The organism is Methylobacterium sp. BI1 (genome assembly GCF_056680125.1).
Genome location: NZ_CM155267.1, coordinates 2,360,001 through 2,580,783, shown reverse-complemented (window position 1 = coordinate 2,580,783; position 220,783 = coordinate 2,360,001). Strand labels below are relative to the sequence as shown.

General features: G+C 67.8%; 234 protein-coding genes, 4 tRNA genes and 4 pseudogenes (2 of these 242 only partly in view). 107 read left to right on the top strand and 135 right to left on the bottom strand.

The annotated features are described in order from the left end of the window. Positions 1–449, bottom strand: partial view of an ureidoglycolate lyase gene (locus tag AC1MGR_RS12110; RefSeq protein WP_480234714.1) — the 5' portion only. The gene continues 49 nt to the left of window position 1, outside the view; 449 of the gene's 498 nt are visible here — the first part of the coding sequence; the start codon lies at positions 447–449; its stop codon lies beyond the left edge, outside the window. Continuing rightward, complete coding sequence (locus tag AC1MGR_RS12105) at positions 446–1,285, bottom strand: bifunctional allantoicase/(S)-ureidoglycine aminohydrolase (RefSeq protein ID WP_480234713.1); 840 nt, start codon at positions 1,283–1,285, stop codon at positions 446–448. Before AC1MGR_RS12105 ends, AC1MGR_RS12110 begins: the two co-directional genes overlap by 4 nt. Before the next feature lie 358 nt (positions 1,286–1,643). Between AC1MGR_RS12105 and AC1MGR_RS12100 the strand changes: the two genes are divergently transcribed. From AC1MGR_RS12100 to AC1MGR_RS12090, 3 genes are read left to right on the top strand one after another with little or no spacing between them, the layout of a single operon-like run. After that, positions 1,644–2,831 carry an efflux RND transporter periplasmic adaptor subunit gene (locus AC1MGR_RS12100; RefSeq protein WP_480234712.1) on the top strand — a complete coding sequence of 396 codons (1,188 nt, stop codon included), beginning with the start codon at positions 1,644–1,646 and terminating at the stop codon, positions 2,829–2,831. 50 nt (positions 2,832–2,881) lie between these two features. After that, positions 2,882–4,831 (top strand): ABC transporter permease, encoded by a 1,950-nt coding sequence (locus tag AC1MGR_RS12095; RefSeq protein WP_480234711.1) that lies wholly within the window; start codon positions 2,882–2,884, stop codon positions 4,829–4,831. Continuing rightward, complete coding sequence (locus AC1MGR_RS12090; protein WP_480234710.1) at positions 4,828–6,285, top strand: efflux transporter outer membrane subunit; 1,458 nt, start codon at positions 4,828–4,830, stop codon at positions 6,283–6,285. The genes AC1MGR_RS12095 and AC1MGR_RS12090 overlap by 4 nt, the downstream gene beginning before the upstream one ends. 374 nt (positions 6,286–6,659) lie before the next feature. On the opposite strand, the gene AC1MGR_RS12085 is transcribed toward AC1MGR_RS12090, so the two are convergent. Then, the gene (locus AC1MGR_RS12085) at positions 6,660–7,031 is read right to left on the bottom strand and encodes a transposase (protein WP_108037163.1); all 372 of its coding nucleotides are present in this window, start codon (positions 7,029–7,031) and stop codon (positions 6,660–6,662) included. 250 nt (positions 7,032–7,281) lie between these two features. Between AC1MGR_RS12085 and AC1MGR_RS12080 the strand changes: the two genes are divergently transcribed. The 9 genes from AC1MGR_RS12080 (at position 7,282) to AC1MGR_RS12040 (ending at position 18,576) form a co-directional block, all read left to right on the top strand. Beyond that, a complete protein-coding gene (locus AC1MGR_RS12080) occupies positions 7,282–8,508 on the top strand; it encodes a transporter substrate-binding protein (RefSeq protein WP_108037165.1) in 1,227 nt (408 codons plus the stop codon). Continuing rightward, positions 8,501–10,138, top strand: a complete 1,638-nt coding sequence (gene urtB, locus AC1MGR_RS12075) for an urea ABC transporter permease subunit UrtB (protein ID WP_480234709.1) — start codon at positions 8,501–8,503, stop codon at positions 10,136–10,138. Before AC1MGR_RS12080 ends, urtB begins: the two co-directional genes overlap by 8 nt. Beyond that, positions 10,135–11,250: an urea ABC transporter permease subunit UrtC gene (urtC, locus tag AC1MGR_RS12070; protein ID WP_480234708.1), complete on the top strand. Its 1,116-nt coding sequence runs from the start codon at positions 10,135–10,137 to the stop codon at positions 11,248–11,250. Before urtB ends, urtC begins: the two co-directional genes overlap by 4 nt. Beyond that, positions 11,247–11,957, top strand: a complete 711-nt coding sequence (locus AC1MGR_RS12065; RefSeq protein WP_480234707.1) for an ATP-binding cassette domain-containing protein — start codon at positions 11,247–11,249, stop codon at positions 11,955–11,957. Before urtC ends, AC1MGR_RS12065 begins: the two co-directional genes overlap by 4 nt. Further along, positions 11,954–12,688, top strand: a complete 735-nt coding sequence (gene urtE / locus AC1MGR_RS12060; RefSeq protein WP_480234706.1) for an urea ABC transporter ATP-binding subunit UrtE — start codon at positions 11,954–11,956, stop codon at positions 12,686–12,688. The genes AC1MGR_RS12065 and urtE overlap by 4 nt, the downstream gene beginning before the upstream one ends. Before the next feature lie 22 nt (positions 12,689–12,710). After that, a complete protein-coding gene (locus AC1MGR_RS12055; protein WP_480234705.1) occupies positions 12,711–13,667 on the top strand; it encodes an acetamidase/formamidase family protein in 957 nt (318 codons plus the stop codon). A gap of 187 nt (positions 13,668–13,854) precedes the next feature. Beyond that, positions 13,855–14,835, top strand: a complete 981-nt coding sequence (locus AC1MGR_RS12050; RefSeq protein WP_480234704.1) for a quinone oxidoreductase family protein — start codon at positions 13,855–13,857, stop codon at positions 14,833–14,835. Positions 14,836–15,365: 530 nt separating this feature from the next. Continuing rightward, positions 15,366–17,558, top strand: a complete 2,193-nt coding sequence (locus AC1MGR_RS12045; protein ID WP_480234703.1) for a TonB-dependent siderophore receptor — start codon at positions 15,366–15,368, stop codon at positions 17,556–17,558. Positions 17,559–17,682: 124 nt separating this feature from the next. Beyond that, a complete protein-coding gene (locus AC1MGR_RS12040) occupies positions 17,683–18,576 on the top strand; it encodes an alpha/beta hydrolase (RefSeq protein ID WP_480234778.1) in 894 nt (297 codons plus the stop codon). 158 nt (positions 18,577–18,734) lie between these two features. Here AC1MGR_RS12040 and AC1MGR_RS12035 read toward each other — a convergent pair whose 3' ends face one another. Further along, positions 18,735–19,118, bottom strand: coding sequence for a VOC family protein (locus tag AC1MGR_RS12035; protein WP_480234702.1), 384 nt, complete (start codon positions 19,116–19,118; stop codon positions 18,735–18,737). Between the two features lie 250 nt (positions 19,119–19,368). Continuing rightward, positions 19,369–19,437 (bottom strand) — tRNA-Leu (locus AC1MGR_RS12030). Between the two features lie 119 nt (positions 19,438–19,556). Between AC1MGR_RS12030 and AC1MGR_RS12025 the strand changes: the two genes are divergently transcribed. Continuing rightward, the gene (locus AC1MGR_RS12025) at positions 19,557–21,107 is read left to right on the top strand and encodes an integrase arm-type DNA-binding domain-containing protein (RefSeq protein ID WP_480234701.1); all 1,551 of its coding nucleotides are present in this window, start codon (positions 19,557–19,559) and stop codon (positions 21,105–21,107) included. A gap of 238 nt (positions 21,108–21,345) precedes the next feature. On the opposite strand, the gene AC1MGR_RS12020 is transcribed toward AC1MGR_RS12025, so the two are convergent. The 6 genes from AC1MGR_RS12020 to AC1MGR_RS11995 form a co-directional block, all read right to left on the bottom strand. Then, positions 21,346–21,672: a VanZ family protein gene (locus tag AC1MGR_RS12020; RefSeq protein WP_480234700.1), complete on the bottom strand. Its 327-nt coding sequence runs from the start codon at positions 21,670–21,672 to the stop codon at positions 21,346–21,348. 136 nt (positions 21,673–21,808) lie between these two features. Then, positions 21,809–22,780 carry an alpha/beta fold hydrolase gene (locus AC1MGR_RS12015; protein WP_480234699.1) on the bottom strand — a complete coding sequence of 324 codons (972 nt, stop codon included), beginning with the start codon at positions 22,778–22,780 and terminating at the stop codon, positions 21,809–21,811. Between the two features lie 72 nt (positions 22,781–22,852). Then, the gene (locus tag AC1MGR_RS12010; protein ID WP_480234698.1) at positions 22,853–23,455 is read right to left on the bottom strand and encodes a hypothetical protein; all 603 of its coding nucleotides are present in this window, start codon (positions 23,453–23,455) and stop codon (positions 22,853–22,855) included. Positions 23,456–23,765: 310 nt separating this feature from the next. Then, positions 23,766–24,119, bottom strand: coding sequence for a hypothetical protein (locus tag AC1MGR_RS12005; RefSeq protein WP_480234697.1), 354 nt, complete (start codon positions 24,117–24,119; stop codon positions 23,766–23,768). A gap of 266 nt (positions 24,120–24,385) precedes the next feature. Beyond that, complete coding sequence (locus tag AC1MGR_RS12000) at positions 24,386–24,736, bottom strand: 4-fold beta flower protein (protein WP_480234696.1); 351 nt, start codon at positions 24,734–24,736, stop codon at positions 24,386–24,388. 59 nt (positions 24,737–24,795) lie between these two features. Next, positions 24,796–24,990: a hypothetical protein gene (locus tag AC1MGR_RS11995; RefSeq protein WP_480234695.1), complete on the bottom strand. Its 195-nt coding sequence runs from the start codon at positions 24,988–24,990 to the stop codon at positions 24,796–24,798. A gap of 1,506 nt (positions 24,991–26,496) precedes the next feature. On the opposite strand from AC1MGR_RS11995, the gene AC1MGR_RS11990 reads away from it, so the two are divergent. From AC1MGR_RS11990 to AC1MGR_RS11975, 4 genes are all read left to right on the top strand, one after another. After that, complete coding sequence (locus AC1MGR_RS11990; protein ID WP_480234694.1) at positions 26,497–27,255, top strand: alpha/beta hydrolase family protein; 759 nt, start codon at positions 26,497–26,499, stop codon at positions 27,253–27,255. Positions 27,256–27,799: 544 nt separating this feature from the next. Beyond that, positions 27,800–28,303, top strand: a complete 504-nt coding sequence (locus AC1MGR_RS11985) for an RNA polymerase sigma factor (protein WP_480234693.1) — start codon at positions 27,800–27,802, stop codon at positions 28,301–28,303. A gap of 90 nt (positions 28,304–28,393) precedes the next feature. Next, positions 28,394–29,407, top strand: coding sequence for a FecR family protein (locus tag AC1MGR_RS11980; protein ID WP_480234692.1), 1,014 nt, complete (start codon positions 28,394–28,396; stop codon positions 29,405–29,407). Between the two features lie 125 nt (positions 29,408–29,532). Further along, positions 29,533–32,085: a TonB-dependent siderophore receptor gene (locus AC1MGR_RS11975; protein ID WP_480234691.1), complete on the top strand. Its 2,553-nt coding sequence runs from the start codon at positions 29,533–29,535 to the stop codon at positions 32,083–32,085. 360 nt (positions 32,086–32,445) lie between these two features. Here AC1MGR_RS11975 and AC1MGR_RS11970 read toward each other — a convergent pair whose 3' ends face one another. Then, positions 32,446–33,078: a tyrosine-type recombinase/integrase gene (locus AC1MGR_RS11970; protein WP_480234690.1), complete on the bottom strand. Its 633-nt coding sequence runs from the start codon at positions 33,076–33,078 to the stop codon at positions 32,446–32,448. A gap of 263 nt (positions 33,079–33,341) precedes the next feature. Further along, positions 33,342–34,082: an SDR family NAD(P)-dependent oxidoreductase gene (locus AC1MGR_RS11965; RefSeq protein ID WP_480234689.1), complete on the bottom strand. Its 741-nt coding sequence runs from the start codon at positions 34,080–34,082 to the stop codon at positions 33,342–33,344. Between the two features lie 81 nt (positions 34,083–34,163). Here AC1MGR_RS11965 and AC1MGR_RS11960 point away from each other — a divergent pair, with 81 nt between their 5' ends. Further along, positions 34,164–34,835: a TetR/AcrR family transcriptional regulator gene (locus tag AC1MGR_RS11960; RefSeq protein WP_480234688.1), complete on the top strand. Its 672-nt coding sequence runs from the start codon at positions 34,164–34,166 to the stop codon at positions 34,833–34,835. A gap of 136 nt (positions 34,836–34,971) precedes the next feature. Here the strand turns inward: AC1MGR_RS11960 and AC1MGR_RS11955 are convergent, their stop codons facing one another. Next, the gene (locus AC1MGR_RS11955) at positions 34,972–36,165 is read right to left on the bottom strand and encodes an FAD-dependent monooxygenase (RefSeq protein WP_480234687.1); all 1,194 of its coding nucleotides are present in this window, start codon (positions 36,163–36,165) and stop codon (positions 34,972–34,974) included. A 49-nt stretch (positions 36,166–36,214) separates the two neighbouring features. After that, the gene (locus AC1MGR_RS11950; RefSeq protein ID WP_480234686.1) at positions 36,215–36,664 is read right to left on the bottom strand and encodes a MarR family winged helix-turn-helix transcriptional regulator; all 450 of its coding nucleotides are present in this window, start codon (positions 36,662–36,664) and stop codon (positions 36,215–36,217) included. A 490-nt stretch (positions 36,665–37,154) separates the two neighbouring features. Between AC1MGR_RS11950 and AC1MGR_RS11945 the strand changes: the two genes are divergently transcribed. The 10 genes from AC1MGR_RS11945 to AC1MGR_RS11900 all read left to right on the top strand — a co-directional run bounded on the left by AC1MGR_RS11945 (position 37,155) and on the right by AC1MGR_RS11900 (position 47,238). Beyond that, complete coding sequence (locus AC1MGR_RS11945) at positions 37,155–37,565, top strand: metallophosphoesterase (RefSeq protein ID WP_480234685.1); 411 nt, start codon at positions 37,155–37,157, stop codon at positions 37,563–37,565. 191 nt (positions 37,566–37,756) lie between these two features. Continuing rightward, complete coding sequence (locus AC1MGR_RS11940; protein ID WP_480234684.1) at positions 37,757–37,897, top strand: hypothetical protein; 141 nt, start codon at positions 37,757–37,759, stop codon at positions 37,895–37,897. Between the two features lie 550 nt (positions 37,898–38,447). Then, positions 38,448–38,537: a K(+)-transporting ATPase subunit F gene (locus AC1MGR_RS11935; protein ID WP_036267122.1), complete on the top strand. Its 90-nt coding sequence runs from the start codon at positions 38,448–38,450 to the stop codon at positions 38,535–38,537. Positions 38,538–38,550: 13 nt separating this feature from the next. Continuing rightward, entirely contained in the window at positions 38,551–40,266 is a 1,716-nt protein-coding gene (gene kdpA / locus AC1MGR_RS11930; protein WP_480234683.1) for a potassium-transporting ATPase subunit KdpA, read from the top strand. A 1-nt stretch (position 40,267) separates the two neighbouring features. Beyond that, the gene (locus tag AC1MGR_RS11925) at positions 40,268–40,489 is read left to right on the top strand and encodes a hypothetical protein (RefSeq protein WP_480234682.1); all 222 of its coding nucleotides are present in this window, start codon (positions 40,268–40,270) and stop codon (positions 40,487–40,489) included. A gap of 68 nt (positions 40,490–40,557) precedes the next feature. Continuing rightward, on the top strand, positions 40,558–42,651 hold the full coding sequence (gene kdpB / locus AC1MGR_RS11920) for a potassium-transporting ATPase subunit KdpB (protein WP_480234681.1): 2,094 nt from the start codon (positions 40,558–40,560) through the stop codon (positions 42,649–42,651). 33 nt (positions 42,652–42,684) lie between these two features. After that, positions 42,685–43,290: a K(+)-transporting ATPase subunit C gene (locus AC1MGR_RS11915; RefSeq protein WP_480234680.1), complete on the top strand. Its 606-nt coding sequence runs from the start codon at positions 42,685–42,687 to the stop codon at positions 43,288–43,290. Positions 43,291–43,299: 9 nt separating this feature from the next. Next, a complete protein-coding gene (locus tag AC1MGR_RS11910; RefSeq protein ID WP_480234679.1) occupies positions 43,300–46,035 on the top strand; it encodes a DUF4118 domain-containing protein in 2,736 nt (911 codons plus the stop codon). Further along, positions 46,032–46,727, top strand: coding sequence for a response regulator (locus AC1MGR_RS11905; RefSeq protein WP_480234678.1), 696 nt, complete (start codon positions 46,032–46,034; stop codon positions 46,725–46,727). Before AC1MGR_RS11910 ends, AC1MGR_RS11905 begins: the two co-directional genes overlap by 4 nt. A gap of 49 nt (positions 46,728–46,776) precedes the next feature. After that, positions 46,777–47,238, top strand: a complete 462-nt coding sequence (locus tag AC1MGR_RS11900) for a PTS sugar transporter subunit IIA (RefSeq protein ID WP_480234677.1) — start codon at positions 46,777–46,779, stop codon at positions 47,236–47,238. Positions 47,239–47,267: 29 nt separating this feature from the next. Here AC1MGR_RS11900 and AC1MGR_RS11895 read toward each other — a convergent pair whose 3' ends face one another. The 3 genes from AC1MGR_RS11895 to AC1MGR_RS11885 form a co-directional block, all read right to left on the bottom strand. Next, positions 47,268–47,585, bottom strand: a complete 318-nt coding sequence (locus tag AC1MGR_RS11895; RefSeq protein ID WP_480234777.1) for a YnfA family protein — start codon at positions 47,583–47,585, stop codon at positions 47,268–47,270. Positions 47,586–47,648: 63 nt separating this feature from the next. Then, positions 47,649–48,404 carry a 2-keto-4-pentenoate hydratase gene (locus AC1MGR_RS11890; protein WP_480234676.1) on the bottom strand — a complete coding sequence of 252 codons (756 nt, stop codon included), beginning with the start codon at positions 48,402–48,404 and terminating at the stop codon, positions 47,649–47,651. Between the two features lie 318 nt (positions 48,405–48,722). Continuing rightward, entirely contained in the window at positions 48,723–48,956 is a 234-nt protein-coding gene (locus tag AC1MGR_RS11885) for a hypothetical protein (protein ID WP_480234675.1), read from the bottom strand. Positions 48,957–49,171: 215 nt separating this feature from the next. Between AC1MGR_RS11885 and AC1MGR_RS11880 the strand changes: the two genes are divergently transcribed. Genes AC1MGR_RS11880 through AC1MGR_RS11870 form a run of 3 tightly spaced genes read left to right on the top strand, consistent with a single transcriptional unit; the run spans position 49,172 to position 51,836 of the window. Then, positions 49,172–50,566: a TAXI family TRAP transporter solute-binding subunit gene (locus AC1MGR_RS11880; RefSeq protein ID WP_480234674.1), complete on the top strand. Its 1,395-nt coding sequence runs from the start codon at positions 49,172–49,174 to the stop codon at positions 50,564–50,566. Next, positions 50,563–50,760: a DUF2934 domain-containing protein gene (locus AC1MGR_RS11875; RefSeq protein WP_480234673.1), complete on the top strand. Its 198-nt coding sequence runs from the start codon at positions 50,563–50,565 to the stop codon at positions 50,758–50,760. The genes AC1MGR_RS11880 and AC1MGR_RS11875 overlap by 4 nt, the downstream gene beginning before the upstream one ends. After that, complete coding sequence (locus AC1MGR_RS11870) at positions 50,757–51,836, top strand: magnesium and cobalt transport protein CorA (protein ID WP_480234672.1); 1,080 nt, start codon at positions 50,757–50,759, stop codon at positions 51,834–51,836. The genes AC1MGR_RS11875 and AC1MGR_RS11870 overlap by 4 nt, the downstream gene beginning before the upstream one ends. A 213-nt stretch (positions 51,837–52,049) precedes the next feature. On the opposite strand, the gene AC1MGR_RS11865 is transcribed toward AC1MGR_RS11870, so the two are convergent. After that, on the bottom strand, positions 52,050–52,523 hold the full coding sequence (locus AC1MGR_RS11865) for a YidB family protein (protein ID WP_480234671.1): 474 nt from the start codon (positions 52,521–52,523) through the stop codon (positions 52,050–52,052). 150 nt (positions 52,524–52,673) lie between these two features. Here AC1MGR_RS11865 and AC1MGR_RS11860 point away from each other — a divergent pair, with 150 nt between their 5' ends. Continuing rightward, positions 52,674–53,126, top strand: a complete 453-nt coding sequence (locus AC1MGR_RS11860; protein WP_480234670.1) for a hypothetical protein — start codon at positions 52,674–52,676, stop codon at positions 53,124–53,126. A gap of 141 nt (positions 53,127–53,267) precedes the next feature. On the opposite strand, the gene AC1MGR_RS11855 is transcribed toward AC1MGR_RS11860, so the two are convergent. From AC1MGR_RS11855 to AC1MGR_RS11840, 4 genes are all read right to left on the bottom strand, one after another. Then, a complete protein-coding gene (locus AC1MGR_RS11855) occupies positions 53,268–53,495 on the bottom strand; it encodes a hypothetical protein (protein ID WP_480234669.1) in 228 nt (75 codons plus the stop codon). A gap of 223 nt (positions 53,496–53,718) precedes the next feature. Beyond that, the gene (locus tag AC1MGR_RS11850) at positions 53,719–55,140 is read right to left on the bottom strand and encodes a TAXI family TRAP transporter solute-binding subunit (RefSeq protein WP_480234668.1); all 1,422 of its coding nucleotides are present in this window, start codon (positions 55,138–55,140) and stop codon (positions 53,719–53,721) included. Positions 55,141–55,353: 213 nt separating this feature from the next. Then, positions 55,354–55,788 carry a hypothetical protein gene (locus tag AC1MGR_RS11845; protein WP_480234667.1) on the bottom strand — a complete coding sequence of 145 codons (435 nt, stop codon included), beginning with the start codon at positions 55,786–55,788 and terminating at the stop codon, positions 55,354–55,356. Positions 55,789–56,193: 405 nt separating this feature from the next. Beyond that, positions 56,194–56,451 carry a hypothetical protein gene (locus AC1MGR_RS11840; RefSeq protein ID WP_108037476.1) on the bottom strand — a complete coding sequence of 86 codons (258 nt, stop codon included), beginning with the start codon at positions 56,449–56,451 and terminating at the stop codon, positions 56,194–56,196. A gap of 291 nt (positions 56,452–56,742) precedes the next feature. On the opposite strand from AC1MGR_RS11840, the pseudogene AC1MGR_RS11835 reads away from it, so the two are divergent. The 3 genes and pseudogenes from AC1MGR_RS11835 to AC1MGR_RS11825 all read left to right on the top strand — a co-directional run. Beyond that, positions 56,743–56,964, top strand: a pseudogene (locus AC1MGR_RS11835) (GTP 3',8-cyclase MoaA); the annotation flags it as partial. Between the two features lie 185 nt (positions 56,965–57,149). Then, on the top strand, positions 57,150–57,749 hold the full coding sequence (locus tag AC1MGR_RS11830) for a cysteine hydrolase family protein (RefSeq protein WP_480234666.1): 600 nt from the start codon (positions 57,150–57,152) through the stop codon (positions 57,747–57,749). A 554-nt stretch (positions 57,750–58,303) separates the two neighbouring features. Further along, positions 58,304–60,385 (top strand): hybrid sensor histidine kinase/response regulator, encoded by a 2,082-nt coding sequence (locus AC1MGR_RS11825; RefSeq protein ID WP_480234665.1) that lies wholly within the window; start codon positions 58,304–58,306, stop codon positions 60,383–60,385. 140 nt (positions 60,386–60,525) lie between these two features. On the opposite strand, the gene AC1MGR_RS11820 is transcribed toward AC1MGR_RS11825, so the two are convergent. Then, positions 60,526–62,754, bottom strand: a complete 2,229-nt coding sequence (locus AC1MGR_RS11820) for a CHASE3 domain-containing protein (protein ID WP_480234664.1) — start codon at positions 62,752–62,754, stop codon at positions 60,526–60,528. A gap of 579 nt (positions 62,755–63,333) precedes the next feature. Here AC1MGR_RS11820 and AC1MGR_RS11815 point away from each other — a divergent pair. Continuing rightward, positions 63,334–64,338, top strand: a complete 1,005-nt coding sequence (locus AC1MGR_RS11815) for an HWE histidine kinase domain-containing protein (RefSeq protein WP_480234663.1) — start codon at positions 63,334–63,336, stop codon at positions 64,336–64,338. Between the two features lie 287 nt (positions 64,339–64,625). Here AC1MGR_RS11815 and AC1MGR_RS11810 read toward each other — a convergent pair whose 3' ends face one another. Next, a complete protein-coding gene (locus AC1MGR_RS11810; protein WP_480234662.1) occupies positions 64,626–65,603 on the bottom strand; it encodes a sensor histidine kinase in 978 nt (325 codons plus the stop codon). A 185-nt stretch (positions 65,604–65,788) separates the two neighbouring features. Between AC1MGR_RS11810 and AC1MGR_RS11805 the strand changes: the two genes are divergently transcribed. Beyond that, on the top strand, positions 65,789–66,163 hold the full coding sequence (locus AC1MGR_RS11805; RefSeq protein ID WP_480234661.1) for a response regulator: 375 nt from the start codon (positions 65,789–65,791) through the stop codon (positions 66,161–66,163). Between the two features lie 18 nt (positions 66,164–66,181). Here the strand turns inward: AC1MGR_RS11805 and AC1MGR_RS11800 are convergent, their stop codons facing one another. Continuing rightward, positions 66,182–67,651, bottom strand: a complete 1,470-nt coding sequence (locus tag AC1MGR_RS11800; protein ID WP_480234660.1) for a PAS domain S-box protein — start codon at positions 67,649–67,651, stop codon at positions 66,182–66,184. A gap of 430 nt (positions 67,652–68,081) precedes the next feature. On the opposite strand from AC1MGR_RS11800, the gene AC1MGR_RS11795 reads away from it, so the two are divergent. Next, on the top strand, positions 68,082–68,354 hold the full coding sequence (locus tag AC1MGR_RS11795) for a flagellar basal body-associated FliL family protein (RefSeq protein WP_480234659.1): 273 nt from the start codon (positions 68,082–68,084) through the stop codon (positions 68,352–68,354). 109 nt (positions 68,355–68,463) lie between these two features. Here AC1MGR_RS11795 and xoxF1 read toward each other — a convergent pair whose 3' ends face one another. Then, a complete protein-coding gene (gene xoxF1 / locus AC1MGR_RS11790; RefSeq protein WP_480234658.1) occupies positions 68,464–70,266 on the bottom strand; it encodes a lanthanide-dependent methanol dehydrogenase XoxF1 in 1,803 nt (600 codons plus the stop codon). Positions 70,267–71,655: 1,389 nt separating this feature from the next. Between xoxF1 and AC1MGR_RS11785 the strand changes: the two genes are divergently transcribed. The 6 genes from AC1MGR_RS11785 (at position 71,656) to AC1MGR_RS11760 (ending at position 76,871) form a co-directional block, all read left to right on the top strand. Next, entirely contained in the window at positions 71,656–71,889 is a 234-nt protein-coding gene (locus tag AC1MGR_RS11785) for a hypothetical protein (RefSeq protein ID WP_243916593.1), read from the top strand. 140 nt (positions 71,890–72,029) lie between these two features. Next, a complete protein-coding gene (locus AC1MGR_RS11780) occupies positions 72,030–72,848 on the top strand; it encodes a cytochrome b/b6 domain-containing protein (protein ID WP_480234776.1) in 819 nt (272 codons plus the stop codon). Next, positions 72,845–73,768 (top strand): molybdopterin-dependent oxidoreductase, encoded by a 924-nt coding sequence (locus tag AC1MGR_RS11775; protein ID WP_480234657.1) that lies wholly within the window; start codon positions 72,845–72,847, stop codon positions 73,766–73,768. Before AC1MGR_RS11780 ends, AC1MGR_RS11775 begins: the two co-directional genes overlap by 4 nt. Before the next feature lie 256 nt (positions 73,769–74,024). Further along, complete coding sequence (locus AC1MGR_RS11770; protein ID WP_480234656.1) at positions 74,025–74,831, top strand: alpha/beta fold hydrolase; 807 nt, start codon at positions 74,025–74,027, stop codon at positions 74,829–74,831. A gap of 333 nt (positions 74,832–75,164) precedes the next feature. Continuing rightward, entirely contained in the window at positions 75,165–76,247 is a 1,083-nt protein-coding gene (locus AC1MGR_RS11765; protein ID WP_480234775.1) for a catalase family protein, read from the top strand. A 54-nt stretch (positions 76,248–76,301) separates the two neighbouring features. Next, on the top strand, positions 76,302–76,871 hold the full coding sequence (locus tag AC1MGR_RS11760) for a type 1 glutamine amidotransferase domain-containing protein (protein ID WP_480234655.1): 570 nt from the start codon (positions 76,302–76,304) through the stop codon (positions 76,869–76,871). Positions 76,872–76,982: 111 nt separating this feature from the next. On the opposite strand, the gene AC1MGR_RS11755 is transcribed toward AC1MGR_RS11760, so the two are convergent. Next, a complete protein-coding gene (locus AC1MGR_RS11755) occupies positions 76,983–77,396 on the bottom strand; it encodes an ester cyclase (protein WP_055950637.1) in 414 nt (137 codons plus the stop codon). A 160-nt stretch (positions 77,397–77,556) separates the two neighbouring features. Beyond that, positions 77,557–77,969, bottom strand: a pseudogene (locus AC1MGR_RS11750) (transposase); the annotation flags it as partial. Positions 77,970–78,474: 505 nt separating this feature from the next. On the opposite strand from AC1MGR_RS11750, the gene AC1MGR_RS11745 reads away from it, so the two are divergent. Further along, entirely contained in the window at positions 78,475–80,202 is a 1,728-nt protein-coding gene (locus tag AC1MGR_RS11745; protein WP_480234654.1) for a diguanylate cyclase, read from the top strand. A gap of 389 nt (positions 80,203–80,591) precedes the next feature. Here the strand turns inward: AC1MGR_RS11745 and AC1MGR_RS11740 are convergent, their stop codons facing one another. After that, complete coding sequence (locus tag AC1MGR_RS11740) at positions 80,592–81,008, bottom strand: response regulator (RefSeq protein WP_108039783.1); 417 nt, start codon at positions 81,006–81,008, stop codon at positions 80,592–80,594. A gap of 216 nt (positions 81,009–81,224) precedes the next feature. Here AC1MGR_RS11740 and AC1MGR_RS11735 point away from each other — a divergent pair, with 216 nt between their 5' ends. Further along, entirely contained in the window at positions 81,225–81,584 is a 360-nt protein-coding gene (locus tag AC1MGR_RS11735; protein WP_480234653.1) for a M10 family metallopeptidase C-terminal domain-containing protein, read from the top strand. A gap of 39 nt (positions 81,585–81,623) precedes the next feature. Here the strand turns inward: AC1MGR_RS11735 and AC1MGR_RS11730 are convergent. The 5 genes and pseudogenes from AC1MGR_RS11730 to AC1MGR_RS11710 form a co-directional block, all read right to left on the bottom strand. After that, positions 81,624–81,749: pseudogene (locus AC1MGR_RS11730) on the bottom strand (transposase); the annotation flags it as partial. 147 nt (positions 81,750–81,896) lie between these two features. Continuing rightward, positions 81,897–82,139: a DUF6894 family protein gene (locus AC1MGR_RS11725; RefSeq protein ID WP_108039779.1), complete on the bottom strand. Its 243-nt coding sequence runs from the start codon at positions 82,137–82,139 to the stop codon at positions 81,897–81,899. A gap of 161 nt (positions 82,140–82,300) precedes the next feature. Continuing rightward, the gene (locus AC1MGR_RS11720; protein ID WP_480234652.1) at positions 82,301–82,540 is read right to left on the bottom strand and encodes a DUF6894 family protein; all 240 of its coding nucleotides are present in this window, start codon (positions 82,538–82,540) and stop codon (positions 82,301–82,303) included. A 147-nt stretch (positions 82,541–82,687) separates the two neighbouring features. After that, on the bottom strand, positions 82,688–83,431 hold the full coding sequence (locus tag AC1MGR_RS11715; protein WP_108039775.1) for a Crp/Fnr family transcriptional regulator: 744 nt from the start codon (positions 83,429–83,431) through the stop codon (positions 82,688–82,690). 147 nt (positions 83,432–83,578) lie between these two features. Further along, complete coding sequence (locus tag AC1MGR_RS11710) at positions 83,579–83,824, bottom strand: DUF6894 family protein (RefSeq protein ID WP_480234651.1); 246 nt, start codon at positions 83,822–83,824, stop codon at positions 83,579–83,581. A 387-nt stretch (positions 83,825–84,211) separates the two neighbouring features. On the opposite strand from AC1MGR_RS11710, the gene AC1MGR_RS11705 reads away from it, so the two are divergent. Beyond that, on the top strand, positions 84,212–84,349 hold the full coding sequence (locus AC1MGR_RS11705; RefSeq protein WP_480234650.1) for a hypothetical protein: 138 nt from the start codon (positions 84,212–84,214) through the stop codon (positions 84,347–84,349). Between the two features lie 390 nt (positions 84,350–84,739). Further along, on the top strand, positions 84,740–85,003 hold the full coding sequence (locus tag AC1MGR_RS11700; RefSeq protein ID WP_480234649.1) for a hypothetical protein: 264 nt from the start codon (positions 84,740–84,742) through the stop codon (positions 85,001–85,003). A gap of 892 nt (positions 85,004–85,895) precedes the next feature. Here AC1MGR_RS11700 and AC1MGR_RS11695 read toward each other — a convergent pair. The 3 genes from AC1MGR_RS11695 to AC1MGR_RS11685 form a co-directional block, all read right to left on the bottom strand. Continuing rightward, a complete protein-coding gene (locus AC1MGR_RS11695) occupies positions 85,896–86,135 on the bottom strand; it encodes a hypothetical protein (protein ID WP_480234648.1) in 240 nt (79 codons plus the stop codon). A 50-nt stretch (positions 86,136–86,185) separates the two neighbouring features. Continuing rightward, positions 86,186–86,755, bottom strand: a complete 570-nt coding sequence (locus AC1MGR_RS11690; RefSeq protein WP_480234647.1) for a hypothetical protein — start codon at positions 86,753–86,755, stop codon at positions 86,186–86,188. Between the two features lie 61 nt (positions 86,756–86,816). Next, entirely contained in the window at positions 86,817–87,686 is an 870-nt protein-coding gene (locus tag AC1MGR_RS11685; protein ID WP_480234646.1) for a PRC-barrel domain-containing protein, read from the bottom strand. Between the two features lie 165 nt (positions 87,687–87,851). Here AC1MGR_RS11685 and AC1MGR_RS11680 point away from each other — a divergent pair, with 165 nt between their 5' ends. Both AC1MGR_RS11680 and AC1MGR_RS11675 read left to right on the top strand, forming a co-directional pair. Further along, a complete protein-coding gene (locus tag AC1MGR_RS11680; protein WP_480234645.1) occupies positions 87,852–88,667 on the top strand; it encodes a universal stress protein in 816 nt (271 codons plus the stop codon). 49 nt (positions 88,668–88,716) lie between these two features. Further along, positions 88,717–89,067, top strand: a complete 351-nt coding sequence (locus AC1MGR_RS11675) for a 4-fold beta flower protein (protein WP_480234644.1) — start codon at positions 88,717–88,719, stop codon at positions 89,065–89,067. 55 nt (positions 89,068–89,122) lie between these two features. Here the strand turns inward: AC1MGR_RS11675 and AC1MGR_RS11670 are convergent, their stop codons facing one another. Then, complete coding sequence (locus tag AC1MGR_RS11670) at positions 89,123–90,052, bottom strand: LysR family transcriptional regulator (protein ID WP_480234643.1); 930 nt, start codon at positions 90,050–90,052, stop codon at positions 89,123–89,125. A gap of 160 nt (positions 90,053–90,212) precedes the next feature. On the opposite strand from AC1MGR_RS11670, the gene AC1MGR_RS11665 reads away from it, so the two are divergent. The 7 genes from AC1MGR_RS11665 (at position 90,213) to AC1MGR_RS11635 (ending at position 95,520) form a co-directional block, all read left to right on the top strand. Beyond that, entirely contained in the window at positions 90,213–90,773 is a 561-nt protein-coding gene (locus tag AC1MGR_RS11665; RefSeq protein WP_480234642.1) for an OsmC family protein, read from the top strand. 12 nt (positions 90,774–90,785) lie between these two features. Then, positions 90,786–91,946 carry a sensor histidine kinase gene (locus AC1MGR_RS11660; protein ID WP_480234641.1) on the top strand — a complete coding sequence of 387 codons (1,161 nt, stop codon included), beginning with the start codon at positions 90,786–90,788 and terminating at the stop codon, positions 91,944–91,946. A gap of 138 nt (positions 91,947–92,084) precedes the next feature. Then, positions 92,085–92,303: a hypothetical protein gene (locus AC1MGR_RS11655; protein WP_480234640.1), complete on the top strand. Its 219-nt coding sequence runs from the start codon at positions 92,085–92,087 to the stop codon at positions 92,301–92,303. Positions 92,304–92,355: 52 nt separating this feature from the next. Then, a complete protein-coding gene (locus AC1MGR_RS11650; RefSeq protein WP_480234639.1) occupies positions 92,356–93,099 on the top strand; it encodes a cyclic nucleotide-binding domain-containing protein in 744 nt (247 codons plus the stop codon). 562 nt (positions 93,100–93,661) lie between these two features. Beyond that, positions 93,662–94,309, top strand: coding sequence for a BON domain-containing protein (locus AC1MGR_RS11645; RefSeq protein WP_480234638.1), 648 nt, complete (start codon positions 93,662–93,664; stop codon positions 94,307–94,309). A 66-nt stretch (positions 94,310–94,375) separates the two neighbouring features. Next, positions 94,376–95,092, top strand: a complete 717-nt coding sequence (locus AC1MGR_RS11640; protein WP_480234637.1) for a hypothetical protein — start codon at positions 94,376–94,378, stop codon at positions 95,090–95,092. Then, positions 95,092–95,520 carry a GlcG/HbpS family heme-binding protein gene (locus tag AC1MGR_RS11635; RefSeq protein WP_480234636.1) on the top strand — a complete coding sequence of 143 codons (429 nt, stop codon included), beginning with the start codon at positions 95,092–95,094 and terminating at the stop codon, positions 95,518–95,520. Before AC1MGR_RS11640 ends, AC1MGR_RS11635 begins: the two co-directional genes overlap by 1 nt. Before the next feature lie 153 nt (positions 95,521–95,673). Here AC1MGR_RS11635 and AC1MGR_RS11630 read toward each other — a convergent pair whose 3' ends face one another. Continuing rightward, a complete protein-coding gene (locus AC1MGR_RS11630; RefSeq protein WP_480234635.1) occupies positions 95,674–96,660 on the bottom strand; it encodes a 2-hydroxyacid dehydrogenase in 987 nt (328 codons plus the stop codon). Between the two features lie 47 nt (positions 96,661–96,707). Beyond that, the gene (locus tag AC1MGR_RS11625) at positions 96,708–98,078 is read right to left on the bottom strand and encodes an MFS transporter (protein WP_480234634.1); all 1,371 of its coding nucleotides are present in this window, start codon (positions 98,076–98,078) and stop codon (positions 96,708–96,710) included. A 392-nt stretch (positions 98,079–98,470) separates the two neighbouring features. Between AC1MGR_RS11625 and AC1MGR_RS11620 the strand changes: the two genes are divergently transcribed. Continuing rightward, the gene (locus tag AC1MGR_RS11620; RefSeq protein ID WP_480234633.1) at positions 98,471–98,899 is read left to right on the top strand and encodes an SPW repeat domain-containing protein; all 429 of its coding nucleotides are present in this window, start codon (positions 98,471–98,473) and stop codon (positions 98,897–98,899) included. Positions 98,900–98,985: 86 nt separating this feature from the next. On the opposite strand, the gene AC1MGR_RS11615 is transcribed toward AC1MGR_RS11620, so the two are convergent. Genes AC1MGR_RS11615 through AC1MGR_RS11595 form a run of 5 tightly spaced genes read right to left on the bottom strand, consistent with a single transcriptional unit; the run spans position 98,986 to position 103,118 of the window. Then, positions 98,986–99,330 (bottom strand): chaperone modulator CbpM, encoded by a 345-nt coding sequence (locus AC1MGR_RS11615; protein WP_480234632.1) that lies wholly within the window; start codon positions 99,328–99,330, stop codon positions 98,986–98,988. After that, positions 99,327–100,235, bottom strand: a complete 909-nt coding sequence (locus AC1MGR_RS11610) for a DnaJ C-terminal domain-containing protein (protein ID WP_480234631.1) — start codon at positions 100,233–100,235, stop codon at positions 99,327–99,329. Before AC1MGR_RS11610 ends, AC1MGR_RS11615 begins: the two co-directional genes overlap by 4 nt. A 47-nt stretch (positions 100,236–100,282) precedes the next feature. Further along, positions 100,283–100,816: a nucleotide exchange factor GrpE gene (locus tag AC1MGR_RS11605; protein ID WP_480234630.1), complete on the bottom strand. Its 534-nt coding sequence runs from the start codon at positions 100,814–100,816 to the stop codon at positions 100,283–100,285. Between the two features lie 29 nt (positions 100,817–100,845). Then, complete coding sequence (dnaK, locus tag AC1MGR_RS11600; protein WP_480234629.1) at positions 100,846–102,732, bottom strand: molecular chaperone DnaK; 1,887 nt, start codon at positions 102,730–102,732, stop codon at positions 100,846–100,848. 56 nt (positions 102,733–102,788) lie between these two features. Further along, a complete protein-coding gene (locus tag AC1MGR_RS11595; RefSeq protein ID WP_480234628.1) occupies positions 102,789–103,118 on the bottom strand; it encodes a hypothetical protein in 330 nt (109 codons plus the stop codon). Between the two features lie 164 nt (positions 103,119–103,282). On the opposite strand from AC1MGR_RS11595, the gene AC1MGR_RS11590 reads away from it, so the two are divergent. Then, positions 103,283–104,887: an oleate hydratase gene (locus AC1MGR_RS11590; protein WP_480234627.1), complete on the top strand. Its 1,605-nt coding sequence runs from the start codon at positions 103,283–103,285 to the stop codon at positions 104,885–104,887. Between the two features lie 48 nt (positions 104,888–104,935). On the opposite strand, the gene AC1MGR_RS11585 is transcribed toward AC1MGR_RS11590, so the two are convergent. Beyond that, complete coding sequence (locus AC1MGR_RS11585) at positions 104,936–105,343, bottom strand: hypothetical protein (protein WP_480234626.1); 408 nt, start codon at positions 105,341–105,343, stop codon at positions 104,936–104,938. Between the two features lie 272 nt (positions 105,344–105,615). On the opposite strand from AC1MGR_RS11585, the gene AC1MGR_RS11580 reads away from it, so the two are divergent. After that, the gene (locus tag AC1MGR_RS11580) at positions 105,616–106,428 is read left to right on the top strand and encodes a universal stress protein (RefSeq protein ID WP_480234625.1); all 813 of its coding nucleotides are present in this window, start codon (positions 105,616–105,618) and stop codon (positions 106,426–106,428) included. Positions 106,429–106,435: 7 nt separating this feature from the next. Further along, on the top strand, positions 106,436–107,080 hold the full coding sequence (locus tag AC1MGR_RS11575; RefSeq protein ID WP_480234624.1) for a DUF1003 domain-containing protein: 645 nt from the start codon (positions 106,436–106,438) through the stop codon (positions 107,078–107,080). Between the two features lie 346 nt (positions 107,081–107,426). On the opposite strand, the gene AC1MGR_RS11570 is transcribed toward AC1MGR_RS11575, so the two are convergent. The 3 genes from AC1MGR_RS11570 to AC1MGR_RS11560 form a co-directional block, all read right to left on the bottom strand. Further along, positions 107,427–107,744, bottom strand: coding sequence for a hypothetical protein (locus AC1MGR_RS11570; protein ID WP_480234623.1), 318 nt, complete (start codon positions 107,742–107,744; stop codon positions 107,427–107,429). 263 nt (positions 107,745–108,007) lie between these two features. Continuing rightward, complete coding sequence (locus AC1MGR_RS11565; RefSeq protein ID WP_480234622.1) at positions 108,008–108,322, bottom strand: c-type cytochrome; 315 nt, start codon at positions 108,320–108,322, stop codon at positions 108,008–108,010. 82 nt (positions 108,323–108,404) lie between these two features. After that, complete coding sequence (locus AC1MGR_RS11560) at positions 108,405–108,560, bottom strand: hypothetical protein (protein ID WP_480234621.1); 156 nt, start codon at positions 108,558–108,560, stop codon at positions 108,405–108,407. A 325-nt stretch (positions 108,561–108,885) separates the two neighbouring features. Between AC1MGR_RS11560 and AC1MGR_RS11555 the strand changes: the two genes are divergently transcribed. The 10 genes and pseudogenes from AC1MGR_RS11555 to AC1MGR_RS11510 all read left to right on the top strand — a co-directional run bounded on the left by AC1MGR_RS11555 (position 108,886) and on the right by AC1MGR_RS11510 (position 120,476). Beyond that, positions 108,886–109,536: a BON domain-containing protein gene (locus tag AC1MGR_RS11555; protein ID WP_480234620.1), complete on the top strand. Its 651-nt coding sequence runs from the start codon at positions 108,886–108,888 to the stop codon at positions 109,534–109,536. A gap of 70 nt (positions 109,537–109,606) precedes the next feature. Further along, positions 109,607–109,978, top strand: a complete 372-nt coding sequence (locus AC1MGR_RS11550) for a hypothetical protein (RefSeq protein WP_480234619.1) — start codon at positions 109,607–109,609, stop codon at positions 109,976–109,978. Positions 109,979–109,992: 14 nt separating this feature from the next. Beyond that, the gene (locus tag AC1MGR_RS11545; protein ID WP_480234618.1) at positions 109,993–110,232 is read left to right on the top strand and encodes a DUF2934 domain-containing protein; all 240 of its coding nucleotides are present in this window, start codon (positions 109,993–109,995) and stop codon (positions 110,230–110,232) included. Between the two features lie 134 nt (positions 110,233–110,366). Further along, a complete protein-coding gene (locus AC1MGR_RS11540) occupies positions 110,367–111,062 on the top strand; it encodes a VIT1/CCC1 transporter family protein (RefSeq protein WP_480234617.1) in 696 nt (231 codons plus the stop codon). 713 nt (positions 111,063–111,775) lie between these two features. Beyond that, positions 111,776–112,051: pseudogene (locus AC1MGR_RS11535) on the top strand (TonB-dependent receptor); the annotation flags it as partial. Between the two features lie 482 nt (positions 112,052–112,533). Next, entirely contained in the window at positions 112,534–113,907 is a 1,374-nt protein-coding gene (locus AC1MGR_RS11530) for a PepSY-associated TM helix domain-containing protein (protein ID WP_480234616.1), read from the top strand. A gap of 24 nt (positions 113,908–113,931) precedes the next feature. Beyond that, complete coding sequence (locus AC1MGR_RS11525) at positions 113,932–114,330, top strand: hypothetical protein (RefSeq protein WP_480234615.1); 399 nt, start codon at positions 113,932–113,934, stop codon at positions 114,328–114,330. A gap of 67 nt (positions 114,331–114,397) precedes the next feature. Then, positions 114,398–116,722 carry a TonB-dependent receptor family protein gene (locus AC1MGR_RS11520; protein WP_480234614.1) on the top strand — a complete coding sequence of 775 codons (2,325 nt, stop codon included), beginning with the start codon at positions 114,398–114,400 and terminating at the stop codon, positions 116,720–116,722. Positions 116,723–117,063: 341 nt separating this feature from the next. After that, positions 117,064–118,086, top strand: a complete 1,023-nt coding sequence (locus tag AC1MGR_RS11515) for a zinc-binding alcohol dehydrogenase family protein (RefSeq protein ID WP_480234613.1) — start codon at positions 117,064–117,066, stop codon at positions 118,084–118,086. 869 nt (positions 118,087–118,955) lie between these two features. Continuing rightward, a complete protein-coding gene (locus AC1MGR_RS11510; protein WP_055958871.1) occupies positions 118,956–120,476 on the top strand; it encodes a tyrosine-type recombinase/integrase in 1,521 nt (506 codons plus the stop codon). A 106-nt stretch (positions 120,477–120,582) separates the two neighbouring features. Here AC1MGR_RS11510 and AC1MGR_RS11505 read toward each other — a convergent pair whose 3' ends face one another. The 10 genes from AC1MGR_RS11505 to AC1MGR_RS11460 all read right to left on the bottom strand — a co-directional run bounded on the left by AC1MGR_RS11505 (position 120,583) and on the right by AC1MGR_RS11460 (position 125,430). After that, positions 120,583–120,807 (bottom strand): hypothetical protein, encoded by a 225-nt coding sequence (locus tag AC1MGR_RS11505; RefSeq protein ID WP_055958874.1) that lies wholly within the window; start codon positions 120,805–120,807, stop codon positions 120,583–120,585. 60 nt (positions 120,808–120,867) lie between these two features. After that, positions 120,868–121,377 (bottom strand): hypothetical protein, encoded by a 510-nt coding sequence (locus tag AC1MGR_RS11500; RefSeq protein WP_480234612.1) that lies wholly within the window; start codon positions 121,375–121,377, stop codon positions 120,868–120,870. Between the two features lie 2 nt (positions 121,378–121,379). After that, on the bottom strand, positions 121,380–121,556 hold the full coding sequence (locus tag AC1MGR_RS11495; protein ID WP_156653150.1) for a hypothetical protein: 177 nt from the start codon (positions 121,554–121,556) through the stop codon (positions 121,380–121,382). A gap of 2 nt (positions 121,557–121,558) precedes the next feature. Continuing rightward, the gene (locus AC1MGR_RS11490; protein ID WP_055958882.1) at positions 121,559–121,819 is read right to left on the bottom strand and encodes a hypothetical protein; all 261 of its coding nucleotides are present in this window, start codon (positions 121,817–121,819) and stop codon (positions 121,559–121,561) included. Next, positions 121,816–122,937 carry a hypothetical protein gene (locus tag AC1MGR_RS11485; RefSeq protein WP_055958885.1) on the bottom strand — a complete coding sequence of 374 codons (1,122 nt, stop codon included), beginning with the start codon at positions 122,935–122,937 and terminating at the stop codon, positions 121,816–121,818. The genes AC1MGR_RS11490 and AC1MGR_RS11485 overlap by 4 nt, the downstream gene beginning before the upstream one ends. 85 nt (positions 122,938–123,022) lie before the next feature. Then, positions 123,023–123,526 carry a hypothetical protein gene (locus AC1MGR_RS11480; RefSeq protein ID WP_056149070.1) on the bottom strand — a complete coding sequence of 168 codons (504 nt, stop codon included), beginning with the start codon at positions 123,524–123,526 and terminating at the stop codon, positions 123,023–123,025. A 25-nt stretch (positions 123,527–123,551) separates the two neighbouring features. Next, positions 123,552–124,040, bottom strand: a complete 489-nt coding sequence (locus AC1MGR_RS11475) for a hypothetical protein (RefSeq protein WP_055958892.1) — start codon at positions 124,038–124,040, stop codon at positions 123,552–123,554. Further along, on the bottom strand, positions 124,040–124,576 hold the full coding sequence (locus AC1MGR_RS11470) for a hypothetical protein (RefSeq protein WP_055958895.1): 537 nt from the start codon (positions 124,574–124,576) through the stop codon (positions 124,040–124,042). The genes AC1MGR_RS11475 and AC1MGR_RS11470 overlap by 1 nt, the downstream gene beginning before the upstream one ends. A gap of 10 nt (positions 124,577–124,586) precedes the next feature. Next, entirely contained in the window at positions 124,587–124,820 is a 234-nt protein-coding gene (locus tag AC1MGR_RS11465) for a hypothetical protein (RefSeq protein WP_243214750.1), read from the bottom strand. Positions 124,821–124,911: 91 nt separating this feature from the next. Further along, positions 124,912–125,430 carry a GcrA family cell cycle regulator gene (locus AC1MGR_RS11460; protein ID WP_055958898.1) on the bottom strand — a complete coding sequence of 173 codons (519 nt, stop codon included), beginning with the start codon at positions 125,428–125,430 and terminating at the stop codon, positions 124,912–124,914. Positions 125,431–125,568: 138 nt separating this feature from the next. Between AC1MGR_RS11460 and AC1MGR_RS11455 the strand changes: the two genes are divergently transcribed. After that, positions 125,569–126,438: a hypothetical protein gene (locus tag AC1MGR_RS11455; protein WP_055958901.1), complete on the top strand. Its 870-nt coding sequence runs from the start codon at positions 125,569–125,571 to the stop codon at positions 126,436–126,438. A 38-nt stretch (positions 126,439–126,476) separates the two neighbouring features. Then, positions 126,477–127,076, top strand: coding sequence for a hypothetical protein (locus AC1MGR_RS11450; protein WP_055958904.1), 600 nt, complete (start codon positions 126,477–126,479; stop codon positions 127,074–127,076). 50 nt (positions 127,077–127,126) lie between these two features. Here the strand turns inward: AC1MGR_RS11450 and AC1MGR_RS11445 are convergent, their stop codons facing one another. Next, complete coding sequence (locus tag AC1MGR_RS11445; RefSeq protein WP_055958907.1) at positions 127,127–127,468, bottom strand: hypothetical protein; 342 nt, start codon at positions 127,466–127,468, stop codon at positions 127,127–127,129. Positions 127,469–127,775: 307 nt separating this feature from the next. Here AC1MGR_RS11445 and AC1MGR_RS11440 point away from each other — a divergent pair, with 307 nt between their 5' ends. After that, positions 127,776–128,111, top strand: coding sequence for a hypothetical protein (locus tag AC1MGR_RS11440; protein ID WP_055958910.1), 336 nt, complete (start codon positions 127,776–127,778; stop codon positions 128,109–128,111). Positions 128,112–128,477: 366 nt separating this feature from the next. Here the strand turns inward: AC1MGR_RS11440 and AC1MGR_RS11435 are convergent, their stop codons facing one another. Continuing rightward, entirely contained in the window at positions 128,478–129,914 is a 1,437-nt protein-coding gene (locus AC1MGR_RS11435; RefSeq protein ID WP_055958914.1) for a YncE family protein, read from the bottom strand. Next, on the bottom strand, positions 129,911–130,366 hold the full coding sequence (copM, locus tag AC1MGR_RS11430; protein ID WP_055958917.1) for a CopM family metallochaperone: 456 nt from the start codon (positions 130,364–130,366) through the stop codon (positions 129,911–129,913). Before copM ends, AC1MGR_RS11435 begins: the two co-directional genes overlap by 4 nt. Before the next feature lie 182 nt (positions 130,367–130,548). Here copM and AC1MGR_RS11425 point away from each other — a divergent pair, with 182 nt between their 5' ends. Genes AC1MGR_RS11425 through AC1MGR_RS11405 form a run of 5 tightly spaced genes read left to right on the top strand, consistent with a single transcriptional unit; the run spans position 130,549 to position 133,516 of the window. Next, positions 130,549–130,932, top strand: a complete 384-nt coding sequence (locus AC1MGR_RS11425; protein ID WP_055958920.1) for a COG4315 family predicted lipoprotein — start codon at positions 130,549–130,551, stop codon at positions 130,930–130,932. 13 nt (positions 130,933–130,945) lie between these two features. Beyond that, positions 130,946–131,455 (top strand): RNA polymerase sigma factor, encoded by a 510-nt coding sequence (locus AC1MGR_RS11420; RefSeq protein WP_055958922.1) that lies wholly within the window; start codon positions 130,946–130,948, stop codon positions 131,453–131,455. Beyond that, complete coding sequence (locus tag AC1MGR_RS11415) at positions 131,452–132,261, top strand: anti-sigma factor family protein (RefSeq protein WP_055958925.1); 810 nt, start codon at positions 131,452–131,454, stop codon at positions 132,259–132,261. The genes AC1MGR_RS11420 and AC1MGR_RS11415 overlap by 4 nt, the downstream gene beginning before the upstream one ends. After that, on the top strand, positions 132,258–133,148 hold the full coding sequence (locus tag AC1MGR_RS11410; RefSeq protein WP_055958927.1) for a LysR family transcriptional regulator: 891 nt from the start codon (positions 132,258–132,260) through the stop codon (positions 133,146–133,148). Before AC1MGR_RS11415 ends, AC1MGR_RS11410 begins: the two co-directional genes overlap by 4 nt. Further along, positions 133,145–133,516 (top strand): YidH family protein, encoded by a 372-nt coding sequence (locus tag AC1MGR_RS11405; protein ID WP_055958930.1) that lies wholly within the window; start codon positions 133,145–133,147, stop codon positions 133,514–133,516. The genes AC1MGR_RS11410 and AC1MGR_RS11405 overlap by 4 nt, the downstream gene beginning before the upstream one ends. A 3-nt stretch (positions 133,517–133,519) precedes the next feature. Here AC1MGR_RS11405 and AC1MGR_RS11400 read toward each other — a convergent pair whose 3' ends face one another. The 7 genes from AC1MGR_RS11400 to AC1MGR_RS11370 form a co-directional block, all read right to left on the bottom strand. After that, on the bottom strand, positions 133,520–134,605 hold the full coding sequence (locus tag AC1MGR_RS11400) for a molybdopterin-dependent oxidoreductase (RefSeq protein WP_055958933.1): 1,086 nt from the start codon (positions 134,603–134,605) through the stop codon (positions 133,520–133,522). Between the two features lie 78 nt (positions 134,606–134,683). After that, the gene (locus AC1MGR_RS11395) at positions 134,684–135,667 is read right to left on the bottom strand and encodes a beta-propeller fold lactonase family protein (RefSeq protein WP_055958936.1); all 984 of its coding nucleotides are present in this window, start codon (positions 135,665–135,667) and stop codon (positions 134,684–134,686) included. Positions 135,668–135,852: 185 nt separating this feature from the next. Further along, the gene (locus AC1MGR_RS11390; RefSeq protein ID WP_055958939.1) at positions 135,853–136,191 is read right to left on the bottom strand and encodes a c-type cytochrome; all 339 of its coding nucleotides are present in this window, start codon (positions 136,189–136,191) and stop codon (positions 135,853–135,855) included. Positions 136,192–136,202: 11 nt separating this feature from the next. Further along, a complete protein-coding gene (locus AC1MGR_RS11385; RefSeq protein ID WP_055958942.1) occupies positions 136,203–137,426 on the bottom strand; it encodes a molybdopterin-dependent oxidoreductase in 1,224 nt (407 codons plus the stop codon). Between the two features lie 244 nt (positions 137,427–137,670). Next, complete coding sequence (locus AC1MGR_RS11380) at positions 137,671–138,732, bottom strand: YeiH family protein (protein ID WP_055958946.1); 1,062 nt, start codon at positions 138,730–138,732, stop codon at positions 137,671–137,673. A gap of 182 nt (positions 138,733–138,914) precedes the next feature. Then, the gene (locus tag AC1MGR_RS11375; RefSeq protein WP_055958948.1) at positions 138,915–139,553 is read right to left on the bottom strand and encodes a 2,3-bisphosphoglycerate-dependent phosphoglycerate mutase; all 639 of its coding nucleotides are present in this window, start codon (positions 139,551–139,553) and stop codon (positions 138,915–138,917) included. Positions 139,554–139,922: 369 nt separating this feature from the next. Beyond that, positions 139,923–140,078 (bottom strand): hypothetical protein, encoded by a 156-nt coding sequence (locus AC1MGR_RS11370; RefSeq protein ID WP_156375892.1) that lies wholly within the window; start codon positions 140,076–140,078, stop codon positions 139,923–139,925. Positions 140,079–140,416: 338 nt separating this feature from the next. Here AC1MGR_RS11370 and AC1MGR_RS11365 point away from each other — a divergent pair, with 338 nt between their 5' ends. Continuing rightward, a complete protein-coding gene (locus tag AC1MGR_RS11365) occupies positions 140,417–143,023 on the top strand; it encodes an AAA family ATPase (RefSeq protein WP_055958950.1) in 2,607 nt (868 codons plus the stop codon). Positions 143,024–143,252: 229 nt separating this feature from the next. Here the strand turns inward: AC1MGR_RS11365 and AC1MGR_RS11360 are convergent, their stop codons facing one another. From AC1MGR_RS11360 to AC1MGR_RS11340, 5 genes are all read right to left on the bottom strand, one after another. After that, complete coding sequence (locus AC1MGR_RS11360; protein ID WP_055958954.1) at positions 143,253–143,498, bottom strand: SDR family oxidoreductase; 246 nt, start codon at positions 143,496–143,498, stop codon at positions 143,253–143,255. A 260-nt stretch (positions 143,499–143,758) separates the two neighbouring features. After that, on the bottom strand, positions 143,759–144,502 hold the full coding sequence (locus AC1MGR_RS11355; RefSeq protein ID WP_146180524.1) for a hypothetical protein: 744 nt from the start codon (positions 144,500–144,502) through the stop codon (positions 143,759–143,761). A 168-nt stretch (positions 144,503–144,670) separates the two neighbouring features. Further along, complete coding sequence (locus AC1MGR_RS11350; protein WP_056149076.1) at positions 144,671–145,336, bottom strand: hypothetical protein; 666 nt, start codon at positions 145,334–145,336, stop codon at positions 144,671–144,673. Further along, the gene (locus tag AC1MGR_RS11345; RefSeq protein ID WP_082473294.1) at positions 145,333–145,935 is read right to left on the bottom strand and encodes a type II TA system antitoxin MqsA family protein; all 603 of its coding nucleotides are present in this window, start codon (positions 145,933–145,935) and stop codon (positions 145,333–145,335) included. Before AC1MGR_RS11345 ends, AC1MGR_RS11350 begins: the two co-directional genes overlap by 4 nt. Continuing rightward, positions 145,932–146,249 (bottom strand): type II toxin-antitoxin system MqsR family toxin, encoded by a 318-nt coding sequence (locus AC1MGR_RS11340; protein WP_055958963.1) that lies wholly within the window; start codon positions 146,247–146,249, stop codon positions 145,932–145,934. Before AC1MGR_RS11340 ends, AC1MGR_RS11345 begins: the two co-directional genes overlap by 4 nt. A 388-nt stretch (positions 146,250–146,637) precedes the next feature. On the opposite strand from AC1MGR_RS11340, the gene AC1MGR_RS11335 reads away from it, so the two are divergent. The 3 genes from AC1MGR_RS11335 (at position 146,638) to AC1MGR_RS11325 (ending at position 151,740) form a co-directional block, all read left to right on the top strand. Next, positions 146,638–147,036: a hypothetical protein gene (locus AC1MGR_RS11335; RefSeq protein ID WP_243214755.1), complete on the top strand. Its 399-nt coding sequence runs from the start codon at positions 146,638–146,640 to the stop codon at positions 147,034–147,036. A gap of 139 nt (positions 147,037–147,175) precedes the next feature. Continuing rightward, the gene (locus AC1MGR_RS11330; RefSeq protein WP_055958966.1) at positions 147,176–148,483 is read left to right on the top strand and encodes an efflux RND transporter periplasmic adaptor subunit; all 1,308 of its coding nucleotides are present in this window, start codon (positions 147,176–147,178) and stop codon (positions 148,481–148,483) included. An 11-nt stretch (positions 148,484–148,494) separates the two neighbouring features. Continuing rightward, positions 148,495–151,740 carry an efflux RND transporter permease subunit gene (locus AC1MGR_RS11325; RefSeq protein ID WP_055958969.1) on the top strand — a complete coding sequence of 1,082 codons (3,246 nt, stop codon included), beginning with the start codon at positions 148,495–148,497 and terminating at the stop codon, positions 151,738–151,740. A 222-nt stretch (positions 151,741–151,962) separates the two neighbouring features. Here AC1MGR_RS11325 and AC1MGR_RS11320 read toward each other — a convergent pair whose 3' ends face one another. After that, on the bottom strand, positions 151,963–152,364 hold the full coding sequence (locus AC1MGR_RS11320) for a MerR family transcriptional regulator (RefSeq protein ID WP_055958972.1): 402 nt from the start codon (positions 152,362–152,364) through the stop codon (positions 151,963–151,965). Between the two features lie 99 nt (positions 152,365–152,463). On the opposite strand from AC1MGR_RS11320, the gene AC1MGR_RS11315 reads away from it, so the two are divergent. Both AC1MGR_RS11315 and AC1MGR_RS11310 read left to right on the top strand, forming a co-directional pair. Then, the gene (locus AC1MGR_RS11315; protein WP_055958976.1) at positions 152,464–154,647 is read left to right on the top strand and encodes a heavy metal translocating P-type ATPase; all 2,184 of its coding nucleotides are present in this window, start codon (positions 152,464–152,466) and stop codon (positions 154,645–154,647) included. Between the two features lie 232 nt (positions 154,648–154,879). Next, entirely contained in the window at positions 154,880–155,146 is a 267-nt protein-coding gene (locus tag AC1MGR_RS11310) for a hypothetical protein (protein WP_055958979.1), read from the top strand. A 92-nt stretch (positions 155,147–155,238) separates the two neighbouring features. Here the strand turns inward: AC1MGR_RS11310 and AC1MGR_RS11305 are convergent, their stop codons facing one another. Together AC1MGR_RS11305 and AC1MGR_RS11300 are read right to left on the bottom strand one after the other, a co-directional pair. After that, positions 155,239–155,982: a DUF4396 domain-containing protein gene (locus AC1MGR_RS11305; RefSeq protein ID WP_055958982.1), complete on the bottom strand. Its 744-nt coding sequence runs from the start codon at positions 155,980–155,982 to the stop codon at positions 155,239–155,241. Positions 155,983–155,987: 5 nt separating this feature from the next. After that, positions 155,988–156,737, bottom strand: coding sequence for a MauE/DoxX family redox-associated membrane protein (locus AC1MGR_RS11300; RefSeq protein ID WP_055958985.1), 750 nt, complete (start codon positions 156,735–156,737; stop codon positions 155,988–155,990). Positions 156,738–156,874: 137 nt separating this feature from the next. Between AC1MGR_RS11300 and cueR the strand changes: the two genes are divergently transcribed. Then, the gene (gene cueR, locus AC1MGR_RS11295) at positions 156,875–157,348 is read left to right on the top strand and encodes a Cu(I)-responsive transcriptional regulator (protein ID WP_055958989.1); all 474 of its coding nucleotides are present in this window, start codon (positions 156,875–156,877) and stop codon (positions 157,346–157,348) included. Positions 157,349–157,376: 28 nt separating this feature from the next. On the opposite strand, the gene AC1MGR_RS11290 is transcribed toward cueR, so the two are convergent. From AC1MGR_RS11290 to AC1MGR_RS11260, 7 genes are all read right to left on the bottom strand, one after another. Next, positions 157,377–157,709: a four-helix bundle copper-binding protein gene (locus AC1MGR_RS11290; RefSeq protein ID WP_055958992.1), complete on the bottom strand. Its 333-nt coding sequence runs from the start codon at positions 157,707–157,709 to the stop codon at positions 157,377–157,379. Positions 157,710–157,869: 160 nt separating this feature from the next. Then, complete coding sequence (locus tag AC1MGR_RS11285) at positions 157,870–161,046, bottom strand: efflux RND transporter permease subunit (protein ID WP_055958995.1); 3,177 nt, start codon at positions 161,044–161,046, stop codon at positions 157,870–157,872. Beyond that, positions 161,043–162,569, bottom strand: coding sequence for an efflux RND transporter periplasmic adaptor subunit (locus AC1MGR_RS11280; protein ID WP_055958997.1), 1,527 nt, complete (start codon positions 162,567–162,569; stop codon positions 161,043–161,045). Before AC1MGR_RS11280 ends, AC1MGR_RS11285 begins: the two co-directional genes overlap by 4 nt. Continuing rightward, the gene (locus AC1MGR_RS11275) at positions 162,566–162,970 is read right to left on the bottom strand and encodes a FixH family protein (RefSeq protein ID WP_055959001.1); all 405 of its coding nucleotides are present in this window, start codon (positions 162,968–162,970) and stop codon (positions 162,566–162,568) included. Before AC1MGR_RS11275 ends, AC1MGR_RS11280 begins: the two co-directional genes overlap by 4 nt. A gap of 81 nt (positions 162,971–163,051) precedes the next feature. Beyond that, positions 163,052–163,447 carry a hypothetical protein gene (locus AC1MGR_RS11270; protein WP_055959004.1) on the bottom strand — a complete coding sequence of 132 codons (396 nt, stop codon included), beginning with the start codon at positions 163,445–163,447 and terminating at the stop codon, positions 163,052–163,054. Positions 163,448–163,733: 286 nt separating this feature from the next. Further along, the gene (locus AC1MGR_RS11265) at positions 163,734–163,964 is read right to left on the bottom strand and encodes a GDCCVxC domain-containing (seleno)protein (RefSeq protein WP_055959007.1); all 231 of its coding nucleotides are present in this window, start codon (positions 163,962–163,964) and stop codon (positions 163,734–163,736) included. A gap of 8 nt (positions 163,965–163,972) precedes the next feature. Then, positions 163,973–164,410 carry a mercury transporter MerT gene (locus tag AC1MGR_RS11260; protein WP_162238978.1) on the bottom strand — a complete coding sequence of 146 codons (438 nt, stop codon included), beginning with the start codon at positions 164,408–164,410 and terminating at the stop codon, positions 163,973–163,975. Between the two features lie 44 nt (positions 164,411–164,454). On the opposite strand from AC1MGR_RS11260, the gene AC1MGR_RS11255 reads away from it, so the two are divergent. Then, a complete protein-coding gene (locus AC1MGR_RS11255) occupies positions 164,455–164,868 on the top strand; it encodes a MerR family transcriptional regulator (RefSeq protein WP_055959010.1) in 414 nt (137 codons plus the stop codon). Between the two features lie 127 nt (positions 164,869–164,995). Here the strand turns inward: AC1MGR_RS11255 and AC1MGR_RS11250 are convergent, their stop codons facing one another. The 6 genes from AC1MGR_RS11250 to AC1MGR_RS11225 all read right to left on the bottom strand — a co-directional run bounded on the left by AC1MGR_RS11250 (position 164,996) and on the right by AC1MGR_RS11225 (position 169,754). Then, entirely contained in the window at positions 164,996–165,973 is a 978-nt protein-coding gene (locus AC1MGR_RS11250; protein WP_055959013.1) for an arsenic resistance protein, read from the bottom strand. Further along, positions 165,970–166,356, bottom strand: coding sequence for an ArsR/SmtB family transcription factor (locus AC1MGR_RS11245; RefSeq protein ID WP_055959016.1), 387 nt, complete (start codon positions 166,354–166,356; stop codon positions 165,970–165,972). The genes AC1MGR_RS11250 and AC1MGR_RS11245 overlap by 4 nt, the downstream gene beginning before the upstream one ends. Before the next feature lie 113 nt (positions 166,357–166,469). Continuing rightward, positions 166,470–167,642, bottom strand: coding sequence for an MFS transporter (locus tag AC1MGR_RS11240; protein ID WP_055959019.1), 1,173 nt, complete (start codon positions 167,640–167,642; stop codon positions 166,470–166,472). A gap of 7 nt (positions 167,643–167,649) precedes the next feature. Next, positions 167,650–168,945 carry an arsenic transporter gene (locus AC1MGR_RS11235; protein WP_055959020.1) on the bottom strand — a complete coding sequence of 432 codons (1,296 nt, stop codon included), beginning with the start codon at positions 168,943–168,945 and terminating at the stop codon, positions 167,650–167,652. Between the two features lie 36 nt (positions 168,946–168,981). Continuing rightward, complete coding sequence (gene arsC, locus AC1MGR_RS11230; RefSeq protein WP_055959023.1) at positions 168,982–169,407, bottom strand: arsenate reductase (glutaredoxin); 426 nt, start codon at positions 169,405–169,407, stop codon at positions 168,982–168,984. Beyond that, positions 169,407–169,754, bottom strand: a complete 348-nt coding sequence (locus AC1MGR_RS11225) for an ArsR/SmtB family transcription factor (RefSeq protein ID WP_055959026.1) — start codon at positions 169,752–169,754, stop codon at positions 169,407–169,409. The genes arsC and AC1MGR_RS11225 overlap by 1 nt, the downstream gene beginning before the upstream one ends. A 47-nt stretch (positions 169,755–169,801) precedes the next feature. Between AC1MGR_RS11225 and arsH the strand changes: the two genes are divergently transcribed. Next, complete coding sequence (gene arsH / locus AC1MGR_RS11220) at positions 169,802–170,554, top strand: arsenical resistance protein ArsH (RefSeq protein ID WP_055959029.1); 753 nt, start codon at positions 169,802–169,804, stop codon at positions 170,552–170,554. Between the two features lie 517 nt (positions 170,555–171,071). Here arsH and AC1MGR_RS11215 read toward each other — a convergent pair. The 3 genes from AC1MGR_RS11215 to AC1MGR_RS11205 form a co-directional block, all read right to left on the bottom strand. Next, the gene (locus tag AC1MGR_RS11215) at positions 171,072–171,425 is read right to left on the bottom strand and encodes a DUF4376 domain-containing protein (RefSeq protein ID WP_056251355.1); all 354 of its coding nucleotides are present in this window, start codon (positions 171,423–171,425) and stop codon (positions 171,072–171,074) included. Between the two features lie 599 nt (positions 171,426–172,024). Further along, the gene (locus AC1MGR_RS11210) at positions 172,025–173,263 is read right to left on the bottom strand and encodes a hypothetical protein (RefSeq protein ID WP_055959032.1); all 1,239 of its coding nucleotides are present in this window, start codon (positions 173,261–173,263) and stop codon (positions 172,025–172,027) included. 802 nt (positions 173,264–174,065) lie between these two features. Next, a complete protein-coding gene (locus AC1MGR_RS11205) occupies positions 174,066–174,329 on the bottom strand; it encodes a helix-turn-helix transcriptional regulator (RefSeq protein ID WP_146180523.1) in 264 nt (87 codons plus the stop codon). 205 nt (positions 174,330–174,534) lie between these two features. Between AC1MGR_RS11205 and AC1MGR_RS11200 the strand changes: the two genes are divergently transcribed. Together AC1MGR_RS11200 and AC1MGR_RS11195 are read left to right on the top strand one after the other, a co-directional pair. Further along, positions 174,535–175,167: a hypothetical protein gene (locus AC1MGR_RS11200; RefSeq protein ID WP_162238979.1), complete on the top strand. Its 633-nt coding sequence runs from the start codon at positions 174,535–174,537 to the stop codon at positions 175,165–175,167. Then, positions 175,164–176,030 carry a phage antirepressor gene (locus AC1MGR_RS11195; RefSeq protein WP_055959042.1) on the top strand — a complete coding sequence of 289 codons (867 nt, stop codon included), beginning with the start codon at positions 175,164–175,166 and terminating at the stop codon, positions 176,028–176,030. The genes AC1MGR_RS11200 and AC1MGR_RS11195 overlap by 4 nt, the downstream gene beginning before the upstream one ends. 263 nt (positions 176,031–176,293) lie before the next feature. On the opposite strand, the gene AC1MGR_RS11190 is transcribed toward AC1MGR_RS11195, so the two are convergent. The 7 genes from AC1MGR_RS11190 to AC1MGR_RS11160 form a co-directional block, all read right to left on the bottom strand. Further along, positions 176,294–176,614 (bottom strand): hypothetical protein, encoded by a 321-nt coding sequence (locus AC1MGR_RS11190; protein ID WP_055959045.1) that lies wholly within the window; start codon positions 176,612–176,614, stop codon positions 176,294–176,296. 2 nt (positions 176,615–176,616) lie between these two features. Continuing rightward, entirely contained in the window at positions 176,617–177,408 is a 792-nt protein-coding gene (locus tag AC1MGR_RS11185) for a metallophosphoesterase (RefSeq protein WP_055959048.1), read from the bottom strand. Continuing rightward, the gene (locus AC1MGR_RS11180) at positions 177,383–177,742 is read right to left on the bottom strand and encodes a hypothetical protein (RefSeq protein ID WP_055959052.1); all 360 of its coding nucleotides are present in this window, start codon (positions 177,740–177,742) and stop codon (positions 177,383–177,385) included. Before AC1MGR_RS11180 ends, AC1MGR_RS11185 begins: the two co-directional genes overlap by 26 nt. After that, complete coding sequence (locus tag AC1MGR_RS11175) at positions 177,729–178,328, bottom strand: hypothetical protein (RefSeq protein WP_055959056.1); 600 nt, start codon at positions 178,326–178,328, stop codon at positions 177,729–177,731. The genes AC1MGR_RS11180 and AC1MGR_RS11175 overlap by 14 nt, the downstream gene beginning before the upstream one ends. A 52-nt stretch (positions 178,329–178,380) precedes the next feature. Beyond that, positions 178,381–178,647 carry a hypothetical protein gene (locus AC1MGR_RS11170; RefSeq protein ID WP_056149081.1) on the bottom strand — a complete coding sequence of 89 codons (267 nt, stop codon included), beginning with the start codon at positions 178,645–178,647 and terminating at the stop codon, positions 178,381–178,383. 27 nt (positions 178,648–178,674) lie between these two features. Further along, positions 178,675–180,363, bottom strand: coding sequence for an AAA family ATPase (locus AC1MGR_RS11165; RefSeq protein WP_055959062.1), 1,689 nt, complete (start codon positions 180,361–180,363; stop codon positions 178,675–178,677). Between the two features lie 185 nt (positions 180,364–180,548). After that, positions 180,549–180,842 carry a helix-turn-helix domain-containing protein gene (locus AC1MGR_RS11160; RefSeq protein WP_055959065.1) on the bottom strand — a complete coding sequence of 98 codons (294 nt, stop codon included), beginning with the start codon at positions 180,840–180,842 and terminating at the stop codon, positions 180,549–180,551. Positions 180,843–181,204: 362 nt separating this feature from the next. On the opposite strand from AC1MGR_RS11160, the gene AC1MGR_RS11155 reads away from it, so the two are divergent. Both AC1MGR_RS11155 and AC1MGR_RS11150 read left to right on the top strand, forming a co-directional pair. Then, a complete protein-coding gene (locus tag AC1MGR_RS11155; RefSeq protein WP_055959066.1) occupies positions 181,205–181,537 on the top strand; it encodes a hypothetical protein in 333 nt (110 codons plus the stop codon). Next, positions 181,537–181,707 carry a hypothetical protein gene (locus tag AC1MGR_RS11150; RefSeq protein WP_156375894.1) on the top strand — a complete coding sequence of 57 codons (171 nt, stop codon included), beginning with the start codon at positions 181,537–181,539 and terminating at the stop codon, positions 181,705–181,707. The genes AC1MGR_RS11155 and AC1MGR_RS11150 overlap by 1 nt, the downstream gene beginning before the upstream one ends. A gap of 11 nt (positions 181,708–181,718) precedes the next feature. On the opposite strand, the gene AC1MGR_RS11145 is transcribed toward AC1MGR_RS11150, so the two are convergent. Next, positions 181,719–182,018 carry a hypothetical protein gene (locus AC1MGR_RS11145; RefSeq protein ID WP_055959069.1) on the bottom strand — a complete coding sequence of 100 codons (300 nt, stop codon included), beginning with the start codon at positions 182,016–182,018 and terminating at the stop codon, positions 181,719–181,721. A gap of 110 nt (positions 182,019–182,128) precedes the next feature. On the opposite strand from AC1MGR_RS11145, the gene AC1MGR_RS11140 reads away from it, so the two are divergent. From AC1MGR_RS11140 to AC1MGR_RS11095, 10 genes are all read left to right on the top strand, one after another. Next, positions 182,129–182,323, top strand: coding sequence for a hypothetical protein (locus AC1MGR_RS11140; protein WP_146180522.1), 195 nt, complete (start codon positions 182,129–182,131; stop codon positions 182,321–182,323). A gap of 9 nt (positions 182,324–182,332) precedes the next feature. Further along, entirely contained in the window at positions 182,333–182,611 is a 279-nt protein-coding gene (locus AC1MGR_RS11135) for a hypothetical protein (protein ID WP_146180521.1), read from the top strand. 2 nt (positions 182,612–182,613) lie between these two features. Further along, positions 182,614–182,994 (top strand): hypothetical protein, encoded by a 381-nt coding sequence (locus AC1MGR_RS11130; RefSeq protein ID WP_055959078.1) that lies wholly within the window; start codon positions 182,614–182,616, stop codon positions 182,992–182,994. After that, positions 182,982–183,356, top strand: a complete 375-nt coding sequence (locus AC1MGR_RS11125; RefSeq protein ID WP_055959081.1) for a fasciclin domain-containing protein — start codon at positions 182,982–182,984, stop codon at positions 183,354–183,356. The genes AC1MGR_RS11130 and AC1MGR_RS11125 overlap by 13 nt, the downstream gene beginning before the upstream one ends. Then, positions 183,353–183,583, top strand: coding sequence for a hypothetical protein (locus AC1MGR_RS11120; RefSeq protein WP_055959084.1), 231 nt, complete (start codon positions 183,353–183,355; stop codon positions 183,581–183,583). The genes AC1MGR_RS11125 and AC1MGR_RS11120 overlap by 4 nt, the downstream gene beginning before the upstream one ends. Beyond that, positions 183,580–184,035 (top strand): hypothetical protein, encoded by a 456-nt coding sequence (locus AC1MGR_RS11115; RefSeq protein ID WP_055959087.1) that lies wholly within the window; start codon positions 183,580–183,582, stop codon positions 184,033–184,035. The genes AC1MGR_RS11120 and AC1MGR_RS11115 overlap by 4 nt, the downstream gene beginning before the upstream one ends. Beyond that, positions 184,032–184,226, top strand: a complete 195-nt coding sequence (locus AC1MGR_RS11110) for a hypothetical protein (protein ID WP_055959090.1) — start codon at positions 184,032–184,034, stop codon at positions 184,224–184,226. Before AC1MGR_RS11115 ends, AC1MGR_RS11110 begins: the two co-directional genes overlap by 4 nt. A gap of 61 nt (positions 184,227–184,287) precedes the next feature. Further along, on the top strand, positions 184,288–185,079 hold the full coding sequence (locus AC1MGR_RS11105; protein ID WP_055959093.1) for a hypothetical protein: 792 nt from the start codon (positions 184,288–184,290) through the stop codon (positions 185,077–185,079). Between the two features lie 75 nt (positions 185,080–185,154). Further along, entirely contained in the window at positions 185,155–185,376 is a 222-nt protein-coding gene (locus AC1MGR_RS11100) for a hypothetical protein (protein ID WP_243214760.1), read from the top strand. A 34-nt stretch (positions 185,377–185,410) separates the two neighbouring features. Further along, a complete protein-coding gene (locus AC1MGR_RS11095) occupies positions 185,411–185,878 on the top strand; it encodes a hypothetical protein (protein WP_055959100.1) in 468 nt (155 codons plus the stop codon). 76 nt (positions 185,879–185,954) lie between these two features. On the opposite strand, the gene AC1MGR_RS11090 is transcribed toward AC1MGR_RS11095, so the two are convergent. The 14 genes from AC1MGR_RS11090 to AC1MGR_RS11025 all read right to left on the bottom strand — a co-directional run bounded on the left by AC1MGR_RS11090 (position 185,955) and on the right by AC1MGR_RS11025 (position 197,538). Beyond that, positions 185,955–186,077, bottom strand: coding sequence for a hypothetical protein (locus tag AC1MGR_RS11090; protein ID WP_272481521.1), 123 nt, complete (start codon positions 186,075–186,077; stop codon positions 185,955–185,957). Then, positions 186,078–186,296: a hypothetical protein gene (locus tag AC1MGR_RS11085; RefSeq protein WP_156375895.1), complete on the bottom strand. Its 219-nt coding sequence runs from the start codon at positions 186,294–186,296 to the stop codon at positions 186,078–186,080. It lies immediately after the preceding gene. Between the two features lie 245 nt (positions 186,297–186,541). Continuing rightward, positions 186,542–186,618: transfer RNA gene (locus tag AC1MGR_RS11080), tRNA-Met, on the bottom strand. 119 nt (positions 186,619–186,737) lie between these two features. Continuing rightward, positions 186,738–187,979, bottom strand: a complete 1,242-nt coding sequence (gene trpB / locus AC1MGR_RS11075) for a tryptophan synthase subunit beta (RefSeq protein WP_108039507.1) — start codon at positions 187,977–187,979, stop codon at positions 186,738–186,740. A 160-nt stretch (positions 187,980–188,139) separates the two neighbouring features. Beyond that, positions 188,140–188,781, bottom strand: a complete 642-nt coding sequence (locus tag AC1MGR_RS11070) for a phosphoribosylanthranilate isomerase (RefSeq protein WP_480234611.1) — start codon at positions 188,779–188,781, stop codon at positions 188,140–188,142. Between the two features lie 31 nt (positions 188,782–188,812). After that, entirely contained in the window at positions 188,813–189,187 is a 375-nt protein-coding gene (locus tag AC1MGR_RS11065) for a LapA family protein (RefSeq protein WP_480234610.1), read from the bottom strand. A gap of 34 nt (positions 189,188–189,221) precedes the next feature. Further along, on the bottom strand, positions 189,222–189,533 hold the full coding sequence (ihfB, locus tag AC1MGR_RS11060) for an integration host factor subunit beta (RefSeq protein WP_055959108.1): 312 nt from the start codon (positions 189,531–189,533) through the stop codon (positions 189,222–189,224). A 46-nt stretch (positions 189,534–189,579) separates the two neighbouring features. Next, positions 189,580–190,566 (bottom strand): signal peptide peptidase SppA, encoded by a 987-nt coding sequence (sppA, locus tag AC1MGR_RS11055; RefSeq protein WP_480234774.1) that lies wholly within the window; start codon positions 190,564–190,566, stop codon positions 189,580–189,582. 471 nt (positions 190,567–191,037) lie between these two features. Beyond that, positions 191,038–192,768: a 30S ribosomal protein S1 gene (gene rpsA, locus AC1MGR_RS11050; protein WP_056184418.1), complete on the bottom strand. Its 1,731-nt coding sequence runs from the start codon at positions 192,766–192,768 to the stop codon at positions 191,038–191,040. 430 nt (positions 192,769–193,198) lie between these two features. Then, positions 193,199–193,909 carry a cell cycle transcriptional regulator TrcR gene (locus tag AC1MGR_RS11045; RefSeq protein WP_108039497.1) on the bottom strand — a complete coding sequence of 237 codons (711 nt, stop codon included), beginning with the start codon at positions 193,907–193,909 and terminating at the stop codon, positions 193,199–193,201. 187 nt (positions 193,910–194,096) lie between these two features. Continuing rightward, entirely contained in the window at positions 194,097–195,041 is a 945-nt protein-coding gene (locus AC1MGR_RS11040) for a ribose-phosphate pyrophosphokinase (RefSeq protein WP_055959118.1), read from the bottom strand. A gap of 135 nt (positions 195,042–195,176) precedes the next feature. Beyond that, entirely contained in the window at positions 195,177–195,404 is a 228-nt protein-coding gene (locus tag AC1MGR_RS11035) for a DUF4170 domain-containing protein (protein ID WP_108039495.1), read from the bottom strand. 170 nt (positions 195,405–195,574) lie between these two features. Continuing rightward, positions 195,575–197,272 (bottom strand): exodeoxyribonuclease VII large subunit, encoded by a 1,698-nt coding sequence (xseA, locus tag AC1MGR_RS11030; RefSeq protein WP_480234609.1) that lies wholly within the window; start codon positions 197,270–197,272, stop codon positions 195,575–195,577. A gap of 86 nt (positions 197,273–197,358) precedes the next feature. Next, positions 197,359–197,538, bottom strand: a complete 180-nt coding sequence (locus AC1MGR_RS11025; protein WP_146180518.1) for a hypothetical protein — start codon at positions 197,536–197,538, stop codon at positions 197,359–197,361. Between the two features lie 190 nt (positions 197,539–197,728). Here AC1MGR_RS11025 and purD point away from each other — a divergent pair, with 190 nt between their 5' ends. After that, positions 197,729–199,012, top strand: coding sequence for a phosphoribosylamine--glycine ligase (gene purD, locus AC1MGR_RS11020; RefSeq protein ID WP_480234608.1), 1,284 nt, complete (start codon positions 197,729–197,731; stop codon positions 199,010–199,012). Between the two features lie 10 nt (positions 199,013–199,022). Here the strand turns inward: purD and rsgA are convergent, their stop codons facing one another. From rsgA to AC1MGR_RS10990, 6 genes are all read right to left on the bottom strand, one after another. Then, positions 199,023–200,021 (bottom strand): ribosome small subunit-dependent GTPase A, encoded by a 999-nt coding sequence (rsgA, locus tag AC1MGR_RS11015; protein WP_480234607.1) that lies wholly within the window; start codon positions 200,019–200,021, stop codon positions 199,023–199,025. Positions 200,022–200,061: 40 nt separating this feature from the next. Continuing rightward, positions 200,062–202,794 (bottom strand): valine--tRNA ligase, encoded by a 2,733-nt coding sequence (locus tag AC1MGR_RS11010; RefSeq protein WP_480234606.1) that lies wholly within the window; start codon positions 202,792–202,794, stop codon positions 200,062–200,064. 116 nt (positions 202,795–202,910) lie between these two features. Continuing rightward, the gene (locus tag AC1MGR_RS11005; RefSeq protein ID WP_480234605.1) at positions 202,911–203,525 is read right to left on the bottom strand and encodes a PopZ family protein; all 615 of its coding nucleotides are present in this window, start codon (positions 203,523–203,525) and stop codon (positions 202,911–202,913) included. 189 nt (positions 203,526–203,714) lie between these two features. Further along, the gene (locus AC1MGR_RS11000; protein ID WP_480234604.1) at positions 203,715–205,082 is read right to left on the bottom strand and encodes a TolC family outer membrane protein; all 1,368 of its coding nucleotides are present in this window, start codon (positions 205,080–205,082) and stop codon (positions 203,715–203,717) included. Positions 205,083–205,380: 298 nt separating this feature from the next. Next, positions 205,381–206,031 (bottom strand): protein-L-isoaspartate O-methyltransferase family protein, encoded by a 651-nt coding sequence (locus tag AC1MGR_RS10995; protein ID WP_108040709.1) that lies wholly within the window; start codon positions 206,029–206,031, stop codon positions 205,381–205,383. A 292-nt stretch (positions 206,032–206,323) separates the two neighbouring features. After that, positions 206,324–206,397 (bottom strand) — tRNA-Cys (locus tag AC1MGR_RS10990). 275 nt (positions 206,398–206,672) lie between these two features. On the opposite strand from AC1MGR_RS10990, the gene AC1MGR_RS10985 reads away from it, so the two are divergent. Beyond that, positions 206,673–206,748: transfer RNA gene (locus AC1MGR_RS10985), tRNA-Asn, on the top strand. Positions 206,749–207,018: 270 nt separating this feature from the next. On the opposite strand, the gene AC1MGR_RS10980 is transcribed toward AC1MGR_RS10985, so the two are convergent. The 13 genes from AC1MGR_RS10980 to AC1MGR_RS10920 form a co-directional block, all read right to left on the bottom strand. Beyond that, the gene (locus AC1MGR_RS10980; protein ID WP_108040735.1) at positions 207,019–207,660 is read right to left on the bottom strand and encodes a DedA family protein; all 642 of its coding nucleotides are present in this window, start codon (positions 207,658–207,660) and stop codon (positions 207,019–207,021) included. A 169-nt stretch (positions 207,661–207,829) separates the two neighbouring features. Then, positions 207,830–208,015, bottom strand: coding sequence for a hypothetical protein (locus tag AC1MGR_RS10975; protein WP_480234603.1), 186 nt, complete (start codon positions 208,013–208,015; stop codon positions 207,830–207,832). 218 nt (positions 208,016–208,233) lie between these two features. Next, complete coding sequence (locus AC1MGR_RS10970) at positions 208,234–208,434, bottom strand: hypothetical protein (protein ID WP_108040713.1); 201 nt, start codon at positions 208,432–208,434, stop codon at positions 208,234–208,236. Positions 208,435–208,638: 204 nt separating this feature from the next. Continuing rightward, positions 208,639–209,760, bottom strand: a complete 1,122-nt coding sequence (locus AC1MGR_RS10965; protein ID WP_108040715.1) for a branched-chain amino acid ABC transporter substrate-binding protein — start codon at positions 209,758–209,760, stop codon at positions 208,639–208,641. A gap of 104 nt (positions 209,761–209,864) precedes the next feature. Then, complete coding sequence (locus AC1MGR_RS10960; protein ID WP_108040717.1) at positions 209,865–210,230, bottom strand: DUF6867 family protein; 366 nt, start codon at positions 210,228–210,230, stop codon at positions 209,865–209,867. Positions 210,231–210,232: 2 nt separating this feature from the next. Next, positions 210,233–211,015, bottom strand: a complete 783-nt coding sequence (locus tag AC1MGR_RS10955) for an ABC transporter ATP-binding protein (RefSeq protein WP_480234602.1) — start codon at positions 211,013–211,015, stop codon at positions 210,233–210,235. After that, entirely contained in the window at positions 211,012–211,884 is an 873-nt protein-coding gene (locus tag AC1MGR_RS10950) for an ABC transporter ATP-binding protein (RefSeq protein ID WP_108040737.1), read from the bottom strand. The genes AC1MGR_RS10955 and AC1MGR_RS10950 overlap by 4 nt, the downstream gene beginning before the upstream one ends. Before the next feature lie 56 nt (positions 211,885–211,940). Beyond that, the gene (livM, locus tag AC1MGR_RS10945; protein WP_480234601.1) at positions 211,941–213,311 is read right to left on the bottom strand and encodes a high-affinity branched-chain amino acid ABC transporter permease LivM; all 1,371 of its coding nucleotides are present in this window, start codon (positions 213,309–213,311) and stop codon (positions 211,941–211,943) included. A 2-nt stretch (positions 213,312–213,313) separates the two neighbouring features. Further along, complete coding sequence (locus AC1MGR_RS10940) at positions 213,314–214,231, bottom strand: ABC transporter permease subunit (RefSeq protein WP_108040723.1); 918 nt, start codon at positions 214,229–214,231, stop codon at positions 213,314–213,316. A 252-nt stretch (positions 214,232–214,483) separates the two neighbouring features. Further along, positions 214,484–214,897: an EF-hand domain-containing protein gene (locus tag AC1MGR_RS10935; protein ID WP_108040725.1), complete on the bottom strand. Its 414-nt coding sequence runs from the start codon at positions 214,895–214,897 to the stop codon at positions 214,484–214,486. A gap of 144 nt (positions 214,898–215,041) precedes the next feature. Further along, positions 215,042–215,509 carry a hypothetical protein gene (locus AC1MGR_RS10930; protein ID WP_480234600.1) on the bottom strand — a complete coding sequence of 156 codons (468 nt, stop codon included), beginning with the start codon at positions 215,507–215,509 and terminating at the stop codon, positions 215,042–215,044. 74 nt (positions 215,510–215,583) lie between these two features. Then, positions 215,584–215,940 (bottom strand): hypothetical protein, encoded by a 357-nt coding sequence (locus AC1MGR_RS10925; RefSeq protein ID WP_480234599.1) that lies wholly within the window; start codon positions 215,938–215,940, stop codon positions 215,584–215,586. Positions 215,941–215,987: 47 nt separating this feature from the next. After that, the gene (locus tag AC1MGR_RS10920; protein ID WP_480234598.1) at positions 215,988–216,656 is read right to left on the bottom strand and encodes a DNA-binding protein; all 669 of its coding nucleotides are present in this window, start codon (positions 216,654–216,656) and stop codon (positions 215,988–215,990) included. Positions 216,657–216,820: 164 nt separating this feature from the next. Here AC1MGR_RS10920 and AC1MGR_RS10915 point away from each other — a divergent pair, with 164 nt between their 5' ends. The 3 genes from AC1MGR_RS10915 to AC1MGR_RS10905 form a co-directional block, all read left to right on the top strand. Beyond that, the gene (locus AC1MGR_RS10915; protein ID WP_108040731.1) at positions 216,821–217,489 is read left to right on the top strand and encodes a response regulator transcription factor; all 669 of its coding nucleotides are present in this window, start codon (positions 216,821–216,823) and stop codon (positions 217,487–217,489) included. Continuing rightward, positions 217,486–218,997, top strand: a complete 1,512-nt coding sequence (locus tag AC1MGR_RS10910) for a sensor histidine kinase (RefSeq protein ID WP_480234597.1) — start codon at positions 217,486–217,488, stop codon at positions 218,995–218,997. The genes AC1MGR_RS10915 and AC1MGR_RS10910 overlap by 4 nt, the downstream gene beginning before the upstream one ends. A 310-nt stretch (positions 218,998–219,307) precedes the next feature. Next, on the top strand, positions 219,308–220,783 hold the 5' portion of the coding sequence (locus AC1MGR_RS10905; protein WP_480234596.1) for an EAL domain-containing protein. The gene runs 2,325 nt beyond the window's last position; 1,476 of the gene's 3,801 nt are visible here — the first part of the coding sequence; it begins with the start codon at positions 219,308–219,310; the stop codon falls past the right edge of the window.

Below are 220,783 nucleotides of genomic sequence, written 5' to 3'. Positions count from 1 at the left end.
TTCGTGCCGAGCCCGCCGCGGTCGACCACGAGAAAGTCCTGGGGCGCGCCGAAGGGGGTCAGCACGCCGTGCCATGTCCCCATCGCGTAGCAGACCCCCTGCCCCGGCGCCGTGACGAAGGCGTGCGGCCGACCGGGGCGGCCGCCCTCGTCGGGGCAGACCACCACGAGGAACGGCGCATCGTTGAGGGGCAGGAAGGCCTGTGCCCCGAGCGGATGGCGCTCCACGAGGCTCACGGCGAGGGGCAGGTCGTAAGGCTCGGCCTCCACGTAGCCGATCACCACGTGCCCGTCGGCGCCCGCCACCCGCACCTGCGCGAGGTCGTGGAAGCGCCGGGCCTTGCCGGCGTTCATGGGGCGCGGCGCGACGGAATCCCTGTCGATCACGGTCCCGAACGGGGCGAAGGCCTCCGCCGTCAGCGGCGCGGCGACGATCGCGCGGGCGCTCATTGGCTGCCCCGGCCGGGTGCGAGCGCGGGGTGTCGGTTGACGTCCTTGTAGAGGAGGTAGCGGAAGGGTCCGGGTCCGCCGGCGTAGCAGGCCTGGGGGCAGTAGGCGCGCAGCCAGAGGAAGTCGCCGGCCTCGACCTCGACCCAGTCGCGGTTGAGGCGGTAGACGGCCTTGCCCTCGAGGACGAAGAGGCCGTGCTCCATGACGTGGGTTTCCTCGAAGGGGATGGAGGCGCCCGGGCGCAGGGCGACGATGTTGACGTGCAGGTCGTGGCGCAGGTCGTCGGGGGGGACGAAGCGGGTGGTGGTCCAGGCGCCGTCGGTGCCGGGCATGGGCACGGGGGTGGCGGCGGTCTCGTGGGTGACGAAGGCGGGGGGCACCTCGAGGCCGGGCACGCGGGTGTAGGCCTTGCGGATCCAGTGGAAGCGGGCTGGACCGGGTCCGTCGTTGCGCAGGCTCCAGGTGGTGCCGGGGGGCAGGTAGGCGTAGGCGCCGGGGGTGAGGGCGTGGGCCTGTCCGTCGCAGACGAGGCGGGCCTGGCCCGCGACGAGGAAGAGCACGGCCTGGGCCTCGGGGTCGGGCTCGGGCCGCTCGCTGCCGCCGCCGGGGGCGAGGGTGACGAGGTACTGGGCGAAGGTCTCGGCGAAGCCCGAGAGGGGTCGGGCGAGCATCCAGACCTGGGCGTGGTCCCAGAAGGGCAGCGCGGAGGTGACGATGTCGCTCATCACGCCCCGGGGGATGACGGCGTAGGCCTCGGTGAACACGGCCCGGCCGGTCATCAGCGCGGTCTGGGGCGGCAGGCCGCCGCAGGGCGGGTGGTAGGGCGAGGGGGTCATCCAGAGCGCTCCGTGTCGGGCTGGTGTGGCGAACTTCGCCGGAGCGCGTCAAGGCGCCGGTGCGGAGGCTGCGGGCGGTAGCGCTTTTTCGCGCTCGTTTCACAGGGGATGTGAGGCCTGGCTTCCGCCGACTGGATCGCCGTGGCGGGGCGTGCGCGCAGCAAGAATTTTCGGCGCAACTTGTCTATTATGAATTGTTTTCGAGCTTAATGTTCGTGTGCATATTTGTATGTTTGTTATATTCAGTTTATATTGGTGATATATTCGATGATTCATCGATGTATCGTCCCGTCGTGTGCCGGAAAAGCTGCGCAACACACGACGCCAACATCCGTGCACCGGGCGACAGGGCAGCAACATGCGGAACAGGCTGACGGCACTCGTTTCCTGTGCTGCCGCGCTTCTGATCCTGGCGGGGATCTATGTGGCCTTCCGGTCCCGTGGCACGGAACAGGAAGGCTTCGTCACCGCGCCGGCCATTCGCGGCAACATCACCACCCTCATCGCGGCCAGCGGCACGATCGAGCCGATCCGGCTGGTCAGCGTCGGTGCCCAGGTGTCCGGACGTGTCGTGGGCCTTCATGTCGAGCTCGGGCAGCAGGTGACGGAGGGGCAGCCCATCGCCGAGATCGATTCCATCCCCCAGTTGAATACCGTGCAGCGCAATCAGGCGGCCCTGAACGCCCTGCAGGCACAGCGCGAGCGCGCCAAGGTCGTACTCCGGCAGACCGAGTCCGCCTTTCGCCGCCAGGGCGACATCGTGGCCGGGAAGGCCGGAACCCGTCAGGAGTACGAGGCAGCCGAAGCGGCCTACGGGATCGCCCAGGCCGACATCGCCGCCCTCGACGCGCAGATCGAGGGGGCGACGGTCAACGTCCGGAACGCACGCACCGAACTGGCCTACACGCAGATCACCGCGCCGATCGAGGGCACCGTCGTGGCGATCGTCACGAAGCTGGGACAGACAGTGATCTCATCCCAGATCGCGCCGACGATCATCCGCCTCGCCGATCTCGGCACCATGTCGGTCAAGGCCAAGGTCTCGGAGGCCGATATCGGACGCCTCAAGCCGGGTATGCCGGTCCTCCTCAGTACCCTGGCGCAGCCCGACCGGCGCTACGAAACGACCCTGAAGACGATCGATCCGGCGCCCGATCAGATCGCGATCGAGGCGAACGCATCCACGCAGGCCGGCGGCAACGCGTCCGGCATCGAGAATCCGGCGGTGTACTTCAACGCAAGGTTCGAGATCGCGAACGGGGATGGGGCGCTCAAGCCGCTGATGACCGCGCTCGTGAGCTTCGTCCTGGCGGAGGCCAAGGATGCGGTCCTCGTTCCGACCGCCGGCTTGCAGCGGACCGGTGCCGACCAGGGGCGCGTGCGCATCCTGGGTCAGGATGGACGGACGGAGGAGCGCAGCGTTCGGACGGGCCTGGCCGACGGGGCCCAGATCCAGGTTCTCGACGGTGTGGTTCCCGGGGAGGCGGTGATCATCGCCGACCCCCGGGACGGCGCCACGTTCGCCAAATCGCAGAAGCACCCGTGATGGGAGGCCTCGAGACTCCGCGAACGCCGCAGACTCCGCACGACGGGGACATGGCCCCCGAAGCCGAGGCGCCGGTCCTGCTTCTCCTGGAGAAGGTGCATCGGACTTACCGGATGGGCGACCAGATCGTGGCGGCGCTCGACGGAATCGACCTGCGGATCCGGGCCGGGGAATTCGTGGCCATCATCGGGCAGTCCGGCTCCGGCAAGTCGACGTTGCTGAACCTCCTCGGCTGCCTCGATCGGCCGAGTCAGGGCCGCTACTGCATCGACGGCCGCGACACCGTGGGCGTGGAGCCCGACGCGTTGGCGGCCCTGCGCCGGCACACCTTCGGCTTCGTCTTCCAGAGCCACAATCTGCTGCCGCGTCTTCCGGCTTGGGCCAACGTCGCCCTTCCGGCCATCTACGCCGGCGAAGCCGCCGCTTCGCGCAAGCAGCGGGCCACCGCCCTGCTCGTCCGGCTCGGCCTCGGAGAGCGTCTCGATCATCGTCCGACCCAGCTCTCCGGCGGACAGCAGCAGCGCGTCGGCATCGCCCGCGCGCTGATGAACGGCGGGCGGATCATCCTGGCGGACGAGCCGACCGGATCGCTCGACAGCCGCACGAGCGCCGAGCTTCTCACCCTGTTTCGCGCCTTGTGCGACGAGGGCCACACGGTGGTGATCGTGACGCATGATCCCCAGGTCGCCGCGACGGCCGATCGGGTCATCGAGATCGCGGACGGGCGCATCCGCACGGATCGCACGCAGCGGATGCGTCGGGGGACCCGCCCGCCCATCCGGCCGATCCCGGACGGATCGCGCCGCTGGGCCAGCCAGATCGCGGAGGCGGTCAAGAGCGCCGTCGGCACCCTCTTCGCGCACCGGCTGCGCAACCTCCTCACCATGCTGGGCATCGTGATCGGGATCGCCGCGGTGATCCTCGCCGTGGCGATCGGCCAGGGCTCGGAGCAGGAGGTACTGGAGCGGATGAAAGGCCTCGGGAACAACAGGACCGAGGTCCTCTCTCGAGCCTACTACCAATCCGGCCAGGGAGGCTCGAGGGGATCCCTGTCTCGGGCGGACCTCGATCGGCTTTCGAACGTCTCGTTCCTGGCGGGGGCGACGCCGAGTGAGGAGAAGCCGGTCGTTCTCCGCTACCAGAACAGGGTCATGTCCGGGGCGGTGTATGGTGTCGAGCCGGCCTTCTTTCCGATTCACGATATTCCGATCCGCCTCGGGCGAAACTTCACCGAGGAGAGCGCGCGAGGTTCGGGCGTCGAGATCATCATCGATGCGCCGACGCGTGCATCGCTGTTCGCCCCGGCACAGGATCCGCTCGGCGCCATCATCCTGGTCGGGACGGTTCCGGCGCGCATCGTCGGCGTCGCGCAGATCGATGGGTCCTCCCGCTTCGGGCAGCGGCCGTTCGTCGCGATTCCCAGCAGGAGCTTCAGCTATCGCATCTCGGGCCAGTCGGACTTCAGGCAACTGACGCTCCGGATCGCCGAGACCGTGGACCGCGACGTGGCACTGGCTGCCATCGCCCGGTCGCTGCAGGCATGGCACGGCGTCCGAGATTTCTTTCTGTTCGACTCGGAGGTCCAGCGGGAGGCCATGATGAGGACCAAGGCCGTTCTTGCGCTGGTGACCGTCTCCATCGCCGGCATCGCCCTGGTCATCGCCACCGTCGGCGTGATGAACATGATGCTCGTGGCCGTGACCGAGCGAACCCGTGAGATCGGCCTGCTGATGGCGCTGGGCGCGCGGCGTTCGGACGTGATGCTGCAGTTCTTCATCGAGGCTTCCACCCTGTGCGTCGTCGGCGGGGCCCTCGGTACCGGCCTCGCCCTCGCGCTCGGAGAGGTGGCGCACGCCTTCCAGCTGCCGTTTCCCCTGGCCTTCGGCTGGCGCTCGGCGGTGGCCGCGTTCCTCAGTGCCAGCCTCGCCGGGCTGGGGGCGGGCGTCGTGCCGGCGCGGCGGGCTGCCGAGGTCGACCCGGTCGAGGCGCTGACGCGATGAGACCACCGGCGGTCGGCCCGAAAATTCCCCCGGTGATGATCGCCCTGGTGACGATCTCCCTGCTGCTGTCGGGCGGCTGCGTGGTGGGGCCCGATTTCGTGCCGCCGGCGCCACCGGACGTTTCCCGGTACGGCGAGCGGACCGATCCGACGCATCTCGTCGCCCCCGGGGCCGGGGGAACACAGGATCTGATCGCGGGCGCCGACCTGCCGGACGCGTGGTGGCTCCTGTTCCGCTCCCGACGCCTCGACGCCCTGGTGCGGGAGGGGCTCTCGGCGAATCCCACCGTCGCGCAGGCCGAGGCCGCCCTCCGCCAGGCCCAGGACCTGGCCCAGTCCGTGCGGGCGGGCATGCTGCCGAACCTCTCCGGCGGTACCACGCGCAGCGGCGGTGGCGGCCTCGGCCAGGGCGGCCCCGTCTCGTATGGGCTCTACGGTGCCAGCGTCGCGGCAAGCTACTCACCCGACCTGTTCGGCGGGATTCGGCGCGCCGTTGAAGCCCAGGCGGCCCTGGAGGCGGTGGCGGCCGAGCAGCTGCGCGCCGCGACGCTCGCGCTCACGGGCAACATCGTCACCGGGGCGATCCAGGAAGCGACCCTGACGGAGGAGATCGCCCTCTCCGAGGTGATCCTGCGCCAGTATCGCGACCAGCTCGCCCTCGTGAAGGTCCGTTACGACGCGGGCGCCGAGCCCATCGCCAGCGTCCTGAGCCAGGAGAGTCTGATCCGCTCCCAGGAGGTGACGATCATCGCCAGCCGGGCCGCGCGGACTCAGACGCGGCACCGGCTCGCCGTGCTCCTGGGGCGACTGCCCAGCGCGTACGAGCACCCGAGCTTCCGCCTTCACGAACTGACGCTGCCCCGGCGCCTCCCGATCAGCCTGCCGTCGCGCCTGCTGGAGCAGCGACCGGACATCCGCGCCGCCGAAGCCCAGTTGAACGCCGCCTCGGCCGGAATCGGCGTGGCCACCGCGAACCGGCTGCCCAACGTCACCCTGAGCGCCAACCTGGGCGCGAGCGCCGCAGCCCTCGCCGGCCTGGCGGCATCGAGCGCCTGGGGCGCCGGGCTCGGGCTGACGCAGCCGCTCTTCGACGGGGAAGCCCTGGCGGCCCGGCAGGCCGCCGCTTCGGAGGGCTACGCGATCGCCCTGGCCACCTATCGCATGACGGTCTTGGACGCGTTCCAGAACACCGCCGATGTGCTGACGGCGCTCGAGGCGGATGCCAGGATCCTGACCGGCGCCCTGCAGGCGGAAACCCTCGCCCAGGAGGCGCTCGCGGCGTCCCAGGTGCAGTACAAGGCCGGGTCCCTCGCCTATTCCGGCCTCCTGGTGAGCCAGGTCCGCTACGCCTCGGCGACGCTGACCCGCCTCGCCGCCCAGAGCCAACGCCTCGTCGACACGGTGGCGCTCCAGCAGGCCCTGGGCCGCAGGCGGGTCCGGCAGGACACCGACTGATCGCGATCCGAGCCGAAGTCCACCGCGTTCGTGACGATCGGCCGGCACCGCGGCCCTCTCGACGACGATCCCGCCTGCCCCGGTCCGGCGCGTCGCGTCCACGCAAGCGTGCCGGCCGTCGAAGCGCTCCGTGAATCCGCGCGGGCCACATCCACTCCGCGGGCCTGGGCATCACCGGCGCCGATCCGCGCAAGGTGCCGGCCCAGGGCATCGCCCATTGCCCCGAAGGACGCCGGTTGTGTCCCCGGCACCTGGCCTGGTTCACCCTGCCGGGCGGGGCCGTCTCACCGGGATGGCACTTTCGGGACCTGCGCACCGATCCGGTCCCCATCGACGGAGGCCGGTCGTGCCGGTCCCGTCCCGGCGTTCGGGGGTCAGGTCGCGGTCCTGAGGCCGGCATAGCGGCCGACCGAGGCATGGCCGCCCCTGAAGCCGGTCGGCGGAACCGACGGTCCGGGCATCGGGGTGCCGCGTGGCGGAGGGGCATGGTCCCGCCCGGCCGATGCCGTTGCGAGGAGCGCCTGCCGCAGCGCCAGGACCTCGCTGCGCAGGCGGGCGTTCTCGCGCTCCACGTCCCCGAGGCGCGTGACGCCGGCCGGCGACAGGCCGCCGAAGCGTCGGCGCCAGCGGTAGAACGTGCCGACGGAGACGTGGGCGGCCGTGCAGATGGCCGCGATGGCGGTCCCGTTCGCGGCCTCCTGCAGCAGGAAGGCGATCTCTTGATCGGTGTGTCGGGATCGACGCATGCGCCTCAGCCAATCGAACCGGTTTAAGAAGACCCGATCCAGCAAGAAACGCACCGTCGGCCAATGGGCGCGGACAGACGTGCCGCCCGGTGCGGCGTGCGAATTTTGACGTTTGACCTGCAGCGGCGCACGCGGCGTGGGCGGAACGCCGTGGTTTTACGCAAGCCGCAACCGCGCTGCAGCCTATTTGGCCTTCCTCCCCAGGCGCTCAACTCGGACAATCCGCCGGTCACGGAACGAGGCGAGAGCGATGGTCGGATTCACGAGACGCAGCTTCCTGGGCACGGCGGCGACCCTGTCCGCGCCCGCCCTCATCCGCCCGGCCTGGGCCGCCGACACGGTCAAGCTCGGCTGCCTGTTCTCGTCCTCGGGCACCATGGCCAACATCGAGGGCCGCCTGAACCACGTGGTGCGGATGGCGGCCGACGGCATCAACGCCAAGGGCGGCGTCAACGGGCGCCGCATCGAGGTGGTGACCTCGGACCCCGCCTCCGACTGGCCGCTCTATGCGCAGATCGGCCGGCAGATGTTACAACAGGAGAAGGTCGCCGCCCTGTTCGGCTGCTGGACCTCCGTCTCGCGCAAGTCCGTGCTGCCGGTGGTCGAGCAGAACGACGGGCTGCTGTTCTATCCGCTCCACTTCGAGGGCGACGAGAATTCGAAGAACATCGTCTACGTGAATTCGCCCCCGGCCAGCTCGGTGCTGCCGGCGGTCGATTACCTCATGGGGGCCGAGGGGGTCGGCGCCAAGCGGTTCTTCATGATCGGCTCGGACTACGTCTGGCCCCGGACCATCAACAAGCAGCTCAAGGCCTACTGGACGTCCAAGGGCGTGCCCGAGACCGCGTGGCGCGAGGAATACGTGCCGCTGGGCTTCTCCAACTTCCAGACCCTGGTGAACCAGGTCCGCAGCTTCGCCGCGCAGCCCGGCGGCCAGCCCATCGTGGTGCTCACCGTCGTCGGCTCCTCGATTCCCGATTTCCTGCGAGAATTCGCCAATCAGGGCATCCGCGCCACCGACGTGCCGATCCTCGGCCTCGACATGGTGGAGGCGGACCTGGAGGGCCTCGACACCGCCCCCCTCGTCGGCCACCTCAACTGCTGGGCCTATCTCCAGGCCGCCAAGGCCGAGGCGAACACGAAGTTCCTGTCCGAGTGGGCGGCCTACGTGAAGGCCAAGGGCGTCCCCTTCAGCGCCGACACGGTCATCGACCCCATGGTCTCGGCCTATGACAGCGTCCAGCTCTGGGCGCTCGCCGCCGCCAAGGCCGGCAGCTTCGACGTGCCGGAGGTGCGCAAGGCCTTTCCCGGCCTCAGCTTCGCCGACCCGTCCGGCTACACCCTGACCATGGGCAGCGAGAACAACTACGTCGCCCGGGGCGTGTTCATCGGCTCGGTCAACGAGAAGCAGGGCTTCGACATCCTGTGGCAATCGCCCGATGCGCCCAAGCCCGTGCCGTTCAGCCCGTATGGTTGAGGGCCCGGGACGGTTCGGACTCGTCGCCCTCCTGCTCTGGGCCGCGAGCCTGGCGCTGTCGCCGGCCCGGGCGGCCGGAGAAGCCCTCGATCGGGGCGCCTTTACCACCGCCCTCTGCGGAGACGGCGCGGCGCAGGCCGGGGCGGTCGAGGGGTTCCTGCGTTCCGCCGCGGAGGCGGAGGCCGGGGACGTCGCCTGGGCCGGCACGGCGCTGCGGGCCCTCCTCGACCGGCGCCTGTCCTGCCTCGGCGCGTCCGCCCTCCTCCTCGACCGTGCCGGTGCCGCCGAGGGGCGCGATGCGGCCACCGGGACGGCGCGTCCTGCCACGGATGGGCGGGCGCCGGTGCTCGGCCTGCGCCAGCGCGCCCTCGTCGAGACCGCCTCCGGAGCGGCGGCCCTGCTGACCGGGCCGAGTATCGCGGCGCGCCGGGCCGGCCTCGCCGCCCTTGAGCGCCGCATCGCCGCCGTGCCGGAAGCGCTCCTCCTGCGCGCGGCCTCCGCCGAGACCGATCCCGGCCTCAGGGCCGGCCTCGCGGCCGTCGCCCAATCCGCCGCCCTGTCGTCCCCGGACCCGGCGCGCCGCCTCGCGGCGATCCGGGCCGTGTCGGAGTCGCCCTCCAGCACCGCCCTCTCGCGCCTGTCCGCCCTCAAGGCCGATCCCGCCTACGGCAGCGATCCCGCCTTTCGCGACACCCTGGACGCCGCACTGGCCCGCGTCGAACGGGCGGTATCGATCGGCAACGGTCTGGCGGTGCTCTACAACGGCCTGAGCTTCGCCAGCATCCTGTTCATGGCGGCGGCCGGCCTCGCGATCATCTTCGGGCTGATGGGCGTCATCAACCTCGCCCAGGGCGAGTTCATCATGATCGGCGCCTACGCGACCTACGGCGTGCAGGAAGCCGTCCGGCGCCTGGCCCCCGCCTGGCTCGACGCCTACCTCCTCGCCGCGATCCCGGTGGCGTTCCTGGCTTCCGCGCTGGTCGGCATCGCGATCGAGGCCCTGATCCTGCGCCATCTCTATCGCCGGCCCCTGATGAGCCTGCTCGCCACCTGGGCGGTGAGCCTGTTCCTCATCAACGGGGTCCGGGTCGCGGTGGGCTCGCAGAACCTGCAATTCGCGATGCCGCCCTACGTCAGCGGCGGCGTGCCCCTCTACGCCGACTTCGTCGTCACTTGGAACCGCCTGTTCGCCATCGCCTTCGCGGCCGTGACCCTGGTGCTGACTCTCCTCATCCTGAAGCGGACGCCGCTCGGGCTGGACATCCGCGCGGTGACGCAGAACCGCGACATGGCCGCCTGCCTCGGCATCCGCACCCGGCGGGTCGACCGGCTCGCCTTCGGCTTCGGCTCGGGGCTCGCCGGCCTCGCCGGCGTGGCCCTCTGCCCGATCTACAGCGTGAATCCCGGCATGGGGGCGACCTTCATCGTCGACAGCTTCATGGTGGTGGTGCTCGGCGGCGTCGGCACCGTGGTCGGCACCCTCGTCGCGGCGCTCGGCATCGGCGGCGCCAACGTCCTCATCGAGCCCCTCTACGGGGCCGTGGCCGCCAAGGTCATCGTGCTCGCCGGCATCATCCTGTTCCTGCAGCGCCGCCCCGAGGGCCTGTTCGCCGTGCGGCGCCGGCGATGAGCGGCGCCGTCGACCTGGCCTCCCGCCGTCCGTCGGCCCGACGCCTCGGCCCGGCGCTGGGGGGCGACCCGCTGCTGGCGGGCCTCGTCGGCCTCGTCCTGGCGGCGGCCCTGGCCCTCGTGCTGCTCCAGCCGGCCCCCTACCTCGTTAACATGGTCGGGCAACTGGCGGCCTTCGCGATCCTCGCCGTCTCCCTCGACCTCGTCTGGGGCTATCTCGGCATCCTCAGCCTCGGGCACGGACTGTTCTTCGCCATCGGCGGCTACGTCTGCGCGATGCACCTGCTGGCCCATGCCTATGCGGTCACCGGCACCCCACCGGACCTGATGCAGTTCATGGGCTGGAAGAGCCTGCCGGTCTACTGGGCGGGGCTGACCAGCGCCCCCTACGCCTTCGTCCTGGCGCTGGGGCTGGCGGCGGCCGTCGCCTTCGTGTTCGGCCTCGCCTCGTTCCGCTCGCGGGTGAACGGCGTCTACTTCTCGATCATCAGCCAGGCGCTCGTCTACGTCGCCATGCTGCTGATGTTCCGCAACGATACCGGGCTGGGCGGCAACAACGGCATGACGGGGTTCGCGCTGCTGTTCGGCCGGCCCATGGGCGCGCCCGGAACCGTCACCGCCCTCGCCGTCGCGACGCTCCTGTGCCTCGCGGTCGTGCTCGTCGGCGCGCGCGCCCTGGTGGCGAGCCCCCTCGGGCGACGCATGCTGGCCTGCCGGGACGACGAGGCGCGGCTCCGCACCCTCGGCTACGGCACCACGCGCCTGAAGCTCGGGATCTGGTGCCTCTCGGCCGTCATCGCGGCCCTGGCCGGCCTCCTCTACGTGCCCCAGGTCGGCATCATCAATCCGCGGGTGCTCAGCCCCGACCTGTCCATCGAGATCGCGGTCTGGGTCGCCATCGGCGGCCTGGGCCGGCTCGGCGGCGCCGTGATCGGCGCGGTCGCGGTCAACGCCCTCAAGTTCTGGCTCAGCGCGGCGATGCCGGAGGCCTGGCCCTTCATCCTCTCCGGCCTCGTCCTGGTGGTGGTCCTCGGATTGCCCAACGGCCTCCTCGACCTCGCCGCGCTCCGGCCGAAGCCGACCTGGCTCCGGCGCGCGGGAGCGCAGCCGTGAGCGCCCTCGTGATCGACGGCCTCGCGGTCGTGTTCGGCGCCTTCCAGGCCCTGGACGGCCTCTCCCTTGCGGTCGATCCGGGAGAGGTCCGCGCGGTGATCGGCCCGAACGGGGCCGGCAAGACCACGCTGCTCGATGCGATCACGGGGATCACCCGCCCGCGATCCGGGCGCATCCTCCTCGGCGACGGGCGCGACCTGACCCGATGCTCGGAGGCCGAGATCGCCCGGGCGGGGGTGCGCCGCAAGTTCCAGAAGCCCAGCGTCTTCCCGGCCCTGACGGTGCGCGAAAACCTCGCCCTCGGCTGCGGCCCCGATTGCCCGGCGCGGGCGCGGCCGGCCCGCCTCGCCCAGGCCCTGGCGGAGACCGGTCTCGAAGGGCGCGCCGGCGTGCCGGCCGGCGCCCTCGCCCACGGCGAGAAGCAATGGCTCGAGATCGGGATGGTGCTGGCTTCCGAACCCCGGGTCCTCCTCCTCGACGAGCCGGTGGCGGGGCTGTCCGACGACGAGACCGCGCGCACCGCCGAACTCATCGGCGCCCTGCGCCGGCCCGACCGGGCCATCCTGGTGATCGAGCACGACATGGCCTTCGTCGAGGCGGTGGCCGACCGGGTCACGGTGCTGCACGAGGGCCGGACCCTGTTCGAGGGCGCCATGGCGGGCGCCCGTGCCGATGCCCGCGTGATCGACGTGTTCCTCGGCCGATGATGTCATCCCCCACCCCCACCCCATCCCCCACCCCTCCGGCCGGCCTGACGGTGTCGGGGCTCGACCAGCATTACGGCAGCGCCCAGGTGCTCCGGAGCGTCGGCTTCCAGGTCGCGCCCGGCACCTGCCTCGCGGTGCTCGGCCGCAACGGGGCCGGCAAGACCACCCTGCTGCGCGGCCTCGCCGGCCTGATCCCGCTGACGCGGGGGACGGTCGCCCTCGACGGCGCAGACCTCACGCGCTGGTCCCCCGACCGGCGGGCGCGCACCGGCCTCGCCCTCGTGCCGCAGGGCCGGGAGATCTTCGGCGACCTCACCGTCGCGGAGAACCTCCGGGTCGCCGCGCGGGCGCACGGGCTGGACCGGAGCGGCGCCGTCGACGAGGCCGTCGCGCTGTTCCCGGCGCTCCGCGACCTCTGGCACCGCCCGGGCGGCAATCTCTCCGGCGGCCAGCAGCAGCAGCTCGCCATGGCCCGGGCCCTGGCGACGCGGCCGCGCATCCTGCTCCTCGACGAACCAACCGAGGGCATCCAGCCCTCGATCGTCGCCGCCATCGAGGCCGTGATCGCCGGGCTCCAGGGCCGCGTCACCGTCGTGCTGGTGGAGCAGTACCTCGCCTTCGCGATCCGCCTCGCCGACGCCTTCGTCGTCCTCTCGCGCGGCGCCGTGGTGGAACAGGGCCTGCGCCAGGACCTGAACCACGACGCCGTTTCCCGGCACATCGCCGTCTGACCCGCCCGACCCAGGAGCCCGCATGTCGACGCATCACGAGATCCCCGCGACCCCCGAGAGCATGGTGCTGGGCTACTTCGACGCCACCCTGCCCCCGGTGCTGGAGGTGGCCTCCGGCGATACCGTGACGCTGCACTCGTTCCCGGCCGGCGGACGGGAATCGCTCCACCCCGATCCCGCCCGCGTGCCCGCGGATTACCGCCTCGCCCTCGACACCCTGGCGCAGGGCCCCGGCCCCCACTTCGTCACCGGACCCGTCCACGTGCGCGGTGCCGAGCCCGGCGACGTGCTCCAGGTCGACATCCTGGATCTCAAGTTCCGCATGGACTGGGGCTTCGTGGCGATCCTGCCTCTCCTCGGCACCCTGCCGGACGAGTTCACGGACTACGAGACCATCCACCCCGACATCGACGTCGCCCGCGGAGTCGCCGTCCTGCCCTGGGGCACGGAACTGCCCCTCGATCCGTTCTTCGGGATCATGGGTACCGCTCCCCCCGCCGCCTGGGGCCGGGTCGGAACCCCGGTCCCGCGCGGGTTCGGCGGGAACATGGACAACAAGGAGCTCAGGGTCGGCACCACCCTGTACCTGCCGGTCTACAATCCCGGTGCCGGCTTCTACGCGGGCGACGGCCACGGCGTGCAGGGCGACGGCGAGGTCTGCATCACCGCCCTGGAGACGGGCCTCACCGGCACGTTCCGCCTCACCGTGCGCAAGGACCTCGGCTACGCGTGGCCCTTCGCCGAGACGCCGACGGACCTGATGTCGATCGGCCTGCACGAGAGCCTGGACGAGGCGATGCGCCAGGCCGTGCGCGAGATGGTGCGCCACGTCTGCGACCGCACGGGCCTGACCCGCAACCAGGCCTACATGCTGTGCTCGCTGGCCGGAAACCTGCGGATCACCCAGACGGTGGACGGCAACAAGGGCGTGCACATGCTGATGCCCAAGAAAGCCCTGACGTCGAAGAGCGGTCTCTGACGTCGAAGGACGCCCTCGAACGTCGAAGGACACCCTCGCGTCGCGCGGCGCCCCGGCGGCCGGGCTCCCGCCGGACGCGACGTCCCGGGAACATCGTCGCGATGGGACCCGGTTTGGTGGGTGCAACGGGCGGCCCCGGGGCTTACTGAGGTCCGACCCGTAGAAGCCGCCAGGGACTCGCAGCCGCATGGTCATGAGACGTGTCGTCAAGCTCACCGCGTTCGGCGCTCCGCAGGTCCTGACCCTCGTCCGCGAGCCGCTTGCGCCGCCCGCGCCGGGGGAGGTGCGGGTTCGCCAGACCGCCATCGGCTTCAACTTCATCGACATCTACCAGCGCACGGGCGTCTATCCCCTCCCCCTGCCGACCGGCCTCGGCTTCGAGGCGGCCGGCCTCGTCGACGCGGTCGGGCCGGAGGTCGCGGGCCTCCGGGTCGGCGAGCGGGTCGCCTACATGAATGCCGGGGTGGGCGCCTATGCGGATTTTCGCAACGTGCCCGCCGACAGGCTCGTCGCCCTGCCCGAGACCGTCACCGATGCGGCGGCGGCCACCCTCCTGTTCAAGGGCATGACCGCCCAGTACCTCCTGCGCAGGACGTACGCGGTCCAGGCCGGGGACCTGCTGCTCGTCCATTCGGCCGCCGGCGGCGTCGGGCAGATCCTCACCCGCTGGGCGACGGCGCTCGGCGCGGAGGTGATCGGAACCACGGGCTCGCCGCACAAGCGCGAGGCCGCGCGCGCCGCCGGCTGCGTCGCGGTCGTGGACCTGAACGATCCGGACTGGCCGGAGGCGTTCCTGGCGGCGAGCGGCGGCCGCAAGGCCCGCGTCGTCTACGACGCGGTGGGCAAGGACACCCTGATCCGATCCCTCGACTGCGCCGCGCCCTTCGGGCTCGTGGTCTGCTACGGCGCGTCGTCCGGCAAGGCTCCGGCGGTGGACCCCGAACTGCTCAACAAGAAGGGCTGCCTCTTCCTCACGCGCCCCTCCGTCTTTCCGCACAACGCCGATCCGGCCACCTTCCGGGCCAATGCGGCCGACCTCTTCGACGCCATCGCCCGGGGGCACGTGACCGTCGACATCGGCGCACGCTACGCCCTCGCGGACATCGTGGAGGCCCACACCGCCGTGGAGGCACGCCGGTTCAGCGGAGCGCTCCTCATCACACCGTAGACGCACCGTCATCCGGACGAAGCGGCATCCCTCGCGCCGTGGGACCGAGGTCTGCCGAAGCCCGTCACCGACACGGGGGACAGGACGGCGTCCCCGATCCAACGCAGCTTCAATGACGTCCTTCCCCGGCGGGGGCGGACCGTTACCCCGTCGAAGCCCGCAGCTTGAGCCTCGGTGCCGCGGCGCCCGAGCCTGCTTCGCTGCGCGTGGCGCTCCGAGGCGACCGTCTGACCGCCGCCCGACCCAGGCGGTCCGGGCGGCGCGAGCCCTGCTGCATTGCGGCGTGGCAGCCAGTCGCTGCACTGCTTGAAAGCATCCCTGCCAAGATCATGGGCACGGTCATCTGGTTTCCGGCTCGTGGCGCTACGCAACACAAAGCATTTCGATCGATTGTTCGAGTAGTTTAGAACGGCTTCAGTTTTTAGGTGCTCTAAGTGTGTCTTTCACATCACGATTTCGACTTGCCTTATAGCTCGTGAGCGGCAATGAAATCGCTGCTGCGCCGCTCAGGGCGCCTATCAGCGTGCCCTATGCCTCATCGCACCTCGTTCCTCGCTCTGCTCCTCGCCACGACAGCCCTCACCGGGCCTGCGGCGGCACAGCAGGCGAGCGTGCAGCTCGACCAGCTCTCCGTCGAGGGCGCGGTTCCTGGCCCCCGGATCGGGAGCGGGGCCAATCTCAGCGGGGGTGATGGCGGGACGGCGGCGACCAGCGGCGGCGGCGGCGGCCCGTCCGGAGTCGCCGGCTACACCGCCCGGATCAGCCCCACCGCGACCAAGACCAACACGCCACTGCTCGAGACCCCGCAATCGGTCACGGTGCTCACCCGCGAGGCGCTCAACGATCGCAACGTGCAGACGCTCAACGAGGCCATCGGTTACGTGGCCGGCGTGTCGTCAAACGTCTTCGGCTTCGACCCGCGCTTCGACTCGTTCTACGTGCGCGGCTTCAGCCTGACCTATGACGGCATCTTCCGGGACGGCCTGCGCCAGGTCGCGGCCGGCCTGACGGTGCCGCGCATCGAGCCCTACGGCATCGAGGCGGCCACGATCCTGCGCGGGCCGGCCTCGGGCCTCTACGGGCTCGGCTCGCCCGGCGGCATCCTCGACGTCACCACGAAGCGGCCGGTCTTCACCCCCTTCGGCGAGGTGCAGCTGCAGGTCGGCAACTTCGACCGCTACCAGGGCAATTTCGACATCGGCGGCCCGGTCGAGGGCACGGGCGGCACCCTCGCGTACCGCCTCACCGGAATCCAGCGCCAATCGGACACCTTCATTCCCGGGGGCTCGGACGACCGGAGCTACATCGCGCCGTCCTTCACCTGGAAGCCGTCCGCCGACACCACCTTCACCTTCCTGAGCGAGTATCAGGAGACCAAGCTTCCGGGCAGCACGACGTTCTTCAACCAGAACCTGCGCCCGACGCGGATCTACTCGGGCGATCCGGCCTTCAACGACTTCCGGCAGCAGCAGGGGCGCGTCGGCTACGCGTTCGAGCACCGCTTCGACGCGGATCTGGTCTTCCGGCAGAACTTCCGCTTCTACGACATCAGCAACGACTATCGCTACGCGTCGATCGGCGCCCTCAGCCCCGACGGCACGAGCGCCAGCCGGTCGACCGGATACTCGCGGCAGTTCCTCAGCCAGATCACCCTCGACAACCAGATCGAGGCGCACGTCACCACCGGGCCGGTCGCGCACACGCTGGTGGCGGGGCTCGACTACGCGCATTCCGACTTCAACTATCGCTTCGGCTTCGGTGCGGCCCCCGATCTCAACCTCGTCACGCGCAATTACGGCCAGCAGCCGATCCTCGCGCCGCTGCTGGGTCCGCGCACCGCGCAGAGCCAGGATCAGGTCGGCCTGTACCTGCAGGAGCAGGCCCGGTTCGACCGCTTCGTGCTGACCCTGACCGGGCGCTACGACTGGGTGTCCCAGACCACGACCGCGGCCCCCGCTGCCGCGACCCAGCAGAACGACCAGGCCTTCACGGGCCGCGTCGGCCTCAACTATCTCCTGGCCCCCGGGCTCGTCCCCTATGCCAGCTACGCCACCACCTTCGCGCCGCAGCCGGGCGTGGATGCCGCCGGACGCGCCTTCCGGCCGGCGACGGGGGACCAGATCGAGGCCGGCGTCAAATACCTGATCCCCGGCACGAACATCCAGGCGGGGTTCGCCGGCTTCGACATCGTCCAGAGCAGCGTCCTGCGCACGGATCCGAACAACGTCGCCTTCCAGGTGGCGACCGGCGCCGTCGAGTCCCGCGGCTTCGAGATGGAGGCCATCGCCAATCTCGCGCCGGGCACCAACCTCACCCTGGCCTACACGCATCTCAACCTGCGCTATCTCAGTCAGACCTCGTTCGCGGGCCAGTCCCTCGACGGCAACGCCCTCTCGGGCATCCCGGGGGACACGTTCACCGGCTTCCTGAGCTACCTGTTCCCGTCGAGCTCGGCCCTGCGCGGACTGACGCTCGGTGGCGGCATCCGCTTCAACGCCAACAGCTTCGCCAACGACGAGAACACGGTCCCGAACCCGACGGTGACGCTGTTCGACGCGTTGATCGCCTACGATTTCGCCGCCATCGACCCGGCCTACAAGGGCTTCCGCGCTCAGGTGAACGCGAACAACATCTTCGACCGCGACTACTTCACCTGTCAGGCCGGCTTCTGCTATCGGGGCGCCCCCGCCACGGTCATCGGCAGCCTGATCTACCGGTGGTGATCGTGACGGGCGTCATGGCCGGGGACGGCCGCCGGCGGATGACGGGCGCGGCCCGGGTGGACCAGGCCCGGTGAGCGCCCCCGTTTCACGGCGCGCCGCCGCGGGCCTCCTGGCGACCGCCTGGATGACGCTGGGTGGATATGCCGTCCGCGCCGCCGGTCCGGACGAGCCGGCACGGCTCGCCGGCGCGGTCAGCTTCGACTTGGGGGGCGACGCGGACCGTGCGCCCTGGCGGATCACCCTCTACATCCCGCCCGGGGCGGCGCCGGTGGACGGGTGGCCCGTCCTCTACCTCCTCGACGGCAACGCGGTGACGGGCACCGCCATCGACATCGAGCGGGTGCAGGCCCCGTACCCGGACGCCACGGGAATCGCGTCCCGCTTCGCCGTCGTGGGCATCGGCTACCCGGGCGACGAGGCCCACGACGGCGCGCGCCGCTCATGGGACTACACGCCGCCTCCAGGCCGGTCCTACCCGGGCCACAGGCCCGGGGGGCCGACGATGCGGACGGGGGGCGCCGACGCCTTCCTTCACTTCGTCACGACGACGCTCCGGTCCGCGGTCGCGCAGCGGTGCCGGGTCGATCCAGCGCGGCAGGCGCTGTTCGGACATTCCTTCGGCGGCCTGTTCGTCCTCTACGCCCTCGCGCATCGGCCGGACGCCTTCTCCCACTGGATCGCCGCGAGTCCGTCCATCCACTGGGAGGATCGGGTCGTACTGAAGAGCCTCGCGCGTCTCGAACAGGGACCGCCCGTCCGCGCGCGCGTGCACCTCTCCGCCGGGGTCTACGAGGAGGCCTTGGCACCTTTCCAGGACCGCGCTCCCGACCGCGCGGCCCGCCTGGAGCGCCTCACCTCCGCACAGATGATCGCGCTGGCACGCGCGATGGCGGAGCGGCTCGGCCGGATCCCCGGCGTGACGAGCGAGTTCCGGCTGATTCCCCGGCGGACGCACATGACCGTTCTGCCGGACGCGGTGAACGACGCCGTCGCATTCTTCCTGCAGCGGGGGACGTAGTCCGACGCCGTGGCGGAACGCCGAAGCGGAGAAGGGCCACCGCTTCGGGTCGGGAGAGACCCGGATCGTCCCGCCGCCGCCGCTCTCCGGCGGCCTGCGGCGTGACGCCGAAGGGCCCGTCCGCCTCCGCCTGCTGTCGGCCGACCCGGGGCCCGGCCTCAGTCCGCGATCTTGTAGCGGGCGCAGAGCTTGTTGCCGTCCGGGTCGCGCAGGTAGGCGAGATAGATCCGGCCCATCGGCGTCTGACGCTCGCCCGGCGGGTTCTCGACGGATGTCCCCCCGTGGGCGACGCCCGCCGCGTGCCAGGCCTCGGCCTCGTCCGGGCCCTCCATCGCGAACCCGATCGTGCCCCCGTTGGCGGCGGTCGCGGGGTCTCCGTCGATCGGCTTGGTGACGACGAAGCGGCTGCCGCGGTGGGCGTAGACCAAGCGTCCCAGGGCGTCCGTCTGGCCGGGTTCACCGCCCATCGCGCCGAACAACGCGTCGTAGAACGTCTTCGACCTGGCGAGGTCGTTGCTGCCGACCACCATATGGCTGAACATGGAATTTCCTTCCTCGATCGCGCGTCCGCTGAGCTACCGCGTCCGGGGCACCGGGGGCAACCGCGGGCCATGCCGCTTCCGCGCAGGGCCGCAGGCGTGCGGCGGAGTCGCCTCCCCGGGGCGAAGGCGTCCGTCCTTCCCTGGCCTGCGGCATGGGCGGGCTCCGGGAAGCCCAGGTTCGAGACATGTCCAAGAACCGAAAAGGCCCCGGCGTTTCCGCCAAGGCCTGATGCTATGTCATCGAATTCGTTGGTAGCGAGGGAGGGATTTGAACCCCCGACACAAGGATTATGATTCCTTCTGCCTTGAATTTTTCGCGGCTTTCAAGGAACAGACCTTTAACGAAATGAGTATATCGCTTAGTCAATTGTACTGAAGCCGAAGCGGCAATCCTGGACGCGCGCGGCGAGTGTGCGCGACCCAAATGCGACCCAGATCATGACCGAGCTCGTTGCGGTTCGCAAGACAGCTAAAATCAGCGTGGATGTGCTCAAGTCGCTCCTTCGCGACTTGGGCGGTCCGGAGGCCGAACGGCGTGATCCGGAATGTCCCGGGCTGGTTTTGCGGATCCGCCCTCGCTCGGGTGCCCGCTGGTCCTTCAAGGGACGCCTTCACGGGCGTGAGAAACGCTGGGATCTTGGGCAGGCGGTCGCCACGCGTGACGGCTTAGCGGACGTACGCAGCCGCGCCGCTCGCATTCGGGAGGCGCTACGGAAGAACATCGATCCTATGGCGACGACGATGGAAGCGCCTCCAATCGTCATGCCGCCAGCATCTTGGGACTGGGAAGCAGGCGTCGAAGGATTCCTCGCCCACATCCTACGAACACGGCGGCCCGACACCCATACAGACTATCGGCGGATCCTCCGAAACACGGAGGAACTGAAGGTTTTTCACGGGCGGCGCCTCGCCGATATCGAACGTGAGGAGGTGGCCGGCGCGATCCGGATCATTCACGAGCGGGGCGTAGAATCCCACGCTGCCCACGTTCTGCGGGTCGTTCGTTCCTTATGGACATGGCTGTCCAATGATGGCCAGCGCAAACGATCCATGGTGGAGCCAAACTTACTTTACCGCCTTCGGCCGCCCGAAAGAACGCGTCGCGAACTCGGCGACCGCCTAGTCGCGCAGGCCGCCGGCGCATCGTCCGGGCGGAAGACCGCCGAACCAAGCCTTCCGACCCAGGAAAGCCTCGGCCGGACGTTGGCAATCGCCGAATCTGGGGCTCTCGATCCTCATGTATCCTGGGCAATTGGGCTGCTGCTCTACACCGCGCAACGCCGACGAGCCATAATGGGAGCTTATACGACGGACTTCAGTTGGACTGACCCAGAGGCGCCGTCTGGAACTGTCGTCTGGAACCTGCCCCCCTTTTACCGCAAGACCGGTCGTTCACGCGGAGCCTCCATCCCGCATCGACTCCCGTTGACCGGCTCAGCAGCCGATCTTGTAGCTCTTATCCAGCAGGAGAATGATCTAGGTAGGCCGCAATCGGAAGCGGAGGCGTGGTTGTTTCCCGCCCGATGCCCAAAGTTCAAGGTCGTAAAGCGTAAACTGCCGACGCTCGACCCCGGCGTGCTAAACCACAATCTGCTCGCCTTTCCCAAGGTCGAGATTAGCCCCCACGGGATACGGCGCGCCTTTCTCACTTACGGCAAGAAGCATCTTGGTTTCACGCGAGATGATGCCAAGCTCGTTCTCGATCACAATGAGGGACGTCCGGCAGACGCAACTGCGGCCTACGATTGGGACGAGGAGATGAATCGCAAGCTCATCATGCTGGCAAGATGGGGGGAATGGCTTGACGGACTTCGCGACGAAGCCCTGACGCTCGACCCAATGCTTAGCAAGGAGAACAAAGATCAACTCGCGAAGCGTATCCGCGGAAACCGTTATCGCGAGAAGGGGGTCGTCAAGGACAGGCTTACGGGCTTTGGTAGCCGCATTACAGCCTACGATCAGGACGAGGATGACGTCGGCCAGTGGTAGGATTGAGCCGGGGCTGACGCCCGAGGCGCCTTACAGATACGAGCTATGTAAGAAGCATGGACGTAGATTGAGGATTTTGCTACAATACACGAAAATCTTTGACGGAGTAGACGATTGCGTTTGACCATAAGTAAGCGCAAAGATAGCGTCTGATACTATCAACTACCGGTTGGAAGCGGATTGGAGTGCTCGATCCCAACTGGACACCCCAGTTGATTACAGCCGATTGGGCGCCGCTCTAGGCGCAGGCTCCAGTCGGGCGCGACGACAGGCGGCTAAAGACCAATGCCCCAACAACCCCGATGATTGCCCCGACCGCCTTCACTGCGAAGTCAGCCACGCGGCCATGCCGAGAGGGATCGAGCATCTGGGATGCCTCTAGGGCGCCGGCCGCGATGACGATCAGCACGCCAACCTGCCAGCGGTACCGAGGGTAGCCGACCGCAAAGAGGAACCCGATGAGCGCGAAGGCTCCCAGCCGCTCAACCGTGACAGGGAAGCCTGGCGGATGCGGCCGGTACTCGAGCGGGCAGACGGTCACGAAAACCAGGGCGGCGAGCAGCATCCAAGCGAGAGCGCGGGCAGATTTTATCATCGTGTTCGGGCTGGTCCGCTTGCGAGACTGTGTGGCGCTTCATGCAAGCGGTAACCCTCTCGATTGCGATGAAGTGTGCCATGCTCGTGCGTCCCGCCTTGCCCAGTTACACGCGGCTCTCGCGCCCCATCTCGAAGGCGCGGTCGATGGCCTGAACAACCCGATTGGGCGCGAGATGGTGGATCATGTGGCCCATGCCTGGCACGACAATGAATTCGCTCTGCGGCAGGGCGTGATGCAATCGCTCCGACTGACGTCCGACATCCGCAATCTGATCGTCGGCTCCTGCGATGATCACGACGGGCAGCTTGAGTTCGCGGTAGTGCTCCTGCAGTTCTATCGTCACAGGCGTCATCAGAGCCGCGTCCTCCGCTGAGGCGCGCAGCTGTAGGGGCCGCAGCATCATCTCCTTGGGGAACTCGCGATCAAACCGCTCCGGCACGGGAGCGGGCGCGAACATCCCCTTGATCATGCCGGGCATCAGTGCACGCCCAACGAGTGGCGATACGGTATAGCGTAGGACGTCGCCGATGCCGGGGATCGCTGGGGGTGAAGCCAGGATCACGTCGGCGCGCAGCGTCGGGTAGTAGTAGCCCGAAGCCAGGACGAGGCTGCGCACGAGACCGGGGGCTTGCAGCGCCAAGGACACGGCGACAAGGCTGCCCCAGGAGTGTCCGAGGACCACAGCTTTCGAGACGCCGAGCCTCTCCAGCGCCTTCTCGTACAAAGTCGCATGCGCCCGCGGGGTCCAGAGCCCTCGGGGCCGGCTGCTGTAGCCATAGCCCGGCCGGTCGAAGACGATCACGCGGTAGCGCTTGGCGAGTTCATCGACGATCCCGCTGACCAGGAAGTCCTGGATCATCGTGCCGTTGCCGTGGATGAGCACCAAGGGCTGTCCGTGACCGCGAACGATGTAGTGCAGGCGGACACCATCCACGGTCATGAAGTCGCCGATAGGCGGCGTGCGCCGCTCGGCTTGGCGGGTTTTTGAGACCGCAAAGAGCGCGGATGCGCCAAGGGCAGCAGCGGACCCAAGCAGAGCAGGAACCAGCCAAGGCGGAGTGGAACGGCGCGTCATGATGTGATCCTACGGGGTGAGAGGGGCTCCCTGATCCAGGAGACAGCGTTTCTGCGACGGGGGTGGGCGTCCTCAGGGACGTGAGGCCGCTTCCAGAAGCTTCGGAGACATCGCAGCGAGAGCCAGGAGCGGCCCCGGCATGACGACACCGGCCCGCCGCATCGTCTGCGCAACCGCTCGGCAGCCCTGGATGTCGTTGGCGCCCGCTGCGCTCTCGATCTGCTGCACGTTTTCGGCAGAAGGCTTGGGCGCCGCTGGAGCAGCTGGTGCTGCAGCAGACGCAACCTTTGCAGGTCCCGATGCCGTCGCCGTAGAGCCTGCTGGAGCAGCCTTGTTTTGCGCGTCCCCCTGTGGACCAGCAGCACCCGGTCCAGAAGCTGTGATCTGTCCACTCTGACCGGAGGTGTTCTGCGGCGTTCCCGGTGCGGAAGGCTTTGCAGAGGTATCGTCGCTCTTCTTGGCCGTTACCGCTGTTGCGAGCTGCGGCGGTGTCTCTGCGGCCTTGGTCGCGGCCTCGGGCTGATGCACGAAGGCGACGAGTTCTTGACAGATATTGGCAGGTCTACCAGTGCCGCCACCGCTATCGCTCGGAGACTGAACCGAAGCACCTTGGGCAAGTGCAAAAGCTGGTGTCAGAACCAGCGCGGCGACTGTCATCGCCTTCAAAGCCTGCATGTCGATGTCCTTGGATCAGCTGGGAACAGCGCAGACGCGTTCGCACGTGCTGATCACAGGAAACTGATCGCAGGGTGATTGGTTGCGACGGAACTTTCGGCGAAAAACAGCCTCGCAAGACTTCCGTCCTATTCACTTTTTTTGTCCGATATCCGGTCGAATATCCGACAAAGGCGAGCTATGCACTTTGCGCAGGCGTAACCTTTGCGAGGTATGCCGGTGGAGAAGCGGCTTGAAACTGCTGTTGTGGCAGGGGCGTTCAGACGCTGGGGCTTTCGCTCCCCAGGCGACCGAACGCCGATAAGTCCGCCTACGGCAGAGCGCCGATCATGCTTTTGGCCTCGCTCATCGTGTTCTCGCAGGCTCGCTTATCCCCCTGCCGGTCCTCGTTGGTAGCGCGGATGATGAGGGTTCTGGCGACGGCGACGTGATCGGCCGTTGGGATAGTGTCGGGATCGGTGGGGGCGTCGAGGCGAGCAGTAGTGATGCCTCGGAGCGAGCCAGTCCGAAGGGTATGCCCCGCCTGCAGTCCGGAAACCTGGACGGCGCCCGCGCTGTCGAGACGGCGCTCGATGGTGCCGATTTGCTCGGCGCAGGAGGAGGCCAACGCGGGCAGCGGCGCGATGGCGAGGATTAGGATCGCAAAAGTGGGGATGATGCGCATCGGTGTAGCCTTTGGCTTGATGGCAGCATCGCGGTTACGCCCGTGGAGCGTTCGACCTGATGCCATCCCCCACCCGTCGATGCGAGGGTAGCGCTTCCGCGACAGTACACCTTCAATTTTGCTGCGTCGCAACATGAGACGCGGGGCAGGTCCGCGTCCAAGTCGCCTCAGGCACACGGCAGACGATGCATTACCTTTGTACCTGGGCTACCGCATGGGGGCAGGCCACCTGCACCGATCGGAGCCCACGACATTGACCCATCCGTTCAGATCAGATTGGAGAACACATATTCCGACCAAGTCGTAAGATTGGCCCGGCCCATCGGCGCAGGAAGCAATTCACTGCGCGGCGGCTTCGCACCTCTCGGTCCCGGCGTCGTCTTTGTCAGACGACTTGGTTTTTGTGGGCCACCAACCGCATCGTGCTCAAACAAAAGACATTCTCCACTCTCATCAGAGATCCAGCCCCGATCCGCCCAACCGATGAAACGGCCGCTGTACGCGTAAACCTTATCATCGTGGATGAAGGCCGCAGCTTTACCGTTCCAGAGATAGAGGGAATGTCCATCATGGCAGAAGGCGGCTTCTCGCCCAGCTTGGTCAAAGAACTCGATCATGGCCGGCGCTACCTTGATTGTCGCGTCAGATGCGGAGCGTGCTGCCTAGATGGACCGCGCTAATCCCAATCCTGGCTATCAAGCGTGCAGGCGCCATTGGTGACGCTTGCGATGGCGGACATGGCCTCATCGAGAGACAGGTGTCGCCGTTTTACACTTCTGAGCACGGCGAACGCATCGGGCTGAATTTCGAAGTCGTTGTCGTTTTGGGGCTTGGTGATGTTGCCAAGGTTCCGCCCGAGGCGGTCTTTCAAGGTCCACGCTCTACCCGTAGATCTCTCAGGAGTGAGAACGACATCCATAGCGGACAGACCTTCAATGTAGAATGAGCAGTCTTATACCACGGATCCTGCTTTCGGCCCGACAAACCTTCGAGGGGCCTAGTGCCCTGACTGATCTATAATCCGTGCGAGATCCGCGCTCGCTTGGCCACCGTCGTAATGTGCTGGGCTAGTAGGGATTGCTCTCTGAAGCCTGTCGCGCTGTGCATCAACAGAATAGCCTTCTAATGTCGGGAAAACGATGATTTACCCGACAATTAGAAGGTCGGGTTCCGACCCGACCCAGCCGGCGGGAGCGCCATTTGCGTTTCTCCAAAGCGGTCATTCGTCGGCCAACGCGCGAGTTCGGCTCAGGGTGGAAAGCCGCTGTTCACCGAGCACCGATAGAGTCGGGTCAGCACTCAGCTGGATGGGGTAGAACGTGCCTCTGCTTGAGCCTGACCAAAGGCCCCAGAGCATCAGAGAACGCTGCCGATGGTTTTACCGAGCAACAGTATTGACTCTCTGCGCGGCTTTTCTGTTTTGGAACGCTAAAAGAATTTCCGATCCGACTTGGCGAGCTACCTCGTTCTCGCCCTTAGTGAAATACACGGATGGATGGGACCCGTTCTGGCGGGGAGCTTCCAGCGCTATATTGGGTTCGTGGTTCGCCGTGTTTGGCTTGATAGCACTTTGGGCGTCGGTTCGACCCTTCACGCCAGCAACTCGACGTAGTCTCAACAAGGATGATCCTGGCTGAAAGGCAGACGTTATGTGGTGGACAGTGACCAAAGCGTTGTACGCCTCGTTCTGTGACGCCTGCCTGCTTTGGGCTACGGGTGGTGATCTGCGTCGAAGGACCAGACAGCACGCTTGGCAAATGGCTGGCACAACGCTCGTCTGTCTTGTCTTCACAGCATACTTCGGTAACCTTGCATTATTGAAGATTGAGGATGCCATCGTGCTTCGCGATGGGCAGGTTGTTGCCGCTCGGCTGAGGGCTGTACGTCACGCTAAGCAAGTGACAATGGCGACTGTCGAGTACCACACTCCATCTGCACAACAGGTGCTTAAATGCGTATCAGACGTATCGCTAGGATATCTTCAGGCTAGTCCAAATATTGGGGATCAGATCAACCTCAGCATCCGACCCGGAGAATGTTCGCGGCCTGTTGCCCGAACCTCCCCACAATCGGCGTGGTTCTTCATTTCTATTACACTTTTATCAATGGTAGGCAGCGTTGCCTGCTTAGTTACGGGAATTCGTTGCGCTGAAATCGTGAGATTGGAACGGGATGTATGATTTTCAGAAGACGAATTTCAGGTCATTCATGTGGGCAATGCTGATTGTCTTCGCGCTATTCACCGGCATTTATGTATATGGCACATGGTATGGATACCTGATCGACGACTAGTAGCCGAAATTTGACGCTTGGTGCCCACTCCTGAGGTACGCTTGGGGTGGTTTGCGGACCTAAGTGGTGTCAGGAACCGTCGGTGATGCTGCACATCGTCAACCGCCCGCTCGCTGGCCTCGGGCATTCCTATGGACCGCCCGGTGATGGTCCCTTCCCCGCCGTCATGGTGCTCCATGGCTCCGAAGGGGCGTGGTCGGGCTACAGCTACCTGACGGCTGCCATCCTGGCGGCTCATGGGTTCCTGGCCGTCCCGTTCGGCTACTCGATCGGCGGCGACGTGTGGAACGCGGGCGATATCCGAGAGGTCGCCCTGGACCAGACGGCTGGGGCTCTGGCGGCCCTCCACGCCCTCCCGCTGTCGGGCAAGGTCGGCCTCTACGGTGTCTCGCGCGGAGCCGAACACGCCCTACTCGTCACATCTCTGATGGCCCGGGACGGGGTTCCCGGTCTCCCCGACGCCGTGGCCGTGCACGCCGCGTCCGACGTGATCTGCGGGGCCTTCGTTGGAGCGACTTGTCGAGACAGCGGCGATCCCGGATGGCGGTCCTGGGACCCGGCGGAGCGAGCCTGGACGTGGCGTGGCTCGTCCGACGCACTGCTCCCGACCACCCCTATTGAGATCGAGCGGTACACCGGGCCCCTGTTCCTCAGCCACGGCACGCGGGACGCGATGTGGTCGGTGGCGATGACGGAGCGGCTCGAAGCCCGGTTGCAGCGGGCTGGGCGTACCCCGGAGGTGCATCTGTTGGCAGACCAGGATCACACCCCGCACGGCGAAGATGAGAACGCCTACCACCGCCTGCTCATCTCGTTCCTACGGCGGACACTGGCGTCCGCTTAGTGTCGGGAGCGGGCTCGGCGGCGATGTCCGCTTTCATGCATCGCCGCCCCGAAGCCGACCGGCAGAAATCCACCCGACCCGGTCGTAGATTGGACGGACGGGTCCCGACCCAAGCCAGTCGCTCAGATCAACATCGGCGTTTCTCGATAGCGGACATTCGTCGGCTGTCTGGCAACTGCGACCAGGGGTGGGATGCGACCTTTATCACCACGGCCGCAACCAGACATCCGCCCCTGTGCCCAGTTCTCCTGCAGTTCTATCTTAGACCTAGCCGTAATAAAGACCATCGGCGCATTTGCGCACAAGATCACATTGCCGCATCGAGCTACATCGCCCGTCGTGTAGAAAATATAAGAAGACAACATTCGTTCTAAATATAACAATTAAAAGCTAGGGATTTGTTTCTTGGGCGTGACTTTTATGTTCTTGCTCCATGGACCACCGTCGCTATACGCCACGGCATAACCAAGCCACCCCAGCCCTCTCGCACAGGCAGAGGTCAATGCCTGCCGTCGATCCCGCCCATGATGGGCCTGCGAGCCGATTGGCGATTCTCTATCGCAGCCATTGCGAGGCTTTGCTGCGGTTTCTGAGCCGAAAGGTCGGCCGACACGAAGCGTCCGATCTGATGCATGAAACGTTCATTCGAGTTGCGCGGGTCGAGCAGGGACGGACCGTGCTGCACAACGAGCGCGCCTTCCTGTTTCAGGTCGCGGCGAACCTAGCCGTGGATCACAACCGCGCGCAGGTGCGCCAGTCTCGGCTTCTCTCGCCCGTCGAGATCGACGATTTGCTGGCGGTCACAGACGAGGCGCCGGGGCCGGATCGGCAGGCGCAGGGTCGCCTGGACCTCCAAAACCTCGCTGCCGCTCTACGCGAACTTCCGCCCCGGCGCGCCGAGGCCTTTCGCCTGAGCCGGATCGAGGGCGTGAGTCACGCATACATCGCAGCGCGCCTCGGCGTATCGCTCCGGACCGTGGAAGCCGAGGTCAGGATGGCGCTCGACCATTGTGCGGACCGTCTCCGATCAAGCCGAATCCCGGATTGATTGCGGGATGCGACGCATCGAAACGTTTTACTACCGGGCGCGCTTTCCGTGCGATGACGCGAAACGCGTCCGCAGACCGGCGGGAGAAGTATGAAGGCGCCGAACCATCAGCACGGGCCGACAAGCGGCGACGATGGCGGCGTCCGGCAGCAGGCGCATGCCTGGGTCGTTCACCTGACCTCCGGAACGGCGACGCAGGATGACGCCCGGGCCCTCGCCCTCTGGCGCTCCGTGCCTGAGCACGACGCCGCCTTCCGGGCTGCCGCCGGACTTTGGCAGCGGACGGGCGACGCCCTCGCGGGCACGTCCAGGCCGACAGTCGCCCGGGAGGCACCGCGCGGGATGACCCGGCGGCGCATGCTCGGCCGAGTGGCCGCCGGCGGGGTCGCATCTGCCTCCATAGCCGCCGCGGGCGCGACGCTTGTGTTGCGGTGGCCGACCCTGCGTGCCGCCTACCGGACGGGAACCGGCCAGATCCGGACGGTGACCCTGCCGGGAGGCATCCGCATCGAGCTGGATGCCGAGACCGCGCTGGACGCCGTTCTCGACGACGTGCGGCAGGACATCGTTCTACATGCGGGCTCGGTGGCCGTCACCGTTCAGGCCAACCGCACTGCCCTCGCCGTGGTCGTGGGTGAGGCGCGCCTCGTCACCGAGCCGAACGAGCCGGCTGAAGTCGTCGTCCGCTGCAGGCCGCGCGGAGGCCTGTCCGGCTGGGTCGGCGGCCAGGATGCCGACGTGGCCTGCCTGTCCGGCCGCGTTACCGTCGTTCCCGCACCCGGCGTTCCTGCGACGCGCCTCGTGGCCGGACAGGAGGTCGGGATCGGACCGGATACGCGCGGCCTCCACGCCATCGACGTCGCCGCCACGGCGGCGTGGAGGCGGGGCCTGCTCGTCTTCCGCGGCACGCCCCTGGCGCAGGTTGTGGACGATCTCAACCGATACCGGCCGGGCCGGATCGTCGTCGCCAGTTCGGCTGCGGCCGCCCGGCGGGTGACGGGCGTGTTCCACCTCGCGCGGCCGGAGGAGGCCCTCGGCAGCATCCGCACCGCCCTCGCCCTATCGGAGGTCAGGTTCGGCGACCGCCTCGTCGTCCTGCGCTGAGCGCCGCGCAATGGCGTTGGACAGCGAAAAGGCAAAAAGTTTTTTTGCGGGCTCGCCACCCGGCGCGCGTCTGAGGAATCAGACGGGCGATCACGACCCGTCGGTCAGCGGTGACAAGCCGCTGTATGGCGTGGGGCACGATGATGGCGCGCGGACACAGGCGGAATCGGGCAGGGGACGGCTATCGGATGGTGACGGGATTGAGTGGGGTCGCGGCACTCGTGCTGGCCCTACCGACGCAGACTTCGGCAGCCATCGCCCCCGCGGACCTTACGGGACCGATGTTCGAGGCGCGGATCATCCGCGTGACGTCACCCAACCCGGATGCGGACGAAACCCTAAACTTCGCGATTGCCGAGCAGCCCCTCGACGAGGCTCTAGCAACCTATGGCGCCATTAGCGGCGTGCAGCTGATCTACGACAGCAAGGCCAGCCGCCGCCTGCGCTCGAAGCCACTCTCCGGACGCTACGACCGGATGGAAGCCTTGCGGCAACTGCTTGCAGGCACCGGCCTGGTGCCGCACTTCACGGCCAAGCGGTCGGCCACCATCGTCGGTGTAGTCGCTCAGGCAGAAATCGCCGGCCAGCATGACGGCGCCGTCACCCTCGACGCCCTGGAGGTGACCGGTGACACGGCCCTCGGACCGGTCAACGGCTACGTCGCCAGACGCAGCGCGACAGCAACGAAGACCGGTACGTCGATTCTCGAAACGCCGCAGGCCATCAATGTGGTCGGCCGGAAGGAGATCGAGGATCGTCAGGCGCAGAACGTTCGCCAGGCCTTACTCTACACCCCGGGCGTGCTCACCCAGTACGGCACTGACCTGCGCTACGACTGGCTCTACGTCCGCGGCTTCGTGCCCGGACGTTACCTGGACGGTCTGCGCCTGCCGTTCGGCGCGCGGGGCTACTCGCAGCCGCTCATCGAGACGTACGGCCTGGAGCGCGTCGAACTGCTCAAAGGCCCTTCCTCGGGACTCTACGGGCAGAACTCGCCAGGCGGCCTGCTCAACCTCGTCAGCAAGCGTCCGACCGCGGTGCCCCTGCAAGAGATCCAGCTTCAAACCGGCAGTTACGGACGTGCCCAGGCCGCCTTCGACCTGTCCGGCCCCGTCGATCCAGACGGCCGGATCCTCTACCGGCTTACCGGGCTCGCGCGCACCACCGGAACCCAGCTGGATTACCTGGAGGAAGACCGGGTCTTCATCGCACCGAGCGTCACGTTCCGGCCGGACGCCGACACGTCCTTCACGATCCTGTCTCAGTACCTGCACATCAACTCGCCCGGCGGCGGCGCGCCGCAAGGCCTGCCGACCCTCGGGACCCTGTACACGAACCCGCGCGGGCGCATCCCCACGCGCCGCTTCATCGGCGAACCGAACTACGACCGGTTCAAGCTCGACCAGAGCTTCATCGGCTACGCGTTCGAGCACCGCTTTAACGACGTCTGGACCGTGCGCCAGAACCTTCGCTTCGCGCATGTCGAAGCCGACACCCAACGCGTCCAGGCGATCGGTCTCGCCGCCGATGGACGGACGTTGTCGCGTTATGCCTGGGCCTTCCCGGAACGGTCGAACCTCTTCAACGTCGACAACCAGGCGGAGGCGCGTTTCCTCACCGGACCTTTCGCCCATACGCTCCTTTTCGGTGCCGATTACCTGCGCGAGGATGCGCGCTACGACGAGTCCAACCTGCGGATCGTCCCCTCGGTCGACATCTTCGCCCCGGTTTATGCCGGCACGGTCACGCGTCCGCCCCTCGGGACGCAGATCACGCAAGGGCGCAATCAGACCGGTGTGTACGCGCAGGACGAGATCCGCTTCGGGGGCTTCAGTCTCACGCTGAGCGGACGCCAGGATTGGGCCAATGCCATCACGCGGACCCGGACCGCCTCGACCGGCGCGCTGGCGCAAGTGAAGCAGGACGATGCCGCCTTCACCGGCCGTGTCGGCCTCAGCTACCTCTTCGAGGGGGGCCTCGCCCCTTACGTGAGCTACGCGACGTCGTTTCAGCCGACCTCCGGCACCAACCGGCTCGGCTCGCCCTTCGCTCCGACCACCGGCGACCAGATCGAGGGCGGCATCAAGGTCCAGCCGGCCGGTTCGAACCTCCTACTCACCGGTGCGGTGTTCGACCTGAAGCAGCAGAACGTGCTGACGCCGGACGCCCTCGACTTCCGGTTCAACACCCAGGCTGGTGAGGCACGAGTTCGTGGGCTTGAACTGGAGGCCAAGGCCAGCCTTACGGACAGCCTCGACTTCATCGCCTCCTACGCGGCCATGAACAGCAGGTTCACGAAGGCCAACCCCAACGCGGCGGGTGTCAGCATCGTCGGTAACGAATTGCCCTTCGTTCCACGCCATCAGGCGTCAGCCTGGCTCGACTACACGATCCGAACAGGGGATTGGGCTGGCCTCGGCCTCGGCGGGGGCGTGCGCTACATCGGCGTCTCGCTCGGCGACAACGCCAACCTCTATCGGACACCCGCGGTCACGCTCGTCGACGCAGCGCTGCGTTATGATTTCGGGTATCGCTATCCGAGCTTGAAGGGCGTCGACCTTGCGCTTAACGCAACGAACCTGTTCGACAGAACCTACGTCACGACATGCATCGCTGCGACCGGCTGCTTCTACGGAAACAGACAGACGATCCTCGCGACGCTACGCTATCGCTGGTAATGATCGAAGAAATTTGTCACGGAATTCGGAAGGGCGAAGCGCTCAGCGCAATTGGCAACCCTGACCACGCAGGATGATGCGGGATTTTAGGTCGCAAATCTTCGCCCGTTTCATTAATTATCGAAGCGAGGTGGGCGGACTGTGTTACGTCACGAACGGTCCCAAAGGCTATATCTTGTTCAAGGCATCCATCCACCGGAAGCGGACGGGCCGAAAACCACCCGGGGCGGAAAGGCTGGGTTGGTTCGAGAACGCCTATATCTGGGACGGCATCATGTCGGGGTAAACCACTGCTTCAGGTGCGCTGCATTCCTGGAGCCTGCATGGCCTCCTCAACATTGCCGCTGAGGAGGCCGGGCTTCAGATCTCGGTCGCTTCTGCCAAAGCGAGCGCGTCTTCAACGTCCACGCCGAGGTAGCGTACCGTGCTCTCGATTTTCGTATGCCCGAGCAGAATCTGCACAGCGCGTAAGTTGCCGGTTCGCTTGTAGATTAATACCGCCTTTGTACGACGCAGAGAATGTGTGCCGTAGTCCTCGCGCCGTAGCCCTATGCCCGTCACCCATTCGTCTACCAGACGGGCGTACTGCCGGGTGCTTATGTGCGCCTCGTGGTCTATCCGGCTGGGAAAGGCGTAATCGTCGAGCCCGCCCCCTCGGCACCCCAACCAGGTCAGAATGCTGGTACGTGCTGGTTCAAGCAGTTCGAACTGCACAGGCGACCCAGTCTTTCGCTGAACGACGATGACGCGCGCCCGTACATGCCCGCCGCTGACAAGCTCGCCGATCTTCAATTTGACGATGTCACAACCGCGCAGCTTGCTATCGATGGCGAGGTCGAACATGGCCCGGTCGCGTACACGCCTCTCTCCGTCGAGCCAAAAACGGATGGCCCAAACCTGTTGTGGTTTGAGCGCGCGTTTGGCGCCGAGCTTCCGTCCTGCGTTCCATGGTTGGCTGTTCTTGAAGGCTGGGTCGTGCTCTGAATGTCCCATTTATCATCTCCCAACCGGCCCATGCCGGCAGAGAAAGAACGGGTGCTGCGAACGTAGTCTGCGCATCACTGATTAGACTTTAGGGATGTGTACCACGCAGCTGCCAAACCTTAAATGCAGCCCTGCTGCGTCCGACCCATACCAGCCACGCAGAGAATTGCCGGGACATTCCGAAGCGGCCGTTGGTAGCGGGGTGGTGGTCGATGAGGTGGAGCGATCGACACCGACGACCCCCCACCTCATCGACTACCGAAATCCCGCTCTTACGTCGTCTGTCCACCGTCCACATTCAGGATGGCCCCAGTGACATGCCGGGCTGAAGGACTCGCCAGGAAGGTGACGGCGGCGGCGACGTCCTCTGGCGTTCCATACCGGCCGAGCGGACTGAGGCTACGCTGAAAGTCGGAGAACTCGCCTTTTGCCGGGTTCATGTCGGTATCGGTGGACCCGGGTTGGACCAGATTGACCGTGATGTCGCGCGATCCAAGCTCGCGCGCGAGGCCGCGCGTGAAGGAGTGCAGGGCGGATTTCGTCATGAAGTAGATCGCACCCGTGTCGCCGACGATGCGTTCGGCACCCGCGGAGCCGATCGTCACGATGCGCCCACCTGCAGGGAGATGAGGAATGGCGGCCTGCGCCGCGAGCAGCGGCCCCCGCACGTTCACGTCGAACAAGGCATCGATCGTCTCGACGCTGACATCCGCGAACGTCGAGTAGAGCGCGATCCCGGCATTGTTGACGAGAATGTCCAAGCCCCCGATTGCCTGGACAGCTTCAGCCACCGCCCGTTTGACCGCCGACGGATCTGCGGAGTCCGCCTGGATGGCAGCCGCCCTGCGGCCCTTGCTTTCGATCGATTTGACGACCTCCGCGGCACGGTCTGCCGAACGATCGTAGGTGATCGCCACGTCGGCGCCCTTCTCGGCGAGCGCGACCGCGATAGCTGCACCTATCCCACGCGAAGCACCCGTGACGAGGGCGCGCTTCCCAACCAGATCCTGCATCGCTGAACCTTTCTGTATCGTTCGACACAGAAATAGCTAGGCATGTTGGCGATCTTGGTCAAGAGAATTATATAACGAGCGATGCAGAAACCGGATCAGAGACCAGAGTCCCCCGGAGCGCTCCAGGTTCGAGGTCGAGGACGCCCTCGTGCGTTCGACCGTGAGGCGGCGCTCGCCCAGGCGACACGTCTGTTCTGGTGTAAAGGCTATGAAGCAACGTCCATCGCCGATCTCACGGAAGCGATGGGGATCGGATCGCCGAGCCTCTATGCCGCCTTCGGTTCGAAGGAGGCGCTCTATGCCGAGGCACTACGCCATTACGTCTACACCTACGAGGCTCTCGTATGGGGTCGGTTTCGGGCGGCGGGGACGGCGCGCGAGGCTGTCGAGGCTTTTCTCAAGGACTCCGCCGCGGCCTTGACAGGCTCGGTCACCGACATTCCGCGCGGCTGCATGGTGACGCTGTCCTCGGTCGGGAATGAGGGCCACGCCGAGCTCGGGGATCTCGTGCGCTCGGCACGCGCCGGTACGCTTGAGAGCCTGCAGGCGTGCCTGGAGAGGGCTATGGGTGAGGGCGAGCTCCCAGCGTCCACCAACGTTCGCGCTCTTTCCCGCTTTGTGCAGACCGTTCAGAACGGCATGTCGATCCTGGCTCGTGATGGCGCGAGCCGAGAAGAGTTGGACGCGGTCGCCGATATCGCGATAGCTGGCTGGGACGCCCGAATTGCCAAATCTATGGTCGACGACGTCTGATCTACTGGCTTCTTCCCAAAAACAGACCAACGACAATTCACCCATTCTGGCTGTAGAGTAGACCAGCTCTTATCGACCCGACGCGGCTATTCACTTGGATGACGAGGCTCACCGAAGGCGGACGCGTCCGGCTCCCTCAGGGATTTTCGGGATATTCGGACAAATCGGGTGCCTTGGTTTTGCCCGCGAATAGTTTCGCTGCCAGATTGCGGACGGCAGGTCGGCTCGCGACACCCAGCGCACCGTGCAGGAGGCGGATACCGAGACGGCTGCGCGGATGCATCAGGCGTGGACCGATCTTCGGCACCCCCTGGCCATCCTCGACCATGGGGCGCATCGCCGCCTCGTAGCGGTTCAAGGCAGCCGTCACGTCGCCGCCGCGGTCGAGTTCTGCCGCCAACACATAGGCTCCGGTGACCGCCAGCGACGTTCCGATGCCGGCCAGCGGCGTCGCGCACCACGCGGCGTCACCCGTCAGAGCAACGCGCCCCTTCGACCATTGCTTCATCCGGACCTGGCGCAGGACGTCGAAGTAGAAATCCTGCGTGCCATCCATCCCTGAGAGGACACGCTCGGCCTGCCAACCGGCATCCGCGAAGTGCTCGCGCAAGAAGGCCTTCTGTCGGTCCACGTCCCATGCATGCTCGCCGTTGGGCGCCTGGTGAACGGTCAGGCTGGCGCGCGTCGTGCCGTGACTGTCTGGTCGCAGCGAGATGCTCCGACCCCCGGTCGCATTGTACCAGCGCCACATCTGGTTGTCGTCCGGCGCACGGGGGATGGTGAAGTAGGCGATCGTCAGGTCCATCCAGCGCGGATCGTTCTCGCCGGGAAAGACGAGTTCGCGCGTGTGCGACCCGACCCCCTCCGCAACGATCACCAGATCGAAACTTTCCGTTCCCCCACCCGCGAAGGTGACGTCGACGCGCTCCGGGCCGTCGTCGATGCGTTCGATCCTGTCGCCGAAGCGGAACGTCGCATGCTCCCGCGCCGGCTCGTAGAGGAGACCTGCCAGGTCGCCGCGCAGGATCTCCATCTCGGCGGTCGGACCGTCACCCGACAACGCGTCGGTCAAGAATGCAGCCACGACCGCACCGTTCTGATCGACCCAGGTCGTACCCTCCTCGCCGGTGCCTCGATCGAGGGCGGTCCGCTCCAATCCCATACGGCGCAGCACCTCCCGTCCGATGCCGCGCACGTCGATGTTCTGCCCGCCGTCGCGGAACCCGGGCGCCCGCTCTATCACCGTGACGTCGTGGCCGAGGCGGCCGAGCCACCAGGCCGCGGTATTGCCGGCGATGCTGGCGCCAGAGACGAGGATGCGGCGAGGCATGACGGGATTCTCCGGAAACGGACAATATCACGCCTGATGTATATTCCGACTAGGATCGGTCAAGGTTGCCGATGAGCCGCTGAAGCAGCGCGACCAGTTGGCCGACTTCCTCTGGCGAGAAGCCCTCGAGGCCACGGATATTGCCGTCGACCAGGGCCTCGCGGCCGTTCCGGGCGGCGTCCCGTCCTGCCGTGGTGAGGTCCACCAGAGACGCCCTCCGATCGTGCAACGACGGCACGCGGGTGATCAGTCCCATGGTCTCCAGCTTGTCGAGCAGGGCAACCATGGCCGGCTGCCTGACGGCGGACGAGCGGACGATGTCGCGTTGCAGCAGCGGTCCTTTCCAGGACAGGAGCAGGAGCGGCCCGATCAATGCCATCGTCAGGCCGTGCGGCTTCAGCGCTGCATCCACACCGCGATTGAAAGCGCGGGCGGCGTGGTTGGCGAGGTATCCTGAGGCGATCGCGGCCTCGGGATGGATATCATCCTGATCCTGCATGGCACCTATCTGCGCCACTGCGATGGGTCTTGTCACCGTCGACATGGGAGGGTTCGCACAGCCAGAGGCGGCACGGGCCATACACGGCCATCGCGGGGTGACTGCCGTGTCTCACTTTAGCCCGGGCGCGTCGGCTTCTTTTCGCTAAATTCAGCCAAGAGCGGTCAGGCTGCTTTCCACCCGGTTCTGCCGTCCAAGCACGTGGCGGTGCGCCTCGAAAGCGGTCGTTTTTCGATGGGTCTCGTTTAAGGCGGTACGCCTCCGGTTCTCTTCATCACCGCTCCTGGCGGCTTCTTGGCCGGTCCGGATGTCTGCTTCATCTTCGCTCCTTAAGAGCTACCATGAACCAGCTATCCTCCGTTCGTGTAGACCCTCAATCTGTCCCATAGGTACAGACGTCGGACACCTATCGCCCAGGTTCGACCGGCAGCGCCCGTTCGCATCCATCGAGGCGCTTGACGGAGCCCTGGTCGCCGCCTGGAACGCCGTCGTGTGGCAGGACGACATCGTCTGGCACCTGGGCGACTTCGCCCACAAGTGTGGCCTCGAATACGCCGCCGGCATCTTTTCACGTCTGAAGGGCCAAAAGCATCTCGTCCGGGGCAACCACGACGTCGGCCTGGGCGACCAAATGCCGTGGGATGGCCCCGTGGTCGACGTGGTGCGCGTCCAGGTCCAGGATCCCGGCATGGTAGCCCCTCAGCAAGTCTGGATTTCCCATTACGCCCACCGTGTCTGGCCGGGGATGCACCGCGGCCACCTCCACCTCTACGGTCATTCCCACGGCAGCCTTCCCGGTAGCGGGAACAGCCTCGACGTTGGCGTCGATTGCTGGGCGCGGGCGCCGGTTAGGCTTGCCGATATCCAGAAGCGGCTGCAGGAGACCCAAGGGCCGGCCTGAAAGGGGATCAACACTCGCCTGGCAAACTGCGCAGGCGGTTCAGGCGGTCCCTGGACCGTGGCTTGCTCCATAAAAACGGTCTTGTTTCCTTATGACTTACCTATGCCGAGGGTATCGCCTTCGTCTTGTTTCCTAATGAAAGAAGCTGGACCCGTCGTGCCACCGGACACCCGTCCGGATGGAGCTCATAGATGACCATCTTCCGGCACATCGCCGCCGAATGCAGGACCGACCGCGTCTTTGCGCTGATGATCCTTGGCCTTGGCACGTGGTCGGCGATCTCCTTGGCACTTCTCGCCCTAAATACCATCGGCCTGCTGCCGCTATCTTGAGTACCGTTCCGCGCTTCGGGCTGGGTCATCGCCCGACGGACTTCGCTCCCGGGCTCATGCGGCCTCCGCCGCTCGCCGATGATAAATCGGCGCGCTGCGGCAACGAAGGGTTGCGTCGCCTTGCAGGCCGTTGCCTGGCCTGCGGCATCAGCTTCGGCGGCTTCGTCAGCGGTGACACCGGGGTGATCCGGGTGGACCGCGCCAAATGGCGCGCCACATGTCCAAGGTCGGCGGCCCAAGACGTTCCCGCCGCATGCCAGGCGCTTCGCGATAGCCTTCGCCGCACAAGCGCATGGCCGCCGAGGGCTTCGCATACCCGCAGATCCTAATGCGATACTTATAAGATCGCATTCCTTTCCATCTCGAACCCTAACGCGGTTCCGATCCACACTCCGCGACGGCCCAGGCCGGTCGCGGACCATTCGCGCGTCCGGTGGGCCCAACGGATACGGACGTCCCATGCTCGACATCGTCTTCATCGCCGGGGGCTTGGCCTTCTTCGGCCTGGCCGCCGGCTACGCAATCCTCTGCGAACGTCTCTGAGGCCGCCATGACCCTCGACCTGACACTCGGCGCCCTCGTGACCCTGGGGCTGCTCGGATACCTCACCTACGCCCTCGTCCGCCCCGAGCGGTTCTGAAGGAACATCTCCCATGACAATCAACGGCTGGATACAGATCGCGCTGTTCTGCGCGGTCGTCGTCGCGCTTGCGCGACCCCTCGGCGGTTACATGACCCGTGTCTTCACGGGTGAGCGAACCTTCCTGTCGCCCGTGCTCGCCCCCATCGAGCGCGGGCTCTATCGCGTCGCTGGCATCAATTCCGCCCAGGAGCAGCACTGGCTGGCCTACGCCCTGGCCATGCTGGCCTTCCACATCCTGGGCTTCCTCGCCCTGTACGCGCTCCTGCGCTTCCAGGCGGTGTTGCCGTTCAACCCGGACGGGCAGTCCACGGTCGCGCCGGACCTCGCCTTCAACACGTCGACCAGCTTCGTCACCAACACGAACTGGCAGTCCTACGGCGGCGAGACGACGATGTCGTACCTCACGCAGATGCTGGGCCTGACCCACCAGAACTTCCTCTCGGCCGCCACCGGCATCGCGTTGGCCGTCGCCCTGGTGCGCGGCTTCTCGCGGGCCTCGGCCAAGACCGTGGGCTCGTTCTGGGTCGACCTCACCCGCACCACCCTCTACGTGCTGCTGCCGCTCTGCATGGCCCTGACCCTGTTCTATGTCTGGCAGGGCATCCCGCAGACCCTCGGCGGCGCCGTCGAGGCGACGACCCTGGAAGGCGCCAAGCAGACCATCGCGGTCGGCCCCGTGGCCAGCCAGGTCGCGATCAAGATGCTCGGAACCAACGGCGGCGGCTTCTTCAACGCCAACGCCGCGCACCCCTTCGAGAACCCGACCGCCCTCGCGAACTTCATCCAGATCCTGTCGATCTTCGTCATCGGCGCGGCCATGACCAACGTCTTCGGCCGCATGGTCGGCGACGAGCGCCAGGGCTGGGCGATCCTGGCCGCCATGGGCGTGCTGTTCCTCGCCGGCACCGCGGTGGTCTACTGGGCCGAGAGCGCCGGCAGCCCGGTCCTCAACTCGTTCGGCCTCACCGGCGGCAACATGGAGGGCAAGGAGGTCCGCTTCGGCATCGTCGCGTCCGCCCTGTTCGCGGCGGTGACCACGGCGGCGTCCTGCGGCGCGGTCAACGCCATGCACGACTCGTTCACGGCGCTCGGCGGCATGATCCCGCTGATCAACATGGAACTCGGCGAGATCATCGTCGGCGGCGTCGGCGCCGGCCTCTACGGCATCCTGATCTTCGTCATCGTGACGATCTTCGTGGCCGGCCTCATGGTCGGGCGCACCCCGGAATATCTCGGCAAGAAGATCGAGGGCCGCGAGGTCAAGATGGCGATGCTCGCCATCCTGTGCCTGCCCCTGATGATGCTGGGCTTCACGGCGCTGGCGACCGTGGTCGCCGCCGGCCTCGCGGGCCCGGCCAATGCCGGCCCGCACGGCTTCTCGGAGATCCTCTACGCCTTCACCTCGGCGGCGGCCAACAACGGCTCGGCCTTCGGGGGGCTCACGGCGAACACCGCCTTCTACAACACGACGCTCGGCCTCGGCATGCTGTTCGGGCGGTTCTTCGTGATCGTCCCGGCGCTGGCCATTGCCGGATCGCTGGCGGCCAAGAAAACGGTTCCGGCCTCCGCCGGGACGTTTCCGACCCATGGCGGCCTGTTCGTCGGGCTGCTGGTCGGCGTGATCCTGATCGTCGGCGGCCTGACCTTCTTCCCGGCCCTGGCGCTCGGACCCATCGTCGAGCACCTCGCCGGCGGCCTCGGCCAGACCTTCGCGGCGGGAGGCTGAGATGCAGCACCTCTCGCTTCCGCACCGTCCCCAGAGGCGGGCACTCGGCCGCCGCGCGCTCACCGCACACCGCCCCCGCCCACCGACCTGGGACAAGGTGCAGCGGAACCGCCGTGATCTCCGCCTCTCGGACGTGATCCTCGGCATGCTCGGCCTCACCCTGCTCGGCGCCCTCGGCATCATGGCCGGGGCGGCCCTCCTGGGCCGCGCACTGGCACCGTGATCCCCGCCCGGCGGCGCGACACCGCGCCGTCGCCCGAGATGCCTCCCCATCCAATTCGGACAACCGCAATGGCCCGCCCAAACTCCACCAGCCTGTTCAGCGCCGCCCTCGTCGGGCCGGCGCTCATCGGCGCCGTGACCAAGCTCGACCCCCGCAAGATGATCAAGAACCCGGTCATGTTCGTGGTCGAGGTCGTTGCCGCGCTGACCACCGTGCTCTTCATCCGCGACGTCGCGACCGGCGGCGCCAACCTCGCCTTCTCCGGCCAGATCATCCTCTGGCTGTGGTTCACGGTGCTGTTCGCCAACTTCGCCGAAGCGATCGCCGAGGGACGCGGCAAGGCCCAGGCCGACAGCCTCCGCCGCACCCGCACCGAGACCATGGCCAAGCGCCTCACCGGCTCTGGCCGGGACTTTGAAACCGTGCCGGGCAACGACCTCAAGGTCGGTGACGTGGTCCTGGTCGAGGCCGGCGACATCATCCCGTCCGACGGGGAGGTCATCCTCGGCGTCGCCTCGGTCAACGAGGCCGCCATCACGGGCGAGTCGGCCCCCGTCATTCGGGAGTCCGGCGGCGACCGATCGGCCGTCACCGGCGGTACCCAGGTGCTCTCCGACGAGATCCGCGTGCGCATCACGGCGGCCGCCGGCTCGACCTTCGTCGACCGGATGATCGCGCTCGTCGAGGGCGCCGCCCGCCAGAAGACCCCGAACGAGATCGCGCTCAACATCCTGCTCGCCGGCCTGACCCTGATCTTCGTCTTCGCCGTCGCCTCGATCCCGAGCTTCGCCTCCTATGCCGGCGGCTCGATCCCGCTGATCGTGCTGGTCGCCCTGTTCGTGACGCTGATCCCGACCACCATCGGCGCGCTCCTTTCGGCCATCGGCATCGCCGGCATGGACCGCCTGGTGCGCTTCAACGTGCTGGCCATGTCGGGCCGCGCCGTGGAGGCCGCCGGCGACGTCGACACCCTGCTGCTGGACAAGACCGGCACGATCACGCTGGGCAACCGCCAGGCCACCGAGTTCCGTCCTGTCCGCGGCGTGTCCGAGCAAGACCTCGCCGACGCGGCCCAGCTCGCCTCGCTCGCCGACGAGACCCCGGAAGGACGCTCCATCGTCGTGCTCGCCAAGGAAAAGTACGGCATCCGGGCCCGGGACATGGGGAGCCTGAACGCCACCTTCGTGCCCTTCACCGCGCAGACCCGAATGAGCGGCGTCGACATCGACGGGTCGTCCATCCGCAAGGGCGCCGTCGATTCCATCATCGCATCCGTGAGCCGGCAGCCGATGGCGACGCGTGGCTCAAGCGCCGCCCTGGCCTACAGCCCCGGTGCCGCCGACGAGACCGTGCGCGAAATCCAGGCCATCGCCGAGGACGTCGCCAAGGCGGGCGGCACGCCGCTCGCCGTGACGCGGGACGGCCGGCTTCTCGGCGTCGTCTACCTAAAGGACATCGTGAAGGGCGGTATCCGCGAGCGCTTCGCCGAACTGCGCCAGATGGGCATCCGCACGGTGATGATCACCGGCGACAACCCGATGACCGCGGCGGCCATCGCGGCGGAAGCCGGCGTCGACGATTTCCTCGCCCAGGCCACCCCCGAGGACAAGCTCGCCTTGATCCGCAAGGAGCAGTCCCAGGGCAAGCTCGTGGCCATGTGCGGCGACGGCACCAACGACGCCCCGGCGCTCGCCCAGGCCGACGTCGGCGTGGCCATGAACACCGGCACGGTGGCGGCCCGTGAGGCCGGCAACATGGTCGACCTCGACAGCGATCCGACCAAGCTCATCGAGATCGTGGGTATTGGAAAGCAGTTGCTGATGACCCGCGGCGCCCTGACCACGTTCTCCATCGCCAACGACGTGGCTAAATACTTCGCCATCATCCCGGCGATGTTTCTGGTGCTCTACCCGCAGCTCCAAGCGCTCAACGTCATGCGGCTGACCTCGCCCGAGAGCGCGATCCTGTCGGCCATCATCTTCAACGCGCTGATCATCGTCGTGCTGATCCCCCTGGCGCTCAAGGGCGTGTCCTACCGCGCGGTCGGGGCCGGGGCGCTGCTGCGGCGCAACCTGCTGATCTACGGCCTGGGCGGCATCCTGGTGCCCTTCGCCGGCATCAAGGCCATCGACCTCGCCATCACCGCCCTGCACCTCGTCTGAGCCGCCACGACCTCCCACATCAGGCCAACGTCCATGCTGAAACAGCTTCGCCCCGCTCTCGTCCTGCTGATCGCCCTGACGGCCATCACCGGGCTCGCTTACCCCCTCGCGATGACCGGCATCGCGGGGGCCATCTTCCCGGCCAAGGCCGCCGGCAGCCTGATCGAGCGCGACGGCAAGGTCGTCGGCTCCAGCCTGATCGGGCAGTCCTTCACCAGCGACCGCTACTTCCAGGGCCGCCCGTCCGCGACTAGCGCCGCCGACCCGGCCGACGCCACCAAGACCGTCCCGGCGCCCTACAATGCGGCGAACTCTTCGGGCTCGAACCTAGGCCCGACCAGCGCCGCGCTCGCCGAACGGGTCAAGGCGGACGTGGCGGCGCGCCAGGCCGAGAACCCCGGCAAGCCCGTCCCGGTCGACCTAGTGACGACGAGCGGCTCGGGGCTCGACCCGGACATCTCGCCGGAGGCCGCCCTGTTTCAGGTGCCCCGGGTCGCCAAGGCGCGCAGCCTGGCCGAGGATCGGGTGCGTGCCCTCGTGGAGGCCCAGGTTCAGGGCCGCCTGCTCGGCGTCCTCGGCGAGCCGCGCGTCAATGTGCTCGCCCTCAACCTCGCCCTGGACGAACAGGGCGGGAAGTAACCTTTCCGGATGAGCCGCTTGCCCAAGTCGATCCCGCACCATGATCCCGACCGGCCCTCGCCCGACGCGCTGCTGGCGGCCGCGCGCAGGGAGGAAGGCCGCCGGGGACACCTCAAGATCTTCCTCGGTGCCGCCCCCGGCGTCGGCAAGACCTACGAGATGCTCACCATCGGCCGGGCCCGCCTCAAGGGCGGCACGGATGTCGTCGTCGGCGTGGTCGAGACCCATGGTCGGGCGGAGACCGAGGCCCTGGTAGAGGGGTTCGAGGTCGTCGGTCGCCGCCCGGTCGCGTACCACGGCACGGTCCTGGAGGAGATGGACCTCGACGGACTCCTGGCCCGCCGGCCGGCCCTGGCCCTCGTGGACGAGCTCGCCCACACCAACGCGCCGGGCTCGCGCCACCCGAAGCGCTACCAGGACGTCGAGGAGCTGCTCGACGCCGGCATCGACGTCTACACAACCCTCAACATCCAGCACGTCGAGAGCCTCAACGACGTCGTCGCGCAGATCACCCGCATCCGGGTGCGCGAGACGGTACCGGACGGCATCCTCGACCGGGCCGACGACATCGAGGTGATTGATCTCAACCCCGACGACCTCATCCAGCGCCTGCGCGACGGCAAGGTCTACGTGAAGGGCAACGCCGAGCGCGCCCTGAAGCACTACTTCTCCCGCGGCAACCTCACCGCGCTCCGAGAGCTTGCCCTTCGACGCACCGCCGACCGGGTCGACGACGAACTCCTCAGCCACATGCGGGCGAACGCTATCGCGGGTCCCTGGGGCGCCGGGGAGCGGGTCCTCGTCTGCGTCAGCGAAGACCCGCGCTCGGCAGGCCTCGTTCGCCATGCCAAGCGCCTCGCCGACCGCCTGCACGCGCCGTGGACGGCCATCACCGTCGAGGGACCGCGCAGCCTCTCCCTTGACGAGGCCGCGCGGGACCGCATCGCCGACACGCTCCGCCTCGCCGACCACCTGGGCGGCGATGCGGTCACCATCCCCGGTGGCCGGCACGTGGCCGACGACATCCTCGCCTTCGCCCGTTCGACCAACGTCAACCACATCATCCTCGGCAAGGCCGACCGCTCGCCGCTGTTCGAGCTCCTTAACGGCTCGGTGGTGCACGACATCGTCCGGCGCTCGGGCAACATCAGTATCCACGTCATCACCGGCGAGGCGACCAAGGCCGACCCGGTCCTGCCAAAGACGGTCGCCGCCGCGGTCGAAAAGCGGCCGGTCGAGATCCTGCCCTATGCCGTCGGGCTTCTCGGCACGGCGGCGGCGCTCGGGGTGGCGCTGCTGGTCGAACCCTATCTCGGCGTCGAGAACGCCGACCTCATCCTGCTGACCGCCATCGTCGCCGTCGCGGTCCGCTTCGGCCTTGGTCCGTCGCTCTTGGCGGTGGTCGCGGCGTCGCTGGCCTACAACTTCTTCTTCCTGCCCCCGGTCTACACCCTGACCATCGCGGATCCGACCAACATTGCCGCGTTCCTCCTATTCACGGTGGTGGCCGTGGCCGTCTCGAACCTGGCCTCCCGCTCCCGGCGCGAGGCCGTGGTCTCGCATGGACGGGCCCGTGCCACCGAGCGGCTCTACGGCTTCAGCCGCAAGCTCGCCGGCTGCGGGACGCTCGACGACGTCCTCTGGGCCACCTCGGCCCAGATGGCCGCGATGCTCCGGGTCCGGGTCGTCCTCCTCCTTCCGGAGCAAGGTACGGTCTCGGTCAGGGCCGGCTTTCCGCCCGAGGACACCCTCGACGCGGCCGACCTCGGCGCGGCCAAGTGGGCCTTCGACAACGAGCGTCCCGCCGGGCGCGGCGCCGATACCCTGCCGGGAGCCAAGCGGCTGTTCCTGCCCATGCGCACCGGCCGCGGCATCGTCGGGGTGATCGGCCTCGATACCGACGGTAGGGGTCCGATCCTGTCGCCGGAGAACCGACGCCTGTTCGATGCGCTCGCCGATATGGCGGCGCTCGCCATCGAGCGGGTCCGCCTCGTCGAGGATCTCGACCGGGCCGAGCGCGCCGCGGAGACCGACCGCCTGCGCCAGGCACTGCTCACGTCGATCTCGCACGACCTTCGCACGCCCCTGTCGTCGGTGCTGGGGGCGGCCACGACCCTGCGCGACCTCGACGACGCACTCCCACGCGATTCCAAGAAAGATCTGCTGGAAACGATCATCTCGGAGTCGGAGCGGCTCAACCGCTTCATCGTCAACCTGCTCGACATGACCCGGCTGGAAGCCGGGGCGGTGGCCGCGAGCCTCACCCCGCAGGACGTCGGGGAGACCGTCGATACCGCCCTGCGCCGCTTGGAGCCGATCCTCGCCGGCCACCAGGTGGACCTCGACCTTCCGGCCACGTTGCCGGCCCTGCGGCTCGATCCGGTCCTGTTCGAGCAGGTGCTGGTCAACCTGCTCGACAATGCCGCCAAGTACGCGCCCGAGGGCTCGACGGTGACGGTCAGGGGCTTGGTCGAGCACGGACGGGTTCGGCTGCAAGTCCTCGACGAGGGCGACGGCCTACCCGAAGCCGATGTCGAGCGGGTGTTCGACAAGTTCTACCGGGTCCGAAAGTCCGACAGCGTCCGGGCCGGGACGGGTCTCGGCCTTGCCATCGCCCGAGGCTTCGTCGAGGCCATGGGCGGCACGCTGACGGCGGGCAACCGCCGCGACCGCCTGGGCGCCGTCTTCACCATCCTCCTGCCCGTGCCTCCGGCGGGACAGGTTCACTCGGATCTGGCGGCATGAGCATGAACATCCTCGTCATCGACGACGAGCCCCCGATCCGGAAGCTGCTGCGCATGGGCCTGGCCACGCAGGGCTACGAGATCTTCGAGGCCCCCGACGGACGGACCGCCCTGGATGTCCTTTCCCGCGAGAAGGTAGACCTGATCATTCTCGACCTTGGCCTACCGGACATGCGCGGGCACGACCTGCTTCGCCTCATCCGCAAGGACCATCGCGACCTGCCGGTGGTGGTCCTGTCGAGCCGCGACGACGAGGCCGGCAAGGTCGAGGCACTCGACCTCGGCGCCGACGATTACGTGACGAAGCCCTTCGGCATGGGCGAGCTCCTGGCCCGCATCCGCGCGGCCCTGCGCCACCAACTCGCCGTCCAGGGCGAGCGCGCCGTGTTCGAGGTCGACGGGCTGACCGTCGACTTGGTCCGCCGCCTCGTGCGGGTGAGTGGGGTGGACGTGAAGCTGACCCCGCGCGAGTACGACTTCCTGCGCGTCCTGATCCAGCATGCAGGCAAGGCCCTGACCCACGCCCAACTCATGAGCGAGGTATCCACCTCGTCCGACCCGCAGTACCTACGGGTCTATATGCGACAGCTCCGCCTCAAGCTGGAGGCCGATCCCGAGCGTCCCCGTATCCTCCTGACCGAGACCGGCGTCGGTTACCGGTTGAAGGCCCCGGACGACGAGGCGCGGACCTAACGGTCCTTCGCCTGAAACCTTCCGTAGTCCCCCGACCGAGCCTGCCACAATGACCATCGACGAGCTGCTTTCGCCCGACCACGTCGCCGTCGGCGTACGCTTTTCCGGCAAGGCCGCTCTCCTGGACGATTTGGCCCGCCGGGCCGCTCATGCGCTCGGCCTCGATGCCGCGTTGGTGCGGACGGCCCTGGAGAAGCGCGAGGGTCTCGGATCTACCGGGGTCGGGGACGGCATCGCCTTGCCTCACGCCCGGCTTGAGGCCGTCGGGCGTCCATTCGGATGCCTGGTCCGCCTGCGGGACGCGGTGGAGTTCGATGCAATCGACGAGCGGCCGGTCGACCTCGTCTTCCTCCTGCTGCTTCCCACCGACGCGCGGGGATCGCAGTTGAACGCTCTGGCCTGCGTCGCCCGCCGGATGCGCGACCCCGAGATCGTGGCTGCGATGCGTGGCGCCCGCGATGCCGGCGCGCTGTTCGCGGTCGTAAAGGGCGTGGTTCCAGCCGCGAGGTGAAGCTCAGGCTGGGTCCGCCGAAGCTCGCGTCAGGTGCCGCGCGGCCGCAGCAGGATCACGGCGGCGCCAACCAAGCAGATTGCCGCCCCACCGACGTCCCATCGATCCGGACGATGCCCCTCGGCGAGCCACAGCCATAGGATCGACGAAACGATGTAGACGCCGCCGTAGGCGGCGTAAGTGCGCCCGGCGCTCTCACTGTCGACGAGGGTCAGAAGGTAGGCGAAGAGCGCGAGCGAGGCCATCCCGGGCAACAGCCACCACGGCGAACGGTCGAGCCGTAGCCAGGCCCAGAACGCGAAGCATCCGGCGATCTTCGCGACAGCGGCGCCGACATAGGCGAGGATTGTCCTGTCCCGCCATTCGACGGCCTCCTGGTCGCGGTCAAGCCAGGATGGAGGATGCTTCCATCAGATGAGGTCGAGGGTCACCGCGCCTAGATCCTTGAACCTCGCTGTCACCCTTTGGCCGGGAACGACGCGAACCAGTCCTGTGCAGCTGCCCATCGCGACCACCTCTCCGGCCTCCAGGCGCCGCCCGCGGGCGGCCAGCCACCGAGAAGTCCAGGCCAAAGCACCGAAGGGCGCGCCGAGCGTGTCCGCCCCGTGGCCCCGGGCGACGGCGTGTCCGTCCAGGTCGAGGCGGATATCGGCCGAGGCGAGGTCGGAGGGGCCCCGGTACCTCACCCGCAGCCCGAGCACATGGACGACGTCGAGACCGAGGTCCGCCGTGGCGGTCAGCGCGTTCAGCGGGGTGCCATGGGGGACCCGGCGTCCGACGATCTGCAGTTCGAGGTGACACGCCAGGCAGGCTTCGGCGGCCTCCATCTCGCCCGCCGGACCTTCCGATGCATTCTCAAGGGGACGTCCGAGGACGAAGCAATATCCGGCCCCGAGCCCGATGATACCTTGCGGGAGCAGGTAGGCCGAGCCGTCTTCCAGAAGCGCCTCGCGGAGCAGCGGCGCGATCACCGGTTCCGTGCATCCCAGCAGACGGGCGGTCGTCGGGCTGGTCGCGCACAGAGCATAGCCGACGTGGGGCTCGGCGAGGATGCGCAGCGCCGCCTCCTGCACGTCCTCGGCCTCGGCCATGGTTGTCAGGCGGCCGAGGCCCGCGTCGAGGCTCGACGTGCCACGGCGCCGGGCCTCGGCGAGGCTTTCGGCCATCCGTTCGATCTCGTCCGGCGACACCGTCATGACGCGCGGTGCCGGATGGGCCTCGCACCGAGCCCGTGACGCGGCAGGATTGGAAACCGGCTTTCCCGGTCATCCGTCCGCCGCCGGCCACGCGTCACCCCCGCGAGATGGAGGAGCAGCGCCGAGGCCGGCATCCAGATGCAGAGAACGGCAACGGTGATGGACACGCTGAGTCCAAGGGCCCAGCAGGCGATGGCCCCGGCGGCGAGGCCGCACCCCGCCGCCACGAACCGTGCGACAAGGCGCTGGGTGCGCCGCGCCCGCAGACGTTGGTGTGCGTCGCCCATCTCAAATCCGGAGCTCGATGCGGTCCGTCGCGATGACGACGGCGTCCGGCCGGTGGTCGGTGAGATCGACCGCATAGTGGATCGCCGCGTCCCGCGTACGGAAGAGACCGCCGCCCAGGCCGTGGGTCTCGACGGCGACCCAGTGTCCCTGGATATCCTGGCCGACAATGAAGCTCGTGGATGGGGACAGGGGCTGAGGGGCGACGATGGCGGGGACCGGGAGGGGGACAGGCATGGATCGTTCTGGGTTCACGCGATCCATCGTCGGGACCGCAACCTCAATCTGTCCCTGGGCGCATAAGGGTTCGAGCGGGAGACTTGGCCTTTCGCATAAGTGTCCTATCAGGATTCCATGCAAATCCACTGGCCGGGGGCGCCCCTCACTCGCAAGGCAGGCCGCCGCAGCCCACCTTTGCAGATGGCAACGAGCCGTCGTGGGGGGATATTCGTTTGGTCAAGTCGGGGTCGCCGTTCTGGCGCGTGGTCTGGTTCTGTGCGCCGCTCCTGGCGCTGGCCGTCGTTGGCCTCGCCTATGCGTACCTCACGCAACCGACCACCCTGATCGTCGCCGTCGCGCCCAACGGCGGATCGGAGCCGGCTCTCCTGCGGGCCTATGCGGAGGCCCTGACACAGGGGAACGCGTCGATCCGGCTGCGTCTCGTTCCCTACGGCGGGGTCAGGGAGAGCGCCGAGGCCCTTCGGGACGGCAAGGCCGACCTCGCGGTGGTCCGGCCGGACGTGTCGATGCCGCGCAACGGGCTCACCATCGCGGTCCTGCGCGAGCAGGCGACCTTCGTGGTCGCGCCCCGCCAGGCCGGCATGAACGGCTTCCCCGCCCTCGCCGGCAGGCGGTTGGGCATCCTGGCCCCTCGGAAGGCGGACCATGCCCTCGTACGGAGCCTCGTGGAACGGCATGGCCTGGAACTGCGGGATGACGTCCCGGAAGGCGAGGTGCCCGGACGGGTCGTGGCCCTGGTTCCGGTCGAGGAAGGGGACATCGGACGCTTCCTCTCCGAGGGGCGCATCGCAGCGGTGATCCTGCTGACCACTCCGACGTCGGCCGCCGCGCAGCGCATCGTCGGGATTGTCCGAGGCGCCGACGCAAACGGCGACGCCACGTTGTTCGGGGCACCCGACAGGGCATCCATCCTTGCGCGCCTTCCACGGCTTCAGGCGGTCACCATCCCAGCCGGCCTTTACGACGGTGAGCCGCGCCTGCCGGGCGAGGACGTATCCACGGTGGGATCGTCCTATCGGCTCATGGCGCGCTCGACCCTGTCCCGCAGCGTTGCGGCGGAGGTGACGCAGCACCTCTTCGAGATGCGCGCGCTCCTGTCGGAAGCGACGCCGGCGGCGGAGGACGTCGCCCATCCGGCCTACGACACCACCGTCGGCGCCACCAGCGCCAGGCTGCCCATTCACCCGGGCGCCATCGACTATTACGAGCGCGAGCAGGAGAGCTTCATCGAGCGCTACGAGAGCTGGATCTACCTCGTGGCAATCTTCGGCGGCGGCCTCGGGTCGGTGGCCGCATGGCTGCGGCAGCGCGTGGGTCGCATCCGGCGCGAGCGGATCGAGGTGGCGACGTTGCGCCTGCTTGAGATCCGCTCGAACGCCCGTGGGGCGACCGACCGGGTCAAGCTGGAGGCGATGGCGGGTGAGACGGACGACCTGGCAGCCAGCATCGCGCGCCATGCGATGAGACGGACGAGCGAGCCGCGCACGCTGGCGGCGGCGACGCTCGCCGTGGATGCGGCGCGATCCACCATCACGCGGCGCCTCGGCCGCAAGGCGGACCCGCTCGCGGGCGGAACGGCGGACCGGTCAGAGGAGAGCTTGGTATGATGGCGCCGACGAATGCCGTGCCTTTCGAGCGCATCCGCGAGCGGGCGTTCGAGCTCTCGGACCGCCACCATCGGCCGGAGGGGCTCGACATCCGGTTCTGGCTCCTGGCCGAGCGGGAACTCAGGGCGGAGGCCGTAGGCACGAAAGGTCTCTCCCACGGGGTAGGCGCCGACCGCGACGGGGGTGCATCATGAGCGTCGGCGCGGCGGGGAACGCCGGTCTGGGCGATACCCGGTCTCAGGCATCGCCCAGGGAGCTCTCTCCGCCAGATCGTCCTATCCCTGCCAATGGTACCGAGACGTCCGGCATCGTCGCATCCGGTGTCTATGCCGGCGGACGTCGGGTCGCGGACATCCGGATCGACGAGGCCGGGGAATGGGCCAGGCGGCCGGACCATGTCGTCTGGATCGGCCTTTACCAGCCGTCGATGGAATTGCTCGTCGAAGTGCAGGAGCAGTTTGGCCTGCATCGCCTCGCCATCGAGGATGCGCGGCATGCCCACCAGCGCCCCAAGGTCGAGCGTTACGGCGAATGCCTCTTCGTCGTCGTGCGCACGGCGCAGTTGGTCGACGGACGCATCGCGCTCGGCGAGACCCAGATCTTCGTCGGGCGGGGCTTCGTCGTCACGGTTCGCCACGGCGCCTCGGCGTCATACGCACCCGTCCGCGAGAAAACCGAATCCTGCCCGAGGCAGCTTGCCCACGGTGAGGACTACATCCTCCATGCCGTCCTTGACTTCATCGTCGATAACTACCGTCCGGTCATGGAGACCGTCATGGCCGAGGTCGAGGCCATCGAGGACCGCATCCTCAAGCGCCAGCTTCTGCCGACGGAGGTGGAGCGCCTGTACCTCCTTCGCCGCGACCTGCTGCGGCTGCGCACGGCGGTGGTCCCGCTCGTCGAGGTCTGCCGCAAGCTGGAGCACGACGACATGGTGGCCATCGACGAGGAGATGCAGCCGCTGTTCCGCGACGTCTCCGACCACCTCCGGGGCGTCCAGGAGGAGATCGACGCCCTGCGCGAGGTTCTCGCCTTCGCGTTCGAGGCGAGCCTGATGCTGGGGCAGGCCCAGCAGACCAACATCACCCGGCGGCTCGCGGCCTGGGCGGCCATCCTCGCGGTGCCGACCGCCATCGCCGGGATCTACGGCATGAACTTCGAGGTGATGCCCGAACTCAAGTGGCGTTATGGGTACCACGCCGTATTGACCGTCATCCTGGGCACCTGCGGTATCCTGTATTGGCGTTTTCGCAGGAACGGTTGGGTCTAGCTGCGCGGTACGCGGCCGCCTCCGGTGCCGACCAGTAGCGGTCGACGAATGCCCGGATCGCCGTGGAAGCTCACTTATACATTCTCGCGCCCGAAGCGGATGCCTCCGTGCTGCGATTGGGCGGCCTCCGGAATATCAGCCTCTTCTTCGCTGCCTTCACGTGGCGCAGGTGGACCGGACGGGCGTGATCGAGAAACGCCTGTCCGTGAGCGGCTAGGCCGGCATCGGGCCGTCCGGCGTGTAGCGGTCGACGGCCTGCGGAAGCTCCTTCGAGAGCCGGGATAGAAGCTCCTCGCGGGACAGCCCGGTGCGCTGCGTCAGGGTTGCAAGCACGTCGGGACCGATGGCTTGCTCTAGGTTCTGCGGCGCGATCTCCTGGTTCGGACCCTGGGCGACCCAGGACTGAGCGGCGGACCCGTGGCCGGCCTGCTGGAAGCGGTTCAGCATCTCACCAAGCCCGCTGTTGAGAAAACCACCGGGGGCCGTGTTTTTCTGATTGCCCAGCAAGCCGCCGAGTAGTCCGCCCAATCCGCCACCCGTGCTACCGACCGCGGCTCCCGGTCCCGACTGCGCCGGTGACGCCTGCCCGGCCCCGCCCAGCATCTCGGCAAGCTTGTCCCGGTTCTGATACCCGGCCAGGGCGAGCAGGCCGAGCAGCGCCGTCATGGAAGGATAGCTATCGCTCATGCTTCATCTTCGGGCTGCGGTGCGGTCGATGCCGTCCGCCGTGGGGTTGGAGGCGGACAACCGCGCTTGGAAGCCGATGTGATGCACACCTCGGGCACGCGGAACCGGCGGGGTCGTCGGGGGTCAATCAGGTGGTATCGGAGAACCGACGTGAAGCTGCTGATATGTGCGGGTCTCGCTTGCCTCACAGCCGACATCGCCACGGCACAGGTGGTCGGTACGACCATCTCCAGTGAGGGCAATTGGGATCTCAAAAAATCGAGCACCGGCTCCGACGACGGCTCGTGCGTCCTGACGCCGAAGACCCCGTCCCGGGTACAGGTCACCCGGGGTCGTATCGATCTGACCGGAATGCCGAAGAACTCGATCTTCAACTATCAATACCGGGTCGATGATGGTCCCGCATCGACACCGGTCTTTCCATCTGACGCCATGCAGAAGGAGGGCAAAATCTCCATCGGCGGTGACGCGATGAAGGACATCGTAAAAGGTCGACGCTTCAGGTTTCGGATGCTCGACCGGTGGCATGAAGCCCTCTCGGAAGATGTCGATCTCACGGGCCTGAGCGCGTTGTACGAACGGCTGGAAGCGACGTGTCGATAGGAGGCCGACCTGAATGCATGTTCGCCCAGACCGGACGAGGGCTGCGTGCACCGGTCAGATGGCGGCGAGGCGCACGGCCCCCTCGTTCCGTCGAAGAAACGGAATTGCGAAGGGCGGATCGTTATCCATGAAGACAGGGTGTTATGCGCTACGCTCGGCGTCGCTCGATCCTGGGGCGTCACCCTCGATGCCGGTGTAGCGACCGTTGTCCAGCCTCGTGAAATAATACCCGCGACCGAGCCTTTCGGACATGTCCTTGGCCAACCGCGCCAGACCGCCCTTCCAATGTTTCGCCGCCGCCTCGTGAACCCTGGTCGGCAGACACTTCCGGATCTGAGCCGGCTTCATCGGGCCGCGCTCCAGCAGCACCCGTCTGACTTCCCACATCATGGAGTCCCAAGCGAGGGGGCGGAGACCTGACCTCGTCCACGGCAGAGGTAAGGGCGGTCGCCGGCGCATCTGCCGGGCTCGTCTCGGCGGGCATGAAGCGACCGTTCTCCTCGGCAATCGGCTTGCCCGCCTCGATCATCGTCCGCAGTCCCGGGCTTCGTCGCCCATCGGATGGGGGCGGCCCGAGCGCGGGCGTTCGGCCTCAGGGGGCAAAGCCGTCGCCCGCGAGATGGAGCCGGGGCCTTAGGATCGGCTTGGGGCCGGGACTTTCTCCGCCGGACGCGGCGTTCCGACAATCTGCCACCGTTGCCTTGGCCGTCTCGATGGCGATGCCGACCGCCGCCATGGTCTTCATCTCCGGTTGGCGCTCGCGGGCATAACGGACAACATCCGTGGCGAGCCGGTCGATCTCTATGTTCAGGGCTTCAATGGCCTCCGGCTCACGCAGGGTCCGTGCCTCGTCGATGATCTGCAACAATCGATCCGTGACCTCGTCGATGCGCTCGCGTCGGGCGCCAGCCAGCCTCTGGCGCAACCAGGCGACGGCGGAGGCCAGGCCGCCAGCCAGGGCCGCGAGCAGGTACAGGGTGTCGCCGTACCGGTCGACGAAACTGTGCTGCTCACGTTCGTAGTAGTCGATGGCGCCGGGGTGGATCGGGATGCGGGCGCTGGTCGCGGCGGCGGTGGTGTCGTAGGCTGGCGCCAGCACGTACTCGGCCGCGTCGCTCGTCTTCGCGGCGGCCGTGCGCATCTCGAACAGGTGCTGCGTGACGTCCGCGGCGACCACCCGACTGAGGGATGCGCGGGCCATTAGCCGGTAGGAGGCACCCACCGTCTTGACGTCGTCGTCCGGCAGTTTGGGATGCCCGCCGAACAACCCTCCGGGAATCGTCACGGCCTGAAGGCGCGGGAAGCGCTCGATCACGGCGCCGTCGTCGGGCACTCCGACGAAGTTGACCTTGCCGCCCTTGCTGACGCCCTTGACCGCCTCGACGAGGGCCAGCGCCTTCGGGGCGGACGGGGCGATGATGCTGACGAAGGCGTCGATCTTCCTGGCCTGGATCGCGGGGCCAACCTGGGCGGCGTCGACCGGCACCAGCAGCACCGCCTTGGCCGGGACTTTAGCGCCGGCTGCGTCCGTCTCCAAGGTCATGCCGTAGTAGCCGAGGATGTTCTTCAGGAGGGAGAAGTCGGCATCCTTATGCGCGGCAATGCCGAGCCGCCGGCCCCCGAGCTTCGGGAAATCGTCGATGCCCGTCGTCTCCGGCGAGACGATGACCATGGCCTGGTCCCGCAGGATCGCGAGGGTGAGACCGTTGGCCGGCAGATCGACGTCCGGCCGAACGACGGCGAGGTCGGCGCGCCCATCCTCAAGAGCGGCGGCACTTTCCCTGACGTCGTCAAACGACAGGATCTTGAGGCGGACGTTCTCGCCACCGGCATCCAGGGCGTCGGCATAGGCCTTAATCAGCGCCGGCTCGGTGCCGTCGCGCGGAGCGACCGCGATGACGAGCGTGGTGGCCTGCGCAAGGTAGATTGCGAGAGCGCCGGCACCGAGGATGACCGCGATGGCGCCGACGGCGAGGGTGGCGCGGCCGAACAGCCATTGGGGAAGCTTCGGCATCGCTGGCGATGATCCTCTGGGTGCATGTTCGGCCAAGCAACGAGCAGCGGTGTCGTCGGCTCCGCCTCAGTGCGACGTTCTCGACAGGATCAAGAGAACGTGAAGCGCCCCGCCATCGCCGACGGATGGGTCACGCCTCCTGTTCCGTGGGATCCCTGTTCGACCTGTCGACACCCGGCGCGACCGGGCGCGGACAGGCCGCAGCGATTTCGCCTAAGCGGCAAGGGGCTTGGCGTGACGGATCTTGCCGTCGAGTTCCACGTGGATCGCATGGCGGACGCCGTCCTTCACGCCGATGATCTCGAAGTGCTTCGGCTTGCGCTTGGGCTCCCCCTCGACCTCATAGCCCTGGGTGTTGACCGCGGCGCGGGCTGCGTCCGAATCCGCCGCGGCATGCTTGTCGTCCTCGTGCTTCGCCGGCCACGCGACCGCGCGCGTCGTGCCGTCCACGAGGGTGATGGAGGACACCTTGATCTCGGAGGGCTTGCGCGCGCCCTGGATCGTGATCCTGTCGCCCTCGGCGATAGCGATGCCCTCGGCACCCTTCGGCCCCAGGTCGGCGAGGACCCGGCCGTCCTTGCCCTCGAGGGCGAAGCGGTGCTCGAAGACGGCCCAAACGGTGCCGGTGACGGTCTGCATGTCATTCATGGGAAATATTCCTCAGGATGTCGTTTGCCGGCCTGGCGCACGGAATTATCGCCGTGCCAGGATGGGCCCTGTCCGTGAAGCGCCGATGGAAGGCAGCGCCCGCCCCTGTCGGGGTTGTGGGCTTTCTAGGTCAGGGCTTCCAACTCATCCTGAACCGGACCATTCAGCTCCCATTAGGGAGCCGCAACCCGTGTCGACATCGCGGAGCGAGCGGAAGAACGCTCTGCGCCCCGCCGTGGCAGGCTTCAGCCACGCCGGCACCGGATGCGCGCATCCGCCACCGCATCGGGCGTGAGCGGCGCCGGAACCCCGGAGGCTGGGAGACACGGCACGCCCGGCGATCGGCGAATGTGCGGGCCAGACCCAGCCCGCCGGCATGAACCGGCGGCCTGAGCCTGCCGGGGATCAGCGTCCGCCGGCGCTGCTGTTCGGGATAGCCTGCTCGGGACGCCCGGCATTGCCGCCGGCGGCCGAGTCCGTCTCGATGGTGTCGGCGCCCGTCGCGCCGCGCGAAATGACGAGGTCGCGATCGTTACCGGTGCTGTTGGGCTCCCGCACGACGGTCGCGCCGTCGGTGCCGGGCTGGCGGAGAACCCGGTCGCTTTGTGCCATTGCCGGGGACAGCATCAGGGTGGCCAAACCTGCCAGGAGAAGCGTTTTCATGAAGGAGGACCTCAATCCGGCGTCCACGCCTTCGCGGACGATCGGGGATAAGCAGATCGCCCTCGTCGCGTTTCCGTCTCCCCGCTTCACAAGCGCGATATCCGTTCAAGACAGGTCCCGCGCCGGCTCCGAAGATCCGTATGGGCCGGCCTGTCGCTGCAGCGTGTGGTCGTCGCCCAACGCAACATCTCGGATCAGCGTTTCGAATGCCAATGTCCGCTGTTCCGGACTTATCTTTCGAAGCGGACCGGCTGTAATCCACTCGACACCGTCGTAGAGCCGACAGGCGGATCCCGCGTGCACCTGACCTGCACGGGCAAGCTCTACCTCTATCTTGGCCAGGACGACGCCGCCGATCTGCGGGCGCCCCTGCTCGCGTCTCCGCACGATGACGAGCCCGTCACCCGGGCGTTGGTCGACGCCATCGCACGCAAGCCGAAGGGCCACGACTTCGTCATCGAGCGGGCGCGACCAGCCACGGTCCGGCGGCACATGAGCGTGACCGGCGGTTAGGTGGCTCCCCCCGTGCCATCGACGATACCAAGCGGGTGGGCACGGCGTCCAGGCGGACCGAACGCGGCTCCGAGGCCATCCGGCGTCCGATTGCACCTATGGACGGGGTACTTCCCGGGTCGCCGGTGGTAGGTTGTCGCCGAACGCCGACGCCGGCGCACCGCGACGACAAGGGAGCAAACAGCATGTCGGAACTCGCCACTCTTCGCAGCCTCTCTGGCCTCGGCACCGACTTTGCAACCTTCAAGGGGTCTGCCCTCGTGATGGTCGACCTGCAGAACACTTACCGCGAGGGGGTGATGCGCCTCGTAGGCGTCGAACCTGCGCTTCGCGAGGCCTCTGCCCTGCTCGCCCGCGCACGCGACGCGGGTATTCCGATATTCCACATCCAGCACGACGCGGGGCCGGGCTCGCCCTACGACGTCAGGGCAGCCATCGGCCGGATCAGCGACGAGGTCGCCCCCCGGGGAGACGAGGCGGTGATCACCAAGAACTACCCGAACTCGTTCGTAGGCACCGACCTACAGGCGCAACTCGATGCCGTTGGCATCAAGGACCTCGTGCTGGCGGGTTTCATGACCCACATGTGTATCAACTCGACCGCGCGCGGCGCATTCAGCCTGGGGTTCCGGCCCACCGTGGTCGCCTCCGCTACGGCCACCCGTGACCTACCCGCGCCGGATGGTTCGGTCGTCCCCGCCTCGCAGCTCCAGGCGGCGAGCCTCGCCGCCCTTACGGACCTCTTCGCCGTGGTCGCACCGAGGCAGGGTGACATTCGGGGCTAAGGTGCCCTGACGGCGAATGGAGCGGGCAGCCTCCAGGACAAGCCGACAGCCTTCTGCGGCTGCCACGGGTCAAGAATAGGCTGTCCTTTTCCGGGATTCCCGCTTTAGAGCGGCACCTCGCCATCGGACGGATACTGCCGAGCGTCGAACGTCCCCCTCGATTACCCGATGCTCGGAAGCCGACAGGTAGGTATCCACCCCAAGCCGCCGTTCCGCACTCGACCCAAGCCGGTCGTTCACATCGTTATCGGCGCTTCCTGTAAGCAGCCGTTCGTTGCCCTGATGGCGACTTTGGTTCGAAGCGAAAAGCAGGCACCCCAGCCCGGCGGAGGAGCAATCCCTCGGCGACCCCCGAAGGCGCATGTGCCATAAGGGGGCATGGCCCCTGACATGTCCTCCGATGTGCCGAAGCGCGCGATCACGTCGTTCGGCGACTGCGAAAACTACGACCGCACGGTCTTCGACACGCGCGATGAGAGGTCTCACCGACGCAGCGAGAAGACGTCCGGACGCAGCCATTGCCACTTCGTACGGCGTCCGCTGGGCATGACACGGTGAGCGACGCGACAGCGTTCCTGGCCGGGGGCGGTGAGGCCGCGCGCCTCATCCGCGCGCGCGACTGGTCTGCCCATCCTCTTGGGCAACCTGAGACGTGGCCGCAAGCTTTCAAGACCGCGCTCTCGCTGGTCCTGAACTCGCCCGAGAGCATGATCCTGGCCTGGGGGCCGGACCTGCACTTCTTCTTCAACGACACCTATTCCCGCCTGCTCGGCCCCCGGGTGGCCTGGGCCATGGGCGAGCGTTTCGACAGAGTCTGGGCGGATGCCTGGGAACAGGCCAAGCCCATCATCGAAGACGCCTTCGCCGGGCGCAGCCACCGCTTCGAGGACCTTCCGTGGACGCTCGATACCGACCGGGGGGCGGCGGAGACCTGGTTCTCCTTCTCGTATTCACGGGTGCTGCACGCCGACGGCAGGATCGCGGGCCTGTTCATCTTCACCAACGAGACCACGCAGCGGGTGCTGGCCGACGCCGCGCTGAAGGACAGCCAGGAGAACCTCGAACGGGCACTCGGCGAGGTGCGCAGCCTGAACGCGACTTTGGAGCGGCGCGTCGAGGAGCGCACGAACGAGCGGGACCTGATGTGGGACACCGCGCCCGACCTGATGCTCATCATCGACTTCGCGGGCGTCTTCCGGCGGGTCAACCCGGCATGGACCCGCCTTCTCGGCTACGAGCCGCACGAACTGGTCGGTCACCACGTCAACGAGTTCGTCCTGGCGGAGGACCACGTCGAGACGGTCGACGCCTATACCGAGGCGTCCGAGGGCGGGATGCCCCATATCGTCAACCGCTACCGGCACAAGGATGGCTCGACGCGCTGGATCTCATGGACCGCCGCCCCGGCCGGAACGCTGACCTACGCGACCGGACGCGACATCACCGAGGCCCGGGAAAGGCAGGCCGAGCTGGAGCAGGCCCAGGAGGCTCTGCGCCAATCCCAGAAGCTGGAAGCCGTCGGTCAGCTCACCGGCGGCGTCGCCCACGATTTCAACAACCTGCTGACGATCATCCGCTCGTCCGTGGATTTCCTTCGCCGACCGGACCTGCCGGAGGCGCGCAAGGATCGGTACCTCAACGCCGTGTCCGATACGGTTGAGCGCGCCGCCAAGCTGACCGGCCAGTTGCTCGCCTTCGCACGCCGCCAGGCCCTCAAGCCGGAGGTGTTCGACGTCGGCGAGAGGATGCGCGGGATCGCGGAGATGCTCGATACTGTGACGGGCGCCCGCGTCCGCGTGGTCGCGGCGGTGCCTGACGTGCCGTGCTTCGTTCGGGCGGACCTGAGCCAGTTCGAGACCGCGCTCATCAACATGGCCGTCAACGCACGCGATGCCATGGATGGGGTCGGAACACTCACCCTGCGCCTCGGATGCCGGACGGCCCTTCCCGCCATCCGCGGCCATGCCGGCTCGCGCAAAGCCTTCGCCGCGGTCTCTCTCGTCGACACGGGTTCAGGCATCCCCCCGGACCTGCTCAGCCGGATCTTCGAGCCGTTCTTCACCACCAAGGAGGTCGGCAAGGGCACGGGGCTCGGCCTGTCGCAGGTCTTCGGCTTCGCAAAGCAATCGGGCGGCGACATCGACGTGGCCAGCATGGTCGGGGAAGGCACAACCTTTACGCTCTACCTGCCGGAAGTCGAGCAAGAGGAGGTCCCAGCCCGTGTCCGCGGGCCCGACGGGGGCCTGACGCCTCTCGGCACGGGGCAGCGCATCCTCGTCGTCGAGGACAACATCGGCGTCGGTCAGTTCGCGACCCAGATCCTTGAGGACCTGGGTTATCGTCCGACCTGGGCGGCCAACGCCGAGGAGGCGTTGGACCGATTGGGCGGCGACGGCGCCGGCTTCGACCTGGTGTTCACCGACGTGGTGATGCCAGGCATGGGTGGCGTAGAGCTCGCCAAGGCACTGCAGCGGCGGATACCGCACCTGCCGGTGGTCCTGGCATCCGGCTACAGCCACGTGCTGGTGCAGGAGGGCACGTACGGGTTCGAGCTACTGCAGAAACCGTATTCGGCGGTGCAACTGGGCGATGTCCTGCACCGGCTCCTCGGCTTCCATGCGAGGGGTTCGGTCTAATCAGGCCCGGCCTCAACTTGGTCGGTGCGTTCGAAACCCCACGATGTCCCCTTCGATGCACTTGCCGTCCGAAAGCAGACCGGCGGAAAGCCACCCATCACGGTCGCTCTACGGTCTGCCCAGAAGATTTTGCGGTCCCGCTAGACATCCCGACGCGGTCGCAACGCCACGATGTTCGGCGCCTCGATGCCGGCGGTCGTAGGCGGGCCGAGAATCTCGGCGACCTTGCGGGCGAGCTGCTCGCGCTTGAACGGCTTGCCGATGAGGTGGACCCCATCGTCGAGGCGGCCGTGGTGGACGATCGAGTTCTCTGTGTAGCCCGACATGAAGATCACCCTCACCTCCGGACGGATGGCGGCAATGCTCTCGGACAGATCGCGTCCGCCTACCTTTCCGGGCAGCACCACGTCGGTCAGCAGCAGGTCGACCTGCGCGGCATGGAGCCCGAATATCCTCAGACCTTCCTCGCCGTCGGCCGCCTCCAACACGCGGTAGCCGAGATCGGAGAGGATCGCGCAGGCGATTTCGCGAACCGCCGCCTCGTCCTCGACCACCAGCACCGTTCCCGATCCGCGCGGCAGGTCGATGGGTGCGGACGTGCGGATCGCGACGGCCTCGACGGCTTTCATGGCGCGCGGCAGGTAGATCTTCACCGTCGTGCCCTGGCCGGGTTCGGAGTAGATCTTCACGTGCCCGCTCGACTGCTTGACGAAGCCGAACACCATGGCAAGGCCGAGCCCGGTGCCCTTGCCGTCGGGCTTGGTCGTGAAGAAAGGCTCGAACACCCGCGCCACGACTTCGCGCGTCATGCCGTGGCCGGTGTCGGAGACCGCCACCATGGCGTAGTCGCCCGGCGTAACCTCGGTGTTGTCGCGTGCGTACGCGTCGTCCAGCACCTTGTTGCCGAGTTCGATGGTGAGGCGGCCACCGCCCGGCATCGCGTCGCGGGCATTCAGAGCGAGGTTGAGGACGGCGCTCTCCAATTGCGCCGGGTCCGCCATAGCTGGCCACAGCCCGGCGGTCTCGACGTAGCGGACGTCGATGTGCTCGCCGAGAGTTCTAAGCAGGAGTGGCACGAGGTCGGGCATCGTCGCGGATAGGTCGATGGCGGCCGGTGCCAGTGGCTGCTTGCGGGCGAAGGCTAGAAGCTGGCCGGTCAGCGTCGCCCCGCGTTGGGCCGCCCACGCCGCGCGCTCGATGCGCTGCTGCAGCTTGAGGTCGTCGCCCACCTTGGCGCGCACGAACTCAAGGTTCCCGACGATGACCTGTAGCAGGTTGTTGAAGTCGTGCGCGATGCCCCCGGTCAACTGCCCGATGGCCTGCATCTTCTGGGCCTCCCGCAGCACCCCCTCGGCCTGGACGCGCTTGGTCATGTCGGAAAGGGTCAGCACGAACCCGCCATCCGGCATCGGGGTGCGCCGAATCTCCAGGTGGTGGCTGTCGGCGCGCTCGCGCTCGTAGGTAACCGCTTCGCCCGGCTTTCGGACGCCATGCCGGATCTGATCCTCGGTTTCCAGCGCGGGTCGACCCGACTCCGCCGTGTACTCGACGAAGGCGGCGTAGGCGGTGCCTGGCCGCACCATGGCCTTCGGCAGGTCGAGCAGGACCTGAAAGCAGTGATTCCAGTTCTTGAGTTTCTGGTCCGGTCCGAAGACACCGACGCCCTGGCTGAGGCTGTCGAGGGTGGTGCGAAGGCGCAGGACAAGATCGCGCTGGCTGGCCTCGGACTTGTAGGAGCGCAACCATGCCTGGTTCATCAGGCGTGCCGCTGCCAACAGGATGAGGATGGCGAGCCCGGAGCCGCCGATGACCATCCAGCGCACCCAACTGGCGCGGGCATCGTTCTGGGCGACGCGTTCGGCGAGCAGCTTCTCCTCGTCGGAAAGCATCGCCGTGAGGGATCCCTCGGCATCCCGCATGTAGGCACGGCCGGTGTCGGCGTTGACGATCCGCAGCGCCGTTTCCAAACCGGAATCCCGCCTTGCCTGCACGGTCTGGGCGAGCTCTTCCAGCTTGTGCTGGATGACTGGTGCGAGGTCGCGCAACCGCCGCTGCTGGACCGGATTGTCGGCGGTGAGCTTCTGCAACTCGCCCTGGAGCACGCCGATGCGGTCGCGGGCGGCGTCGTAGGGTGCGAGGTACTCGTCCTTGCCGGTCAGGACATATCCGCGCTGGCCGGTCTCGGCGTCGCGCAGGGCGATGGCAAGGTCCTTCAGCGTGCCGAGGACGTCGTAGCTGTGCTGCGACCATTGCCGCGCATCGCGGGAGGCGTTGAGTCGCTCCCAGGTCACCGCGCCGACGAGGGCGAGGATGACCAGCAGGACCGCGAGGATCAGGACGTTCGCGCGTGCGACGAGGTTCTTGGTCATGCCATTGTTCCCCGCGTTCGCAAGCCATGACCACCGGCATGGGCCGAGACCGTGATCCCTGGTACCCGAAGGTGGGGGATATGCGGACGCTCGGGAACCTGTGCTTCATTCATAGCACGGGGCACGGCGATTGAACCGGAAATACGCTCTCGAGAAATCGTCGTGAGATGTTGCCTTCGGATACGTGGGGCCGAGTGAAAGCGGCCATACGATGAAGGGCCGCGTCCCGACGATGTCATCGCAACTCTCGGGCATACGACGACTCTGTTCCCGTTTCGCTACACCCGGACAGACGCACGACGGTGTGGGCGCTGCGGTGCCTCGATTGGCCCTTGGACAAGGCGGCGCCAGTCCTCCTCGATGCGGTCCGAGCCGTCGCGCCCTGGGACCGCGTTCGGCCGCGGCTCGTTCTCGCCGACCCGATCGTCGCCCTAGTGGACCAAGGGTTGAGAGACGTGCGCCGCTCATGCAACCGAGGAACCCATTCACCGTTGACCGACGGTTCCATCGTTCTGCCCGCCGCAGTCCCAGCCCCATCGGAAGAGTTTCGTCCGCGTGACCATACTGGAGACAACGCGTGTGACGCGTAGCGTTGTGGCGGGGCTTGAGGGGGTCGAACTGCGTCTCCTGAAGGCAGCGGTCGAGGCAACCGGCGAGGCCATCCTCATCACCGATTCCGACGTCCACGAGGGCGGACCAAGGATCGTCTACGCGAACCCAGCCTTCACCCGTCTTTCGGGTTACGAGACGCACGAAGTCATCGGGCGCAGCCCGCGCTTCCTCCAAGGGTCTGGAACCGACCGCGGTATCATCGACCGGATGCACGACGCGCTGGCGGCGGGGAAGTCGTTCCAGGGCGAGGCGCTCAACTATCGCCGGGACGGATCGACCTACGTGGTCGAGTGGCTGATCACCCCGGTTCACGATTCGGACGATGTCATTACCCACTGGGTCTCGGTGCAGCGAGACGTCAGCGAACGTCGGGCCTTCGAGGACCGACAAGCGATGATGGTGCGCGAACTCCACCACCGCGTGAAGAACACCCTGGCGACGGTGCAAGCCGTCCTCAACGCGACCCTGCGCTCCTCCCTCTCGATGGCGGAGTTCGGTCGGGCCTTCAGCGGCCGGATCATCTCGCTCGCACGAACCCATGCCCTGATCACGGAGGACCACGCGCAGGTCGCGTCGTTCGAGGGACTGTTGAGGGCTGAGCTCGACCCCTACAACGAGAATGGTCGGATCACGCTTCGGGGGCCAGACCTGTTGCTGTTCTCGCAGCTGGCGGTTCCGGTCGGTATGGCCTTGCACGAATTGACTACCAACGCCCTCCGGCACGGCGCCCTGGCGCACCCGGGGGGACGGGTCGCGGTGACCTGGACCGTCGAGGATGAAACGGACGGGCCGTGCCTCGTCTGGGTCTGGAACGAGCATGACGGACCACCGCCGAGCCTGCCGACCCGCGAGGGGTTCGGCACGCGGGTGCTCAAAAGAATCTTGACGGCCCAGGCGGCGGCCAAGGTCGACGTGGCCTTCGAGGCCGACGGCCTTCGCATCGAAGTCCGGGTTCCCCTAGCGAAGCGGTAGTAGAAAAAATCTGATGCTTTGTGCCCCCGCCGAACGTCCGTAACAGGTGAGTTACGGACCTTGTCCCTTCATTCAGAAGCGGACGGTCCGCCTACGACCCAAGCCGGCCGTACAAGCCCCGCGTCGATACTCCCCAAAAGCCGCCATTCATCGGCCGTCCGACAACTTCGGCTCGGAGGGGAAAGCAGAATGCCCAATAGTACGCGGGCACGATTCGCATCAGTCGAGGGGTGCTTCAAGGTCATCCCGGCAGTCAGGCACTGCGAAGGATGAGATCGGGGGAAGGCTCACCCGACGGGTATGACCATCGCGAAGTGCATCCCACCGCCGTCTATGGTGCGCTCGAAACGGCCGCGCAGGCTCCGTTCGATGGTCTGCCTAAGGAGGCGGGAGCCGAACCCCGTACCGTCGGCCTTTTCAGCCTTGGACGGCGCCACGCCCTCTACCCAGGTCAGCTGCATCTCAAGTGCGTTGAAACTTCCTTTGAGCCTGAGGGTCCCGCCACCGGACAGGGCCCCGTACTTGGCGGAGTTGGTCGCGAGCTCGTGGAAGATCATCGCATAGTCGTTGACTTGGCCCGGCGCCGCGGTTGCGCTCGGATCGATGGCAACCTCGATGTTGGCGCCGTCGCGGTAGGGGGACAGGATGCGCTCGGCGAGATCCTGAAGCCTGACGTTGCCGAGGTCGTGCTTGTACGAACGCGTCGCCAGCGACGTCGCCTCGTGTAGGACGCCGAACCGCCGGGACAGGTCCTCGGCGAAGTTGGGCGTCGACTTGGCCTCGCGGGCGACGATGGCGGTGAGCGCGCGCGCGACCGTGAACATGTTCGAGACGCGATGTTCAAGTTCGGCCGTCAGCAGGTGCTCGGCCTCCTCGGCCCGCTTGCGGTCGGTGATGTCGAGGAAGATGGCCTGCACCCACTCGCCAACCTGGCCGGCGTCGCCCCCGACGCCGCGCGCCGAGATCCAACGGGCGTCGGGTCCGTCGCCGATGCGGAAGTCGAAGCTGTAGGGGCCCGGGTCGGTCGCGCTCGCGTCCCAGTCGAGCATCATCCCGCGCCGGTCCTCGGCGTTCACCTGGGCGAACAGGTCGTCGATGGGGACGACGGACTTGTATGTGCCCCAGAACTCCCTGCAGAGGGCATCGAGCTGGGCTAGGCGCCGGCTCGGCGACCACGCCCACAGGGCGACGCCGCCGCGGTGGATCGTGTCGGTAAAGTTTTCGAGCGTCCACTCGTAATTGGTCGGCGTCGTGTCCTCGGCCATGCAATCCCTGGGTCGATCCGGAGCCTAGGCGATGCCTTCCGTATCGCCGCGGAGGTAAACCCTTCGATGGAGAATTGGGTCCACGGCCAAGGTCGGGATGGTGCCAAAGGTTGAGAGCAGCCGCGGCTCCTTCAACACCACGTTCGAAGCAAGCAACTCATCCACGCCTGGCCTGTTGAAATGCCATGACGATGAAGCGCGCCCCCGAAGCATCGGTCATCCTCGTAGTCGAGGACGACGACCTCGTCCGCATGATTGCCGCCGAGATGCTGGAGGATGCCGGCTTCACGGTGGTCGAGGCTCGCCATGCCGACGAGGCCTGGGCGATCCTGCATCAGCGCTCGGACATCGGAGTGGTCTTCACCGACGTCGACATGCCTGGGTCCATGTGCGGCGTGACCCTCGCCGTGCGCGTCACTGAGAACTGGCCCGACATCAGGCTGGTCCTAACGTCTGGTCGCCACCGGTTCTCCGCAGGTGAGGTCCCCGACCACGGCATGTTCGTTCCCAAGCCCTACCGGGCATCCCAGGTCATAGACGCGATCCACGAGGCGGACTGACGCCGGCGTCGGCATCCTTCAGTCCCTCGTAATCTCCGGCAGCGGCGCCTCGGCCGTGAACACGACGCCGCGTGGGCGGTAGTCGATCTCGGCCGTCCCGCCGATTTCCTGGGCGAGCGCCCGCTCGATCATGCGGGAGCCGAAACCGGTTCGGGTCGGTCGGCAAACATGGGGCCCGCCCACCTCCTGCCACTGGAACCAGAGCCGATTGAAACCGGACCTGTCCGCGACGTCCCAACTGACGATCACCCGTCCGTCGTCCAGCGAGAGGGACCCGTACTTCACCGAATTCGTCGCGAGTTCGTGGATGGCAAGGGCGAAGGCCAGGGCGACGCGAGGTGCAAGGCGGAGGATCGGACCGCCGATCTTGAAGCGATGGTCCTGCTCGACGCCGAACGGGTGCAGCGCCGCGATGACCACCTCCGTCAGGGTCGCCCAGTCGCCGCTGCCCCGTGCCAGCATCTCCGTCGCGGCTGACAGGGAGCGCAGACGGGATTCCATCGCGACCTGCGCCTCCTCCAGGGAGGCCGCGCCGCGCAGCGTCTGTCGAGAGATGGATTGGACGGTCGCCAAAGTGTTCTGGATGCGGTGGTTGAGTTCGCCCGCCAGGAGATCCCGGTGCTCCTCCGCCCGCTTGCGGTCGGTGATGTCCAGACTGATCCCGGCGATACTCAGGGGCGTGCCGTCCGCACGGTACGACGCCTGCCCGCGGAACTGCAGCCAGCGGGTCTCGCCTTGCTGAGTGATGACCCGGATCTCGACGTCGTAGTCCGAGTGGCCCGCGATGGCGGCGTCACGGGCCGCGAGCTTCCTGGGAAGGTCGTCCGGGTGGATAGCCGCCAGCATCTCCTCGTAGGTGAGAGGGTCGTTCGGTGCGCGTCCGAGATTCTCCTTGAACCCGTCCGACGAGACGAGGCGCATCACGCCGAGATCGAGCGTCCAGGCTCCGAGGCGCCCGGCCTTCAGGGTGAACCGAAGGCGCTCCTCACTCTTAATGAGTTCGAGGGACCGGCGCGCGGACTCCGCCTCCAGGGCATCTCGGTCCTTCTGAAGGAAGACGAGACGCTCCTTTTCAAGGGTCACGTCGTATTGCGAGGCGAAGTAATAGGTGAGTTCTCCGTCCTGCGCGAAGACCGGCGAGACGAGGAGGCGGTTCCAGAACGCGGTGCCGTCCTTGCGGCGGTTCTTGAGGTCGATCTCGATGGTGACGCGCCGCTCGATGGCATCCCGGATGCGGGCGACGTCCTCCGGGTCCGTCTCGGGACCCTGGAGGAAACGGCAGTTGCGTCCGATGATCTCCTCGCGGGCGTAGCCGGTCAGCTTCACGAACGCTTCGTTCACATACACGATAGGATTGTCGGGCAACCGCGGGTCGGTGATGACCATCGGCATGCGTGTCGCGCGCACGGCGGCTGCAAACGGATCGGAGCCAGCGACGGTGCTGGTGATCTCGGCGTCGATCCGCGCGCCATCGGCATGGTCGTTCAAGATGGAGAATTCCCGTTGATCAGAATCGTTCTACAGAGCCGATCCAGTCCTGCCAGGGGCGTGGATGTCACACTGCTCAGTTGGCGTCGCTGCCCAAAGAAGTTGACCGACCGTCATCATCCCCCGCATGCACGGAGATGATGACGCAACAGTTGGAAGCGGACACGGTCATCGCGATCCATTTCCAGGGCCTGATGACTTGGTCGGCACGTCGCCGTTTAGGTCAGGCGCTACGGGCCCGTTCCGGATGACGCCCCTCGGCGAACTCCTCGACGATCTTCGCGCAGCGGATGTACCCGATGACCGTACGAGGGTCGACATGACATGCCGCGGAGCGTAGCCGTTCGCTCCGGCCTTCAGTATGGACCGATGCACGAGCCGAGCCGTTGATCCCGTAGGGACCGAATTTGCGGTCTAGCGAGGCAGCGGAATGGCAGAGGAACTCAAAGGACAGGAAGGGCGTCAGGGCAAGCGGGGTAAGCCGGCACTCGTGGTCCTGGGCGTCAGCGTCGCCCTCGCCCTGGTAGCGATGGTCGGGCTTCTGACATGGAACGGCTCGAACGCCCCGCAGGAAGCGGCGGTCCAGGGCAAGGCAGGGGTGCAAGCCCCCGGGGTGGGCAGCGCTGCTTCCTCGAACACGTCGAAAGTGCCAGCGGACAATCCCGCCTACCCAGCCCCCGCCACGCGCAACGCCAACCCATAGCCGGCGTCTACTGCGGCCTACGGCACGGCTTGCGACAGGCCCCTCACAAGGAAATGCCGGCGCGGAAACCCGCGCCGGCACCCAAGGCCTTACCGTAACGTGCGACCGATTAGTTCGGCAGCGAGAAGACGGTCAGCTGACCACCGAGGTTGGTGTAGTTCGAGAGGGCAGCGTAGCCACCCACCGCGCCGAGACCGGCGTTCGGGTCGGTCAAGCCGGCCGCGAGGCCGATGCCGGCCCAGCCACCGACACCCGACAGGATGCCGACGAACTGCTTGCCCTTGTGGCTGTAGGTCATCACGTTGCCGATGATGCCCGACGGGGTCTTGAACTTGTAGAGTTCCTTACCCGTCTTGGAGTCGACAGCCTTCAGGTAGCCTTCCAGGGTGCCGTAGAACACCACGTCACCGGCGGTGGCGAGGGCGCCCGACCACACCGAGAACTGCTCGGCGTTCGACCACTTGATCTTACCGTTCACGCCGTCCCAGGCGATGAAGTTACCCATGCCGCCGTGGCTGTTGGGGGCCGGGTACATGGCCAGGGTCGCACCGACGTAGGGCTGGCCGGGAGTGTAGGAGACCCGGAACGGCTCGTAGTCCATGCAGACGTGGTTGGTGGGCACGTAGAACAGGTTGGTCTTCGGGGAGTAAGCAGCAGGCTGCTGATCCTTCGAACCCAGCGCCGCGGGGCAGATGCCCTTGGAGTTGGTGTCCTCACCGTTCTGCTCGGTGGAGTACTTGGCCTGGACGAGCGGGCGGCCGTAGTTCTTGGAGCCCTTGTCCATGTCGACCTTGGAGGCCCAGTTCACGACCGGATCGTACTTCTCGGCGACCAGGAGCTCGCCGGTGGCGCGATCGAGGGTGTAGCCGAAGCCGTTACGGTCGAAGTGGGTCAGGAGCGGACGCTCCTTGCCGTCAACCTTCTGATCCGTGAGGATCATCTCGTTGATGCCGTCGTAGTCCCACTCGTCGTGCGGGGTCATCTGGTAGACCCACTTGGTGGCGCCCGTGTCGGGGTTACGCGCCCAGATGGTCATGGACCACTTGTTGTCGCCCGGACGCTGCTTGGGGTTCCAGGTCGAGGGGTTGCCCGAGCCGTAGTACATCAGGTCGAGCTTGGGATCGTAGGAGAACCAGCCCCAGGTGCAGCCGCCGCCGGTCTTCCACTGATCGCCTTCCCAGGTCTTCAGCGAGGAGTCCTTGCCGACCGGCTTGCCGAGCGAGGTGGTCTTCTCGCCGTCCATGATCATCTGCTCGTCGGTGCCGACGGAGTAGCCGCGCCACACCTTCTTGCCCGACTTGGCGTCGTAGGCGGTGACGTGACACTGCACGCCGAACTCGCCGCCGGAGATGCCGACGATGATCTTGTCCTTCACCGGGAGAACGGTGGCGGTGTTGGTCTCACCCTTCTTGGGGTCGCCGTTGACGACGGACCAGTTCACCTTGCCGGACTTGGCGTCGAGCGAGACGACCGTGGTGTCGGCCTGGTGCAGGATGATGGCGCCATCGGCGTAGGCGAGGCCACGGTTGACCGTGTCACAGCACATCACCGGGATGACCGACGGGTCCTGCTTGGGCTCGTACTTCCAGGCGATCACGCCGTCCTTGTCGAGGTCAAGGGCGTAGACGATGTTCGGGAAGGGGGTGTGGACGTACATCATGTTGCCGACGACGAGCGGGGAGCCCTCGTGGCCGCGCAGCACGCCGGTCGAGAAGGTCCAGGCAACCTGGAGCTGCTTGACGTTGCTGGCGTTGATCTGGTCGAGCTTCGAATAGCGCGTGTTGGCGTAGTCGACGGTCTGAAGGACCTGCTCGGCCGGGTTGGCCGTGCGCTTCAGAACGTCTTCGTTGGCGAACGCCGTGGTCGAAGCGACCATGCCGGCGCCGAGTGCGAGAAGATGTACCGCTCTCATGAATTCCTCCAGGGTGAGATGATCAATCGTGGCCTGAGAAGCAGGCCGCCCATTCATCTCATCATTGTTGATGTCTGGTCGTTACCAGTAGCTACATGCATTGGAAGGCAAGCAGCCATCTCTCCTGTGAAGCAAAATAGCTCCGCAGGAAGAGCGCCCACATGAGTAATATGTTTCCACGTCAACGCAATAAGATTCTCATAAGTGCGACAAAAAAGCGATCACGTAATTGTTAGGGCATCCATGCAAAAACAGCGGACAAACCCGAAGACTCACTGCTATGCGCACGCGAATTTCTTACCGAACATCAATATGTTCGGCGTAAATTGCTCGCGACATTTCAATTTAACGAATTGCAGACCGGCCTGTTTATGCTAAGTCTTTTCTGCGACGGGGTTGAATGTTTCTTGGGTGTACCGCTCGGAAACTCTTGACCCTCACTCCGACGGTGAGGCCGAAAGGCTCTCACCGTTTTTTTGTACCCACGGCCCAAAATAGACGACGGCGCAAGAGCGAATTTCCTTTCAGATGCACTCCGATCGGTATGATCGCGCTAAGTTTTTTCAGGGTCAAATCCGGGTAAAACTGGCAATTACAGCATGGCAATCAGGAAATATACGCTCCCGTATTGCCGAACTCTATAGATTAGATCTGTACTGTCCTTCTATCTCGTTCTCAAAAATTTCGGCCCTAATTTCTCGGTGGCGTGATGCGAAGGTCTATTGTTACAAGCGATCGGTAAGCAGGTGTGACTGGCTCCCGTAAAGGCTCGTGGGTAGTTTCCACCGCTATGTCCTCTTCGCTGAGCCTGCCGGCCAGAAGCGGACTGGCGAGAAACCATCCAATCGGCACATTTGTCCTAAACGTATATCTGTCGGCTATTCGGTGGTATTCCTGACATTAGGCTGGGGCTTCCACCATCCTGATCCCGTCTACGGAGTGGACGGGGCGGCTCACGACCCAACCTCGTCGTACAAACTGCCCTACGCCATCCGCCGAAAGCGGTCGTTCGTCGATCCGTGATGTCGGCAGTAGCACCACATCTGCGGGCCTTCTCCCGCAAGTGGGAGAGGGTCCGCCACCGGTGCAGGAGTGGGCTCGATACCGTTGACCTCGATGGCGTCAGGTCGGGGTCGCCCACTCGTCCAAGGTTGCGATCCGACTCGGCAGATTCTTGCCGGGGGCTGAAACTTGTCGCGGACCAGCTCCGTATCGATGTGCAAGAATAGGATCGCGCCCAGGCCAAAAGCCTTGATGTGAGCACCGAATGCCTATTGCAAAACTATCATAGTACAGAAAAGTAATTTCTTGTTTTTTTAGGAACAACGATACAATGACTCTGTTGCCTTGTGAGTTGGATAAGATGTTCACCTCCAAAGGAGATCCTACATGAAGAAGTTCACCCTTGCGCTGACCGCTTTGACCGCCCTCGGCGGCATTGCCCTCGCCGCCGGTTCGGCCACGGCCGCCCCGATGTCCGTCAACGGCATTCAGTCCGAGAGCGGCGTCACCCAGGTCCGTATGGACCGCAGTGAGCGGATGATGATGAAGAAGCGCATGATGCGGAAGAACATGATGAAGCGCCGCATGATGAAGAAGCGGATGATGAACCGCGGCATGTGAACTCGAACGTTTGATGCTTTTGGAGGTCCCGACGCAGGGGCCTCCACCCCAACGGCCATGACTTCGAGGAAGACCGTTTGGCTCGAACCTACCTCACCCGTTCCGCACCCGAGACCGGCGAGATCGAGCGTCGCCGATGGATGTTCAGGCATCCTGTTGTCATCCGCATCACGCACTGGGCCAATGCAGTCTGCCTCCTGATCTTACTCATGAGCGGCCTGCAGATCTTCAACGCCCACCCGGCTCTGTACTGGGGCAAGGTCTCGACCTTCGACGCGCCGCTCATGGCGATGTCCTCGACCGAGGACGACCCGCCCAAGGGCATGACGACGATGTTCGGCCACGGCTTCGACACCACGGGCTGGCTCGGCTCCTCAATCGGCTCCAACGGCCAGGCCGCCGACCGCGGCTTCCCCAGCTGGGCGACGCTTCCCAGCGACCAGGACCTCACCGGGGGTCGCTCCTGGCACTTCTTCTCCGCCTGGGTCTTCGTCCTGAACGGCCTAGGCTACCTGCTTTACGGGCTGGTCAGCGGTCAGCTTCGATTCCGCGTGATCCCGTCTCGCGACCAGGTCCGTCATTTCAGCGCGTCGATTTGGGAGCACCTGACGCTGCGCTTCCCGCAGGGCGACGAGGCCAAGCGCTACAACGTCATCCAGAAACTGACCTACCTCGTCGTGCTGTTCGTGCTGCTGCCAGTGCAGGTGCTGGCCGGGCTCGCGATGTCGCCGGCGATGGACGCGGCCTTTCCCATCCTGCTGACGCTGTTCGACGGGCGCCAGTCGGCCCGCACGGTCCACTTCGTCGTGGCGGCCATGCTGGTCCTGTTCGTGCTCGTGCACGTCGCCCTCGTCCTCCTCTCGGGCTTCTGGAACAACATGCGTGGCATGCTCACCGGCTGGTTTGTGATCGAGCGCAAGGTCGAGCCGTCACCCGTCGCCGGGGAGACCCGGGCATGAGCCGCCTTCCGAGCCGACGGGCCCTCCTGGCGGGGGCCTCCGCCACGGCTGCGGCGGCCATGCTCGGCGGGTGCGACCGCCTCGGCAACGCGGAGTGGTTCCAGCGCACCCTCAAGACCGGCGAGGACGCCAACCTGTTCGTCCAGCGCTTGCTGCTCACCGACCGGACGCTGGCACCGGAATACGCCGAGACCGACATCTCGCCGTGGTTCAAGCCGAACGGCACCGAGGACCCGCTGGACAAGGCCTACAAGGCTTTCGCGAAGGCTAAGTTCGCCAAATACCACCTGGAGATCGATGGCCTTGTGGAGGCGCCCTTCAAGCTCTCTCTGGCCGAGCTCCGCAAGCTTCCCGCCCGCACCCAGATCACCCGGCACGATTGCGTCGAGGGCTGGAGCGCCATCGGCAAATGGACCGGGGTGCCGCTCTCCGACCTCTTGTCCCGCGCCAAGCTCAAGCCCGGGGCGCGCTACGTGGTGTTCCACTGCGCCGACACCATGGACCAGGGCAGTCTGCTCGAAGGCGGGGGAGACGGTGAGGATGCCGATGAGGTCCCTGCCGGCAACGCCAACCCGAGCATGACCAAACAATCGGGTAGCGGGGAGAGCAGGAAGGACTCCGGCGGCCAGCAGGCGACGGATGATGACGCGGCCAGCGGCGGATCGCCGGTCCGGTATTACGAGAGCATCGACCTCGTCGATGCGTTCCACCCGCAAACGATCCTCGCCTACGACATGAACGGCCAGGCGCTTCCGGTCTCAAACGGGGCCCCGCTGCGCCTGCGCGTGGAACGCAACCTCGGCTACAAGCAGGCGAAATACGTGATGCGCATCGAGGTGGTCGAGAGCTTCGCCCACCTCGGCGATGGCAAGGGCGGCTACTGGGAGGACCAGGGCTACGCTTGGTACGCCGGCATTTGAGTGGGAACGGACGTGTCGTCTTCGTTTCTGCGAGCCTGGAAAGCGCAGCTCTCTCCTGGCGAACTCCGGTAGGGCCTTCGCGGCGACATCCGGCGCTCGCAAAACTGCAAAGTACGGTCGGCCCCGCGCCGCGTAACTGGCTATCAAACCGGCGACTCGGCCTCGAAGCGTCCAATATGGGCGACCCGCGGACCTGACTGGCACGCCCGACCTGTGAAATCTGCGACGGACCAATGTTCGGACTGCAGCGCGAACATTGAAGGACAACGCCGTCATGTCCCTACATTCTGAACGCCTCGGCACGGGCCGGCCGCTACTGATGGTCCATGGGCTGGGGGCCAATCTCCGCACCTGGGATCCGCTCTTAAGCGCATTGCGCGGCTCGCGCGAACTGATCTTAGTCGATCTGCCGGGACATGGCAGATCGGCCCCGCTCCCGGGCCGGCAGACGGTGGAGGCCTATGCGGACGCGCTTGCCGGCTTCGTAAATTCGCAAGGCCTGACGACAGCGGACCTTGTCGGCAGTTCGGTGGGGGGCCGGCTGGTTCTGGAGCTGGCGCGGCGGGGCATTGGTCGGCACTGCGTGGCGCTCGATCCAGGCGGTTTCTGGCGCGGATGGGAAACGCGCTGGTTACACTGGTCGCTCGCGGCATCGATACACCTGGTGCGATTGCTGCGGCCCTTCCATCCCGGCCTGTCACGCCACGCCGTCACCCGTACGCTGCTGCTAGCCCAACTGTCGGCCCGTCCGTGGGTGCTGCCGCCGCAGCTTGTCGTAGCGGAGCTGCAAAGCCTAGCGGCCACACCGGTGTTCGATGCGATGCTGCGTGAGCTGGCACGCGGGCCGTTGCAGCAGGGCTCGGCGAAGACCCCTGGCCTTATCACCATAGGCTGGGGCCGCCAGGACCACCTGCTGCTGCCGCGCCAGGCTGCACGCGCCCGGGTCGCCTTCCCGTCGGCCCACCTGCACTGGTTCGGGCGCTGCGGCCACTTCCCGCATTGGGATCAGCCTGCCGAGACGGCGCGCTTGATCCTTGAAACGGTTGGGACGGATGCGCCTTGAAATGGCTTGTCGCATGCCCGAGCCCGCGGTCATCCACGGGCCGTCAATCACATCGGCCGAGATTGTCGCCCCCGCCCCGCCGCAGTCCATGGTCCAGTCTTCTATTGCCACGAAAACTAAGCAGCGCTTCGAAGCCAACTTATAGCGCAGCCGAACTCAGGCAGACTTTCAACGGACGCGAAGTCGTCCCGGACCGGGAATGGTCCCCGGCCCCCGACCGCCTCGATGTTCGAAACGGAATCCCGTTTCCGACTCGATACGTCGACCCCCGAATCCGCAGCGCTCTTATCCGCCGCGGTTCGCTTCAGTGCCCCGATCACCGTGAGGAAGATCATGACCTACCTTCGATACGCACCCGACGTCGAGAAGCCCGATCCGGACGAGCAGGAGACGATTGACGGCATCATCAAAGGGATGACGCAGCAATCGGAGACCGTCGAGGCACGCGAGCACCATGCCGTGCGCGCCAGTCACGCCAAGAGCTCGGCCTGCGTCATCGGAGAGTTGACGATTTCCGCCGGCCTGCCGCCCGAACTGGCGCAAGGGCTTTTCGCGACGCCCGGCACCCACCCCGTGGCGGTCCGTTTCGCTCAGGGGCCAGGCGAGACCCTGGGTGATCGGGTCTCGACCCACCGCGGCATGTCCATCAAGGTGTTCGATGTGCCCGGCGAGAAGCTGCCCGGCCACGCCGTCGACACCCAGGACTTCGTCCTGGCGTCGGGCACGACCTTCCCCTCGGGGACGGCAGCCGGCTTCCTGCGGGACGGCACCGTCATCGGCAAGTCGACGGGATTGCCGGAAGGGGTGAAGAGCGCCGTCTCTTCGACCATGCGCAACCTCAACCGCGCGCTGCATGCCTTCGGGGCAGAGAGCGCGCTGGCCGACTTCTTCGGTCATCCCTTCAGCCATCCCCTCGCCGACAGCTACTTTAGCCAGGCGCCGGTCCGCTATGGCGATTACGTTGCCAAGCTCGGGGCTGTGCCGGCGACGGAGAGCCAGAGTGCCTTGTCCGAGTGGCGTCTCGATCCGCATCAGGATGAGGACGGCTTCCGGCATGCCACGGTCGCCTTCTTCAGGGAGAACGAGGTGGTGTTCGAGTTGAGGGCGCAGCTTTGGGCGGATGCCGAACGGCAGCCCATCGAGGACGCTTCGGTCGATTGGCCGGTCTCGATCAGCCCCTACCGCACGGTGGCGACGCTGCGCCTGCCGCGCCAGGCAGCCTATGCCCCGGAGCGCGTTCGCTACTTCGACGAGGTGATGACTTTCCGCCCTGCGCATAGTCTCGCGGTGCACCGGCCGCTCGGCTCGGTGATGCGGGCACGGTTGCAGGTCTACACGGCGCTGAGCGACTTCCGCCACCGCAAGAACAGCGTGGCGGCCGAGGACACCGCCGGCATCGACCGCATCCCGGCGTAAGGAACGGCGCGACCTGCGCTTGCGAATGAATCCTACACCCAGAAAGAGGATGACATGAGCTTGCATGGCAAGAAGATCGCGATCGTGATCGCACCGCGCGGCACCAAGGAGCCGGAGTTCGCCAAGCCGCATGAGGCGGTGAAGCAGGCCGGGGCGACCGTGACGGTCATCGGTCTGGATGCCGGCGAGGCCGAGACCGAGAACAACGACCTCGATCCGGCCGGCCGCTACAAGGTGGACAGGACCATCGATGGGGCATGGGCCACGGATTTCGACGCACTCGTCATCCCCGGCGGCTGCATCGGAGCGGACAAGCTAAGGGCGAACAAGGACGTCGTGTCGTTCATCCGGGACTTCTTCGCCGCGGGCAAGCCGGTCGGGGTCATCTGCCACGGTCCCTGGACGCTGATCGAGGCGGACGTCGTAAAAGGGCGGACGCTGACCTCCTATCCAACGGTCCGGCGCGACATCGAGAACGCCGGTGGCACATGGGTCGATGAGGAGATCGTTTGCGACAAGGGGCTCGTCACCAGCCGCACGCCCAAGGACCTGCCGGCCTTCTGCGCCAAGATCATCGAGGAGTTCGCTGAGGGCCGTCATCCCGACCAGGCCCGGAGCGCCTGAGTGGTCGGGTAGCCAGCGATCGGTTCTTGAGAGCCCGGGGCTGTCCATGGGCCGCCCCGGGCCAAGCCTTGACGACGTCCCGTGGTCGGGACGCCCTCGCGGAAGCCTCCATCAGCCCTCGATGGCGCCGATCTGCTTGAGGATGCCGAGCTCGTCGGATGAGCCCCACCGCTCGACCATCTTGCCGTCGACGAAGCGGCCGATCTGCATGCCGCGGACCTTGATGGCCTTCCCGGTCGGCTTGTGGCCGTTGAAGTCGCCTTGATGCGTGCCGGTGAGAGTGTAGGCGAAGGCGACGCTGTCCCCGTCGGCAACGAGCTTCTTCACCTCGACCTGCATGTCGGGGAAGGCGGAACGGAGCTGCGTGAAGAAAGCCTGGTATCCCTCGGGACCCATGTGCTGGCCCGGCGCCGGGTCGTGATCGTGGCAATCCGGGGCGACGACCTCGGGGAAGGCATCGAACCGACCGCCGTTGACGAGTTCGCCGAACTTTTCGGTCGCTTGGATGCTGGTCTCGCGGGACATGGTGTTCCTTGGGGTTTGGGGGCAGCGACACGGCGCTGGGTATCTCGACCCACGGGAAACTCCCGCCACGGTCGGACGTTGCCGATGCCGCTCACGACCGGGTCGGGATGACCGCTAGGCATGACGCCGGATCGTGTCGCGGTAACTAGTCGGCCCCTGGCTCGGACAGCAGGCCCATCTCGCAGCACAACGCGACGAAACGGACACAGACGCGCCCGATGGCCGATCCGTTCTGCCGGCGGAACTCGGCCATGGTCTTGTGATCGGGCGACAGCTGGCCCGTCAGCCACATGACCTCGACGTTGCGGTCCGCTTCACGCTCCAGACGTCGGCTCCACGGGACTCGGTTGAGGTATCCGTAGACGTAGAGCTTCAGAAGTGCGGCCGGATGGTAGCCCGGTCGTCCCGTCGCCGCCGCATCGACGCCCGCAAAGCCGAGAGTGCCAAGATCCAGCGCCTCGACGAAGGCATCGAGTACGCGGACCGGGTTTGTCCTCGGCGATCCAATCTTCAAGATAAGGCGGGAAACAGCGTCATCTGATGGCGCTCGGCACCGACCACAAACCGTCCCATGCCAGTCTCCGATCATCCCGGAGAAAACTACCATCATGAGCGTTTTGACACAGCCAGGGTCGGAAGCGGTCCCCGCGGATATATCCGCTTCGATCTATCGGCCACCCGAAAGCGGCCTAGCGGAAATCGACCCAACCCAGCCGCCTGGATCGCCATTGGCGCTCTTCATAAGCGGCCATCCGTTGCCCGTCGGGCAACTTCGGCTCGGGGTAGATTTCACTGGTCCGCTTTGAGGCAGCGATGCGAGGAAGCAGACATCGTCGCCGAGCCTACTCACGACCCTACACAGACTCACGGAAAGTCCGTTTCGCGGCAACTTGATACCCAATGACCTGCGGTTGGGCTGGGTAATGTGTGACGGTCTGCTTTGGAGCGGCAAACTCAACAAACCGGATATGGCTATTCGCCTCCAATCGAGCCGCGCAATTAGGAAGTCGTTCACGAACAAATTTCACGCGCTGTGATGGATCGTGCCGCATAACCGTCGTCGGTTGGATCCTTCAAGATGTTCAAGCAGCTCGCGAACCGTGTTTCACTGCGTCGTCAGATCAGTCTGCTCGCCAGCACAATCGCTTTCGCAATCGTTGGGGCGACGACGATCGGATCTGCTCACCTCGCACGTGAGCAGGCGATCGATACGGCGCAGAACGCCCTCTTGCAGGTCGCACGGTCGATGGCTGATCGGCTTGATCAGGATATGGCTGAACGCCTGCGGGAAATCCGCAACGTCGGGGCGCTGGAGCCTCTGCAGCCCCATTGGCTGGAAACTACCGGCAGCCTGCGCAACGTGCTTGAGACGATGCAGAGGACATTGCCGGATTACGCCTGGATCGGGTTTGCCGATCGCGACGGCCGCGTGCGTGCCGCCACAGGCGGCATCCTCGAAGGGGCGAGCGTCAGCCAACGACCCTGGTTCAACAATGGCCTTCGACAAACCGCTGTCGAGGACGTGCACGCGGCGGCCTTGCTGGCATCCAAGCTCCCTCCTCACCGCGACGGATCACCGTTCCGGTTCGTGGATCTGGCCGTCCCGGTCGGCGATGCCTCGGGTCAGATCATCGGTGTTCTCGGGGCTCACCTCAGCTGGCGCTGGGCCGACGTCGTTCGGCGCGAAGTCCTGTCGTCACGACGGCCTGAGTTGGAGGAGGATGTCATCGTCCTCGATCAATCCGGCCGGGTCCTCCTCGGACCAAATGCCGACGCGATCCCCTACACGGCTGCGGAAATCGCGTCCGGCCATTTCATCGTTCACACTGCTGAAGGCGATCGGCTTGCTGCGGCCGCCGCGACGCGCGGTCGTGGCGACTATCCAGGGCTGGGCTGGATCGTCATCGCCCTACAGCCAGTCGGTACCGCACTCGCGGGAGCAAACCGTCTGACCAGTCTGATCCTGCTGCTCGGGCTTGCAACGGCCGTACTCGGCGTTGGCGCAATCTGGTGGCTTGCAGCGCGGCTTACCCGGCCATTGGCGCAGCTGACAGAGGCGGTCGACCGCATCGGTCGAGAGCCGAATGCAACGATGACGCGCCATGTGCACGGCTCACCCGAGGTTCTGCGCCTGTCGGCCTCGGTCAGATCACTTCTCAGGCGTGTAGGCACAGCTGAAGCGGATGCGCGCCTGGCGGAGGTAGAGGCTTCGAGTGCGGTGTACGCCGCGGAGGATCGTGTCAGACGCTTGGGAGATGATCTGCATGCCATGCAGCTGTTGGCCGACACGGATGCGCTGACTGGCCTACTTAACCGGCGCGCGTTCATGCCCTTGGCCAAGGACGCCATGATCCACTTCAAGCGCTATCGCCGACCTAACTGCGTTCTGATGATCGACATCGATCATTTTAAGCGCGTCAACGACATTAATGGTCACGGGGCGGGCGACGAAGTCATCCGCCAGATCGGCCGGATCATCAGCGAGGCGATCCGGACCTCCGATAGGGTCGCCCGGTTCGGAGGCGAGGAGTTTGTCGTTTTGCTCCTCGAGACCGACCTACCGGAAGCCGCGGTCTTCGCCGACCGCATCCGCCAGAGGGTTGCGGACACGGTGTTCGAGCCGGAGCGTTCTTGCATCAAAGCGACAATTAGCATCGGCATAGCCGAGGCTGAGTACACAGACGGTGACGTTGACCACACGATCGAACGCGCAGATCGCGCGCTCTATGCGGCCAAGTCGGGCGGACGCAACTGTGTGCGTTCATTCGAGGCAGCAATATCGTTAAGTCTTAAAGCGGTTGCCTAAAAGGCTATGGCTGAAAGGGATGCGTCGTAAGAAGCATGTCCACTTCGGGACGAGAGGCCAAGGTCCGCTTCCCACCCCCGGCCGCAGTTGCCAGACAGGCGACGAATGACCGCTATGGGGAAACGCCAGCTGCCGCATGGGTGACCAGCTTGGGTCGAAAGCGGAAGGTGTCGATCGTCGGAAATACAACCGAATACAGTGATCATCATTCAGGTCGCATTTGATTGAAAGCCGCTGCTGAGTAATTTGATGGAATCCCCCCAGCAGACTAGAGACATTCGCAGAACCTATCTCGGTATCTTAAGAAATTTATGTGATAACGCCCTCGATTATTTCACCGCACAGCTACCAACACACCTTAAATCCGGTTCCTTCGGCGGCCGGCTTTTTCATTCTGCCCTTGGTGCATTCAATGACGAAGGCTTGCTCTTCTCTGACAACACCATATTCACGTGCTTGCGCAAGATGTTGGGGCCGAAGGGCTTCGGGAGGAATACGGCCCCTTCCGGCAAATCTTTCGGACCAGGACGCTGGACGCCCGATGCGACGACGATAGAGATGTGCGGCCAACGCTCGGCCGTTTCCCGCGCCAGCGCCAAGCCATCAGGGCCGCCGGGCATGTCGATATCGGTAAACAGCAGCACAGTCGATGAGGCGTTCTTCTCGATCATTTTGAGGGCCTCAGGTGTATCCCTGGCCGTCATGGATGCGAACCCCGCATCATCGAGGATCGCTTCAACATCCATGCGAACGAGGAAATCATCGTCGGCTACGATGGCGCAGAGGGCTGGCTGAGCATCGGTCATGTCCAACAAATTCGCTGGGACGAAAAGGTTCGTACCCAGGCAGGAGTTTTTTCGATTGCCGGGTATCGATATCCGCTATTGGCACCACTTTCCCTCTTCGGGGGCTGGCTTTTCTGCTGCTACGGCATCTTGGTCCCGTGATATGTCAGCGTCGAGGTGTAGACGATCTTCTGATGTTCGTCCCTGACTGTCACCCTTGGCGACGGATCCGACGTCGTGCGCCTGAACGACAACGGGGACGTCGTCGTCGGCGGTCACGGCAGCCACGTCATCCAGGGCGGGGCAGGTGCCGATACGATCATCGCGGGCTGGGCCGGCGGCTCCACAACCGGTGGCGCGGGTGCAAACACCTTCGCGTTCAGCCACCGTGCCTGGGGCGTCGAACCCATCTCCGACTTCACCCATGGAACAGATCAAATCGACCTGCGTGGCCTCGGAGACACCTTCGCTGGGCTAAAGATCGCCGAGACGACCGTAGCCACCACCATCCTGAACGCGGGCGGCGCCGGGGACGCCATCATCCTAGCGAACATGCATGGCGTCCACCTCACGGCGAGCGATTTCCTGTTCGCGTGAACGGGGATCTCAGGAGGTTCTTCTTCCAAATTTGGCGAATCTGTCGTCGAAGCCGGGAAACCGGCGCTGGTAGCGGGCGATCAACTGCGGGTCGAACGTCATCTGCCGATCGCGCGGGATCGCCAATTCGATCCAGCCGGTCTCGGTCGTGACCGTCTTGCGGCCACCCCTCGGTACAGCGATTGCCGGGTTGGAGCTCGTCTTCCTTCAGGAGGTCGCTAAAGGGCTCGGTTGGCTGTGAAAGCTTTTGGTTAACCCTTCTGTTGTGGCCATATTTGCTCGTGCTAAAGCGCCTGCGCCGCTTCGATGACATCATCGAGATCGCATATCAGTTCCATTGAATATAAGCGTGGCTGTATAAACAGTCTCGTTATTATCGTCACGAACACGACAAGTTATAGTATGATGGTCACCTCCGTCAGGCAATATTTCACGAGCGAAATCGGGAAGGACTCTTTTTGCCTCCTTACGTACGGCATCGAAGTCTAGACACAAAATACCGACGTCATCCAGGAAGAAATTTCCATCATGAACATCGAAGTAATACCGAGACATAAAACGATCCGGGTGCTTATGGCAGAAGCACGCACGTCTCCCAGGCGCGGAATGCCGAGAACGTCGCCGTGACTCCTTATAATAGCTAACTTTTGTTCAAATATCCATCCACGATAATCACAACCAGGAGCATAGATCAAAATAGATGTCGGGCTGTTATCTCAGCGGATGAGCCATGTCCCAGTATACGTAAGCGCCGCGGAATAGATGGGGTGCCCATCCTCGTCCGTCACGAGAACCGAGAATGCTTGGTGTTCGCCATCTTTGGAAATCTCATGGGCCGCAATTTGGGGTAGAACCGTTTTTGCGTGACGCGCCGCATCCTTGGGTCCGAGGAGATCCATTCCCTCGTCGTCACGAAGCGTCGACCCGTCATGAATATCGAAAAAGTAGCGGGGCATAGGAATCTCCACGCGCGGTAGGCGGGAGCACACGAAGTCTCACAGGCGCGGAGGGCCACGGGCAGGGCCGCGATGGATCACAGTCTAGGCGCAGCTTCTAACAAAATATTTAACAAATGGCTGTGCTCATTCATCTCACTGGGTGTGTCAGTTCCTCCGCCCTGCCGGATGGGGCAGAGGCCGAGGGCGAAGATGAAGATAATTTGGATTAAACCCAGCAAAATCCTTGATGGCCTCGACATCGGGTAGCGTGACCCGTCTCTCCCGAAACACGACGAGTTTCTTCTGTCGCAGCCCCTGAACCACCCGGTTGACATGGACATTCGAAAGGCCTGCCGTATCGCCTAAGTCTGCTTGTGTGAGGGGAAACACGTAGCTGTTCTCCGTTGCAAGCCCGACAGCCTGAAGGCGGAGCAGAAGTTCGCAGAACAGATGGGCGATCTGCTGGTCCGCAGAACGACGGCCCATGTTGACCAACCACTCGCGCAGGATCGCTTCGTCGACGAGACCAGCCCAACGCAGAGCGCGTTCGAGTGTCCGATGGTTTCCGAGGAGGTCGTCCATCACCGATCGTGGGATACGTACGACATCGCAGGAAGTGATCGTTCCGATACAATGATCCATCGCGCCGAGGATCGACACGTTCAGGTCGCAAAAGTCCCCAGGAATGAGAAAGGCGACGATTGAACGGCTTCCGCTTGGAAGGACCTTGTAGCGGCAGGCAAACCCTCTCTGAATCAGATGGACGTGATCCGGTGCATCCCCTTCCGAAATAAGGTTCGTCCGAGGTGAGACGACGCGAACATGTTCACTCGCTCTGGAAAGCGCCGCCTCATCGGCCTCCGATAGAACGAAACTGTGCTTAAGCTTCGCAACGAATGGATTGAGCATACGCCCTCCTGGGCCATGCCCATCGGAGGTATACAAATACGAGTTACGACAATCTAGTATTGATAATACGAATTCGTAACAAATCATCGAGGATGACATCGATTTTTTTGCAAGATAGCATAAATTTGTTTCATGTATATTTTGATACTATATTGTATTTCGGAACCAGCTACCTGTTAACGTCATGGTCGCAACATATACGGTTGAGTTTTCTTCATTGCGTACCGCCGCCGTATAGGCCTGCTTATTTTTATCTGCGGGAATGATAGATTTGGCGATCTCGGGCAGTGCCCGCATCACCTCTGTCTCAACCTCCTTATGATTAGCAAGCTCCTGACCAATTGAATCTATTGTCCAAGAGCCGCAAAAGTAATCGAAGTAGTACCGAGCCATTTCCTAATCCTCTGCTTATAAATTATCCCCTAAATTCCCAACGTGTCACGCTTTTGGCCCGTTAACAAACGATTATAGCCAGGCTTTGCTAAATGTTAATCCAAAATTTGAATGATGATTTGCTGTCGAATCCAAAATTTTACCCTAGAACTATTCTAATTAGAATGATTGTGTAGTCACATACGTTCAACCAACCAGCGTTTTCTACGAGCGTAAGTTTCGATTGTCTCCGCGTCTTCCTGCACCGAACAGATCGGCACCATCGAGCGCCGCCTCGACAGCGCCGGTGCGGTCGAGGTTTCCGGCCTTCGGACCGGCCATACGCTCACGACCGGCTCGCCACGCGCCGTCACGAGCGCTCGCCTCGACCCGCCGAGCGACCTCGGCATGGTCTCGACGGCGGTCCACATGGCGGCCGCCCGGACCCTGATCATCCGGGCGGCCGACGAGGACCGGCGCGGCGACAAGCGCGCCTGCGAGAACACGATGAGCGAGGCCAAGGGCATGATCGGTGCATTGCCGTAGTCCCGGCGGGACGGAATCGGTTCGGCCTCGGCTGGTTCGGCGCGACTGTTGTAACCCCGACATGGACGGATGCTCGATCCGCCCATGAGGCCCGTGGGACGATGCCCCATAGGCATCGCCGATCCGCTCCGCTCGGTCGGTTCCAAGGCGAACCGATGCGATCCATGGTCCCGACGCCCGCATTTATGCACGGCCGGTTTCCGGAAACGGTTCGCGCATCCGCTCTGAATGGCTGCTAGCCTGAGCATCCCTACGATCCAACGGTCGTCGGGCCGATGCGCCGGGACCTTGCCCCCTTCACTCCTGCGCATCGGGCTTTTGGCTGGCGAAGGCGACGCCCATTGCCAGGGCACCGCTCGCCCGCCCACGCGGACATGCCGGAGGACGACGATGCCCAGCCACGCTTGCATCGATCCGTACGATCCGTACGCCCAGGCGGAGGTCCTCGTCGATTTCGAGGTGATGGCCAGCGGTGTCAGGTTGATCGCGGTCCGCGATGCCTGGGACCACGACACGCTCCCCGAGCTCGACGAGCCACAGCGCAAGGCGCTCGAAACCGAGATCCTCGACGACTACCGCCAGCACGCTCCGTCGACCGACGGACCGCCGCGCCGGGGGGCGATCATGGGCAGCCCAGGAACAGGAACCGCATGAGCATCGAAGGCTACGTGTCGCAGTCCGACCCTCTGCGTCCACGGAAGCGAGAGGCGCCCGCCCGTGAAGGCGGGATCGGTCGTCGTGCGCGACGAGAGCATCTGGCCGATGCCCAACGCGATGGATGAAGCCGCGCGCCAGGCGCGCGAGGCTATGGCTCGGCTCAGTCGTTCGCTAGGTCACGCCGGGGAGGAAGGCGAGCGGCTCGCATCGGGAGGGAAACCGGGGAGCGTAACAGGTTAAGCGTTGGCATCATGGGTACGAACAGGCCGGCATGTACTAACGTCTGATCGATCAGATCACGACCTGGGCTTAGCCAGCGGAGTCTAAGACCGGGGATGGAGAGATTTAAGCACAGAGGATGCTGCGTCGTTTTTAAGACGGCCGGTCTATACTCTAGGTTTATTGAATCGGAACTTTGGTCTTGAAAGCAGTTTTTTGCGCTGGAGATCACCGAGACCAGCAGCCCAAGTGGATGCGGCATCGTCAACTGCAATCAGAAATTTGATGTCGAGCTTGAGCGCTAACGGTCGCTGTATCTTTTGCATCTCGTCAATCTTCAAGAAAGCGTCGGGTTTACATATTTTCCGGCCAAAAGCAGACAGGCAGGAATCCACCCAACCCGGTCGTAGAGCGGACAAACGGATTCCGATCCAACTCGGCCGCTCATCGCGTTTCACTGCCTGCCTGTAAGCGGACATTGTTCTGAAGCCCGCTGTATGGGTGGGACCTCCGGGCCGTAGTCCGGCACGACGCGCGCCTCCGGCAGCGGGCTCCGATCGGCCTGAGGAGGGATGGGCCAGTGACGGGTTCGTGAAGGTTGGGTCGGGCCACTTGGGGGCATCGGGGCTCCCACGTCGGGGTGCGTGGGATCCTAAGGTGGCCTAGGCGTTTAGCCCATGAAGTGCCAGGCGGCCTCGGACCTAGTGCGCTCGTGGGAGACGATGCCATCGGGTCGGAGCCCGACCTCGTCGATCCGGGCCTTCTCCGAGTGGTCGAGGGCGAGGTCTCGCTCCTTAGCGGCGGCGGCGTGCTCGCCGTTCGCAAGAAGCCTGGCCGAATGCCGGTAGTGGGCGGCGGCCCGGTCATGCTGGTGCGCGGCTTCCTCGCAGATCCGTGCCATCTTGCTCATCGCCATCGTCCTTCCCCCGCATTGGTGCACATCAGTCCGTGCGGCCCTCGTCAGCCGCGGACCTGGCTCTGCGCCACATCGCGGTCCCAGGTGGTCCTGGCGGCCTCGCGGGCGGCGCGGGCGGCGTTCGCTGTGGCCGTTGCAGCCCGGACGATTGACGCCCGCGCCCCGGATGCCGCCCGGCGCATCGCCGCCATGTTGGTGCTGATCGAGGCCGCCACGGCATCCTGCGAATTCCGTACCGCCGCCTGCGTCGCCTCGACCGACTTTCGTGCGGAATCGGCGGCCTTGAGCATCGACGCGTTGGCCGCGATGCCCGCGGCCCGGTTGGCGTCGGCGATCTTGGCCTCGGCGCGGTTGGCGGCCTCCGCCGCGTCCGTGACGAGCTTCCCGATCATGTCGGCGGATTGCTTCGGGGCGCCCTTCACCGCCGCCTTCGATGCCTGCATCGCGAGCCGGGCCGCCTCGCGGGCCGCATCGGCGGCCTCGTTAGCCTCGCGCCCTGCCTCACGCATCGTCGCCGCGGCATCCGTGGAGGGTGCAATCGGCGCTTGCGCCATGGCCGGGGTCATCGTCGTCAGGGCGAGGAACGTCGCAGTCAGTGCCATCATCGTACGCATGGTGGGATCCAGTCGTGTCTTGGGGATGGGAGGCAGGGCGAGCCTGCCGAGGGGGTCGGGCTCAATCGACCTGCGGGGTCTTGGAGGCGGCGCCCCAATAGGCGTCCGCCCTTGCCGTCTGCTGGGCGAACGGCTCCGCCTTCACGAACCGGCCCTCGACGATCCGGGGGGCCTGGTCCATGGCGTCCTTGCTCGTGTCGAGGACGAGGATGTTAAGGTTGGGCGAGACCTTGAACCGGTCCCACGGGACCGCGACGTGGCGCTCCCCAAGGCCGAAGACGCCGCCGCGCGCGACGACGAGGTAGGCGATCCCGCCGCCCTCGGCCCCCATGACGATGTCGTCGACGCTGCCGAGCGCCTCGTTGCCGGGGGTGCGGACCTCGCTCCCGAGCAGGTCGTCCGACCGGAAGGCGGCGGCCCGGCTCGCGACCGGCTGCGCCAGCGAGAGCTCCTGCTTGCGAAAGCCCAGGGCGTTCGCGCCCCGGAGGTCACGACCCTGCATGCCGGTCTTGTACTGGTCGTAGCTGGCCTGGATCTGGACGAGCACGTCGTCGCACGGCTGCTGCATGCCATGGCGCGCCAGGATGTCGGCGGCGGAGAGGAGCACCCGGACCTCGTATCCGGGGCGGGCGTTCGCGTACCCCATCATCGCGGAGGCGGCGCCCATCGCCATGCCGTTGTTCCCGGCCATGCCGCCGAACCAGTAGCCGCCGAGGGGATAGCCGTAGCCGTAGCCCGACCCGCCGAGCCAGTAGCCTTCCTTCTCCATCCGGGCATCGAACGCCTTGAGGTGGTCGAGGCATGCCTGTGCCGGCTTGGCCTCCGTCTCCGCCATGGGTCCGGCCTGCGGCTCCTCGGCGGCCCGGAGCGGGGCCATCAGGGAGAGCGAAAGGACCGCCCCGAGGGCGATGGATCTGGCTGGCCGTTGCATGATCGGTTTCCGGGATGGCGGGCACCCAAAGGCTGTGCGCCCCGTCCACCCCTCCTGTCTGATCGCTCCGCCGCCTCGATACTTCGTACTGGATCAAGGCCGACCCACCATCGTCCGTGCTTCCTTCCGGCCATCGATCCCGAGGCTCAAGGACGGAGCGCCGACATGAACGTGGCCAGCATCATGGTCTCCGTGGACCTCGGCCCCGCCGCGGCGGACCGCATCCAGCTCGCGGCCTCCCTCGCCATGCGGTTCGAGGCCGAACTGATCGGGGTGGCCGCCCGCCAGATCTCGTCACCGGCCTACTCGACCAGCGTCTACGCGTCCCTTCAGGTCACGGACGTCGAGGTGGCCCGGGCGGAGCAGGACCTGGAGCAGGTCCGGCTCGTGTTCGACCGCAACGTCGGGGACGTCGCCCAGACCGATTGGCGCTCCGACCTTGCCGATCCCTCCACCTACCTCGCCAAGCAGGCCAGGGCGGCGGACGTGGTGGTGGTGGGCCGTTCGGGCACGCCCGATCCCGAGCCCGGTCTCCTCACCGTGCTGCCCGGCCCCTTCGTCATGGAGGCCGGACGCCCGGTCCTCGTCGCCCCGCCCGGCATCGAGTCGTTGCGCGTTCGACGTGTCGTCGTCGCCTGGAAGGACACCTTGGAGGCCCGCCGCGCCGTCCTGCACGCTCTGCCGTTCCTCGAACGGTCGGACCAGGTCCTCCTCGTCGGCGTCGGTCCGGCGGGGGATGTCGAAGGGCTGGACGACGTGGCCGCCTACCTTTCCCGGCATGGCCTGGCCGTCACGCCGCACAGGCTGGGGAGCGACGATGCGGGCGCGGGGGAGGCGATCCTCGGTTTCGTCGCCCGCGAGGATGCAGACTTGCTCGTCATGAGAGCCTACGGGCATTCGAGAATGCGCGAGTGGATGTTCGGCGGCGTCACCCGGGACGTCCTGCAGAACACCCCGGTCTGCTGCCTGATGAGCAATTGACCGTCCCCCGACCGGCGAGAGCCGCCATCCAATTCCGACGGAGCCCAACATGATAGAACTGTTCGACCGCGAGGGCCGGGAAGCCGCCTTCTGCCGCGACGGGCACTCCGTCTACCTCTGGGACGGGACGCCTGCGGCCTACATCGACGGTGAGGCGGTCTACGCCTATTCCGGCCGCCTCATCGGTTGGAGCAGGGACGGCTGGATCTCGGACGAGGCGGGCGGGCGCCTCCTGTTCGAGTTCGACGCCATCGGCGGCCCGGAGAAGCCGAGGCGCCAAACCAAGACCACGGCGGGTCCCAGAGGCACCAAGCCGGCCAAGGGAACCCCGGAGCCCGTCTCGCCACGCCCGGCCCCGTCGCAAGCATGGTCCGAGCGGTCCTTCGCCGAACTCGTCTGACCCCGGTGCCGTCCGTACCGTCCCTCGGCATGGACGCACACGCTTCCCCCATGCATCACGCGCCCACGCCGCGAACGTCCTCCTCGTTCGTACCGGAAGGCTGAAGCGCATGGCCAAGCGCCTGGATGCTCTCCGTTATGTGGGTCAGCACCGTCCGTATCCTCGGCGTGTCGCGATTGTCCTTATGGACCAGCAAGAGGATGTCTGCGCTGGGAGGCTCGGTAGGAACCTCGATCCTGGTGAGCCGCGCTTCCTCGTCGCCGCGGAACCGGGCCAGGCAGGCCAGCCCGCCGCCGTTGGCGGCCGCGAGCACGGCGGCCTCGTGGCTGCTCGTCTGCAGGACCACCCGGGACATGGGAGCCATCTCGGTCAGCCAAGCCGATTGCGTCATCTCCTGGCTGTCCTCCATCTGCGTGATGAGGTGGTGGTCGGGGCAGCCGTCATCGAAGTTCAGTTCGCCGCGCTCCCGAATGTAGCCCGCGGTCGCGTAGAGGCCGAAGGCGATGCCCCCGATGCGCCGCACCACGAGGTCGTGCTGCTCGGGTTGCCGCATGCGGACCGAGATGTCGGCCTCCCGCATCGCCAGGCTGAGTTCCCGCGGGTTCGGGATGAGCTCGATCATGATGTCGGGATGCCTGGCGTGCAGGCTGGCGAAGCTCGGGGCCAGCAGGTGCGCGGCGATGGTCTCGGCGCAGGTCACCCGCACGAGCCCGCGCAGTCGGGTGTCGCGACCGGTGACGTCCCGCTCCAGGGCGAGGGCTTCCGCCTCCAGGCTCTCGGCCTTCCTGCGGACCTCCTCGCCGGCCAGCGTCGGCACGTAGCCTTCCGGCGTCCGGTTCAACAGGCGGACCGCGAGGGTCGCCTCCAACGAGTTCAGACGACGTCCGACCGTCGATTGCGAGACATGGAGCACCCGGGCGGCGGCCGACAGACTCCCGTGCCTCGCCAGGGCAAGGAAAAATCTCAGGTCATCCCAGTCTAGCATTCCGCCGACCTCGCCAATTCTGCGGTCCTCGTCGTCATATTTGGTTGCCTAATTCGATCGGCAGAAGCCTAAACTAAGAAACATCAGATGCCTATCGATCAAATATTTTCGCTCGGATAGTTGGGCGGATTGGGCGGCCAATCGAGAGATGGAATTGTGCATGGCTAAGCTACCCCCCACATTCGGCATCCCGACACCGTCCCTGTCGAACAGACGCGAGTTCGATGCCGTCGTCGCCAAGGCCAAGGCCGACCCCACCGCGGTCCGGACCCTGCGGTGCCGCACGGTCGCGCAGGGCCGTCTCAGCCAGTTGAACTACATCCGCAACCTGCCGCCGCAGCCGGTGATGGAGGACGAGCCAGAGGGCCTGCTCGGCGAGAGCAGCGCGCCGAACGCATCCGAGGCCCTGCTCGCCGCCCTTGGCTCCTGCCTGTCCATCGGCATCCACGCCAACGCCCTGGCACAGGGCATCCCGATCCGCTCGCTGGAACTGAGCGTCGAGGCCGACATCAACATGACCTCGGTCTGGGGCAGCGGCGATCTTCACCCGAAGACCATCGGGTTCGAGAGCATCCGCGTCTCCGTGAGCATCGACGCGGACGCCTCGCGAAAGGCGCTGGCGGCGCTGATCAAGCACACGGTCCTGTGGTCGCCGGTGGCGAACACGCTGCACAACCCGGTCCACCTCGATGTCGCGCTCGCACCCGCCACCGTCGCCTGAGCGAGCCCGGACATGACCGCGACCTCGTTCCTCTTCGCGATGGGGCACCGTTTCGTCCGGCGGATAGACAAACGAAGGGGATCGATCCCGTTCCTCGGAGCCTTGCCGAAGGCGGCGGAAACCTCGGAAGCGCCCGACGCGAGCGACCTCGACCGTCTCGTGATGGAGGCGAAGGCACACTCGGTCGCCTTGGCGCTGAGCGAGGAGCGCCTCCGCTTCACCCAGGAAGCCGGACGCATCGGATCCTGGACCCTCGATCTCAGGACGATGTCGCTCGATGCGTCGGAGGGATGCAAGGCGAACTTCGGTCGCGATCCGGACGCCGGTTTTACCTATGAGGCGTGGATCGAAGGGGTCCATCCCGACGACAGGACGCGCATGAAGGCGGCGGTCTCGGAGGCCATCGCGGGGCGGACCCGGTACGACCACGAGTTCCGGATCACCTACCCGGGCGGCGCGGTCCATTGGATCCATGCGCGGGGGCACGCCTCCTACCGGCCGGACGGCACAGCCTTGACCATCGCGGGCATCTCGCTCGACATCACCGACCGCAAGCGGGTCGAGGATCACCGCGACCTGCTGGCGAAGGAGCTGGCCCACCGGGTAAAGAACACCCTCGCGACGGTTCAGTCGATCATCCGCCATACGCTGAGGACGTCCGCCTCGCTCAAGGACGCCGAAACCGTCCTGGAGGCGCGGATCATGGCCCTGGCGGCCGCCCACGACGTGCTTATCCGTGATACCTGGGATCGGGCGACCCTCGGCGAGGTCATCGCCGTGGCGCTGCGCCCGTTCGGGGCCGAGCGGACGGATCGGTTCGGATACGACGGACCCAAGGTGAACCTGACCTCCCGGGTCGCCCTGGCCTTCGCGATGGCGCTGCACGAGCTCGCCACAAACGCCGTCAAGTACGGCGCCCTGGCGACGGATGCCGGGCGCGTTCGCATGACGTGGGACATCCTCGACGGGGTCGGCTCGGACCGGCTGCGTTTCCGTTGGGAGGAGTCCGGGGGGCCCCCCGTGGTTCCGCCGACCCGGACGGGTTTCGGATCACGCATGATCGAACGTGCGCTGGCGGTCGAGATCGGCGGCTCCGCCGACATCGCGTACCACCCGACCGGCATCCTCTTCACTGCCGTGGCGCCCCTCCACGGCGTTTCCGGGAATGGCTGACCGGAATGCGCGCGTCCCGGCCGCCGGGCCGCGCAGATCTGCACCTCCGGTCGCCGCATTTGGTTCCGGTCCTTGTCGCCGCGGGCACGTTGTCCCGGTGCGAGGAACGCAGTCGACGGCCAACGCGGCGAGGTGACGATGTTCGAAACCGACGCCTACTCCGTCCTCGCCCAATCCGTCGTGACCGTTCGTGACCGGGCCGGCGACGGACGCGCCTGGGACGACGTCACGGTCGGGTTGGCCGCCGGGGTTCTGCAGCGCGCCTTCAGGCTCGACGAGCAGGCGCGGAACACCTTCCTCGATCTCGCCCGGCACGCCGAGCGGATGCAGGCCGCCGAACGCTGGCGGGGACGCTGAGGCGCCGCCTCACACGGGTTCATCGTCGCGACCGAACCGGAAGGACAGCCCCATGTCGATCCATTCGCTCCACACCGGCCCGGTGACCGGGCTCCCGGTCCCCGCTGTGCCGCCCTACCTCGAAAAGGGCTTCGGCAGGGTCCGTCTCCTGAGCCTCTCGACGGCCCTGACCCTCGCGGAACGCGACACCCTGGAGCCGTTGAGCCGGCGCGTCTCGCTCGACCAGAAGGAGACGCTGTTCGGCCAGGACGAGCCGGCCTGCTCGGTCTTCAACATCACCTCCGGCGCGCTTCGGATGTACCGCATCCTCCCGGACGGTCGCCGGCAGGTCACCGGCTTCGCCTTCCCGGGCGACTTCGTCGGCCTGTCGATGCTCGACCGCCATGCGGTGTCGGCCGACGCGTTGTCCCCGGTGACGGCATGTCGTTTCGACAGGCTGGCCTTCCGCGACCTGGTCTTCGGACAACCGGCCCTGATGATGCACCTGCACGAGATCACCGGGCAGGAGCTGTCCCGGGCGAAGGACATGATGATGCTGCTCGGACGGCGGAACGCGGACGAGAGGATCGCCGCCTTCCTGACCGGCCTGCAGGCGCGCTACGTCCGGATCGGGCGGTCCGCGGTCACGCTCGAACTGCCCATGGGCCGCCTCGACATCGCGGACCACCTCGGCCTGACCATCGAGACGGTGAGCCGGACCCTGTCCAGGCTGGACCGTGACGGATGCATCCTGATCGTGCCGGGCGGCGTGCGCCTCATCGACCAGCCTCGCCTCGACCGGATGTCGGCCCACTGACCTTCCGGTCCGCGCCGACACCCGGAAACGGGGCGACAGAGTCTACAGGCCCGGCGGGCGTGCCGGCGGTCGCTTGATATCATGCCAATGAAATCTCTCGCCGGAGCCACCCGGCTTTTGCATGGTCCCCGTCGCGGGAGGGTCCTGCGGACGGATGTCGCTCGGAACCACCTCCTTGGATAGGGGCATGTTCGGCCCGTTCGACCCGGCTTGCGTCTCTTCGATGGCAGCCGCGTGGACCGTGGTGGCGCCAATCAGCGCCGTGAGAACGGCGCCTGTGATCCTCAACCGTATCGCCATGGCGTGTCCGTCCTTTCCGGCGCAAGGGCCCCATCCGGCCCGGCATGCCGGACAGCATGGGCGCATGACCGCCGACGGACTTTGCGATGGATCAAGGACCGGGCGGGGTCAGGGACTACGGTCCATCCCGTCGGCATCGACGGCACGAGCCGTTGCCGGGACGACCATCGGGGTCCCGCATGCCGACAGGCTCCGCGTCCAAGGCCACCCGCTCCATCAAGGGGTCGACGCGGCGCATTCCCCACGATCCAGGAAACGCACCATGACCATGGACAAGACCTTGCAAACCAACGTCCTCGCCGAACTGGGCTGGGAGCCGAGCGTGACCGCCGCCCATATCGGCGTGACCGCCAAGGACGGCATCGTGACCCTGACCGGGCACGTGCAGAACTACATGGAGAAGTACGCCGCCGAGAAGGCCGCAGGCCGGGTGAAGGGCGTCCGCGCCGTCGCAGAGGAGATCGAGGTCCGCCTCCCCCTGCATGCCCGCAAGAACGACGACGAGATCGCCGTCGCCGTGGTCCAGCGCCTGGACTGGAACGTCTCCGTCCCGGACGAGACGGTGAAGGTGACGGTCGAGAAGGGTTGGGTCACCCTCACCGGCCAGGTCGAGTGGCAGTACCAGAAGGCGGCCGCGGAGCATGACATCCGCGGGATGCTCGGCGTCGTCGGCATCTCGAACAACGTCACGATCAAGCCGCACCCGAACGCGACCAACATCAGCGCCGACATCACCGAGGCGCTGCATCGCAGCTGGTACGACCCGAAGACCATCAACGTCAGCGCCAACGGCGGCGTCGTCCACCTGACCGGTACCGTGGACAATTGGTACGACCGCCAGACGGCCGGTTGGACGGCCTGGGGCGCTCCGGGCGCCACCGCGGTCGACAACGACATCCGCGTCGTCTGAGCGAGCCTCCCACACCGCCGCACCGGGCGTCTCGCCCGGTGCAGAGTCCGCCAGGAACCCCTTCCGATGATCAATGCCCAGATTCACGGCCACGACCGGGCCCTCCTCGGCCGGATCTTCCACCACCCGACCAGCAAAAACCTGGAATGGCGCGAGGTGGTGGCCTTCGTCGGACGGATCGGCAGCACCGAGGAAAAGCGTGACGACAAGTGGGGCTTCACCCTGGCGGGACGGACTGCGACCTTCCTCCGGCCGCGGGACAAGGACATGGACCCGCGCGAGGTCGAGCGCCTCCGCCACCTGATGCAGGATGCCGGCCTCTCACCCTATTCCACCGAGATCCTTGAGGTCTCCCCGGCCCCGGCCCCGGCGGACGGCGACGCCCTCATCGTCGTCGACCATCACGAGGCGCGGATCTATCGCCTCGACCCGGAGACCGTCGGCGGCGAGACCGAGACCACCCTGCGGCCCTACGACCCCAAGGGCTACATCCACCATCTCTCCCACAAGGAGGACGGCAACTATAGCGGTCAGCGCGCACCCGACGATCTCGGCTACTACGACCGCATCGCCGCCGCCGTTGCGAACGCACCGCGCATCGCCATCGTCGGTCACGGCACCGGCAAGTCCAGCGCGATGGACGTGCTGTCGCGACAGCTCCGGGAGCATCACCACGAGACGCAGGGGCGCGTCGTCGCGATCGCGACCGTCGACCTGTCGGCCGTCACGGACGGACAGCTGCTGGCGCTCGGACGCGAGATGCTGACCCGGGACGCCAAGTGATGAACGCCCACGTTTCCATCGTCGATACCGCCGAACTCACGCTGGACGAGGCGACTGCCATCGTCGGGCGTGCCGTCGCCGAGGCCCACCGGCTCAGGATCGTCGTGAGCGTCGCCGTCTGCGGCGGTCAGGGCCGCCTCGTCGCCTTCTCGAAGATGGACGGCGCGGGCTGCATGAGCGCCCGCCATGCCATCGGCAAGGCCGTGGCCTCGGCGATCTCGGGCGAGCCGAGCGAGTTCATGCCCCCGGCCGGAGATGACCTCTACTGCTCCGTCGTCGAGGGCGAAGGGAGCGCGGCCTTCCACGAGCGGGGCGGTATCCCCTTGAGAAGGGCCGGCGCCCTCAGGGGGGCCATCGGCGTCTACGGCGAGGCGTCCTGCGACCAGGACCTTGCCTGCGCGACCGCGGGAGCCTCGGCCTACCGGTGATGCCCGTCGGCAACCCGACCCCAGCCGGGGTCAGGGACCCGAGGTCGTACGGTCATTGCGGCTGGTCTGGTTCGGCGAGCTCGCACCCCGGTAGCGGCCTTCGTGGCGATGGCGGTGACGGGACGTGGAACAGGCGGGTCACGTCGTCCCGGATCAGGTCACCTCGTGGACCGGTCGTCCCGACCGCTCGAACGCGTCGATGTTGGCGATGGTGGTCTCGGCGATGCCCGACATCGCCTCGACCGTAAAGAAGCCCTGGTGCCCGGTGACGAGGACGTTCGAGAACATCAGCAGGCGCTCGAAGACGTCGTCGCGGATCACCGCGTCGGACTTGTCCTCGAAAAAGAGCTCTTCCTCCTCCTCGTAAACGTCGAGACCGAGATGGCCGATCCGGCCCTCGTTCAGCCCGGCCACGACCGCCTTGGTATCGACGATGCCCCCGCGGCTGGTGTTGATCAGCATCACGCCGCGCTTCATCGCGGCGATGGCGGCTGCATCGATGAGATGGTGCGTCTCCGGCGTCAGGGGACAATGCAGGGAGACGATGTCCGAGGTAGCCAGCAGGTCCTGCAGCGGGCGGTAGACGACGCCCATGGCCTCGCAGGCCGGGCTCGGCGCGACGTCGTATCCGATCACCCTGCAGCCGAAGCCCAGCATGATCCTGGCGACGCCCTGGCCGATCCGGCCGGTCCCGACGATTCCCACCGTGCGTCCGTGCAGGTTGAACCCGAGTAGTCCGTCGAGGGCGAAGTTGCCGTCCCGGACCCGCGCATAGGCGCGGTGGATGTGCCGGTCGAGCGACAGCATCAGCGCCACGGCATGTTCCGAGACGGCCTCGGGCGAGTAGGCCGGGACCCTGCCGACGAGGATGCCGTGCCGCTTGGCGGCGGCGAGGTCAACGTTGTTGAAGCCCGCGGACCGAAGGACGACGAGGCGCACCCCGAGCCCCGCGAACGTGTCGAGGGCGGCAGCGTCGACCGCGTCGTTGACGAACGCGCAGACGACCTTGGCCTTGCCCGCGAGGATCGCCGTCGTCGGGTCGAGCCGCGCGTCGATGTAGGTCAGGGCATGGCGCCCCGCGACCGCCGCGTCGAGGAAGCGCCGGTCGTACGGCTTGGTGCTGAAGACCGCGACATCCATGGGCTCGTCCTTGGGCGTGAGGGGATTGGCTTCGGCGTTGCCGCCGGTCAGGCCGGGGCGAGGGTCCGGGCGGACGGCTTGCCCTTGCCCTGCGTCAGCGGTCCCCGTTCGGCCGTGCCGGTCTCCCGGAGGAACAGGGCGAGGACCAGGGCCAGGACGACGCCGCCCACCAGGGGCAGGAAGGCGGTCTGGAAGTCGGGCAGGGTCAACGGGACGCCCTGCCGGGGCAGCATCAGGTGGGAGATGAACGGCGACATGATCCCCGTCGTCACGAAGACGAGGAAGTTCATCACCCCGGCCGCCGTGCCCTTCACCTGGGCCGGGTTGGTCTCCTTCATCATCGAGAACGGGATCATGGCCGCCCCGGAGGCGATGCCGAGCACTAGGGCCACCGAGTAGCGCGGCAGGGTCCCGACTGGGACGTAGATGGCCGTGAGGCCCGCCGCGAGCATCAGCAGGGCACCGCCCAGCAGCACCGGCTTGCGGCGGCCGAGCCTGTCCGAGACGTATCCGAGGAGCGGGCAGCCGATGACCCAGCCGATGGGCACCATGGCGGCGTCCGACGCGGCCTCCGCCATCGACAGGTTCTCGCCGGCATGGAGGAACGAGGTGGCCCAGACCAGGGCGCCGATGGTGGTGGGCAGGAACAGCAGGCCCCCGACGATGCCGGCGAGCCAGCTCTGCGGATTGCCGAGAATGACCTTGAACGGGTGGAGCAGGCCTGAGACCGAGAACTCGGCGTGATGGCTCGGGCTGTCGCCGGTCTCGCGCGGCATCACGAACCAGGTCGCGAGGGCGAGCGCGAAGCCCATCACGGCGAAGGCGACCCACACGTGCTGCCAGGGGACGTTGAAGCTGCCGGCCGGGTCGATGGCCATGTGGACCGGCTTCGAGCCGAACGCCGCGCCGGCCATGCCGAGGCATTGGGTGAGGCCGATGAACAGCGCCAGCATGCGCGTCGGCAGGTACCGGGCCGCCACATAGGACGAGCCGACGAAGGCGAAGATCGCCCCAGTCGCCTGGAGGATGAATCCGACCATACCGGCCAACTCGCTTCCCTGAGCGAAGACGAGGCAGCCGAGGCCGACGACGCCGATGCCGTACGGGATGGTCCGGTGGGCGCCGTACCGGTCCAGGAGGACGCCCGCGGCCAGGGCCATTACGGCGTAGGCCACGTAATAGGCCGAGATCATCGTCCCGATGTGGTTGGCGCCCCAGGCCGAGGTCAGGTCGGCCTGCATAACCCCGGGCGCCGAACGCACCGCGTACTGGAAGAAATAGAAGACCGCGCAGAGCAGCCACGACAGGAGGAATAGAGGCTTGAGGTCGGTCGGCGGCGTCGGCCCGGGATGTTCGATTGCCGGTTGGACGGTCGAGGCGATGCCTCCGTCGGAGGAGCCGATTGCAGGATACGACATGCTAGGAACTCCCCGTCGTTCGAGGCAAGCCCCGGTTTCGATTGCTCGCCAGGCGGAGCGTGCTCTCGCGTGTCGCCCTGCGGCATCGACGGGCAAGCCTTAGGCGACGCTCGCCACGAACGCCCCAAGCGACTTCGCCGAACCGCTATTCAAAAATGCTTCCGGCGAATGCTCGGCGAGCGATGCACGATTCACGCGCTCGGGGATGAAGGGGGTCGGCCCGAAACCTTGCGCTCGATCAAAGAAGTCCTGCGGCCCAAGCCGTATGTTCGTTGCCTCAAACCTCCGCGCAAAGCCTTCCCGGGCCATGCCTCGGAGCGGAGCTCCAGGACCATGCGACGATGACCAGGGAATACGGACGGCATCCGCAGAGGCAGGACGACCCCGGGGGCATGCTCGACGGCATCTCGGCCGTCCTTGGGGCGCTCGTCGTCGTGACACCGTTCCTGTGCTTCGACACGGGGAACTTCCCCGCCGCACTGAGCGCCTTCGCATGCGGGTTCGCCGTCATGGGCCTGGCCTACCTCGACGGGCCCGAACCGGAGCCGTGGACGCGGTGGGTTTCAGGCGTGCTAGGCGCCTGGGTTGCCGTCTCGCCTTGGGTCCTGCAACGGGCCCTCGTTCCGGTCGACGCGGTCATCGCACCACCGATGAGCGAGCCCGCGGTCTCGATGCCGGTCGTCCTCGGGTTCGGCATCGTGGTGGCTGCCGCGCTCGACGCCCTGCTGACGGCCATGGAAGCTCGTCGTTCCATTCCGCTTGGGCAGGCGACAGCACCCGCCCAAGAAGCAACAAGTTACCCGGCTCCGGCAATCCCCTAGGCGAGGACCAAGCCGCTCAAGCTTTCAAGGCACTGTATCCATCGTCCGCATCGACCCCGGACACGTCATTGGCTGACCGAACCCGTTCAGGTGGTCCCGTCCCAGGCGTGTCGCCCCACCTCACGGACGCCATCGGCGATCCGGTCCCGGATGTGGTCCGGCGCCCGTTGAATCGCCAAGGCGAGATGGCCGAGGGTGCGGCGCATGCCGCTCATCCGGTCGACGAGATCCAAGATGAGGATGATGCCCTCGCCGTTCACGCCGAAATCCCTCTCCAGGTCCTGGATCAGCTGAGCCCGACCGAGATCGATATCGTGAAAGGTCCAGCGCCCCTCCGATTCGTCGGGGACGAGCCAGCCGGTGTCGACCCACCCATGGAGCACATCCGTTTCCACGCGCGCGCGGAACTGGAACTCACGCATCTCCATCATCGCGCATCCTCGTTTTGCTCGGTCTTCCGATGCTCCGTCGCCCCCCAGCGAGAGACGAAGTCCAGCAGTTCCGCATCCGGCTCGGCCGGCAGGGTCAGGCGCAGCGTGACGTACTCGTCGCCAGCGGCGGCGCCCGAACGGACCATGCCCTTCCCCCTCAAGCGGAGCACGGCGCCTGCGTTGCTCCACTTCGGAACCGTCATGGCGACCGGGCCGGACGCCGTAGGAACGCTGACCCGGCCGCCGAGAACCGCATCGCGGAGCGAGAGCGGCAGCTCGACGTGAATATTCTCGCCCTTGAGCTTGAAGACGGGGTGGGAACGGACCTCGATCTCGATCAGGGCGTCGCCGGGAGGCCCCTTGCCGAAGCTAGGCTCGCCCTTGCCGCGCAGGCGCAGGGTCTGCCCCGTCCGCGTGCCGGGCGGGATCGTCACGTCCAGGGCCGGGCCGTCCGGCAGCGTCAGCGTGCGCATCCCGCCGTTAAACGCTTCCAGGAAATCGAGCTCCACCCGGTACCGGACATCCGCCCCGGACCGGTTCGGGTCGGCACGCCCGGCACGCCCGAACATCTGCGCGAAGATGTCCTCGCCGCCGAAATCCCCAAATCCCTGATCGCCGCCGTACGGATGGCCGGCGTCGCGTTCGGCCTGCTCGCGATAGTACGGTTGCCGCGGGCGCTCGCTTCCGGACGCGTCGATCTCGCCACGGTCGAACTGGGCGCGCTTGGCCGGATCGTTCAGCAGGTCGTAGGCGGTCGCCACCGCCTTGAAGCCTTCCTCGGCTTTTTTGTTGCCGGGGTTCAAGTCGGGATGCAGCTTCTTGGCGAGCTTCCGATAGGCCTTGCGCAGGTCCGCCTCGGAGACGTCCCGCGCCACGCCGAGGACCTTGTACGGATCTTCGCTCACTGCGGCTTCCTCCGGGTCGGGATGATCTCTGGACCGATCACGGCACGTCAGCCTGACGCGCCGGCAGCGGAAGGCACCTTGGCGACGCTTACGCGGGCCGGTCGCAGCAGACGGTCATGGAGGGTGAAGCCGTCCTCCATGACATCGATGACGGTTCCCGCCGGGTGGGTCACATCCTCGACCTCGCGCATCGCCTCGTGCGCCTTCGGATCGAAGCGCATCCCGAGGGCCGGGATACGATGGATGCCGAAGCGTTCGAGGGCGTCGGTCAGCGTCCGCTCGGTCGCCCCGACGCCTTCGAGCAGGGACGCATGGGCCGCCGGACCGACCTCTTGGCCACCCATGGCCGCCGCGACCGCCCGGCCGAGGTTGTCCGCAACCGGTAGGAGTGCGCCCGCCAGGCTCTGGACCGCGAACTTCCTCGCGTCCTCGACACTGCGCTCGCCACGCCGCCGAACGTTCTCGGTCTCGGCGAGCGCCCGCATCAGGCGATCCTGCAACGATGCGTTCTCGGCCTGGAGGGCCGCGAGATCCGCAGCCTCCCCAATGGGGGACACGGCGTCGTTCGTGCTCTCGTCCATCTCGCGAACCCCTTCAGGTGATGGGCCGGTCATGCCGCCGGCCGATGGCGTGCGGCATCGCCCGGGGCTTCCTCGAACTCGGCATCGACGATCTCGGGGTCCGATGACGGGGGCTTGAGCGCGGTCGGGCGCTCGCCCAGGCGCAGGGCCGTCTGGTTCAGGCGTTCGGTCGCTGTCCTGATGCGCCCTATGTCACCGCCCGTGATCGAATCCCGCGCCGCCGTCAGCGCCTGCTCGACCTCGGCCTTCACGTCGGCGGCGACCTGACCCTCCGCATCCTTGAGGCTCTTCTCGGTCGTGTAGATCGCGACGTCGGCGTGGTTGCCGGCCTCGACCAGTTCCTTGCGCACCTTGTCGGCGCCGGCATGGGTCTCAGCCTCGCGCACCAGCCGCTGGATCGCCGCCTCGTCGAGGCCGCTCGAGGCCTCGATGCGGATCGTCTGTTCCTTGCCGCTGGCCTTGTCCTTGGCCGAGACGTTGACGATGCCGTTGGCGTCGATGTCGAAGGTTACCTCGATCTGTGGCTGGCCCCGCGGCGCGGGCGGGATGCCGACGAGGTCGAACTGGCCGAGCATCTTGTTGTCGGCCGCCATCTCGCGCTCGCCCTGGAAAACCCGGATCGTCACCGCCGGCTGGGCGTCGGCCGCGGTCGAGAAGGTCTGGCTCCGCTTCGTCGGGATCGTGGTGTTGCGTTCGATCAGCTTGGTCAGCACGCCGCCGAGCGTCTCGATGCCGAGCGAGAGCGGGGTGACGTCGAGGAGCAGGACGTCGCTGACGTCGCCCTGGAGCACGCCCGCCTGGATCGCCGCGCCGATGGCCACGACTTCGTCGGGGTTCACGCCCTTGTGCGGCTCGCGCCCGAACAGCGCCTGTACTGTGTCCTGCACCTTCGGCATCCGGGTTTGGCCGCCGACGAGGACGACCTCGTCGATCTGCGACACGTCGAGGTTCGCGTCCTTGAACGCCGCCTTGCACGGCGCGGTCGTCCGCTCGATCAGGTCGGCGACGAGGGCTTCGAGCTTGGCGCGGCTGAGCTTGATCGCGAGGTGCTTCGGCCCGTTCTGGTCGGCCGTGACGAAGGGCAGGTTCACCTCGGTCTGGGTCGCCGAGGACAGTTCGATCTTGGCCTTCTCGGCTGCGTCCTTGAGGCGCTGCAGGGCGAGCCGGTCCTTGCGCAGGTCGATGCCGCTTTCCTTGCGGAACTCGTCGACGAGGTAGTCGACGATGCGGTTGTCGAAGTCCTCGCCGCCGAGGAAGGTATCGCCGTTGGTGGACTTCACCTCGAACACGCCGTCGCCGATCTCAAGGAACGAGACGTCGAAGGTGCCGCCGCCGAGGTCGTAGACGCCGACCTTGCCGCTGCCCTTCTTGTCGAGCCCGTAGGCCAGGGCCGCCGCCGTGGGCTCGTTAATCATGCGGAGCACCTCCAGCCCGGCGATGCGACCGGCGTCCTTGGTCGCCTGGCGCTGCGCGTCGTTGAAGTAGGCCGGAACGGTGATGACCGCCTTGGTCACCTTCTCGCCTAGGAAGGCCTCCGCGGTCTCCTTCATCTTCGTCAGGATGTAGGCGCTAATCTGGCTCGGGCTGTAGGTCTTGCCCCGCACATCGACCCAGGCGTCGCCGTTGGGGCCCGGCACGATCTTGTAGCCGACCATGGCCTTGTCCTTCTCGGTCAGCGGATCGTCGTAGCGACGGCCGATCAGGCGCTTGATCGCCGAGATGGTGTTTTCCGGATTCGTGATGCCCTGGCGCTTGGCTGGCTGGCCCACCAGGACCTCGCCGCTCTCCGTGAAGGCGACGATGGACGGCGTGGTGCGGCCGCCTTCTGCGTTCTCGATGACCTGCGCCTTGGCGCCGTCGAGGACGGCGACGCAGGAATTGGTGGTGCCGAGGTCGATGCCGATGGCCTTGGACATGATGATCTCCGAGATGTCTGGGGTTGGGCGAGCGGGAACGAAGGTCGCGACGGCGTTCAGCGCGACGGCACGACGGCGTCGCCTGCAGGGCCCGGGACGATGGCCAGGGTCCCGGTCGTGTCCGGAACGGTCTTGTGGCAGCTGCAGTCGATGAGCCGGTCGCCCGGCGCGGCGTCGCTTTCCGGCTTGGTCGGGGCGGCGCCATCCGCCGGCGTGGTGCGGCAGGTGCAGTCCAGGGCCTCGACCCGGTCCGGCGGGACGACCTTCTCGGTGCCGGGATTGTTCGCACTGTTCACGTCGTCGTTCAGCAGCGTGGCCTGCGCGAAGCCGACCCCGGTCATCGCCAACGCAAACACGGCGGACAGCAACAGGGCGGGAAGACGCATCGGAAATTTCCTTCGTCCGATGTCGAGCAACCGGCTCCGATCCATCGCGGACCGTCTATGCGCCCCATCCCAAGAGGCAGCTTTGTCTTGGATCAAAGACGCGGAGGGGCCTTCGAATAGTCTCGTCCGACACTTCGAAGACGTACCTGAAGGCAAGACACCGCATGGCCCATGCCGCATCCATCGCCCGCATAGACCGGAAGGCCTACCTCGTCGGCGGCGGCATCGCCTCGCTTGCCGCGGCGGCGTTCCTCATCCGGGACGGCGACATGCCCGGTTGCGACATCACCGTGATCGAGGAGAGCGGCGTCCTCGGAGGCAGCCTCGACGGATCGGGCAATCCGACGGCCGGCTACGTCCTGCGCGGCGGCCGCATGCTGGAAGCTAAGTACCTCTGCACCTTCGATCTGTTCGCCTCGATCCCGACGCTCGACGGCACCCGGACCGTGACCCAGGAGACCTTCGCCTGGAACGAGACAATGAAAACCTCGTCGAAGGCGCGCCTGGTCAGCGACGGCCAGCGTCTGACCGCCCCGCAGTTCGGCCTCGACGAAGGGCACATCCTGACCATCGAACGGCTTGCCCTCCTGCCGGAATCGATGCTCGGGAAAACCACCATCGCCGACCAGTTCGACCCGTCGTTCTTCGAGACGAATTTCTGGTTCATGTGGTGCACGACCTTCGCCTTCCAGCCCTGGCACGGCGCGGTCGAGTTCAAGCGCTACCTCGTCCGGTTCGCCCACATGGTCTCGGGCTTCAACCGCCTGCACGGCATCATGCGGACGGTCTACAACCAGTACGATTCGATGGTGCTACCGTTGCGCAAGTGGCTCGACGAGCGCGGCGTGGTCTTCGCCTTCGACACCCGGGTGACCGACGTGGGGCTCGTCGGACAGGAGGGTACCCGGAGCGTCTCCCGCATCCTCACCGAGCATCGCGGCGTGGCCGGCGAGATCCGTGTGCGTGCCGAAGACATCGTCCTCGTCACCCTGGGCTCGATGACCGAAGGGTCGTCCCTCGGCGGCATGGACAGCGCCCCCGTCCTCAAGGGCAAGACGGACGGCGGCGCCTGGACGCTGTGGGAGCGCTTGGCGACGGGCCGCCCCGAGTTCGGACACCCCGAGGTCTTCAGCGACCACATCGACCAGTCCAAGTGGCTGTCCTTCACAACCACCCTGCATGACCCGACATTCCTGCGCATAGTCCGCGACTTCACCGGGAACGTGCCCGGCGAGGGCGGCCTCGTCACCTTCCCGCACTCGAACTGGTTCGCCTCCATCGTCATCCCGTTCCAGCCACACTTCATCGGCCAGCCCGAGGGCGTCGGCGTGTTCTGGGGTTACGGGCTCGCGGTCGACGAGCCGGGCAACTTCGTCAAGAAGCCGATGTCGGCCTGCACCGGCCGAGAGATCATGACCGAGATCCTCGGCCACATGCGGATCGAGGCGGAGGCGGCCGGCATCCTTGACAAGGCCATCTGCATCCCGTGCATGATGCCCTTCATCACAAGCCAGTTCCTGCCGCGCGAGCCTGGCGACCGGCCACAGGTGATCCCTAAGGGCACGACGAACCTTGGGCTCATGGGCCAGTTCTGCGAGCTGCCCGACGACGTGGTGTTCACGGTCGAATACTCGATCCGCTCGGCGCAGGCCGCGGTCTACGGCCTGCTCGGGCTCGGTCGCGAGCCGCCCGCCGTCTACCAGGGCAAGTTCGATCCCCGCGTGCTGTTCAAGGCGTACCGTGCCCTGCACGACCTGCAGGACGCGTGACCCGAACGAGGTCGAGCGCCCCCTTCCGGGCGGGGGCGCTCAAGTCCGTCAGGCCGACTTCGCTACACCGCCGGCGAGCTCCTTGGCCCGCCTCTCGTATCCCTCGGATTCGTGTATCTCGTTCGGATGGGGGTCGACCGGGCCGGGAGAGAACGGGCCGAGGTCTTCCGGGATCCCGAGGTCTTCGGAGGCGCGAAGAACCGGAACACCATGCCTGACCCTCGCGGCCAGTTGCGAACCGGTGCCGGTGCCGTCCTCGGCGGCCATCTCGCCGGCGAGGCGCTCGACCACGTCCAGGGCGGCCCCGATCCTGTCGGCCTGCTGGCAGACCTCGTCCTCGTCGACCATGCAGGTGTCGTCCCCGGTCCACCAGCGTCCGTCGTCGATCAGGCGAAGCACCTCGACGAGACGGTCACGCTGCTTGGTCAGGGCCTCGACGGCGCGGGGACAGGTCATCACGAATTCCCTTCCGCCATGGCCCGACGCGAAGCGTCGACCGTGCAGGCGTGGAGGTCAGCGTAGAAGCCCGGGGGTGCCCTCGTCCTTGCGATGGATCAATCACGCCGCGGCAGTCCGGGCCGCCACCGGGGGGAGACCGGCAGGGCGTGCCTGGGGAGATCGGATCGCGTTCGGCCTCGGCCCGGACGACCGATTTGCGTTGGGTCAAAGCCGGCATCGTCGATGGATGGCACTCTCCGCTTATCGGAAGCCAATCGGGACCTGCCCCCATGACCTATGCCAGCATCATGGTGTCCGTCGATCTCGGCGGCGATGCGCGCGGGCGCGTCGGGATCGCCGCCCGCCTCGCGGATGCCTTCGAAGGCCGGACGATAGGCGTCGCCGCGCAATCGCCCGATCAAGGCGCCGCGCAGGTCGGCCCAATGGGCGCCTCCGCCCTGCTTCCGGGCCTCTTGCGGCAATCCGTCCTCGACGGGCTTGCCCAAGCGCACGACCTGTTCCGCGATGCCGTCGGCAGCCGCAGCCGGGTCTCGTGGCGCTCCGCCCCGGAGCCTGGGCTTGCTTACCTGACGAGCCACGCGCGCGCGGCCGACCTGATCGTGGTCGGTCAGAGAAACGGGAACGAGGGTACCGCATGCATGCGCCCGCTCGATCCCGCCTCCGTTGTCCTCGCGGCGGGACGTCCGGTGCTGGTGGTGCCACCCGGCATCGACCACCTCGAAGCCCGACGCGTCATGGTGGCGTGGAAGGATACGCGTGAAGCGCGTCGCGCGGTCTTCGACGCCCTGCCGATCCTGCGAATGGCCAGCCGCGTCGACGTCGTCGCGGTCACGGGCGCGGATGGGATATCCGGCGCCGCGGACGTGGCCGCCTACCTCGCCACGCACGGGATCGACGCGACGTCCGCCGAACATCGGTCGGACGGAGAGAGCGACGGGGAAGCCCTGCTCGACCTGGCATCCGAGGGCGCGACGGACCTGATCGTCATGGGTGCCTACGGGGCCATGGCCGCGTGCGCGAGATGGTCGTCGGCGGCGTCACCCGGGACGTCCTGCGGTACGCCCCGATCTGCAGCCTCCTGAGCCACTGATGGGCGAGCAAGTCCCGCCGGGCCACGAGACCCCCATCGTCGACCGCGCCAAGGCGGCCGATGCCGGTAGGCCGCCCGCCGACGCCGCGGTCACCCAGCTCGCCCGCCAGTTGATGGAGGCGGGACTGGACGGGCTGTCCGAACGCGAGCGGCGGGTCATCCTCCTCATCGCCAAGCGGCGGCATGTGGCCCGGGACGTGAACAGCGTCCTCGTCGAGCACCAGACGTTCGGCGAGCGCCTCGCGGACCGCGTGGCGCAGATGGGCGGCTCCTGGGGCTTCATCCTGGTCTTCACGGGGATGCTGGTCGCCTGGGTCGTGGTGAACACCGTCGTCCTGTCCCGCGCCGGCGCCTTCGATCCCTATCCGTACATCTTCCTGAACCTGATCCTGTCGATGGTCGCCGCCCTCCAGGCGCCGGTGATCCTCATGTCCCAGAACCGCCAGGCGGCCCGGGACCGGGTGGCCGCCGGCCTCGACTACGAGATCAACCTGAAGGCGGAGGTCGAGATCATGGCCCTGCACGACAAGCTCGACCGAATCCGGTTGGAGCGTCTTGAAGGCGTTCTGGCCGCGCAATCGACGCGGATCGAGGCCATCGCCGTGGCGGTCGGCGTCGCCCCGTCGAAGCCCGTCCCGGACTGACGGCTCGCTTCCTTCCGCAGTCTACCGCCGGATCCGGCGTCACGAGCCCCCATCGGCGGCCGGGACCCGCGGGGACGCCGGTAATCGTCGATGATCTCGCTTTCGAGCGCCCGACGCTGGAGGTCCTCAAGTTCGGGGAGGATGTCGTCGTCGAAGGCGTCGTGCGCCGAGACCAGTCGGACCCCGTCGGCCATCGTCTCGAAGGTGACCAGGACCTCGGCCTGGGCGTACTGGTCCTGCGGGTCGATGCAGGCATGGCTCGGCATGGTGTGGGGGCTCCGGTATCGCCGAAGGGTCGAGGCGATGTTGCCTCGACCCGCAGAGGGTGGGCTGAAATCCCGTCTCGTCACTTCGTCGCTTTGGTCGACCCGGTGACGATGTCCTCGTCGGCGAAGCGGATCATTCCGTCCGTGATGACGAGCCTGTCGCCCTCGTTGACCGAGCGGCCGTATCCGGAACCGGCGACGCGAAGCTCGCAGCCTTCCTTGCACTCGACCTCGGCCGAGGCCCCCGCGGCCAGCTTCTGATTGGCCTGGGCCTCACCCTTGTCCACCGTGAGGGCGTGCTCGCCCTTGTCCTGGTTGGTCACCGTGATCGCAAGCGCCGGCGTCGCGGCCAGCATCGTGCAGGCCAGGAAGGCGGCCGTGATCGGGGTATGTCGCATGTCTCGTCTCCGTCCGTTGGCATGATGCCGTCGTGACGGGGATGTAGGGGCCGGCTGCCGCGACCCTTCCCGAAGGCCCCCTCGTCGCCCGGAGTGATTTCGCGGACCGGCTATCCAAATTTGCGCAGCCGCCCCGACCGGCGTCGACGATGCTCGTTCCATGGGGATTGCGAGCCCGGCGTCGCCCCCCTAACGGCCTGGGCGTTCGACATCGAAGTCCCGCCTCCGGCTCTCGACGGGACGGTTTCGACCTCCCGATGCGATCAGCGCTCCAGGGACTTCAGGTAGGCCAACACATCCGTGATCTGGTCGGGTTCGAGCTGAAACTCCGGCATGGTCGGATGCCCTGTGGTGATGCCCTCCGCCAAGGCCTCGCCGAGGTCCTCGACCGGATACTTCGTATGGAGGTCCCGGAACGCGGGCGCCTCGCCGAGCGGGCTCGCGCCGACCCGTCCGACGGCATGGCAGGTGGCGCAGTTCGCCCCGACGAAGGTCTGGCCGCGCTGTACCTGTCCGTCGGTGGCGGTCGCCACGGTCCCCATTAGGATGAGGAGAAGCATCGATAAGGCGAGACGCATGGACACGTGAAGGCTCCGGTTCAGTGGGGCGTGGGTCCGGCTACGGCCATCGGCAAGGCTCCCGCCGGACCGACGACGCCTCTCAGGAGACCAGCCACATCAGGCGAATCACGGTCGCCGAACCGACGACGGCGAGCCCCAGCATCCGGAAGCTCTCGACCAAGGGGTCGAGCGGAGCCGAGATCGGCCTCGCCCGGTCGTCTGCGGCATTGGTCCACGATGCGACCTGCGTGTTCATGACCTGGAAGACCCCTGATCTCCGGTCGAAAACTGGTTCGACCGATCCCATACCGGAGGATCTCTTCACCGCCGGGACCCGTCCTTGATCGAGATCAAACGGGGGGCGAGTGGGAAGCGCCCCAGCCGCGCGGTTCGACCTTCCGATGCCCTCGGATCTGATGGCGCGTAATCCTTGCGCTGGATCAAGGACCGCTCTGACCCAGCCGACTTAGTCTGCTGGATGCCGGGACACGCTTCGACGTGGACGGCGGACAGCCTTTCATCGCGTTGGGCCGCAAGCCCGCGCCGGCATCGTCGAACCCGGCACGCTCCAGGAGACCATCATGTCCCACGACACCAGCCTGCAGCACCGCGTCACGGCCGAACTCATCTGGGATCCGGCGGTGACCTCGTCGGAGATCGGCGTCACGGCGAAGGACGGGGTGGTCACGCTCTCCGGCCAAGTCGGGAACTACGACGAGAAGATCGCCTCCGAGGCGGCCGCCCGCCGCGTCCGCGGCGTCAAGGCCATCGTCCAGGAGATCGAGGTCAACGTGCCGAACGCGCTGAAGCGGCCCGACGAGGACATCGCGGCCACCGCGGTTTCCCGCCTCGCCTGGAACGTGGCGGTGCCGCCGGACAGCATCTCGATCCAGGTCTCGAAGGGCGTCATCACCCTGACGGGCGAGGTCGACCACCACTTCCAGTCGGAGGCCGCCGAGCGCGAGCTTCGCCAGATCTCCGGCGTCGTGGCGGTGGACAACCTCGTCGGGGTCCTGCCCCGGGTCGACGTCTCCGACGTGAGCGACAAGATCAACGCCGCGCTCGACCGGTCGTGGCTGTTCGATCCCTCGAACGTCACCGTCTCGGCGAAGGAAGGGACGGTGTACCTCGGAGGGACCGTCCGCACCATGCAGGAGCGCCGCGAGGCCATGGGAACGGCGTGGGCCTCCCCGGGCACCACGGCCGTCGTGAATGAGATCGGCGTCGCCTGAGCCAAACGCTTTCCCTGCCGGACACCGGATGTCCGGCAGGGACACCCAGACCGCGGAAGGGATAGCGACCATGACCAAACCCCATCACGAGCACCGCCAGTCCACGGACGGCGAGGATCCCGGGACCGAGGACGGTCGCCGCATCGAGGGTGCGGCCGACCGGATCTTCTCGCGGGCGAGCGACGCGGTCGGCGACGTGGCCGAACGGGCGACCCATCTCGCACAGGATACCCTCGACCGCGGGCGGGCGGGCATCCACAGGGCCGAACGGTCGAGCCGTGGCGGACATCCGGGACGGGGCGCGCGCGGCGGGACATCGCCCTTGGCGACCGCCCTGGCCGTCGGCGCCATGGGCTACGCCATCGCGACCCTGATCCAGGGAGCGATGGGTAAGCGTCATGCCGCCTCGCACAGGACCTCGCCGGCGACGCCTTCCGCATAGGAGTGGCTGCGCCCATGACCTTCGATCCCGACCATCGCGAGGACCAGAGCATGCCCACCGAGACGACGCGGACCGAAAGCGACATTCGTCTCCGAGCCTTCGAGCTCTGGAACCTGCGCGGCCGCCCGCATGGCTACGAGGTCGAATTCTGGCTCCAGGCCGAACGCGAGCTTGAGGGCGAGAGGAGCGGTCGGCCGGTGCTCCCCGACGGGGACTTCGTGAAAAGCGGGTCGGGGTCCGATTGCTGCTGCTGACCGAAGCGCCCGATCACCCCAGAAAGGGGTGACACCCGGCATGATGACGGCCATCACCTGTCCTGGGTCCGTCACGACGCCCGTGGGCGGGATCGCCACGCCCCCACCGCGTCCATCAAGGAACCCTGACGCCGATGCGCCCCACCCACAGGGAGAACCACCTGATCGACCGCATCGGCTGGCTGCGGGCGGCGGTGCTCGGCGCCAACGACGGCCTCGTCTCCACGGCGAGCCTCATCGTCGGCGTCGCCGCGTCCTCCGCCACATCAGGGAATATCCTTGTCGCCGGCAGTGCCGGGCTCGTGGCCGGGGCGATGTCGATGGCGGCCGGCGAGTACGTCTCGGTGAGCTCACAGTCGGACACAGAGCGGGCCGACCTAGCGAGGGAGCGACGCGAGCTCGAAGAGGACCCGGCAGCGGAGCGGGCCGAGCTCGCGGGGATCTACGTCGCCCGCGGCCTCGATCACGACCTCGCCCTGAAGGTGGCGGACCAGCTTATGGCGAAGGACGCGCTCGGCGCCCACGCTCGCGACGAACTCGGGATCTCGGAGTTCACCACGGCGCGCCCGGTCCAGGCGGCGCTGACCTCCGCGGCGACCTTCTCCGCCGGGGCGGCCCTGCCCTTGCTCGTGGCCGCGGTCTCGCCGACCGGCCTCGTCGTTTACTTGGTCTCCGCCGCGTCCCTCGTTTTCCTTGCCGTCCTGGGGGCGCTCGGCGCCAAGGTCGGCGGTGCCGCGATCCCGAAGGCGACCGCTCGGGTGGCTTTCTGGGGCGCGGCTGCCATGGCAGTCACCGCGGGCATAGGTCACCTCGTCGGCATGGCCGTGTGACGACCTCGTCGTAAGTCCCCTCGTCGCCCCTGTACCGAGACCTCGGGAGCGACGCCGTCCAGGTTTCCCGTGGCGTAAAGAGCGACCTCGGCCACCGGGGACCGCGATGGCACTACGCGATCGCCAGACATCGACATGATGCCGCTCAGCCCCAACCCCACACCTGTACTGCCCGGAACCGCACGATTTTCCGAAGCGACCACGCACGCTCTAGGTTGAATTAGTGCGGAACTCTGGGGTGAGAAAGCGCTACTTTGGGTCGGCTATCAAAGACCAGACCTCTAGCTCTGCAATCGCGCAAAGGCGCGATGAAGTTGGTGATCTTGATTGCCGCGTTCAAAGCAAATGCTTGGGCTTTTCTTTAGGGGTCGCTGATGCTGCCAGGCTCATAGCATTCGCCGCCTTGCCGGTGAGAGCAGCTAAGCTAGTCGTCAGGCACCCGTCGCTTGGGCTTATGTCTGCTTGAGCACGGCACGCCACCGGAAGCAGCCGGACTGCTCTCCACCCAAACCGGTCGAAGGTCTTCGTCCACCAATCCGCCGGGACGCGGACCTTCCCGGCGTCCGCGATGGATTGATAGCAACCTAAACGATGTGTCGGGTATCCAGTGGTTTACCCGACGGTTCGGAGCGTCGAGTTGAGACCCTACTCAGACCCTGGAGCTTGCACCGTCGAACGACCGAAGTTGATACAAAATAGATGATACGCTGAAGGTGCGCTTCTGGTACTTCGGACCTCGTCCGCTGATCGAGGACAATTCTGTGCGCTCGAAGCCTACCGCGCTCCTCGACGGCTGCATCGGCTACAACTTCGACAACGGGACCAGCCTCTCCCTCGACGTACTGAACCTCACGAACGCCAAGGCCGACCAGATCACCTACTTCTACACCTCGCGCCTGCCGGGTGAGGCGGCGGACGGCGTCGCCGACCGGCACTTTCATCCGGTCGAGCCGACGGCCGTCCGGCTCACCCTAGCAGGACGCTTTTAGGTCACATGCCGGCTGATAGCGGTCGCATTGCTCCTACGCCGTTGACGAAGGATGGAACTGCGCCTTACGCCCATGCCATGCGCGCTTGGCGGCCAGATTGGGGCGTCTGTCGTGCGGTCATCGCCGTGGCCGTACTCTACGCCCTATGCCTGCAGGCGCTATTGATATCGATGGCGCCCGCCTCCCAAGTCAGCTTCCATCAGGTCATCTGTGCCGAGCATGTCGGAACCGACGCTCCGGCGGACGAGGGCCTGCCATGTCGGCATACGTGCTGCACCCTGGTGCATGGCATTGTAGCGCCCGCTCCGGTTCTCACCTTCGTCGCCATGCGCTGGTCGCCCGGCGATGCGGTGCCCCTCGCCTGGCGGGCGGGAGAACCGAGAGCAGCACGAGCGCCACCCGACCAGTCCGTCAGTCCAAGAGGTCCGCCCACCTCCTGATCGATCCGTCTCGCCAGATCGTTCAGACCCGGACCCGAACCTATGTCTCAAACCCTTCAAGGTGACGCGGCGGCCTTCGTCATGGCTGCGGCCCGCCCAGCTCAGGATGCCATTTACCGCGCCGTCTGGCGTTGGCATTTCTACGCCGGCCTGCTCTGCCTGCCCTTCCTCGTCCTGCTTTCCGCCACCGGCTCGCTCTACCTGTTCAAAGACGAGGTCAACGCGACCCTGTTCTCGTACCGGACCACGGTTGCCGCCCAGGACAGCCCGCCCCTGGGTGCGGACGTCCTGCTGTTCAACGCCTCCGAGGCCGTCCCGGCCGGCGTGCCGGTCTCCTTGACCGACCCGGCCGATCCATCCGCGGCGGCCGTCGTGACGATGGCCGAGGGGCCCCGCAAGATCCTGGTCTATTTGAACCCGTACGACGGCTCGGTGCTCGACCGGGTCGCCCGTGACGACGAGTTCATGATGGTGGTGCGGCGGCTCCACAGCCTTGCCTACTTCGGACCCGTGGCCAACGGCGTCATCGAGGTCGTCGCCGGGTTCACCGTCATCCTGGTTCTCACGGGCATCTATCTGTGGTGGCCGCGCCAACGAGGAGGCGGGGTCGTCGGCATCCGCGGTACGCCGCGCCGACGCGTCTGGTGGCGCGACCTGCATGCCGTCACCGGTCTCGCCGCTGGCGCCGGCATCTTCTTCCTCGCCCTGACCGGTTTGCCCTGGTCGGTCTGGTGGGGACAGCATCTGCGTACCTGGTCCAACGCGGCCGGCGTCGGACAGCCCAGCGCGCTCTGGGCCGACAAGCCCGTCTCGACCGTGCCGATGCGGGAGATGCTGACCACCACCGGATGGGCCATGGAGGACGCCCCAGTGCCCCTCTCGCAGCCGGCCGCCACCCCTGCCATCGGGCTCGCGCGTGCCGTCGAGATCCTGCGCAGCCGCGGTATGCCACGCGGTTTCGAGGTCTCCCTGCCGTCGGGCGAGACCGGCGTCTACGCCGCGGCTGCCTACCCGAAGGACGTGACGCGGCAGCGGATGATCTCCCTTGACCAGTACACCGGCCAGCCGCTGGTCGACGTTCGCTTCGGAGATCTCGGCGGCGTTGCCCGTGCCATCCAGTACGGAATCGGCATCCACAAGGGTGAGCACTGGGGGAGGGCCAACCAACTTGCGATGCTGGCCTTCTGCCTGGCGACCATCCTGCTTGCAGTCACCGCCGCGACAATGTGGTGGAAGCGCCGCCCGGCCGGCCGTCTCGGCATCCCGCCATGGCCGCGCGACCGGCGGATCGCGGCCGGCGTGACGGTGATCGTCCTCGTTCTCGGGGCCCTGTTCCCCCTGACCGGACTGGTCATTCTCGCCATGCTCGTGCTCGACCTGGGCGGGCAGGCGCTACGAACGCGGGCAAGGACCTGACCTGACCGAACGGGCAGCGTTCCCGTGCACACCGTCCTTCCCCTGCCGCTCGGCCTCCGCGGATGCTTCGGCGTCGTCCTGGTCGCGCTTGCGCTCTGGACGCAGGCGCTCGCGCCAGTGGCGGCCCTGCGCATGGTCGCGGCAATGTCCGACCCGCTGCGCAATCCCGTCATCTGCGGCCACGCGGTCGATGGAACCGGGGAGGCGCGGGAGACGGCGGACGTGCCCGCCCCGGCTCTGCCCCGATGCGACCTGTGTCAGCTGTGCTGCGCCGGGATCACGCCTCCGACGGTGGCACCGGGCTCGCCTTCCATCGGGATCCTGCTCTGGCATCCGGTGTCCTGGCCGATCCCACCCCCGACGCCATCGACTTCGCCGGCCTGCCACCCGGGGCAGCCCCGCGCTCCGCCCGACTTCGCCTGATCTCCTTCGACTTCTCCGACCGCTGCAGCCCTGCGCGGTTCCTTCATCGATCAGACGAGCTCCCACCATGTTCAGCCTTCCAAGCGCCCGCCGGCACGCGTACACGCTGGCCCTACTCCTCGGCGCAAGCCCCCACGCAATCTCCGTGGCGCAGGCGCAGGCCAACGGCCAGGCGGTGACCCTGGAAGAACTCTCCGTCGAAGGCCAGGGCGGTGGCCTCGGACAGGGGCGTGGTCGGACCGCGCTGTCGACCTCTGCCGTCGCCGCTCCGACACCCCTCGATCGCCCCGTCGGCGAGGTGGTCACCAGCCTCGGGCGAGAAGGCATCATCGAGAACCGGCCGGCCACCAGCATCGGATCGGTTCTCGCCAACAGTCCCGGCGTCACCGTGCGCCAGGGCAATGGCGGGCGCGACGTGGTGATCTCGATCCGGGGCAACAACGCCCGCTCCACCGGCGTGATCAAGAATACGGTCGTGCTGGAGGACGGCTTCATCCTGACTCAGCCGGACGGCGCCTCCCGCTTCGATCTCGTCGATCCCCGCGCCTACAGCCGCATCGACGTGTTCCGGGGCCCGCAATCGGCGCTGTTCGGCAACTACGCCACTGGCGGGGCGCTCGCCTTCCACACCCGCACGGGCCGCGAAATCGACGGCTTCGAGATCGGCACCGATGCGGGCAGCTTCGGCTACCTCAGCAATTACTTCGCGGTCGGCGGCGTCAGCGGCCCCGTCGAGATCAGCCTGTTCGCGAGCGATGTCCGTGCCAACGGCTACCAGGACCATAGCTCCTACGACACGCAGACGATCAACCTGCTGGCGACCTACACACCGACGCCGGACAACCGCTTCACTCTCAAGGTGATCAACAACACGCTGAGTGCGAATCTGCCGGCTCGCGCGTCCCTCGACCAGTACCAGATCAATCCCTACCAACGCGGATGCGGGACGGCGACGACGGCGGCGCCGGGGTGTACCCTGACGAACCTGTTCGCGAATGGAGCATTCGGCCGGACGGTAGGCGTGACTGCCGATGAGGCGGGGTTCGGACGCGACGACCGGCGCACCATCGTGGCCCTGCGCTGGGAGCACGACCTCGACGCGCAGACGACCTGGCGCACCCAGCTCGGCTTCGACGAGCGCAACTTCAACCAGCCGTTTTATACGACCTCCTCGCGCGGCTCCTATCCATCCTGGAACTTCCTGACCGACCTGACCCGGCGCTACGACCTGTTCGGGCTGCCGGCGGTCGGCTACGTGGCGCTGGCCTACAACACCATCGACAACCACATCACGACGTTCAATCGCGCGCCCGGCGGTGGCCCGCTGCTCGGCGCGCTCATCGGGAACCAGGAAGCCGTCCAATCCAACCTCGGCGGGCGCGCCCGTACCGAGGTGGCGCTCTCCGACCAATGGACCGGCGTCCTCGGCATCAGCGCGGAGAATACCGCAATCACGGGGCGCAATGTCGCCTACGCCTATTCGGCCGCGGGCGTGACCACGACCGTCGCCGATGCCAACCGCAGCTTCCTGAACGTCGCGCCGGAGCTGGCCCTGGTCTATCGGCCGACCCCGGACTGGGCGATTCGGGGCCGGGTCGCGACCGGCTACACGACCCCGGCGGCGAGCAATCTCTTCATCACCAGCGCGGGCATCCCCGGCAACAACACCCAACTTCGCACGCAGGAAAACCTCGGCTTCGATCTCGGCGTCGACTGGACCCCTGTCGAGACCCTGCGCCTCAGCGTGACCGGCTTCTACGAGTTCTTCCGCAACGAGCTCGTGTCGCAGTCGCCCGGTGCCGGCCTGATGAGCTACACCTTCAACGCGCCGGCCTCCGAACACCGAGGTATTGAAGTCGCGGCCGATTGGGCCTTCGCACCCGGGTGGCGCGCGGTGGTCGCCTACACCTTCGACGACCAGATCTACACGCGCTACGTCGAGCAGCTGAGCGCCGGGTCTCTCAGCCGTCGGTTCGACCGCTCCGGCAAGACGATCCCCGGTGTCCCGGCCAACCAGTTGCTGGCCCGTGTCGGCTACGACGTCCCGGCCGGACCGCTCGCTGGCCTCGGAGCCTTCGTCGAGACCGTGTTCCAGGATGACTTCTTCATCGACAACGCCAACCAGCTCAAGGCGCCGGGCTACGCCATCGTCAACGCCAACATCCATTACGCCACGGAGCTGACGGGCGGCTATGCCAAGCGCTTCACGGCCTATGCCGAGATGCGCAACGTCTTCGACACGGTCTACGTCGCCTCGGCGCAGAACCTCGCGAATTCAATCAGCGCGACCACGGGCCTGCAGAACGGTGCGAACGTCCTGGCGGGGACCACGGGTTCGGTGTTCGCCGGCGCGCCGCGCACCATCATCGCGGGAATGAAGCTGGCGTTCTGACCGCCGGGACGTTCTCTGATCCGCTCTCAGGCAGAAATCCTGTCCGAACGGGCATGCCCTCGCGGACAGGACATTGTGCCTAACACTGCATTGAAGAACGATCGGACGGCTTCCGCTATCGACCCAACCCGGTCGTCCAAACTGCCTTCAGCACAACCGGTAACTCGCTGAATTGTCGATCTCGACATTCGTTCAGGTCGACAGTCCGCCCCTGCCTCATGGTCTTAGCAGCACGGGCGTGACCTGCGCGTCACGCCGCTGCGCCAAGGGAAGCGGCACGCTATGAGATGGTCTAGAACGACGGCGCGGGGCCGCCGGTTGCGAAATCCCGGGAGACACCCATGCGTGCCGTTACCTACACCGAAGGCGCCCGGATCGATGCGCCGGACGCTCTCCTCGACACCACCTTCCCCGATCCCGTACCGGCCGGGCGCGACCTGCTCGTCCGCGTGCAGGCCGTTTCGGTGAACCCGATCGACACCAAGGTGCGCCAGGGCGCCTACAAGCAGGGCTGCGAACCGAAGGTTCTTGGCTGGGATGCGGCAGGAACCGTGGTCTCGGTCGGACCGGAGGCGCGCCTGTTCAAGCCCGGCGACGCGGTGTTCTACGCAGGTGCGCTCGACCGGCCGGGCAGCAACGCCGCGTTCCAGTGCGTGGACGAGCGTCTCGTCGGTACCAAGCCGGCCACCCTCGACTTCGCCGCGGCCGCGGCGCTGCCGCTCACCGCGCTGACCGCTTGGGAGATGCTGTTCGACCGGCTCGACGTCGCCAGGCCCGTGCCGGGTGCCGCCCCCGCGATCCTGATCGTCGGCGCCGCCGGCGGCGTCGGCTCGATCGCGATCCAGCTTGCCCGGCAGCTCACGGATCTTACCGTGATCGCCACGGCCTCGCGCCCCGAGACGGCGCAGTGGTGCCGGGATCTCGGCGCCCACCACGTGATCGACCATGCGAAGCCTCTTGCGCCCGAGGTGGCGGCGCTCGGTCTTCCCGGGGCGCCCGGGTTCGTGTTCGCAACGACGCAAACTGGTGCGCATCTCCCGCAGATCATCGAACTCCTCGCGCCGCAGGGACGCCTCGGCCCAATCGACGATCCCGAGACCCTGGACGTGATGCCGCTCAAGCCCAAGAGCCTGTCGCTGCACTGGGAGCTGATGTTCACCCGCTCGCTGTTCCAGACCGCCGACATGGAACGGCAGCACGCGATCCTGACCGAGATCGCCCGCCTGATCGATGCGGGACGGCTGCGCACGACGTTGACCGAGACCTTCGGTCCGATCGACGCCGCCAACCTGGCACGCGCCCACGCGCTTATCGAGAGCGGGAAGGCGAAGGGCAAGGTAGTCCTCGTCGGGTTCAGCGACTAAGCCGACAGGTGAAGCGTCCAGGTTTAGAGCTGGGACGCTTCCCACATCAGCCCGAGATGCCTCCACGTCGCGGCCGGGACTAACGCTCTTTCGACATCGGCTCTGATGCCGCAACCACTCGAAAGCGGACCTGCGAAAATCCACCCGGCCCGGTCGTCGGCATTGCTCTAAGCAGCCTAAAAGCGGACCTATCGGGGTCAGCCGCCAACCTCTCAACGGTCAAGCCAAATTGGGTTTTACCCTGGTCGGGAGTCGTGACGCTGGCTCCCCAAGGTTCGTCAATGGCCTGTGGCTCCGTCGCGCTTGCGGGGCGTCAGGCTTCCCTAAGATAGGCTCTGACGGAGCGTAGCGCCGACAGGCGTCCACCCTCCTTTGGGGTTCAGGATGCCCGAGAAAATTGCGCTCAGCGCGGACCAGTTTGCTGGGCCAGGGTCACTTGCCTGGCATGAAGGTGGTGATTCGCAGGAAGGTATGATTGAGCGGTCGACGAGCTGCGTTGGCTTCCGGAAGGAATGGATTTTGACTGGAATGAGAGAACAAAAAACGTAACTGGGCCGCAAGGGTTTGGCGACCCAATTGCGACCCATTGAAATTTTAAGCAGTTTTCGACGAAGTTTTGTATGCTAAGTCATTGAATTTGTTGGTAGCGAGGGAGGGATTTGAACCCCCGACACAAGGATTATGATTCCTCGTAACGGAGCATTTTCGGGTCCATTCGGGCGGATCGGCACGGGCATGAAACCGGTGGAGCCCAGGCTTTTAGCATGTCCGATCAAGGCTTTGGCAACGGGTTGGCGATAGGGATGGCGGAGAACCCGGGCGGCGATCCGCCCGAAAACCTCCGCCCGAGATCCGCCCGAGTACGCCGCATGCCCGTGAAGCTCACCGAAGCCCTCGTCAAGCAAGGCGTCGCCGACGCCGTCCCCAAGGGGAAGGCGTACGACCTCATCGACGCCGGCTGCCCCGGGCTCCTCATGCGCGTCGGGCCGAGGGGCGTCCGCTTCGCCTTCAAGTTCGAGACCGGCCACAAGACCCACAGGTTGACGCTCGGCTCGACGGATCTGCTGCGGCTCGTGGAGGCGCGCGCGATCGCCACGGAGGCGCGGCGCCGTCTTGTCGACGGGCTCGGGCTCCCGGACGAGAAGTGGCTCGGGGACAAGCTGCGGCAGATGCGCAAGCTCCCTCCCAAGCCGGAGAAGGGCCCAAGGGACCCGGCCCTGGTCGAGGCGTTCCTGGATTCCTGGGGCCCGCACAAGTGGACGTGGGAGGAGGCCCGCACGGCATTCCTCACCGAAGTCGCGCGCACCCGGCGGGCGGCCACGCACACGGACTATCGCAAGCTGCTCCACTCGCCCGAGCTCGCGGTGTTCGCCGACCGGAAGGTGAAGCGCATCACGATCGAGGACCTCGCCACGATCGTGCATGCGATCCATGCCTCGGGCCGGGAGCGCCACGCCGAGCACCTCGCATCCGTCCTGCGGCCGATGTGGAGCTACCTCGCCCGGCACGAACACCGCAAGGTCAGCGGCGTCGAGGCCGGGATCCCGGGCCTGCGCGCGCCCGAGCGGACGCCGGGCGACAAGCCCCGCGCGAACGGCAAGGTGCCGGGCGGATACACGGCCAAGCCCGCCGAGATCGGGCGCGTCCTCGCGATCGCCCGGGCCGGCGTCCTGGAGCCGACCGTCGCCACGTCCTTGCAGCTCCTCGTCCTGACGGGCCAGCGTCGCCGTCCCATCGTCGAGTCCCTCGTCGAGGACTTCGTCCCGTGGGCCGAGGTGCCGGGCTGGGGCGTCTGGTCGATGGGGCCGGCGCACAGGAAGACCGCGGCCAAGAGGGGCGACAAGCACAGGCATGCCCTGCCCTTGCCGCCTGCCCTGTGGGACCTCGTCCAGCAGCAGATGGCGCGGGCGCGGGATGCCGGCAGCGAGTACCTGTTCCCCCAGATCCGGGCCGCGCGGAAGGATGCCGCCTCCGACGGGCACCTATCCGACGCCGCGATCAATCACAGGCTGCTCGACATGGGGGTCGTTGCCTCCCCGCACGACCTTCGCCGCGGCATGACGACGGTCTGCCAGTCCGTGTTCCGGATCCCGAGGGACACGGTCAAAATGGTCGTCGACCACAACGAGGGCATCCGCAGCGACGACGTGTTGGAGCGCCACTACACCGAGGACGATCGCCTGGACCTCAAGCAAACCCTGATGGCTCGCTGGCACGCGTGGTCGGACGAGCAGGCCGCGATCGCGGCGGCCGCCCTTCCCTCGGCCGTCGAGCTCGGTGCCGAGCTGGCGCGCCGGCGCAGGGAGCGCGAACTCGCCGGCAAGGGGAAGCGCGCGAAGGCGACGGCCGACGTCGAGGAGGACGCCAAACCGGTCGACCTCGCCGCGTAAGGATCTTCCCGATCGGGCATCCCGATTTGAAACACCGAAATAGTCACGCCATTTTAATGGGTTACGAGATGACCCAAATCGGGATACCCGATCGGGAAGATCGCCCTCAGCCGTCCGGCTCGTCGACGCGGGCCCAGCACCTCGCCGCCTCGTCCCAGTGGAAGGGGCGAGCGTCGCCGCCGGTGGTTTTCCAGTGGTACCCATGGGCGCCCGGTTCGCCGGAGATCTCCAGGCGTCCGATCCCGCCGTCCCAGAGGACGATCTCGACAAGCCTCCGCTTAGACCTGTTCACGCGGCCGACGCTGAGGACCTCCGTGACGTAGGTCGGCACACCTTTGGGCAGGATGGCCTGGATCGCGGCCTCGACATACGCGACGTCTGCGGGGGACGGCTACGCCTTAGCCGGCGGCGGGGTCACCGCCTCGTCGAATCGGACCCACGCGCCGTCAGCGTAGTGGAACGCGCGCTGGTCGCCCTCGGCCTCCCACTCGCGCACGATGGGCTCGGGCCCGCAGACGACGTTGAGGATGATGGTGCCACCGTCGAACAGGCGCACGCGCGAGACGAGGTCCTCGCCATCCCGGCGGGCCGAAAGGATCTCATCGGCGAACGTCGGCACGTCGGCCGGGATGCTCGCGGCGATCGCGGCCTCGACGATCGCGATGTCCCGGGGGCGCCGGCGCCCGACACCGGCGTCGTCGATGAGGGCCGTCAGGAGAGCGCTCGGCAGCGGGGGCGAGGCGGGCGGCGCTTCCGGATCTCCGTCCATATCGAAGAGGGGCAGCTGGATGGGGCCCGGCAGGACGGGTTTCGGGGGGGCCGGGCGCGGCCAGGGCCCCAGGGGGACGTGGAATTCCTGCGCGCGCCAGGCGTCGAGGAAGGCGGCGTGGGCGGGTTCCATTGTCACTCTCCTCCCCTGCAGGCGCAGTTGATGCAGACGGTCGGCATCTCCGGATGGCGCGTCAGCACGATGGCTTCGTGGTCGTCGCAGACCTCGACGCACCATGCGCAGACGAAGCCGTACTCCTGCTCGTAGTCGTCCCTCTCGCGGGGCTCGAACCAGTCCCAATCGCGCGCCATGGTCATTCCCCCTTCAGACGGTTGGCCAGAGCCCTGGCGGTTTCGCTCTGCTCGTCCAGGATCTGGATGAGGGCGTCCCCGACCCACACGGGGATCTCGCGTTCGCCGGTCGCCCACCGGGCGGGCAGTCGGGGATCGAGCGAAGGGCGGGCCCCTTCCGGATGGAGGGGACCGAGCAGGGCGGCGAGCGGCCGGCGCCACTCGGGCCCGAGGAGGAATGTCCCCACCTCGGCGAGGGTCTCGGGCGTGATGCGGCGGGTCACGCGGGTTCTCCGATGAAGGCGCGGAAGTCGGCCATGGCGGCGGCGCGTCCGGCCTCACGGCCGGCCGAGAAGGCGTCGGCGTAGATCCGGAGCGCGGTCTCGATACCCCGCCGCTCAGTCCCGAGGGGGACGTGGAAGAGCATCTCGTCGCCCTGCAGGACCGCGATCCCTTCGAGGCACGGCCTCAGGCCGTAGCCCATCTGGAGATGGCCGATGGCATCGATCTCCAGCAGGACGTCGTAGTGGCGCAACGCCTGCAGGTGCATGAAGCGCGCCCGCCACTGCGAGGCGAGCGATGCCTTCGACGGCGACGCCGTGTACGCAACATTGGCCGAGTTGAGGTGCGCCGATGCGGCGTGGACCGTGACGAGCGCCTGAGCGAGATCTCCGGGCGCGTCCTCGCGCAGAAGCCCGTCGAGGAGGCGCGATACACTGTCACCCTGAGCGACGGTGGCGGCGTCGAAGCTCGACTGAGTGGGAGCGGCCCGGGTTGGACTGCGCCTGTCGCGGGCTTGCTGCTGCTGGCATGGCTGGGTGGTCATAGCCGGCGCGGCGGCGAGGCACTCGGCCACCGCATCAATCGTGCGGCGCGCCGTCACCGGGCTGCGGTTGGGGGTGATGAACGGACGGGCTCCGGGGCTGCTCCAGCTGTAGTGATCGTTGGCCAGCACGTACCGGGTGCGGACGACATCGCCATCGGTCGTGACGCGGTACTCGTCGCGACCATGGTCCGGGAACTCCGGGCAGGGGCCGACGCTGACGGCGACGATGCCGTGCGTGGTGACGGTCCGCACGAGCCTCATGGCGACGCGGGGGGCGGCGCAGGCCTGCTGGATCTGGGTCGGCTGGGAAACCACGGCAGCGGTCTGCTCAGCGGGCTCATCCGCCTCATCGCAGGAGCAGGCATCCATGACGTAGCTGGCGAGGCGCCGGCGCACCGTGGCGAAGTCGGCCTGGTAGATGGCGAACCCGCCCTCGGAGACCTCCCACCGCGCGCCGATGCGGGCGATGCCCATGGCGTTGCTGCCGAGCACAGCATCGACCGCGCGCATGAGGAGGGTGACGTTCGGGGCGCGCTTGATGCGCGAGACGGCGGAGAGGATTTCGGATTTCGTCATGGCGTGGTTTCCCATCGTGCGAGGAGAGGTCAGTGCCTGCTCCAGGTCCCCATTATGGGGACTTGGTTAACCATCTGTCAAGACATCACAGCAGCCTCAGGGCATCGGCGTCCTCGGCGGGTATCGGCCGCGCTCGCCGGCGTGGAGACCAGTGCGTGCCGACCAGGAGGTTGGCGAGATACCCAAATGCGCGGGCCTCGTTCGCGCCACGGACAGCGATGACGCGATCGGCCGTCACGATGACGGAGCGGTCCCCGTGCTCCAAAGGAATGTGCTCCGGCACGGCCGACACCAGGCGGCCGTACATCGTGTGCGACCGCAACATGAGGACGATTGCGCAGGGTTCGGGCCCGCCATCTTGCCGGAGTACGATCTCGAACGGCGGGTTCACGCTGGGCCGCCGGACGAGCCACCCCTCTCGGAACGCCCCGACCACCTCGGCGCGCCCGTCCCGAGTGAGGGGCGCGGTCTGCCAGAGTAAGCTCTCCTGCAGGGTCAGTACGTCCGTGAACCGGCGGCTCTCGACGGTGAGGCCGGGGTCCGCCGTGAGCTGAGTTTCCGGGTGTATCGGGAGAAGGAGGGGCCTCATCGGGCGTTCGCGGTAGGGCATCGGATCACTCCTGCGACGGGGTGGCTGCGAGGTCAGGGGGCATGGGTTCGGCAGGCCTCGTGACGTTAGGCACGCGCCACACCGGGGCCGCGCTCGGGACGGCCGCGTGGTACGCCGCCAGCTGCGCGGCGGCCCGGGCCTTGCGGCTGCCCGGGCCGGTAGGCCGCGGCGCCCGGTCCATAGGAGCGAACACCGGCAGGGGCGCCGGCGGAGGTGCGGGCGTCATCCGCCGCAGGATCTCCAGCGCGGCCGCGCCCGCCGACTGGACGCCGCCGTGCGCACGGCAGAACTCGCGGATGGTCTCGGCGGGCATCCCCCGGTGGAGGACCGTCGCCTCGCCGGCGCGGCCGTAGCCGATGCCGTAGGCAGCGAGGCCCTGCGGTAGGGCGGGGTCACCGACGCGCGTTGCGACGATGGGCGCGCCGTCGCCCTCGTAGACGGCGAAGGCGGTGCCGTCCCGCAGCGTCACGATCTCGGAATCGAGGTAGGGCATCAAAATCCGCCCCTCTGGAGCAGCCTGAGCCGGAGCTTCTCGCGGCGCTTCTCCAGGGCATAACGCCTGGACTGCTCGGCCGGTGGGAGGCCACGCACCCGGATAGCCCGGAGAGGCTGGTCTTCGATGACGAAGATCGGATCGCGCGAGAGGAGCCGCCACTGCGGCTCGCCGTCATCGCCGACGACCTGCTCTACCTGCCTGACCTTCATGGCGTGGTGAACCAGGCAGCCGGCGTGCCGCCACCCCTGCGCAGTCTGGTGCGGGGCCTCATGGCCCACCGGCACGAACCTATGCCCGGCCCACACGCGCAGGACGATCCATTCCCGCCCGAGGGTGTCTCCACCGAAGCAGGCTGCGACCTTCGTGCAGACGTGCCCGAGCCACGTTTGATGAGAGGTGCCGTCGCTATCGCTCGTGCCCTGCTCCAGGCCGAGATCGAATGCCTCTGGGTGCAGGATCGGGCGATCGGGACTCAGGACGTCGGGAATGTCAGGCGGCCCAGAGAGGGCGAAGAATGCACGGACGTCGACCATGGGCTGTCTCCTAGAAGGGGATTTCGTCGGGGCCGTACGTCACGGCGGCGCAGTGCGGGTCCTCGCCCCGGGGCATCGCGGCCCGGCAGGCATCGGGCATCGCCTCGCAGTGGCGGGCGTAGAAGAAGTCGCGGTGGTCCTCGTCGAGGCCGACGTGAACGAGGTACCGCTCGCCCGGCTGCACGCCGCGGCCGATGGGGCAGCGCTCGCAGGGGCCCGGCCTGCGGGCGGTGTGCCGCCTCATGACGCCCCGGTCCGCGAACGTCGGCGCGGGATCCGGCCCCCGTCCTCGCCGAGGGCGTGCTGATAGTCCTGCGCGAGGCTCGACCAGCTCGTCATGCCGCCCTCCTCATCGGGATGTACGGCACGCCGCGCGACCGGGCGGCGACGGTGCCGATGCAGCGGTGCCCCGGGCAGTAGGGCGAGCCGAGATCGGTGGGGTGCCCGCAAGCCGGCGCGTCCCGGCGCGGGTCCCCGGCGATCCAGCGGCACATGCCGTCCCTGACATCGAGGATCGCGACCCGCCGGCTCTCCGGCAGGGCGACGTCGGAGGCCTTCGGGCGGGGGGTGAAACGCGGGGCCGGCGGGGGCGGCGGCGCGGCCTTAACCACGACGGCCTTCGGGGCCTTCCGCGGGCCCTCGTGGGGATTACGTGCAAGGCGGGTCCTGCCGGTGCCGGGGCCCAGGAAGCTGCAGCCCTCGCGGCGCATCCTGCCGATGAACGAGGAAGCGGAACGGTGGACGCCGTCGGCGGCGAGGGCGGCCGAGATGACGCCGGCCGACGCGCCGGCGAGCCAAGCGGCTTTGACGCGCTCGACGAGGTCGGGCGACCAGTTGTGGGGATGGAGGGGCATGGGGGGCGGGGCACCGGGGAGGCTCCTTGTGAACGCAGATCAATATGCATTAGCTGCACCTTTATGTCAATATCGCTATTGAAAATGACTATGCTGCGTATTAGTCTGCGTTAGCTATTTTATCCTGTGGACACGCCCATGCCCTGGTTGACTGCTCCCCCGTTGGATTTCGAAGACCTGCCCTGGCGCCTGGTCGGCGAGCGCCAGCGCTACGGGAACGCCCGCCTACTCCACGTCCTCGACGCCATCCCGCAGACGTTCCAGGACGCCTATCGCGGGGCGCGCGCCGAGATGATCGGCGCCGGCTACAGCTGGACGGACAAGGCGAACGCCCGCTCGCCGGACGGCACGCTCCTGCCGTGCTGGTGGACGAGCGAGGCCGAGGTCGACGTGCCCGCGCTCAGGGCCGCCGTCGACGCGGCGTTGGCCAAGGCGGGCGCCCGGCGCGGGGCGGCCGACCGGCGGGCCGAACAGCGGGCCGAGGCCGACGAGGTTCTGACGGCACCGATTCGCCAGCGTTTGCAGGACCTCGTGGCGAAGCGGCTGTGGTCTCTGGGGAAGGAGCTGGCATCCGCGCGTGAGCTGATGACGGCGACGTCCTGGACAGCGTACGGCGGGCGGATTGCCGAGCGGTGGCTGGAGGCCGCTGAGGCCAACAGGGTGCGTGCAGAGGCGCGCCTCGCCCGCCCGGCCATGCCGCACTGGCTCGCCCGCGCCCAGGACCCGGCCGTCCGGGCCGCCGTCCACGAGGGCCTGAAGTACCTGGCCGAGCTCGACGAGGACTGGGCGTCCGAGGAGAACGGGCGCGGCTATTCGCAGGCGACCTCCTGGACCGGGCACGCCTTGGCCGAGCGCGACGGCCTCAGCGAGCTGGAGGCCGCGCACGGCCTCCAGCTGCTGCACGGGCATCGGCGGCAGCTGCCGCCCTACCTCGCCTACCGCGCCCTCGGCATCGCGTCGGCGACGAGCCGGGAGGCCCCGGCTGGTGGGTTGCTGCCCGCGGCGTGAAGCTCCCCCCGTCACCCTCAGATCGAAGGACCTGCCCCGTGCGCATCCTCTACGCCCTGCTCGCCGCCCTCGCCGCCGCCCTGTCGGCCCCCTTCCGGATGTTGGGTTTCGGGGGCCCGCCCAACCCGGCGGCGGTGATGGCCGCGGCGGCGCTCGCCGATCGGGATGGGGACGACGAGGCCCCGATCGACGACGGCCAGTACGTCCTCGGCCTGCTCATCCGCGAGCACGCCCGGCGCCGGGTCGTCGGCACGAAGCCCAGCGACGAGGCGATCCCCGCCCTGCCGCCGCTCATCGCCGCGTGGCTCGACAGGCTGACGCGCGAGCAACTTTTCGCGGCGTGGCGCGCGCCGGCGCGGATCCTGGAGCAGCATGTCCTTGGCGGTCCCGAAGGCCGCATGCGGTGCGAGCTCGGCCTCGTCACGCCCGCGGCGATCGTTGCGCTCCCGATCCAGACGGCGGCGGGCAAGGACGGCGCGGCCGGCAAGGGCGGATCGTCCTCGGGCGGCAACAGGAACAAGCCGGCGGCTGAGGCGGCGGCGCCCGCGCAGGAGATGGACCTCGTCGACAAGCTGGCCTTGGCAGGCCTCACGATGGAGGAGTGCTACGCGAGCGCCCCGGCTGGCCCCCGCCGCTGACGCCTCGGACCCTGCCGACGACCGAGCCCGCCGGATCGCCCCGGCGGGCTTTACTGTGCCCGGATGCGGCCGTCGCGGACGGCCTCGACGAGGCGAGCGAGGTTCGCCTCGGCCCGGTCGGCACGGGCGCGCTCGCCGTCGACGGCGCGCTCCAGGGTGGCGACCTCGGCGCGCGCGGCGGCGGTCTCGGCCTGCGCGGCAGCGAGTAGCCGGCGGACGCGGTGGAGCTCCCGGGCGACGGCCTCGACGGCGCCGAGGTCGGCGAGGTCGCGCTGGCGCTGGAACTCGCGCAGGCCGTCGAAGGCCCCCGCCACGGCGGAGTGCCCGAGGGCGAGGCCCTGCGCGACGCGGAAGGAGCTGTCGACGGTGAAGGAACGGGTCTCGTGGGACATCGGCTTCTCTCCGGGCGGGGCGATCTCACGACTCAATTCGCGCCTGGCCGGGACTCCCCGTCAACCCGAAGTCGAAGGGATCCACACGGCATGGTGAACGATCCGTTTCCGGGGGTGCTGCAGCACGCGTCCTGAGTGATTGCGGATTTCGCTCTTGATGAATCGCCGATGTGGAAAACTGAAACGCCCAAAAATATGCTGAGGAAATGCTGCGCTCAGCACGAGGTGCGCACGAGGGCGTGCCGAGAGGGTGTCGAGGGCGTGACATGTCATGGTGCCTTGCACCTCGTCACGGCATCATCCGCCCATGAGCACTCCCCGCCCCTCATTCTCGGCCGCCCGTGCACGCGAGGCCAACCGCGCCGCCAAGGCTGCCTCCCGCGCCCGGGCAGCGGAGGCGGGCGCGCCGGATCCGGCGACGCTCGACCGCGCGATCGCCGACGGGCTGGCGGTCGTCATTGCAGGCGCTCCCAAGGGGTACCGCCTCGCGAGCCCGATCGACGCGGGTGCGGTCATCCTAGCGGCGGCGGCCGCGCTCAAGGCACGCACAAAGCGGGGCCTAGCAGCCGGGAAGAACCCCGTCATCTACCGCCGGGAGGCCGTCTCAGCGGCCCTGGCGGCCCGTCTCGGGCTGGATCCCTGAAGCCTGAAAGTTCGCAATTTCCGCGTTACACTGGATAGGAGTAACGGGGGGAGGAGATGAGCTGGTCGAAAGCACTCGACTGACGCGTCGCCTCTTCGCGGCACCTTCCTCTACGCTGGAGAAGCTGCCGGTCGGGGCGTGTCCCGATCTAGTGGTCCGAACCTGACGCTTGGTACCCACCTGCGAAGTCGCAACTGGTGGGAAGCGGACCCTGACCCTTCGCCCTGAAGCGGACGTTCCGCCTCCGACCCAACTAGGTCATAGGAGCAATCTAACGGCGGCCTCGAAAGCAGACGTTGCAGCCGGACGCGCGCTGCGAACGCATGCTCTCGGATTCCCGCTTCCCGCGCTCGTGAGGCCGCCCGTTCAATCCACAGTCTGCATCTGGACGACGCCGCCGAGTTCACCGGGCTTGCCCGAGACCACCACGAGGTAGCGCCGGCTCGCGCCGGCATCCGTGCGGGTGATCTGGCGGATCGGGCCGATGGCGTTGACGATGGCCGCGCCGGCCGGGTTGGTCATGAAGGCGGCGAGCGGCTCCAGGCCGGCGGCCCCCTTCGGATCGGCGGCGAGCGCCAGGACGAACGGCGTCTTCGGCGCCAGTCCCGTGACCGCGGCCTGCAGGGTCTGCAGCACGCCCTGGTCGAACAGGGTCACCTGCGTCGCCGGCTTGCCATCGGTGCCTGCGAGCGTCAGCGCGCTGGTCTTGCCGGCTGCGCCCAGCGGCTGGAGGTTCTGCTTTCCGTCCCCCTCCGGCACGGCGTTCGGGACGTAGGCCACGCCCTGCGGCCCCTGGCCGATCGGAACCTCGGCGATCACGGTGTTCGATGCGGTGTCGATCACCGCCGCCTTGTCGGCGTTCTCTAGGCCGACATAGACGCGGCTGCCGTCGCCCGAGGGCCAGAGCCCGTGCGGCAGGGCGCCGGTCGGGATGGTGGCGACCTGGGTGAAGTCGTCGGTGCGGAACACCTTGACCTGGTTCAGGCCGCCGATCGTCACGTAGGCGAACTGGCCGGCCTTGGTCGAGACGATGTTGACGTGGTTGGTGATCGGCCCGGTCTCGATGGTCTTCAGCGGCGCGAAGGGCGGCGTCGCAGAGAACACCTGGGTCCGGCCGACATCCTTGAGGGTCAACCACACCTGCTTGCCGTCCGGTGTCGCGGCGATGTCGGGGCAGAACGGGCTCTCCTGCTTCACGCGCCCGACGATGGTGTGGGTCTTCGTGTCGATCACCACCGTCTCGGGGCTGAAGCTGGAGCAGACATAGCCGTAGGCGCCGTCCGGCGAGAAGATCGTCATGCCGGGCCCGTTCGGCACGGTGATCCGGCGCGTCTCCTTGGCGGTCGCGGCATCGAGTACGGCGATGTAGTCCTCGCCGCGCACGCTCACCCAGGCCTCCCGGCCGTCCGGCGTGAAGAAGGCCTCGTGCGGCGCGCGGCCGACATAGGCCGTGTGGCGGACCGTGTTGGTCGCCGTGTCGATGAAGCTCACGGAGTTCGAACCGATCGAGACCGCGAGCAGCGTCCTGTGGTCGGGCGAGAAGCCCATGCCGTGGACGAGGAGCTGGCCGCGATAGAGCGGGCTCAGGTTCATCGGCGTCGGGTCGCCGAGCCGGATCACGCCGAGCAGGACGTTGGCGGCGGGATCGACCACCGAGACCGTGTTGGAGAACTGGTCCGAGGTGTAGAACCGGTCCCTGCCGCTGACCGGCACGTCCGGTGCGGAGGCTGCGCCCGGGGCCTGCCCGGCGAGAGCCGAGCCGGAGAGCAGCGCGAGCGCGAGGAGGGTGAGGGCGGTCTTCATCGGCAGATCTCCGAAGGCATCTCGGCGGCAGGGGCCGTGCCATGGTGGTGAAGGTGGGCGGCTGCGGCGGACGAATCCGGCGCGGGAGGGAGATCGGCGAGCGCCCGGCGCATCACCGCGATCTCCTGGCCCTGTTCGACGATGATCCCCTGCGCGAGGCGGCGCAGGACCGGATCCTTGCCGTAGAGCAGCTCCGCCTGGGCCATCGCGATCGCGCCCTCGTGGTGCGGGATCATCATCGCGGCGAAGTCGCGGTCCGGATCGCCCGAGGGCGGGACCATCATGTCGGCATGCATCCGCGTCATCGACTGCGCCATCACCGCGTCGAAGGACGCGGAGACGACGGCCGGCGGCTCGGCAGCGGCCAGCGTCGGGGGCATCATCATCCGGCCGCCGACGAGGCCGCCGGCCATCACGGCGGCCGTGAGCGCAAATCCCAATGCTCCGCGCATGAGCCGTCCTCCCTGTTCGTTGTCGAGGGGAGAGATGCCGGGGAAACGGTTTTATTCCCTGGCCGGGGACGAATTCGCGGCCCTGCCGATGTGATCGATCTTTTCCAAATGTCAGTGGAATAGACGCGCCCGTTCGGCATCTCTCCCAATGCGGTCATGGTCGACCGCCGGAGACCTCACTCATGCGCACCATGCTGATCCGCGCCGCCTTTGCGGCCTTCGCCTTCTCCGCCGTCGCCGCCCAGGCCGCTGCGCCTGCGATGACGGCCGAGACTGCCAAGGGGCCGGCGCTCGTCGATGCCAAGAGCATGACCCTCTACACCTTCGACAAGGACATGGGCGGCAAGTCGATGTGCAACGGCCCCTGCGCCGCCAACTGGCCCGCCCTGATGGCGGCGCCCGGCTCGGCTGCTAGTGGCGACTGGACGATGGTGACGCGGGACGACGGCACGATGCAGTGGGCCTATAAGGGCAAGCCGCTCTACACCTTCGCCAAGGATACGAAGCCCGGCGACATCACCGGCGACGGATTCCTCAACGGTGCATGGCACATCGCCAAGCCCTGATCGGTAAAGCCTCGTGGACGAGATCGCTGCCCTCATCGAACCGCAGATCCCAGCGTTGCGGCGCTACGCCGTCGCGCTGTTACGGGACCGCGAAGCGGCGGACGACCTCGTCCAGGACACTTTGGAGCGGGCGTTGTCCGGCTGGTCCGGACGCCGCCGCGACGGCGACCTGCGGGCCTGGCTGTTCACGATCGAGCGCAACCTGTTCCTCGGCACTGTTCGACGCCGGGGCCGGCGCGGCGTCGATCTCGGCGCGGAGGCTTTGGAGCAGGTGCCTGATCCGGGTGCCGACCCCGAGACCGCTATGGGAGCCCGTGACGTGCTCACCGGGCTCGATGCGCTGCCCGAGGAGCAGCGCTCGGTGCTGCTGCTCGTCGCGGTTGAGGATCTGTCTTATGCGGAAGCGGCCCAGGTGCTCGGAGTACCGCTCGGCACGGTGATGTCGCGGTTAAGCCGAGCCCGGGAGCGGATGCGAAGTTTTCTGGAAACGGGCCGAACCGGCTTGTTGAGGAGGGTAAAATGAGCGGGGATCCGCGCCCGGTCGGCGAGGACGACCTGCACGGCCTGATCGACGGTCGTCTGGAACCGGAGCGGCAGGCGCTGGTCGAGGCATGGCTCAGGGGAAATCCCGCGCGGGCGGCCGAGGTCTCGGCGGATCGCGCCTTGCGCGAGCGCTTGCGTGCCCGCCTCGCGCCGATCGCCGAGGAGGCGATCCCGGCGCGGCTCAGGGTCGCCAATATCCGCTCGCGACATCGCCCGATAACCGGGCGCTGGCTTCCGGTCGCGGCTGCGGCCGTGCTCTGCCTCGCGGTCGGCGGTGCCGCCGGCTGGTTCGGCCATGCCGTGCGGCAGGTACCCACGGTCACGCTCGCGCGAACCGAGCCGGCGACCGACGACGCAGTGGCGGCCTTCCGCACCTACGTGGTCGAGGCGGTGCATCCGGTGGAGGTGCGCGCCGACGAGAAGCCGCACCTCGTGACGTGGCTCTCGAAGCGCCTCGGCCGGGCGGTGACCACCCCCGACCTCACGGCCTACGGCTTCCGCCTGATGGGCGGCCGGCTGCTGCCGGCGGGTTCCGAATCCGCCGCGATGCTGATGTACGATGACGATCACGGCACCCGGCTGACGCTCTACAGCCGCGTGGGCGATGCGGATGGCCGCACGGTGTTCCGCTTCGCCCGCGAGGGCGATGTCGCTGCCTTCTCCTGGGTCGATGGCGGCATGTCCTACGTCGTGACGGGTCGCACCGACGAGGCGCGGCTGTTGACCGTCGCGCAGGCGGTTGACGCGCAGGTCCGTGGATTGCCGGTTCCGCCGCGGCAACCATGACCCTCGACCAACTCCGCATCTTCGTGGCCGTGGCGGAGCGGCAGCACGTGACCCGGGCTGCAGAGGCGCTGAACCTCGTCCAGTCGGCAGTCAGCACGGCGATCGCCAACATCGAGGGGCGGCACGCCACCAAGCTGTTTCACCGGGTCGGCCGCGGGATCGAGCTGACCGAGGCGGGACGCGTGTTCCTCGTCGAGGCCCGCGCCGTACTCGCCCGGGCCGAGGCCGCCGAACTGGTGCTCGCCGACCTCAGTGGCATGCGACGCGGGACGCTGGCCCTCTATGCCAGCCAGACCATCGCCAGCGACTGGCTGCCGCGCCACCTCGTCGCCTTCCGCCGGGCCTACCCTGAGATCGCCATCCGGTTGGCGGTGGGCAACACCACCGACGCCGCCGACGCGGTGCGCGCGGGGCAGGCCGAACTCGGCTTTGTCGAGGGGGCGCTGGACGACCCGACGCTCGCGAGCACGACCATCGCGCAGGACCAACTGGTCCTCGTGGTCGCCCCTGGCCATGCCTTCGCCGAGGCGACCCACCTCGAACCCGAAAACCTCGCCGGGGTCGATTGGGTGCTGCGCGAGGCGGGATCGGGAACCCGCTCGGCCTTCGAGGCGGCCCTGGGTGCGGCCGGCCTCGCAGCCGCCCAGCTTCGGGTCACGCTCGAACTGCCCTCTAACGAGGCGGTCCGCGCCGCCGTCGAGGCCGGGGGCGGGGCCGCCGTCCTGTCCGAGACCGTGGTCGCCGCCGCGCTTCGGGCCGGGACCCTGGTCCGGGCGGCGTTCGACTTACCGAGCCGGCCGTTCCGGGTGCTGCGCCACAAGGAGCGCTACCGCAGCCGGGCCGCCGACGCGCTTCTCGACCTGATCGCGACAGCGAATGCCGGATGAGCGAGCTCGCGAAACCCGTGCCCCCCGACGATCCCCGGGTGAGACTCGCCGAGGATCGGACGGTTCTAGCGGCCGAACGCACCTTCGTGGCGTGGCTTCGCACCGGGCTCGCGTTCCTAGGCGTCGGCCTCGCCGCGCAGCGCTTCCTGCGGGAGGTGCTCGCGGTCTGGCCGCTGAAGGTATTGTCGCTGACGCTGATCGGCTGCGCGCTCGCCTCATTCGCCGGCGCCGTGTGGCGGGACCGGGCGATCCGGGCACGGCTCGCCCATTCCGAGATCCCGATGATGCCGCGCCTCCTCACCGTCGGGATTGCGGCCCTGCTCATCGCGATCTCCGGCCTCGCGGCCACCGCCCTGCTCTGGGCGTGAGGGTCAGGCCACCGTCACTCGCACCCGGTGCCAGGCGGCGCTGAGGTAACCCTTGTAGTTCCAGGTGTCGTCGGGGGCGGCCGGCTGGGTCTGGCCGGCGGAATCCCAGGCCCGCACCGCGAGCTCGTGCTCGCCCGCGGTCAGTTCGCGCTCGATCTCCCAGAACGTCCAGGCGTAGGGCGCGTCGGCATCGCGCTTGATCCGGGCTTGCGCCCAGCTGCGGCCGCCATCCGTCGAGACGTCGACGCGGGCGACCGCGCGGTCGCTGGCGATGGCGTAGCCGCGGATCGCGTGCCGGCCGGCCTTCAACGCAGCGCCGCGGGCGGGCTCGCAGATCGCGCTGTTCAACGGCATCGCCTCGATGGTGATGCCGTGGGCCGGGTCGGCGGTCTCGGCCGTCACGTCGGGCGGAAACAGCTTGTAGTCGTCGGCCTGCATCGGGTTGTCGGAGGGCCGGTCCTGCACCGTGATCCGGGCGAGCCATTTCGGGCTGCGGATGCCGGCAAAGCCCGGCACCACCACGCGTAACGGATGGCCGTGCTCGGGGGCGAGAGGCTCGCCGTTCATCGCGAAGGCAAGCAGCGTCTCGGGCGCCAGCGCCTTGGCGAGCGGGATCGAGGCGCCGAAGCGCGTGTCCGTGTCCGCGATCCGGTCGTGGCTCTCGAAGGCGACGTGGCGCTCATCATCCGCTTTGATGCCGGCCGCGCGCAGCACGTCGGCGAGCCGCACGCCGGTCCATTCCGCATTACCGATGGCGCCGGGCGCCCACGGGTCGCCGGAGACCGGGGCCACCGCCAGCATGTCGGCCCGGCGGTTGCCGGCGCATTGCATCACCGCCGTCACGGTGACGGGCGCGAAGCGTTCTTTGAGATCGGCGAGGGAGAGGTCGAGGGGCGTCGCGACCATCCCGTCGACGGTCAGGCGGTAGCCGTCGGCGTCGAGGTCCGGGATGTCGCCGTGGCTGCGGACGTAGAAGTCGGCTTGATCAGTCAGGAAGGCGGCCCGCAGGCGATCGAGCGGCGGCTCGGCGTTGTAGGGCGTCTTTCCGTGGACGATGAGGCGGTCCTTGCGCTGGAACAGGCCGAGCATGGGGTCTTTGTCCTGCGTTCGCGACGTGTCGAGATCGAGAACGCGCCGGGCGCCGAAAGGCACCCGGCGCGCGACGCTTCACGGCTTCATCGTCGAAACCACCGCGTTCTTCGCGCGGTCGACCACGGCCACGCTGAGGTCGCGGTTGAGGACGTACGCGTGGGCGTTGTCACTGGAGAATGCGATCGCCTGGCGCGGCTCGTTCAGCCCGGTCACCGTGGCGACGACCTTGAGCGTGTCGGTGTCGATCACCGAGAGCGAGTTGTCCTTGAGGTTGCCCGAATAGACGAAGCGCCCGTCCGGGGTCAGCGCGGCACCGTAGGGGTCCTTGCCCACCGCGACTTCTGACGTGACCTTGCGGGCGGCGACATCGACCACACTGACGGTGTTGCGGCCGCTGTTGGCGGCAAACAGCGTCTTGCCGTCCTTGGTGATCGAGATGGCGCGCAGCTTGTCGAACCCGGCGATCTCGCTGGTGATCTTGTTGGTGGCGGTGTCGACCAACGTGATCTTGTCGCCGAGGAAGTTCGTCACGAACACGGTCTTGCCGTCCGGCGACAGCTTCACGCCTTGGCGCGGCTGCGCAAAGCCGGGGATCACGGCGACTGCGAGCATGGTCTTGGTGTCGAACACGGTCAGCGTGCTCGCGGCCTCGTTGTTGACGTAGAGCTTTGTCCCGTCGGCCGAGAGCACCGTGCCGAACGCACCGGGGCCCGCGGCAAGAACGCCGGCTTCTTTGCCGGTGCCGGTCTCGTAGACCGTGATCCGGCCCGTGCCGCTGTCGGAGACGTAGAAGCGGGCGCCGTCCGGCGCGAACACGATGTTGCGCGGCGTGACGAAGCCGTCGAGGCGGCGGAGCACCGTGCCCTTGGCGACGTCGTAGACGATGACGGCGCTCTCCTCGCTGTTCGACACCGCGGCGACCGTGCCGGCGGCGTTCAGGGCGAGCGCGTTGTTCTTGATTGCGCCGTCGAAGCCGGCGGCGAATCCAGGTTGGTTCTGGGTGAGGAGCAAGGCAGCTCCGGCGAGGAGGGCGCGGAGGCTGGTACGGACGTGGGTCATGAAGCGTGTCTCTCGGGCATGCGCCCTCGTTCGACGGCCTGGGGCCGGCCGTGCGGGCGAGTTCGAAATCGGATTGCGTCGTGCGGGACCGGTCAGGCCGTGCATCGCCTTAGGGAGATGCCAGCGAGGGCGGTCTATTCCCCGAGGCCGGCGAAAAAAGCACGGCGGCCTCGGGATTCGAGGGTTCAGGGCGTGGGCTTCAACGCCGTGAGGTAATCGACGATGGTCTGCACATCGGCCTGATCGACCGGCGCTTTGTAGACGTGGACCATCTTGTTCACGGTCTCGGTCCACTGCGCCTTCGTGAGCTTGGGCTGGGTCAGCACCATCCCGGCCGAGTGGCAGGCGAGGCAATTGTTATTGACCGCCTCGGCTCCCGGCCCGTCCGGAAAGATCCGGTCGGACGTCGGAAATTCGATCGATTGCGAACTGAAGCGCATCGGCTCGGGAGCAGGCGCCGCGAGCGCCACCAGGGGAGACAGGATGAGCGCGGCGATGAGGGCCGCAGGGCGAATTGTGTTCATGGCTGTTCTCCTCAAGCGGCCTGGAAGGACACGGTCTCGATGCCGTTCTGCATGAAGCCGTTGGCGTTCCAGACTCGGTCCATGCCTTGCGCGACGCCCTTGGTATTGGTGCAGCGGACCCTGACCGTGTGGGTCCCGGCGGCCAGCGCCGGCAGGCTGCCGTCGAAGCGGCGGAAGCTGTAGGGGCCCTCGTCGGCACCGAGTTGCGCCGGGAACCACGTCGCCCCGCCGTCGCCGGAGAACTCGACCGCCTTCACCCCACAATCGCCGCCGAACGCGATGCCGCGGATGGCCACCGGCGTTCCGGCCGCCACCTTGGCGCCGTCGGTCAGGTTGGTGACGAACGAGCGCGGCACCATCCTGTTAATCGGCACTGTCTTGAACCCTGTCTGCCCGGGCTTGATGTTAGCACCCGGCACGTCGGGAATACGGTAGGCGGTCTTCATCCAATATTGTTCGTCGGGCTTGTCCAGCACCTCGATGTCGGACAGCATCTTGACCCAGTAGGTTGAGTACCAGCCCGGCACCACGAGCCGGAGCGGGAAACCGTTGAGCAGCGGGAGCTGCTCGCCGTTCATCGCGTAGGCGATCATCACCTCACCATTGTTGGCGTGGTCGAGATCGAGGGACTTCTTGAAGTCCGGCGCGTCGTCGACCACGGGCTCGTCGAGGCCGTTGAAGCGCACCTGCACGGCACCGGCCTTCACCCCGGCCTTTTCGAGCACGTCCTTGAGGCGCACCCCGGTCCAGCGGGCGTTGCCCATTGAGCCGTTGGCCCATTGCGCGCCGGGCACCCGCGGCTCGAACAGCCCGCGTGAATTGCCCGAGCACTGGTTGACCGCGGCGATCTCGAAGCGCGGCAGGCCGGCGATGGCATCGAGGGAGAGCGAGAGTTCCTTCTCCACATGGCCGTGGACCTTGAGCCGGAAGGTGCCGGCATCGACCTCGGTCGGGATCGAGGCCCAGTGCCAGCGCACGTAGAAGCGGTCGTTGGGGGTGAACACGCCCGCGTCGAACACCGAGAACGGCGTCTCCAGCAGCGGCGGATGGGTGCGCTGGAGGATCATCTCGCCCTTGCCCGGAAAGGCGGTGGTCAGCGCCCGCTCGTCCGGGCCGCCGGGCAGCGGCAGCTTCACCGAGCCCGCGGCCCAGGCCGGCAACGCGGCGCCGAGGCTGCCGAGCCCGAGTCCACCCAGGACGAGGCGGCGGTTCGTCGGTCTGTCCAATCCGTGCATGGTCTCTCCCCTTGAAGAATGTCGGCGTCGATGCGTTCGAGCGCATCGGGCCTCGTGGCGATTCCTCGCGACAAGGGAGATGCTACGGAAAGCGATTTATTCCCTCCAACGGTCTTTCGCGATGCGAACGATCTCCCGGTGCGATGATTCGAGAATTTTCAATCTCCCGCTTAATCCGGATTTCTTCGGGGCATCGCGCCGGATGAAAACCTGGATCGGTGGTGGAGCCGGATCCACACCCGGATCAGACAAGGCCCAGCACGTGGATCAGGCCGAGGCTGACGGCGCCGAGCGCGAGGAGCGAGGCGACTACCGCCAGCGTCACCCGCGCCCCGGCCTTGGCGACGCTGCGCACGTCGACCCCGAGGCCGAGCGCCGCCATCGAGACCACGGTCAGCACGTTGGCGGTCTCCGACATCGGCGCGAGCGCGACCTGCGGGATCAGCCCGGCCGAGCGAAGTCCCGCGAGCGCGAGGAATGCGAGGATGAACCACGGCACCAGGCGGTGGATCGCGAGGCTGGCGCGGGCCGGGCGGTCGCCGGCTGTGACGCCGGGGGCGGCCTCGTCGGTCTTCTCGCCCAGCCGGCTCGCGCCGAGCGAGAGCACCAGGACGACCGGGCCGAGCATCAGCACCCGGACGAGCTTCACCAGGGTTCCGACCTGGACGCTGAGTGCCGCGACCGGCGCGGTGGCGGCGAGAACCTGCGGAACAGCGTAGACGGTGAGGCCGGCGAGCACCCCGTACTGCATCGGCGAGAGACCGAGCAGGGGCACCAGTAGCGGCAGCCCGAGCACCACCAGCACGCCTAGAACCGCGGTGAAGGCGATGGAGGCGGCGACGTCCTCGCCGTCGGCACCAATCACCGGCGCCGTGGCGGCGATGGCCGAGTTGCCGCAGATCGAGTTACCGCAGGCGACGAGGATCGCCATGCGCGGGTGCAGCCCGAGCGCCCGACCGATGCCGTAACTCGACAGGATCGCCACCGTGACGACGCCCGCGATGCCGAAGAGCAGACCCGGACCGGCCGCCAAGATCGTCGCGAGGCTGAGCGAGGCCCCGAGAAGAACAACCGCGATCTCCAGTACGGTCTTGGCCCCGAAGGCGATGCCGGGAAAGAAACGTTGCGACGGGGTCCAGGCCGTGCGGATCGCGCTGCCGAGCAGGATCGCCAGCACCAGGGCTTCGAGCCAGGCGCGACCGAACAGATGCGCCTCGACGGCCTCGAAGCCGACCGCTGCGGCGGTGACCGCCACGCAGAGGCCCAGTCCCGGAAGGATGGCTTTCGTGCCGGCCAAGGCGCCCATCGATCGAGGGTGGGAGAAAAGTCTGGGCATGGACATGGATGGCTCCGATGTGATGCCAGAGAATCCCATGTCCCTTTCATTCACTCCAACGGAATGATCAGATGTTTCCCATCAACGGAATAGATGAAAAGGGGCCCCTTCGCGGCTTGCGGAGATCCATTCTGGGGGGCCGACAAGCGCATTCACCCGTCAATCCAGCGTGCCTTGATCGTCGTGTCCGCGGCAAACTCATAGATCCTGACGGAGCCCGTCGCGAGTTCGAGGTGCTCGACCTCCGCCGGGTTGAGGTCTTCGAGCGCCATCACAAGCGCCCGCAGGCAATTACCGTGGGCGACGACCAGCACGTCCCCGCCCATGACCGCCGGTAGGATGGATCGGAGGTAGCAGGGCACGATGCGCGCGACAGTGTCGCGCAGGCTCTCACCATTCGGCGGCGCATCAGCGTAGGAGCGGCGCCAGGTCTCAATCCGCACCGCCCCCCAGCGCGCATCGGCGGTGGTCTTGTCGAGCCCGCTGAGGTCGCCGTAGTCTCGCTCGTCGAGCGCGGCGAAGCGTTGGGGGATTAATCCGGGTTGCCCGAGCGCATCGAGGATAAGCCGGCCGCTCACGACGGCCCGCGTCAGCGTCGAGGTGAAGGCAACAGAAAAGCGCCAGCGGCGCTCGGCCAAACGCCGGCCGGCTGCCTCGGCTTCCATCCGGCCCTGCTCGGTCAAGGGCGAGTCCAGCAATCCCGTGAACAGGCCGGATCGGTTGGCTACGCTCTGGCCATGCCGGACCAGCACGAGACGTCGCGTGACCGGGGCTTTGCAATCGTGAATCACGCTGTCTCCCGAGGCAGAGCACTTTCGCGCCGGTGGCATCGCCTCTGATGAAGTCGGCATCCGGCTTTAACAAAATTCGACCCTGAGATGAGTTGGACCGACCGTCCGGAGACGGTGATTCATCCTTGGTCCGCTTTAGAACGTCTTGCGACTGAAAGCAGCCAAGCTGCTTGCCACCCTTCTCGGACGTTCACGGATGAGTACCAAGCGTCAGGTTCCTACCACTAGTACGACTGTGTCACGAAGCCCATAACAGACTGCAGAACCTGCGTTTTTCTCTCGCTGCCGCGCCGAGAAAGAGTGAGCAATATCAGGAACATAGAAAATTTTGTGACACAGCAGTACTAGGTGCCCGGCCCTCAACTCGGTCTAGCCGTGGGAATCCTTTATCCCCTCGCGGTAGCTGAGGCGGCACGGCTTGGCCGAGGGAACGACCTTCTTCACCCGCTCGCAGAAGGCGTCCATCGTGCCGGCATGAGCGACGGCGAGTTGCTGGGCCGCGTCGTCGCGGGTCCGGTCGGCCATCGCCGCGCCCCGGGACGCGTCGTAGCTCTTGATGATGCGGTCGTTGCGGATGCCGAGGAGGCGGCGGGTGGCTGAGATGACCTGGGCGGCTTGGGCGCGGGCGACCTGATCGACGAAGTGTGGGTAGCGTGACGCTCTAAAAGAAGCCCTTTGACGCTCTAACGCCGCGCAGGAAGATGGACATGCGCTTGAGCCACGTGAACTTCTTCAACAAAGTGGACAAGGCCTATAGGCGGCGACCCGAGGACTAACGGGGCGGAGCCCGCGACGACGTCGGCGCCCCTTACAGATCCGTGGCCTGCTGCTAAGCTCGAACCCATGCGGGGGAATGGGTCTCGATGGCGGCGACGGGTTCGGTCTTCGAGATCATCCTACAATGGTCGAGGAATAAGCCTGACTGGCAGCGGGACGCTCTGCGTCGCATCGTGGCAAAGCGCACCCTCGACGCCGACGATCACCGCGAGCTTGCGCTACTCTGTAAGAGGGGATGCGGCTTCCCAGGGATCGAGGTGACCCCGTCGCCCTTTGGCGTCGAGCATGTTCCGTCCATGGCCACCACTAGCGAGAAGGTGGCGCTAACCTCGATCAGGGACGTCATGGGTGTCAATCGGCTGGCTCCCGGCCAGGAACTCCAGTTTCAACCCGATGGGATCACGATCGTCTACGGCGACAACGGGGTGGGGAAATCCGGGTACGCCCGCATCCTGAAGCGGGCGTGCCGCGCGCGTTCCCCCGGCGAGATCCTGCCGAACGCCTTCGGCGGCGGTGCCGATGCGGGATCCGCCACGATCGGATGCGTCGTATCGGGCGATCCGATCGCGCCGCTGGCCTGGACCGACGCGGGCTCTCCCCACGCCCTCCTTTCCAGCGTCAGCGTCTTCGACCGCGAATGCGGAATGGTCCATGTGCGCGAGAGGAACGAGGTCGCGTTCCGTCCGTTCGGGCTCGACATCCCCGATGAGCTCGCCGGCGTCTGCCAAGCGATCCGCACGGCGCTGACGGCGGAACAGGGGGCGCTTGAGCAGGCGCGGGATTCGGCGTTCACGGAACCCGCGTTCGGGTCTGGGACCCGGGTCGGGCGGCTTCTCGGCGCGCTCGCTCCGGGTACCGACCTCGGACCCCTGGAGAAGCTGTCGAACCTGTCAGCGGAGGAGCGCGCAAGGCTTCGCCGGCTTGAGGAGGACCTGGCCCGCGACCCGGTCCGGGCCTCGGGGGAGCAGCGCGAGCTGGCCCGGGCCGTACGCCGCCTCTCCGAGGAGCTTGATAGGGTCTTCGGGGCGGTGTCGGATGCGGAGCTCACGCAGCTTGCGGCGCTCGCCGGGACCGCCCGCTCCAAACGCTCCGCCGCCTCGCTCGCGGCCGAACGCGCCTTCGGCGGAAGCGCCCTGAAGGGGGTCGGGGAGGCGACCTGGCGAGCCCTATGGGACGCGGCGCGGCATTACTCGGAGCATGTCGCCTACGAGGGGCACGACTTCCCGCGGACGGACGCGGAAGCGGTCTGCGTGCTCTGCCACCAGCCGATCTCCGAAGGGACCGGGGATCTGAAGCTGACCTTTGAGGAGTTCGTGAAGGCCGACAGCGAGCGCGAGGCGCGGAAGGCCGAGGTGGCCTACGAGGAGGCCCTGGGGAAGCTGTCGGGTCTGTCGCTGCGGATGTCCGGGTTTCCGCTGCGCCGCCAGCTGTCGGTGACCCATCCGGATGTCGCCGCCGCGATCCTGCGCGGGCTGGCGACCGTCCGGCTTCGGCGATGGATCTGCACGCGGGCACTCGCCGACCGCGGCGCGGGTCCAATGCCCGTGGTTGCGGCCGGCATCATCGGCACGCTAACGACTCTTGCGGATGATACGCAGGCCTATGCCAAGGAGCTTCTGACGGCGGTCGATCCCGCCGGTCGGGTACGGCTGGTTGCGGAACGGGACGAGTTGCGTGACCGCGCACTCTTGGAGGCACTGCTGCCGAAGGCGAGGATCGAGGTGGCACGGCTGAGCGAGCTGGCGGGTTTGAAGGACTGCCTGTCCGAGATGGCGACGAATGCCATCACGACGCTCGGCAACACGATCGCCGACAAGGTCATCACGCCGAAGGTCCGCGATCGCTTTCAGGAAGAGATCCAGAAGCTGGCCGCCCACAGGGTGAGGGTCGACATCGTCCGTTCGGGCGGCAGGTACGGCTCCCCGCAGTACCAGGTCCGGCTGTTCGCCAACGAGAGGGCGAAGGTCGGCGAGATCCTGAGCGAGGGCGAGCAGACCTGCGTGGCCCTGGCCGCCTTCCTGACCGAGCTCGCTACCGCGGCTCATGGATCGACGCTGGTCTTCGACGATCCGGTCTCCTCGCTGGACCATCGGTGGCGGCGCAAGGTCGCCGAGCGGCTGGTCGAGGAAGGGGGCGTCCGGCAGATTATCGTCTTCACGCATGACCTCGTCTTCCTGAACGACCTGCATGCGCTGTCAATCGACGGCAGGATCCCGGTCTCCCTGATCTCGCTCACCCACACCTCTGTCGGCGCGGGCGTCGTGAACCAGGGACTGCCCTGGATCGGGGCTAAGGTCCGGGAGCGCCTCGACGCTCTTGAGAAGGACGCGCGGGCGGCCAAGGTCCTCTACGACGACAATCGGGATGATGAGTACGGGGCTGCGGCCTCCCACTTCTTCAGCAGGTTACGAAGTACGTGGGAACGGGCCCTTGAGGAGGTGGCCTTCAACTGTGTCATCCAAAGGCACCGCGACTACATCAGCACCAAGGACCTGAGAAAGGTGGCGAGCCTGACCGTTGCCAACGTCGAGGATTTCGCCGCCGGCTTCAAACGGTGCTGCGATCAGACGGAAGCCCACGATCCATCTCCCGGGCGGAACGCTGCTCCCCTGCGCCCAGACGAACTGCTCAAGGCCGTCGGGGACCTGAGGGCCTGGGTGGACCAGCTTCGTGAGCAGCAAAAGGGCGTTTGACGGCCTTCTGTCATCGTCGCCTGCCGCAGTAGGTGCCGCGGCCACCTGGTTGAGAGCGACGGCGCCCTCCGCCGCGGCAGCCTGGCCCTGCTCGCCCCCAACACCATGCAAGGCCCCTTTCTAATGATCGCCGAGCGGATCCCCGACGCGCTGACCACCTCGACCTTCGAGCGGGATGCCGACCGGAACATCGCAGGCTGCGACGAGCCCTGATGCGCCTTAACGGTTTTCACCTATCAATCGGATTTGGAGGTGCGGGCCCCGGCCTACCGCCGATAGGCATCGTGCCAGGAGTGGTCATCCCACCATCGACGAGAAGGGTGTCGCCGACGATGTAGTCGGACAGGTCGCAGGCCAGGAGCGCGATGGCCGCGGCGATGTCCTCGACCCGTCCGATGCGACCATACGGGATCTGCGACACCGCACTGCGGAGATTTTTACCCTGCATCTCGCCCGCGTTAATGCCGGTCCTCACGGCGCCGGGTCGATGGCGTTCACGCGCACCCCGCGCGGGGCGAATTCCTGGGCGAGGGTGCACATCAGCGTCGTCGTGCCGCCCTTCGAGGCCGCGCAATTAACGTGATCGCCCCACGGGATGCAGTCGTGTGACCTGAAGGCTCCCGACGCGATGGGAACCAGCGTCGTCGGCTGACTTCCCGGCTATTGAGCCAGCCCCGGCTTCTGTTCACTTCCGGCCGTTTGTAGTTTGCACTGATCAGTGTAAAAGGCAATTTTTCAAATATCAAAAATCGCCTTTTCATCGTCTATCGAAGGTAATCGGGGGCTCCTAAGCAGTCTCAATCTTTCATGTCTTACATATGCTGCCCTTTCAATTTGTCCTCTGAGTGAACTTCGCATGATTTCACCGGGGACAGTTTCGAGAATATCTGAAATTGTTTGATCTTTTATTGGTAAGAACAAACTCTTTTTCAGAACGCTTTTATTGAGAGGTTCTTTCCCCCAATATGTTTTTAAATCACGAATGACAGGCTGGATTTGATCAAGCACGGCAGCCCCATGTAATCGCGTGAATTCTAAGTGATCCATATCTTGATCATCATCGTGCATCCGATTTATATCTCTCAAGCAACATGCAGGAAATCCGTTTACATATAGATTTGACTCTGGTCTTGACAGACTAAATCTGAGATCAGTTGATATTTCTTGACAGTCAACTATTCCGAATGCGACGGCCTTAACGAGTAGGTCAACATCTTCAGTAAGTCGCTTGGGTCCAATTTTTATGAAAGGTAGCTTCTGTTCTCGCTGATACATACAGGCTTGTACGAAGCCGACAGCATCCAAATCAAAATTATGCGCAGTGAAGATTGCGCGAATTCTGAGTTCGATGTCGGACGGCGCAAGCTGATTTATATCAGCAAATATTCGAGGTTTTTCTATTTCCTCGTGAAATATTTTGTAGAATTCCGTGCCTCCGATACCTATCATGCCATTATTATCTCTCGTTGAGAGGTTCACGTAGAGAATGCGTGATAATTAGTTCGTGATTGATATATACAAGTACAATACAATCCGATGATATAGATCGCGTGACAACGCTTATAGCTTCTTAGATGCGCTTTCATCAAAACCCCGTTACCAAGGTTACAGCAAATCGCCGCGGCACACCGAAACTGATGCCCGGGCTCAGGCCTTGAGCGCCTCGATGCTGTCGAGGAGGTCTGGGCCGCCGGTCCGGCGGGCGCTCCACTTGCGGAAGATCGCGAGGACACTGCGATCGGTGATGCCGTGGCGGGCTGGGTTGTTCTCGTCCAGGACGCGCCGGAGCCGGGCGGGGACGTCGCGGTGCCAGAACTTGGTATGGTTCGGGCCGACCTCGCGTCCGAGTTCCTGGTAGGCGCCGTTGCCCGCCCAGCGCAGGCCCTTGGCGCCGAGCAGGGTACCGATCTCGCTGGCGCGGAAGTCGAGCTTCCGGCCGATACTGCCCGCGGTACAGATGTAGACCACTGCGGACTCCGCGGAGACGGTGGGCAGGTCCGGGGCGGCGCCCTCGCCGCCGACGCGGGCGAAGGCCTCCTCCGCCTTGCCGGTCCGGACGCCGTGCATCTCGGTGACGAGGAGCTCGACGCCGCGGGTGAGCCGCTCAATGAGCTCGCCTTGCCGCTGGAGGCGCTCATCCTGTTCCCGGACACGCGCTAGATGCTCACCGCGCTCGGCGCGGAGGATCTCGTTCTGCTCCCGGAACTGTGCCGCGATGGTCTCTCCCACGTCGCGCCGGAAATCCTCCATATCCGCGAGGGGTTTCCTCGGCGGAAGGTGGTGGAGCACGCCCATGGGAGGCTTCTCGCTCATGCGGCGACGGCTTCCGGGTTCGCGTGGTTACCGTGGAAGGCGTCGAAGGCCGCGTCGGCAGCGAGGGCGGCGAAGCGCTCGTGGTCGATCTCGGTGCGCCGCCCGAGGGCGTCGCGCATGACGGCGTGGGCGCGCTTGCGATCGTCAAGCTCGATCTGGGCGAAGACGCCCTCGGCCTCCGGGTTTACGACCCCGGCCGCAAGCATCTCGCGGCGGGCGAGGTAGGGGTCCCGGGCTAGGGCGCGGATGTAGCGGTCGGCGACCTTGCTCTGAGGAACCTTGCCGCGCTCCCAGCGGGTCCAGGTCTTCGGGCCGGTGGAGAGGATCTGTTCCATGTCGGCCTGGCGGAGCTTGTACTTGAGGCGGATGGCGTTGAGCTCGGCGGCGGACAGGAGCCCGTCCATCTCTCGCACGGCGTTGGCGACGGCGAGCTCGTGCTCAGAGATCTGAGAGCCCTGATAGCTGACGTTCCCGCATTCGGCGCAGACCATGCGACGGTCCTGGATGGCGAGGCTCTTCCCCGACCGTTCGACCACGAAGGGCTCGACGCGCTCGCAGACCGCGATCGCCTCGCAGGCTTGGCAGGCCTCCATCGTCATCGATCGATATCCTTCTTGAATGAGGTGACGACCAGGACGTCAGCGCCGGTGACCAGCAGCTTCAGGAACATCCAGTCGGCGCAGTCGTCGACCCAGATCGAGTAGTAGTCCGACACGGTGGTCGGGTGGTGTCTTCGCGTCGGCTCGGACTTGCTGAAGTGCGCCTCGCCCAATTCCGTCTGGATGATCGCCCGCAGGTCGTCAGTGTCGAGCTTACGGGTCCTGAGCTCTTCGAGGACGGGAGAAAAGAACGAACAGGCCTCCTCGTCGGCGGCGAGCGCGCGGACCTTTGCCAGGGGATTGTGCGGCGCCATCCAGCCTCCAAGAGGTAGCACCATGCTACCCGAACTTCAACCGCGGCATTCTGCTGAGGCTGGCGGCCCGGCTCCCTTGGTTGATCCTCGGTAAGCGTGGCCTGGAGCGTTTTACGCATGGGCCGGTGCGCGGTTCCGTCCCTTCGTGGAAGGGGCCGCCCGTGCCTAACCCAGCTCCATCTTTGGCTTGTCGGACGATCGCCAGGACCGGTTCCAAAACTAGGTGCGCAGCATGTCCGATGCCCGGTCCCGCTCCTCGCCGACCTGCTCGGGCGGGCGGGAATCGCGACGCTACGGCGACCCAAGTCGCAGAGGGGGGCGACGTCTCCGCGGACGCACCCCCGAGCATGTCGGCATTCGGATAGGCGTCCTGGGACGCCCGTCCGGCATGTACGAGCGCCTCCGGATCGTCCATAAGGCAGTCATGAGCGCGGGATTCCCGATCAGGGCCTACGAGGCGTCGCGCGGCTGGTGGGCGACCGCCGTCCGCCTGCTGTCGTTCGTCCTCCTCCTGGCGCTCATGGCGCCCTGTGCGATTTCCTCCGCCGACGCCCATCGCCTTCCTGATCACGCGCCCGCGTTCGCCACGTCCTCGCATAAGGGTGCGCCGGACCAGCCCGACGGGTGCCCGGCCTGCCATGCGACCTGCGGCTGCCATCTGGCCATTTGCATCGAGGCGTCACCCGGGATTCCGATCGCCACCGCCGGACGCCCGTCCTATGCCACGGCCGACGTCACCGTAGCCTCGATCTCCGCCGGTCGCCTTCCAAGGCCCCCTCGCGCCTGAGGCGGCACCGCCACGGCTGTGGCGGATGCAGACCGGACATCCCAGCGGATGCCGGCTCCTTGAGCGAGCTTGACTTGATCCGGACCGTCGACCCAGCCCCAGGCGGTGACCGCGGTCCTATGCGAACGGCCTCCCTTCCATGCGTGCAATCATATCCGTGGCCCTCCTGGCCATAGGCGTCGCCATCGGCGGTGCCGTCCCCCGCGTGTCCGAGACCGTGCGGGGCGCGCTGGCCGCCGCCGGCCTGTCCTCCACCGCGGCCAAGACTCCGGCGACCAACGCGGCCGTGACCGGGGCGCAGGCCACCAAGGTCGACGGCGACCACAAACACGCCGAGGGCGAGGCGCACGGCCACGACGAGGCAAGCGAGGGCAAGATCAAGATGACGGCCGAGCAGGCCGCCGAGCAGGACATCAAGCTGGCGCATGTCGAGGGCGGCATCCTCTCGCGCCATCTCCTGGTGCCCGGCACCATCACCCAGGACGCCGACCGGATCGCCCGGGTGCCTGCGCGGGTCGCCGGGACAGTGGCGGAGATGCGCAAGCGTCTCGGCGAAGACGTCGCCAAGGGCGAGATCGTCGCCGTCCTGGACAGCCGCGAGGTCGCGGATGCCAAGAGCGACTTCCTCACCGCGACGGTCAAGGCGGATCTGGAAAAGACCAACTTCGACCGGCAGCAGGCCCTCTGGGACAAGAGGATCTCGGCGGAATCGGCCTTCCTCAACGCGAAGGCCGCCTACTCCGAGGCGGGCCTGCGGGTCGATCTCTCCCGCCAGAAGCTATCGGCCCTCGGGCTGAACGCGACCGAGGTCGCCGCCGCGGCCAAGAAGGACGAAACCACTCCGAACTTGTCGTCGCTTCGCCGCTTCGAGCTCAGGTCCCCCCTCGCAGGGCGGATCGTGGAGCGCAAGGTCGACGTCGGAACGAAGGTCGGCAGCGAGGGGGACCCGGCCGACGTCTATACCGTGGCCGACCTCTCCTCCCTCTGGATCGAGCTCCCCGTCCCCACCACCGAGCTGTCCAAGGTCCGCGAGGGCGCCAGGGTGACTATCGTCGGGAGCGAGGACGCTCCCCGCCCCGAGGGCAAGGTCGTCTTCGTCAGCCCGATCCTCAACCCGGAGACGCGCTCGGCCCGGGTCATCGTCGCCCTGCCGAACAAGGACATGTCCTGGCGCCCGGGCACCTTCGTCACGACCGAGATCGAGATCGCCCAGGACAAGGTCGTTGTGCGGCTGCCGAAGTCCGCCATCCAGACCATCGGTGGCGAGAAGGTGGTGTTCGTGCGGACCGAGGAGGGCTTCTCGAAGCGGGAGGTGACCCTCGGCAAGGCGGACGACGATGCCTACGAGGTCGTCGCCGGCCTGGAGCCCGGCGACGAGGTCGCGGTGGCCAACTCCTTCGTCCTGAAGGCCGAGCTCGGCAAGGCCGAAGCCGACCACGACCACTGAGGGCGGCCGCCATGATCTCGAAGATCCTCGACTTCTCCGTCCGCCAGCGTTGGCTCGTGGTGCTCCTGTCGCTGCTCGCGGCCGGGTTCGGCGTGTTCTCACTGACGAAGCTTCCCATCGACGCGGTGCCGGACATCACCAACAACCAGGTGCAGATCAACACCACGGCGCCCTCGCTCTCGCCGAACGACATCGAGCGCATCATCACGTACCAGGTCGAGACCGCGCTCGCAGGCATCAAGGGCCTGGAATACACCCGCTCGCTATCCCGGAACGGGTTCTCCCAGGTCACCGCCGTCTTCTCCGAGGCGACGAACATCTATTTCGCCCGCCAGCAGGTCGCCGAGCGCCTTCAGGAGGCCGAGGCGGCGATGCCGTCCGGGGTCGAGCCGCGCATGGGGCCGATCTCGACGGGCCTGGGCGAGATCTACATGTGGTCGGTGCACTACGCGAAACCTGCCGAGCGCAAGGTCTCGAAGCCCGGTAAACCCGGTTGGCAGCCGGACGGCAGCTACCTCACACCCGAGAGCCACAGGCTCTCGACGGAGCTCGAACGCACGGCCTACCTGCGCACGGTCCAGGACTGGATCATTCGCCCACAGGTGAGGACCGTCCCAGGTGTGGCCGGCGTCGACGGCATCGGCGGCTTCGAGAAGCAGTACCACGTCCAGCCCGACCCGATGAGGCTGACGGCCCTCGACCTGTCCTTCGCCGACATCGGCAGGGCGCTGGAGGCCAACAACGCCAACCAGGGCGCGCGCTACCTGGAGGACAACGGCGAGGGCTACGTCGTGCGCGCCGCCGGCCGCTTGGAGAGCATGGAGGACATCGGGTCGGTCGTCGTGACCACACGCGGCGGCGTGCCGGTCCGCATCTCCGACGTCGCCGAGGTGCGGATCGGGCGCGATCTGCGCACCGGGTCGGGCAGCGAGGACGGGCAGGAGGTCGTCATCGGCACCGCCCTGATGCTCATCGGCGAGAACAGCCGCACCGTCGCCGCCGCGGTCGACGCGCGCATGACCGGCATCCGGCGCACGCTCCCGCCCGGCGTCGAGGTCCAGACGGTCCTCAATCGCACGGTCCTGGTCGAGGCCACCATCCGAACGGTCGCCAAGAACCTGGCCGAGGGCGCCGCCCTCGTCGTGGTCATCCTGTTCCTGCTGCTCGGCAACATCCGCGCGGCCATCGTCACGGCCCTAGTCATCCCGGTGGCGATGCTGATGACCATGACGGGCATGGTCCAGGGGCGCATCAGCGCCAACCTGATGAGCCTCGGGGCCCTCGATTTCGGCCTTATCGTCGACGGGGCAGTCATCATCACCGAGAACGCCCTTCGCCACCTCGCCGAACGCCAAGGGGAACTCGGGCGAAAGCTCGACTTGGAGGAGCGCCTCGCCACCGTGCGGGCCTCGGCCGAGGAGATGATCAAGCCCTCCCTCTACGGGCAGGCCATCATCATCCTCGTCTACGTGCCGCTCCTCACCTTCACCGGGGTCGAGGGCAAGATGTTCGAGCCGATGGCGCTTACCGTCATCATCGCCCTGGTCGCGGCCTTCGTCCTGTCGCTCACCTTCGTCCCGGCGATGATCTCCATCGTCATCACCGGCAAGGTCACCGAGACCGACAACTTCTTCGTCCGGGCGATCAAGGCCGCCTACCGCCCGGTCCTCGGGGCCGCCCTGCGCGTGCCCATGCTTTTCGTCGCGGTCGCCCTGGTGCTGCTCGTCGGAGCCGGCGTCCTGTTCAGGGGTCTGGGGCAGGAGTTCATCCCGCAGCTCGACGAGAAGAGCATCGCGTTGAACGCCCAGCGCATCCCGTCGACGTCCCTGTCGCAATCGCAGGCGATGCAATTGAAGGTCGAGCAGGCCATCGGCCGGTTCCCCCAGGTCGCCTACGTCTTCTCGAAGACCGGCACCGCCGAGGTCGCCTCGGACCCGATGCCGCCGAGCTCGTCGGACACCTTCGTCATCCTGAAGCCGCAAGCCGAATGGCCGGACCCGGACCTGTCCAAGGCCGAGTTGCAGGAGAGCATCGAGAAGGCCCTCGGGGCGCTCGCGGGCAACGTCTACGAGTTCTCCCAGCCCATCCAGCTTCGCTTCAACGAGCTGTTGGCCGGCACCCGCGGCGACCTCGCCGTAAAGGTCTTCGGCGATGATCTGGGCGCGATGACCGCGGCCGCGAACCAGATCGCCGGCATCCTGCGCGGGGTCGAGGGCGCGGACGACGTGAAGGTCGAGCAGACGGCTGGGCTGCCGTTCCTGGAGATCGGGATCAACAAGGCCGAGGCGGCCCGCCTGGGCCTGAGCACGTCCGCGATCCAGGACGTCATCGGGGCGGCCATCGGGGGCCGCGAGGCGGGCGTCGTCTTCGAGGGCGACCGGCGCTTCCCCATCGTCGTGCGCCTCAACGACAAGGTGCGCGAGGACCGCGAGGCCCTGGAGAACATCCCGGTGCCGTTGCCTCCCGGACCGAACGGGCGCGCCGCGTCCGTGCTCCTGAAGCAGGTCGCGAGCTTCTCGGTGACGGAGGGCCCGAACCAGATCTCGCGCGAGAACGGCCGGCGCCGGGTCGTGGTCACCGCCAACGTCCGGGGCCGCGACATCGGCTCGCTCGTGGCCGAGGCGCAAGACAAGGTGGCCACGGGGGTCTCACTTCCGGCCGGCTACTACGTCACCTGGGGCGGGCAATTCGAGAACCTGGCTTCCGCCCGCCAGCGCCTGATGGTGGTCGTCCCGGTGTGCTTCTTCCTGATCTTCCTGCTGCTGTTCTCGGCCCTGAACTCGGCCCGGGACGCGCTCCTGGTGTTCAGCGCGGTTCCTTTGGCGCTGACCGGGGGCATCGCCGCCCTATGGCTGCGGGGCATGCCGTTCTCGGTGCCCGCGGCCGTCGGCTTCATCGCCCTGTCCGGGGTGGCGGTGCTCAACGGCTTGGTGATGCTGACCTACATCAAGCAGCTCATCGCCGAGGGACGGCCAAGGCGCGAGGCCATCATGGAGGGCGCCATGACCCGGCTCCGTCCAGTGGCGATGACCGCGCTGGTGGCATCTCTCGGGTTCGTACCGATGGCGCTGGCGACCGAGACCGGGGCAGAGATCCAGCGCCCCCTGGCGACGGTAGTCATCGGCGGCCTCATCTCGGCGACCCTTCTGACCCTCGTCGTCCTGCCGGCCCTCTATGCCAGGTTCGCCGGTGCGGTCGCCCCCGAGAGGAAGGATCGGCCCATGCCGGTCCAACCGCATCTCCGCGCCGCCGAGTAGGAGGGTCGGCATGAGCAAGAAGGTCGCCCGAACCATCGCTGACTGGGGCGGCGGCGGCTCACGTCGCCGACGCCGCGTCAGGCCCCACGTCCGTCGCGCGGCCGGCCGGGCGTTCGCCCTGGCCCTCATCGCCATCCCGGCCTGCGTCTACCTTCTGTACTGCCTCTGCAACATCGGCGGGAGGACGCACTTCCACCTGATGCCGACGAGGCCGATCCATCCTCAGGACGGATCCCCGTGGGGAGACAAAGCCTCAATGATGCGGCAGTCGGCGACGGACCCGCAGCCGCACTGACCGATGACGTCACGCAGCTCATGCGCCAACCGGGTCAGGTCGGCCAGCTTGCGCTCGACCTGCGCCAGGTGGGCGCGGGCGATGGTGTCGACCTCGGCGCAGGACCGGTCGCGGTCGTCGGCCATGGCGAGAAGCTCCCGGATCTGGTCGACCGTGAAGCCGAGGTCCCGTCCCCGCCGGATGAAGCTCAGGCGGCGCAGGTGCTCCGGACCGTAGAGACGGTAGTTGCCCGCCGACCTTTCCGGCGCCGGCAGGAGCTTCACCTTCTCGTACCACCGGACCGTCTCGACGCGGGTGTTCGTCGCCGCGGCCAGGTCGCCGATGGTCATGGGGGGTGCGTGCGCCATGGCCTTGACCCTGTAGTTCCTACAGGGTGCATGTAGGGCCTCAGACCCTTCGGCGCGAGGCCCGGGTCGACGGAGCTTGCCATGTCAGGGCTAGGAACATCGGGAGCGGTCCCCGCGGGCGCCGCGCTGCGCTACCGCGTGAAGGGCATGGATTGCCCGAGCTGCGCGACCAAGATCGAAACGGCGGTAACCCGCCTGCCCGGCGTCCGCGACGTGCGCGTGAACTACACGGCCCAGGTCCTCGACCTCGTGCTCGACGAGGGCTCGACGCCCAGGGCGGACCTGGAGAACCGGATCACGGGGCTCGGCTATGGCGTCGGGTCCCTGCCGATCGCGGCCGACCTCGCCCGCTCGCAGACGACGGGCATCGCGGCCCCGGCCATCGTCGAGGAGGAGGCGGAGACCCCCGCCTGGCGCAGCCGCAAGGGGCTTTTGGCGCTGGGCATCGCCGTCCTGTTCGCAAGCGGATTTCTCCTGCAGACGGTTCGGCCCGGGCTGGCCGGGGAATACGCCTACTGGCCCGGCGCGCTCCTGGGTCTCGCCTTCTACGGACGCCGCGCCATCGCCGCCGCCCGCAACGGCTCGCCCTTCTCCATCGAGATGCTGATGTCGGTCGCCACCATCGGGGCGCTCGCCATCCATGCCGCCGAGGAAGCGGCGGTGGTGGTCCTCCTCTTCACCGTTGGCGAGATGCTCGAAGGCTTTGCGGCCGGCCGGTCCCGGGCCGGCATCAAGGCCCTCGTGGGCCTGGTGCCGAAGACGGCGCGCCTGGTCGAGGGGGACGGCGCCGTGCGTGAGGTGGCGGCCGCCTCCCTGGTGATCGGCCAAACCGTGCTGGTGCGCCCGGGTGACCGCGTCCCTGCGGACGGCGAGGTCACGGACGGCACGTCGAGCCTCGACGAGTCCCCGATCACGGGGGAATCGGTGCCCCGGCCAAAGGAGGTCGGGGACGCCGTCTATGCCGGCAGCGTCAATGCGGACGGGGCCCTGCAGGTCAGGGTCGCCCGGATGCCGTCGGACAACACCGTCGCCCGCATCCTGCACATGGTGGAGGAGGCGCAGGCGTCGAAGTCGCCGACCGCCCGGTTCATCGACCGCTTCAGCGCCGTCTACACCCCGGTCGCCTTCGCGGTCGCCGCGCTGGCGACGCTTGGCCCGCCGCTGCTGCTCGGCGCCGACTGGGGCACCTGGATCTATCGCGGACTGGCGTTGCTCCTCATCGCCTGCCCCTGCGCCCTCGTGCTCTCGACCCCGGCCGCCATCGCCTCGGGTCTTGCCGCCGGAGCGCGGCGGGGACTGCTGGTGAAGGGCGGCGCCGCCCTGGAGACCATCGGACGGGTGCGTACCGTCGCGTTCGACAAGACGGGGACGCTCACGGCAGGGCGTCCAAGGGTCACCGACGTCCTCCGATTTGCCCCGGACATGACGGATCGCACCCTGCTCGGGCTCGCGGCGACGGTGGAGGCCGGATCGAGCCACCCCATCGCTCGTGCGATCCTCGAACGTACGGAGGCCGACGCCATCCCCCTGCGCCCCGTACGCGATGCCCGTGCGGTTCCCGGCAAGGCCGTCCAGGCCACGGTTGCGGGACGCACGGTCGCGGTGGCATCCCCGCGCCACGCCGCGACACTGGCCAGCCTCTCGCCGGAAGCGGAAGCAACGGTGCGGGCCCTTGAGGAAGCGGGCAAGACCGCCGTCGTCGTGGTTCGGGACGGAGAGGCGCTCGGCGTCGTGGCGGTCCGGGACGAGCCCAGACAGGATGCGGCCGCCGGCGTCGCGGCCCTGCGCCGGCTCGGGGTCGAATGCGTGATGCTGACCGGCGACAACCGGCGCACCGGCGAGGCCATCGCCAAGGGCCTGGGACTATCGGTCCGGGCCGACCTGCTGCCGGCCGACAAGCTCGCCGAGATCGGCGCGTTGAAGGAGGTCGGGCCGGTCGCGATGGTCGGCGACGGCATCAACGATGCCCCCGCGCTCGCCTCCGCCAGCGTCGGGATCGCGATGGGCGGCGGCACCGATGCGGCGCTGGAGACAGCCGATGCGGCCATCCTCAACGACCGGGTGACGGACGTGGCGGCGCTCGTGGCGCTCTCCCGGGCGACGCTCGGCAACATCCATCAGAACGTGGCCATCTCCCTCGGGCTGAAGGGCGTGTTCCTGGTGACGACACTCGCCGGCATCACCGGGCTATGGCCGGCCATTCTGGCGGATACCGGGGCGACCGTCCTGGTGACGGCCAACGCCCTTCGCCTGCTTCGGGCCTGAGACGACGGTTTCGTGCTGGCTACGCGCCGGTGCCATCGTTGTGACCGGAGGCCGGAAACCACGACGCCGAGTTTCCGGAAAAGCTTTCCTTATCCAAGGCGACCGGGAGACTGCGCACCCACGGAACCGTCTCAGAAGCGGAGCCGTTCCTCGTCGCTCCCGTACCGTCCGTGCCGGTCCCATGATCGGCTCGGGCGAGACCGAGCCACCAACAACCCACGAGGAAGCCCCCATGAGGAAGTCCCTTTTCGCCGTCGCTGCCCTGGCCGCGCTCGGCGCCATCGGCATCGCCGCCCCCGCGTCGGCAGCCCCGGGCATGGTCGGCGCCGTCGAGGCCCAGACCAGCATCGTCGACGTCCGCATGGACGGGATGCACGGCCACCGCGGCCATGGCCGCATGATGGGCCATCGTCACGGGCACGGCCACATGATGCGCCACCATCACCACCGCGGCCACATGATGCGCCACGGTCATGGTCATCGCCACCACCGCATGTGATCGTCCAGGGGCCCTTCGGGGCCCCTTATTCCTTCTCTATTAAAACGACGGACCTCAAGGCAGGCAGGTCGCGCGGCCTGGCGGAAGCGAGCTTACATCCGCTCCTTGATGCTGGAGCCGACGAGCCACCAGTTCACCGGGTAGCTGGTCATGAATCCCGCGACCACGGCGACCTGCATGGCGAACCAGAACTCAACTGAGTTCACCGGCGCCCGTTGACCGGCAAGGTGCGGGAACACGGCGAACTGCGCGAGCGCCATGAAGCCGTACATGCCGACCTGCCAGGCGATCAGCGACAAGGTGTCGGCCTTGAGCGCGGCGACGATGCCCCGGCCCGGGGAGAGCCCGCGCATCGGCACGATGGCGTAATACTGGAACACGATCCCAAGCCCGAAGGCGAAGACGAAGTCCAGCGCCCAGACCGCGTACATCTTCTCCTCGAACAGCGACTGCCAGCCGAACCAGACCGCCACCACCGGCGCCAGGAAGGCGAGCCACTCGGCGGCGACGTCGCCCAGCATGCAGCCGCTCCCGCAGTGGAGCGCGCCCTTGCCCACCATCACCGGGAACGGCGTTTGCGTCATGTTCGGCGGCTTCTCGTCCCGCTCCATCGCGCGGTGATGCGCCTCCATGGTCGCGAGGCGGCCATAGCGAAAGTAGGCCCAGACCACGACCACCGTGCCGAACAAGGCGCTGACCGGCCAGACCACGTTCATCACGGTCATGTGCTGCGGATGCCGAATGACCTGCACCGACAGCAGCAACGAGCAGGCGGCCCCGAGCAGCAGGGCCAGGATCGAGAGCGCGTGGAGCCAGGCGGGGAACGTCGTGGCCATGCCGCTCAATGCCCCATCGCCAGCATCCAGACGGCCATGGCGACCATCATCACATTCTCGGTCAACGAGACGAAGCCGAGCGGCACCTTGCTCGATCCGCCGACGCAGGCGCACTTGATCTCGCGCTTGTCGACGTAGACCGCCTTGAACACCGAGACCGCGCCGATGGTGCCGATGAACAGGGCCACGGGGATCGACAGCCAGTTAAGGGCGCCGGCCACCATCAGGACGCCGGCGATGCCCTCCAGGAACGGGTAGGCGTAGGCGTAGCGCACCCAGCGCTTGGCCAGCAGGTCGTAGCCGAGGAACATCGACGAGAAGGTCTCGACGTCCTGCAGCTTGAGGAGGGCGAGGACGCACATGCTGAAGGCGATGTACCACTCGCCCGCCCGGACCGTCAGGGGCGTGCCGTACACGGCGTAGCTCGCCGCGAGCGCCATCAGCGCGGTCATCGAGAACACCGCCACCACCGGCGTGTAGGTCGTCGCGTTCGGGTCGTTGGCGGCCTGGCCGAAATGCCGCCTGAGGTCGTCGAAACCCCCGACGCGCTCGCCGTTGATGAAGGTCTGGGGCGTCGACTTGACCGCATGCTCGGCCTTGAAGCGGTCGGTCTCCTCGCGGGTGGTCAGCCAATGGTCCTCCACCTGGAAGCCCTGGCGTTCGAGGAGGTCCTTCGCCTTGAGGCCGTAGGGGCACGTGTGCTGCGGCATCATCATGCGGTACAGGACGGCCTTGCGGGACGCGGTGGCTTGCATCGGAAACTCCGTGGGTTGTCGGGGCGCGATGCCGTCCGGGCCTCGAAGTGGAAGCAGGGTGCGGGCAGCGGCCGATTGGGCTTGCGGACCTTCCTGCACCTTCCCATCATAGGAAGGTCAACGGAGGGACTCTCACGATGAACATTGGCGAGGCGAGCCGGGCCTCCGGGGTCTCGGCCAAGATGATCCGGCACTACGAGAGCATCGGGCTCGTGCCCCCGGCGGACCGGCGCGACAGCGGCTATCGCGATTATGGCACCGCCGACCTGCACCGGCTCGGCTTCATCCGGCACGCCCGGGACCTGGGCTTCTCGCTGGACCGCATCCGGGTGCTGCTCGGGCTCTGGAGCGACCCTGCCCGCAGCAACGCCGAGGTGAAGGCCATCGCGAGGGCCCACGTGAAGGAGCTCGAACAGCGGGCCCGCCAACTCAACGAGATGGCGAACGCCCTCCGGTCCCTGGCCGACGCCTGCGATGGCGACGGCCGGCCGGACTGCCCGATCATCGCCAGCCTGGAGACCGGGGCGAACGTCCCGCCCTGCCATCCGGGCGCCTCCCCGGGGGCGATGCCGCCCCCCGCACCGCGCCGGAAGGCCGTGGCCGGTCGCTGAGTCCGAACCGGCCCCGGCGGCGCTTCGGTCAGGCAGCCATCTTCCGGCAGCTCTCGGCGCAGCGGCGGCACTGCTCGACGCAATGCTGCATGTCGCCGACCTGCTCGCAGCTTCGGGCACAATCCTCGCAGACGTCGGCGCACTCGGCGCAGGTGTGCTTGTGATGCCTCGTCCCGATCAGCATGAAGTGCGCCGACGTCCGGCACATCTCGGCGCAGGCCAGCATCAGGCGGAAGTGCTCGGGCTCGACGTGCTTGCCGCCGGCCGGCAGGCAGCGGTTCGAGGCCATGCCGAGGCAGGTCTGGTAGCAGCGAAGACATTCGTCGATGCAGGACTGCATCTCGCTCGACATATTGCTCATGTGAAGCTCCTTGATGTTAGACAAAAAGAAACGAGCGTCAGCACTGGATGACAGTACCCCTCCAGTATTGCCTTGCTCATTCTGTCAACTCAGACGGCTATAGTTCGTTCTAATAAATTCCTTCTCTCATGCCCGGGATACTCAATCCGTCCGCAAGCGCCTACTCCGCCGCCTCGCGGTAAGCGGGTCGTTCGGCCGGGGCGACGCTCGCCGGCGTCTCGGCGGCCGCGGACAGACCCCATCCCTTCACGAGGGCGTAGACCGCCGGGATGACGACCAGCGTCAGCACGGTCGAGGACACCATCCCGCCGATCATCGGCACGGCGATGCGCTGCATCACTTCGGAGCCGGCGCCCGTGCTCCACAGGATCGGGATCAGGCCGGCCATGATGGCGGTCACGGTCATCATCTTCGGGCGAACCCGCTCGACCGCACCGACCATGATCGCCCGCCGCAGGTCCTCGCGGTTCAGGGGCCGCCCCTCGCGTGCGCAGGCGGCCCGGACCTCGTCGAGCGCGTGGTCGAGGTAGACCAGCATGATCACCCCTGTCTCGGCGGCGACGCCGGCGAGCGCGATGAAGCCCACCGCCACGGCCACCGACATGTTGAAGCCCATCCACCACATCAGCCAGATGCCGCCGACCAGGGCGAACGGCAGCGACAGCATGACGATGAGCGTCTCGGTCAGGCGCCGGAAGTTGATGAACAGCAGCAGGAACACGACGAGCAGCGTCAGCGGCACCACGACCTTCAGGCGCGCCTCGGCCCGCTCCAGGTATTCGTACTGCCCGCTCCACTGCAGGGTCGTGCCCTGTGGGAGCTTGACCTCGTCCACCACGGCCTTGCGCGCCTCGGCCACGTAGCCGCCGAGGTCGCGCCCATTGATGTCGACGAAGATGTAGACCGCAAGCTGTCCGTTCTCCGTGCGGATCGAGGTCGGGCCCCGGGTGAGTTCGACCTTGGCGACCTCGCGCAACGGCACCGTGCCCCCAGCCGGGAGTGGCACCTGCACCTCGTCGGCGATGGCCCGCGGATCGGACCGGAAGGCCCGGGGGTAGCGGACGTTGACGGTGTAGCGTTCGCGTCCCTCGACGGTGTTCGTCACGCTCTGGCCGCCAAGCGCCGTCGCGATGACGTCCTGCACGTCCCCGACCATCAGCCCGTAGCGCCCGAGCGCCTCCCGGTCCGGCGTGATGTCGAGGAAGTAGCCGCCGATGACCCGCTCGGCGTAGGCGCTCGACGTGCCCGGCACGTTGCGCACCACCGCCTCGACCTGGCGAGCGACCCCTTCCATCTCCTTAAGGTCGGTGCCCAGCACCTTGATGCCGACGGGCGTGCGAATGCCGGTCGAGAGCATGTCGATGCGGGCGCGGATCGGCTGCGTCCATGCATTCGACACGCCCGGGAACTGCAGGGCCTTGTCCATCTCGGCCTTGAGGCTCGCCAGCGTCACGCCGGGGCGCCACTCGGACGGCGGCTTCAGCGCGATGACCGTCTCGAACATCTCCATCGGCGCCGGGTCGGTCGCGGTGTTGGCGCGGCCCGCCTTGCCGTAGACCGAGGCTACCTCCGGGAAGGATTTTATGATGCGGTCCTGGGTCGCGAGGAGCTCGCCGGCCTTGGTCACCGACAGGCCCGGCAGGGTCGTCGGCATGTACATCAGCGTGCCCTCGTTGAGGTCGGGCATGAACTCCGAGCCGAGCTGACGGGCCGGCCACACGGTCGCCGCCAGCACCCCGAGGGCGAGCAGGACAGTCAGCACCCGCGCCCGCAGGACGCCCGCGATGAGCGGCCGGTAGAGCCAGATCAGGAGCCGGTTCAGCGGGTTCCTGTGCTCCGGGATGATCCGGCCCCGCACGAACAGCACCATCAGCGCGGGGACCAAGGTCACCGACAGGATCGCGGCTGCCGCCATGGCGAAGGTCTTGGTGAAGGCCAGCGGCCCGAACAGCCGGCCTTCCTGGCTCTCCAGTGTGAAGATCGGCAGGAAGCTGACCGTGATGATGAGGAGCGAGAAGAACAGGGATGGGCCGACCTCGGACGCCGCCTCCACCAGGATCTCCGTCCGCGGCTTGCCTGGCGGCGCCCGTTCCAGGTGCTTGTGGGCGTTCTCGATCATCACGATGGCGGCGTCGATCATGGCGCCGACCGCGATGGCGATGCCGCCCAGGCTCATGATGTTGGCGCCGAGACCCAGGGCTCGCATGCCGACGAACGCCATCAGGATCCCGACCGGCAGCATCAGGATGGCGACGAGCGCGCTCCTCACATGCAGCAGGAACACGACGCACACGAGCGAGACGACGACGCTCTCCTCGACCAGCGTGTGCCGCAGGGTGTCGATGGCCGCGTCGATGAGCTGGGAGCGGTCGTAGACCGGCAGGATCTCGGTGCCCGCGGGCAGGCTTTTCGCCACCTCCGCAAGCTTCGCCTTCACGCCCTCGATGACGTTCAGCGCGTTCGCGCCGAAGCGCTGCAGGACGATGCCGCCGGCGACCTCGCCCTCGCCGTTCATCTCGGTGATGCCCCGACGCTCGTCCGGTCCGAGCTCGACCCGGGCGACGTCCCGGACCCGCAGCGGCGTGCCGCCGGAAGTCTTGAGGACGATGTTCTCGATGTCGGCGACGCCCCTCAGGTAGCCGCGACCGCGGACCATGAACTCGAACTCGGAGAGCTCGACCGTGCGGCCGCCGACGTCGGCGTTGCTCGACCGGATTGCGTCCCGGAGCTTGTTGAGGGAGATGCCCTGGGCACGAAGCCGGTTCGGGTCGACCACGACGTTGTACTGCTTGACGAAGCCGCCGACGCCGGCGACCTCGGCGACGCCCTCTGCCCGCGAGGCCCCGAACCGGACCACCCAGTCCTGCAGGGAGCGAAGCTCGGCGAGCGTCCGTTCCTTTGCGACGACGACGTACTGGTAGACCCAACCCACGCCCGTGGCGTCGGGGCCGAGTGTCGGGGTTACCCCGGCCGGCAGGCGGCTCGCCGCGGCGTTGAGGTATTCGAGCACCCGCGAGCGGCCCCAGTACGGGTCGGTGCCGTCCTCGAAGATGACGTAGACGAACGACACGCCGAAGAACGAGAAGCCGCGCACCACCTTCGCCTTCGGCACCGTCAACATGGCGGTGGTCAGCGGGTAGGTGACCTGATCCTCCACGACCTGTGGCGCCTGGCCCGGGTACTCCGTGTAGACGATGGCCTGCACGTCCGAGAGGTCGGGGATGGCGTCGAGCGGCAGGGTGCGCAGCGACATCACCCCGACCGCGACGGCGAACACGGTCCCAACCAGCACCAGGACGAGGTTACGTGCCGACCAGCCAATGAGGCGCGCGATCATGGCGTGCCTCCCGCGTCGGCGGCCAGCCGGTCGTCCTTGGGCGGCGCCATGCCCTGGAGGGCCGCCTTCAGGTTGCTCTCGGCGTCGATGAGGAAGTTCGCGGAGGTCACGACGCGGTCGCCGGCCGAGATGCCGTCGCGGATCTCGGTGTAGCCGGTGCCGCGCACGCCGACCTTGACCTCCTTCGGCTCGAAACGGCCTTCCCCGCGGTCGAGGAGCACCACCTGCCGCTCGCCGGTGTCGATGACGGCGTCGTCCGGCACCGCGACCACGGGCTTGGTGTCGCCGGTCGCGACCTCGACGTCGGCATACATGTCGGGCAGCAAGGTGCCGTCGGGGTTCGGGAGCTCGATGCGCACCCGCGTGGCCCGGGTCTCCGGGTTCACCTGCGGATAGATCGTCCCGACCTTGCCGGAGTAGATGCGCCCCGGGGCCGAGCGCAGGCGGATCGTGGCGGCTTGCCCGACGCGGACGTTGGAAAGGTCGCGCTCGGGCACGTCGGCGAGCACCCACATCGTCGCGATGTCGCCGATGCGGAACAGGGTATCGCCGGCCGCGGCCTTCATGCCCTCGATGGCGGTCCGTTGCAGGACGATGCCGTCCCGGGGCGACGACCAGGTGATGGCCATCGGCACGTTCCGGGTCCGCTCCATCTCGTCGATCACCGCCTCGGAGACGTTCAGGTTCCGCAGGCGCCGCCTCGCGCCGTCGAAGCCCGGGTTGGCGATGAGCTGGGCCGCCGCCGCGTTGATCTCGGGCGAGTAGACGTGGACCAGCGCCTGGCCCTTGCGGACGCGGTCGCCGGTGGTGACGTTCTCGACATGGTCGACGTAGGCGTCCGACCGGGTCGCGATGACCGTCACCCGCCGCTCGTCGAGGGCGACCGTGCCGGGCACCCGGACGGGCTGCGCCACCACCCGGCGCTCGATGACCTCGGTCCGCACGCCGGTGCGCTGCACCTTGCCGGGCGAGACGGTGACGACGTTGCCGTCGCTGTCCTCACCCTCGTAGACGGGGATGTAGTCCATCCCCATCGAATCCTTCTTGGGCGTGGCCGAGGTGTCCGGCAGCCCCATCGGGTTGCGGTAGTAGCGGATGCGGCGGGCGCCCGCGGCGGGCTTCGCGTCCCCGGCCTTCCCCATGTCCTGGGCGGCCAAGTCATGCCCGGCCATCCCCTGGCCGGCCATGTCGGCAGGCATGGCCTCGCCGTCGTCCGAAGCGTCGAAGCGCACGTCCTCGCTGGCGTGGACCGCGCGGAACTCCCGGCCATCCGCGGTCGCCATCGGCGACAGCGAGTAGACCGGCTTCCCGTCCGGGTCCTGGTAGTAGACCACCGGTCCGGCCGCCTTCGTGGGGGCCGTAGCCTGCGCGGCCGGCATGGGGGCCGGAGACCACCGGGCGAGCTCCGTCCGGGCGCGCTCGGCGAGCGCCGGCACGGGGTTCTCCCCATGCCCCGCGACATAGCCGGCGCCCCCCGCCGCGAGTGCGGCGAGGGTCCCGGCGAACCAGGCCGCGCGGCTCACTTGACGGCCTTGAAGACCAGCTTGTCCTCGACCGTGCCGGTCTCGCCCTGGACCTTGGCCCCGAGCGACAGGCGCCAGCCGCCGGCCATCGTGAGCTTCGCCTTGAAGCGATAGACGCCCGGCTCGGTCGTGGGGAGCTGCTCGATCTTCGAGGTCATCTCGTCCATGCTGTCGGGCGCCATGTCGATGCGCTTGGCGAAGATCACGGCGTCGGGAACCGGCTTGCCGCTGCGCTTATCGAGAAGGCGCACCGACAGGACAGCCTCGCCGACCTTGGCCTCCTGCTGCAAGAGCTCGAAGCGGTAGTCCTTGATGTCGGCAAGCGCCGGGAACGCGGTCGCCGACAGGGCGGCACCGAGCAGCGCCGCCGAGACGGCGCGCGGAAAAGGCTTCTGGGTCACGGGTGTTGTCTCCTGAACGCGATGGCGGGCCGCGCGTGGACGCGCGGCGTCATGCCGGCGCTCACGCCGGCGGCATCGGGTTCAGGCTCGGGGAGGCTCGGTGGGCGGCCCTTGCGAGAGGCTGTCGAAGGACGCGATGACGGCCCAGGTGGGTCCCTCGAAGCGGGCGACGCGACCCGGAAGTCCGAGGGCGACCGGAAGTCCGGTGGCGACCTTAGCCAGGCAAAGCGCCATCAGGGGGCAGCCCTTCGAGCAGTCGGGCATGTCCGGCCGCTCCTTGGGGCAGCACGGCATCTCGTCCATGGCCATCCCGGCCATGCCGTCCATGGCCTCGTCGGACATCGCCATGGCGTGACCGTGAACGCCCGTCGGCGCGCGCATGCCTGCGGCAGCCGCGGATGCGGTCACCGGCGCAAGGGCGAGGCTGAGGACCGCCAGGAGCGGGAGCAGCCTGCGAAGGGCGAGCCAGAAGGTCACCGTCCGACGATGCCACATCACAGACCGGCAAGGAAGGGACGGGACTACCGGACGCGCCAAGGGGATACGACGAGCGCGAGTTTCGCGATGACGGGCACGGGACGGAAGACGTAGGTGTCGCGCGACGACCGGACGCCCCGCGCCCGGGGACCCGGAGCCATGCACCCGAGGCTACCGGACGCGCTCCATCGAGCGTCGGATCGTGACCGGGAGAGGACGGATCGTCCAGCACGGCACCATGCCCGGACCGGGACCAAGCGGGTATGCCTCCTGTCCGGTCCGCAGCTCAGGAGGACCCCGAGCAGCAGGATGCGGACCCGCCGTTCTCGCGGGCTTCCTGGATGGGCGGACAGGGGACCTCGCCGAAGGAGCAGAAGACGCAGCAGTCGCCCGCCTTCGGGCGCAGGAGCGTGCCGCAGCCGGTGCACTCGTAGAAGAACTGGCAGGCGTCGGTCGGCATCGTCTCCGTCGCTCGATGACCGCAGTGCGGGCAGGTCAGGGTGGACCGAAGCTGCATCGTCCGCCTCACCGCATCGCCTTGAGCACGACAGGCTCAAGGTATGGTTCCCACGCGAGCGCCAAACCGACCAGCACCGTCCCAAGTCCCAGAAGGCCAGGGGTACGCCATGACGGCCCCATGCGAGCACATGGTTCGGCCATGTCGCATGCCGTCGCCCGGTAACGGAAGAACAGCGCCCAACCCATGAGGAGGGCCAGGGCGGCCCCGCCAAGCAGGATCGGCCGGATGCTAGCCAACATGGCCAATCCTCCGAAAACCGCCCCTGTCGCGCCGAGACCGGCAAGCGCCACCGGGAGGGCGCAGCAGGACGAGGCCGCCAGGGCACCCAGCCCGGCGACCGTGCCCAGCCCGGCGAACCAGCTTCCCGAGGGAATCGGCAGGCCGTCCCGCGGACGTGAGGCGGGTCTTGCGGGAGGCGCCATGGATGGTGTGTCGATCATCATCGTGCCACCCTGCATCCCGTAGCCACTACGGGATCAAGCGAAAAATGGCGAAGGGTGCGCGAGGTCTCTCCATAGGGCAGATCGCGGCGGCGGCCGGGATCAACCTGGAGACCGTCCGCTACTACGAGCGCATCGGGCTCATGCCGCCGCCGGCTCGCACGGAGGGCGGTCACAGGGCCTACGATCCTGCCCATGTCCGGCGCCTGGCGTTCATCCGTCAGGCTCGCGCATTGGGCTTCGGGATCGAGGACATCCGGACCCTGCTGGCGTTGGCCGCGCCCGGGCACCGGTCCTGTGGCGAGGTCCGGGACGTCGCAGCCGCCCACCTTGCCGAGGTCCGCGCCAAGCTCGCCCGTCTCGCGCGGCTTGAGCGCATCCTGAGCGACACCGTGGAGCGGTGCAGCGGCGCCCCGACGCCGGCCTGCCCGGTTCTCGATATGCTCGATGCACCGATGTGAAAGCCGGCCCATCCGACACCCAGCAGTGGAACGGGACCGCCGGTCGTCCTTGTCTTGGTCCCAAGAGGCCGGAAGCGGGTGGCGATGCGGGGTCACGCAGCCGCTCGTCCGTGGAACGACCGTCGACCTAGGCGTCGACCGGCGAGGATGCCGGGGCGCCGAACCTTGGCATGAGGCGGACGTAGATGAGTTCGCTGAGGAGCTCGACCAGCGTCTGCGTGACGATGACGGCGGGCAGGAGTGGCACGGCACCCGGAACCGCAAACGCCAGCGGCAGGACCACCAGGGAGTTTCGCGTGGCGGCGCTGAAGGCCAGCGTGCGGACGGTGGGGGCATCCAGGCGGAACGCGCGCCCGACCGCCCAACCCAGCAGCGGAGCCGCCACGGCGAAGACGACGTAGACGGGGACCACCCGCGGGGCGTCGTCCAGGGCGGGCCCGAGCTGGGGCAGGACGGACGCGATCACCACGAACAGGACGAGGGCCGTTGCCGGCACCGGCAGAAGCCCGAGCCCGGCGGCGATCCGCTGGCCGGTGCGGCTGCGTGCGGCCCAGATCTGCACGGCCGCAGCAAGTCCGAGGGGAACCGCGATGAGCCAGACGAAGGCGTGCACGAACGGACCGACCTGGACGAACCTGGCGGCGTCCTCGCCGAGGAAGACGTTGAGGTAGACCGGCAGCAGCAGCATCTGCGCGATCAGCAGCGCCGGGGTGGAGGCCAGCAGCACCTTGGCGTCCGCGCGGCCGAGGTGGGCGAAGGTGACAACGTAGTCGATGCACGGCGTGAGCAGGACCATGAGCACGCCCAGCCGCAGCATCGGATTGGCGGGCAGGAACTGGATCAGGCAGGCCACCAGGATCGGCAGCGCGACGAAGTTCGTGGCGAGGAGCGCCGCCAGGAAACGGACCCGCGTAAAGGCTTTCCCCAACTCGGGCAGGGGTACCTGGAGGAAGGTGACGAACAGCATCAACGCCAGGGCCGGGTTGATCCCGACGTCCAGGGCCGTGGTTCCGGGGACCAACAGCGCAACGACGACGGCCAGGCCGATGGCGGCGAAGTAGATCGGGATCTGGCGGCCTTCGAGGATGTCGCGCAAGGTGGTCATGCTTCCTCGCAGGCGATCCTGGGGGCTTGCTCGACCCGCTGGGGCCGTCCGGTGCATTTGGCGAACAGGTCGATGGCGCGGTCGCAGACCTCGCAGTGACCCTCGCAGCAATCGCGCATGAGGAAGGCGACGAGGTCGGACAGGGCCGGGAAGATCGCGCTGTAGATGATCGAGCGACCTTCGCGGCGGCTCTCGACGAGGCCGGCGTTCTCCAGGTGGTTGAGGTGGAACGAGATGCGCGGCGCCGAGGCACCTGCGATGGCCTCGGTGATGGCACCGGCGGCCATGCCCTTCGCCCCGGCGGTCACCAGCATGCGGATGATGCGTAGGCGGGTTTCCTGCGCGATGGCCGCGAAGCCGTCGAGCGCTTGCTTTTCCTGCACGACACTTAAACCGTTATGGAATCGTTTAAGCGTCAGTAGGCTCACGACGGGTCGGAGGCAAGGACCGGATCTGGACCGGATCACGGCGGACGTCCCAGGCAGCCTCCGCTTTCCTAGCTTCGCGGCCGGACACGCCAGAGCGATAGGGCAAGCGCAACGTTCGCCACGGCGAGCACGCTGAGCAGTGCATAGGTCGCGTCCGCGCCCGCGTGGGTCAGGACCAAGGCTCCGACGGAGGGTGCAAGCGCTTGGGCCACCAGCCCCGGGCGGGCGAGGCGGCCGACGAGCGCGGCGTAGCGTTCGGGACCGAACAGGGCCAGGGGCACCGTACCCCGTGCAATCGAGTAGATCCCGTTGCCGGCCCCGTAGAGGACCAGCGCCAGCCCGACCAAGGGTAGGCCGGCCGTCAGCATCGCGATCCCGAGGACCACCAGGACCATGGCGGCGGTCAGGGTCCAGAGGGGATGGTGCCGACCCTTGCCGGCCATCTCGACGATGCGCGCACCCACCTGTGCCGGTCCGATCAGGGCACCATAGGCGACGGCCGAGGTGAGAGCCACGCCACGGGCCTGGAGCAGGGTGATGAGGTGCACCGAGACCATGGCCATCACCGTGCCGCCGAGGGTCAGCACCCCTGCCATGAGGAGGAAGGCACGACGCTCCCGGCCATCGAGCCGGACGCCGGGGATCGCGCCTTCGGATCGCGTGACCGGATGCGCGGGGGGCCGGGGGATCGCGAGCAGGACGAGCGGCAGCGTGACCGAGAGGTGCAGCCCGGCATAGGCGAGGCAGGTCCCGCGCCAGCCGACCCGCTCGATCAGGAAGGCCGAGAGCGGCCAGCACACCGTGCTGGCGAAGCCGCCCCACAGGGTCAGGGTCGTGATGGCGGGCCTTGCCTCGGCGCCGTAGAGGCGCCCGAGCGTGGCGAAGGCGGGGTCGTACAGGCCGGTGCCCATGCCGAGGCCGACGAGGAGCCAGGCCGCGAGGTAAGCCGTGAGGTTCGGGGCAAGGGCAAGGCCCATGAGGCCCAGCGCCAGCGCGATGGCGGCGAAGGCCAGCACCGGCCGCCCGCCATGCTCCCCGATGAAGGCTCCCACCCGCGGCGAGACGAGGCCTGCGACGAGGAGGCCAAGGGACAGCCCTCCGATAACCCAGCCGAGGGGCCATCCCGTATCCTTCGACATCGGCGCGGCCAGCACCGACAGGAGGTAGAACGAGGAGCCCCAGGTCAGGATCTGGATCACGCCCAGGGCCGAGATCACGGGCCATCGGCGCGCCGGGGCCATCGGATCGCTACCGGGCCCCGAGAACGGGTAGCCAGACCGCCAAGGCCGCCAGGGTGACCAAGAGGACCGGTGGCGTGATGACCAGGCCCACCCGCATGTACTGGCCCCAGGTGATACGCTGGCCCTTGGTGTCGAGGACGTGGAGCCAGAGCAGGGTCGCCAGGCTGCCGATGGGCGTGAACTTCGGGCCGAGGTCGCAACCGATGACGTTGGCGTACACCATCAGCTCGCGCATCAGGGGCGACAGGTCCGGGGCCTGCTGGATGGAGAGCGCGCCGACGAGCACGCTCGGCATGTTGTTCATCACCGACGACAGGATCGCGGCGGCGACCCCCGTGCCGAGGGTGGCGACGAACGGACCGAAGCCCGAGAGCCGCACGAGGCCTTGCGCCAGGTAATCGGTCAGGCCGGCGTTCTTCAGGCCGTAGACTACGAGGTACATGCCGAGGCTGAACAGGACGATCTGCCAGGGGGCACCCGCGAGCACCTTGCGGATCGGGATGACGCGGCTTCGGTTCGCCAGCGCCAGCAGGACCAGTGCGCCGGCGCAGGTGACCACCGAGACCGGCACGCCGAACGGGGCCGTCATGAAGTAGGCCACCAGCAGCAGGGCGAGGAGCGGGAAGGCCGCCTTGAAGACAAGCGGATCCTTGATCGCGTGGCGCGGCGGTTCGAGCTCGGTCACCGGGTACGTGGTTGGCAGGTCGCTCCGGTAGAACAACCACAGCACCACCAGGGTCGCGGCCAGCGAGACGAGGTTCACCGGGACCATCACGGCGGCGTAGCGGCTGAAGGTGATGTCGAAGAAGTTCGCCGAGACGATGTTGACGAGGTTGGAGATCACCAGCGGCAGGCTGGTCGAATCCGCCACGAACCCGCAGGCGACGATGAAGGCCAGGGCCGCCGCCGGCTTGAAGTCGAGGCGCAGCAGGATGGCGAGCACGATGGGGGTGAGCAGCAGGGCCGCCCCGTCGTTGGCGAACACCGCCGCGATGGCGGCACCGAGGAGGATCACCAGCGGGAACAGCAGGTGCCCCCGGCCGCCGCCCCACCGGGCGATGTGGAGCGCCGCCCAGTGGAAGAAGCCGGCCTCGTCGAGCAGGAGCGAGATGATGATGAGGGCCACGAAGGTGAAGGTGGCGTCCCAGACGATGTGCCAGACCACCGGGATGTCCCCGGGATGGATGACCCCGGTGCCCAGTGCCACGGCGGCCCCGATCAGGGCGCTCCACCCGATGCCGAAATCCCGCGGCTGCCAGATGACGAAGACGAGGGTGACCACGAAGATGGCGAGCGCGAGCATCGGGACTGTTTCTTGTTCTTGGGGGTGTGGGTGGGGTCAGGCGGTAGCGACGCGGCGCCCGTGCTCGTCGACGACGCGCTCGCCATCCTCCTTGACGAACTCGCCCTGTTGGGCGGGAAGGAGGTCGAGGACCGCCTCGGAGGGCCTGCATAGGGCAACACCCAGTGGGGTGACGACCAAGGGGCGGTTCAGCAGGATCGGATGCTCGCCGATGGCATCCAGAAGCTGATCGTCCGTCAGGCTCGGGTCCGAGAGGCCGAGCTCGCCGAAGGGCGTTCCCTTCTCACGGAGCAGATCACGGACCTTCACGCCCGCCCGCTCGGCAAGCTGGCGCACCAGGGTCCGGTTTGGGGGCGTCTTCAGGTACTCGACCACGTGCGGCTCGATGCCGGCGTTGCGGATGAGGGCTAGGGTATTGCGGGACGTGCCGCAATCCGGGTTGTGGTAGATCACGACGTCCATCAGGTGGTCTCCGTGCAACAGGCGGCAAGGGCAGCGACAGCCGGGGCGCAGACCTCAGGGCGTCCCTGGCAGCAGTCGCGCATCAGGAACTGGATGAGCTCGGACAGGTCCGGGTAGGCGGCGCTGTAGATGATCGAGCGCCCCTCGCGCCGGGACGTGACCAGCCCGGAATGCGAGAGCTCCTTCAGGTGGAACGACAGGTTAGTGCCCGACACGCCGACCGCCTCGGCGAGCGTCCCGGCCGCCGTGCCGTCAGGGCCGGCGGTGACGAGCTGGCGCACGATACGCAGGCGATGCTCCTGGCCGAGGGCCGCGAAGGCCGCCACGGCTTGCCGTTCGTCCATCATGATGTCAATATCTCAACCATCGTTGAAACGTAGAGGAATGAAACGTCTTGGACAAGCCCCTGCAGCCCTTCGCCGATGGAATGCCGAACCTAAGCGAGGGGCATTTCGTGGTCCCGACGACCGACGCCCTGCACGTGAAGACACCGTTCACCCACGCCCCGCGCTTCCTGATCCTGTACGGATCGCTCCGTGAGCGCTCGTTCAGCCGCCTCCTCGCCTACGAGGCCGCGCGCCTGTTGGAGGCGATGGGCGGCGAGGTGCGGATCTACGACGCGCACGGCCTGCCGCTGCCCGACGACGCCACTGCCGATCACCCGAAGGTCCGGGAACTCCGAAACCTCTCGATCTGGTCGGAGGGCCACGTCTGGGTCAGCCCCGAGCGACACGGCGCCATGACCGGGGTCATCAAGAGCCAGATCGACTGGCTGCCGCTCTCGGAGGGTTCGGTGCGCCCGACGCAGGGGCGGACGCTCGCCGTGATGCAGGTCTCCGGCGGCTCGCAGTCGTTCAACGCGGTCAACAGCCTCCGCGTGCTCGGTCGCTGGATGCGGATGATCACCATCCCGAACCAGTCCTCGGTCCCGATGGCGTACAAGGAGTTCGACGAGGCCGGCCGGATGAAGCCGGGTCCGCTCTACGACCGGGTGGTCGATGTCTGCGAGGAGCTGATGAAGTTCACGCTCCTCACCCGCGAGCGATCCGACTACCTCGTCGACCGGTATTCGGAACGCAAGGAGCGCGAGCCCGAAAGGCTCAAGGCCGTCGCCGTCGACATCGGGTTCGTGAAGCGACCCTCCTGATCTGCACGTCCACGCCGACCTCTTCTACGCCATCGCCTCGCCCGGTAGGATAGCGATCCCTATTTCAAGGGCTCCACGACCGTAAGCACAAGAGTCTGAGCGCTGGGGCATGTCGGCCGCCACGATGGCGACCACGGGGGCCGTCTCGTCGGGGCGCCGACGATCGCGACGTGGACGGATCCTTCGCCAACGTCGACGGCGGTCAGCTTCACTAGGCTCAGCTGGAGCTTCCGCATGCCGCCTCGGTCAGCGAGGGGGACCGGACGGAGTGGAGCGTCCCCGAGACGTAGACGAGGTCGCCGACGTCCGTGCCCGGCGCGTCGGCCTCGGCGATGGAGGCGATCGGCTCCGCAGTCAGGAGCAGAAATTTCGCTAGGCATCACGTCCTCCTTGGCCTTGCGCCGAACGAACCCCGCCCAGGTCCGGACGGTCCCGTGCGTCGCTGTCTCCAGCACCGCCACTTCGGAGAGGGTCGACGCGGTCAGGGGGCGAGCGAGGATGGCCAGGAGTGGGATGGTCACGACGCCGCCTTCAAGACGATCGCGTCGACGTCGGCGAAGGCGCCGTCGACCTCCGCGGTGGTGATGGCGCCGGCGCCGATGCCGGCAGCGACCTGGTTGTAGACCGCCAGACAGACGCCAATATGCCTCCGGATCTGCAGGCTCAGCACCTTCAAGCGGTCGTTCGTGAGGGGCCGATCTACCCCGTCGGCGAACGTCCACGGGTCGCTGTCCTTCCGGGCGTCGAGCAGCGTCGCGGTGACCTCGCTTAGCGTGCGCGTCAGGGCCCGCTCGTTGACGGCGACCGCCCAGCCGTCCCACGTTGTGCCGCCCGCCTCGGCCGCTAGGTGCGCCTCGTATGCGTAGGCCAGGACAGCGGCCGCGTCGGGCGGAGCCGGAGCGTTCGGATCGAGCCAGGAGCCATCGGCCTGTTGGGCCTACCTGAGCCACAGCCAGGCGCCGACCGCGTCGCAGATGACGTCGAGGGAGAGACTAACCATGTAAGATAGCGTGGACCGGGGGCGTTAAGGGGGTGAACGTCACGTGGGGCCCTGAAACATAACACCCCCCGACCCCGGGGGCCGGAGGGTGCGCTCAGGATGTGGTGCATCGCGAGGACGACGGATACGTCGACAGTCTAGAATATACCCCACCGAACAGCATCGGACAAGCAAAAGAGGGCGAATAACGACGGTCTAGCAAGGGGTAAGCGGCGGTTCTAGACTTGGAACGACGGCGGTCCAGTAGGGGGTAGAGCCATTCCTACGACCCCCCCCGAGCGTCGACGGCCAGCCACATCCAGGGAGGGCGGCGCAGAGCGTCACGGTAGTGAGCTACACCGGGGAACGGGGCAGGCGGCAGCGACGGGGAAGGTAGCAGGGGGACGACGGCGGGATGACGACCTGCGGGGAACCAGGAGGCCCGGGCCCAAGGGTACAACGGGGGCCCAGGGGCCCATATGTGGAACCAATTACCCGATTATCGTTGAGGGAGAACGGGTTACAGCGCCGAGAACGCCCGTCAGGATTTCGTCCATCTTGGCCTCCATCCACGGGCCCTTGGAGGCCGGTACGATGAAGCTATCGTGGACGGGCAGGCAGGGGATGGACGCCTTCTCGCAGGCCTTGAGGACATCCACCGCCATGGCGCTGTCTACGGCCATGCAGCGGATCCCACGGTCTGCAGCGATGTCTGCGGCGATGGGGGTGTTCCGCGCCACGACGGCCTTGAGCAGGCCGCGGGTGTAGTCCCAGCCGTGCTCCCAGTCGTCCTTGTCCATAATGGCCGCCGCTGCCGCGTTCATGGTCTTCGCGTTCAAGGCGACGTTGAGGGCGAGCTTGCCCTCGTCACGGGGGAATGTCCCCGTGACGTAGGGATCGTGGCGCAAGACGTGACCACGGGCTGCGTAGAGGATCCGCGGATGGAGGGTGGCGAAGTCCGGCTCGAAGGCCGCCTCGCCGTTGATGAGGAGCTCCCGGCGGCGTCCCTTGGGGAGGTTCTGCCACCATCCGTAGAGCCGGCCATGGCGGTCCCAACGGCCACGGCCGAACACGCGGTAAACCTCGGGGCTCGGGGTCGGGACGACGCTGGCCCACGTCCCCTTCTCCTTGCGGTCGTTGCGGGCTCGGACAACGCGCGTGGCGTGCTCCCACCCGTTGCCCGTCGGCATCGTGACCGAGACCTTGCCGAGGTAGGCATTGATGCGGTCGAGCTCGGCCTCCAGGCGTCGCGTCTGACGTGTCGGGTCGTAGCCGATGACGTCGCCGGCCTCGTCCTTGAGGATGAGGCGGCAGCGACGCGTCTCGTACTCGAAGGGCGCGTCGCGGAAGGCGTGGACGAGGTCGGGGGTCGCACGCAGGCGGCTCTGCATCCCGGTGGAGAGGTGGTCGCCAGGGCGGGCCCGGACCTCCTCGATCAGCCCGAGCTCGACGAGTTCAGCCACGGCGGCGAGCACGCGGTCGTAGGTGTAGGGCAGGCCCATGTACCGCGATTGACCGGCGTAGAACGCCTTGCGGCGCGAGTAGCTGACCCAGCGATCCTCGCCGGGCGCCATGTCGGCCGCGATGCACGCGGCCGCGAGGACGCTGCGCCTGGCGACGTCCTGCCTGCGATCGGGGATGTCGGGGATGCCGGCGGCCGAGAGGATGTTCTCCGGGATGCGCCAGTGGAAATCGAGGGCGCGGTCGCGCGCCTGTGCCGTGTTGAGCATGTCGTATCCATCGACACGTCAGGCACCACACCGCCGTGTCGGGACCGATGATCCGCTCGACATTAGCCTTAGTCTATGGGTATGTGCTTTGGAGATCCGCTGATATACTTCGCGAGACCAGTAGTTCAACCGCCCCGACGGGGTGCATGATCTCACGGGGGTAAAGCATCGATTTCAGCCTCGCCCACGGCCTAACTTCGAGGCACCGGAGGATTCAGCCAACGAGCCCCGTGGACGGCTCCACGGGGCTCTAATGCGGTCGAAAATTTATTTGTGCTCGCATGCGGCCGTCGCCTGATGCCGTGAGGACATATCGAATCCGCGAACAGCTTGGTGAGCTGGTGGCTCGAACTCCTAACCCGATCGGGGTCTACCCGACGACCTCGCGGCGGCCCTGGAGCGGGCCCTGTCGGCCGTGAAGCACATCGACGCCGGTAGGATCGGAGCCGAGGCGTGATGCCCAGTGACCAGGCGTTCCTACTCACCTTCGCAGGCCTGCTGCGAGTCGGCATCCTCGCCGACCCTGTCCCGACCTACCGGGCATGCCGATCGGCTTGCGCCGCCCTTGGGGACGCATTCGTGCCCGTTGACTACACCTGACCGATTCGCGCGGTCCGCTTAGTCCACGAGGAGGATTGGGAGAGTCGGCTGAGGGTCACCCCAACCGCGGCCGCCGTGCGGGCAACGCTGGCGAGCGAGGGCGTGGAGAGCGTCCTGGCACGGTGGGGCGGGCGCTACCGAGGCAAACTCATCGCGGCAGCGAACCGCGCCGCGCGCAGGTCACCGCCCGCCAGACATCCCCTTACGTGGCCGGGATCGGGGGCACGTCCGGAGGCGTCGCCTGCGTGTAGGTGACGGTCTGCACCGTGTAGTCGGGCGTGCCTGAGAAGCTGATGCCCAAGCCGGCGTAAAACCCCATCACGGAGTGGAGCGCGCTCAGGGACGACTTCCTCATCTCGACGGCGACCATGGTCCTCTGGGACAGGCCGACGCGTCGGGAAATTTCGTCCTGCGTCAGGCCGACGAGGGTCCGCGCGGCGCGCAGCTGCATTGGGGAGGGATACACGACGAGGCACTCCGAGCCGGATTCGATGGAAGGCCATTATCACCAAAGCGCCCGAAACGTGCAATGACGGCACATCGACTCGCGTTCTCAGAAGAAGGTGATATCCTCCGATTCGTGCCGACATCGCCGGATCCACTGGCGAAAAAAAATGGCCCCGGAGGCGCGCGAACGCCGCCGAGGCCTGGTCAGCCACAGGAGCATCCCCGTGACCGAACCGTGCACCCACCTTACCACCACGACCGCCCCGAACGGTAGCCTCGCCGCGTCCCTCGCCCAGGGAATTTCGCAGTACGCCGAGCGCTTCGAGGAGGCCTCGGTCCTTGAGATCGCGGCGGCCATGAGCGTCGAGGATCCCCACGCGGCGCGGTCGTTCCTCCTGGAGCGCACTGCCGAGCCGGCGTTCCCGATGCTGCGCAGGAGCGTCCTCGGTACGATCGAGCTCCGGATCGAGGCCGCCAAAGCCGCTGCGCGTGACCGCCTCCTCCTGGTGACCGGCGACGACGCGCCGGGCGGGAAGAGCGACAAGGCGCGCGAGGCGATCTTCCGCCGGGACCCGGGCGCATTTCTGCCAGGCGCCGAGGTCAGCAAAGTCCGCCCGTTCGCCCGGGCCTTCTGGCACGTCCTGATCGACGGGAAGGACGTGCCCTGCGTCTACGTCTGCCGGGCCGCCGTCGTGAGCGACCTGCACGACATGGTCGAATGCCTGGCCGAGAACAGACAGTACGAGCGGGGCATCGTCATCGGTGCGCCCGAGACCGCGCGGGACATCGCCGGCCTACTGCCCCCGAACATCGCCTTCGTGGCCGTACCCCTCGCCACCGACGGGAGGCGCGCGTGAACGCCATCGTCCGCATCCCGGCCGCGCCGGCGATCTCGATCTTCCGCTTCGACAACCACGACATCCGCGTCGTGGAGATCGACGGGCTGCCCTGGTTCGTCGGCGCCGACGTCTGCAAGGCCGCCCGCCTCTCGAACCCGTCCGTCTCGCTCAAGGCGCTCGACGAGGACGAGAGGGCTAAGATCTTCTTAGGGCATCCCCAGGGCGAGGTCCTGGTCATCACCGAGGGCGGTCTCTACACCCTGCTGATGCGCAGCCAGCGTGCCCTCGTGAAGGGCGCGACGGCATGGCGGTTCCGTCGGTGGGCGATGAACGAGGTCCTCCCCGAGATCCGGCGGACCGATTCCTACGCCGTGGCACCCGCCCCGACGCCGGTCGCGATCCCCGAGGACCTCGACGATAACAGGGTGCTGAGGAGGATGCTCCTGGCCCGGATGGATCGGGAGGACGCCCTCGTCGAGCGCCTTGTCATCACAGACCAGGAGCTCATCGACACCTCTCGCCAGCTCACCGCCTCGCAGCGGCAGGTACAGCGGGCCCGGCCGGCGGTGGAGTGCGTCGAGCGGTTCGCCGAGAGCGAGGGGCTCTACAGCCTCCAGGCCGGTGGCAAGGCCCTCGGGCAAAAGCCGAACAAGTTCATCGCTTGGCTGAAGGAGCGCGGCGACCTGTTGGATCTGAACAGGTCGAACCTCCCCCGGCAGGACCTCATCGACCGTGCCCCGTTCCGCGTCCGGATCGAGGAGTACGGCGGCAAGCCCCGTGCGACGCCGAAGATGACGTCGAAGGGCATCCTCCACTACGGACGCGAGCTCTGCGTCTCCGTCGACTGGCGGGCCGCACGGGAGCCCGACCTGTTCGACTGACACCACTCAGACTCTGAGTGGTGACGAGGGGCCCGGGTGACCGGGCCCCTTTTTCGTGCCTGAAATCTTGTGCAGCGAAATGGGAGCGAAGGCCGGTTCGCTATCATTGGCAACCCGGCCCGGGCACGCCTGCGCACGGTTTCGGCACGCTCTCAGCATATTTTCGCGCGTTTCAGTCCGCGCGATCGGCGTTACACCGAGAGCGGAATCCGGCCTCGCTCGTGGGGCGCGCTGCAGCACCCCCGATCCAGGCGCTCGGCGGCCTACGGGCACGGCTCCCCTTCGAGCCGCCGCCGGTACCGGACGCCGTCGTGCAGTAGGACGCTGCTGGGCAGGAGGACGAGCTCCGCGTCGTAGGGGACGACGCTGCCCCCGTTGCCGTAGCACTGGCGGGACGTCACCCGGCCGCCGGCTATCCGGGCGCCGTGGCACTCCATCAGGTCGATGCCGACGACCCCGGCCTCGGGACCGACGACGATCGCGGGGACGTCGGCCCCCTCGGGGCAGTAGAGGCCCGGGGCGGGCTGGAAGGCATCCGCCTCGACGGGGCCGGCGAGCAGGGCGAAGATGGCGAGCGCACGCACGGTCAGATCTCCACGATGAGGGCGGGGTCGAACGCCGGGTTTTCGCCATGCCGGCCGCGTGGGTTCGCCAGCACGCGCGTCCCGCCGACGACGTAGTCAGCGGACCGATGGATGTGGCCGTGGATCCACAGGGCGGGTGCGTCCGGACCTTCGAGGACGCGCGTAAGGTCGGTCGCGTACGCCGCGTCGATCGCCTGCAGGGGGCCCTGCCTCCCGAGCGACGCGGGGTGGGGGGCGTGATGCGTGACGACGACCGTCGGGCCGTCCCACGTCTCCGCAAGCGCGCGCTCGATCCGCCCAAGCTGGGCGACGTGCTCGGCGGCGGCGGCGCTCGGCCTGAAGGCGTTCGTCTCGCCCGAGGCCGTACGGACCTTGACCTTCCGATGGTCTCGCATCCCCCCGTTGCGGTCACCACAGGAGGCCATCGTCGGAGCCCGCCATGCCTCGCCAAGCAAGGCGTAGTCCGTCCAGACCGTGGCGCCGATGATCCGTACGCCCTCGATGGCCAGGACCTCCCCGACGGCGAGCAGGTGGATGCCCGCGGCCGCAGCGGCCTCGCGCCCGCGTTCGAGCTCGCTCTGCCAGCGGCTCCCGTAAAAATCATGATTCCCGGGCACGTAGACGACATGCCGGACGTACGGCGCGACGCACGCCGCGAGCCAGGGCAGGCTGCGCTTCGTCAAGCCATCGGCGACGTCGCCGGCCACGATCGCCACGTCGCACACCGGCACGGCCGGGGCCTCCCAGCAGTCGGCATCGTCGTGCACGTCAGAGAAAATCCATGCCCTTGTCATCCCAACCTCCCTCAATCCACGCGGACCCGTCCGCCTCGAACCACGCCATCGACGCCCGGGTAACCAGGAGGCCGTTCGTCCTAAATCCGGGACACCAGAGGCCGTACCGGAGCCTCACCGCCGAGGGCGGCCGCGCCCCCTCGGCCACCGTGCCCGTGGCCCATGCGTGGACGTCCCGGGCCCCCGTCCGCAGGCACCGCTGGCGCCCCGCCTCCGACGCTCGGAGGACGACGTCGGCAAGCACGATCGCCGGCACGTGGCCGACGACCCTGCCCCGCTCGCGCACGCTCCAGGCGCGGCGGGTCAGGTTCCGGTAGACGTCATGCCTTGCCATTGGCGTGGAGATCGCAGCACGTCTTCGCCCACCCGCCCTTGCGGATACGGCCGGGGGCCCCGCAGGTCTCACAGACATAGGCCGACAGGTGCTCCACGCAGTCAACTATAGTCGAGACTTCATTGCGCGTTGCCTTCCTAGTCTTGCCTTCGATTGAGTAATGCCAGCGGGCCTGCGCGAACTTCTCCTTCGTTTGTTCGGTCCGGAATCCCGTCGCCCCAGCCTCGGAGACCAGGCTCGCGCCCGCCTCCCACAGCCAGCGCCAGCCGCCGCCCGAGTACGGCCCCCCGGGTTCGAACGTTGTCGGGTAGCGCCCGCGCAGCGTGGCGTCCCAATCGTCCGGGACGACCGCGCGGCCGGTCTGCCAGCGCAGGGCGAGGACGCGCGCCAGGACGCGGAGGACGTCCTGCGCGGGGGGCGGCGGGACGAAGCGGCCGTCGTCCTGACGGGGCAGCGGGGAGCCACCCGTCCACGTGACGAGGGGACCGTGGGCGCTCGGGCTGACGCCCGTGGGGACGACGTCGACGTGGCCTACGTGCCGGCACACGGCGTCGTCAGCGATCGTGCGGAATTCGTCGATGAGCATGGGGGTCTCCTGGGGGCTGAGGGGTGAGCAGAGGGGGGACCGCGCGCCGATTTCACGCGCGGACCTCGCGGGGTTCACGGCGGTCGTCCGGGTTCGCAGGCAGCGCGTCGGCGAGGGCGAGCAGGCCCTGGCAGAGGTAGCGGGCCTCCGATGGCGGGAAGGCCCCGCGGGCGTAGGCACAGCTCGCCAGGTGGAGGACGGACAGGCCGGTGACGGCGAGCTCGTCGCGTAGTTCGTCCTGCTCGTGGCGGGCTCGCATTTGGGTGATCGCCGCCTCCAGGACGATGATCGAGGCGCGGCTCGGGTGTGCGTCGGTCATGGGATCTCTCCTTCAGGGGGTGGGGTGTCAGTGGCGACGGGCGAGGGTCTCGCGGCCGTCGAGAAGCGTCGTCACGGCGCGGCGGAGCGGGCGGAGCGAGCCCCCCTTCCACACGCGGCCAAGGAGGTGGAGCTCGTCGCCGTCGAGATCGGGGAGCCAGCCGGAGTCGAGGCCTCGCTCGTCGCGGATTTCGCTGACGAGGTTGGCCGCCGCGACCGGCAGGTCCTCGGCCCTGGGAAGGCCGACGTGCACGACGCGGAAGCGGTCCAGGAGGGGGCCGGGGACGCCTCCCGTCCCGTTGGCCGTCGCCAGGAACTGGGTGCCGCTCAGATCGGCGTTCGTTTCCAGATAGACCTCGTGGAAGGCGCGGCTCCCTGCCGGCTCCAGCAGGGCGATCAGGGAGTCCGTGAGGCGCCCGTTCTCCGACCTCGTGCCCGCCTTCTCGATCTCGTCGATGATGATGACGGGGTTGGCGACGCGGAGCCGCTGGATCGTCTGCAACGGGACGCTTGCGCGCCCCGTGCTCCACTGGCGCGACGTCCCGCCGAACGCAGCGTCGGCGACGCCGGCGGCGTTGTAGAGGACGCACGGGATCCCGGCCGCCTGGCAGAACGCCTGCAGGTAGCTCGTCTTCCCGCTGCCGGGCGGGCTCACCGCGAGAGTGTTCCGCAGCCGGGCTACACCTCCGTTGGCGAGGTCCCGCAGCAGCAGCGCGGTGAGATCCCTGAACCACGGGAACCGCGCATCGAGCAGCTTGCCGACGGCCACGACGTCGACGCCGTGGACGAGCGGGAGGGCCTCGCCGGCGAGCGCGTTGAACTCCGCGCGCGGCGTCGATCCCCGCGTCGACCGGGACGACCCCGAGGTCTCGGACCCGGGCAGGTGGTCCAATGCCCCCTTGGCCAGGACGACGAGCGTCGGGGCGGGGCGCGCCGCCCGGTCCCGCCACCCGCCGTCGCCGAGGGGCCAGTCCAGCTGAGCCAGCGCCGCCAGGTCGTCGGCCTGCTCGTCGACCCACGCCCTCGCGCTGCCGCCGGCGCCGCCGGCGCCGCCGCGCAGCAGATCTTCCTCGACCCCGATCTGCCTGTGCGCAGCCGCGACGATCGCGGCCGTCTCGCCGAGCTTGAGCGCCAGCCCATCGTAGGGAGCGAGCAGCGACGCTTGCTGATCGGAGACGTACTCGGACTCCTGCAGGTCCACCGTCGCGTCGGTGGAGTACCGGATACCGTTCCGCAGGGCGAGCCAGGCAGCCGCATGGTTGCCGTTCGCCAACGAGGCGTGGAACAGGCGCAGGCAGATGCTGGCGCAGTAGGCCGCGGCCTTGGCGTTCCCCAGGGCCGCCTGGGCGAACAAGAGGTCGTCCGCCAGATGCGCCGCGGCGTCCTGCCCAGCGTCCGAAACGCCATCGGCGTTGGCGTGCTCGCGGAGCGCGTCGTCTGCCTTCTGCAGGGACGCGATCGTCACGTCCCGCCGCGTCCGCCCGAGGGTCCTGACGAGCGCCGCCGGGAGCTGAGGCTCCTCGGCTAGGAACGCGGCGATCGCCAGGCCCGCGTCGCGGCGGGCGTCGTACCCGACGAACTCGGCGCCGTAGCCCTTCTTTCGCGGTCCGAGGGAAGCCTCGGGCTGACGGGGCCCCGTCAGCGCGGTGGAGTCGAGGAGCGTGGCACGGGCGGCCTGGACGGCAGCGGCGCGCGCCCGGGAGGCGTCGTCGGTCATGGGAGGTCTCGCTGGAAAGGAGTGCACGCGGGGCGCGCCGAGCAGGGCTCAGGCGGCGGGGCGGTGCATCCGTTTCGAGCGAGGGAAGGTCATGGCGAGAACTCCGGTGTGACCCCTATGTGCACCAGGCCGGTCCAATGTGCAAGGGATGTGCATTCGTTGCGGACTGGGTCGCGTTCCTAGGGTTAACCAAGCCCTAGCGCGGCCTTCAGGGCCGGGCTGCGGTCGGCCTCCTCGTCCTGCGCCAGGAGGTCGTCCAGCGACGGCCGGCCCTGGTTGTACGTCGACAGCCGCAGGTCGAGCCCGAGGGCGTGCAGGCACCTCATCACCCGGTGCATGCTCGGCTCGTAGCTGTCTCCCCGTTCGAAGGCCGAGAGCCACGACACGCTCACGTCCGCCTTCGCGGCGAGCTGGCGCTGCGAGAGCCGGCGGTGGCGGCGGGCGAGGGCAAGCTCCTCGCCGAGGTTGAAGATGCTCATGACCCGGAGCCTACCGCATCAGCATGCAAGGCACCTACCCGCGACTCAGTCGGCTGCGCGATTTTTTGGACACCGTCCAGTGGAAATCGGCGATCCATGGCAGACTCTCATCTGCACGGATTCGATGGGGGAAATGGAATGGCGCACCAGGCACAGGCTACCGAGGAACTGAGGGTCCGCCTCCAGCGGCGGTTCCCCAACGAGCCCCGGTGGGCCCCAGCCCCGCCGCCGTCCCCCGCCCCGTGGGAGCTCATCCGCGCCGTCCTCACGTAGGGACGCAAGGATGGGCTCGACGACCTGCAGCTCGCCGGGGGCGTCTACGCGGTGCTGGTGGCCAAGGGCCTCATCTCGGAGGGCCGGACGTGAGCGTTCAAGAGCGCCAGCTTGCTATCGCGCAGGCCTTGTTCGTGCGCTGGGTTCGGCGGTCGAACGCTCGCAGGACGGCCTTTCAGGGGCCCTTCTCCTACACTGAGGGCGAGCAGGTTCAGAACCTGCCGCACTCCTACCGCCAGGGTTTCCTCGACGACGCTGCGGCCGTGATGGCGGTTGAGGACGCCCGGACCGCGGCCGCGATCGAGGCCGAGGTCGGCGGTGCCTACCGGATGGAGGACGGGCGCACGTTCTGGATCGACGCCTCGGTCGCACGCGAGATCGCACGCCGTGCCGTCTCCGGGTCCGCGGGGGCCTCGTCCTGATGGACCTCACGCTCATCGTCGCGATGGTCTCGATCGCCCTGGTTTTCGCGCTCATCCTCGGCGTGGGCGTCCTCTCGCGCCTGGATGGCCCGCGGCCGCCGACGGAGGTCACCCGCATCGTCGCGGCCGTCCAGCGCCGTCAGGCCGCCCGCGGGGAGGACTGCCCGTGAGCCTCGGATCTCTACAGGCAAGCGTTGGCCTTCTTCAGCGCAGCGTAGACGGCCGCGGCCGCCGCGCCGGCCTCGCCCCCGTGCGGGACGACGTCTTGGGCTAGGGCCCGCCCGGTGGCCGGGTCGGCCACGATGACGGTGGACCGTGCCGTTCCGCGGAGCACCCGCACGACCAGCTCGACGCGCTCCCCGGAGCCCGGGCCGTCCTCAACGGGGTAGCGGTCCTCGACATGCCCGGCCGGCCGGGCCCGGGGCAGCGGCATGCCCTCAAGGTGGCGGGCGTCGGCGGCGTCGTAGGCGTCCTCGGGCATGCCCGGGAGTCTGGGCGCGCCCCGCCGGGGAGGCAAGCCCGGGACGATGCGGAGAAGGCCCCGGCGGGCGGTCTGCCGGCGGTGTGGTCGGCGTGGTGATGGAGAGGACGATGGACATCAGGGACACGAACACCGAGGCGCCAAAGCGCCACGTCGCGATCGAGGACGACATCGCCGCGGTGCGGGCCGCCCTGCGCGAGGCCGAGGCCTGCACGGACCCCGACGACCTCGACGGGACGACGCACGTCCGGGCGCTCCGGGACAGCCTCGACGGGTTGCTCGCCGAGCAGCGCAGGGGGGCCTGAGCGATGGCGGTGAGCAGCTACAAGACCGTGACCCGCAAGGTCCAAGTGGAGATCCGCACGGCCGAGGACGGCACGGTCTTTGAGGGCGATGACGCTCAGTACCGGGCCGGCCGGCACGAGAGCAAGCTCGCAACCCTTCGGGATCTCGACGCCCTGTTCGCCCGGGACCCCGCCGTGGTGAAGGCGGCCATCATCGCGCACTTCAATGACGAGGACGACGTTGGCGCCGCAGGCCTGTGGTGCTTCCTCAACGATATCTCGAAGCACCTGCCGAAGGTGGAGGCCTGAGCATGCACCGCTCCCCGATCGAGGCGGCCGCCGTCTCCTGGAACGAGGTCCGCGTGAAGGCCTGCGCGGCCCCCTGGGGCGACAAGACCGTATGGACCGACCTCGGCGCGGCCGAGACGGCCCTGAGCAAGGCGGTGTCGGCCTTTCTGAAGCGGGAGGCCGAGTTGGCGGCCCGGGTCGTCACTCACGTGGTGCACGGGATGCGCTTCCACTCCCCGATGACGGTGGAGGTCTACTCCCTCGACGAGGCCATCAGCACGGCGTTCTGGGGTCGAGACAACGGGGACTGGTGGCCTGCCGACGTCCGCACGCCTGCCGGGGAGATCGTCCTCTCCGAGGAGAAGCTCAACGACGAGGTCAATCGGTACGAGTGGAGGGCCTGACCATGCGCATCTACACCGAGACGCCCTTCCGCATGACGCCGCCCCGGATGGCCGTGGTCATGCCGGGAGAGATGTCGTCCCTATGGGTTGCCCCCATCAACGGGCCGATCGCGAGGGAAGCCCTCGAAGCGATCGGCCTCCCCTCGGACGGCGAAGAGATCCGGATCGGGACCCAAGGCGACGTCGTCACCGTCAACGGCGCGAGGGTGACGCAGGGCGACGCCGTGATCGTCTACTGCGCCTGGCACTGCACCCCGAACGATTTCCGCGAGGACCCCTCCGAGGAATTCGTCCGCCAGGTTCGCCACGCCATCGCCGTCCGCCTCGGCATCGAGAGGCAGCTGCAGGGGCTACGGGCATGAGCGAGAGCATCCACATCGCCGGTCGCCGGATCCCCTTGAGGCGCATGGGCGTGCGCGAGGTGGTCGAGCGCATGGCACGATCCACCGAGCTCGCGGCCGAGTTCGAGGTGACCTGCCGGGAGATGAGCCCGTTCGTCGCGTCTCTGGCCTTCCGCCGGCCCGACGACGCCGGCCCAAACCGGAAGGCGCGCCGGGCCGCCGAGGCCAAGGCGCGGAGGCGAGCATGATCAGATCCTGCCCGATCCACGACGGCTACACCGACGACGCCCTCCGTCCGTTCGGGTGGTCGTCGGGGCTGTACTCGTTCCGATGCCGGGACTGCCGGGAACGCGCGGTCGGCGAGAAGCGCTCGCAGCGCTGCCGCACCTGCGCGGTCGCCGCCCTGCGAAAGGCGGAGGCTTACCCGCCGAGCGCCGAGCAGGCCTCCGCGCCGGTGACCAGGTTCGCTGTCCGGGACACCGTGACGGGGCTCCTGTTCTGCAACCGGTCCATGCACCCGAACCGGAAGGAGTGGGACGGGCTGGCGACCGCGCAGGTCTACCTCAAGCGCGAGGCGGCCGAGGCGACGGCGCGGCAGGTCCGCGAGCAGTGGGAGGACCTCCGCCTGCACCACCCCACGCTCTTCCCCGAGCGGCTGGAGGCGGAGGTCGTCGAGGTCCAGCTGATGGTGGTGGCATGAGGCAGTCCACGATCGACGAGATCGCCGGCGGGGCCGCTTGGACCGTCGAGAAGGTCATCTCCGAGAACCCGGCGGACACCCCGGTGGAGCGACCGGCCCGCCTCCGGAGGGAGCTCGCCCTGTGGATCTCGCACGCCGTGAAGCGGGAGGTCATCAACGACCGGCGCCGCGTGGGACGCAGGCAGGCTTAAGGACGGGAACCCTGGACGGGGCCTTGCCAGCCCGCGAGAGTGCCTCAACCTCGGGGGGCACATGGTGAGACAGGACAAGCGCGCGCGGCTGAAATCGATCGTCACGGACGGGACGATGGCGATCCCGGAGGTCGAGGGAGAGTGGCACCACGACCCCTATCGGACCCTCTGGGTCGAGGTCTCGAACCTCAAGATGGGCCAGGCCGTCTCCACGGACTACGGGACCATCAGCCGGACACCCCAGCTGTCCGGGATGGCCGCGATCCGGAGGGACACTGTCCGGCTCGCTGGATGGGGCGACACCTGCCGGGTCCTGCCCGTGACGATCCGGCCCGCCATCCCTCAGGAGGACGGCAACGGCTACACCCCGTTCACCGGCGTGCTCGGCTTCATCGCCGGAGACCGGGAGTTCAGGAGCGAGGACGCCTGGTTCCTGGAGTGTTGGATCCCCGAGATGGACATGGCCGCGATGCTCGCGGCCTACCGCGCTGGCGAGATGCCGTCGTTCCACCTCGGCGTGAAGCTCGATCTCTGGATCACGAAGGGCGACGAGCACACGCCGCCCGGCTACGGGGTCACCTGGTATCTGGCTCCCCACGCGGACCACGCGAGCGAGAGCCCAGAGGTGGCACGGGGCACGGTCCGGCATCTCAGCTGGAGCGACGCGCCGCAGCCAAAGGTCGACGAGGATGATGGGGTGCCGGAACAGGGGCCGCCGCTTCAGGCTCCCGCGGATCCCGCCCCCAACCTGGATACCGCCAACCTCGCCGCAGCGATCGACCGCCTGCGCTCCACCGTTCTGCAGGTCGGCCTCTGCATCGCGGTCGCACTGGTGGTCAGCTGGTTCGTCTGACCAAGGGCCGAAACGTCGCGTCCAGGGATCGACTCCCGAGCGGATTTGTTCTCCATTCGTTCTATGACAGAATCGATGGAGCGGATCGTGGACGAGATGGAGCGGGCCTACATGGAAGCCGCCGACGGCGACGCGCGGGACGCCCTGAGGCGGGCGCTCGGCGACGCCCTGATCGAGATGGCTGAGATCTCGGGGAAGGTCAGCCGCGGGTTCGTGAGGGCGTCCCGGCCGGCGGACCTGGCGCGGAAGCTGGGGCCGGAGCGCCGGGCCCGAGAGGCTGCCCGCTCCGCCGGCTGACGGCCGGTTAACGGCTCGCCCGCATCATGCGGGCATGCGAGATCCGGTCACCGAAAAATTCACGCGCGCCTGGGCCCCCGACGGCGAGGTCGTCTTCACGCCGATTCCTGTCGACGCGATCGAGGCGCATCCCCTGTGGGCGGCCTCCACGCTGTCGGGCGTCAACCGGAAGCGCGTGCTCCAGGAGGCGGAGGAGGCCTGGGTCGCGACGACGGAGTGGCTCCCGAAACCGCAGGAGGACGGCCCGGCGACGACCGTCGCATTGACGGTTTGGTTCAAGCCGTGGCGCGGCGAGTACGCCGGGATCTTCCTGACGTCGGTACCAGGCGCCAAGAAGCAGGAGCGCTGCCTCGGCGTGACGCTGCTCCGGAACGGCACCTACCGGCTCCTGACCGAGCGCCGGCTAGGCCAGAGCGTGACGCACGTTGTCGAGAGCGAGCGGCACCTGTCGGCCCCGATCGATCCCGAGGATCGCGGGGACCTCGGCGGCCTCGCACCCTGAGATCCGGGTTTAGCCGCTCGCGGGAATCCAAGCGGCCGGCGCCGAAATCACCCGCTCGGCTGAAACCCGCCCGCCTCTAGACGTGCTCGGCTTGGTAGACGTAGGGCCCGGGGTCCTCGGCCATGCACCGGTAGGGCCGGGTGAAGTCGGTCAGCCCGTCGTAGATGACGCCGCGACTGATGCGGTGGTCCTCCAGCACCTAGGCCCGGTCGGCCTCCAGCCGTTCGATGGTGGCGTCGATCCCCCGCCCGTCGAGGGGCAGCCGATCGCTCATCCGGCTGTCGATCTCCTGCAGACGGGCGCGCCGCTCAGGACGCGTCAGGTCCTTCCGCAGGGCGAGGTAGCAGAGGTCGTGAACCTCGCGCTGCAGGTTCCGCATGCGGGCATAGGACGGGGGGAGTGAAGGTGCGCGGCTCACGCGGTCACCGTGGCAGGCCCGCGTTGAGGGCTGGCTAAGCCGATCACTCAAATCCAACCGGTTGGGCTTGGGACTGTCCACGGCGCGTGCCAGCGTCGGATTTCGACCCGCCCGGGAATGGATTTCGGGCGGGCCTCCCGGCAGCCGTGCAGAAAAGTCCGCCCGAACTCCGCCCGAGAAGCAAAAAGCCCCGGACACGGTGTCCAGGGCTTGTCGTCTAAGTCGCTGTGATGACTTGGAATTGTTGGTAGCGAGGGACGGATTTGAACCGCCGACACAAGGATTATGATTCCTCTGCTCTAACCAGCTGAGCTACCCCGCCAGACCGCGCCGCCGAAGATCGGGGCGCGATGAGATCGGCGGTATAGGGAACCCCGCCGTGAGGTGTCAACGGGGTCGGCCGCGAGAAAATGACCGGCCCCGCGGGAACGTCCGGAAACGTCAGAGCCGGGTGCCGAGGATCTCGGCGACCTGGGGGATGTCCTTGTCGCCGCGTCCGCACAGGTTGACGACCAGGAGGTGATCCTGGGGCTTCTGCGGGGCCAGTTCCCGGACCTTGGCGAGGGCGTGGGCCGGCTCCAGGGCCGGGATGATGCCCTCGAGCACCGAGCAGAGCTTGAAGGCCTCCAGGGCCTCCTCGTCCGTCGCCGAGAGGTAGGTGACGCGGCCGGCCTCGTGCAGCCAGGCGTGCTCGGGGCCGATGCCCGGGTAGTCGAGGCCGGCCGAGATCGAGTGCGCGTCCGCGATCTGGCCGTCGCCGTCCTGCAGCAGGTAGGTGCGGTTGCCGTGGAGCACGCCGGGCTTGCCGCCCGACAGCGAGGCCGCGTGCAGGCCGCTGGCGATGCCGTGGCCCGCCGCCTCGACGCCGTACATCGCGACCTCGGGATCGTCGAGGAAGGGATGGAACAGGCCCATGGCGTTGGACCCGCCGCCGATGCAGGCAACGAGGGAATCCGGCAGGCGGCCCTCCATCTCCAGCATCTGCTGCTTCGCCTCGCGGCCGATGATCGACTGGAAGTCGCGCACCATCGCCGGGTAGGGGTGCGGGCCCGCCACGGTGCCGATGCAGTAGAAGGTGTCGGCGACGTTGGTGACCCAGTCGCGCAGGGCCTCGTTCATCGCGTCCTTGAGGGTCTTGGTGCCGGACTGCACCGGCACGACCTCGGCGCCGAGCATCTTCATCCGGAACACGTTGGGCGCCTGACGCGCCACGTCGACGGCGCCCATGTAGACCACGCATTTCAGGCCGAAGCGGGCGCAGAGGGTGGCGGTGGCGACGCCGTGCTGGCCGGCGCCCGTCTCGGCGATGATGCGCGGCTTGCCCATGCGGCGGGCCAGCATGATCTGGCCGAGCACGTTGTTCACCTTGTGCGAGCCGGTGTGGTTGAGTTCGTCGCGCTTGAAGTAGATCTTCGCGCCCTGCCCCGGGGCGGCCTGCGCCCGCAGGTGCTCGGTCATCCGCTCGGCGTAGTAGAGCGGGCTCGGCCGGCCGACATAGTGGGTCAGGTGGCTGTTCATCTCCGCCTGGAAGGCCGGGTCGGCCTTGGCGGCCGTGTAGGCGGCTTCCAGGTCGAGGATCAGCGGCATCAGCGTCTCGGCCACGAAGCGTCCGCCGAAGATGCCGAAGCGGCCGCGCTCGTCCGGGCCGTTGCGGAACGAGTTCGGAGGGGGAGCGAGGGTCACGGGCATGGTCCTTGTCAGGTCTGCGTTTGTCGATAGGCCTAGACCCGCACGGGGGGCGGCGACAATGCGGCCAACGCGTCGAATCGCGAATTCGGGGCCTTTCGGAGCGCAAAGCCCGGGTCCCCGGCGCCGGAACCCCCGCCCCGCGCGCCGTGTCCCGTCAGGCCCGGGCCGCCGCGATGAAGGCGGCGATCCGCTCCGGCGACTTGTCGCCCGGGCGGATCTCGACGCCCGACGAGACGTCGACGGCGCGCGCGCCCGTGCGGGCCAGCGCCGCCGCCACGGTGTCGGGCGTGAGGCCGCCCGAGAGCATGTAATCCGCCGGCAGGACGGCGCCGTCGAGGAGATCCCAGTCGAAGGCGTGGCCGTTGCCGCCGGGCAGCAGGGCCTCCGGCGGCGCCTTGGCGTCGAGGAGGATGCGGTCGGCCGCCCCCGCATAGGTGGCCACCGCGTCGAGATCCGCGGCCGTCGCGACGCCGACGGCCTTCATCACCCGGCGCCCGGTGGCGGCGCGGATGGCCGCGACGCGGGCCGGCGTCTCGCGGCCGTGGAGCTGGATCCAGTCGGGGTCGAGGGCCGCGACGGCGGCCTCCACCAGGGCGTCGTCCGGGTCGACGAGGAGCACCACCCGCTCGGTCCGGCCCTGCGCGCGCGCCGAGAGGGCGCGGCCGGTCTCCAGGTCCACGTGGCGGGGGCTCTTCGGGAAGTGCACGAACCCGACGAGATCGGCGCCGGCCTCCAGGGCGGCGTCGAGGGTCACCGCCGTGCTGAGCCCGCAGATCTTGATCGCGATGGGTGCCATGGAACGCGCGGTTCGCGGAGCGTCGCCGGCCTCAGCGCGGGGCCGGCAGGGCGACGCGGTCGGGGGCGTTGCGGTAGATGCCGTTCGGACCCTCGTTGACCGGGGCCGGCGCGTAGGTCTTGAGGCGGGCGGTCTCGCTCTCGAGGCGGCGGATCTCGCGGCGGCGCTCGGCGCTGGTGCGGCGGGTGCGCGACTGCCCGAGCCAGGCGCCGCAGCCGCCGAGCAGCACGCCGACGGCGACGGCGATGAACAGCAGCAGGTAGAGCGGCAGCGTCGCGCTGAAGACCGGCATGTCGGTCGAGAGGGGATCGAACGAGACCCGCACCGCATCGCGGTTGGCCACCGCGAAGGCGACGACCAGGATCGCCACGGGAAGCAGCACCAGGCCCTTGAGGAAGCGGATCATCGAGAGGAACTCCAGGCGTAGGGGACGGGGCGGATCAGGACGCGGCGGCCTCGCCGTCCCCGATGCCGGCCTCGTTGAGGCGCAGGCGCATCTCCTTGCCCGTCTTGAACACGGGGATGGCCTTCTCCGAGACGGCAACGGCCGCACCCGTCCGCGGGTTGCGCCCGCGCCGCGCATCGCGGCGCTTCACCGAGAAGGCCCCGAAGCCGCGCAGCTCGACCCGGTCGCCGCGGGCCAGGGCATCCGCGATGGTGTCCAGGATCGCGTTCACCAGGGTCTCGACGTCGCGCTGGTAGAGATGCGGGTTCTGCTCGGCGATCTTGAGCACGAGCTCCGACTTGATCATGCGAGGGCCTTCACGAAGTCATGCACGGATGGGATGGCGCGGCGCCTCAGCGGGCGGCGTCCGCGGGGCCGGGCCGCCAGAGGACCAGCAGTCCGCCCTGGGCCAAGCCCGCCGTCTCGTCGCCCACCTGGCGCAGGCGCGCCGCGACGCCGTCGAGTCCGACGAGGTCGGCCCCGAGGCCGAGGGCTGACCACAGCTGGAAATCGCTCTTGGCCTTCGGCTTCCAGTCCAGCACCGGCAGGTCCTTGGCCACGCCGCGCTCGGATTCGAGCCAGGCGATGGCCTGGCGCTCGCCGCCGAGGCCGTCCACCAGCTTGAGCGGCACGCTCTGGCGGCCGCTGAACACCCGGCCGTCGGAGACGGTGGCGAGTTCCTTCTCGGTCATCTTGCGCCGGTCGGCCACGAGGCCCTTGAACCAGGCATAGGTGTCGCCGACGACGGCCGCGAGGGCGGCGCGGGCCTCGGGCGAGGTGGGCGTGAAGCCCGACGGCTCGGCCTTCAGGGGCGCCGACTTCACGGATTCGACCTTGACCCCGACCTTGTCGAGGAGGCCCGACAGGTCCGGGTACTGGAACAGGACGCCGATGGAGCCCACCAGGGCGGTCTCCCGCGCCACGATGTGGTCGGCGGCGATGGCCGCGATGTAGGCGCCGGAGGCGGCAGTGCCGTCGACGAAGGCCACCATGGGCTTCTTCTCGGCGAGCGCCCGCAGGTTGCGGTAGAGTTCCTCGGAGCCCGTGGTGGTGCCGCCCGGCGAGGAGATCGAGACCACGACGCCCTGCACGGCGCTCGCGTCGCGGACGCGCTCGATCAGCTTGGTGGTGGATTCGCTGCCGGCGATGAAGCCGCCCACCGAGATCCGGGCGATCTGCGGACGGACGCTGCCGAGGCCCAGGGCCTCGCCGCCGCTGCGGACCCGCAGGCCGACCGCCCCGACCGCGACCACGAGGCCGCCGATGCCGAGGACGCGCCAGAGGGAGAGCTTGCGGCGCAGGCGCCGGCGATCGATCAGAAGTTCGGCATCCGCGGCCATGCGCTGGTTACGCTCCCTCACGTGCCGGCTCGGCCGGCTGATGGTTCCGGACGCCGGGGTCTGGACGCCGGATTCCCGAGCGCCAAGGTCCGAGTGCTCGGCCGGTCCGCGCCGGCATCGACCGGCGCGCCGAACCTTGTCCCACACTCCCCGCCGATTTGCACCAAGCCTTTGGCATGTATCGGCCTTTGGCAGGTACCAGCTTCGGTCGGGCATCGTCCGTCGACCGGGCTCAGCCTCGGACGCATCGCGCGTCCTCCGGCGTGAGGCCTCGCCCGATCCGTCACAGGCTCGTGTTCTAGCCTTGCCGGACCGGGACCGACAAGGGGCTGGCGGTGGCTCCCCGCGTGGCTCCGGCGGGACCGGGCTCCGTGCACGAAAAACGCCCGCGCGGGAGGCGATCCCGCGCGGGCGTCGATGGGGTCTGCGAGAATCCCCGGTCCCGAGGGACCGGGGGAGATGCAGGACGGATCAGTCCTGCGACTCGTCCTTGTCGTCGCTGGTGCGGGCCTTCTTGAAGGCGGCGCCCAGGATCTCGCCGAGCGAGGCACCCGAATCGGTCGAGCCGAACTGGGCCATCGCCTCCTTCTCCTCGGCCATCTCCAGGGCCTTGATGGAGAGCTGGACCCGGCGCGCCTTGCGGTCGAACTGGATCACGCGGGCGTCGAACTTCTCGCCGGCGGCGAAGCGCTCGGGGCGCTGGTCGCCGCGGTCACGGGCGAGCTCGGCCCGGCGGATGAAGGTCGTCAGGTCGGTGTCGACGATCTTCACGTCGACGCCCGAGTCCTTCACGTCCACCACTTCGCAGGTCACGATCTGACCCTTCTTGAGGTCGCCGGCTTCCGTGAAGGGGTCGCCGCCGAGCTGCTTCACGCCGAGCGAGATGCGCTCCTTCTCGACGTCGACGTCGAGCACCTGGGCGCGGAGCATGTCGCCCTTCTTGAACTCCTCGATGACCTGCTCGCCGGGACGGTTCCAGTCGAGATCCGACAGGTGGACCATGCCGTCGACATCGCCGTCGAGGCCGATGAACAGGCCGAACTCGGTCTTGTTCTTGACCTCGCCCTCGACCTCGGAGCCCACCGGATGCTGCTGGGCGAAGGCCTCCCAGGGGTTCTGGAGGGTCTGCTTCAGGCCGAGCGAGATGCGGCGCTTGACCGGATCGACCTCGAGGATCTGCACTTCCACCTCCTGCGAGGTGGAAACGATCTTGCCCGGGTGGACGTTCTTCTTCGTCCAGGACATCTCGGAGACGTGGATCAGGCCTTCGATGCCCGGCTCCAGCTCCACGAAGGCGCCGTAGTCGGTGATGTTGGTCACGCGGCCCTTGAGCTTGGCGTCGACCGGGTAGCGCTGGGCGATGCCCTCCCACGGATCGGCCAGCAGCTGCTTGATGCCGAGCGAGATGCGGTGGGTCTCGTGGTTGATCTTGATGATCTTGACCTTGACCGTCTGGCCGATGGTCACGACCTCGGACGGGTGGTTCACGCGGCGCCACGCCATGTCGGTGACGTGGAGCAGGCCGTCGATGCCGCCGAGGTCGACGAAGGCGCCGTACTCGGTGATGTTCTTGACGACGCCGTCGATGACCTGGCCTTCCTCAAGGTTGGCCACCAGCTCGGAGCGCTGCTCGGCGCGGCTCTCCTCGAGGACGGTGCGGCGCGACACGACGATGTTGCCGCGGCGGCGATCCATCTTGAGGATCTGGAACGGCTGCGGGGTGCCCAGCAGCGGGGTGACGTCGCGCACGGGGCGGATGTCGACCTGGGAGCGCGGCAGGAACGCCACGGCGCCGTCGAGGTCGACGGTGTAGCCGCCCTTGACCTGGTTGAAGATCGCGCCGGTGACGCGCTCGTTGGCCTCGAAGGCCTTCTCGAGCTTGACCCAGCTCTCCTCGCGGCGCGCCTTGTCGCGCGAGATGACGGCCTCGCCGAGCGCATTCTCGATGCGGTCGACATAGACCTCGACCTCGTCGCCGACGGCGAGCTCGCCTTCGCGGCCGGGGCCGTTGAATTCCTTGAGGGCGACACGGCCTTCCGTCTTGGCGCCGATGTCGATGACGGCCACGTCCTTCTCGATCGCGACGACGCGACCCTTGACGACGGACCCTTCGGTGATCTCGTGTTCGAGGAAGGACTCCTCGAGAAGAGCGGCGAAATCGTCGCGGCTCGGGCTACGCTGCAGGGCGTTACCAGCGGTCATTCTGTCTCCTGACAGGCCTCATCCGGAGGCCGGCATCGGCGGCTCGTGTGACGGGACACCCTCGACGTCGCCGCCCGGGGTCACGGACCCGACGGGCTCAACCTCCCGGGGGAGGGCCGACGCATTCTCAAACGATGGTCGAGAGCGATCCTCCAAACGGGGCGTGGCCCGGCGGGACAGCCGAGCCTCGTGGAATCCATTCGGAGAACGGCGGTTGCATAGCGGATTGCCGGAGATCCGGCAACTGGCCGGGGGCCCGGCCCGCCGGCGGTCCCGGAAACGGGAAATCCCCGCGGCGGGGCTGCGGGGATCGGTCGGCGCGGCACGGACAGGGGCGGCTGATCGCGTTTCCGGGGGATCGCTCCGGTCGTCGCGTCCGGAACGTGCCCCCTCTCCTTCCCGGAAAGCCCTCTGCTTCCGGGAGTGGGTATCAATCCTCGTCGTCGTCCTCGGTGCTGCGCATGCCCTTGAGCTTCGCGAACACCGAATCGGCGTTGAGCTTCTCGTCGCGGGCGCTGCGGTGATGCTCGTCCGACTCGGTGTAGTCGGTGGCCGTCGAGACCTCGGTCGGCAGCAGGGTCGCGCCGCCATCCACCGGCATGTTGGCCGGACGGTCCTTGGCCGAGCGCTGCACCTCGAAATCGAGGTCGATCTGGGTGCAGAGGCCGAGGGTCACGGGGTCCATCGGCTGCAGGGAGCCGGAATTCCAGTGGGTGCGCTCGCGGATCTGCTGGATCGTCGACTTGGTGGTGCCGACGAGGCGGATGATCTGCGCGTCCTTCAGCTCGGGGTGGTTGCGCAGCAGCCAGAGAATGGCGTTCGGCCGGTCCTGGCGACGGGACAGGGGCGTGTAGCGCGGACCCTTGGTGGTGCGCTTGACCTCGGGCAGCTTCACCTTCGAGACCGCGACCTTGAGCTTGTAGGCCGGGCTCTTCTGCGCCTTCTCGATCTCGTCGCGGGTGAGCTGGCCGGTGGTGATCGGATCGAGGCCCTTGATGCCCGCGGCGACCTCGCCGTCGGCGATGCCCTTCACCTCGAGGGGGTGCAGCTTGCAGAAATCGGCGATCTGCTCGAAGGCCAGCGAGGTGTTCTCCACCAGCCATACGGCGGTGGCCTTCGGCATCAGCGGGCCTTGCGACATCGGGTGACTCCAACTGGTTCGTGCGGGACGGGGCCGGGGCGCCGCCGACAGGGCGTCGCTCGCTCCGGCCTCACCGGCCGGCAGCATCCCGTCTCAACGCTGCAATAGGGAAGCGCCGTCTATACAGGTTCCGATGGGGTCAACGCAATTGCGATCCGCCGGTCCCGGATCTCCGGGGGGGCGGGCCTCAGGTGAAGAGGCTCGACACGCTGGATTCCGTCGCCGTCCGGCCGATGGCCTCGCCCAGGAGCGGGGCGATGGTGGCGACCCGGATGTTGCGGGCGAGCTTGACCGCCTGGGTCGGCTGGATCGAGTCGGTGATGACCAGTTCCTTCATCCGCGAGGCGGCGATGCGCGAGACCGCGCCGCCGGAGAGCACCCCGTGCGTGATGTAGGCGGAGACGTCCTTGGCGCCGGCGTTCAGCAGGGCCTCGGCGGCGTTCACCAGGGTGCCGCCGGAATCGACGATGTCGTCCACGAGGATGCAGGAGCGGCCCTCGACCTCGCCGATGATGTTCATCACCTCGGACTCGCCGGGACGCTCGCGGCGCTTGTCGACGATGGCCAGGGTCGCGTCGATGCGCTTGGCGATGGCGCGGGCGCGGACCACGCCGCCGACATCCGGCGAGACCACCATCCAGTCCCGGGGGTCGAGCCGCTCCTTGATGTCGCGCACCATCACGGGGGCGGCGAACAGGTTGTCGGTGGGGATGTCGAAGAAGCCCTGGATCTGCCCGGCATGGAGATCGAGGGTCATCACGCGGTCGGCACCGGCCTCGGTGATGAGGTTGGCCACGAGCTTTGCCGAGATCGGGGTGCGGCCCGAGGTGCGCCGGTCCTGGCGGGCATAGCCGAAATACGGGATCACCGCCGTGATGCGCCGCGCCGAGGAGCGCCGCGCGGCGTCGATCATGATGAGCAGTTCCATCAGGTGATCGTTGGCCGGGAACGAGGTCGACTGGACGATGAACACGTCCTCGCCGCGCACGTTTTCCTGGAGTTCGACGAAGATCTCCATGTCGGCGAAGCGCCGCACCATGCATTTGGCCAGCGGCAATTCCAGGTAGGCCGCAATCGCTTCGGCCAGGGGGCGGCTCGCGTTGCCGGCGATGATCTTGATCGAGGACTTCATGCCGGGGTCTTCATCTCGCGATCCTGGAGGGCCGAGCCCGTGCCGGGGTTTAAGCCTTCGTTGCGGCGCTCCATAACAGCCGCAACCCGGGCGTCACAATGCCTTCACGTCCGTTACGGAGTCAGGTTTCACACATCAGGGCTCGAGCAGCCGGTGCAGATGCACGATGAAGTAGCGCGTCTGGGCGCTGTCAACCGTCGACTGCGCCTTGGCCTTCCAAGCGGTCTGGGCCGAGGCGTAGTCCGGAAAGATCCCGACGATGTCGAGATTCTTGACGTCGCGGAAGTTCACGCCGTCGAGGCTCTCCAGCTCGCCGCCGAAGACGAGATGCAGTCTCTGTCCGCTGTCGATCGTCGTGGTCATTCCCGCAACTCCTTCCGCCCGGATCCGGCGTCATCCCGGAAGGCATGGGCCGTGCCGCCGGTGCGGTCGCAAACGCCGCCGGGTTCGTCAACCCGATCCGCGTGCCGCGGAACACGCAGGCCCCCTCCCGCCGGCCGCGGTGCACAGGCGTCGCCGCCCGGCACCGGTCCTCAGAGGTCGAACAGGCTTCCCTGCCGGGCCGGGGGCGTCGGACCCTCCGGCGGCTGCGCCGTCCGCTCGGCCGGCGCCGGGGCGGTCTTTTTCGGGGCCGTCCTCTTCCGCGCGGCCTTCGGGGGATCGGCCGCCGCGCCGTTCGGGCCGGTCGGCCCCGCCGCGGCCTCGCGCGGCGTGACCTCGACGAAACCGTCCGTGAATTCCAGGGTCATGTGCGACGCGGCCTGCGCCGCCGCGCGGATCGCCCGCCCGTCGGAATCGCGCACCAGGGCGTAGCCGCGGGCCAGGACGGCCCGGTAGCCGAGGGAGCCGAGGAGGCCGGACAACCCGGCGAGCCGGTCGGCACGGCGCTCCGTCAAGCGGATTCCGGCCCGGACCAGCCGCGCCTGCAGGGCGTCGAGGTGGTCGCGGCTGCGGGCCTGCTCCGCCCGCGCGCGGCTCACCGTCCCCGCGCGGGCGATGACGAGGCGCCGTCCGAGGTAGGACAGCCCCTCCCCCTTGCGCGCCATCTCGTGACGCAGGGCGGCGCCCGGACGGTCGCCGATTCGGGCGACCCGTCCCCGCGCCTGGGCAAGGGCCAGGGTCGGCGGATGCCGGGTGAAGCGCTCGACGAGGCGCGCGACGCGCAGCCGGAACACGCGGGCATTGCCGGCGAGCGCCGGGCCGAGCCGCGCCTCGGCAAGGTCGAGGCGCTGGCGCTTGGCCGCCAGGAAGGCGTCGACGTCCGGCATCGCCCGCACCAGGGCGCGCAGGTCGCTGCGCTCCCGGTCGAGGCGCCGCTGCACCGCCTCGCGCTGGCGCCGCCCGAGATCGACCACCGCGGCGACGAGGTCGGCCCGGACCGGAACCGCCATCTCCGCCGCCCCCGTCGGGGTCGGCGCCCGGCGGTCGGAGACGAAGTCGATCAGGGTGGTGTCGGTCTCGTGGCCCACCGCGGAGATCAGCGGGATCGTCGAGTCCGCGGCGGCGCGCAACACGCTCTCCTCGTTGAAGGCCCAGAGGTCCTCGATCGAGCCACCGCCCCGCGCCACGATCAGTACGTCGGGCCGGGGAACCGCGTCGCCGGGCGCCAGGGCGTTGAAGCCGCGGATCGCCGCGGTGATCTCCTCGGCCGCCCCCTCCCCCTGCACCCGCACCGGCCAGACCAGGACGGGGCGGGCGAAGCGGTCCTCGAGCCGGTGCAGGATGTCGCGGATGACGGCACCGGTGGGCGAGGTCACCACGCCGACGACGCGGGGCAGGTAGGGGATCGGCCGCTTGCGCTCGGCCGCGAACAGGCCTTCGGCGGCGAGGACGCGCTTGCGCTCCTCCAGCAGGGCCATCCAGGCCCCGATGCCGGCGGGCTCCAGGGTCTCGATGACGATCTGGTACGAGGACTTGCCCGGGAAGGTCGTGATCCGCCCGGTGGCGACCACCTCCAGTCCTTCCTGAGGGCGCTGGCGCAGGCGGTTGAAGGTGCCCTTCCAGACCACCGCGTCGATCCGGGCGCTGCCGTCCTTGAGCGAGAAGTAGGCATGGCCGGAGCTGTGCTGTCCGCGAAAGCCCGAGATTTCGCCCCGCAGGCGCACGTGGCCGAAGGCATCCTCCAGCGTGCGCTTCAGGGCGGAGGCCAGGTCTCCGACGGACCATTCCGGCACGTTGGAGACCGGTCCGGACGCGGGAGCGGCTTTGGCGGGTGGGGGAGGAACGGCCATGGGCGCGGACGCTAGGGCCGGCGTCGCGTCAGGTAAAGGGATCGGCGGCGCCGCTCCGGGTCACACCCGGTGCATCCCGCCAAGCCTCACATCAGGATGGAGAGGATGACCAGCACGGACGCCACGGGCACGGCGCAGATCGCCAGGGCCATGCGCCAGATCGGCAGGTCGTCGAGGTTGCCGTTGTCGTTGCAGGCACGGACCGGCACGCGTCCGCGCGTGACGTAATGCGAGAGGCTGACGCTCCGGGAGGGAGTCGGCGCCACCAAAAACGGAACGGATTTGCGACAGCCTGGCATAATCCTCACAACGTCGTCCGGAGTGGTTCGTTCCACCCGGAAAGTACGAGACCACGTGGGGCCGGACCCGGTTCTCGGGGCGCTTCCCGTGCACAGCGAGAGTATCGACGGCGAATCGGACTTTTCAACGAACGGCTTTTGGGGAACATCACCCCTCATGAACATCCTCCTCATCGGTTCGGGTGGGCGCGAGCACGCCCTCGCCTACGCCATCGCCAAGAGCCCGCTCTGCACCCGCCTTTTCACCGCGCCGGGCAATCCCGGGACGGCTGCCTTCGGCGAAAACCGGCCGGAGCTCGACGTGTCCGACCATGCCGCCGTAAGGACCTTCTGCGCAGGCGAGCGCATCGGCCTCGTGGTGGTCGGGCCCGAGGCGCCCCTGGTGGCGGGCCTCGTCGACGACCTGCAGGCTGCGGGCGTCCGGGTGTTCGGCCCGACGAAGGCCGCCGCCCAGCTCGAAGGCTCCAAGGGCTTCACCAAGGATCTCTGCGCCGAGGTCGGCATTCCCACCGCCGCCTTCGCGCGCTTCCAAGCTCTCGAGCCGGCCCTGGCCTACCTCGCCGCACAGGGCGCCCCCATCGTGGTCAAGGCCGATGGGCTGGCTGCCGGCAAGGGCGTGGTGGTGGCCGAGACCCGCGAGCAGGCGGAGAGCGCGGTCCGGGCCCTGTTCGAGGAGCCCGGCGCCGAGATCGTCATCGAGGAATGCCTGTTCGGTGAGGAAGCGAGCTTCTTCGCCCTGTGCGACGGGACCCGCGCGGTTCCGGTTGGCACGGCCCAGGACCACAAGCGGGTCTTCGACGGCGACCGCGGCCCCAACACGGGCGGCATGGGTGCCTACTCGCCGGCCACGATCCTGACCCCCGCCCTGGAGCGCGAAGTGATGGAGACCATCATCGCCCCGACGCTCGATGGCATGCGCGCCCGGGGCATCCCCTTTACCGGCATCCTCTATGCCGGACTGATGCTCACCGCCGATGGGCCGAAGCTGATCGAGTACAACACCCGCTTCGGCGACCCGGAGGCCCAGGTGCTGATGCCGCGCCTCGCCTCCGACCTCGTGCCGGCCCTGCTGGCGGCCTGCGAGGGCGACGTGTCCGGCATCAGCCTGGAATTCGACGGGCGCCGTGCCGCGCTCACCGTGGTCATGGCGGCCGCCGGCTATCCCGGAGCGGTGCTGCGCGGCTCGGAAATCCGCGGCGTCGAGGCCGCGGGCGTGAGCGATGAGGTTCTGGTGTTCCAGGCCGGAACCCGTGCCGAGGGCGGGCGCCTGCTCGCTGACGGAGGCCGTGTGCTCGCCGTCACGGCCCTGGGCGAGAGCATGATGGAGGCCCAGGCGCGCGCTTACGCAGCGGTGGCGCGGATCGACTGGCCGGAGGGCTTCTGCCGGCGCGATATCGGCCGCCGTGCCGTTGCCCGCGAGGTCGCGGGCGGCGGGATCTGAGGCCCGGCCGTCAGCGCCGCTTGTTGCCGCGGGGACCGGTGAGCACCACCGTGTTGCCCCGGTTCTCCGCCCGCAGAATGCGCCAGCGCGCCACCCGCTCCGGATCGAGGCGACCCTCGGCCACCGCGGCCTGCACGGCGCAGCCGGGCTCGTGGGCATGGGTGCAGTCCCGGAAGCGGCAGTCCGGGGCCAGTTCGGTGATCTCGGCGAACAGGGTGTCGATCCCCTCGGCCGCGTCCCCGAGCTGAAGCGAACGGATCCCGGGCGTGTCGATCACCCAGCCGCCGCCCGCGATGGCGTGGAGCGAGCGGCTCGTGGTGGTGTGCCGGCCCTTCGCATCGTGCTCCCGGATCCCCCCCGTCGTCTGCGGCGCCGCGTGGTCCGGACCCGCCAGGGTGTTCACCAGGGTCGACTTGCCGACCCCCGAAGAGCCGACCACCGCCACAGTGCGGCCGGGGCCGCACCAGGGGCCGAGCTGCGTCGCTGCCCCGGCCTCCCTGGGATTCACCAAGGTGACGGCGAGGTCGCGCTGCAGGGCCGCGGCCCCACGCCGGTAACGCTCCGCATCCGGCGCGACGTCCGCCTTGGTTAGGACGATGACCGGCTCGGCGCCGCCCTGGTTGGCCAGCGCCAGGTAGCGCTCCAGCCGTGTCGGATTGAAGTCGGCGTTGCAGGAGGTGACGATGAAAAGCGCATCGACGTTGGCCGCCGCGAGCTGCGGCGCGGCGCTCCCCTCCCGCCGCCGCTCCAGCACGGTGCGGCGGTCCAGGCGCCGGCGCAGCATCTGCGTCCCGGCCTCGACCAGGACCCAGTCGCCGACCGCGTAGTCGCCGGTGTTGGTGTGGACCGGCAGCATGAGCTTGGCCGGCCCCGTCTCCGCCAGGGCGCCCATGCGGGCGCGGTGCACGGTGGCGACGCGCTGGGGCACGAGGGCCGCCTCGTCCGGGCGGCACTGGTCCGCGAAGAAGGCGGACCAGCCGAGTTCGGTCAGGGTGTGGGCGACCGTCACGACGCGCGACCCGGCCGCGCGCCGAAGGCTCGCGACCCGCTCAAGCGGCGAGCCGCGCCAGCGCCTCCGTGATCTTCTCCAGGCGGGCGGCCTCTGCATCGCGACGCTCGCGCTGCTCGTCCACCACCTCGTCGGGCGCGCGGGCGAGGAAGTCGGCATTGCCGAGCTTGCCCTCGATCTTGGCGATCTCGGCGCCGGCCTTCGCCGCCTCCTTCTTCAGGCGGGCGACCTCGGCGGCGAGGTCGACGATGCCCTCCAGCGGCAGGGCCGCCACCGAGCCGCGCACCAGGAGCTGCACCGAGTTCCTCGGCGCGGTCGCCTCGAAGCGGATCTCGGAGAGCCGCGCCAGCCGGACCAGGGTGTCGCCCCAGCGGGTCGCCCGGGCCTGCAGATCCGCATCGGCGCCGACCACCACGAGGGGGATCTGCGCCGCCGCCGGCACGCTGGTCTCGGAGCGGGCCGAGCGGATCTCCGAGACGAGGTCGACCAGCCAGCCGATCTCGGCCTCCGAGGCCGAGTCGTTCAGGGCGCCCAGGTCCGGCCAGGGCGCCAGGGCGAGCAGGCCGCGCTCCGGCAGGTCCGCGCCCTTGATCGCCCAGAGCTCTTCCGTCAGGAACGGCATGAACGGGTGCAGCAGCTTGGCGATCTGGTCGATCAGGAAGGCCACGGTACCTTGCGTCTCGGCCTTGGCGCCGGCCTCGACGCCCTCCCCCTGGAGCACGGGCTTGGCCAGTTCCAGGTACCAGTCGCAGAAGATGTTCCAGACGAAGCGGTAGGCCGCGGCGGCCGCGTCGTTGAAGCGATAGGCCTCGAGCGCCGCCGTGACCTCGGCGACGGCCCGGGCGGCCTCGCCGAGCGCCCAGCGGTTCAGGGTCTCGCGGGACTCCTCCGGCCGGTAGTCGGCCCGGAGGATGCAGCCGTTCATCTCGGCGAAGCGCGAGGCGTTCCAGAGCTTCGTCGCGAAGTTGCGGTAGCCCTCGACCCGGTTCACCGCCAGCTTGATGTCGCGCCCCTGGGCCGCCATCGCCGCGAGGGTGAAGCGCAGGGCGTCGGCCCCGTACTGATCAATCAGCCCAAGAGGATCGACGACGTTGCCCTTCGATTTCGACATCTTGGCGCCGGCGGCGTCGCGCACCAACGTGTGCAGGTAGACCGTCTCGAACGGCACCTGGTCGGTGACGTGGAGCCCGAGCATCATCATCCGGGCGACCCAGAAGAAGATGATGTCCTTGCCGGTCACCAGCGTGTCGGTCGGGTAGTAGCGCGCGAGTTCCGAAGTCTCGTCCGGCCAGCCCAGCGTCGAGAACGGCCACAGGGCGGAGGAGAACCAGGTGTCGAGGACGTCCTCGTCCCGGCGCAGGGCCACGGGTGCCCCACGCTGCGCATCGGCCTGGGCTTGCGCCTCCGCTTCGCTCATGGCGACGTAGATGCCACCCGCCTCGTCGTACCAGACCGGGATCTGGTGGCCCCACCAGAGCTGGCGCGAGATGCACCAGGGTTCGATGTTCTCGAGCCACTGGAAGAAGGTCCGCTCGTAGTTCTCGGGCACGAAACGGGTTTTTCCCTCACGCACCGCCTGCAGGGCGCGCTCGGCCAGGGGCTTCACGTTCACGTACCACTGGTCCGTGAGGTAAGGCTCGATGACGACGTTCGAGCGGTCGCCGTGCGGGACCGCGTGGGTGTTCGGTTCGGTGAGGCGCAGGCGCTCCTGCGCCTCCATCAGGGCGACGACGCGCTTGCGCGCCTCGAACCGGTCGAGACCGTGCAGGGCCAGGGCCTCCGGCTCGGGATTCGAGCCGTCCAGGAAAGCCGCGTTGCCGTCGAGGCTTATGCGGGCTTCCGAATCCAGGATGTTGATCGGCGTGCAGCCTGCGCGACGGCCGACTTCGAAGTCGTTGAAGTCGTGGGCCGGCGTGATCTTGACGGCGCCGGTGCCCTTCTCCGGGTCGGAATAGCTGTCGGCGATGATCGGGATCAGGCGCCCGACCAGGGGCAGGCGCACGCGCTTGCCCACGAGATGGGTGTAGCGCTCGTCCTCCGGATGGACCGCGACCGCGGTGTCGCCCAGCATGGTCTCCGGCCGGGTCGTGGCGACCGTGATGATCTCGCCGGTCTCGGTGCCGGCCGCGTCGACGACCGGGTAGTCGAAGTGCCAGAGATGGCCCTTCACCTCGACCTGCAGGACCTCGAGGTCGGAGATCGCGGTCTGAAACTTCGGGTCCCAGTTCACCAGGCGCTTGTCGCGGTAGATCAGGCCCTGGGCGTGGAGGTCGACGAAAGTCCGGGTGACCGCACGGACCATCTGGTCGTCCGGCGCGCCCGAGACGCCCATGGTGAAGCGCTCCCGCGACCAGTCGCAGGAGGCGCCCAGGCGCTTCAGCTGGTTGACGATCGCCCCGCCCGATTCCGCCTTCCAGGCCCAGACCTTCTCGACGAAGGCCGCCCGGCCGATCTCCCGCCGGCCCGGCTCCTTCGCCTCGGCGAGGCGACGCTCCACCACCATCTGGGTGGCGATGCCGGCGTGGTCCGTCCCCGGCTGCCACAGCACGTCGCGGCCGCGCATGCGCTCGAAGCGGCAGAGGATGTCCTGCAGCGTGTTGTTGAGGGCGTGACCCATGTGGAGGCTGCCGGTCACGTTCGGCGGCGGAATCACCATGGTGAAGGGCTTCGCCCCGGCGCGTTCGGGACGCCCGGCCTTGAAGGCCTCGCCCGTTTCCCAGGCGGCGGCGATGCGCGCCTCGACGGCGGCGGGATCGAAGGTCTTGTCCATCATGGGCGGGGTCGGGTCACTGATCGGGGAAAGCGGAGGTTGGCCCGCTTTCAACCCGTCGGGCACCCGGCGTCAACACGCGAGCCCGGCGATTCGATCGGGCAGGCCGGGTTCGGGCCTCAGCGTCCCCGGGCCACGCGCTCGATTTCGGCGCGCACCAGGCGCTCGACCATGCTGGGCAGGTTCTCGTCGAGCCAGCCCTTCAGCATGGGCCGGAGCATGTCCTGCACAAGGTCTTCCAGGGTGCGGGCCTGGCTGCTCATCACCGTGTTCGAGAGCATGTGGAAGGCCTGGGCGACGCTCGCGTCGGTGACGGCCGAGGTCAGGCGCTCGGTGGGCGTGGGCTCGGGGTCCGGCGCGCGCATCGCGGGCTGGGGGGCCGGGCGCGGCGGCTCGATGGGAGGGGGCGCCGCACGGAGCGGCGGCAGCGGCTCCAACTCCGGCTCGTCATCGTCGAAGGAGATCGCATCGAAGTCGATCTGTCCGTCCTCGATGGGCTCCTTGCGGAACGCGATCTCGGGTTCTTCGAGGGGGATGGGCTTGCGGACGGGCTGCGCGACCTCGGCGAGGTCCAGGACATCGTCGTTCTCGGGCTGCGGCGCCGAGGCCCGCGGCGGAACCACCTCGGCCTTGGCGATCTGATCGTCGGCGATGATGCGCCGGATCGACGCCAGGATCTCCTCCATGGAGGGTTCCTGCGCCTTGTCCGACACCTTGGGGCTCGCTGCACTCATCCGGACGATGCTCGGGATCTGGGGGAAACGGTTGCGACGTGCGGCGAGTATTTCACGCTCCCGCCCCGACACAAGCGCCGGCCGCTGCACGGCACGGGATAAGCTCGCGCCGCCGTGAGAGTTCGGGCCGCGACCGCGCCGGCCGGGGCGATGCAGCCCGGATGCCGGCGGCCGCGCGGTCGCCGAACCTCAGCGTCCGTCGGGCGTGCGCACGCCGTACCAGAGGTCCTTGACCTGATCGAAGTGTTCCTTCGGGCTGTAGACCGCCACCGGCAGCGCCGTGAAGCGCACCGTCAGGCGGCCGATCGCCTGGACGACGCCGTAGGAAAAGATCACCCGGTTGCGCTGGGCGACGATCAGGTTGGTGCGGGCGTTCAGCAATTCCTGCTGCGCGTTGAGCACGTCGAGGGTGGTGCGCTGGCCCACGCGGGCCTCCTCGCGCACGCCGTTCAGCGCCACCTCGTTGGCCTGCACCTGCGCCTGCGAGGCGATGACCTGTGCCTTGGAGGCCTCGAGCTGGCCCCAGGCCGTCACGATGGCCGAGCGGACCTGATCCCGGGTGTCCTCGGCATCGAGCCGGCGCTGACCGACCGTCTCCTTGGCCTGGCGGATCTGCGAGTAGGTCTGTCCGCCCTCGTAGAGGGGGATCGTCAGGCGGCCGACGATCGAGGCGCTCACCGCGTTGTCGCCCGGGAACTGGCTGTCGAAGCGCTGCTGGACCGAGCCCTGCAGGCCGGCGGTCGGGTACAGGGCGCCTTCCAGCACCTTCACCTGCGCCTCGGCCACATCGACGAGATGCAGGGACGACAGGATCTGCGGATGCTCCTTGAGGCCGATATTGACCGCGGCATCGAGGCTGGCCGGAACGTAGCGGTCGAGGGGGCGGCCCGGCGCGAGCTGGCGCGGTTCGACGCCGATGTAGCGGCGGTAGGTACCGATGCTGGCGCGCAGGGTCGCCTCGGCGCCGCTGACGTCGGAGCGGGCGCCGGCGAGACGGGCCTCGGCCTGGGCGACGTCGGTGCGGGTCACCTCACCGACGTTGAAGCGGTCGCGGGTCTGGCGGAGCTGCTCCTCGAGCACCTCGACGTTGTTCCGCCGCAGCTCCAGGTTCGCCGTGTCGCTCAGGACCGACATGTAGGCTTGGGCGGCGTTGAACAGCGTGTTCATCTCGGTGGCGCGCAGCGCCTCCCGGACACGGAGCACGTCGGATTCCGCCTGACGGGTCTGGTTGTCGGTGCGAAAACCGTTGAACAGGGTCTGGTTGATGGTGAGGCCCGCACCGCCGGGCCTCGTGACCTGGTTGAGGCGAACCCGCGAGACTTGGCCGTCCGTCTGCGTCAGGCCGATATCGGCATCGAGGCTGACGGTGGGCCGGTAGCCGGATTTGGCCTGCGCGACGTTCTCATCGGTGGCGCGCACGCCGGCGCGGCCGGAATTCAAAGTCGGATTGGCGGCATAGGCCCGCGAGAGCGCGCTCTCCAGCGTCTCGGCGCCGGCCGGGCTCGCCAGGGCGACCGCCAATACGGCGAGGCCGGCCGGCCGAAGCCTCGTGCGCATCGCAGGTTTCGAATCTCTCACGCTCATCAGCCCTTGCGGTTTCTCGATGAACCGGACGGCCTCGCAGAAGGCCGCCGCGCCTGGGCGCGATACCGGGTTGCCCGCCTCGATGCGGAGACTACCCGACCTTGGCCGGCAGAGCACCGGCCGCTTGCTGTGCATTGCGTGAATCCGAGCGGGGTGCCGCAAAAAAGCGACACTCCTTTCGGGTTACGCCCAAGGCGTGCGGGACCCTGAACCGGTCCTCGTCCGGGGCATCGACGGCGCCGAAACGGTCCCTTTCGCGGCTCTCAGGCTGTCAGAACGCGAAGTCGACCGCGTCCGCGAAGGCGCCCAGGGCCGGGAGAGCGGCATCGAAGAGGGGGCGGGCGCCGAAGGCGTCGCCGGCGCGGACGAACAGGGTCGCCTTCGCGGCCCGGTCCCGGCCCATCACGCAGACGAGGCGACCGCCGTCCTTCAACTGGTCCAGGAGGGCCTGCGGGCGCGTCTCCACACGGCCGTTCACCAGGATCGCGTCGTACGGCGCGCCCTGCGGGGCGCCGGCCTCGAGCGGTCCTTCGACGATCGTGATACGGGCGAGGCCGGCCAGGCGCTCACGGGCGCCCGCCGCGAGGTCGGCATCGGATTCGAGGGCCACGACCTCGGCGCCGAGCCGCGCCAGGATCGCGGCGCCGTAGCCGTAGCCCGTGGCGGCATCGAGGGCGGTGTCGCCCGGCTGGATCGCCAGAGCCTGAATCATGCGGGCCAGGAGCATCGGTGCCGGCATGGCGCGGCCCTGCCGGCCGAGCCGCAGGGTCTGGTCGATATAGGCGAAATCCTCGCGGCCCGCCGGCACGAAGCGCTCACGGGCGACCTCTCCGAAGGCGTCGAGGACCGGGACGTCGTTCACGTCGAAGGTCCGCAACTGACAATCGACCATGAGGCGTCGCGCCTGCGCGTAATCGAGCATGGATGCCGTCTTCCCTCGACCCTGGGCCGGCGCCGGGCGCCGCGCTGTCCTTCCGGGCGGCCGGGCGGCCACGCCGAAGCTTGCGGGTTGTCGTGGATCGATGGCGAAAACGCAAGGTTCCCGGAGGCTTCCCGCTGACACGCCGGGGCGGGTCTCGCGGGCCTCGACCGAGGTGACCGCTCTGGTCCGGCCCGGCGTGCCGACGCCTTGGCTCGCCAAAGACTCGGCTCGCCGGCGCCGGCAGGATCTCGTTCGCACCAGGGAGGGCCGGCCGAGCCGGCAATCAGAAAGTTGGAGGCCTCGGAGGGAATCGAACCCCCGTACAAGGATTTGCAGTCCTCTGCGTAACCACTCCGCCACGAGGCCTCTGTCGCGCCGCCCCGAGGGGCTCGTTCGGCGACCCCCGTCCGGGCGGCCGGCTCGGGGAGAGCGGTCTCTAGCAGAGCCCCATGCGAAAGGGCAACGGCCTTTGGACGATCTCGGAAAAAAGGATGGCGGCGCGATCTCCGCGTCCCGTGCGGGTGCAACGGGCTCGATTGCGCCGCACGGGCGCCGGTCCAAAAAATGTGACGGAATCGTCAAATCACCGGCCCGGACACCCTTGCGTCCCGGCCGAGCGCTGTGTAGACCCCCGATCGCGGTCCCCGATAGCTCAGTTGGTAGAGCAAGCGACTGTTAATCGCTTTGTCGCAGGTTCGAGTCCTGCTCGGGGAGCCAATCCTTCTCCAAGACATCCTGGTAGCCCGCTAGACTTGGGCGCTTCTTCGATGAAGCGATCCGCGCGGCTCGGTTGCTCTTGGCATCCCACCCTTCTCCATCTGTGTGCTGCCTGACGGCTGCATCGGCCGATCTGTTCGATCGTTCCGGCCGGCGGGGCGGATCTCTCCGAGCGGACCTTGCGGGGGGATCCTGGCGCGAAAAAACCCGCCGGTCCTCGTGACGCGGCGGGTCTTGGCGGAGTGGCGGGCTCTGGCGCGTGCCGGCCTGTCAGGCCAGCGGTCCGGGGATCGCGCTCTCGGCCTCGGCGAGGAGCCGGGTCTCGTGCTTGCGCACGAACAGCCACAGGGCGAGGCCTCCGAAGATGACCACCGCGAGCAGCGCCAGGCCGACGGGGCCGGCGATGTGCTCGATCGAGCGGCCGCAATAATACGAGCCGAGGCCCATGATGGTCGCCCAGGCGACGCCGCCGAGGCCGTTGAAGATCAGGAAGCGGCGCGCATCGAGCTTGTTCACCCCGGCAAGGACGGCCGCATAGGCACGCAGCATCGCGGTGAAGCGACCGAAGAACACGATCTTTCCGCCATGCTCGCGGAAGAGGTACTGCCCGAGCTTGAGCCGGCCGTGATCCAGGGCGATCAGGTGGCCGTAGCGCAGCAGGAGGGGCATGCCCCAGCGGCGGCCGACCCAGTAGCCGAGATTGTCGCCCAGGATCGCGGCGGCCGCGGCGGCCAGGATGATCAGGCCGATGTTCAGCTGGCCGGTGCTGCCGGCATAGACCGCCGACGAGATCAGGATCGTCTCGCCCGGCAACGGTACGCCCGCGCTCTCCAGGGCGATGACGACGAAGATCGCGATGTAGCCGTAGCTGGCGATCAGGTCGGCGATGGGCAGGTTCGTGAGGAAGGACATCAGCATTCCCGAGGCGGCAATCCCGCGACACAGAGCGGGCGAACGTGGCGGGAACGGGGCTCGTCTGTGGCTGAGCCGTGCCGGACGACGGCAGCACCGCCATCCTGCGCTGCCCGCGAGGCCCTGCCCCTGGCCGTTGCCGGAGGCGGGGCGCTGTCAAGCTGGAGGATCAGCTGAAGGAGCCGAAGCCCGCGAAACTGTCGCTCTCGAAGGTCGGGGCGGCGGTCGTATCGGCCTCGGGTACCGGAGCGTCTTCGCCCGGGTGTTCCGGACTTGGCGATGGGGACGGATAGATCTCGTCGGTGACGGTTGCGAGCGGCGAGGCAGAGCGATCGAGCTGCACGTCCAGGGTCATCCAGGCTCCTCAAGTGGCGTGCCGTTCCAACGGCACAGCTTGGGGTACCGGAAGTGGACGGACCCGTTAACCCCTCGGGGATTCGGGGAGGACAGGTCTGACATGCGGTGACCGGGAGCCTTGTCGCCCCACGGTCACCGTTCCGTTGTCGGAATGTCTTCTGGGCGTAAGCCTCGGGGCCTCCGGCCCGTCAGGCGTTCCCAGTCAGGCGTCCTCGCTCAGGCGTTCTTGCGCGGACGATGATCCGGATCGACGCCGCCCTCCGGCGTGGTCTCGTTGTCGACGTCACCCTCGAAGGTGGAATCCGCCGCGATGTCGTCCGGGTCGCGGCCGGTCATGCCCTTGGATTGGCCGATCCCCGGATTGCCCTTGAGGTCGGCGTCGCTCGGGACGTCGGTCTTCAGGTGCTTGCTGGACATGTCTGCTCCCGTCGGTGTGGCGGTTCGCGGACGTTGAGAGTCGCCCACGATACGTCTCGACCAACCGAACCGACCGAGGGCTGTTCCCGGTCGACGGGGTGTGCAGGTTCGTCGCGGCCGGGGCCGGGGTCCGCCCGACGGCATACGAAAAAGGGCCGGGGAATCGCTCCCCCGGCCCGGATCGACGACGGCGCTCGGCGATCCTTACGGCTGCTCGTTGCCGGCGTAGTTGATCGCGCCGTCGGCGCCCTTCTTCCACATGTACATCACGTAGTCGGGCCGGGTGATGTCGCCCTTCTTGTCGTAGGAGATGTCGCCGATCACCGTGTTGAAGGGCTTGCCCTCGCGCATGTAGGCGGCGACCTTCTGGCCGTCGGTGGACTTCGTCGCCTTCATCGCGTCGGCGAGGATCTGCATGGCGGCGTAGGAGTAGAGGGTGTAGCCCTCGGGATCGAAGTTCATCGCCTTGAAGGCGTCCACGGTCGCCTTCGATTTCGGGTTCTTGCGGGCATCCGGCGAGAAGGTCATCAGGGTGCCGTCCGAGCCCGGGCCCGCCACCTGGGCGAACTCGCGGTCGGCGATGCCGTCGCCACCCATCAGCGGCGCCTGCAGGCTCTGGTCGCGCATCTGGCGGATCAGCAGGCCGGCCTCGGTGTAGAGGCCGCCGAAATAGACCACGTCGACATTGGCCTGCTTCAGCTTCGAGACCAGGGCCGAGAAGTCCTTCTCACCCGGGTTGATGCCCTCGAACAGCACGTTGCTGCCGCCCTTGGCCTTCAGGGCCTTCAGGGTCTCGTCGGCAAGGCCCTTGCCGTAGGGGGTCTTGTCGTGGACGAAGGCGATCTTCTTGCCCTTGAACTTGTCGGCGAGGTAGGCGCCCGCCACCGCGCCCTGCTGGTCGTCGCGGCCGCAGGTGCGGAAGGTGTTCCAGTTGCCGCGCTCGGTATACTTGATCGCCGTGGAGGCCGGGCTGACCTCGACGATGCCGGCTTCCTGGAGCACGTCCGAGACCGGGATCGAGACGCCGGAGTTGAAGGCGCCGACCACGGCCTTCACGCCTTCGGAGGCGAACTTGTTGGCCACCGAGACGCCCTGCTTCGGGTCGGAGGCGTCGTCGCCCACCGTCATGACGAGCTTCTCGCCGTTGACGCCGCCCGCCTTGTTGATGTCCGCGATGGCCTGCTGCGCGCCGGTCTTGATCTGCGCGCCGAAGGCGGCGTTCGGGCCGGTGACCGGGACCACCACGCCGATCTTGATCTCGGCCTGGGCGGCCGTCGCCGCCAGCATCAGGCCAAGCGCGACGCCGGCCGACAACAATGACTTCATGCCCGTTTCCCCTCTCGAAGCGCCGCGCCGGGCGGATCGTCCGGCGATGGCGGCGCATGACACGCGAAGTGCCCCCCTGCGGGGGTGGTCCAAGCGCCGCGCCGTCACGGCGTCGGCGCGCTCGTCCGGTCCCGCCAGCTCAGCGGCCCGGTGCGCTCGTAGAGCCAGGCATATTGCCGGGTCATCTGTCCGGTGCGGGTGTAGCGGTAGGCCACGGCCCCGATGGCGAGGGCGACGGCCGCGTCGACGCAGTAGGCCGGGAGCGACAGCAGCGTCTCCTCGAACAGCGCGTAGTGCAGGAAGCGCGTCACCGCCGCGATGAGGAGGAGCGCCAGGGCGCAGTGCCAGAACGGGCGCCAGCCGCGGGCGAGCCCGCTGCCGGTCATCCAGGCCGCGCCCCCGCCCATCGCCACGGTGATGAGGAGGAAGATCCCCAGGGTGCGCAGATCGAGGCTGAAACCGTCGGCCATGCTCAGTGCGATCCCCCCTCGAGATAGGCGGTCTTCACCTGCGGGTCGTCGAGGAGGGCCTGGCCGGTGCCGCTCATCGTGACCGCTCCCGTGACCATGACGTAGCCGCGATGCGCGAGCTTGAGGGCATGATAGGCGTTCTGCTCCACGATGAACACGGTCAGCCCCTCGCGGGCGTTGAGGTCGCGCACCGCGGAGAAGATCTGCTTGACCACCAGGGGCGCCAGCCCGAGCGAGGGCTCGTCGAGCATGAGCAGCCGGGGGCGGCTCATCAGCGCGCGGGCGATGGCGAGCATCTGCTGCTCGCCGCCCGACATGGTGCCGCCGCGCTGGTCGATGCGCTCGCGCAGGCGCGGGAACAGGGTGCACATCCGCTCGAGGTCCTCGGCGAAATGCTTGCCCCCGTTGACGGCCGCGCCCATCTGCAGGTTCTCGCGCACGGTCATGCGCGAGAAGATCCGCCGCCCCTCCGGCGACTGCGCCAGGTTGAGGCGCGCGATCTCGTGGGTCGGCAACTTGGTGATGTCCTGGCCCGCGAAGGTGATGGTGCCCTCGCGCGCCTGGGGCTGGCCGAAGATCGTCATCATCAGGGTCGACTTGCCGGCCCCATTCGCGCCGATGAGGGCCACGATCTCGCCCTCGTGCACGTCGATGTCGACGTTCTTCAGGGCGCGGATGCTGCCGTAATAGGCCGAGACCCCGCGCACGCTGAGGAGCGGCGCTTTCGCGGCGTCCATCCGGGCGCGGGTCTCGTCCACCAGCACGTTGATGCCCGCGACGCTCATGCTGTGGTTCCCGCAGAGGTTCCGGCGAGTCCGACTTCCGCTTCCACGGCCGCCACCTCCTCGTCGTCGACGCCGAGATAGGCCGCGATCACCCGGGTGTCGTTGCGGATCTCGTCCGGCGTCCCGTCGGCGATCTTGATGCCGTAGTCGAGGACCACGATGCGGTCGGAGATCTGCATGACCACCGACATGTCGTGCTCGATGAGCAGCACCGAGGTGCCGTACTCGTCCCGGATCATCCGCAGCAGGGTGTTGAGATCGGCCGATTCCCGCGGATTGAGGCCGGCCGCCGGCTCGTCGAGGCAGAGCAGCACCGGGTCCGTGCACATGGCGCGGGCGATCTCCAGCCGACGCTGGTCGCCGTAGGGCAGGTCGCCCGCCGGCTCGTCGGCCCGGTGGGTGAGGCCGATGCGCTCGATCCAGCCGGCGGCCTTGGCGATCGCTTCCTCTTGCGCGCGGCGGTAGACCGGCAGGCCGAGGATGCCCGCCAGGGAGAAGCCGGAGGCCCGCATCAGGGGCTTGTGCATGGCGACCAGCAGGTTCTCCAGCACGGTCATCTGCGGGAACAGGCGGATGTTCTGGAAGGTGCGCGCGACGCGGGCGAGACGGTTGACGTCGTGGCCGGGCAGGCGCTCCAGCAGGTAGGTCTCGCCGCCCGCCTGGCGAAGCCGGATCATGCCCTCGGTCGGCTTGTAGAAGCCGGTGATGCAGTTGAAGACCGTGGTCTTGCCCGCGCCGTTCGGGCCGATCAGCGCGGTGATGTCGCCGCGCCCCACCTTGAAGGACAGGTCGCCGACAGCGGTGAGGCCGCCGAAGCGCATGGTCAGGTGGTCGACCACGAGGATCGGGTCGGCGGGGCCGCCGGGCATCGCGGCCGGGGGCTCATCCTGTACCGTGGCGAGGCGGGTGGTTCCGGTGGCGAGCGTCATGCGCGGCGCCCCCCGAGGCGGACCGAGGGCGAGCGCTCGGAGATCAAACCGCGCGGGCGCCAGACCATCATGCAGACCATGGCGAGGCCGAACAGCAGCAGGCGGTACTCGTTCGGGTCGAAGCCCTCGCCGAACACCGCCTTGAGGAAGGAGAGGTTGCGCAGCAGTTCCGGCGCCCCGACCATGACGATCGCCGCGATGGCGACGCCGACCTGGCTGCCCATGCCCCCGAGCACCACGATGGCGAGGATGATCGCGCTCTCGAGGAAGTTGAAGCTCTCCGGCGAGACGAAGCCCTGGCGCACGGCGAAGAACGAGCCGGCGAAGCCCGCGAACATGGCGCCGAGGGCGAAGGCCGTGAGCTTGGTCATCGTGGTGTCGATGCCGAGCGAGCGGCAGGCGATCTCGTCCTCGCGCAGGGCCTCCCAGGCGCGCCCCAGCGGCAGGCGCCGCATGCGCAGGGTGACGAGGTTGGTGATCAGCGCGAGGGCCAGGATCAGGTAGTAGAGGAAGATGATGCGGTGGATCGGGTTGAAGGTCAGCCCGAAGGTCTGGGCGAATCCGCCCTCCCCGGCCGTGAACGGGATGCCGAAGAAGCTCGCCCGCGGGATCGAGGAGAGGCCGGCGGCGCCGCCGGAGAAATCGACCCAGTTGATCAGCACGAGGCGGATGATCTCGCCGAAGGCCAGGGTGACGATGGCGAGGTAGTCGCCGCGCAGGCGCAGCACCGGGAAGCCGAGCAGCACGCCGAAGGCGGCGGCGAACAGGCCCGCCAGCGGCAGGCAGATCCAGAACGACAGCCCGAAGCCGGTGGAGAGCAGCGCGTAGGAATAGGCCCCGACCGCGTAGAAGGCGACGTAGCCGAGGTCGAGGAGCCCGGCGAGACCGACGACGATGTTCAGGCCCCAGCCGAGCATGACGTAGGTGAGGATGAGGATGCCGAGGTCGATCCAGTAGCGCCCCTCGGACAGGCCGCCCGAGCCGACGGCGGCGAGCAGCGGCAGGGTGAGGGCGACGATCAGGGTGAGCGGACCCAGGACGCGGCCCGCCCGAGCCACCGCGGGCGGCGCCCCCGCCGTGGCGATCCGATGGGCCTCGCGCCGGCGCGAGACCTCCCCGAGGATCAGCCGCTGTCCCAGGCGCAGCACGAACACCGCGAGGCAGAGGCCCGCGACGACGCCCCAGCGGCCGGTGAGCTCGAGGCCGGTGCCCTGCCCGAGATCGGTGCGGTAGGCCACCACCGGGATGCTCAGGCCGAGGGTCACCAGGGCGAAGAGCGCCGAATCCTTGAGCATCTCCGCGAATGCCGCGCCGGAGCGGCGGCCGACGGTGGGAGCCACCGCGCCGATGGTCGATCCTGTCGCCATGGTCAGACCTTCTCGACTTCGGGGCGTCCGAGGATGCCGGATGGTTTGAAGATGAGCACCACGATGAGGATCAGGAACGCGGCCACGTCCTTGTACTCGATCGAGAAGTAGGCCGACCAGAAGGTCTCGATCAGGCCGATGATCAGGCCGCCGAGGACGGCGCCGGGCAGCGAGCCGATGCCGCCGAGGACCGCCGCCGTGAAGGCCTTCACGCCGGGCACGAATCCGTCCGAGAACGAGACCACGCCGTAGTAGAGGAGGTAGAGGGTGCCGGCCACCGCGGCGAGCGCCGCGCCGAGCACGAAGGTCAGCGAGATCGTCCGGTCGACGTTGATGCCGAGCAGGGCCGCCATGCGCCGGTCCTGCTCGCAGGCGCGCTGGGCGCGGCCGAAGGGGGTGCGCTGCACGAGGTACCAGAAGCCGGCGAGCAGGATCGCCGTCGTCGTCATGATGATCGCCTGCTTGTAGGACAGGGTCACGGTGTACTGCTCGTTCTGGTAGAGCACGATGACGTCGCGGACGAGGGGCGGCACCGGCTTGTTGCGGGCGCCCTGCACCACCTGGACGAAGTTCGACAGGAAGATCGACACGCCGATCGCCGAGATCAGCGGTGCGAGGCGGAACGAGCCGCGCAGGGGCCGGTAGGCAACCCGCTCGATCGCCCAGCCCCAGAGGGCCGTGAGGATCATGGCGAGCACCAGCACGATCAGGAACACCAGGGCGACCGAGGTCAGCCCGAGCCAGGACGTGAGGATCAGGAAGAAGATCAGCGCGATGAAGGAGGAGAGCATGAACACGTCGCCATGGGCGAAGTTCACCATTCCGATGATGCCGAAGACCATGGTGTAGCCCAGGGCGATCAACCCGTAGATCGACCCGAGCGTCAGGCCGTTGATGAACTGCTGGGCGAAGAATTCCATGAAGCGGCCTTCGATTCGACGGCGCGGCCATCGGCAGACGCCGTCCGCGATCGGCAGACGTCGGGTGCGAATGGCATGCCAGCCTGGAATGTTCTGAACTGCCGCCTCCGGTCAATCCTCGCGGCGAGCGCCGGCGTAAGCTTTCCCGGGCGCTGAAACGCGAACGGCCCGGCGCTGAGAGCGCCGGGCCGCCTTGGGAGCGGGTCGGGGTCCGGTGCGCGCGGCACCGGCCGGACGTGCTTGAGGCCGGATTTACTTGAGCAGGGAGACCAGGGCCTTGCCGGCGGGGGTCTTCAGCTCCTTGGCGTCGAGGGTGCCGTCGTTGTCCGGATCGGCGGCCTTGAAGCGGGCCTCGACCAGGGCGAGGAACTCGGTCTTGTCGAGGGTGCCGTCGGAATCCGGGTCGGCGGCCTTGAGAGCCTTCTTGCTGACGCGGCCCTTGAGCTCCTTGGCATCGACGGTGCCGTCCTGATCGGACTCGAGCTTGTCGAAGAGGGCGCCGGCCACGGCCTGGGCCTCCTTGAGGTCGATGGTGCCGTCGTTGTCGGTGTCGACCATCGAGATCACCTTCGACGCGCCCGGACCCTTGGCCGAAGCCGGGATCGCCAGGGGAAGCGCGAGGGCGGCGGCACCCAGGACGACGGCGAGACGGGACAGATTGGACATGCGGAAGTCTCCTCGAAAGGCTATTACGAAGAAGCGCCTAGCACGTCCCCGGACCCGCGCGGAAGATGTATTGCGCAGGGCTGTCTCGCGTTGCGTGCTCCTGGTCACGCTGCGGCATCGCGCCATAATGATAGGTCTGCCGAGCTAGGCCGTGACTTGGGCGGGACCGTCCACCAGGGCCACGGCCTTGCGGATCACGCCCGCGAAGGAGACGTGCACCGCGTAATCACCGTCGCCCTGGCGCGCGCGGATCTCGAAGTGCTTCGGCTTGCGTACCGGCACCCCGTCCACCTGGTAGCCCGCCTGGCGGAGGGCCGCGACGGCCGTCGCCGGATCGGCCGCCACGGCCTCCTTGCCCTCGGGGCCGGACCGGGCGACGGCATGACGGATGCCGTCGGGCCCCGTGATCGCGGCAGCCCTGATCTCGGAGGGCTTGCGCTCGCCCGTCACCGCGACCGCGTCGCCGACCTTCAGGGTCACCGACTGCGCGGCCAGCGCCTTGGCCCCCTCCGGACCGAGGTCGACGAGGAGACGGCCGTCGGGTCCCTCGAGGGCGAGGCGGTGGCCGAACAGGGCCCAGATCGTTCCGTGGGTGCTGTGCATCTCGGGCATGGAAGACTCTCCTGACATGGGTGATGGGACGCGGCGGCTCTGCGAGCCGCCGCGCCGGGATCGTGGGGTCGCGCTCAGCGCGCGTCGGGCCGGGGCGGCGCGTCCGGCCGGGGAGCGTCGGGCTTCGGCGGGTTCGGGAGCGCGGCGAGGCGGTCGAGCATCTGCAGGGTGAGGTCGGCGCAGGCCTTCATCGGCTCGTCGTCGGCACACTTCACGTCTAGGGCGGTCTCACCCCGCTCCAGCCGGAAGTGCGCGGCCTTGGGCGGCGGCGGGGGCGGCGGCGCATCGGGGCCGCGGCGCGGTCCGCCCGGGGGCGGGGCGCCGGCCTCGGGTCCGGGGCGCGGTCCGCCCGGGGGCGGCGCCGGCTGGGCGACGGCCGCGCCGGCGATGAGGAGCGCGGCGGCGCTGAGGAGGACGGTGGTCTTCGTCATGATCGATATCCCGTGGGTACGTGGGTGTAAGGTGGAGGTGCGCAGGTTCAGAAGACGCGCGTCTCGCGGACCTGGCCGTCGAAGCCGACATGGAGCTGGCGCTCGCGGCCGTCGCTGCCGCGGGCCGCCACCTCGAGGTGACGGGGCCCGCGCCTGACGACCCGGATGTCGGTGTAGCCGGCGGCCGCGACCTGCGCCGTCAGGGCCGGCACGTCGGGTGTCGCGCCGAGGCCGACCCGGTCCTTGGCCCAGTCCAGGGTCCCGGGGGGCGGGCCGCCGGCCGGACCGACGACGACCCGGCTGCCGTCGGCGCGGGTGATCAGCATGGCGTGGAGGAAGCCGTTCTCGAACCGGCCCTGCACGGTGACGGCCTCCCCGGGCTTCACCAGGGTTCCCCCCTCCCCCTGACGGCCGGTCTCGACCAGCGCCTTGCCGGTGCCGTCCTGCATCACGAACTTGTTGCCGTAGATCTCGGCGACGTCGCCCTTGGCGGCGATGGAGCCCGAGGCCTTGAGGGCGGAGATCGCGGTGGGCGCCACCGGCGTCATCACGGAGGTGCCGGTCTGGGCGAGCGACAGGCCGATGGCGCCGAAGGCGAGGGGCGCGGCGATGGCGCCGACGACCAGGGCCCGGCGGGACCGTTTCGGGGACGGGGCGGCGGGCTGGGCGTCGTCACGCGTCGGGGATGTCGCGGGGGTCGGGATGGTCTCGGTCATGGTGCCTGTCCTTCCGGGGTTCGGCGGTTGCCCTCTCGGGTTGACGCCGTTCTAGGACGGGGCCGCGAACCCGGACTGAACCGCACGGTTCAGCCCCCGTTAAAGGACGCGGCGTAGGCCGCTCGCCCGTTCTTCCTCGCTCTTCCTCCCACGGACCCGACCCCATGAAACTCCTGCTGGTGGAGGACGATGCACCGCTCGCCGCCGAGATCGCCAAGGCCCTGCGCAGGGAGAACTTCGCCCTCGACCACGCGGCGAATGGCGAGGACGCCCAGCATCTCGGCGAGACCGAGACCTACGACGCGGTCGTGCTCGATCTCGGTCTGCCCAAGCGCGACGGGCTCTCCGTCCTCCAGGCCTGGCGGGCCGTGGGCCGAACCGTGCCGGTGCTCGTCCTCACCGCGCGGGACGGCTGGAGCGACAAGGTCGCGGGCTTCAAGGCGGGCGCCGACGATTTCCTCGTCAAGCCGTTCCGGGTCGAGGAACTGGTGATCCGCCTGCGCGCCCTGGTGCGCCGGGCGACGGCGCATGGGGCGTCCCGCGTCACCTGCGGTCCCCTCACCTATGAGTCCGGCCTCGGCACCTTCGAGCGCGACGGCCTGCCCCTGAAGCTCACGGGCCTCGAATGGCGCGTGCTGTCCTGCCTGATCCTGCACAAGGATGGGGTGATGCCGCGCGGGCAGCTGATCGAGCGGGTCTACGACGGCGATGCCGACGTCGATTCGAACTCCGTCGAGGTCATCATCACCCGCCTGCGCCGCAAGATCGCCCCCGCCCGGATCGAGGGTGTGCGGGGCCACGGCTACCGCCTGCTTCCGGGCGATCCCGCGTGACCCCGGAGAACGCTCCTGGGGGGCGCGTCCGCGCGACCGGACACGAACCGCCGGCCAAGCCCGCGCCCTCCGACCGGCCCGTTCCGCCTGCCAGGCCCGTCGGGCTCTTCCATCTCGGCTCGCTGCAACGGCGCCTGCTCCTGGCCGCCCTCGGCCTCGTCACCGTGGCCCTGCTGGTCGCCGGCCTCGCCATCGGGCTCGTCCTGCACCGCTTCGTCCGGGCGCAACTCGACAGCCGCCTGGACAGCCAGCTCGTCGCCCTGGCGTCCAGCCTGGAGCGCGGCCCCGGCGACCGCCTGCGCCTCGACCGCACCCTGGACGGACCACCCTTCGATCGCCCCCGCTCCGGCTGGTACTGGCAGGTTCGCCAGGGGGGCAGGACCCTGCGGGCCGAGTCCCTTCAGGGGGAATCCCTGGAGACGCGCACCCCGCGCCTGCCGGACCCGTCCGCCCTGGGCGGCTCGATCCAGGACGGCCCCGGACCGGCCCGGCCACCCCGAGACCGGGACCCGGACCGCCCCCAGCCGGGCGACGGCACCGGGCCGTGGGGCGAGGCCCTGATCCTGCGCATCCAGGTCCTGCCCGCCCAGGGGGACACGCCGCCGGCCCTCCTCATCGCCTCGGCCCCGGCGCAGGCCCTGAACGGCCCCTTGCGCGAGGCCGTCCTGACCCTCGCGGCCATCCTGGGGATCCTCGGTCTCTGCCTGGTGGCCGGCACCGTCCTGCAGGTCCGCCTCGGCCTGCGGCCCCTGGAGCGGCTGCGCCGGGACATCGCCGAGGTCCGGGCCGGACGCCGGCCCCGGATCCCCGGCCCGCAGCCGGCCGAGATCCGCCCCCTGGTGGGCGAGGTGAACGCCCTCCTCGACCAGAACGCCGCCAACCTCGAGCGGGCCCGCACCCACGTGGCGAACCTCGCCCACGGCCTGAAGACGCCCCTCGCAACCCTGACCCTCGCCCTCTCCGACCGGACCCGCGACCCGGATGGCCGCCTCGCCGAGCTCGCCGGCGCCATGGACCGGCAGGTGCGCCATCACCTGCGGCGGGCGCGGGCCGCGGCGCTCGGGGGCGCGACCCGCACCCGGACCGAACTCTCCGGTCCCCTTGCCGACCTGCGGATCACCTTCGGGCGGCTCTATGCCGAGAAGGATCTCGCCATCGACATTGCCGTGGCGGACGGCCTCGCGGTGGCCTGCGATGCGCAGGACATCGACGAGATGCTCGGCAACCTCATCGACAATGCCTGCCAGTGGAGCCGCGGCCGTGTCCGGGTCACCGCCGTCGGCACGGAGGCGGGCATCGCCGTGACCGTGGCGGATGACGGTCCGGGCTTGGACGCGGAGGCGGCAGCCCGCGCGGTGCGGCCCGGCGGCCGCCTCGACGAGAGCGTGCCCGGCCACGGCTTCGGGTTGTCGATCACCCGGGAGCTCGCCGAGCTGTATGGCGGCGACCTGCGCCTCGCGCGCTCGGATCTCGGGGGGCTCAGCGCCCGGTTGCTGTTGCCGGCGTGAAGGCCGTCGATGTCGCGCGAAGAACGGACATCGCCGGCGTGCAACGCATCCGTCACGAACAAGCGAACCGCCACTCCACCAAGGACTGCGCGGCCGGTCCCGAGACATCGCTGGCATAAAGGAAAGTGAAAGGCTGCCGGAGGCATGGTCTCGCGTCGGGCGGTTTGGTCGCGGATGTCCGCAAGACCGGCTGATGTGCATCCTGTGCCCGCCAGGACCCGTCATCGACATCGGGTCCTGCCGGTGTCCGGGGCCTGAGACGCGGATCGCGGAGTTTCCGCGGACCGTGCGTCGGCGAGAAAGGGTTGTCGTGCCGAGCTCCAGTGTCGAGGCGCAGCGTTTGGCCATCCTCAACGACCTGAGACTTCTGGAATGTACGCCGGAGGCGCATCTCGATGCCGTCTGCCGGACAGCCTGCGCCCTGTTCGGCGTGCCCATCGCCCTGGTGAACCTGGCCGGGAGCGAGACCTATACGCTCAAGGCGCGCTGCGGCGTCGCGGACGGAGGCACCCTCCCCCGTTCCGGCGCCTTCTGCGAGCGCACCATCCTGGGCGCGCCCGGCGCGGTGCTGGTCCTGCCCGACCTCCTGGCCGATGCCGAGTTCGCGTCGAGCCCCCTGGTCACCGGGGGGCCGCGGGCCCGGTTCTACGCGGGCGTGCCCCTCGCCCTGTCGGACGGCCTGCCCCTCGGCACGCTCTGCCTGATCGACACGGTCCCGCGCGACGACTTCGACGCGGCCCGCGTGACGCAGCTGCGCGACCTCGGCACCGTCGTCGAGGCCCACCTCCGCCTCACCGCCGCACAGCGCGCGAGTCAGATCGAGCGAGCGGAGCGCCAGCGCACCGAGGTGCTCCTCGCCGCCAAGGCCGCCGATCTCAAGCTCGTGGTCCAGGCCCAGCGGATGACCGAGTCGGTGGCCCAGATCGGCTACTGGCGCATCCATGCGCGGGCCCGGACCGTATCGTGGTCCGAGGGGCTCTGCGGCATCTTCGGGCGGCCGATGCCCCCCGGCGGCGAGATCCCCCTCGACGACCACCTCGCCTTCTACCACCCGGACGATCGGGCCGCGGTCGCGGCCCGCATCACCAGCGCCCTGGCGAGCAAGGGACCCGAGGCCGCCGGCTACCAGGGGCGGGCGCGCATCGTCCGGCCGGACGGCAGCCTCTGCCACGTGATCGTCCAGGGCGCGGTGGAGCGCGATGCCGGCGGCCGCCTGACGGCCCTCTACGGCCTCGTCCTCGACGTCACCGACCTCGCCGCCTCCGAGGCCCGGCTGCGGGAGCAGGACCTGCGCCTGCGCGCCACCCTGGAGACCATGGACCAGGGTTTGATCATGATGGACGCGCAGGGCTGCGTCCGCCTGCTCAATCCGCGGGCCCGCCAACTGCTCGACCTGCCCGAAACGACCCTGCGCGAGGGCGCGCTCCTGTCCGACATCCTCGCGCACCTGACGGAGCGCGGCGATTTCTCGGCGGTACCGACCGCGCAGGACGGCCGGCCGCGCCTGCGCGACGCCGCCGGTGCCTGGACGCCCCTGCGCATCGACTGGGCGCGGCCGGACGGCACCACCCTGGAGGTCCGGGGCGTGACCCTGCCCGACGGCGGCATCCTGCACACCTTCACCGACGTCACGGAGCATCGGGCGGCGGAAGCGCGCACCCGGGAGGGCGAGCGGCGCTACCGCGTCCTGGCGAATTCCGTCTCCGACATGATCGTCCGCCGCAGCGTCGCGAACGTCCGCACCTATGTCTCCCCGGCCTCGCAGGATCTCCTCGGCTACACCCCC

Coding starts and splice junctions, on each gene's coding strand:
- AC1MGR_RS11225 (WP_055959026.1), bottom strand. CDS start 169,754: ATGATGGACGAACGGCAAGCCGTGGCGGCCTTCGCGGCCCTCGGCCAG.
- AC1MGR_RS11070 (WP_480234611.1), bottom strand. CDS start 188,781: ATGGCACCCATCGCGATCAAGATCTGCGGGCTCAGCACGGCGGTGACC.
- AC1MGR_RS11315 (WP_055958976.1), top strand. CDS start 152,464: ATGTCAGGGCTAGGAACATCGGGAGCGGTCCCCGCGGGCGCCGCGCTG.
- AC1MGR_RS11010 (WP_480234606.1), bottom strand. CDS start 202,794: ATGATGGACAAGACCTTCGATCCCGCCGCCGTCGAGGCGCGCATCGCC.
- AC1MGR_RS11765 (WP_480234775.1), top strand. CDS start 75,165: ATGACCTACCTTCGATACGCACCCGACGTCGAGAAGCCCGATCCGGAC.
- AC1MGR_RS12005 (WP_480234697.1), bottom strand. CDS start 24,119: ATGCGCATCATCCCCACTTTTGCGATCCTAATCCTCGCCATCGCGCCG.
- AC1MGR_RS11240 (WP_055959019.1), bottom strand. CDS start 167,642: ATGGCCCCGGCGCGCCGATGGCCCGTGATCTCGGCCCTGGGCGTGATC.
- AC1MGR_RS12015 (WP_480234699.1), bottom strand. CDS start 22,780: ATGACGCGCCGTTCCACTCCGCCTTGGCTGGTTCCTGCTCTGCTTGGG.
- AC1MGR_RS11350 (WP_056149076.1), bottom strand. CDS start 145,336: ATGAGCGAGAAGCCTCCCATGGGCGTGCTCCACCACCTTCCGCCGAGG.
- AC1MGR_RS10975 (WP_480234603.1), bottom strand. CDS start 208,015: ATGACCCTGGACGTGCAGCTCGATCGCTCTGCCTCGCCGCTCGCAACC.
- AC1MGR_RS11645 (WP_480234638.1), top strand. CDS start 93,662: ATGACCATGGACAAGACCTTGCAAACCAACGTCCTCGCCGAACTGGGC.
- AC1MGR_RS10925 (WP_480234599.1), bottom strand. CDS start 215,940: ATGACGAAGACCACCGTCCTCCTCAGCGCCGCCGCGCTCCTCATCGCC.
- AC1MGR_RS11650 (WP_480234639.1), top strand. CDS start 92,356: ATGTCGATCCATTCGCTCCACACCGGCCCGGTGACCGGGCTCCCGGTC.
- AC1MGR_RS10940 (WP_108040723.1), bottom strand. CDS start 214,231: ATGGAATTCTTCGCCCAGCAGTTCATCAACGGCCTGACGCTCGGGTCG.
- AC1MGR_RS11845 (WP_480234667.1), bottom strand. CDS start 55,788: ATGAATGACATGCAGACCGTCACCGGCACCGTTTGGGCCGTCTTCGAG.
- AC1MGR_RS11335 (WP_243214755.1), top strand. CDS start 146,638: ATGTACGAGCGCCTCCGGATCGTCCATAAGGCAGTCATGAGCGCGGGA.
- AC1MGR_RS12050 (WP_480234704.1), top strand. CDS start 13,855: ATGGTCATGAGACGTGTCGTCAAGCTCACCGCGTTCGGCGCTCCGCAG.
- livM (WP_480234601.1), bottom strand. CDS start 213,311: ATGGCGACAGGATCGACCATCGGCGCGGTGGCTCCCACCGTCGGCCGC.
- AC1MGR_RS10930 (WP_480234600.1), bottom strand. CDS start 215,509: ATGCCCGAGATGCACAGCACCCACGGAACGATCTGGGCCCTGTTCGGC.
- AC1MGR_RS11310 (WP_055958979.1), top strand. CDS start 154,880: ATGAGGAAGTCCCTTTTCGCCGTCGCTGCCCTGGCCGCGCTCGGCGCC.
- AC1MGR_RS12010 (WP_480234698.1), bottom strand. CDS start 23,455: ATGCAGGCTTTGAAGGCGATGACAGTCGCCGCGCTGGTTCTGACACCA.
- AC1MGR_RS11805 (WP_480234661.1), top strand. CDS start 65,789: ATGACGATGAAGCGCGCCCCCGAAGCATCGGTCATCCTCGTAGTCGAG.
- AC1MGR_RS11000 (WP_480234604.1), bottom strand. CDS start 205,082: ATGCGCACGAGGCTTCGGCCGGCCGGCCTCGCCGTATTGGCGGTCGCC.
- AC1MGR_RS11940 (WP_480234684.1), top strand. CDS start 37,757: ATGACCATCTTCCGGCACATCGCCGCCGAATGCAGGACCGACCGCGTC.
- AC1MGR_RS11890 (WP_480234676.1), bottom strand. CDS start 48,404: ATGGCCGAAAGCCTCGCCGAGGCCCGGCGCCGTGGCACGTCGAGCCTC.
- AC1MGR_RS12040 (WP_480234778.1), top strand. CDS start 17,683: ATGACGCTGGGTGGATATGCCGTCCGCGCCGCCGGTCCGGACGAGCCG.
- AC1MGR_RS11865 (WP_480234671.1), bottom strand. CDS start 52,523: ATGAGCGATAGCTATCCTTCCATGACGGCGCTGCTCGGCCTGCTCGCC.
- AC1MGR_RS11495 (WP_156653150.1), bottom strand. CDS start 121,556: ATGGCGCGCGATTGGGACTGGTTCGAGCCCCGCGAGAGGGACGACTAC.
- AC1MGR_RS11990 (WP_480234694.1), top strand. CDS start 26,497: ATGCTGCACATCGTCAACCGCCCGCTCGCTGGCCTCGGGCATTCCTAT.
- AC1MGR_RS11320 (WP_055958972.1), bottom strand. CDS start 152,364: ATGACCATCGGCGACCTGGCCGCGGCGACGAACACCCGCGTCGAGACG.
- rpsA (WP_056184418.1), bottom strand. CDS start 192,768: ATGACCGCTGGTAACGCCCTGCAGCGTAGCCCGAGCCGCGACGATTTC.
- AC1MGR_RS11250 (WP_055959013.1), bottom strand. CDS start 165,973: ATGACCACCTTGCGCGACATCCTCGAAGGCCGCCAGATCCCGATCTAC.
- xseA (WP_480234609.1), bottom strand. CDS start 197,272: ATGGCCGTTCCTCCCCCACCCGCCAAAGCCGCTCCCGCGTCCGGACCG.
- AC1MGR_RS11180 (WP_055959052.1), bottom strand. CDS start 177,742: ATGGCAAGGCATGACGTCTACCGGAACCTGACCCGCCGCGCCTGGAGC.
- AC1MGR_RS11480 (WP_056149070.1), bottom strand. CDS start 123,526: ATGAGGCCCCTCCTTCTCCCGATACACCCGGAAACTCAGCTCACGGCG.
- AC1MGR_RS11395 (WP_055958936.1), bottom strand. CDS start 135,667: ATGACCCACGTCCGTACCAGCCTCCGCGCCCTCCTCGCCGGAGCTGCC.
- AC1MGR_RS12035 (WP_480234702.1), bottom strand. CDS start 19,118: ATGTTCAGCCATATGGTGGTCGGCAGCAACGACCTCGCCAGGTCGAAG.
- urtB (WP_480234709.1), top strand. CDS start 8,501: ATGGTTGAGGGCCCGGGACGGTTCGGACTCGTCGCCCTCCTGCTCTGG.
- AC1MGR_RS11905 (WP_480234678.1), top strand. CDS start 46,032: ATGAGCATGAACATCCTCGTCATCGACGACGAGCCCCCGATCCGGAAG.
- AC1MGR_RS11710 (WP_480234651.1), bottom strand. CDS start 83,824: ATGGCTCGGTACTACTTCGATTACTTTTGCGGCTCTTGGACAATAGAT.
- AC1MGR_RS11380 (WP_055958946.1), bottom strand. CDS start 138,732: ATGGGCGCCTTGGCCGGCACGAAAGCCATCCTTCCGGGACTGGGCCTC.
- AC1MGR_RS11095 (WP_055959100.1), top strand. CDS start 185,411: ATGCGAGATCCGGTCACCGAAAAATTCACGCGCGCCTGGGCCCCCGAC.
- AC1MGR_RS12085 (WP_108037163.1), bottom strand. CDS start 7,031: ATGCGTCGATCCCGACACACCGATCAAGAGATCGCCTTCCTGCTGCAG.
- AC1MGR_RS11345 (WP_082473294.1), bottom strand. CDS start 145,935: ATGACGATGGAGGCCTGCCAAGCCTGCGAGGCGATCGCGGTCTGCGAG.
- AC1MGR_RS11675 (WP_480234644.1), top strand. CDS start 88,717: ATGATAGAACTGTTCGACCGCGAGGGCCGGGAAGCCGCCTTCTGCCGC.
- AC1MGR_RS11585 (WP_480234626.1), bottom strand. CDS start 105,343: ATGACCTGTCCCCGCGCCGTCGAGGCCCTGACCAAGCAGCGTGACCGT.
- AC1MGR_RS11900 (WP_480234677.1), top strand. CDS start 46,777: ATGACCATCGACGAGCTGCTTTCGCCCGACCACGTCGCCGTCGGCGTA.
- AC1MGR_RS11925 (WP_480234682.1), top strand. CDS start 40,268: ATGCAGCACCTCTCGCTTCCGCACCGTCCCCAGAGGCGGGCACTCGGC.
- AC1MGR_RS11390 (WP_055958939.1), bottom strand. CDS start 136,191: ATGAACACAATTCGCCCTGCGGCCCTCATCGCCGCGCTCATCCTGTCT.
- AC1MGR_RS11145 (WP_055959069.1), bottom strand. CDS start 182,018: ATGCCCGAGGACGCCTACGACGCCGCCGACGCCCGCCACCTTGAGGGC.
- AC1MGR_RS11910 (WP_480234679.1), top strand. CDS start 43,300: ATGAGCCGCTTGCCCAAGTCGATCCCGCACCATGATCCCGACCGGCCC.
- AC1MGR_RS10950 (WP_108040737.1), bottom strand. CDS start 211,884: ATGCCCGGCGGCCCCGCCGACCCGATCCTCGTGGTCGACCACCTGACC.
- AC1MGR_RS11105 (WP_055959093.1), top strand. CDS start 184,288: ATGGTGAGACAGGACAAGCGCGCGCGGCTGAAATCGATCGTCACGGAC.
- AC1MGR_RS11415 (WP_055958925.1), top strand. CDS start 131,452: ATGAGCGGGGATCCGCGCCCGGTCGGCGAGGACGACCTGCACGGCCTG.
- AC1MGR_RS11555 (WP_480234620.1), top strand. CDS start 108,886: ATGTCCCACGACACCAGCCTGCAGCACCGCGTCACGGCCGAACTCATC.
- AC1MGR_RS10965 (WP_108040715.1), bottom strand. CDS start 209,760: ATGAAGTCATTGTTGTCGGCCGGCGTCGCGCTTGGCCTGATGCTGGCG.
- AC1MGR_RS11565 (WP_480234622.1), bottom strand. CDS start 108,322: ATGCGTCTCGCCTTATCGATGCTTCTCCTCATCCTAATGGGGACCGTG.
- AC1MGR_RS11615 (WP_480234632.1), bottom strand. CDS start 99,330: ATGATGGAGATGCGTGAGTTCCAGTTCCGCGCGCGCGTGGAAACGGAT.
- AC1MGR_RS11620 (WP_480234633.1), top strand. CDS start 98,471: ATGCTCGACGGCATCTCGGCCGTCCTTGGGGCGCTCGTCGTCGTGACA.
- AC1MGR_RS11045 (WP_108039497.1), bottom strand. CDS start 193,909: ATGTCGCAAGGCCCGCTGATGCCGAAGGCCACCGCCGTATGGCTGGTG.
- AC1MGR_RS11520 (WP_480234614.1), top strand. CDS start 114,398: ATGTTCAGCCTTCCAAGCGCCCGCCGGCACGCGTACACGCTGGCCCTA.
- AC1MGR_RS11040 (WP_055959118.1), bottom strand. CDS start 195,041: ATGAAGTCCTCGATCAAGATCATCGCCGGCAACGCGAGCCGCCCCCTG.
- AC1MGR_RS11260 (WP_162238978.1), bottom strand. CDS start 164,410: ATGATGATCGACACACCATCCATGGCGCCTCCCGCAAGACCCGCCTCA.
- AC1MGR_RS11950 (WP_480234686.1), bottom strand. CDS start 36,664: ATGCAGGATCAGGATGATATCCATCCCGAGGCCGCGATCGCCTCAGGA.
- AC1MGR_RS11300 (WP_055958985.1), bottom strand. CDS start 156,737: ATGCAAGCCACCGCGTCCCGCAAGGCCGTCCTGTACCGCATGATGATG.
- AC1MGR_RS11560 (WP_480234621.1), bottom strand. CDS start 108,560: ATGAACACGCAGGTCGCATCGTGGACCAATGCCGCAGACGACCGGGCG.
- AC1MGR_RS12020 (WP_480234700.1), bottom strand. CDS start 21,672: ATGCTGCTCGCCGCCCTGGTTTTCGTGACCGTCTGCCCGCTCGAGTAC.
- AC1MGR_RS11140 (WP_146180522.1), top strand. CDS start 182,129: ATGGACATCAGGGACACGAACACCGAGGCGCCAAAGCGCCACGTCGCG.
- AC1MGR_RS11810 (WP_480234662.1), bottom strand. CDS start 65,603: ATGGCCGAGGACACGACGCCGACCAATTACGAGTGGACGCTCGAAAAC.
- AC1MGR_RS11680 (WP_480234645.1), top strand. CDS start 87,852: ATGAACGTGGCCAGCATCATGGTCTCCGTGGACCTCGGCCCCGCCGCG.
- AC1MGR_RS11550 (WP_480234619.1), top strand. CDS start 109,607: ATGACCAAACCCCATCACGAGCACCGCCAGTCCACGGACGGCGAGGAT.
- AC1MGR_RS11540 (WP_480234617.1), top strand. CDS start 110,367: ATGCGCCCCACCCACAGGGAGAACCACCTGATCGACCGCATCGGCTGG.
- AC1MGR_RS11110 (WP_055959090.1), top strand. CDS start 184,032: ATGAGGCAGTCCACGATCGACGAGATCGCCGGCGGGGCCGCTTGGACC.
- AC1MGR_RS11660 (WP_480234641.1), top strand. CDS start 90,786: ATGACCGCGACCTCGTTCCTCTTCGCGATGGGGCACCGTTTCGTCCGG.
- AC1MGR_RS11760 (WP_480234655.1), top strand. CDS start 76,302: ATGAGCTTGCATGGCAAGAAGATCGCGATCGTGATCGCACCGCGCGGC.
- AC1MGR_RS11840 (WP_108037476.1), bottom strand. CDS start 56,451: ATGAAAACGCTTCTCCTGGCAGGTTTGGCCACCCTGATGCTGTCCCCG.
- AC1MGR_RS12000 (WP_480234696.1), bottom strand. CDS start 24,736: ATGATCGAGTTCTTTGACCAAGCTGGGCGAGAAGCCGCCTTCTGCCAT.
- AC1MGR_RS11330 (WP_055958966.1), top strand. CDS start 147,176: ATGCGTGCAATCATATCCGTGGCCCTCCTGGCCATAGGCGTCGCCATC.
- AC1MGR_RS11605 (WP_480234630.1), bottom strand. CDS start 100,816: ATGGACGAGAGCACGAACGACGCCGTGTCCCCCATTGGGGAGGCTGCG.
- AC1MGR_RS10970 (WP_108040713.1), bottom strand. CDS start 208,434: ATGTCCAGCAAGCACCTGAAGACCGACGTCCCGAGCGACGCCGACCTC.
- AC1MGR_RS11875 (WP_480234673.1), top strand. CDS start 50,563: ATGATGGCGCCGACGAATGCCGTGCCTTTCGAGCGCATCCGCGAGCGG.
- AC1MGR_RS11465 (WP_243214750.1), bottom strand. CDS start 124,820: ATGAGGCGGCACACCGCCCGCAGGCCGGGCCCCTGCGAGCGCTGCCCC.
- AC1MGR_RS11470 (WP_055958895.1), bottom strand. CDS start 124,576: ATGGTCGACGTCCGTGCATTCTTCGCCCTCTCTGGGCCGCCTGACATT.
- AC1MGR_RS11775 (WP_480234657.1), top strand. CDS start 72,845: ATGAGCCGCCTTCCGAGCCGACGGGCCCTCCTGGCGGGGGCCTCCGCC.
- AC1MGR_RS11400 (WP_055958933.1), bottom strand. CDS start 134,605: ATGCTCGGCCTGTTCCAGCGCAAGGACCGCCTCATCGTCCACGGAAAG.
- AC1MGR_RS10935 (WP_108040725.1), bottom strand. CDS start 214,897: ATGTCCAATCTGTCCCGTCTCGCCGTCGTCCTGGGTGCCGCCGCCCTC.
- AC1MGR_RS11130 (WP_055959078.1), top strand. CDS start 182,614: ATGCACCGCTCCCCGATCGAGGCGGCCGCCGTCTCCTGGAACGAGGTC.
- AC1MGR_RS11670 (WP_480234643.1), bottom strand. CDS start 90,052: ATGCTAGACTGGGATGACCTGAGATTTTTCCTTGCCCTGGCGAGGCAC.
- AC1MGR_RS11035 (WP_108039495.1), bottom strand. CDS start 195,404: ATGACCACGACGATCGACAGCGGACAGAGACTGCATCTCGTCTTCGGC.
- AC1MGR_RS11545 (WP_480234618.1), top strand. CDS start 109,993: ATGACCTTCGATCCCGACCATCGCGAGGACCAGAGCATGCCCACCGAG.
- AC1MGR_RS11795 (WP_480234659.1), top strand. CDS start 68,082: ATGGCAGAGGAACTCAAAGGACAGGAAGGGCGTCAGGGCAAGCGGGGT.
- AC1MGR_RS11935 (WP_036267122.1), top strand. CDS start 38,448: ATGACCCTCGACCTGACACTCGGCGCCCTCGTGACCCTGGGGCTGCTC.
- AC1MGR_RS11440 (WP_055958910.1), top strand. CDS start 127,776: ATGAGCACTCCCCGCCCCTCATTCTCGGCCGCCCGTGCACGCGAGGCC.
- AC1MGR_RS11740 (WP_108039783.1), bottom strand. CDS start 81,008: ATGACCGATGCTCAGCCAGCCCTCTGCGCCATCGTAGCCGACGATGAT.
- AC1MGR_RS11435 (WP_055958914.1), bottom strand. CDS start 129,914: ATGAAGACCGCCCTCACCCTCCTCGCGCTCGCGCTGCTCTCCGGCTCG.
- AC1MGR_RS10960 (WP_108040717.1), bottom strand. CDS start 210,230: ATGGCCGACGGTTTCAGCCTCGATCTGCGCACCCTGGGGATCTTCCTC.
- AC1MGR_RS12025 (WP_480234701.1), top strand. CDS start 19,557: ATGACCGAGCTCGTTGCGGTTCGCAAGACAGCTAAAATCAGCGTGGAT.
- AC1MGR_RS11885 (WP_480234675.1), bottom strand. CDS start 48,956: ATGCCTGTCCCCCTCCCGGTCCCCGCCATCGTCGCCCCTCAGCCCCTG.
- AC1MGR_RS12095 (WP_480234711.1), top strand. CDS start 2,882: ATGGCCCCCGAAGCCGAGGCGCCGGTCCTGCTTCTCCTGGAGAAGGTG.
- AC1MGR_RS11160 (WP_055959065.1), bottom strand. CDS start 180,842: ATGAGCATCTTCAACCTCGGCGAGGAGCTTGCCCTCGCCCGCCGCCAC.
- arsC (WP_055959023.1), bottom strand. CDS start 169,407: ATGGACGTCGTGATCTACCACAACCCGGATTGCGGCACGTCCCGCAAT.
- AC1MGR_RS11975 (WP_480234691.1), top strand. CDS start 29,533: ATGGCGTGGGGCACGATGATGGCGCGCGGACACAGGCGGAATCGGGCA.
- AC1MGR_RS11290 (WP_055958992.1), bottom strand. CDS start 157,709: ATGAGCAATATGTCGAGCGAGATGCAGTCCTGCATCGACGAATGTCTT.
- AC1MGR_RS11745 (WP_480234654.1), top strand. CDS start 78,475: ATGTTCAAGCAGCTCGCGAACCGTGTTTCACTGCGTCGTCAGATCAGT.
- AC1MGR_RS10955 (WP_480234602.1), bottom strand. CDS start 211,015: ATGAGCGTCGCGGGCATCAACGTGCTGGTGGACGAGACCCGCGCCCGG.
- AC1MGR_RS11485 (WP_055958885.1), bottom strand. CDS start 122,937: ATGACGAAATCCGAAATCCTCTCCGCCGTCTCGCGCATCAAGCGCGCC.
- AC1MGR_RS11955 (WP_480234687.1), bottom strand. CDS start 36,165: ATGCCTCGCCGCATCCTCGTCTCTGGCGCCAGCATCGCCGGCAATACC.
- AC1MGR_RS11595 (WP_480234628.1), bottom strand. CDS start 103,118: ATGCGTCTTCCCGCCCTGTTGCTGTCCGCCGTGTTTGCGTTGGCGATG.
- urtC (WP_480234708.1), top strand. CDS start 10,135: ATGAGCGGCGCCGTCGACCTGGCCTCCCGCCGTCCGTCGGCCCGACGC.
- AC1MGR_RS11960 (WP_480234688.1), top strand. CDS start 34,164: ATGCAGAAACCGGATCAGAGACCAGAGTCCCCCGGAGCGCTCCAGGTT.
- AC1MGR_RS11455 (WP_055958901.1), top strand. CDS start 125,569: ATGCCCTGGTTGACTGCTCCCCCGTTGGATTTCGAAGACCTGCCCTGG.
- cueR (WP_055958989.1), top strand. CDS start 156,875: ATGAACATTGGCGAGGCGAGCCGGGCCTCCGGGGTCTCGGCCAAGATG.
- AC1MGR_RS11410 (WP_055958927.1), top strand. CDS start 132,258: ATGACCCTCGACCAACTCCGCATCTTCGTGGCCGTGGCGGAGCGGCAG.
- AC1MGR_RS10995 (WP_108040709.1), bottom strand. CDS start 206,031: ATGCTCGATTACGCGCAGGCGCGACGCCTCATGGTCGATTGTCAGTTG.
- AC1MGR_RS11150 (WP_156375894.1), top strand. CDS start 181,537: ATGGACCTCACGCTCATCGTCGCGATGGTCTCGATCGCCCTGGTTTTC.
- AC1MGR_RS11965 (WP_480234689.1), bottom strand. CDS start 34,082: ATGCAGGATCTGGTTGGGAAGCGCGCCCTCGTCACGGGTGCTTCGCGT.
- AC1MGR_RS10915 (WP_108040731.1), top strand. CDS start 216,821: ATGAAACTCCTGCTGGTGGAGGACGATGCACCGCTCGCCGCCGAGATC.
- AC1MGR_RS11425 (WP_055958920.1), top strand. CDS start 130,549: ATGCGCACCATGCTGATCCGCGCCGCCTTTGCGGCCTTCGCCTTCTCC.
- AC1MGR_RS11175 (WP_055959056.1), bottom strand. CDS start 178,328: ATGCTCATCGACGAATTCCGCACGATCGCTGACGACGCCGTGTGCCGG.
- AC1MGR_RS11500 (WP_480234612.1), bottom strand. CDS start 121,377: ATGGAACCCGCCCACGCCGCCTTCCTCGACGCCTGGCGCGCGCAGGAA.
- AC1MGR_RS11510 (WP_055958871.1), top strand. CDS start 118,956: ATGCCCGTGAAGCTCACCGAAGCCCTCGTCAAGCAAGGCGTCGCCGAC.
- AC1MGR_RS11265 (WP_055959007.1), bottom strand. CDS start 163,964: ATGCAGCTTCGGTCCACCCTGACCTGCCCGCACTGCGGTCATCGAGCG.
- AC1MGR_RS11530 (WP_480234616.1), top strand. CDS start 112,534: ATGTCTCAAACCCTTCAAGGTGACGCGGCGGCCTTCGTCATGGCTGCG.
- AC1MGR_RS12090 (WP_480234710.1), top strand. CDS start 4,828: ATGAGACCACCGGCGGTCGGCCCGAAAATTCCCCCGGTGATGATCGCC.
- AC1MGR_RS11820 (WP_480234664.1), bottom strand. CDS start 62,754: ATGACCAAGAACCTCGTCGCACGCGCGAACGTCCTGATCCTCGCGGTC.
- AC1MGR_RS12045 (WP_480234703.1), top strand. CDS start 15,366: ATGCCTCATCGCACCTCGTTCCTCGCTCTGCTCCTCGCCACGACAGCC.
- AC1MGR_RS11005 (WP_480234605.1), bottom strand. CDS start 203,525: ATGAGTGCAGCGAGCCCCAAGGTGTCGGACAAGGCGCAGGAACCCTCC.
- AC1MGR_RS11475 (WP_055958892.1), bottom strand. CDS start 124,040: ATGCCCTACCTCGATTCCGAGATCGTGACGCTGCGGGACGGCACCGCC.
- AC1MGR_RS11725 (WP_108039779.1), bottom strand. CDS start 82,139: ATGTCTCGGTATTACTTCGATGTTCATGATGGAAATTTCTTCCTGGAT.
- AC1MGR_RS11970 (WP_480234690.1), bottom strand. CDS start 33,078: ATGGGACATTCAGAGCACGACCCAGCCTTCAAGAACAGCCAACCATGG.
- AC1MGR_RS11570 (WP_480234623.1), bottom strand. CDS start 107,744: ATGCGACATACCCCGATCACGGCCGCCTTCCTGGCCTGCACGATGCTG.
- AC1MGR_RS11385 (WP_055958942.1), bottom strand. CDS start 137,426: ATGCACGGATTGGACAGACCGACGAACCGCCGCCTCGTCCTGGGTGGA.
- AC1MGR_RS10920 (WP_480234598.1), bottom strand. CDS start 216,656: ATGACCGAGACCATCCCGACCCCCGCGACATCCCCGACGCGTGACGAC.
- AC1MGR_RS11165 (WP_055959062.1), bottom strand. CDS start 180,363: ATGACCGACGACGCCTCCCGGGCGCGCGCCGCTGCCGTCCAGGCCGCC.
- dnaK (WP_480234629.1), bottom strand. CDS start 102,732: ATGTCCAAGGCCATCGGCATCGACCTCGGCACCACCAATTCCTGCGTC.
- AC1MGR_RS12100 (WP_480234712.1), top strand. CDS start 1,644: ATGCGGAACAGGCTGACGGCACTCGTTTCCTGTGCTGCCGCGCTTCTG.
- AC1MGR_RS11625 (WP_480234634.1), bottom strand. CDS start 98,078: ATGTCGTATCCTGCAATCGGCTCCTCCGACGGAGGCATCGCCTCGACC.
- AC1MGR_RS12055 (WP_480234705.1), top strand. CDS start 12,711: ATGTCGACGCATCACGAGATCCCCGCGACCCCCGAGAGCATGGTGCTG.
- AC1MGR_RS11720 (WP_480234652.1), bottom strand. CDS start 82,540: ATGCCCCGCTACTTTTTCGATATTCATGACGGGTCGACGCTTCGTGAC.
- AC1MGR_RS11655 (WP_480234640.1), top strand. CDS start 92,085: ATGTTCGAAACCGACGCCTACTCCGTCCTCGCCCAATCCGTCGTGACC.
- AC1MGR_RS11850 (WP_480234668.1), bottom strand. CDS start 55,140: ATGCCGAAGCTTCCCCAATGGCTGTTCGGCCGCGCCACCCTCGCCGTC.
- AC1MGR_RS11980 (WP_480234692.1), top strand. CDS start 28,394: ATGAAGGCGCCGAACCATCAGCACGGGCCGACAAGCGGCGACGATGGC.
- urtE (WP_480234706.1), top strand. CDS start 11,954: ATGATGTCATCCCCCACCCCCACCCCATCCCCCACCCCTCCGGCCGGC.
- AC1MGR_RS11255 (WP_055959010.1), top strand. CDS start 164,455: ATGGCGAAGGGTGCGCGAGGTCTCTCCATAGGGCAGATCGCGGCGGCG.
- AC1MGR_RS11780 (WP_480234776.1), top strand. CDS start 72,030: ATGTTCAGGCATCCTGTTGTCATCCGCATCACGCACTGGGCCAATGCA.
- AC1MGR_RS11325 (WP_055958969.1), top strand. CDS start 148,495: ATGATCTCGAAGATCCTCGACTTCTCCGTCCGCCAGCGTTGGCTCGTG.
- AC1MGR_RS11685 (WP_480234646.1), bottom strand. CDS start 87,686: ATGCAACGGCCAGCCAGATCCATCGCCCTCGGGGCGGTCCTTTCGCTC.
- AC1MGR_RS11590 (WP_480234627.1), top strand. CDS start 103,283: ATGGCCCATGCCGCATCCATCGCCCGCATAGACCGGAAGGCCTACCTC.
- kdpA (WP_480234683.1), top strand. CDS start 38,551: ATGACAATCAACGGCTGGATACAGATCGCGCTGTTCTGCGCGGTCGTC.
- AC1MGR_RS11715 (WP_108039775.1), bottom strand. CDS start 83,431: ATGCTCAATCCATTCGTTGCGAAGCTTAAGCACAGTTTCGTTCTATCG.
- AC1MGR_RS11370 (WP_156375892.1), bottom strand. CDS start 140,078: ATGGCCGACCGGACCCGCGACGACGCGGCCCAGCAACTCGCCGTCGCT.
- AC1MGR_RS11100 (WP_243214760.1), top strand. CDS start 185,155: ATGGAGCGGATCGTGGACGAGATGGAGCGGGCCTACATGGAAGCCGCC.
- AC1MGR_RS11830 (WP_480234666.1), top strand. CDS start 57,150: ATGTCGGAACTCGCCACTCTTCGCAGCCTCTCTGGCCTCGGCACCGAC.
- AC1MGR_RS11705 (WP_480234650.1), top strand. CDS start 84,212: ATGGTCTCGACGGCGGTCCACATGGCGGCCGCCCGGACCCTGATCATC.
- AC1MGR_RS11445 (WP_055958907.1), bottom strand. CDS start 127,468: ATGTCCCACGAGACCCGTTCCTTCACCGTCGACAGCTCCTTCCGCGTC.
- AC1MGR_RS11185 (WP_055959048.1), bottom strand. CDS start 177,408: ATGACAAGGGCATGGATTTTCTCTGACGTGCACGACGATGCCGACTGC.
- AC1MGR_RS11915 (WP_480234680.1), top strand. CDS start 42,685: ATGCTGAAACAGCTTCGCCCCGCTCTCGTCCTGCTGATCGCCCTGACG.
- AC1MGR_RS11120 (WP_055959084.1), top strand. CDS start 183,353: ATGAGCGAGAGCATCCACATCGCCGGTCGCCGGATCCCCTTGAGGCGC.
- AC1MGR_RS11210 (WP_055959032.1), bottom strand. CDS start 173,263: ATGCTCAACACGGCACAGGCGCGCGACCGCGCCCTCGATTTCCACTGG.
- AC1MGR_RS11170 (WP_056149081.1), bottom strand. CDS start 178,647: ATGACCGACGCACACCCGAGCCGCGCCTCGATCATCGTCCTGGAGGCG.
- AC1MGR_RS11285 (WP_055958995.1), bottom strand. CDS start 161,046: ATGATCGCGCGCCTCATTGGCTGGTCGGCACGTAACCTCGTCCTGGTG.
- sppA (WP_480234774.1), bottom strand. CDS start 190,566: ATGGCCGCGGATGCCGAACTTCTGATCGATCGCCGGCGCCTGCGCCGC.
- AC1MGR_RS11460 (WP_055958898.1), bottom strand. CDS start 125,430: ATGCCCCTCCATCCCCACAACTGGTCGCCCGACCTCGTCGAGCGCGTC.
- AC1MGR_RS11305 (WP_055958982.1), bottom strand. CDS start 155,982: ATGGCCACGACGTTCCCCGCCTGGCTCCACGCGCTCTCGATCCTGGCC.
- kdpB (WP_480234681.1), top strand. CDS start 40,558: ATGGCCCGCCCAAACTCCACCAGCCTGTTCAGCGCCGCCCTCGTCGGG.
- AC1MGR_RS12105 (WP_480234713.1), bottom strand. CDS start 1,285: ATGACCCCCTCGCCCTACCACCCGCCCTGCGGCGGCCTGCCGCCCCAG.
- xoxF1 (WP_480234658.1), bottom strand. CDS start 70,266: ATGAGAGCGGTACATCTTCTCGCACTCGGCGCCGGCATGGTCGCTTCG.
- ihfB (WP_055959108.1), bottom strand. CDS start 189,533: ATGATCAAGTCGGAGCTCGTGCTCAAGATCGCCGAGCAGAACCCGCAT.
- AC1MGR_RS10980 (WP_108040735.1), bottom strand. CDS start 207,660: ATGTCCTTCCTCACGAACCTGCCCATCGCCGACCTGATCGCCAGCTAC.
- AC1MGR_RS11665 (WP_480234642.1), top strand. CDS start 90,213: ATGGCTAAGCTACCCCCCACATTCGGCATCCCGACACCGTCCCTGTCG.
- AC1MGR_RS11340 (WP_055958963.1), bottom strand. CDS start 146,249: ATGGCGCCGCACAATCCCCTGGCAAAGGTCCGCGCGCTCGCCGCCGAC.
- purD (WP_480234608.1), top strand. CDS start 197,729: ATGAACATCCTCCTCATCGGTTCGGGTGGGCGCGAGCACGCCCTCGCC.
- AC1MGR_RS11870 (WP_480234672.1), top strand. CDS start 50,757: ATGAGCGTCGGCGCGGCGGGGAACGCCGGTCTGGGCGATACCCGGTCT.
- AC1MGR_RS11690 (WP_480234647.1), bottom strand. CDS start 86,755: ATGCGTACGATGATGGCACTGACTGCGACGTTCCTCGCCCTGACGACG.
- AC1MGR_RS11635 (WP_480234636.1), top strand. CDS start 95,092: ATGAACGCCCACGTTTCCATCGTCGATACCGCCGAACTCACGCTGGAC.
- AC1MGR_RS11405 (WP_055958930.1), top strand. CDS start 133,145: ATGAGCGAGCTCGCGAAACCCGTGCCCCCCGACGATCCCCGGGTGAGA.
- copM (WP_055958917.1), bottom strand. CDS start 130,366: ATGCGCGGAGCATTGGGATTTGCGCTCACGGCCGCCGTGATGGCCGGC.
- AC1MGR_RS11755 (WP_055950637.1), bottom strand. CDS start 77,396: ATGTCCCGCGAGACCAGCATCCAAGCGACCGAAAAGTTCGGCGAACTC.
- AC1MGR_RS11515 (WP_480234613.1), top strand. CDS start 117,064: ATGCGTGCCGTTACCTACACCGAAGGCGCCCGGATCGATGCGCCGGAC.
- AC1MGR_RS11235 (WP_055959020.1), bottom strand. CDS start 168,945: ATGCTCGCGCTCGCCATCTTCGTGGTCACCCTCGTCTTCGTCATCTGG.
- AC1MGR_RS11700 (WP_480234649.1), top strand. CDS start 84,740: ATGCCCAGCCACGCTTGCATCGATCCGTACGATCCGTACGCCCAGGCG.
- AC1MGR_RS11785 (WP_243916593.1), top strand. CDS start 71,656: ATGAAGAAGTTCACCCTTGCGCTGACCGCTTTGACCGCCCTCGGCGGC.
- AC1MGR_RS11630 (WP_480234635.1), bottom strand. CDS start 96,660: ATGGATGTCGCGGTCTTCAGCACCAAGCCGTACGACCGGCGCTTCCTC.
- AC1MGR_RS11695 (WP_480234648.1), bottom strand. CDS start 86,135: ATGAGCAAGATGGCACGGATCTGCGAGGAAGCCGCGCACCAGCATGAC.
- AC1MGR_RS11065 (WP_480234610.1), bottom strand. CDS start 189,187: ATGATCCGCTTCCTCAAGGGCCTGGTGCTGCTTCCCGTGGCGATCCTG.
- AC1MGR_RS11640 (WP_480234637.1), top strand. CDS start 94,376: ATGATCAATGCCCAGATTCACGGCCACGACCGGGCCCTCCTCGGCCGG.
- AC1MGR_RS11365 (WP_055958950.1), top strand. CDS start 140,417: ATGGCGGCGACGGGTTCGGTCTTCGAGATCATCCTACAATGGTCGAGG.
- AC1MGR_RS12080 (WP_108037165.1), top strand. CDS start 7,282: ATGGTCGGATTCACGAGACGCAGCTTCCTGGGCACGGCGGCGACCCTG.
- AC1MGR_RS11575 (WP_480234624.1), top strand. CDS start 106,436: ATGGGCGAGCAAGTCCCGCCGGGCCACGAGACCCCCATCGTCGACCGC.
- AC1MGR_RS11580 (WP_480234625.1), top strand. CDS start 105,616: ATGACCTATGCCAGCATCATGGTGTCCGTCGATCTCGGCGGCGATGCG.
- AC1MGR_RS11115 (WP_055959087.1), top strand. CDS start 183,580: ATGATCAGATCCTGCCCGATCCACGACGGCTACACCGACGACGCCCTC.